The organism is Pinibacter aurantiacus (genome assembly GCF_019130065.1).
GTDB lineage: Bacteria > Bacteroidota > Bacteroidia > Chitinophagales > Chitinophagaceae > Pinibacter > Pinibacter aurantiacus.
The window spans coordinates 173015-403700 of record NZ_JAHSPG010000013.1 but is presented as its reverse complement, the minus strand read 5'-3'; the positions used below and the strand labels follow the sequence as shown (position 1 = coordinate 403700).

The 230686-nt window shown below is 41.5% G+C and carries 155 protein-coding genes (2 of these 155 cut by a window edge); 98 read left to right on the top strand and 57 right to left on the bottom strand.

The window, feature by feature from the left end; genetic code table 11:
- Positions 1–761, top strand: the 3' end of a protein-coding gene (locus tag KTO63_RS17390; protein ID WP_217792711.1) for a hypothetical protein. Its footprint begins 2311 nt before the window's first position; the window shows 761 of its 3072 coding nt (coding positions 2312–3072); the start codon falls outside the window, past its left edge; the stop codon is at positions 759–761.
- Positions 762–858: 97 nt separating this feature from the next.
- On the opposite strand, the gene KTO63_RS17385 is transcribed toward KTO63_RS17390, so the two are convergent.
- Positions 859–1527, bottom strand: coding sequence for a Rossmann-fold NAD(P)-binding domain-containing protein (locus KTO63_RS17385; protein ID WP_217792710.1), 669 nt, complete (start codon positions 1525–1527; stop codon positions 859–861).
- A 100-nt stretch (positions 1528–1627) separates the two neighbouring features.
- Between KTO63_RS17385 and KTO63_RS17380 the strand changes: the two genes are divergently transcribed.
- The 5 genes from KTO63_RS17380 (at position 1628) to KTO63_RS17360 (ending at position 6880) form a co-directional block, all read left to right on the top strand.
- Positions 1628–2023 carry a DUF1398 domain-containing protein gene (locus KTO63_RS17380; RefSeq protein WP_232373224.1) on the top strand — a complete coding sequence of 132 codons (396 nt, stop codon included), beginning with the start codon at positions 1628–1630 and terminating at the stop codon, positions 2021–2023.
- 73 nt (positions 2024–2096) lie between these two features.
- Entirely contained in the window at positions 2097–2666 is a 570-nt protein-coding gene (locus KTO63_RS17375) for a YeeE/YedE family protein (RefSeq protein ID WP_217792709.1), read from the top strand.
- A gap of 12 nt (positions 2667–2678) precedes the next feature.
- A complete protein-coding gene (locus KTO63_RS17370) occupies positions 2679–3191 on the top strand; it encodes a DUF6691 family protein (protein WP_217792708.1) in 513 nt (170 codons plus the stop codon).
- Between the two features lie 73 nt (positions 3192–3264).
- Positions 3265–5625, top strand: a complete 2361-nt coding sequence (locus KTO63_RS17365) for an alpha-L-rhamnosidase-related protein (RefSeq protein WP_217792707.1) — start codon at positions 3265–3267, stop codon at positions 5623–5625.
- A gap of 145 nt (positions 5626–5770) precedes the next feature.
- Positions 5771–6880: a pyridoxal phosphate-dependent aminotransferase gene (locus KTO63_RS17360; protein WP_217792705.1), complete on the top strand. Its 1110-nt coding sequence runs from the start codon at positions 5771–5773 to the stop codon at positions 6878–6880.
- A gap of 67 nt (positions 6881–6947) precedes the next feature.
- Here the strand turns inward: KTO63_RS17360 and KTO63_RS17355 are convergent, their stop codons facing one another.
- From KTO63_RS17355 to KTO63_RS17345, 3 genes are all read right to left on the bottom strand, one after another.
- Positions 6948–10175, bottom strand: a complete 3228-nt coding sequence (locus KTO63_RS17355) for an error-prone DNA polymerase (protein ID WP_217792704.1) — start codon at positions 10173–10175, stop codon at positions 6948–6950.
- 236 nt (positions 10176–10411) lie between these two features.
- On the bottom strand, positions 10412–11908 hold the full coding sequence (locus tag KTO63_RS17350; RefSeq protein ID WP_217792703.1) for a Y-family DNA polymerase: 1497 nt from the start codon (positions 11906–11908) through the stop codon (positions 10412–10414).
- A complete protein-coding gene (locus KTO63_RS17345) occupies positions 11901–12677 on the bottom strand; it encodes an ImuA family protein (protein ID WP_217792701.1) in 777 nt (258 codons plus the stop codon). The genes KTO63_RS17350 and KTO63_RS17345 overlap by 8 nt, the downstream gene beginning before the upstream one ends.
- Positions 12678–12913: 236 nt before the next feature.
- Between KTO63_RS17345 and KTO63_RS17340 the strand changes: the two genes are divergently transcribed.
- Together KTO63_RS17340 and KTO63_RS17335 are read left to right on the top strand one after the other, a co-directional pair.
- Positions 12914–13288 carry a hypothetical protein gene (locus tag KTO63_RS17340; RefSeq protein ID WP_217792699.1) on the top strand — a complete coding sequence of 125 codons (375 nt, stop codon included), beginning with the start codon at positions 12914–12916 and terminating at the stop codon, positions 13286–13288.
- Positions 13289–13474: 186 nt separating this feature from the next.
- Positions 13475–14656, top strand: a complete 1182-nt coding sequence (locus KTO63_RS17335; RefSeq protein WP_217792697.1) for a DUF3179 domain-containing (seleno)protein — start codon at positions 13475–13477, stop codon at positions 14654–14656.
- 16 nt (positions 14657–14672) lie between these two features.
- On the opposite strand, the gene KTO63_RS17330 is transcribed toward KTO63_RS17335, so the two are convergent.
- Positions 14673–15059, bottom strand: coding sequence for a VOC family protein (locus KTO63_RS17330; protein ID WP_217792695.1), 387 nt, complete (start codon positions 15057–15059; stop codon positions 14673–14675).
- Between the two features lie 146 nt (positions 15060–15205).
- Here KTO63_RS17330 and KTO63_RS17325 point away from each other — a divergent pair, with 146 nt between their 5' ends.
- Entirely contained in the window at positions 15206–16771 is a 1566-nt protein-coding gene (locus tag KTO63_RS17325; RefSeq protein WP_217792693.1) for a tetratricopeptide repeat protein, read from the top strand.
- A gap of 158 nt (positions 16772–16929) precedes the next feature.
- Here the strand turns inward: KTO63_RS17325 and KTO63_RS17320 are convergent, their stop codons facing one another.
- Entirely contained in the window at positions 16930–17796 is an 867-nt protein-coding gene (locus KTO63_RS17320) for an AraC family transcriptional regulator (RefSeq protein WP_217792691.1), read from the bottom strand.
- Positions 17797–17932: 136 nt separating this feature from the next.
- On the opposite strand from KTO63_RS17320, the gene KTO63_RS17315 reads away from it, so the two are divergent.
- From KTO63_RS17315 to KTO63_RS17275, 9 genes are all read left to right on the top strand, one after another.
- Positions 17933–18697 carry an SDR family NAD(P)-dependent oxidoreductase gene (locus KTO63_RS17315; protein WP_217792687.1) on the top strand — a complete coding sequence of 255 codons (765 nt, stop codon included), beginning with the start codon at positions 17933–17935 and terminating at the stop codon, positions 18695–18697.
- A 160-nt stretch (positions 18698–18857) separates the two neighbouring features.
- Positions 18858–20078 (top strand): enolase C-terminal domain-like protein, encoded by a 1221-nt coding sequence (locus KTO63_RS17310; RefSeq protein ID WP_217792685.1) that lies wholly within the window; start codon positions 18858–18860, stop codon positions 20076–20078.
- Between the two features lie 91 nt (positions 20079–20169).
- Positions 20170–20505, top strand: coding sequence for an L-rhamnose mutarotase (locus tag KTO63_RS17305; RefSeq protein ID WP_217792683.1), 336 nt, complete (start codon positions 20170–20172; stop codon positions 20503–20505).
- Between the two features lie 162 nt (positions 20506–20667).
- Positions 20668–21966 carry an L-fucose:H+ symporter permease gene (gene fucP / locus KTO63_RS17300; protein ID WP_232373223.1) on the top strand — a complete coding sequence of 433 codons (1299 nt, stop codon included), beginning with the start codon at positions 20668–20670 and terminating at the stop codon, positions 21964–21966.
- 128 nt (positions 21967–22094) lie between these two features.
- Positions 22095–23570: a sulfatase family protein gene (locus KTO63_RS17295; protein WP_217792681.1), complete on the top strand. Its 1476-nt coding sequence runs from the start codon at positions 22095–22097 to the stop codon at positions 23568–23570.
- 120 nt (positions 23571–23690) lie between these two features.
- Positions 23691–25019: an alpha-L-fucosidase gene (locus tag KTO63_RS17290; protein WP_217792679.1), complete on the top strand. Its 1329-nt coding sequence runs from the start codon at positions 23691–23693 to the stop codon at positions 25017–25019.
- Positions 25020–25164: 145 nt separating this feature from the next.
- A complete protein-coding gene (locus KTO63_RS17285) occupies positions 25165–26685 on the top strand; it encodes a sulfatase family protein (protein WP_217792677.1) in 1521 nt (506 codons plus the stop codon).
- Positions 26686–26903: 218 nt separating this feature from the next.
- Entirely contained in the window at positions 26904–28829 is a 1926-nt protein-coding gene (locus KTO63_RS17280; protein WP_217792675.1) for a peptide-N-glycosidase F-related protein, read from the top strand.
- Between the two features lie 319 nt (positions 28830–29148).
- Positions 29149–30354, top strand: coding sequence for a hypothetical protein (locus tag KTO63_RS17275; protein WP_217792672.1), 1206 nt, complete (start codon positions 29149–29151; stop codon positions 30352–30354).
- A gap of 131 nt (positions 30355–30485) precedes the next feature.
- On the opposite strand, the gene KTO63_RS17270 is transcribed toward KTO63_RS17275, so the two are convergent.
- Positions 30486–31094: a tetratricopeptide repeat protein gene (locus KTO63_RS17270; RefSeq protein ID WP_217792671.1), complete on the bottom strand. Its 609-nt coding sequence runs from the start codon at positions 31092–31094 to the stop codon at positions 30486–30488.
- A gap of 339 nt (positions 31095–31433) precedes the next feature.
- On the opposite strand from KTO63_RS17270, the gene KTO63_RS17265 reads away from it, so the two are divergent.
- From KTO63_RS17265 to KTO63_RS17220, 10 genes are all read left to right on the top strand, one after another.
- The gene (locus tag KTO63_RS17265) at positions 31434–32027 is read left to right on the top strand and encodes an OmpH family outer membrane protein (protein ID WP_217792670.1); all 594 of its coding nucleotides are present in this window, start codon (positions 31434–31436) and stop codon (positions 32025–32027) included.
- Positions 32027–32539: a hypothetical protein gene (locus KTO63_RS17260; RefSeq protein ID WP_217792668.1), complete on the top strand. Its 513-nt coding sequence runs from the start codon at positions 32027–32029 to the stop codon at positions 32537–32539. Before KTO63_RS17265 ends, KTO63_RS17260 begins: the two co-directional genes overlap by 1 nt.
- A gap of 117 nt (positions 32540–32656) precedes the next feature.
- Positions 32657–33217, top strand: coding sequence for an RNA polymerase sigma factor (locus tag KTO63_RS17255; RefSeq protein ID WP_217792666.1), 561 nt, complete (start codon positions 32657–32659; stop codon positions 33215–33217).
- 64 nt (positions 33218–33281) lie between these two features.
- Positions 33282–34433: a FecR family protein gene (locus KTO63_RS17250; RefSeq protein WP_217792664.1), complete on the top strand. Its 1152-nt coding sequence runs from the start codon at positions 33282–33284 to the stop codon at positions 34431–34433.
- 235 nt (positions 34434–34668) lie between these two features.
- A complete protein-coding gene (locus KTO63_RS17245) occupies positions 34669–38058 on the top strand; it encodes a SusC/RagA family TonB-linked outer membrane protein (RefSeq protein WP_217792662.1) in 3390 nt (1129 codons plus the stop codon).
- Positions 38059–38105: 47 nt separating this feature from the next.
- A complete protein-coding gene (locus KTO63_RS17240) occupies positions 38106–39584 on the top strand; it encodes a RagB/SusD family nutrient uptake outer membrane protein (protein ID WP_217792660.1) in 1479 nt (492 codons plus the stop codon).
- Between the two features lie 45 nt (positions 39585–39629).
- Positions 39630–40355: a DUF4843 domain-containing protein gene (locus KTO63_RS17235; RefSeq protein WP_217792657.1), complete on the top strand. Its 726-nt coding sequence runs from the start codon at positions 39630–39632 to the stop codon at positions 40353–40355.
- 35 nt (positions 40356–40390) lie between these two features.
- Positions 40391–41971 (top strand): PKD-like family lipoprotein, encoded by a 1581-nt coding sequence (locus KTO63_RS17230; protein WP_217792655.1) that lies wholly within the window; start codon positions 40391–40393, stop codon positions 41969–41971.
- A gap of 19 nt (positions 41972–41990) precedes the next feature.
- The gene (locus KTO63_RS17225; protein ID WP_217792653.1) at positions 41991–43118 is read left to right on the top strand and encodes a TlpA disulfide reductase family protein; all 1128 of its coding nucleotides are present in this window, start codon (positions 41991–41993) and stop codon (positions 43116–43118) included.
- Between the two features lie 331 nt (positions 43119–43449).
- Positions 43450–44712, top strand: a complete 1263-nt coding sequence (locus KTO63_RS17220; RefSeq protein ID WP_217792651.1) for a thioredoxin family protein — start codon at positions 43450–43452, stop codon at positions 44710–44712.
- Between the two features lie 411 nt (positions 44713–45123).
- Here the strand turns inward: KTO63_RS17220 and KTO63_RS17215 are convergent, their stop codons facing one another.
- The 4 genes from KTO63_RS17215 to KTO63_RS17200 all read right to left on the bottom strand — a co-directional run bounded on the left by KTO63_RS17215 (position 45124) and on the right by KTO63_RS17200 (position 48326).
- Positions 45124–45654 (bottom strand): DinB family protein, encoded by a 531-nt coding sequence (locus KTO63_RS17215; RefSeq protein WP_217792645.1) that lies wholly within the window; start codon positions 45652–45654, stop codon positions 45124–45126.
- Positions 45655–45829: 175 nt separating this feature from the next.
- Positions 45830–46528, bottom strand: a complete 699-nt coding sequence (locus KTO63_RS17210; RefSeq protein WP_217792643.1) for a DUF1826 domain-containing protein — start codon at positions 46526–46528, stop codon at positions 45830–45832.
- Positions 46529–46820: 292 nt separating this feature from the next.
- Positions 46821–47333, bottom strand: a complete 513-nt coding sequence (locus KTO63_RS17205) for a hypothetical protein (protein WP_217792640.1) — start codon at positions 47331–47333, stop codon at positions 46821–46823.
- A 48-nt stretch (positions 47334–47381) separates the two neighbouring features.
- Positions 47382–48326 carry a T9SS type A sorting domain-containing protein gene (locus KTO63_RS17200; protein WP_217792638.1) on the bottom strand — a complete coding sequence of 315 codons (945 nt, stop codon included), beginning with the start codon at positions 48324–48326 and terminating at the stop codon, positions 47382–47384.
- Positions 48327–49218: 892 nt separating this feature from the next.
- Between KTO63_RS17200 and KTO63_RS17195 the strand changes: the two genes are divergently transcribed.
- The 10 genes from KTO63_RS17195 (at position 49219) to KTO63_RS17150 (ending at position 75914) form a co-directional block, all read left to right on the top strand.
- Positions 49219–51588 (top strand): hypothetical protein, encoded by a 2370-nt coding sequence (locus tag KTO63_RS17195; protein WP_217792635.1) that lies wholly within the window; start codon positions 49219–49221, stop codon positions 51586–51588.
- Positions 51589–51602: 14 nt separating this feature from the next.
- On the top strand, positions 51603–52697 hold the full coding sequence (locus KTO63_RS17190) for a DUF928 domain-containing protein (RefSeq protein ID WP_217792633.1): 1095 nt from the start codon (positions 51603–51605) through the stop codon (positions 52695–52697).
- 3 nt (positions 52698–52700) lie between these two features.
- Entirely contained in the window at positions 52701–53198 is a 498-nt protein-coding gene (locus KTO63_RS17185) for a hypothetical protein (RefSeq protein ID WP_217792631.1), read from the top strand.
- Positions 53199–53208: 10 nt separating this feature from the next.
- Positions 53209–59664, top strand: coding sequence for a hypothetical protein (locus KTO63_RS17180; RefSeq protein WP_217792629.1), 6456 nt, complete (start codon positions 53209–53211; stop codon positions 59662–59664).
- 12 nt (positions 59665–59676) lie between these two features.
- The gene (locus tag KTO63_RS17175) at positions 59677–60435 is read left to right on the top strand and encodes a hypothetical protein (RefSeq protein WP_217792624.1); all 759 of its coding nucleotides are present in this window, start codon (positions 59677–59679) and stop codon (positions 60433–60435) included.
- Positions 60436–60496: 61 nt separating this feature from the next.
- A complete protein-coding gene (locus tag KTO63_RS17170) occupies positions 60497–71458 on the top strand; it encodes a LamG-like jellyroll fold domain-containing protein (protein WP_217792622.1) in 10962 nt (3653 codons plus the stop codon).
- Entirely contained in the window at positions 71451–71813 is a 363-nt protein-coding gene (locus KTO63_RS17165; protein ID WP_217792620.1) for an immunity protein Imm33 domain-containing protein, read from the top strand. The genes KTO63_RS17170 and KTO63_RS17165 overlap by 8 nt, the downstream gene beginning before the upstream one ends.
- Before the next feature lie 307 nt (positions 71814–72120).
- A complete protein-coding gene (locus KTO63_RS17160) occupies positions 72121–73401 on the top strand; it encodes an autotransporter outer membrane beta-barrel domain-containing protein (RefSeq protein WP_217792618.1) in 1281 nt (426 codons plus the stop codon).
- 135 nt (positions 73402–73536) lie between these two features.
- Positions 73537–74868 (top strand): hypothetical protein, encoded by a 1332-nt coding sequence (locus tag KTO63_RS17155; RefSeq protein ID WP_217792617.1) that lies wholly within the window; start codon positions 73537–73539, stop codon positions 74866–74868.
- An 89-nt stretch (positions 74869–74957) separates the two neighbouring features.
- Positions 74958–75914: a hypothetical protein gene (locus tag KTO63_RS17150; RefSeq protein WP_217792615.1), complete on the top strand. Its 957-nt coding sequence runs from the start codon at positions 74958–74960 to the stop codon at positions 75912–75914.
- A gap of 303 nt (positions 75915–76217) precedes the next feature.
- On the opposite strand, the gene amaB is transcribed toward KTO63_RS17150, so the two are convergent.
- Genes amaB through KTO63_RS17135 form a run of 3 tightly spaced genes read right to left on the bottom strand, consistent with a single transcriptional unit; the run spans position 76218 to position 79697 of the window.
- On the bottom strand, positions 76218–77729 hold the full coding sequence (gene amaB, locus KTO63_RS17145; RefSeq protein ID WP_217792613.1) for an L-piperidine-6-carboxylate dehydrogenase: 1512 nt from the start codon (positions 77727–77729) through the stop codon (positions 76218–76220).
- Complete coding sequence (locus KTO63_RS17140; RefSeq protein ID WP_217792612.1) at positions 77726–78628, bottom strand: DUF1338 domain-containing protein; 903 nt, start codon at positions 78626–78628, stop codon at positions 77726–77728. Before KTO63_RS17140 ends, amaB begins: the two co-directional genes overlap by 4 nt.
- On the bottom strand, positions 78618–79697 hold the full coding sequence (locus tag KTO63_RS17135) for a saccharopine dehydrogenase family protein (protein ID WP_217792611.1): 1080 nt from the start codon (positions 79695–79697) through the stop codon (positions 78618–78620). The genes KTO63_RS17140 and KTO63_RS17135 overlap by 11 nt, the downstream gene beginning before the upstream one ends.
- Before the next feature lie 69 nt (positions 79698–79766).
- Between KTO63_RS17135 and KTO63_RS17130 the strand changes: the two genes are divergently transcribed.
- From KTO63_RS17130 to KTO63_RS17090, 9 genes are all read left to right on the top strand, one after another.
- On the top strand, positions 79767–80663 hold the full coding sequence (locus KTO63_RS17130; protein ID WP_217792610.1) for a LysR substrate-binding domain-containing protein: 897 nt from the start codon (positions 79767–79769) through the stop codon (positions 80661–80663).
- A 134-nt stretch (positions 80664–80797) separates the two neighbouring features.
- A complete protein-coding gene (locus tag KTO63_RS17125) occupies positions 80798–81391 on the top strand; it encodes an RNA polymerase sigma-70 factor (protein WP_217792609.1) in 594 nt (197 codons plus the stop codon).
- A 127-nt stretch (positions 81392–81518) separates the two neighbouring features.
- Positions 81519–82763, top strand: coding sequence for a FecR family protein (locus KTO63_RS17120; protein WP_217792608.1), 1245 nt, complete (start codon positions 81519–81521; stop codon positions 82761–82763).
- A 119-nt stretch (positions 82764–82882) separates the two neighbouring features.
- Positions 82883–86413 carry a SusC/RagA family TonB-linked outer membrane protein gene (locus KTO63_RS17115; RefSeq protein ID WP_217792607.1) on the top strand — a complete coding sequence of 1177 codons (3531 nt, stop codon included), beginning with the start codon at positions 82883–82885 and terminating at the stop codon, positions 86411–86413.
- A 3-nt stretch (positions 86414–86416) separates the two neighbouring features.
- A complete protein-coding gene (locus KTO63_RS17110) occupies positions 86417–87811 on the top strand; it encodes a RagB/SusD family nutrient uptake outer membrane protein (RefSeq protein WP_217792606.1) in 1395 nt (464 codons plus the stop codon).
- A 67-nt stretch (positions 87812–87878) separates the two neighbouring features.
- Positions 87879–89000 (top strand): TlpA disulfide reductase family protein, encoded by a 1122-nt coding sequence (locus tag KTO63_RS17105; RefSeq protein ID WP_217792605.1) that lies wholly within the window; start codon positions 87879–87881, stop codon positions 88998–89000.
- A 29-nt stretch (positions 89001–89029) separates the two neighbouring features.
- Positions 89030–90295: a TlpA family protein disulfide reductase gene (locus tag KTO63_RS17100; RefSeq protein ID WP_217792604.1), complete on the top strand. Its 1266-nt coding sequence runs from the start codon at positions 89030–89032 to the stop codon at positions 90293–90295.
- 994 nt (positions 90296–91289) lie between these two features.
- Positions 91290–93740, top strand: a complete 2451-nt coding sequence (locus KTO63_RS17095; protein WP_217792603.1) for an alkaline phosphatase family protein — start codon at positions 91290–91292, stop codon at positions 93738–93740.
- Positions 93713–93889 carry a hypothetical protein gene (locus KTO63_RS17090; RefSeq protein ID WP_217792602.1) on the top strand — a complete coding sequence of 59 codons (177 nt, stop codon included), beginning with the start codon at positions 93713–93715 and terminating at the stop codon, positions 93887–93889. Before KTO63_RS17095 ends, KTO63_RS17090 begins: the two co-directional genes overlap by 28 nt.
- Before the next feature lie 137 nt (positions 93890–94026).
- On the opposite strand, the gene KTO63_RS17085 is transcribed toward KTO63_RS17090, so the two are convergent.
- Positions 94027–94917 carry a winged helix-turn-helix domain-containing protein gene (locus tag KTO63_RS17085; RefSeq protein ID WP_217792601.1) on the bottom strand — a complete coding sequence of 297 codons (891 nt, stop codon included), beginning with the start codon at positions 94915–94917 and terminating at the stop codon, positions 94027–94029.
- Positions 94918–95067: 150 nt separating this feature from the next.
- Between KTO63_RS17085 and KTO63_RS17080 the strand changes: the two genes are divergently transcribed.
- Positions 95068–95610, top strand: a complete 543-nt coding sequence (locus KTO63_RS17080) for a hypothetical protein (protein ID WP_217792600.1) — start codon at positions 95068–95070, stop codon at positions 95608–95610.
- Positions 95611–95770: 160 nt separating this feature from the next.
- Here the strand turns inward: KTO63_RS17080 and KTO63_RS17075 are convergent, their stop codons facing one another.
- Positions 95771–96736 carry a DKNYY domain-containing protein gene (locus KTO63_RS17075; protein ID WP_217792599.1) on the bottom strand — a complete coding sequence of 322 codons (966 nt, stop codon included), beginning with the start codon at positions 96734–96736 and terminating at the stop codon, positions 95771–95773.
- 197 nt (positions 96737–96933) lie between these two features.
- On the opposite strand from KTO63_RS17075, the gene KTO63_RS26470 reads away from it, so the two are divergent.
- The 3 genes from KTO63_RS26470 to KTO63_RS17060 all read left to right on the top strand — a co-directional run bounded on the left by KTO63_RS26470 (position 96934) and on the right by KTO63_RS17060 (position 99500).
- A complete protein-coding gene (locus KTO63_RS26470; protein ID WP_217792598.1) occupies positions 96934–97959 on the top strand; it encodes a helix-turn-helix domain-containing protein in 1026 nt (341 codons plus the stop codon).
- Positions 97960–98107: 148 nt separating this feature from the next.
- The gene (locus KTO63_RS17065) at positions 98108–98518 is read left to right on the top strand and encodes a VOC family protein (RefSeq protein ID WP_232373222.1); all 411 of its coding nucleotides are present in this window, start codon (positions 98108–98110) and stop codon (positions 98516–98518) included.
- 427 nt (positions 98519–98945) lie between these two features.
- Complete coding sequence (locus KTO63_RS17060) at positions 98946–99500, top strand: dihydrofolate reductase family protein (protein WP_217792597.1); 555 nt, start codon at positions 98946–98948, stop codon at positions 99498–99500.
- A gap of 57 nt (positions 99501–99557) precedes the next feature.
- Here the strand turns inward: KTO63_RS17060 and KTO63_RS17055 are convergent, their stop codons facing one another.
- Positions 99558–100391 (bottom strand): DUF6268 family outer membrane beta-barrel protein, encoded by an 834-nt coding sequence (locus KTO63_RS17055; RefSeq protein ID WP_217792596.1) that lies wholly within the window; start codon positions 100389–100391, stop codon positions 99558–99560.
- Between the two features lie 37 nt (positions 100392–100428).
- Entirely contained in the window at positions 100429–100935 is a 507-nt protein-coding gene (locus KTO63_RS17050; protein ID WP_217792595.1) for an OsmC family protein, read from the bottom strand.
- 148 nt (positions 100936–101083) lie between these two features.
- Here KTO63_RS17050 and KTO63_RS17045 point away from each other — a divergent pair, with 148 nt between their 5' ends.
- The 12 genes from KTO63_RS17045 to KTO63_RS16990 all read left to right on the top strand — a co-directional run bounded on the left by KTO63_RS17045 (position 101084) and on the right by KTO63_RS16990 (position 121022).
- On the top strand, positions 101084–101338 hold the full coding sequence (locus KTO63_RS17045; protein WP_217792594.1) for a hypothetical protein: 255 nt from the start codon (positions 101084–101086) through the stop codon (positions 101336–101338).
- A gap of 258 nt (positions 101339–101596) precedes the next feature.
- Entirely contained in the window at positions 101597–102622 is a 1026-nt protein-coding gene (locus KTO63_RS17040; RefSeq protein ID WP_217792593.1) for a LacI family DNA-binding transcriptional regulator, read from the top strand.
- Between the two features lie 467 nt (positions 102623–103089).
- On the top strand, positions 103090–103719 hold the full coding sequence (locus KTO63_RS17035; RefSeq protein WP_217792592.1) for an RNA polymerase sigma factor: 630 nt from the start codon (positions 103090–103092) through the stop codon (positions 103717–103719).
- Positions 103720–103815: 96 nt separating this feature from the next.
- Complete coding sequence (locus tag KTO63_RS17030) at positions 103816–105009, top strand: FecR family protein (protein ID WP_217792591.1); 1194 nt, start codon at positions 103816–103818, stop codon at positions 105007–105009.
- A 113-nt stretch (positions 105010–105122) separates the two neighbouring features.
- The gene (locus tag KTO63_RS17025) at positions 105123–108545 is read left to right on the top strand and encodes a SusC/RagA family TonB-linked outer membrane protein (RefSeq protein WP_232373221.1); all 3423 of its coding nucleotides are present in this window, start codon (positions 105123–105125) and stop codon (positions 108543–108545) included.
- Positions 108546–108556: 11 nt separating this feature from the next.
- Positions 108557–110374: a RagB/SusD family nutrient uptake outer membrane protein gene (locus KTO63_RS17020; protein WP_217792590.1), complete on the top strand. Its 1818-nt coding sequence runs from the start codon at positions 108557–108559 to the stop codon at positions 110372–110374.
- A gap of 34 nt (positions 110375–110408) precedes the next feature.
- Positions 110409–113213 (top strand): SusC/RagA family TonB-linked outer membrane protein, encoded by a 2805-nt coding sequence (locus KTO63_RS17015; RefSeq protein WP_217792589.1) that lies wholly within the window; start codon positions 110409–110411, stop codon positions 113211–113213.
- A gap of 25 nt (positions 113214–113238) precedes the next feature.
- On the top strand, positions 113239–114984 hold the full coding sequence (locus KTO63_RS17010; RefSeq protein WP_217792588.1) for a RagB/SusD family nutrient uptake outer membrane protein: 1746 nt from the start codon (positions 113239–113241) through the stop codon (positions 114982–114984).
- Between the two features lie 30 nt (positions 114985–115014).
- Entirely contained in the window at positions 115015–116034 is a 1020-nt protein-coding gene (locus tag KTO63_RS17005) for a DUF5627 domain-containing protein (RefSeq protein ID WP_217792587.1), read from the top strand.
- Positions 116035–116256: 222 nt separating this feature from the next.
- Entirely contained in the window at positions 116257–118653 is a 2397-nt protein-coding gene (locus KTO63_RS17000; protein ID WP_217792586.1) for a glycoside hydrolase family 31 protein, read from the top strand.
- Between the two features lie 41 nt (positions 118654–118694).
- Complete coding sequence (locus KTO63_RS16995) at positions 118695–120092, top strand: glycoside hydrolase family 43 protein (protein ID WP_217792585.1); 1398 nt, start codon at positions 118695–118697, stop codon at positions 120090–120092.
- A gap of 39 nt (positions 120093–120131) precedes the next feature.
- Positions 120132–121022: a sialate O-acetylesterase gene (locus KTO63_RS16990; RefSeq protein ID WP_232373220.1), complete on the top strand. Its 891-nt coding sequence runs from the start codon at positions 120132–120134 to the stop codon at positions 121020–121022.
- A gap of 81 nt (positions 121023–121103) precedes the next feature.
- Here KTO63_RS16990 and KTO63_RS16985 read toward each other — a convergent pair whose 3' ends face one another.
- Complete coding sequence (locus KTO63_RS16985; protein ID WP_217792584.1) at positions 121104–125222, bottom strand: hybrid sensor histidine kinase/response regulator transcription factor; 4119 nt, start codon at positions 125220–125222, stop codon at positions 121104–121106.
- Positions 125223–125743: 521 nt separating this feature from the next.
- Here KTO63_RS16985 and KTO63_RS16980 point away from each other — a divergent pair.
- The 9 genes from KTO63_RS16980 (at position 125744) to KTO63_RS16940 (ending at position 142373) form a co-directional block, all read left to right on the top strand.
- Complete coding sequence (locus KTO63_RS16980) at positions 125744–127741, top strand: family 43 glycosylhydrolase (protein ID WP_217792582.1); 1998 nt, start codon at positions 125744–125746, stop codon at positions 127739–127741.
- Between the two features lie 146 nt (positions 127742–127887).
- Complete coding sequence (locus KTO63_RS16975) at positions 127888–129816, top strand: alpha/beta hydrolase-fold protein (protein ID WP_217792581.1); 1929 nt, start codon at positions 127888–127890, stop codon at positions 129814–129816.
- Positions 129817–130096: 280 nt separating this feature from the next.
- Entirely contained in the window at positions 130097–131659 is a 1563-nt protein-coding gene (locus KTO63_RS16970) for a glycoside hydrolase family 43 protein (RefSeq protein ID WP_217792580.1), read from the top strand.
- Between the two features lie 376 nt (positions 131660–132035).
- The gene (locus tag KTO63_RS16965; protein ID WP_217792579.1) at positions 132036–133166 is read left to right on the top strand and encodes an endo-1,4-beta-xylanase; all 1131 of its coding nucleotides are present in this window, start codon (positions 132036–132038) and stop codon (positions 133164–133166) included.
- Between the two features lie 25 nt (positions 133167–133191).
- Positions 133192–134679, top strand: a complete 1488-nt coding sequence (locus KTO63_RS16960; protein WP_217792578.1) for an MFS transporter — start codon at positions 133192–133194, stop codon at positions 134677–134679.
- Between the two features lie 2 nt (positions 134680–134681).
- Entirely contained in the window at positions 134682–135719 is a 1038-nt protein-coding gene (locus KTO63_RS16955) for a glycoside hydrolase family 43 protein (RefSeq protein ID WP_217792576.1), read from the top strand.
- 67 nt (positions 135720–135786) lie between these two features.
- Positions 135787–138264 carry a glycoside hydrolase family 95 protein gene (locus KTO63_RS16950; protein WP_217792575.1) on the top strand — a complete coding sequence of 826 codons (2478 nt, stop codon included), beginning with the start codon at positions 135787–135789 and terminating at the stop codon, positions 138262–138264.
- A 188-nt stretch (positions 138265–138452) separates the two neighbouring features.
- Positions 138453–140438, top strand: a complete 1986-nt coding sequence (locus KTO63_RS16945; RefSeq protein WP_217792574.1) for an alpha-L-arabinofuranosidase C-terminal domain-containing protein — start codon at positions 138453–138455, stop codon at positions 140436–140438.
- A gap of 96 nt (positions 140439–140534) precedes the next feature.
- Positions 140535–142373: a glycoside hydrolase family 97 protein gene (locus KTO63_RS16940; RefSeq protein ID WP_217792573.1), complete on the top strand. Its 1839-nt coding sequence runs from the start codon at positions 140535–140537 to the stop codon at positions 142371–142373.
- Positions 142374–142573: 200 nt separating this feature from the next.
- Here the strand turns inward: KTO63_RS16940 and KTO63_RS16935 are convergent, their stop codons facing one another.
- Positions 142574–145111 carry a T9SS type A sorting domain-containing protein gene (locus KTO63_RS16935; RefSeq protein ID WP_217792572.1) on the bottom strand — a complete coding sequence of 846 codons (2538 nt, stop codon included), beginning with the start codon at positions 145109–145111 and terminating at the stop codon, positions 142574–142576.
- Between the two features lie 587 nt (positions 145112–145698).
- Positions 145699–146685, bottom strand: coding sequence for a hypothetical protein (locus KTO63_RS16930; protein WP_217792571.1), 987 nt, complete (start codon positions 146683–146685; stop codon positions 145699–145701).
- A gap of 487 nt (positions 146686–147172) precedes the next feature.
- On the opposite strand from KTO63_RS16930, the gene KTO63_RS16925 reads away from it, so the two are divergent.
- The 8 genes from KTO63_RS16925 (at position 147173) to KTO63_RS16890 (ending at position 161421) form a co-directional block, all read left to right on the top strand.
- Positions 147173–147742, top strand: coding sequence for an RNA polymerase sigma-70 factor (locus tag KTO63_RS16925; protein WP_217792570.1), 570 nt, complete (start codon positions 147173–147175; stop codon positions 147740–147742).
- A gap of 143 nt (positions 147743–147885) precedes the next feature.
- Entirely contained in the window at positions 147886–148995 is a 1110-nt protein-coding gene (locus KTO63_RS16920; RefSeq protein ID WP_217792569.1) for a glycoside hydrolase family 88/105 protein, read from the top strand.
- 307 nt (positions 148996–149302) lie between these two features.
- On the top strand, positions 149303–150577 hold the full coding sequence (locus KTO63_RS16915) for a DUF2264 domain-containing protein (RefSeq protein ID WP_217792568.1): 1275 nt from the start codon (positions 149303–149305) through the stop codon (positions 150575–150577).
- A gap of 121 nt (positions 150578–150698) precedes the next feature.
- Positions 150699–151817, top strand: coding sequence for a FecR family protein (locus KTO63_RS16910; RefSeq protein WP_217792567.1), 1119 nt, complete (start codon positions 150699–150701; stop codon positions 151815–151817).
- A gap of 122 nt (positions 151818–151939) precedes the next feature.
- Positions 151940–155572 carry a SusC/RagA family TonB-linked outer membrane protein gene (locus KTO63_RS16905; RefSeq protein ID WP_217792566.1) on the top strand — a complete coding sequence of 1211 codons (3633 nt, stop codon included), beginning with the start codon at positions 151940–151942 and terminating at the stop codon, positions 155570–155572.
- Between the two features lie 78 nt (positions 155573–155650).
- Entirely contained in the window at positions 155651–157303 is a 1653-nt protein-coding gene (locus tag KTO63_RS16900; protein ID WP_217792565.1) for a SusD/RagB family nutrient-binding outer membrane lipoprotein, read from the top strand.
- Positions 157304–157436: 133 nt separating this feature from the next.
- A complete protein-coding gene (locus KTO63_RS16895; RefSeq protein WP_217792564.1) occupies positions 157437–158978 on the top strand; it encodes a sulfatase family protein in 1542 nt (513 codons plus the stop codon).
- Positions 158979–159177: 199 nt separating this feature from the next.
- Positions 159178–161421 (top strand): glycosyl hydrolase family 95 catalytic domain-containing protein, encoded by a 2244-nt coding sequence (locus KTO63_RS16890; protein ID WP_217792563.1) that lies wholly within the window; start codon positions 159178–159180, stop codon positions 161419–161421.
- A 555-nt stretch (positions 161422–161976) separates the two neighbouring features.
- Here the strand turns inward: KTO63_RS16890 and KTO63_RS16885 are convergent.
- The gene (locus tag KTO63_RS16885) at positions 161977–162684 is read right to left on the bottom strand and encodes a DUF1028 domain-containing protein (RefSeq protein WP_217792562.1); all 708 of its coding nucleotides are present in this window, start codon (positions 162682–162684) and stop codon (positions 161977–161979) included.
- A 1047-nt stretch (positions 162685–163731) separates the two neighbouring features.
- Here KTO63_RS16885 and KTO63_RS16880 point away from each other — a divergent pair.
- Entirely contained in the window at positions 163732–164847 is a 1116-nt protein-coding gene (locus KTO63_RS16880) for a hypothetical protein (RefSeq protein ID WP_217792561.1), read from the top strand.
- A gap of 188 nt (positions 164848–165035) precedes the next feature.
- Here the strand turns inward: KTO63_RS16880 and KTO63_RS16875 are convergent, their stop codons facing one another.
- Complete coding sequence (locus KTO63_RS16875) at positions 165036–165521, bottom strand: YybH family protein (RefSeq protein ID WP_217792560.1); 486 nt, start codon at positions 165519–165521, stop codon at positions 165036–165038.
- A 406-nt stretch (positions 165522–165927) separates the two neighbouring features.
- Between KTO63_RS16875 and KTO63_RS16870 the strand changes: the two genes are divergently transcribed.
- The 5 genes from KTO63_RS16870 to KTO63_RS16850 all read left to right on the top strand — a co-directional run bounded on the left by KTO63_RS16870 (position 165928) and on the right by KTO63_RS16850 (position 174160).
- Positions 165928–166530, top strand: coding sequence for an RNA polymerase sigma-70 factor (locus KTO63_RS16870; protein WP_217792559.1), 603 nt, complete (start codon positions 165928–165930; stop codon positions 166528–166530).
- Positions 166531–166614: 84 nt separating this feature from the next.
- Complete coding sequence (locus KTO63_RS16865; RefSeq protein ID WP_217792558.1) at positions 166615–167826, top strand: FecR family protein; 1212 nt, start codon at positions 166615–166617, stop codon at positions 167824–167826.
- 150 nt (positions 167827–167976) lie between these two features.
- Positions 167977–171549, top strand: a complete 3573-nt coding sequence (locus KTO63_RS16860) for a SusC/RagA family TonB-linked outer membrane protein (protein ID WP_217792557.1) — start codon at positions 167977–167979, stop codon at positions 171547–171549.
- 10 nt (positions 171550–171559) lie between these two features.
- The gene (locus KTO63_RS16855; protein ID WP_217792556.1) at positions 171560–173038 is read left to right on the top strand and encodes a RagB/SusD family nutrient uptake outer membrane protein; all 1479 of its coding nucleotides are present in this window, start codon (positions 171560–171562) and stop codon (positions 173036–173038) included.
- Between the two features lie 15 nt (positions 173039–173053).
- Positions 173054–174160, top strand: a complete 1107-nt coding sequence (locus KTO63_RS16850) for a TlpA disulfide reductase family protein (RefSeq protein ID WP_217792555.1) — start codon at positions 173054–173056, stop codon at positions 174158–174160.
- A gap of 166 nt (positions 174161–174326) precedes the next feature.
- Here the strand turns inward: KTO63_RS16850 and KTO63_RS26555 are convergent, their stop codons facing one another.
- From KTO63_RS26555 to KTO63_RS16835, 3 genes are all read right to left on the bottom strand, one after another.
- Entirely contained in the window at positions 174327–174830 is a 504-nt protein-coding gene (locus tag KTO63_RS26555; RefSeq protein ID WP_217792554.1) for a DinB family protein, read from the bottom strand.
- A gap of 1078 nt (positions 174831–175908) precedes the next feature.
- Entirely contained in the window at positions 175909–176793 is an 885-nt protein-coding gene (locus KTO63_RS16840; protein ID WP_217792553.1) for an SDR family NAD(P)-dependent oxidoreductase, read from the bottom strand.
- Positions 176794–176801: 8 nt separating this feature from the next.
- A complete protein-coding gene (locus KTO63_RS16835) occupies positions 176802–177461 on the bottom strand; it encodes a Rossmann-fold NAD(P)-binding domain-containing protein (RefSeq protein WP_317195780.1) in 660 nt (219 codons plus the stop codon).
- Between the two features lie 99 nt (positions 177462–177560).
- Between KTO63_RS16835 and KTO63_RS16830 the strand changes: the two genes are divergently transcribed.
- On the top strand, positions 177561–177926 hold the full coding sequence (locus KTO63_RS16830) for a MerR family transcriptional regulator (RefSeq protein ID WP_217792552.1): 366 nt from the start codon (positions 177561–177563) through the stop codon (positions 177924–177926).
- Between the two features lie 1118 nt (positions 177927–179044).
- Here KTO63_RS16830 and KTO63_RS16825 read toward each other — a convergent pair.
- From KTO63_RS16825 to KTO63_RS16815, 3 genes are all read right to left on the bottom strand, one after another.
- The gene (locus KTO63_RS16825; RefSeq protein WP_217792551.1) at positions 179045–181639 is read right to left on the bottom strand and encodes an Ig-like domain-containing protein; all 2595 of its coding nucleotides are present in this window, start codon (positions 181637–181639) and stop codon (positions 179045–179047) included.
- A 437-nt stretch (positions 181640–182076) separates the two neighbouring features.
- Complete coding sequence (locus tag KTO63_RS16820) at positions 182077–183270, bottom strand: T9SS type A sorting domain-containing protein (protein WP_217792550.1); 1194 nt, start codon at positions 183268–183270, stop codon at positions 182077–182079.
- Positions 183271–183920: 650 nt separating this feature from the next.
- Positions 183921–184370 carry a hypothetical protein gene (locus tag KTO63_RS16815; protein ID WP_217792549.1) on the bottom strand — a complete coding sequence of 150 codons (450 nt, stop codon included), beginning with the start codon at positions 184368–184370 and terminating at the stop codon, positions 183921–183923.
- Between the two features lie 272 nt (positions 184371–184642).
- Here KTO63_RS16815 and KTO63_RS16810 point away from each other — a divergent pair, with 272 nt between their 5' ends.
- Both KTO63_RS16810 and KTO63_RS16805 read left to right on the top strand, forming a co-directional pair.
- A complete protein-coding gene (locus KTO63_RS16810; RefSeq protein ID WP_217792548.1) occupies positions 184643–186103 on the top strand; it encodes a DUF1254 domain-containing protein in 1461 nt (486 codons plus the stop codon).
- Between the two features lie 100 nt (positions 186104–186203).
- Positions 186204–187694 carry a DUF1254 domain-containing protein gene (locus KTO63_RS16805; protein ID WP_217792547.1) on the top strand — a complete coding sequence of 497 codons (1491 nt, stop codon included), beginning with the start codon at positions 186204–186206 and terminating at the stop codon, positions 187692–187694.
- A gap of 1193 nt (positions 187695–188887) precedes the next feature.
- On the opposite strand, the gene KTO63_RS16800 is transcribed toward KTO63_RS16805, so the two are convergent.
- Entirely contained in the window at positions 188888–190186 is a 1299-nt protein-coding gene (locus KTO63_RS16800; protein WP_217792546.1) for a spondin domain-containing protein, read from the bottom strand.
- A 119-nt stretch (positions 190187–190305) separates the two neighbouring features.
- On the opposite strand from KTO63_RS16800, the gene KTO63_RS16795 reads away from it, so the two are divergent.
- The 5 genes from KTO63_RS16795 (at position 190306) to KTO63_RS16775 (ending at position 197414) form a co-directional block, all read left to right on the top strand.
- Positions 190306–191016: a response regulator transcription factor gene (locus tag KTO63_RS16795; RefSeq protein ID WP_217792545.1), complete on the top strand. Its 711-nt coding sequence runs from the start codon at positions 190306–190308 to the stop codon at positions 191014–191016.
- A 4-nt stretch (positions 191017–191020) separates the two neighbouring features.
- Entirely contained in the window at positions 191021–192505 is a 1485-nt protein-coding gene (locus tag KTO63_RS16790) for a sensor histidine kinase (protein ID WP_217792544.1), read from the top strand.
- A 1089-nt stretch (positions 192506–193594) separates the two neighbouring features.
- Positions 193595–195217, top strand: coding sequence for an arylsulfatase (locus tag KTO63_RS16785; RefSeq protein WP_217792543.1), 1623 nt, complete (start codon positions 193595–193597; stop codon positions 195215–195217).
- A gap of 71 nt (positions 195218–195288) precedes the next feature.
- Positions 195289–196323: an HAD family hydrolase gene (locus KTO63_RS16780; RefSeq protein WP_217792542.1), complete on the top strand. Its 1035-nt coding sequence runs from the start codon at positions 195289–195291 to the stop codon at positions 196321–196323.
- A gap of 230 nt (positions 196324–196553) precedes the next feature.
- Entirely contained in the window at positions 196554–197414 is an 861-nt protein-coding gene (locus KTO63_RS16775; RefSeq protein ID WP_217792541.1) for a hypothetical protein, read from the top strand.
- Between the two features lie 388 nt (positions 197415–197802).
- Here KTO63_RS16775 and KTO63_RS16770 read toward each other — a convergent pair whose 3' ends face one another.
- Positions 197803–197976, bottom strand: coding sequence for a hypothetical protein (locus KTO63_RS16770; protein ID WP_217792540.1), 174 nt, complete (start codon positions 197974–197976; stop codon positions 197803–197805).
- Positions 197977–198469: 493 nt separating this feature from the next.
- Positions 198470–198640, bottom strand: coding sequence for a four-helix bundle copper-binding protein (locus KTO63_RS26300; protein ID WP_232373227.1), 171 nt, complete (start codon positions 198638–198640; stop codon positions 198470–198472).
- Positions 198641–199356: 716 nt separating this feature from the next.
- Between KTO63_RS26300 and KTO63_RS16765 the strand changes: the two genes are divergently transcribed.
- On the top strand, positions 199357–199653 hold the full coding sequence (locus KTO63_RS16765) for a hypothetical protein (protein ID WP_217792539.1): 297 nt from the start codon (positions 199357–199359) through the stop codon (positions 199651–199653).
- A gap of 30 nt (positions 199654–199683) precedes the next feature.
- Positions 199684–200967: a sodium:proton antiporter NhaD gene (nhaD, locus tag KTO63_RS16760; RefSeq protein ID WP_232373219.1), complete on the top strand. Its 1284-nt coding sequence runs from the start codon at positions 199684–199686 to the stop codon at positions 200965–200967.
- Positions 200968–201140: 173 nt separating this feature from the next.
- On the opposite strand, the gene KTO63_RS16755 is transcribed toward nhaD, so the two are convergent.
- From KTO63_RS16755 to KTO63_RS16730, 6 genes are all read right to left on the bottom strand, one after another.
- Positions 201141–202772, bottom strand: coding sequence for a tetratricopeptide repeat protein (locus KTO63_RS16755; protein WP_217792538.1), 1632 nt, complete (start codon positions 202770–202772; stop codon positions 201141–201143).
- Positions 202773–202912: 140 nt separating this feature from the next.
- A complete protein-coding gene (locus KTO63_RS16750; protein WP_217792537.1) occupies positions 202913–205102 on the bottom strand; it encodes an alpha-N-acetylglucosaminidase in 2190 nt (729 codons plus the stop codon).
- A gap of 103 nt (positions 205103–205205) precedes the next feature.
- Positions 205206–207470 (bottom strand): glucosylglycerol-phosphate synthase, encoded by a 2265-nt coding sequence (gene ggpS, locus KTO63_RS16745; RefSeq protein WP_217792536.1) that lies wholly within the window; start codon positions 207468–207470, stop codon positions 205206–205208.
- A gap of 14 nt (positions 207471–207484) precedes the next feature.
- Positions 207485–208474: an NAD(P)H-dependent glycerol-3-phosphate dehydrogenase gene (locus tag KTO63_RS16740; protein WP_217792535.1), complete on the bottom strand. Its 990-nt coding sequence runs from the start codon at positions 208472–208474 to the stop codon at positions 207485–207487.
- 90 nt (positions 208475–208564) lie between these two features.
- Entirely contained in the window at positions 208565–209947 is a 1383-nt protein-coding gene (locus tag KTO63_RS16735; RefSeq protein ID WP_217792534.1) for a HAMP domain-containing sensor histidine kinase, read from the bottom strand.
- The gene (locus tag KTO63_RS16730; RefSeq protein ID WP_217792533.1) at positions 209947–210642 is read right to left on the bottom strand and encodes a response regulator transcription factor; all 696 of its coding nucleotides are present in this window, start codon (positions 210640–210642) and stop codon (positions 209947–209949) included. Before KTO63_RS16730 ends, KTO63_RS16735 begins: the two co-directional genes overlap by 1 nt.
- Before the next feature lie 129 nt (positions 210643–210771).
- Here KTO63_RS16730 and KTO63_RS16725 point away from each other — a divergent pair, with 129 nt between their 5' ends.
- Positions 210772–211596: a universal stress protein gene (locus tag KTO63_RS16725; RefSeq protein ID WP_217792532.1), complete on the top strand. Its 825-nt coding sequence runs from the start codon at positions 210772–210774 to the stop codon at positions 211594–211596.
- Positions 211597–211750: 154 nt separating this feature from the next.
- Here the strand turns inward: KTO63_RS16725 and KTO63_RS16720 are convergent, their stop codons facing one another.
- A complete protein-coding gene (locus KTO63_RS16720) occupies positions 211751–212629 on the bottom strand; it encodes a chitinase (protein ID WP_217792531.1) in 879 nt (292 codons plus the stop codon).
- A gap of 66 nt (positions 212630–212695) precedes the next feature.
- Positions 212696–213421 carry a LytR/AlgR family response regulator transcription factor gene (locus KTO63_RS16715; protein ID WP_217792530.1) on the bottom strand — a complete coding sequence of 242 codons (726 nt, stop codon included), beginning with the start codon at positions 213419–213421 and terminating at the stop codon, positions 212696–212698.
- Positions 213422–213683: 262 nt separating this feature from the next.
- Between KTO63_RS16715 and KTO63_RS16710 the strand changes: the two genes are divergently transcribed.
- Entirely contained in the window at positions 213684–215471 is a 1788-nt protein-coding gene (locus KTO63_RS16710) for a chloride channel protein (protein WP_217792529.1), read from the top strand.
- Positions 215472–216294: 823 nt separating this feature from the next.
- Here the strand turns inward: KTO63_RS16710 and KTO63_RS16705 are convergent.
- The 17 genes from KTO63_RS16705 to KTO63_RS16625 form a co-directional block, all read right to left on the bottom strand.
- On the bottom strand, positions 216295–217548 hold the full coding sequence (locus KTO63_RS16705) for a type II toxin-antitoxin system HipA family toxin (RefSeq protein ID WP_317195779.1): 1254 nt from the start codon (positions 217546–217548) through the stop codon (positions 216295–216297).
- A complete protein-coding gene (locus KTO63_RS16700) occupies positions 217545–217850 on the bottom strand; it encodes a helix-turn-helix domain-containing protein (protein ID WP_217792528.1) in 306 nt (101 codons plus the stop codon). The genes KTO63_RS16705 and KTO63_RS16700 overlap by 4 nt, the downstream gene beginning before the upstream one ends.
- Positions 217851–218644: 794 nt before the next feature.
- Positions 218645–218884: a hypothetical protein gene (locus KTO63_RS16695; protein WP_217792527.1), complete on the bottom strand. Its 240-nt coding sequence runs from the start codon at positions 218882–218884 to the stop codon at positions 218645–218647.
- Positions 218877–219653, bottom strand: a complete 777-nt coding sequence (locus KTO63_RS16690; RefSeq protein WP_217792526.1) for a hypothetical protein — start codon at positions 219651–219653, stop codon at positions 218877–218879. Before KTO63_RS16690 ends, KTO63_RS16695 begins: the two co-directional genes overlap by 8 nt.
- A gap of 13 nt (positions 219654–219666) precedes the next feature.
- Positions 219667–219954 (bottom strand): hypothetical protein, encoded by a 288-nt coding sequence (locus KTO63_RS16685; RefSeq protein ID WP_217792525.1) that lies wholly within the window; start codon positions 219952–219954, stop codon positions 219667–219669.
- A gap of 3 nt (positions 219955–219957) precedes the next feature.
- Positions 219958–221091: a hypothetical protein gene (locus KTO63_RS16680; protein ID WP_217792524.1), complete on the bottom strand. Its 1134-nt coding sequence runs from the start codon at positions 221089–221091 to the stop codon at positions 219958–219960.
- A gap of 21 nt (positions 221092–221112) precedes the next feature.
- Positions 221113–221955: a conjugative transposon protein TraN gene (gene traN / locus KTO63_RS16675; protein ID WP_217792523.1), complete on the bottom strand. Its 843-nt coding sequence runs from the start codon at positions 221953–221955 to the stop codon at positions 221113–221115.
- 33 nt (positions 221956–221988) lie between these two features.
- Positions 221989–223311, bottom strand: coding sequence for a conjugative transposon protein TraM (traM, locus tag KTO63_RS16670; RefSeq protein ID WP_217792522.1), 1323 nt, complete (start codon positions 223309–223311; stop codon positions 221989–221991).
- A 40-nt stretch (positions 223312–223351) separates the two neighbouring features.
- Positions 223352–223741, bottom strand: a complete 390-nt coding sequence (locus KTO63_RS16665; protein ID WP_217792521.1) for a hypothetical protein — start codon at positions 223739–223741, stop codon at positions 223352–223354.
- Positions 223742–223743: 2 nt separating this feature from the next.
- Complete coding sequence (traK, locus tag KTO63_RS16660) at positions 223744–224361, bottom strand: conjugative transposon protein TraK (RefSeq protein WP_217792520.1); 618 nt, start codon at positions 224359–224361, stop codon at positions 223744–223746.
- Positions 224362–224372: 11 nt separating this feature from the next.
- Positions 224373–225482, bottom strand: coding sequence for a conjugative transposon protein TraJ (gene traJ / locus KTO63_RS16655; protein WP_217792519.1), 1110 nt, complete (start codon positions 225480–225482; stop codon positions 224373–224375).
- 11 nt (positions 225483–225493) lie between these two features.
- Positions 225494–226132: a TerB family tellurite resistance protein gene (locus tag KTO63_RS16650; protein ID WP_217792518.1), complete on the bottom strand. Its 639-nt coding sequence runs from the start codon at positions 226130–226132 to the stop codon at positions 225494–225496.
- Positions 226133–226152: 20 nt separating this feature from the next.
- Positions 226153–226794 carry a hypothetical protein gene (locus KTO63_RS16645; RefSeq protein WP_217792517.1) on the bottom strand — a complete coding sequence of 214 codons (642 nt, stop codon included), beginning with the start codon at positions 226792–226794 and terminating at the stop codon, positions 226153–226155.
- 22 nt (positions 226795–226816) lie between these two features.
- Entirely contained in the window at positions 226817–227488 is a 672-nt protein-coding gene (locus KTO63_RS16640; RefSeq protein WP_217792516.1) for a conjugal transfer protein TraI, read from the bottom strand.
- Between the two features lie 15 nt (positions 227489–227503).
- The gene (locus KTO63_RS16635; RefSeq protein ID WP_217792515.1) at positions 227504–227884 is read right to left on the bottom strand and encodes a hypothetical protein; all 381 of its coding nucleotides are present in this window, start codon (positions 227882–227884) and stop codon (positions 227504–227506) included.
- Positions 227885–227903: 19 nt separating this feature from the next.
- The gene (locus KTO63_RS16630; protein ID WP_217792514.1) at positions 227904–230369 is read right to left on the bottom strand and encodes a TraG family conjugative transposon ATPase; all 2466 of its coding nucleotides are present in this window, start codon (positions 230367–230369) and stop codon (positions 227904–227906) included.
- A 4-nt stretch (positions 230370–230373) separates the two neighbouring features.
- A protein-coding gene (locus KTO63_RS16625) for a DUF4133 domain-containing protein (protein ID WP_217792513.1) crosses the window boundary here: on the bottom strand, positions 230374–230686 show its 3' portion. The gene runs 5 nt beyond the window's last position; only the last 313 of its 318 coding nucleotides appear in the window; its start codon lies beyond the right edge, outside the window; its stop codon occupies positions 230374–230376.

Genomic DNA, 230686 nt, shown 5'->3' with positions numbered 1-230686 from the left:
AGATTGGAAATAGCGGAATGGTTCCTGAGAAGAATAACTGGTACGAGAAATGCAGTGCCATTGCCAAATACATCTGGAAAATTACCGGCGACACAAGTATCAAAACATGGAACACAGAGTATGGGTATGATAACTTTTCTGTGCGTTCAAAATCTACCAAACAATTGGCCGGTATTTGGACGACAACCGCTGTGCCCATCATCAAAGGTTATGATTCTGTTCAATCAAAAAGTATTGCAATTATGCGAATGGATTTGATCATGGGTGCAAGCGAATTGGATGGCTTTACGGAATACAATGCGCACAATGCCAATCTTGATCAGACAAATAATGTAAGCATTAATTTTTACACCGCAGGTTGGGGCGGAGGTAATTATGGTCTGTCAACAAAATTTCCCAACTACTATGCAAAGAAATGGATGTATGGGAGAATGGGTGGCTACGCCGTTGACAGCGTTATAAGTAGCGGCGGCACTGGGCTGTGGCTCATCAAGTGGCGAAAACAAAACGACAGGGATTCCGTTATGTACTCCGTTTGGAAAGGAAGTGAAGACGGCAGCACCTTGCATAAAAATCTGAAAATTGAAATCTCACAGAGCGCAACAAAAGAAGTGTATAATTTCTCGAAACAAACAGCTGATGTAACGCCGTTAACAGAAAGAGAAATGAAAAATTTTATAGTGACTGAAATGCCAGTTTTTATTTTTACAAAGGAAAGTCGGCGAGGAGATCCCACGATTAGTTATCAAAGAAATAATTAAGAATTAAGAATTAGGAATTAAGAATTCCTTCTGTGCTGCAAGGAGATCGATAACAAACGGAATGATAGTGCAGTCAACAATTCTTAATTCCTAATTCCTAATTGAAGCTCGCTGCTTTCTTAATATCACTCACTTCCAGCACATTCTTCTCGTAACCTTTCGTTGCGCTATTGATCATTGCCAATGCAAGTTCATGGATCGTGTTGCTGTTGTTGGGAAACAACGCTTTAAATACAGGGAATAACGCGGCAATGATTTTATAATAGCCTTTGACGTTTTGCTGGCCTTCTGTTGGCTTCATCGCACCCGGGCGGAAATTGTAGACTTTTCTAAAAGGCAATTTCATTAAAGCATTTTCCGCTTTACCTTTTACACGTGCCCACATGATCTTTCCTTTTTCTGAGCTATCGGTATGGCTGCCGGAAATGTGGCAAAAAACCAATGATGGATTTACGCGGACCAACTCATTGGCGAATACCATTACTGTGTCGTATGTAATTCGTGAATATTGTTGTTCATTCATTCCACGTGAACTAATGCCCGCGCAATAAAAGCAAGCATTGTATCCGGCGAGTTGTTCGCGCACATTATGAACGTCAAAAAAATCGTGAAGGATCAGCTCTTTCACTTTGCCGTTACGCACGCCTGTGTAGGGTTTTCTTGTGATAACCAAAATTTCGGAAACATTTGGGTGCGCAAGGCATTCAAGCAGTACGCCTTCACCAACAAGGCCCGTAGCGCCGGTTAAAATTACTTTTAGTGACATGCAGTTTCAGTATGAGTCGTGAAAATAATATTCAATGTAACTAATATTTTCAACAAAAAGAATTGCCGTATCTTTTACAAATAATCATTTAAACGACATTATGATGTTTACAATTGACCAGATAAAACAGGCCCATTCAAAAGTAAAAAGCGGCGCCGATTTCCCTGCATATGTGCAAGACATAAAATCGCTGGGCGTTCGATCTTATGAACATTATGTAAGTGACGGACATATAGAATACAAAGGTGAAAACAATTTTTCGGTTTCTGCAGATGCTAAGTGGCAGCCAATGCCAATAGCTGACGAAGGGAGCGCTGATGCCCTAAAACATGCATTGAAAATTCATCAGCAGGGGCAAACTGATTACATGACTTTTTGCAAGCAATCAGCGGAGGCAGGAGTAAATGTTTGGATAGTAGATGTCGTAAAAATGACCTGCATCTACTACGACAAGGCTGGCAATGAAATGGTTGTAGAAGCCATTCCTGTGCCCTGATCGGCGCTTCAAAACAAAGTTTGCAGAATAACCTTCAGATAGTTTTACATTCGCATTAGTAAAAGTAATTCGAATGACCATTACCGAACTATTACGTAACCCTTGGCCATGGTATGTTGCCGGGCCATTAATCGGATTAACTGTGCCCATTTTGCTTATTCTTGGCAACAAATCTTTTGGCATCAGTTCTTCTTTGCGGCATATTTGCGCCGCATGTTTTCCCGCTAAAATTCCTTTCTTTCATTATGACTGGAAAAAAGAAAGATGGAACCTTTTCTTTGTCAGCGGCATTTTTGTTGGAGGCGTCATCGCTGCATCGCTGTTGTCTAATCCTTCACCGGTGGTGGTGAATCCTGCTCTTGCAGCTGACTTGTCGCACTATGGCATCACAGATTATCATTCGCTGGTACCCGTGCAAATTTTCAACTGGCAATCATTGTTAACCATAAGAGGCCTGATCCTTATGGTAGGAGGCGGCTTTCTTGTGGGCTTTGGCACGCGTTATGCCGGAGGTTGTACAAGTGGTCATGCCATCATGGGCATTTCCACATTGCAATGGCCGTCTGTATTAGCAACGGTTTGCTTTATGGCTGGCGGTTTTATCATGGCCAATCTTATTCTTCCTTTCATTCTTGCATTGTAAAAAGAAAATTTAATGGAAACAGAAACTATTATAGAAACCGAGTTTAATACAGATTTTGAGGTTCGCTCTTTAGATACGATTTGCATCAACGAAAGTCAATTGCAACACAAATGGTATCACAATATCAAATACCTCATAGTAGGCGTTTTCTTCGGTATCGTATTCGTAAAAGCAGAAATCATCAGTTGGTTTCGCATACAGGAAATGTTTCGTTTGCAATCATTTCATATGTACGGCGTAATCGGCAGTGCCGTGGCTGTTGCCATGTTGTCGGTTTGGTTGATCAAGAAATTCAATATCAAAACCATTTACGGTGAAAAGATAGAATTTCATAAGAAGCCGTTCAGCAAAGGGCAGATCTATGGTGGCCTCTTATTTGGCTTTGGCTGGGCACTTACGGGCGCGTGTCCGGGTCCTTTGTTTGCACAAATAGGAACAGGCGCAACCGTTATCATTGTAACGTTGCTGAGTGCCATTGCGGGAACATGGGTGTATGGAAAGTTCAGGGACAGACTGCCGCATTAGCATTCAGAAGAAGTAGTAAATAAATTGTCGATTATTTGTATTTTAAACATCTAATCAACAATGATTGCTGCGCATGAAAAAAAACATCACCTCATTTATTCTATCTTTTTCTTTATTACTTGCACAAGCACAGGATGTCGATTTGATGCACCTTCCCGGCAATTGGAAGGCTTTGTGGATTAGTTGCCCAAACATCGATCAGCGTGGATATGGCGTGTATCATTTCCGGAAAATATTAAAACTTGCAAGCAAACCTCCACACTACATTGTGCATGTAAGTGCAGACAATCGCTACCGTTTATTTGTAAATGGAAAACAAGTTTGCGCAGGCCCTGCCCGCGGTGATTTGTACAACTGGAATTTTGAAACAATTGATCTGGCTTCTTATCTGCAAGCGGGTGAAAACGTTATTGCTGCATTGGTCTGGAATATGGGCGAACATGCCGCTGTGGCACAGGTTTCCAATCAAACAGGCTTCCTTTTGCAAAGCTATAATGACAAAGACGACGATATCAATACCAACAAGTCGTGGAAGGTTTATGAAGACTCAGCTTATCATCCATGCTCTACAGATAATGGTGAAAGACTCAGAACATACATGGTTATTGGGCCCGGAGATAGCGTAAAGGCTGCTGCATATCCTTGGCAATGGGAAACATTGGACTACAATGACAACCATTGGTCAAATGCCCGTGAACTAACGAATGCGGTGATGGTTGGTTATGGATCAGACAACTTATGGTCGTTGTCTCCGCGCACCATTCCGCTGATGGAAGAAACTCCGCAACGAATGCAAGTAATAAGAAGATCAAAAGGGATACAGCCTGACCCTGCATTTTTAAAAGGAGAATCTCCGCTTGAAATTCCTGCACGCAGCAAGGTTAGCATTTTGCTCGATCAGCAATACAACACCGTATGTTTTCCGGAGTTGCTTGTGAACAATGGCAAGGATGCACAGATAAAACTAACCTATGCAGAAGCCTTGTTTGACAAAAACTTGAGCAAGGGCAACCGAAATGAAATAGATGGAAAAGAAATACACGGCAACTACGATGTGTTTATTGCAGACGGAGGCAAACGCTTGTTCCGCCCGTTGTGGCAGCGTACCTACCGGTATTTGCAATTGGATATAGAAACAAAAGAGGAGCCTCTGACAATTGTTGATTTGCATGGCATGGCCAACGGATATCCATTCAAAGAAAACGCGTCATTTGAATGCAGTGATCCTTCCCTCAAGGAGATTTGGAACGTTGGTTGGCGAACGGCGAGATTGTGTGCCGGTGAAACTTATTTTGATTGCCCCTACTATGAGCAACTGCAATACGAAGCGGACACACGCATTCAGGCTTTGATTTCGTTGTATGTTTCAGGAGATGATCGTTTGATGCGTAAAGCCATTCATGACTTTTACATTTCCCGTGTGCCGGAAGGCCTAACGCAGGGCCGCTATCCAAGCAGTCGTATACAAGTGATCCCAACATTTTCATTGTACTGGATATCCATGTTGTACGATTACTGGATGTACAGAAATGACACAGCTTTTGTAAAACAATATTTGTCTGCAGTGAGAGGTGTGCTCGATTGGTACGAAGATAAAATTGATCAAAAGAAAAACATGCTTGGGCCAATGAAGTGGTGGAACTTTGAAGACTGGAACAATTCGTTTCCCGGTGGCGTTCCTGACGGTGCAAATGACGGCAGCTCATCATTGGTGACATTGCACTACGTCTACACTTTGCAACAGGCTGCTGCGCTGTTTGCATTTTTTGGCAAAGCAAATGAAGCAGCACAATACAGTTCGTTGGCAACGCGTCTTTCAAACGCCACTTACAAGTTATGTTTTGATAGTAAAAGAAATGTCATGGCCAATACTCCCGAGATGAAAACATACAGCCAGCATGCAAGCATCATGGGTGTGTTATCCGGTGCAATACCCCCGACGCAACGAAAAGCGGTAATGCAAAAAGTACTGATTGATGCGAGTTTGAGCCAGGCAACTTTCTTTTACAGATTTTATTTGAACCAGGCATTGAAGAAAGCCGGCATGGGTGAAGCTTACTATTCTCAACTCACGCCGTGGCGAAATATGCTGTCGATGGGATTAACAACGTTCGCAGAAAATCCCGATCCCACAAGATCAGACTGTCATGCCTGGAGTGCAAGTCCCAACTATGATTTTCTCGCAACCATCTGTGGTATTGAACCTGCGGCGTATGGTTTTACGAAGGTTAAAATAGAACCGCATCTTGGTGAACTTCAATGGGCGAACGGCGTGTTGCCACATCCAAAAGGTAATCTATCTGTTTCATTAAAAAGAAAAGGAGCGAATGGTATCGATGCCGCTATCGAATTGCCAAAAGGTGTAACTGGTGATTTTATCTGGAACGGGAAAACTGTAAAACTTAGGCAAGGCAGTAATACTGTCGCATTCTAAGTAGGAACACAGATTTTCATGATTGTCATGATTTTTCATGATCTGTGTTAGAAAATCATAACAATCATGAAAATCATGAAGATCAGCGTTCCCTTTTTTGACTTTGATTTTTACTTAAATAAACGTCTCTCAAACAAATTCTGTTATGTTATACAAACGCATGCCAATCGAAATAGAAGCGCCTGAAGGATTTGGATATGAAAACATCGATTGCAATCTTTCCGAGAGCTCCTTTACTGATCAGCGTTTGGGCGATCTCGGTATCAATATCAACGATCTTGTTTTGTTGTACGGCGATCACAAGGGGAAGCCCGAGTTGCGTGAACTGCTTACAAGCGAAATTGGGTTGTCTGTTGAAGATGTATTGATCACATCAGGTGCGGCGATGGCGTTGTTTATCGTAGCCACGTCATTATTAAACAAAGGCGATCATTTGGTGGTTGCAAAATCTAACTACGCAACCAATCTTGAAACACCCAGAGCAATTGGTGCCGATATCTCTTTTCTTGAATTGAAGTTTGAAAATAATTTTGATTTAGATGTAGAAGAGTTGAAACAAAAAATTACGCCACAAATAAAACTGGTTAGTCTTACATATCCGCATAATCCAACTGGCGTTATGATCGATGAAGACAAACTTCGTACGATCATCGGTATTATTGAAGATAAAAACACTTATCTACTGCTCGATGAAACATACAGGGACATGTGCTTTGTAAAGAAGTTGCCTGTCGCTGCGACTTTGTCGGATAGAGTGATCAGTATTTCATCAATGTCAAAATCTTACGGCTTGCCGGGTATTCGCATTGGCTGGATGTTTTCAAAGAACAAGCAGTTGATGGAAACCTTTCTTGCGGCCAAAGAACAAATTTGCATCACCAATTCTGTTATCGATCAAGAAATTGCTTTTCACTATTTAAAGAGAAAAGAAGAATTGTTTGCACCAAACATGCAGACGATTAAAAACAACTTTGCTATTCTGAAGCAATTTATGGAGCAGCAAAATGTTTTAGAATGGGTGGAACCAAAAGGTGGCTGTGTTTGCTTCCCACGGATAAAGAAGGAGATAAATGTAGATGCTGATAAATTCCATGATATACTGCTTAATAAATACAAAACCTACATTGGCCGTGGGCACTGGTTTGAGGAAGATGCAAGGTATATGCGCATTGGATATAGTTGGGATAAAACGGAAAAATTGGAAAAGGGACTGCAGAATATTTTGCGGGCAATCGATGAAGCAAGAATCCCGTAGAGACAAGGCATTGCCTTGTCTCAAGTGTACCCGGATGGTGTGAGAAAGACAAGGCATTGCCTTGTCTCTACTTAAAATTCCTCGCCTCCGGAAAATTAATCTCCATATTCTTTTCTCTCGTTTGAGCACGTTTATTATGGTCAGTATATGGAGCAGATCTTTCATCAGCGCGGGATAAGGTGAGTAGTGCACTATCCTGCACTTTGACTGCTGTTAAATCCCTCAGCATTTTTGAAAGATCATAACAGCGTTGTACGATCACATGGACGACTTCGCCTTCACGCTGTAATTTGCCTTCTACCATCAGCAATTTGGCACCAAGAATTTGCTTGCGAAATACATCAAAGAGATTTTGAAAAACAACAAGATTACTGTACCCCGTTTCATCTTCAATGGTAATGAAACACACACCACCGGCGGTTCCTGGTCGTTGGCGGACAAGCACCAACCCCGCCACTTTTACAAACGCACCGTTGGGAATGTCGGATAGTTCCTGCGTGGTCCTAACATTCAGGCGTTGCAATTTTTCCCTCACAAAACTTACGGGGTGTGCTTTTAGTGAAAGAGATACAGCGCTGTAATCCTGCACCACATGTTCTGCCATTGTCATTTCAGGTAAGGCTATTTGGGTTTCATTTTTGCTTTCAATAGTAGTGTTAATGAAAAGCCCCGCAGGTTGATCATGAACGGCGGAAGCCTGCCACAATGCTTGTCTTCTGTCAATGCCCATCGAGCGAAAAGCATCGGCTTCGGCCAATTTTTCCAAAGCAGATTGTGGAACGCCTGCCACACGCAATGCATGTATGTTTTGGTAGTTTTCTTTCCTGTTGTTCACGAGCAATTGCATGTCATCTTCCCGTAAACCTTTGATCTGGCGGAAACCAAGCCGCATTGCTTTGAATTTTCCGTCCTGTTCTTCCAGCGTATTGTTCCAATAAGAATGATTGACGTCGACAGGTTTTACGACAACACCATGTTTGCGTGCATCGATCACAATTTGTGCGGGTTGGTAAAATCCCATCGGCATACTGTTGAGCAAAGCGCAGGCAAATACATCGGGGTAATACCATTTGAGCCATGAAGAAATATATACGAGCAAAGCAAAACTAGCGGCATGACTTTCAGGAAAGCCATAACTGCCAAAACCTTCCAGTTGTCTGAAAACCCGTCGTGCATACTCTTCGGTGTAGCCATTGCGCATCATGCCGTCGATGAGTTTTCTTTCGAACTTTGTAACCAATCCCTGCACTTTAAAAGTGGCCATGCTGCGTCTTAATTCATCGGCTTCAGCAGGAGTAAAGCCAGCTGCCACAATGGCGATTTTCATTGCTTGCTCCTGGAACAAAGGCACGCCTAAAGTTTTGCCTAAAATTTCTTTCAGTTCGTCAGATGGATATTCCACAGGTTCTTCACCATTGCGCCTGCGCAAATAAGGATGCACCATGTCGCCTTGTATAGGGCCGGGGCGAACAATAGCGACTTCAATTACCAGATCATAAAATGTTTTAGGCTTAAGTCTCGGAAGCATGGATTGTTGTGCACGGCTCTCAATCTGGAACACCCCAATCGTATCCGCATGTCCGATCATTTCATATACAGCCGGATCATCCTGGGGAACATTTGCCAATGTAAGTTCAAGATCATAATGTTGTTTCGCCAAATCAAATGCTTTGCGAATGCAGGTAAGCATACCTAATGCCAACACATCTATTTTCAAAAAGCCAAGTGCATCAATATCATCTTTATTCCATTCAATATTGGTACGGTCGGCCATGCGGGCATTGAGAATAGGACAGAGGTCTGTCAGTTTTCCCTGTGTAATGACGAAGCCTCCGGTATGCTGCCCGAGCTGACGCGGAAATCCCATGAATTGTTGCGTAAGTTCCAAAACCTTTAGCAGATGTGGGTCTCGGGGATCGAAACCTTGTTCTGCTACCCGATGACCTTCGAACCATTCTGTTGTAAATTCCCAAACAGAACTTGACAACCTGCTGATTGCATCGACCGATAATCCCATTGCTTTACCCACATCACGAATAGCACCACGTTGATGTTGTTGTGTAACGGTTGCAACGATGGCAGCTCTGTCACGCCCATACTTTTTGTACACATATTGAATCACTTCTTCGCGTCGTTCATGTTCAAAGTCTACATCAATATCCGGTGGTTCATTGCGTGCAGAAGAAATAAATCGCTCAAACAAAAGGTCGAATTTTGTAGGGTCAACTGCTGTTATGCCAAGGCAATAACAGATTGTTGAATTGGCCGCGGAACCTCGTCCCTGGCAAAGTATTTTTTGCGATCTGGCGAAACGGACGACATCATACACGGTAAGAAAATAAGAGGCATAATTCATCTCTTTGATGAATTTAATTTCATGCAAAATGTTAGCTCTTATCTTATCTGGAATAATGCCATCATATCTTTCCTTTGCGCCCTCCCATGCAAGATGTTCCAGTTCCTGTTGCGGTGTGCGACCTTCTGAAGTGATCTCCTCAGGATAAACATATTTCAATGTGTCAAGAGAAAAATTACAAGCTTCGGCAATTTCCTGTGTGCGGTTAATTGCTTCAGGATAATGACGGAAAAGCCGGAACATTTCTTCTTTATGTTTCAAATAACGTTCTGCATTTTGATGCAATTTGAATCCCGCATTGTAGATTGTGCATTTCTCTTTTATGCAAACAAGAATATCCTGTAACTCACGACGTGCATGGTTATGATAGAAGACATCATTCGTTGCGATCATGGGAACATCAATGCGGTCTGACAATTCTTTAATGCGGAACAATTTCTTTGCGTCATCTCCCAAATAAGATTTTGTGGCAGCGAGATATAATTCTTTGCCCAACGCTTGTTTATACTCTTTCAATGATTTAATGAAATCTGCATCAATATCAAATGAAGGTGTTAATGAAGCGGGTGGAATGGCAATAAACTTAATGCCTTTTGCATAAGCAAATACATCTTCTTTGTTTAAATGACAACTGCCTTTTTCTGCACGCAAATTACCCTTGGTTAACAAAGCAGAAAGATTGCCGTATGCATCCTGGTTGGTAGGATAGGCGAGCAGGCTTGGCCCGTTCAACAGGTCAAGCCGGCAACCTGTGATCATGCGGATGTTACGGTTCTTCGCGGCAACATGTGCACGCACAATGCCTGCAAGCGTGTTGCGATCTGTTACTGCAATATTTGTATAACCAAGCTCTGCAGCCTGCTGCATCATTTCTTCAGGATGCGAAGCGCCCTGCAAAAAACTAAAGTTGGTCGTTACCTGTAATTCTGTATAATCCATAACTCACACTTTTTTAGCACACGGATGACACGGATTAGACGGATTTACGCGGATTTTTATTGGTACTCAGATGACGCTGATTTAGCAGATTGACACTGATTTTTCAAACATCAGAACCTACTTAATTCATTCGATTACTCATTAAAGAGGTCCGTGTAAATCCGTCTAATCCGTGTCATCTGTGTGCTAAATAAAAATCAGTGTCAATCTGCTAAATCAGCGTAATCTGCTGCTCTCTACGCAAAAAAACCATGCACATACCATTCCGGTTTATCCTCTTCATCATAGTGTCCCAAACGAAACAGCCAATAACGCTGCCCTTGTTCGTTTTCCACTACATAGTAATCCCTGTGCAATCCTTTATCGATCCACCATTCACGCTCTATGCGTTCGGGGCCATCTGCTTTTGCCACTTTATGCAATTTGCCTTTGTAGTTAAACTGCATGGGCGGATAATCGGGAATCGGCGCCGTTACTGCAATCTTTTCCGGAACGGATAACAACTGTATCGGCCTTGGCTTATCTGTTCGCCATGGAATTAAAGGTGTGTCATCAAGCGATGTTGCAGGCTGAATGGAACGTTCCGGCCAATGATGTTCAGCAGGCAAATAGCGATGAATATGCCCCGGCCCGATTTTTCCTTCAATGCGATCGATCAACTCTGCAATGCCGGGATCCAGCAAGCCACTGGTGCCGTTCCATAATTTTTCCTGTGGTATTATTATGTCATCTACTTTAGGGGCCTGCAAAATGAACAACTCAATGCCAAGCGCAGGTTCAATGGTGTCGATCTTTAATTCAAATAGTTTGAAAAGATGTGGTGCATTATGTGAAGCGCGACTGGTGCCGATTTCAATTTGCTCCACTTTGCCATCAATGCGATAACATTTGAAAATGGCTGTACGCACACCTTTTTGTTGTTTGTAAAGTCTTTCACATAAAGTATCAAGCAACCGCGTTAACGCAATCTCAATGCCCCTTGCAGTGGAAATGGGTTCGAGGCATGGCAGGCGTTCTTCAAAAACTTCCACCGGTTGAACCGGTTGAATAAATTCCTGTTCCTGTCCCAGTGCCTGGTCAAGTCGTTGCAATAATAAATGACCAAATCTTCGCCGCAAGGCAGGACGTGGAATGTTTACCAATTCCCTGATCTGCCGGATGCCCAATTTCTGTAAACGTTCAATAGTGCTGTTTTCTATGCGAAGCGAAGCTGGTGGCAAAGAAAGCAACATGGTTGTTTCATCATCAATCACATTTCCTGAAGAAACAAATCGTGCAAAGGCCCAGGCCTTACCAATCGTATCTGCAATGGCAACATGCACATAATAACCTAATCGTCGAAAGCGGTTGGTAATGTCTTGCAGGTATGCATTTTCTCCGCCCCATAAATGAGCGCAACCTGTTGCGTCAAGTATCAAGCCATCAGGCAGATCTATTGCCACGACAGGGCCATAGCGAATGCACAATTCAGCCAGGTTGTGCAGCAGTACCATTTCCAATCCCGGTTTGGCATCTTTGTATTGTAAAGTTGGGAAAACTGCTTTAGCATCTGCCAGTACCATGCCTGCATCAATGTTTTCCTTTTGTGCCAGTGCGTTTGCGGCAACGATCATCATGCGGCCGCGTTCAGGTGCTACCAAAACAAACGGTGTTTTGTTGAGTTGCGGAGCATGCCGTGCCGAACGATCGGTAAGCAAATAGCGGAACCATATGGAAACATAACGCTTAGGCATATCGTTCCTTTGCTTGAGTGGATGAAAGGGAAACTGTCTTTAATTCTCTATCTATCAACCTGAATTGTCCTGTGCTCCATTCAATGATCCATGCACCTGGCTTGCCATTGCGCACTTTCAACAATTCCACCTGCCATCTTGGGAAACCCACGCCCGGCATATCATTGGGCAATTCACTCGGTAATGATTGGATCTGCCATCTTGTAACGCACGCAGAAGGCGTAATTTTTTTTGCGTCTTTGCGAATAATAAATCCAGTCACCCTGCTTTTCTCTACTGCCAGTTGTAATCTGCGCGATTGATTAAAATCCATTTGCTGTATTTCTCCCACCACAGCAGCAACATGCTCGCATTTCAGTGTTTCTTCCACCACCCACAAAGCATCTTTTTCTTTTTTAAGATCGATGAAAATGATCCTGTCAGGTTCAATGTCAAAATGTTGAAAGGCTAAAGGAAAAGCGGTTCGTGCAGTGCTTACCCAAACCACAATGCCATTGTTATTTATAATGCAGGATGTAAGTCCCGCAATGAAACCGCTGGTGGCAGCAAAACTTTCTGCTCCAGTTGAAACAAATTCATGCACAGCTCCTAAAGGAAATGTGCCGTTTGGGAAAGCGTCATTAATGGTTCCCAATCCATTCTCTACAGTATGTGTTTGTAAAGGGCTCCTGATTCCCTGCAAAGGAAGAATGGCTCTTTGCAATTGTGCAAGCAGCGCTTTTTTATCGCTGTCAATGGACTGGTCAATATGGGGAGTATTGGCTTGCATGCAAGAGGTATTCTACTGCAAGATTACGAAAGTTAGAGGTGAAATGCTAATAAATTTAGTAATAAAATGCTAAATGAGTTAGTTGGTTGTGTAGGTTGTTTTTAGTCAATTAATTGTGAGATTTTTGTCAGACGAGTAATGACAAACGCTTTTATTGTTTATTTTGGAAAAGACATATTGGATGGAGAAAAATAGTTTCAATAAATTATAACCAGTGAATAAAATATAAGTTAGGAATGAATATGGGTAAAGAAAAAAGGAAGGGATTTAGTAATAACTCCAATCTTCTTGGTATTGTTATTTTGATTGTTTTTGGAGTTTTTATTTTTTTTGATCAGAAACGCAGACATGAAAAATTTTCTTCGTTGGAGGCCCATAAAGGCATTACAGAAGCAGTAACCTACGATTGTTTTAAAAATGTAAAAAGCTCTTTGCCCACTGTAAAGTATCGATTCAATTATAAAGGAACTGTATATGCTGGAACTAAAGATTTTGATAAAAGTAGGAGAGGCAATATATGCGATGGTTTTAAGTTCTTGGTAGAGTTTGATACTACTGACCCAACAATAAGTTTAATTAATTTGGATTCACTTAAGTATTCACCGCACTAAGGACACTAAGCATCACTAAGGGTTGTCCAAAGTTGAGCTTCTCTTAGTAAACTTAGTGCCCTTAGTGTCTTAGTGGTAAAAAAACTCCCGCACAGCAACAAGCCGATAATTGCATTACCCGTTTTGTTTTGTATCTTATGAAGTCTGTATTGTCAACAGACCCATTTTACCCCAAACAATTGCTATATGAAAAGATTCCTTCTTCTCTTTGGTCTTTTACTTCTTTTTGCGGTTGAAATATTGCGAGTGTATTTCATCATGCCATTTCCCGGCAGTCAAAAAAGTGATACAATAGATATTGCATACTGGCTGCACAACAATATCAAGTGGTTGCGCATAGTAGGCTTGCTGTTGATCGCATACCCTGTATGGCAGGTGTTTAAGTATTCTAAAATTTGGAAGAAGGTTGTCGTAACTATTCCATTGTTGTTGTACGCTTTTATTTTTTTCATGTTTAACTACAGGTTCCAGGCAGATAAGATGTTTTACCAACCTGTTACCACTACGTTTGCCCAGGCAGCTGCCAATCATGTAAGCAACGATAAACTTGTAATTGGTGTAGAAATAAATGGGGAAGCCAAAGCCTATCCTGTTCAGATCATTGGTTACCATCACCAGGTTAGAGATACAGTAGGCAATGTTCCAGTAATGATTACCTATTGCACCGTTTGCAGAACAGGCAGGGTATTCAGTCCTATGGTTGATGGCAAGCCCGAAAACTTCCGCCTCGTTGGTATGGATCATTTCAATGCTATGTTTGAAGATGCTACTACGAAAAGCTGGTGGCGACAAGTAACCGGTGAAGCCATTGCAGGAAAATTGAAAGGAAAACGGTTAACGGAAATTCCTTCACAGCAATCTACATTATCTACCTGGTTAATATCACATCCAAACTCTGCGGTCCTGCAGCCCGATACTATTTTCAATAAACAATACGCAGATCTTGCAGCCTACGATAAAGGCATCATTGCAAGTGGTCTTGAAAAAAGAGATTCCGGTTCATGGAAATTCAAATCGTGGGTAGTGGGCGTGGTGCATAATGATGAGGCGAAAGCTTATGACTGGAATGTGCTCGTGCAGCAGAAAATGATCCAGGATTCAATACCCGGGTTGCCTTTGCTTATTACACTCGATGCAGATACGGCATCCTTTCATGTTTTAAACAGAACCATTAACGGCAATGCATTGAACTTTCAAAAGGGTGGAAGTAATGGTGAAATAACAGACATTGATACGCATTCACTGTGGAACAGTTCAGGTGTATGTATAAGCGGCCCTTTGCAGGGAAAGCAATTGAGCGCAGTACAGGCATACCAGGAGTTTTGGCACTCGTGGCACACGTTTCATCCATATACGATGAGGGATTAGAGTTGTGGTTAACCGGTTACATATAGAACACATTGAACTTATGGCCATCGGGATCTGCAAATACGAAACCGTAATAATTTTTTCCAAATTCTTCGGGTCTGGAAACTATTATTCCGCCGGCTTGCTGTATTTCTTTTTCCCAGTTGTCGACTTCTTCTTTGCTATCTGCTGAAATGGTGAAAATAATTTCATTTGCGGCTTTTGCATCAGCTATTGGCCCTTTCATAGCGAGTTCAAGTATGTCCTTTAAAAAGAAGTGGATGATGAAGTTTTCGTCGCCAAAGAAAAAGCTGGTCAATTGCTCCGACGCTCCATTGTGTTTAAATCCAAGTTGTTTATAAAATGTGGTGGTGCGTTCCAGGTTTTGAACGCTGAAATTGGCCCATATTTTTTTTGGTTTCATAAACGAATTTTTTGCTGATTAGCTTTTGGATAAAAATGTTTGGTTGTAATGAATTGCAATAGTTCACAATTTTTGCTATGTTGGAATGAAAATATGTTATTTGTAGGTAAACCATGCAAATTTTGGACCTCTTACAACTTTAACCTATGAAAAATCTATTACTATTCTTTTTCATTTTTACGAATACTTATTTCTCTTACTGTCAAACCGTTGAGATGTATTATAATCAGGCCGTGAAAAAATACCAGGCGAAGGATTATGATGCTGCGCTCGGTTTTTTACGTCAAGCCATTGTGCTCGACAGCAACGAATCCCAGTGCTATAGTCTCAGAGGTCTTGTGTTTTTTCGCATGGGCAGGTATTATGAGGCAATTGTGGATTTTGATAAAACGCAGGAGCTTGATCCTACCAATACCAATGATTTTTATTACAGCGCCACCGCAAAATTCAATGTGATGGATTATAAAGGTGCGTTGGAGGATTATGATAAACAAGTGCTTCATTCTCCCTACGATCCCAAAAATTATAACAATCGGGGTTTGACAAAAACAATGCTTGAAGATTATGTTGGAGGAGTGAAAGATTTCAACAGGGCGATCGATCTTAGTTCTAATTATGCAAGCCCTTATTTGAACCGTGGTATAGCCAATTTTCATTTGCATAATTATACGGCTTCATTAAACGATTACAACAAGGCATTGGAAATAGAACATGATATGGAAGAGGTGTTTTTAAACCGGGCGAGCACAAAATTTAGATTGAAAGATACTGTTGGTGCATGTGCAGACCTGGAAAAAGCAATGTTATTTCAAGAGTCTCTGCGAGTTAAGATTGCTAAAATGGGGTGCCGCAAATATTTGATCCTCGACGATTATGTTGCTTTATCAAAAGAAGCGGAAAGCGCTCAGAAATATGATCTGCAACTTAATTATCTCAACAAGGCTATTCGTATGCAATCCGATCAGGCTGACTTGTATGCGCGGCGCGGCAATGCTTATGGACAATTGGAAAATTATGCAAAAGCAATTGCTAATTATGACACGGCAATCAATCTGCAACCATCTGACTATTATTATTCGCACAGAGGAGTGTCAAAAGCAAGAATGAACGACACAAAAGGTGCAATAAAAGATTTTGATAAGGCAATTGCCATGAACCCTTATATCGGTGAGTATTTCTCATACAGAGGCATCGCCAATTATCATTTACAAAATTATGCAGCCGCTATTGCAGACTTTGAACAGGCGCGACATTTTCGTTGGGCGGACGTCGAGAATTTTTTACATGGCGGTTATAGTAAACTTGAACTAAAAGATTATCTGGGCGCGATCAAAGATTTCGATGTGGCCCTTCAAATGGATATTGCGAATTTGGATGGTTATTATAATCGTGGCCTTTGCAGATTAATGCTTAGTGATTTTGAGGAGGCATTAGCAGATTTCAATGCTGCCATTAAATTGGATTCTTCAGTTAACAATGTAAGAAGTTACAACGGCCGCGGCCAGGTCAGAGCAAATCTTAATGACTTCAAGGGTGCCATTGAAGATTTTAACATGGTCCTTAAAAGCGAACCTAAAAATCTGCAGGCGTTGCGGTTCAGGGCTATGTCAAAAATAAATAGTGGAGACAAAAAAGGAGGTTGTGAGGATTATGCAAAAGGTATAGCTCTCGGCGATTCCAGAGATGCTGAAATTGATAGAGAATGCAGGTGAGTTTAATTTGAAAATTTGAAGATTTGAAAATTTGAAAATGCATTCTGTTCGGCATGCTTATCAATTCTCATTCATTCATGCGGAACAACCTGTGTCGAATTTATAATGAAAGTCGCACATAAAGAATTTTCAAATTAGCACATTTTCAAATTTTCAAATTATTCGAGTTGCATGCTCTTCTTGTACTCATTAGGCGGCAGTCCTTTTGATTTTTTGAACTGGCGGTTGAATAATGTGAAGCTGTTGAATCCGCTTTCGTAGCAAACCTCTTTAATGCTTTTTCTTCCTTCGGATAATAACTTGCAGGCATGACCAATACGGAGTTCCATTACGAACTGCGAGTAGCTTTTACGTGTGCAGGATTTGAAATAACGACAAAATGAATTGGGCGTCATGTTGGTTATGTCAGCCAGTGTTTTGATATTGATCTTTTCTTTGAAATTGCGAAGTGTGTAATTGTAAACAGCATTGATGCGGTCGGATTGTACTTCAGAAGTAACACTGCTGTAATCAGATGCTATGTATTGCCACTTCCTGAATTCAGCAAGAGTGTATAATATTTCCAGCAACAAAATGATACGCCTCGTTTCAGTCGCGGTGGTCAGGTCTTTCAAAAGGTTTTTGACAGCTAATGTTTTGGGACCTTTCAGCACCATTCCTTTTTGAGCCCGTTCCAAAAGAGAAGCTATTTTTTGATTTTCCGGTAGCTCTAAGAAATTTTTCCCCCAAAAATCATCCCTGAATTGTGTCAGTTCGATGTAAGATTTTAAAGGCTTTTCGGTAAGGGTGTAGGGATCATCGAATTTCCAGTAATGCGGCAACATGCTGCCAATCAATACCAAATCGCCATTTTTGAAATAATGCATGCCATCTCCTGCAAACAAAGTACCCTCGCCTTTTACCACATGGATCAATTCAATCTCCGGGTGGTAATGCCAGTTATTGTTCTTGTAAGATTTAGCATCGGTCCGGGCACTGAATGATACCGAAGGACCCGACGTTATTTTAAGAAGAATTGGTTTCATATGCCAGCTGTAAATATTCTTTATGAACAATAAAAGTAGATTATTAATGGTAAAATAGTGCAGGTTTTGGAAACGAAACGAAATCTTTGCTTGATAATTATCTCTTTTTTTGTTACTGAAAATTGATTGTTGCTATATGTTATTGGAAAAAAGAGTTATCCTGGTTACGGGCGGTGCCAGCGGAATTGGATATGCATGCGTAAAAGCATACGTGAAAGAAGGTGCTTTGGTTGCGGTGTTGGATGTTGACGCCACTGCATTAAATAGTCTGATGCTGGAAATAGGCAACGATCATATGGGTGTTGTTTGCGACGTGTCGGACGCTGTACAAATAGAAGATGCCATAGAAAAAGTTATTTCCCGTTACGGTGTACTTAACTGCATTCATAACAATGCAGGTATCGCAAATCCGGCGAAGGCCCTGCACGAAACGTCCATGATGGAATGGCGAAGATTAATGGACGTAAATCTTTTCAGTATTTATCTCACTACAAAATACGGACTTGAATATTTAAAGGACAGCGGTGGCTGCATACTCAATACAGGCAGTATGGTTGGCAGCATGGGCCAGGCAGATCATGCGGTATATGCTGCTACTAAAGGCGCAGTAAATGCACTGACAAAATCCATGGCAATAGACTATGCGCCGTTTGGTATAAGAGTGAATACAGTGGCACCGGCGGGTGTGTGGACACCTATGTTGCGCAAGTGGGCAGACGAACAAAGGAATACCGAAGAGATTGAAAATTATTTAAACGATATTCATTTGCTTGGGTTTTGCCCGCAGGGCGATGTAATTGCAGACGCATGTGTGTTTTTATGTTCCGATAAAGCCTCGTTCGTAACAGGTTGTATTATGCCTGTGAGTGGTGGTGCGGAATTGGGTTATAGGAGGAGTTGAAAATTGAAAATTGAAAGTTGAAAATGGGGTGCAGTAGGGGCGAATTGCATTCGCCCTCAAATTTGCGAATTGCATTCGCCCTCAAATTTGTGAATTGCATTCGCTCTCAAATTTGCGAATCAGTCAAAACTTCTTAAGAATTAAGCTAAAAAAAGGAACAATGATCAAACATATACGAATTGATGACAGGAGATTTCCATTGGCAGCGGGTGCGGGTAGTGATGCTATTCATAAAGATCCCGTGTATTCATATGCCGTAACAAACCTGGTAGATGATAGCGGACTGGTAGGTGTGGGATTGGCATTTACTTTAGGAGAAGGAAACGATCTGGTATGCAAAGCGGCATCATTTTATGCACAACAATTAGAGGGAAAGGATATAGAAGAAATAATGTCTGACTTTGGAAGACTCTCGAGAGCATTATCCAATGAGCAACAGTTCCGTTGGCTAGGTCCACATAAAGGAGTGGTGCAACTTGCGCTGGCATCGGTTACCAACGCATGCTTTGACTTGTGGGCAAAAAAAAGAGGAGTGCCATTATGGAAATTGCTGACAACGTTAACACCGGAAGAAGTTGTTGCCACACTTGATTTAAGTTACCTGGATGAAGAGCTTACCGAAGAGCAGGCGAAAACAATGTTGCGTGCGCAACAGGAACATGCCAATGGAAGGATGTCGATCATCGAAAAAGGATATCCAGGATATGATACCTCTATTGGTTGGTTCAACTATAGCGACGATAAAGTAAAAGAAAATTGTAAAAAAGCAATCGATGCAGGCTTTAATGCGGTGAAGTTGAAAGTGGGTAGTGAAGATTCTCAGCGAGATGTAAGAAGAGCGCATATTGTAAGAGAAGCGATGGGCCATGATGCAAAGATTATGCTGGATGCCAATCAGCAATGGACATTGAACCAGGCATTGCGCATATGCGAAATGTTGAGGCCGATGAATCCTTATTGGATAGAAGAACCAACTCACCCCGATGACGTGTTTGCGCATAAAGTGTTGGCGGATGCCATTGCTCCTATGAAGTTGGCTTTGGGTGAGCACGTGCCAAACAGGCTGATATTTAAAAATTATTTGCAGGCTAAGTGTGCCGGGTTTATACAAGTAGATGCCGTGAGGGTTGGTGGTGTAAGTGAGTTTATTACCGTGAGCTTGTTGGCAAAAAAATATGGCGTGCCTGTAGTGCCGCATGTGGGAGATATGGGACAATTGCATCAGCACCTTGTGTTGTTCAATCATATTAGCATGGGACACGAAGCCTTGTTCCTGGAACATATTCCGCATTTGCAAAAACATTTTGTACATCCGGTAATTGTGAAGAACGGCGTGTATGAAACACCCCAGGAGCCGGGGAGTTCTTGTGATTTGAAGTAATTGAAAATTGAAAGTTGAAAATGGGGCGCCCGTAGGGGCGAATTGAATTCGCCCTGAATAGGATGTAATTCAAAACTTAAAAATTCAATCCATGAAAAAATTCTGCTTAACGCTTGACTTAAAGAACGATGATGAGTTGATAGAAGCCTATGAACATTATCATCGACAAGATATAATATGGCCGGAGATTCCGGAAGGTATTAAAGCGTGTGGCATATTAACGATGGATATTTACCGTGTGTCGACAAGACTGGTGATGTTGATGGAAACGGTTGATGAATTTGAGTTGAAAAGTGGCTTTGAAAAAATGGCGAGCTTGCCGCGTCAGAAAGAATGGGCAGCACTAATGAATACGCTGCAGCAGAGGCCGGCATTTGCTGCACCTGATGAGCATTGGGTGGAGATGAAACGAATTTTCAGACTGTAAGGTCAACTAAAAATTAATAATTAATAATTAAGAATTAATAGGGTGACATGCAGATAGAAACGGTGTTGCAAAACTGTTTAAAAAATTAGAGCTGTTAGATTCAATAGGGGATGCAGCTCTATTGATTATTAATTGAATTAAAAACGTATTGCTTGCATAACAATGGAAAATCAATTACCTCGAAACAAAAACGAGAAGTACATAGTGCCCTTTATCATCGTAATGACGTTGATGTTTTTATGGAACATGTGCAGAAACATCAATGATGTTTTAATACCGCATTTGAAAAGAGCCTGCAGACTTACTGATGTACAATCAACTTTTATTCAATCCGCTTTTTTTGGTGCCTATTTTTTATTGGCGCTGCCGGCGGGAATGTATATCCGTCGCAAAGGATATAAAGCCGGCATGGTAGCTGGTTTGGTGATTGCATGTGTAGGAGCCTGCCTGTTTTATCCAGCCGCGCAAACACGATACTATCCGTTGTTTTTGGGTGCGTTGTTTATTATGGCAGCAGGTTTTACATTTTTGGAAACGGCTGCCACTCCTTACGTCGCAAAGTTAGGCGCGCCTGAAGGCGCATCAAGCAGGTTGAGCTTGTCGGCAGCGATAGGTTCATGTGGTGCCATAGGAGCCCCATATGTTGCCTCATTATTATTGCTACATGAAAAAGATGTTTCCACTGCAGAGATCAACGCATACCCACCGGAGCAATTGAATCAGTTCCTCACAAACGAAGCCTCGCTTGTAAAGCTGCCTTACATTGCTTTGGCCGTGTTTTTTTTATTGGTGTCAATCTGTATTCTGTTTATAAAACTGCCCTCCATTCAGGAGAATACTGATGAGCAATATAAATTCAAAAATGTTTTTCGTTACAGGCATGCGTACCTCGGCGCATTGGCGGTCTTCGCTTATGTAGGAGCAGAAGTAGGCATTGTTAGTTTCTTTATCCGTTATGCAAAATCAATGAACCTGGAAGGGTTGGGAGAAAGGAAAGCGGCCTTGTTTATTTCGTTGTTCATGTTACTCGTTTTAGCGGGCAGGTTGAGCGGTTCGTGGCTGCTCAAAAAGGCTCCGGCTCCGCGCATGTTGGTGATATCCGCGGGAGGAGCCTGTGCATGTGTAGGACTGGCAATATTGGCGCCGGGTTATTGGTCGTTGTACTTGCTCGTATTGGTAGGTTTGTTTACCTCCGTTATGTATCCGCTGATATTCACATTGAGCATTAAGGATCTTGGCGCTTATACAAAAGCAGCTTCTTCATTGTTGATCATGGGAATTGTAGGTGGTGCAATAGTGCCGCCGTTGATGGGCATATTGTCGGATAGGGGAGATATTCGTTTGTCGTACCTGTTTCCGGTAGCTTGTTATGTGTATGTAATATACTATGCAAAAAAAGGATCGCGAATAGCGTATAAGAAACCGCAAACAGTAAATGTTAAAGACTTAGAGACTGCCTAGCGTTATTTGAACATCGGCTGGTAATAAAAAACATCGAATCATCAATATTGTTATCAAACTTGGATTAAAATATCAGTTATTTGTCACCGGCGAACAATAGTGTTCGTCGGCGATATTAAAACCGAAAGATGAAAAGTACATTTTTGAAATCACTCCTGGCAATGATGTTGTTGATTAGTAGTATAAGCTACGGACAACGTGCCAAAAGTGAAGCTGTTGGTAAGCGCCCCAACTTCATCGTCATTCTCATGGACGACATGGGATATGGCGATCCTGAATGTTACAACGGCGGTCCGTATCACACGCCACAAATCAACAAGCTGGCAGCGGAAGGCATGCGCTTTACAAACTTTTATGCAGCTCAGGCTACATGTACAGCTTCAAGGTGCGGTTTGCTTACAGGTTGCTATCCCAACAGGCTCGGCATTTCCGGCGCATTCATGCCGTGGGAAAACAGGGCACTGAATCCCAATGAAGAGACCATCGCTTCTATGTTGAAAAAAGTGGGTTATCGCACCGGCATGGTGGGTAAATGGCATTTGGGAGGCAAAGCACCTTACTGGCCCATTCACTATGGCTTTGATGAATATTTGGGTTTGCCTTATTCAAATGACATGTGGCCCGTTGGGTATGATGGCAAGCCAATGAAAGATTCCACAAAACCTCAGTTTAAATATCCTCCTTTGCCTTTGCTTGACGGAGATACTCCAATAAAATATATTCAAACATTAGAAGACCAGGGAGAGCTGACAGGCATTTACACAAAGCGTGCCTGCCAGTTTATTAAAGAAAATAAAAACAAGCCATTCTTCTTATACCTTGCTCCTTCGATGGTGCACGTGCCTATTTATGCATCACCGGCCTTCCTTGGCAAAAGCGGCAAAGGACTTTTTGCTGATGTGATGATGGAAGTGGACTGGGCCATCGGCGAAATTATGCGCACGCTAAAAGAGCAGGGCTTAGATCAAAATACTTTGGTGGTGTTTACCAGCGACAATGGCCCATGGTTAACATTCGGTGATCATGCAGGTAATACCGCTGGCCTTAGAGAAGGCAAAGGAACCAGCTGGGACGGTGGACAAAAAGAACCTTGCATTATGCATTGGACAGGCAAGATCCCTTCCGGCTCTGTGTGCAACAATCTTTCATCTACAATCGACCTGCTGCCAACTATTGCAAAACTTGCAGGAGCACCATTGCCACAAAATAAAATTGACGGTGTAGATATTCAGTCGCTATTGTTCCAGCAGCCTGATGCAAATCCAAGAGAGGAATTTGTGTACTACTACGGACGTAACAGTTTAGAGGGTGTGCGTAAAGGATATTGGAAACTTGTTTTTCCGCACAAAGGACAAACATACAAAACCTATATGCCCGGCAAAGATGGATATCCGGGCGGCTATGCAGACATGAATGTGCCAAAAGCATTGTATGATCTGGCTCACGATCCGGGCGAGACACATGATGTGCAAAATGCTCATCCTGAAATAGTGAAAGAGCTGGAAGCGATAGCCGATAAGTATCGCCAATCGTTAGGAGATGACCTTACCAAAACTACCGGCGCGGAAGTTCGCGAGCCGGCATACATTAATAAAACGAAGTAAAAGTTGTAAGTTATGAGTTATGAGTTTTGAGTAGGAAGAATGGAGCCACTCACTCAGAACTCAGAACTCAAAGCTCAAAACTCAAAAGCAAAACTCAAAAGCAAAACCACCTTAATTAATATGCGAAACAACACAAAAAGGATAAGCCTTCTTTGCGGCTTGTTATTATGCCTGATCGGTTTGTCTCATGCACAAGGCCCGAATGTGCCAGCATTGCCAGCGGTGAATAAACAGTCAATGAAAGACTTTATGGATCTTCGTTTTGGCATGTTCATACATTGGGGGCCTGTAACATTACGGGGAACAGAAATAGGATGGTCGAGAAATCGCCAGGTGGCGCAAAACGACTACGATAGCTTGTACAAAGAATTTGATCCCGTTTTATTTGATGCCGATGCATGGGTTAAAACAGCTAAAGATGCGGGCATGAAATACATTGTGATAACCGCCAAACATCACGACGGCTTTTGCTTATGGCCCACAGCATATACAAAGTACAACATCATGCAAACGCCGTTTAAAAAAGATGTAGTGGGAGCATTGGCAAAAGCGTGTAAGAAGTACAACATTAAGTTTGGTATTTATTATACGGTGTTGGACTGGTACGAACGTTCATATCCCGTACACAACGACGGCAAAGGCATGGCGCCTGACGGGGACATGAACAAGTTTGTTCAATACATGAAATCGCAGTTGAAAGAACTGATCGATAATTATCATCCGTTCTTGCTTTGGTTCGACGGGAATTGGGAACAGCCATGGACGAATGAGTATGGGAAAGATATATATGCATACCTGAAGAAACTGGATCCAACGTTGGTGGTAAACAACAGGTTGGGAAAGGGCGATCATGTAACGCTTAGTGATCAATCTGTTGGCGACTACGCAACACCCGAGCAAAAGATCGGCAAGTTAAACATGTCGTTTCCATGGGAATCGTGTATTACCATTTGCAATCAATGGGCGTGGAAACCAAACGATGCTATGAAACCTTTGAAACAATGCATTAGTACGCTTGCGCTCACTGCCGGAGGCAATGGCAATTTGTTATTTAATGTAGGGCCAATGCCTGACGGACGCATGGAAGCGAGACAAGTAAAGCAACTGAAAGCAATGGGAGATTGGTTAAAACAAAATGGCGCCTCCATTTACGGAACTCTCGGCGGACCATTTACTCCTGATAGCAGTTTTGCCTCTACAAGAAAAGGCAATAAGATCTACATACATCTATTGAATGCTTCTAATAAACATTTGACGCTGGCTGCTATTCCAGGCGTTCACATACAAAAAGCATATTCAATTACAGGCACTCCAATAAGTGTTACGGAAAACGCAACGAGCATTGAATTGCAAATTCCCGATACATTGGTTGCTGATGCTAATGATACAGTGATTGTGTTAGAAGCAGATAAGAGTGTGGAAGATATTCCGGTGATGGCGAGAAATTAAGAAGTCAAAATTAAAAAGTCAAAAGTCAAAAAGCGTTAATGCGGTCATACCGCTACTTGTTTTGACTTTTGACTTTTTAATTTTTCTTTTTGATTTACAAAACGATACAGACTTTTTACTTTTGACTTTTGAATTTTTACTTAGTATGAAACAACTGGCAGGAAAATTTTTGTTGATCTTTCTTTTTCTCTCATGTTTGTTTGCTAAAGCGCAAAACAAACAACCTAATATTTTAATCATCATTTCAGATGATCATGCTTACCAGGCCATTGGTGCATATGGCAGTAAGATGATGCCTACACCGGGCATTGACAGGCTTGCAAAGGAAGGAGCCATTTTTAAAAATGCATTTGTAACCAACTCGATTTGCGGTCCCAGCAGGGCTTGTCTGCTTACCGGAAAATACAGCCATATAAACGGATTCAAAGACAACCAAAGTAAGTTTGATGCGAGCCAGGATGTGTTTGTAAAAAGATTAAAAGCTGCAGGGTATCAAACTGCATGGTTGGGTAAATGGCATCTCGAAACAAAACCGCAGGGATTTGACTATTGGGAAATAGTGCCGGGTCAGGGGCATTACTACAATCCGGATTTTATTCAAATGAATGGAACCACAGTGAGGAAAGAAGGATATGTAACCAACATCATCACTGACATGGCGGAGAAGTGGTTAACGGACAGAGATACTTCTAAACCGTTCTGTATAGTAGTGGGGCATAAAGCCACGCACAGAGTGTGGATTCCTGACATGCAGGACCTTGGTCGTTTTGACAATATCAAATATCCATTGCCGCCCAATTTTTACGATAATTATGACGGTCGCTATGCAGCCGCGCATCAAGACATGAACATTGCCCACACCATGCGATTGGGTTATGACTTAAAAGTATTGCCCGATACCGGATTTGGCAAAGAGAACTATACACGTATGAATGCTGAGCAACGCAAAGCATTTGATGCTTACTATAAGCCGATTGAAAAAGATTTCTTATCAAAAAACTTAACAGGCAATGCGCTCACAGAATGGAAGTACCAAAGGTATATCCATGATTATTTAAGCACGGCTGCTTCACTTGATAGAAATATTGGTGGGTTATTGGATTACCTCGATAAAAATAATCTTGCACAAAACACACTTGTTATCTACTTATCCGACCAGGGATTTTATTTGGGAGAGCATGGATGGTTCGACAAAAGATTTATGTACGAGGAGTCCATGAAAACACCAATGCTGGCAAGGTTTCCAAAAGTGATTAAACCAGGAACGGTATACAAGGACCTGGTGATGAATATAGACATTGCACCAACCGCGCTTGATTTGGCAGGGCTTTCCGTACCAAAGGAAATACAAGGCAAGTCAATGCTGCCATTGTTTAAGAATAAAGAATACAAGACAAGGGATGCGGTGTATTATCATTACTACGAATGGGGTGAGCATTCAGTAGTGCCTCATTTCGGTGTAAGGACCTCAAGGTATAAATTGATCCGTTTTTACCAGGTAGCTGATAAATGGGAACTGTATGATCTTTCTAAAGATCCGCATGAAATGCATAATGTTTTCGGTGACAAGAAATATGAAAAAGAACAGGCAAAGCTGATGACACGGTTGAATGAATTGGTGAAGCTGTATGCTGATGTAGAAGCAGAGAAAGTTTTAAGCCCGTAGGGGCGAATCGCATTCGCCCTGGCCGCCAATCAGGAATCAGGAATTAGGAATTAAGAATTCTTTCTGTGTTGCAGGAGAAATAAAAGTAAGCGGCTTCTGGGTATAAGAAATTTGAATCTGTGAAACTTCCGAGTTAATTCTGCTGTTGGATGTTTTTATGTCTTGATTGAACAGGCTTCTTTAATACAAATAATATTCTAAGTTTATAAATTTACAAAATGGATCTGCGGAAAACAAAACCTGTATTATTCCTGCTGCTTGCTTTTTTCTCTATGGGTGCTTTGGCCCAAAAGCCTGTGGTAACCCATGTTATTACACATAATCGCGCGACCGTTATCTGTGCACCGAAAGGGGAAAATCCTTATCCGGCATGGGGTGTGTTTCCTTCGGCGAGCTATCCTGTGCGTAAGATCACGATGAACCTTACTTTGGGAAGTCCCGATAGCTTGCGTACTGCCCATTGGGATTACCTTGATCATATTGTCTTGCGCCGGAAGGGGGGCGTATCCGGAACGGTGCTGGATTATGAGCTAGGCAGGATGCTGACTCCTTACGGAAGCATTTACAATAAAGGTTGGAGTTGGAAATGGCAGGTCGATGTTACTGATTTTGCTCCTTACCTACGCGACAGTGCAGAAATAGTTTATACGCATTCCGGATACGAAGACAATACAGTGGGATGGGCGCTGACGATTGATTTCGAAATTTTATCCGGACCACCGGTTGTTACACCGCTCGGCATAGTGCCTCTTTGGAATAAAGGATACAAATATGGCGATCCCAAAGAAAAGATAGAAGACAGCCTGCTGCCGGTTCATTATGAGTCTGTACGCGACGCCGGTATCAATCGTGTACGCATTCAACATACGGGACACGGGATGGATAAGCCGCGTGGCTGCAGCGAATTTTGCACCCGCTGGCGAACCATTAAGTTTGATGGAAGCACCGTTGATTTTCGCAACATGTGGAAAGATTGCGGTGGCAACCCGTTGTATCCGCAAGGGGGCACATGGATATATGATCGTGCATACTGGTGTCCCGGTGATCTGCAAAACCCCGATGTAATTGATGTATTTACAAAACCCGGCAAACATGAATTGTCATTGCAAATGGAACCTTACACTGCAACAGACAATATACAGGCCGTTGAAAATATTTCCGCTTATTTGTTCCAGTATTCCGCACCGCGGCAAAAGACAGATGTGGCTGTTGAGGCCATTATGGTACCTACTGATGAACAACGCTTTTTCCGTTTGAACCCTGCAAGCTTTTCGCCCCGCATTTCTATACGAAATCTTGGTGCCGATAATCTCCGTTCAGTCCGTATTGTGTACGGAACGGAAGGTTTTGAGAAGAAAACGTTTCAATGGAAAGGCGATCTTGCTTTTAACAAAGTGGCAGAAATAATACTGCCGGGTGAAATTCAGGAGAAAGACGGGCAAAATACTTTCAGCGTGTTGCTTGACAAACCCAATGGAAAAAAAGATGCCTGGACGGGAGATAATACAATGCAAGCGTCATTTACGGCTCCGGAAAAGCTGCCGTCTGAATTTGTATTGAAGCTGCTTACGAATAACAAGCCGAAAGACAACAGCCTGTTCTTACTTAATAATAAGCTGGATACGATCTTTCAGAAAAAGTCTTCACAACTCGAAGCCAAAACGCTTTATACAGATACGCTTCGCCTTACGGAAGGAAAATATACTTTGAGCCTAACTGACAGTGCAGGAGATGGGCTGGAATTTTGGGCAGAACCTCAAAACGGAGATGGATATCTGCGCCTGTTCGACATGAAAGGAAACCTCATCCATGCTTTTGAGAGCGACTGCGGCAATGGTGAAATGCTGAGTTTTAAAGCAGTTCCGGGTTTTGCTCCCGACACTGTACTGGGAAAACATGCATTCTCACTTTATCCAAGATTGGTTAGCGATCAAACGCAATTGAGTGTTGTATCAAACAAACTAAGCAACATGACTGTACAGATCACTGTAGATGGTACTGTATGGCAAAAACATGAATACAAGGCGATCAAAAATGCTGTGTTCAATTATGATCTTACCCACCTTCCGGCAGGAAGAATTGTTGTAGAAGTATTCATGGATGGCGTAAGCAAGTTTAAGGGCAGAATAAACAAGAAAAAGTAGAATGCAATAGCTATGCTGACAATTGAGAAAATAGAAATTTTCAAAAGGTTCAACGGAGATGTTGATGCCTTTGGCAGGTTAGGAAACGAGCGAATGAAACAAACGATAGGTGACAGTGATTTCTATTTGATTGAGGGTTTTGTTCAAGACTATTATCTCATAAGAAGTAACCTTGCTTCGCAAGAATATAGTGATATGTTTTTTGCAAAAATTAAAAGCTCATTCGTTTCCGACGAAATACCGCAAGTATTAGCTGAACTAGCGAAGATTAAAGAAGCAAAATTGTAAATAGACTCACTTAAAATGGAGGCAGGCAAATATGAAAAATGGATTTTTGTCAGCATTTGTTTTTGCAACTTTTATTGTTGTTGGCTGTGGCAATAATAATTCGAAAAGCAATAAGAAATATATCGCCAATGTTTCTCAAACAAGTACAAATGTTTCAAAAAATTTCATAGCCTTATTGAACGGCAGTAGTTCAACTGTAGATAGCAGCAATCCACTGGAGTTGTCAATATTTTATTTAAATCGATCAATGTATGACAGTTCCTGCGAAGTGCTCAAAAGAAACTTTAGTCTGGATACATTAATTGAGAATGACTTTTATGGATTTGAGCTGAAAGACAAAAACGCCAGCAACTATGTTAAGTATGCAGTTTTTCGGCTAAATGAATATCCACACAACCTGGATAACGAATTGCATTTACAACTGCTCAGGTCAATTACGGACGAGAGGGATGAACTTTATCAGATTCAATCAAGCGAAGTCTATTATTTGGGAAGTTTAAGCGGTGTAAGTCCTGAATCGACAAAAAAGAATATCAATAGTCTAATCGAAAGGCTTAGTAAATCTCCACACAACCAAAGGTTGAAGTTTTTATTGGCAAATGAATATTTAATAGCCAATGAAACGGACAAGTCACTAAAAATCTTTGACGAACTAATTAGTGCGAATTACTATGCCCAGGTTTCGTTGCGAACAATTATAAAGAGACTTACAATTGAAAAAAGCCCTCTGTTATCAAAATACATTTCTTTGTACACAAACAAGTTTCCGGGAGAATGTTTATTTGGCTTGGCCCCACATTTATATAAAGAAGTTGGGGAGGGTGATTTACAGGAATTGAATAGGAACAGTTGTCGTTCGCCTTTTCAAAAGGATTCAATACTTGCGAAAATATTTTTGGCAAGCTTCTATTTAAACAAAAGGGATTATAAAAACGCAGATTCACTGGTTCAGATTTACTTAAGGCTTAAAAAATCACTGCTGTTAGATAGTACGATGATGTTTGAAAGGGGGCAATATTATGACATTCAGATGAGGAGTTTGTTCTTACAAAAACAATACAAGAAACTGACTGAGTTTGTGAAGAATGGCTTAACGACTAATTCTGTGATCAATATTGATAACGAAGAGCAGTATAAACAATATCTGCAAAAATTATACATGGAATATATTTCCCCGTCGCTGGACGGATTTGAGCCTTTTTATAGCGACAATTTTAGAAATGCAAGAATTATTTGATGAAAAGACTGGCATTTAGGAAATGTTGTCAACGAGTTGCTATGATGGCTTACATGCTGTTCGGTATGCCCCGCGGAACATGTCGAATTGCGTGTAAGTCGGTTAGCCTGTTTCCGGTTTAACACGCCGTTCTAATTGCAATTTTTTTGTATCAATTCATCCACCTTTGTTGAGTTTAGGCTCTTGGCTTTATTGAAGTCCAGGCATGCTTTGTCTTTTTCATTTAGCTTAAGATATGCCAATCCTTGCAAAACATATGCGTTGGCGAAATCCTGTTTTAATTCAATAGCTTTATCAAAATCACTAATTGCTCCCTTGTAGTCGTTCGTTGAATATTTACAGTCCCCTCGCAAACAATAGAAAATCGGGCTATCTTTTTTTGCTTCATAAGCATTGTTCAAATCTTCAAGCGCACCTTTGTAGTCTTTTAACTCGACCTTCACTAAAGCTCTAAGATAGTAAGTAGCCGGGTCGTTTTTTAATTGAATCGACTTTGTATAATCTGAAATCGCGCTTTGGAAATTATTAAGTTTTGAATACGCTAATCCGCGGCTATAGAACACAGTTGAGTTTGTTGAATCCAGCTCTATAGATTTATTATAATCTAAAATGGCACCCTCGTAATCTTTGTTTTTAAATTTTGCAATTCCATTCACTGCAAATTCTTTGGCTGTCTGACAGAAGCCAAAAGCCGGTATCAAAATTGAAATTAAAATTGCCTTAAAATCCATTTGTTTCATGGTTATATTTTGTAAAGGTATACTCTTGCTGACTTGTTTTAATATGAAACTATCACCATCGCAAGAGAGGTAAAAAGGTGATAGCGAACATAGGGAATTATTTTTAATCCAAGGAAGTATCATTTCCGTATTTGCAATAAAAGAAGAACTGGCAGAAATAGGGCCTTTTATTCAGAAAAAGTAGAAGTTATTTGGGGCACTTTTTTGAATTTCGGTCTAAGTAAATATGTTGGCAAGTTGGTTGTAAGAAATTGAGAACCCGGCTGCCGCCTCAATTGATCCGTTTTAGTAACCCTAAAAAATAGGTTGCGTTATCTGCAATCAAAGAAGGTTTTTTGTATGAATCTCTCTATTACTGCTTACGAGCGTTTATCACAATTGCTGTTTGCAATAATCGCATTGCTGCTGTTTGGAACAACTGGTGTTTTTGCGCAGGAAAAATACCCGGAAAGGATGATCAAGCAGGAGGGTATTGGTTTGCAATCTCCTGAAATGCTGACCCATACAATGACTGATGCTTTTATGAACTATGAGGAAGCGCGGCAAAAGTTTGCAGGGTATAGCCGTTACATAAAAAGTATGGCAGACAGCTTAAAACAGGTAGATTCCGTTTATAAAAAAGATATAGAGGAGCTGGATAAACAAGTTGCAGAACTTAAGTCTGTAGGCAATAACAGTAAAGAAAATCTGTCTGAAATTAATCGAAAGGCGAAAGAGAAAAAGAAAGAGATTCAAAGGGCGCAGCGTCAGAACAAGCATTTTCTTCAGGAAGAAATGAAAGCAAGCGTGAAGGAATTTGAAAAAGAGATAAACAAGGCGGTTCAGCAGGTCATGGTTGAAATGGGCTATACACGAGTGTTTGCTGTTAGTGCTCCTGCCAGAATGAATGATATTACATTATATGTTATCCAAAAACTAAATAGAAAGGACTAGTGGAGAAGATTTTCATAATTGTGATTGGTGTAATTCTGGCGTCTTGTAAAAACATTTCCGGGAATAGAAATCCCAAAGACGAATGTAAAAGCATCGAATGTCTTGATATTAGGTATAATCTTGATTCTTTCCAGATCAATCAGCTAATTGCAAAGAAAAAAACGCTGCTTTTATTCACAGCCTGGAATATGAAAAGCACAACAATTTTGGATAGCCCGCTAATTAATAATTCAGAAATTTTCGAAGCGCTTAGTGAGTACACCATAGTTGTGCAATATGTAGACGATAAATCCAGGGTTCACGGCGATAGTTTTCATACGATGGGGGATATTAACTTGCAATACGAGATAGCCAGTTTTAATAGTGCTACCCAGCCATTGTACATAATATACATAAATGGATTGCCAAGGTGCGAGTCGGGGTACCTGGGTAAGAAAAAAGAAGACGTTTTACGTTTTTTTAATGGCTGTAGCTCAGCTTCACCAATTGTTGATTTTGGGAATAGGCACTAGAAACGATTACGAAGTCTTGTTTTCGTCTCCATTTTTTATTCCACAATTTATTTTTTGTCAGTGATTGCCATTTCCAATAATTCAATAAGTTTGATCATCTATTACTAATACCAAAACTTGGCCGCCATTCAATCATACGACGAACAAGAACTGCTTTTGCGCATGCGGCAAGGAGATGAGTCGGCTTTTACGCACATATACAGCCAACACTGGGAGCTGCTGTATGCCATAGCTTACAACCGCACAAAAGATATTCACCTTTCACAGGATATTGTCCAGGATGCTTTTACCAGTTTGTGGAGCAACCGGAACAGGGCGGAGGTTCATTCTTTAAAAAGCTACCTCGCTTCCGCTGTTAAATACATGACCCTTGCACATTTGCGTAAATCTGGCCGAACCGTTTTGAGTGATGGGCTTGTCGGATCGGAAGAGGCCGGGCACAAAACGGTAGAGGAGCAAATAGACTACAAAAACCTGCTCTCTTTTTTAAATGACGAAACGGACAAGCTGCCGGAAAAATGCAGATTGATCTTTAAATACAGCCGCGGAGAGGGCCTTTCCGTGAAGGAGATTGCCAACGAACTGAATATTTCTCCCCGCACTGTTGAAACACAACTATCAAAAGCGCTTCGTGTTCTCCGAAATTCACTCAAAGTGATGTTCTCCTGGGGTTTTTAAAAAATTTTTGTTTCACGTACGTGTTCCACCTCTCTTTTTACACTTTACTATAAGAAGCGATACAATGGAGATTTCTGAACAACTTAAAATTGCCATCAATAGCTATTTGAATGGCACTGCTACAGATGCGGAAAAGCAACTGGTAAACGAATGGTATTATGCATTCCATGACGAAGTGGTGGAGGTGCCTGCACCTGTAGAAAATATGCGGGAGCTGCTGGAGAGCCAAATGAAAGAAAGAATCCTTCAGCAGATTCATCATGAAGATGTTATGCCTGACGTACATCCCGTGCGCACGCTGCGCCGATGGAGTTGGGTGGCTGCTGCGTCTGTTATACTGGCGCTGGGCATTGGAGCATTCATCTGGACAAATAACAGAAAGGACACTGGCACAACCAGCATAGCGCAGGCAAAAGCAGAGATCGTTCCCGGTAATAATGGTGCGATACTTACCCTTGCAAACGGTTCGCAAGTATTATTGGATTCAATAAAAAGTGGTGTGGTGGCTTTGCAAGGCGGCATTACAGCCAAAGTACATAATGGCGCATTGGTGTATGAAGGTAATGGCAATGAAGTGGTTTATAACGTAGTGAGAACGCCAAAAGGCAGAGAGTACCAGATCACACTGCCTGATGGCACACAGGTATGGTTAAACGCAGGCAGTTCTATTCGTTATCCAACCAGTTTCACCGGAGACGTGCGACGCGTGGAAATTACCGGAGAGGCTTATTTTGAAGTGGCTAGAAATAAAGACATGCCATTTAAGATAAACATTGAAGGCAAAGGAGAAGTGGAAGTGCTCGGAACCCATTTTAATATCAATGCTTATGCTGACGAACCGCAGATGAATACAACACTGTTGGAAGGAAGCATTCGGTTTACAGATTTACAGCACAACAAATCTGCTGTTATTGTGCCGGGCGAACAGGTTCAGCTGAATGACGGAAAGCTAAACGTTAAAAAGAATGTTGACCTTGAATCGGTGATGGGTTGGAAAAACGGCACCTTCAATTTCAGCAGCCAGGATATCATAACCATTATGCGCCAGATCAGCAGGTGGTACGACGTGGAGGTTGAATACAAAGGAGCGATCAGCCATGAAACATTTACAGGGATAGTGAGTCGCTACAGCGATGTGTCAGAAGTGCTGAGTTTGATGGAAACAGAAGACATTAAGTTTAAAATTGAAAATAAAAAGATCGTTGTTCAATTCTAGAATCGACGCATTTTAAATTATTTTTTTATCACTAAAAAAGGAGGTGCCCAACTACAGATTCAACATGCGCGAAATGTCTATGCTTAACAACTGCCACAGCTAATACCCTGCCAAAAAGAAATTGGCGGTTTATTATATCAAAACTAACTATTACGAACATTTGATCACGTTCACGCTGCATCTGCAAGCAGTGTAACGGGAATCAAGCAAAGTATGTATGCTTATGAAATTAAAAATGACTTTGGTTCTTCTGAGTACCTTATTCACATTGGCGTCCATCAAAGCCCAAAACATCAGTCTCTCATTAAGGGATGCTTCATTACAAACCGTTTTTAAAGAAATTAACAGGCAAACGAATTTCAGTTTTTTCTGCAAGGATGAAACATTGAACCGCGCAGGAAAAGTTACCATCGAAGTATCAAATGCTTCACTGGATGATGTGATGAAACGTTGCCTGAATGGTAAAAACCTCAACTATTCTATTGAGGGAAAAAAAATAGTCATTAAACAAAAGGACAATCCTCCTAAATCGAATGCAAATGAATATGAGTCAGCACAGGACCGCATTATAAAAGGGCGCGTTACCAATGAAACCGGTGAGGCTGTGCCCGGTGTATCGGTAACTGTAAAAGGAACTATCAGGGGAACCGCCACCAATGCGGATGGGTTTTATCAACTGTCTGTAACCAGTACAGATAAGGTACTTGTATTTAGCGGAGCAAGTATGAAAACAAAAGAAGTGGTGATTTCGGGAGAACCTGTTATGAATGTGACTTTAACCCCTAAGGTTACCGGAATGGGCGATGTGGTGGTGACCGGTATCGTTAACAGGAATAAAAATAGTTTTACAGGTGCTGTAACTGTTTTGTCCAAAGAAGATCTGTTCAAAGTGAACAATAAGAACCTTATGCAAAGCCTTAAGGTTCTGGAACCCTCCCTGATGATATTCGATAATCTCACAATGGGCTCTGATCCCAATCAAATGCCCGATATGAATTTAAGAGGAACTTCTTCTTTTCCGCAACAACAGGATGTGGACTTGAAAGGAGGATACGTTAACAACCCCAATCAGCCGCTTTTCATTCTCGACGGTTTTGAAGCCAGTCTTACAAAAGTGGTTGACCTCGACATGAACCGCATTGAGAGTGTTACTATTTTAAAAGATGCTTCTGCAAAAGCCTTGTACGGATCGAAAGCTGCCAACGGGGTAGTGGTTATTGAAACAAAAAAACTCACCGGCGGCCAGGCGAAAATATCTTACAGTGGAAGCCTCGATTGGGAAATGCCCGATCTTTCGAGCTATAATCTTATGAACTCTGCTGAAAAGTTGCAGGCCGAAAAGATCTACGGTATGTATTCTCAAAACCCCACGGTGGTTCCTAACTTTCAAACGCAGCTAACGCTGGATCAGCAATATAACAGCCATCTTTCTGCAGTGCTGGCGGGTGTAAACACCGACTGGTCTTCTTTGCCACTGCGCAATGGCCTGGGACAAAAACATGCACTGTCAGTCGAACTCGGTGAAAAAAATCTGAACGTGATCGCCGATTTTTCCTACAACAATATTCAGGGCGTAATGAAAGGGTCATCGAGAAACACTTTCGCAACGTCAATTGCATTATCCTACCGATACAAGAAATTGCTATTCCGCGATATCCTTAGTGTTACAAGCAACAAAGGCACAAACTCGCCATATGGAAGCTTTGGTGACTATTCGAAAATGAATCCTTACTGGACACCGTATGACCAGTTTGGCATCATAAAGAAAAATGCTGAAACCGGAATCATTCCCTACACAGGATACATTGGCATTGGTAATTTATATGCACCCAATCCATTGTATAATTCAACGCTCAATATTAAACTGACAAATGACTACATAGACGTTACGGATAATTTCTATACTGAAATGACAATCCTGCCAGGATTGAAAACTACTTTAAGAGCCGGCGTAACGGCTACAAAAAATCAGGCTGATGAGTTTTATCCGGCCAACTATTCAAAGTTTGATAATTACACCGGAGCAGACTTCTTCAGAAAGGGTTCTTATAAACGCAATGAAGGCGACCAGGTTAGATTCAGTGGCGACCTTAATATCAATTACTCAAAGGTGTTCCGCGACAAACATTTCTTCTTTGCCAATTTAGGTGGCAACATGAGTCAAAATAGTTTTGAAGAAGTGGTGTACCAGGCTGAGGGATTTCCCAATGATAGAATGACCGATATTTTATTTGCCAATCAATACGCGAAATATAATAGTCGCCCAACAGGTACAGAAGGAACCTCCCGCGATGTTGGTGTGCTGTCTGTAGTCAACTATTCGTACGACAATCGTTTTTTTGCAGATGCAACATACAGGGCGAGTGCGTCTTCGCAATTTGGTGCCAACAACAGATGGGGGAATTTTTGGAGCGCAGGTGTTGGCTGGAACATTCAAAATGAAACATGGGTACAAAATCTGAACTTGTTTGATCGGTTGAAACTGCGTGGATCAGTTGGCTCAACCGGTTCACAGAACTTTAGTTCTTATCAATCCATTGCCACTTACAAATATGTGCTCGATAAAGTGTATCAGAATTATCTCGGTGCTTACCTGATGGGTCTTGCCAATCCGGACCTGAAATGGCAGCAGAAAATGGATTACAACGTAGGACTTGATTTTACGATAAAGAAAAAATTGGTGGGCCGTATTGATGTGTATCAGAGCAATACCGAGAACACCCTGATTGATTACTCCGTTGCTCCTTCTACGGGCTTTGCTTCAGTGAAAGAAAACCTCGGCAAAATAAGGAACGTGGGTATTGAAGGAATGCTTACATATACCGTTTACGCCAACCCGAAAACCAGGTCATTCTTTTCAGTTACTGCATCGGCCATTCATAACGAGAATAAGATCGTTTCCATTTCAGATGCGTTAAGGGCTTACAATGAAGCCCAGGATAAGATTGCAGACGACAAGTTTAATAATAAGGCGGTTGTTAAATATTACGAAGGCATGTCGATGAATTCGATCTGGGCAGTTCGGTCAATGGGAATAGATCCCGCAAATGGCCAGGAGATTTACCTGGATAAAAGCGGAAACAAAACCTACACTTATTCTGCGGCTAACCAGGTGGTGGTGGGCGACAACATGCCAAAATTAACCGGAACACTTGGTTTCAATGGCGAATACAAAGGCCTGGGATTAAACGTGTTTTTCAGGTATCTCTATGGTGCTCAATTATACAACCAAACACTGGTAGACAGGGTTGAAAATGTGGACATGAGTTTTAACGTGGATAAGAGGGTTTTAAACAGCACATGGCAAAAGCCGGGTGATGTAAAACCTTACAAGTCCCTTGCGGCCGTGAGTGTTCAAAACCCTGATGGCACTTACACTGTAAAATACACGAGAACCCAGCCCAGCGACCGGTTTGTGCAGAACAGGAACGAATTCAGCCTCGCTTCGGTAAATCTCTCGTACGATTTCTACAGATGGAAATTTGTAAAAAGCATTGGTATGGAGCGTTTGCGTTGTGGCTTTTATATGAATGATGTCTTTATGCTATCATCTATAAGAGTTGAACGTGGATTGAATTATCCGTTTTCAAGAAAGTTTTCTTTTTCGCTCCAAACAACATTTTAACATCCTGGGTTTCCATGAATTGAATAACCAATTACTAAACTAACAGTATGAAAAAATTAATTGTAATAGCAGTGCTTTTCGCGGGATTAACATCTTGTAAAAAGTGGCTGGAGATTTCTCCCAAGTCGCAAATTGCAGCGAATAAATTATTCGAATCGGAGCAGGGGTTTAAAGATGCATTAATCGGGAACTACCTGTTGATGACAAATACCAGCACCTACGGATTTGAAAATAATATTGGATTTGTTGATGCCCTGGGCCAACAATACTACATAGCCACATCAAGCAATCCTTATTATTATGCGTCGCTGTATCAATATGATCATATAAGCGTTGTTCCAAAAATTGAAAACATCTGGGCGGGCAATTACAACGTAATCGCCAACCTGAACAACCTCATTGAAAATATAGACCAGAAGAAAAGCATGTTGCATCCTGCAAACTATGCTTTCATAAAAGGGGAAAGTGTAGGATTAAGAGCATTCCTACATTTTGACCTTCTGCGTTTATTTGGCTACGGAAACCTTGCAAATAATCCTGCCAAGCTAACAGACAAAGTTCTTCCTTATGTTACAAAATATTCAAAGGCCAAAACAATTCCGTGTACCATTGCTGAATACATTGATTCACTGAAAAAAGATCTTAGTACAGCAGAGGCATTACTCGCGCCTTATGATTCGATTGTACTCACAAAAAATACATTGGAAATACCTAATACCGATTTGTTTTATAACGACAGAAGAATGCGGTTCAATTATTTCGCCGTGAAAGCTACGCAGGCCCGCTTGTATCTGTGGACCGGTGAGTATGATAAAGCCATAGCTGCCGCCAATAAAGTGGTAACAGGCGGCATGCAGAACCTTGTTAGCTTTAACGCAGGAAATATCAACGATCCTAATCCGGTAAACAAAGACTACACCTTTAGCACAGAGCATGTTTTCTCATTGAATGTTCAGAACCTGTACGACATCGTGCGTCCCTTCATTCAGCAGTATGCTTTAGATGGAATCAATATCAATTATTCGAGGCTCAATCATAATGGTACGGTTGCAAATAACCTGTATGAAACAGCAACGAAGCCCAACATGTCATTGTCCGATTACCGTTACAAGGAGTTGTACAATAAAGTTTCCACCTCAGATTTCCTGTTGCTGAAATTTACCTACGTTACAAATTCCACTTTCAAAGACAGGCTGCCTATTATTAAACTCCCTGAAATGTTCTATATACTGGCAGAGGCCAACAACGAAACCGGCAACCAGGCAAATGCGGTAAGTTATCTGAACACAGTAAGAATAAACCGCGGGATTTCAAGTCAGTATAATTTGACAACGAACATTTCAAAAGACAGCGTTACCAACGAAATTGAAAAGGAATACAGAAAGGAATTTGTGAGCGAGGGACAGTTGTTTTATTACTACAAAAGACGCGGAAAAGCAAACGTTCCGGGCACCTCAAAATTCATGGATAACAGTGTATACGTTTTGCCATTACCGCAAAAAGAACTTGAAATGGGAGGACAATAATCCTTCACAAAAAAACAAAAGCCAAAACTTTAAAATAGAACAATCATGAAACAATTATTAAAATATTCCAGTCTCATAGTTGTCCTTTTCGCATCCTGTAAAAAGGAAGAAATTAAAATGTATCAGGATGCACCTGCAGTGTATTTCACTACACCTACATATTCTTATTCATTTACGCAAGACATCGACTCGTCAGCCAAAACCATTTATTTGCCGGTAAAACTATCGGGAAATAAAAGTGATCACGACAGGTCGTTCAATATTCAAATCGTTAACGACAGCAATACCAATGTGCCATCCGAACTCTATGAAATCAAGCAAGGACAAGTGCCTGGAAATAGCTTTGACGGTAAAGTGGCCATTGTTCTAAAAAGAAATGCTAAGGTAGATTCATCTATCGTAAAGCTGAGGGTTCAACTGGTGGGTTCTAATGAATTGGACCCGATGCTAAGTCCTATTGTAGATATAACATGGACTGGAAAAATAATCCAGCCATCCAACTGGAAATGGTTGAAGTATTATTTCGGAACACCTTTTTCAACAGGCTGGTACAAATTCATGATACAGGCGGCGGGAGTATCGTCTTTCCCTTACGATCCTACACAGGCGGCAGCAGACCCAGTAACCTGGTGGTGGAACGCAAACCAGGTGCAGGCGTATGGTTTAAAAGTAAAAGAAGCGCTGATAAAATACAATGCAGAACACCCGGGCAATGAAATGAAACACGATGATGGCACTTATGCCGGGCAGTTGGTTACCATGCCAATTTAGGATGAAAATGAATTCATAAAATCAAATTTACCTTTGTGAAAAAAATATCCCTATACATACTGCTGTTCATTTCTGTATTGGCCGTGTCGTGCTTAAAGGATCGCAGCAATTATAACATACATACACCCAACCCCATTGTTATTGACACAACAGGTGTTCCCGGTTCATATGTTGTCTTTCAAATGGATACTTTAAGGATTAGTCCGGCTATTTCCAAAGAAGGATTGAACCCGGACAATCTCACCTACAGCTGGACCATGAATTATTTTCAGGGTTACAAACGTGTCATAGGCACACAGAAGAAACTGGAAGGAGTGGTTACAGAAGCGCCGAATTCAAGCGCTTATTCACTTATATTGACAGTAACAGATACCACCACCAATCTCAAGGCATTCTTTTCGTGGATAGTTACCGTAAATCCACGCTTTGGTGAAGGGTTGGTTGTAGCAGATACAAAAGATGGAGTCAATACCGATCTGAACCTCATCATGGCTTATAATTTTACTTCAAACATTTTATACGATAGTATTAGCCGCGTTTACAAAAATCTGTACAGCGCCGCAAACGGAGCGCCGCTTCCCGGCATTGTTAAGGGGGTGGCTTACATGAATTATCAAAACAACCGGGTGCTCACCTGCATTACAGACAATACCATAACCCGTATAAACCCCATCAGCTATATATACACTAAAATGGGGAATGATAATTTTATTCTTCCTCCCGCCGCAATAAGTCCGAACATGGTTCAGAGTGTGGCCGTAAATAATGCGCACGAGTATCTTGTTAACAACGGGAAAGTGCATAGCCGTTATGGAACTAATTTTCAATACGGGTATGCCTTTCTGTTTGACAAGACAGACTATGTATGCCAAAAAATGTGTGGCCTGCAAACGGCCAGCACTAATGGCGGAGCGGTGTATGACGAAAAAAACAACAGGTTTCTTTTGTTGCCTACCATCACTTCTAACTCTGCACCATTGGCAGCCTATCCTGTATTTGATAACTCTAATCCGGCACCGGCATTTGATCCTAGTAACATGGGCAATAAAACCTGCCTGAACATGGAGGAAGGATATAATCAAAAAGTGTTTGCAGTAATGAAAACGAGGGACCTGGATCAATATGCTGTTTACCAGCTGTCGGTATTATCGCCCGTAAATGGCAAAATGGGTTATGCTGTTAATGATATCAGCAGCAATCCTGAAATTGGCCAATCGAAATTTTATACAGAGTCTACACAGGAAAATGTCCTGTTTTATGCAACCGATACTAAAGTGTATTCTACAACGCTTTTAACAGGAGGTGGCACCAGCCCGCTTTTGCGATACACTGTTGCGAACGGAGAAAAGATCACCGGAATGAAAATGCATATTAAAGGCGGTAGGATGTCGTTACCCAGTTTAACTGCTCCCGACGATTATACGCAAAGGATAACCGCAACTTCAGCCAACAGATTACTGCTGTTAAGTACATACAATGAAAGTACCAAAGAAGGAAAAATCATCGCTATCCCACTGCAAACACTGGGAGTGGGCGGACTTGTGACAGATCCGGCATACATAAAAACATACGGCGGCTTTGGAAAAATAACTGCATTTAATTTCCAGGCACCATAACCTTGTAAAACAACAATTAATGAAACTAAGCGTAATCGGTCTTGCAGTTTTATTGCCTTGCACATTGCTGGCACAAAAAGCAGAATTTACTGTCAGCGGAAGAGTAGGTGAAATTAATGCGCCTGCAAAGGCTTATCTGGCCTATCGCCAGGGTAGCCAGGCTATCTTCGATTCCTCTGCAATTGTAAAAGGGAAATTTGCATTCAAAGGAAATATTGATGATCCCATACAGGCAACAATATATTTCAGTTACCTCGGTGATGGAACGAAGGGGAAAAACGTACATAAAAAAACCATTTACCTGGAACCAGGCAACATAAAAGTAAATGGAAAAGATTCTCTTACAACAGCAAGGATATCCGGAAGTATCAATGATGATTATGAAAATCTCACACAGGCGTTAAAACCTTCGACAGATAAGATGGACGCCTTCATGGCTGAGTATCGTGCATTGCCACAAGAGAAACAAAAAGACAAGACTGTTCGTGCCGAACTCGACAAAAAATACAATGCGATCGACGAAGAGCAAAAGAACGCTTACACAACTTTCATTAAAGCTCATCCCGGCAGTGTAGTAAGCCTCGATGCCCTGAAGAAATTCGGCGGCTCTATCCCTGACTATGCTGTAGTGGCTCCATTGTTTAAATCATTTTCAGAAAAAGTAAAAAACAGCAAAGCCGGTAAAGAGTATGCTGCAACGCTTGACAAGATGGAAAAAACAGCTGTAGGAGCGGTGGCACCTGAGTTCACATTGAATGATACCTTGGGTAATCCTGTAACCCTTGCCAGCTACCGCGGAAAGTATGTGCTGGTTGATTTTTGGGCATCATGGTGCGGACCGTGTCGCGCAGAAAATCCGAATGTGGTGAAGTCGTACGCAAAATTTCATAGCAAAGGATTTGATATTCTGGGCGTCTCTCTTGATACGGAAAAAGAAAAGCAAAATTGGTTGAATGCAATCAGGAAAGATGGCTTAACATGGCAGCAGGTATCAGATCTCAAAGGATGGAACAATGAAGTTGCCCAACTCTATTCTATCAGAGCCATTCCGCAAAATGTGCTGCTGGACCCGAATGGAAAAATCATTGCAAAGAACCTGAGAGCCGAGGCTTTGGAAGAGAAGCTTGCCGAACTATTTCCACTTTAAAAACAAAAAAAGTTAGCATAAAAACAATCTGAGATTTAAGAAAGTGTTTTTCGAATAACACTTTCTTAAGTCATCAGGTAGCTGTTGCTGGTAAGTTGGATACACAATAATCGATGTCGTTTCCTTAAGATGTTTTATGAATCAAAAGAATATTGCTTGTCATCCGAGGCACGAGGGATCTGGGTTTGACACTAACATGCCGTCTGCGTAAATACTCAGATCCCTCCTTCGTCGGGACGACAAGCAGTCTTTGTTTCCTGCTATGGAGCACCATGCAAATGAAAAATATCTTTAACTAAACGACATTGAATCATAAATAAATTGCATTAAAATGAACATAAAAAAAATCAGGAACACTATTGGCGTCATCCTTGTAGCGATGGGTTCTTCTTTCGCTACGAATGCGCAGGGTATTGAATTTGAGCACGACCTCGATTCTGCTCTTGCAAAAGCCAAAGCGGAAAACAAAATTGTATTTGTGGACTTCTATACATCCTGGTGCGCTCCCTGCAAAACACTCGCGCAGGAAGTGTTTCCTGTTGAAAAGGTTGGTACTTTTTTCAACAAGCAATTTATTAACTGCAAAGTGCAATGTGATGATAAAGGAAAAGGAGTGAAGCTGGGAGAGAAATACCAGATCAATGCATATCCTACACTTATGTTCATGGACAAGAATGGTGAACTGATCCATTCAGCAGCTGGAGGCACTTCACCGGATGGCTTGATAGAACTGGCAAAAATTGCACTGAGCCCCGACAAAAATTTATTGTCGTTGATAAAGGAATGGAATGGCGGTAACAGGGAAGATGAATTTGTTCGCAAGTATTTCAGATCACTTAAATCTGCGTATCGCAATGAAAAAGCCAATGCAGACTTCGAAACTTATTTTAATAATTTAAAGAAAGAGGAGAAGGCAAGAAAGAATACATTCGAATTGGCAAACTATATTAAAGTAACACCTTTCACTCCTGTATTTAACTATATTGAAGACAACAAAAAAGACTACTACAAAACTGTTGGTCGCACTGAAACAGACAAATACATTGCTGATTCTTATCTCTGGTATTTAAAAGGTATGATCAGGAAGGAGACGAGAAAAGAGTATGAAGTTGCGAAGGCAAAATTTAAAGCAAAAAAATATCCCTACTATGAAGAGTATGCCATGTTTTACAGCGCCTTTGAAGTGCAGGATAGTACCGGCGATTATAATGTTAAGGAGTACATGAAGCGAGGCACAGCGTTCCTCGATAAATATGGAAAAAACAATGACAGCTATACGCTTGCGTTGACAGCCTTACTGGGTAATTGTACAGGAAGACGCGATGCCGGTATTGATGGCATAAAATGGATGGAAGATCTTTTGGCAAGAAACCGCAACCCAGAGTACCTCGATACCTATTTCTATATTCTTTGGAGAAATTTCCATTTTGAAAAAGCTCTGGCCGTTGGAGATGAAATCCGCAACAATCTTACTCGCGAGAATAAGTCAACAAAGAGAATCGACTCGCAGATTACCATGATAACTGATTACAGAGATAAGCTGGCTAAAAAAGAAACCGATAATAAAGTAAAAGAAGCAGGCACTTCCAATTAAGGAATTGTTTATCCTGGATGAAAAAACAGAAGTTCGCATTTTTTTTCTCATGTGTGATATAAGAAGGAGGCCATAACGGCCTCCTCTTTTTTTCCAAAATTATTTCGAAATATAAGCTGTTTCTCCAGCAAGTTTTCTTGCGATTGCAAATTAATCACAGTAGGAAATGCCTTCTTTGATATTAGTTTAAAACGATTGACTTTTCTTCCACAACTTCTTCTGCGAGTCCGAATGAAAGTGTACCGGGGCTCATACTTACGATCAATTGCTTACGGCCAATCCTGATTATATTATCGGGGACTTAATGGACTTGTTGCCACTTATTGAAACAAAAAAGTAGGCTGCGTTTTTCTCGGATGATTATTGTGAAATTTTTGATGGCAAAGCTTGTTTTAAACGGGCATAAAAAAATCACTTGACACCTTTATCTGCATTCCACCAACCCTTCATTTTACGTATATAGATAATCTGGCCGGTATGGTAAGCGTTGTGGGCTCCAATATGGGCAATGGTAGAATACCATTGTTTTAATTTGGCATCATCTGCCGAGTTAATCAGGGTTTCCCATTCAGTCATAATATCATCGAACTCTTTTATTGCAGCTGTCCAGGTTACGTTGGTGACTTTAGTAAAGGTTTCTTTGTTGTTGCCGCTAAATGCGCCTGGTTTTAATCCTTTAAATTTATCCAGCGATTGTTTGTTCCAAAAATTAAGATGGGTAAGAAGTTGGGCGATGGAATGATTTTCGCTTTTATCACTCCAATTGGCTTGTTCTGCGGTTAAGCCTTCAACTGCTACATTTACCGGTACAAACCACTCTTCTGTACCGTGCGTACTTTTTAACTGTTCAATAAGTATCGATTTTAGTGTTGGTGTAGAGTCTGCCTGGCCCTTTGAAGCAAAAAACAGGAGCAGGCAGAATGCTGTTGTAAGTATTTTCATACCTGTATATTTTAAAGATGGATGTGTACTTAATGTAGAAAGATTCTGCTATAGTTGCAATAGCTTTTTTATAAATGGCGATAAAAGAAGTTGTGGTGGGCTCTTTCTAAGTCAAAGAGTGTCAGTCAATAATTTTTGTATTAAGAATTAGCGTCTGGCCATTCAATAGTTGTGTTCAGCAGATCAGCAACAGTCTTGGTTGTCCGGATTTTTCCCTTGGTGCGCGGTGAAGACAGGGCGGGACCTGACTTCCAGGATGATCAACTGCCAACCTCCATAAGTGACCAATGCCTAAACTAATAGGACGTGCATCGGGTTTGGCTTGATAGTGTAAATCAAAGAAGTGCTCGCTTAAGAATGATTCAAAATCTTCCGCTGCGCCATGGTATATTTTTTTGAGTTCATCCCTTATTTCTGGAATAAGTACCTTCTGTATACCTTGTGAATTTGGCAATATTTCACTCGAATCGCCGTGATAAGTGCATAAAAAAGTATCAGTTGGTATAGGAGAGCGGTCAACATGAAAAGAGTAAACGTCGGTTGGAAAAAACGGATAAGTATCATCGCTGTCATAGTGGTTGATGACATTAAGGATTGGAGATGCCCCATGAGCTTCCAACATCTTCAAATCATTTATGAGAATTTCGCGTGCGAGTTGCCCTTGTTCACTCAATTCAAGTTCGCGCAGTTCGTCTTCTTCAATTGCAGTTATATTTCCGCTTAGCTTTATCTTTTTTACAATTTCAGAAAAATCGCCAAGTAGGTTACGCGTCCAGCAAAACGCATTGATCTTTCCATGAAATGGAGTAGCTACAAGGTCTTCAAAATTAGAGACACAATGAATTTGATTGTCAGCGTGCGATAAGTCTATCATAATGGTTCCGTAAATATAAAACCATTTAATAACGAAGTAAGGGATTAGTTGACAGTCAAATCACGACAAGTACGGATTGAAAGCATTTAACAGGGGTGGATACAAAGCTAACAGAAAATGTTCGGTCAAAATCCGGTACATCACGAATTGTATAAGCCCTCAATAAGATGGTCTAAATTTGGATCGGCATTTTTTCAGCTTACTTAAATAGCAAGATTCAGTCTGGATAGGCTAGATAGTTCCTCAATTAACTTTATCTCAATAGTTTGGAATTGGACTTAATAATTTCTGTCTAATGTTGACTACTTTGCTTTAGATCGTTTGCTAACCTTAGAAGTTCTTCGCATTTCGAACGCAAAAATGAAACAGGAGGTAAACTAACATCTCCTGTTTTGCTACTTGCAATTATTTCATCTCTATTGGTGATATAAACTATAACTACGCCATTTTTGTGATTGATCGAACTGGTGTACCAGGCTCGCAGAAGAGTGTCATTAATAAATGTGAATTGATAACCGTTTATGTAATTCCGATCTTCCTTGTTTACTGGTTCAATTTTCATTATAGAATAGATCTGTCTATTCTCTTTATAAACAAATACTTCAAACAAGTCATCTTTGCCACCTTGTTTGAAGTGAATTAATTTTCCCTTAATTTTTGATCTTTCGATATTATCGAGACGCTTTACGGTCTGCTGAGCACTGGTTGCGAAGTGGAAAAAAAATGACAGGAAAACAAAATACACAACAAATTTATTTAGGACTTGTACATCCTGCCCCTTATGATCATTGTTGGTGTGTATCATTTAGACCGATTTTAAAATTTAACCATAACCAGTTGTTTTTTGTAAATTCTATTGCTTAAAAAACCGCGTGGTATACGAATTCTTTCCTTGAACAAGTTTTAAGAAGTACAGACCACGGCTAAGCATGGAAACATCAATACTAAGGCTTTGATTGTCGGAGGTCAGTGTTTTAACCAACTGGCCAAAAGTATTAAAAATCGACACTTCTGCCGGGCCAGACGAGGGTAAATCGACTGTCATAGAATTATTGACCAGCGTAGGTTTTACAGAAAACGTTGCTGTTTGATGGGAAGTAACAACAATGATTTTACTGAAAACATATTTACCATCACGATCAACGATCTTCAGACGATAATACCTGTCTCCGTTCAATTTATTGCGATCGTTAAATGCATATGAATAGCTGCCTCCCGCTGGTGCCATCGGGGAAATTGTGTCTACAGGCAGCCAGCCAGAAGTTTCGTAATCGGTCGATTCGATCTGAAAGAAATGTATGTTCTCTTCATTTGCAGTTCTCCAATAAAGTATTACTTGCTGATTTTGTTGTAAGCTGGCGGTAAAAGAAACCAGCGTCAATGGCAAAGGGGCAGCACCAACTCCTTGTCCGTTATTATTAAAATAATAGGGGCCCGTTACTGCAAATGACCCTTTTATCGTGTAGGAAGGAAACACAAGCTTGGCGCCGGGATTTCCGCCGGTAATGTCCCCGCCGGAGTGGATAACCACCACAGAAGCCGACCCTAAACTGATTTTTGAACCATTTGTGAAATCCAGGGTTCCGGAAATATCGAGATTGCCAATAGCAACTGTGTTGTTGCCAGTTACTGTAACTGTAAATCCGGCATCAATGGTTACATTATCTCCTGCGGCCGGAACATGTCCACAACTCCACGTGGCCGCCGTTTCCCAATTTCCGTTTTTGGTGGCTTTGCAAGAACTTGCTTTTGCATAAATGCTTATCAGCATTAGAAGGATACCAATGGTCTGTTTCATGGGTCATATGTTGTTTAGGTAAGGGTCCGTATTTTCCGAATACAAAATAGTAAATATTTTGTTGTTTTGCGGTTTTGCGTAAGTGTTAGGTTCGTAAATATACGATATGCGCAAATTAAGGAATAATTTTACGGTGACCATTAGGCGACGAATTATTTTATTTGAATTATTCCAGAACCAGGAATGTACCCTTATACGCAGTTTGTAAGACCTTGTGCATCAATGTGGATTTGATCTCTCCTTAAAAAAATAATAATGGAAGAAAGTTATGCGTTCGGTTCAACTCCAAAATATTATAAGCTCAAGGCAATCATTGTAAAGAAAAAATGAATTATGGTGTTTTTGGTTTGCTTGTCAGTGCTTCTGTATTTACAGAAACTGCATCAAAATGGAGGCGCAGTTATCATTTTTTAAATGAACCAGAGAACAGTCAAAAAGAGAATGTGATTTTATACAAACAGAAAATAAAGCTCGCAGGCGGTGATAAAAAAAATAGTCAAAGTTCAATTCCTGCTTCCAGCCAGTTGATGGATTGGGTGTTTGCAATAAATAGGTTTTGTTTGGAATATATAAAACAGTCGACTTGATTCAGTTTTCAACCAAGGCCTTAAAAACTACAGTCTCGATAAAGAAAAACAGCTTCCAGCGCTATCAGTAAATGTTTCTTTCGAATGTAAGTGGTTACTCTTATAGGCATTACACAATACCCGGTTAGTGGTATTTGTTGAAAAAAAAATATACATATTTTTGCCCGTCCCTAACCAAAAAACCTTTGACATGAAAAAAAATTACACTCCCCATCTCGCCACACAATATCGATTTACTTCAATTTATTTTTCATAGAAGAATAGATCCCCAGAGTATTAGTCTTTTCAATTTTATACAATAACCAATGAGATTATTGATATTAGTCGTGTGCTCATTTGCAACATTGTTTGCAGCGTCTGCATTTGGACAAGATTCGTCGTTAAAGGCCCGGCTTCCTAAGATTGATTCCATTCTTCCTGGCAATGGATTGAATAATATTGGTAATCAGGTTTCCTCAGACGCTATTAAGAAAAAAGTGTTGGCCTCGGGCAAGGTAGTGATGGAGCCCGTATCAGAACTCGAATCAAAGATTAAGTTGTTCGACAAGAATACGATTGTAAAACCCGGAGAGATTGGATTGACTGCTTCTTACAATTATTTATATGATACATCTGCGGCCTTTAATGGCATCCGTGGGGTAGCTGCATATGATGTTTCTTTGGGTGCATCCATTGTAAACATGCCTTTTAATCTGCATCTAAAGGGTAATGACGGGTTATACACTTACGATCAAACTCCGTTGAACGATTTTTATAAGTTCAACTTTGATCACACAAAATACATGGATATTCTCAGGGCAAAGGTTCTTGAAAAAATATCGGCCGAAAAAATAATGGCGGCAGGGATGAATAGAATCAATGCCATTAGAGCAGAATATGAACAGTCTCTGAATAAAGAGATCGCAGCGATTAAAGGGGAATATGAAAAAAAATATAACCGGGTTTTACAACTGCCATCACAATCAAATAGTTTATCAGGAAATGATCTTTCCAGTTTGCGTAGTAAAATAATTCCGGACAGTGTTTACAACAAGTATTCACAAAGCGCAATGCAGTACCAGGAGCTATTGAAAAGCGGCACCGGAAATGGAAAGGATTCTCTCAAAGCGATAGCATTTCAAAAAGCAAAAGGAGATGTGGAACAATATGAGGCGTTGCAAAAGATCTATGGAAAGATAACAGCATACAAGGACAAATTTGAAAACAACAAACTTGTTAAAGAGTTGCGTTCAAATTTGCCTTTAAACTCTTCCAATATTAAATCCTATTTGTCAGATCCGTCAAATCTGAAAAGTGCGATAGAAAACAATGCTGAAATCAGCGGGTTGCAAAAATTGTTCATGAGTGTGTCTCGTCTGGATGTTGGGCAAAATCCAGTTCAATCGGGAGACTTTGGTTTCAAGAATGTTGTGAACAATGGTATCAACACAGAATTTCAAACCAAGTCAAAGACATTTGGTTTTATATATGGCCGCAACAATACTTCCTCTCAATGGCTGCAGCAAGGATTAACCAGTGCTGTTTCGGATTATTCCAGTATGACTGGACTCAAATTTGGTTCTGCACCAGGAAGCGCAGTTCAACAAAATATATCCCTGAACTTTTTTGATTTTAATAATAACGTAACCGATAGAAATAAAATTCTCGGGATTAGATCAACAGACCTTTTACCAACTGCGCGCCACAAGGACGCAGTTATTTCCTATCATACATCTTTTGGTTGGGGCCTGAAAAATAAAGTTGATTTTGATCTGTCAAAATCATTCGGGTCATACCAAAATAACTTCTCATCAGATACTATTGTCTCAAACAAAACGGCTTTGTCAAACAAGGGCATGTCTGATATTGGAGGAAAGGTTAATTATGAAGGTGAAGTTTTTAAAACAGACGTGAATGTGTTTGTAAAGAAGGTGGGGCTTGGTTATAATAATCCGGGCAACGTGAACTTGCGCAGAGGAGAATCCCAGGTGGGATTGTCTCTTGGCAGAAAATTCTACAAACAAAAAATAAACGTCCGTTTTGCCACAGACTTCCGCAAACAAAAATTTGACCCGAATAATAACTATTTCTACACATCGTTCAACACGAAGTTTCAACTGGGTTATAAGTTCAATCGCAACAGCCGCGTAAATCTTACTTATCAACGAACAGGATATAATACCCAAATGATTGATGAGAAAAGTAATAAAGGCTTTACATCCAGATTGCAGGCTGACGGGTCTTATGGCTATAAGCTGTTTAATAAAAGAATACTTAACAATGTGGTCGTAAGTAATCAAAAGCAAAATATACCAACCGTTGACACTGCAAATTACAGGAACTCATCTCTTATGATAATGCATACTTCCTCTGTGGTGCTGGGAAAAAATATACTTTCTCTGTCATTGCTGATGAACAAAGCAAAAAGTCAAGACTACTTGTTTAGTACATCAATGTTTAATGCTGAAACGAACTATAGCTATAGTATTCAAAAACTAAGGATGGCAAGTGGTATTGGATATTATTCAAATGCAGGTTGGAACCAACAACTTGGACTTAAACAGCAATTAAGCACGCAGTTGCTCGAGAAATTAAATATTGATTTTGAAATAGGATACAAGAAGGCTGTCAAGGTAATCAGAACGGAGTTTGCGAATCAATTATTCGGCAGCGCCATTATTCATTATACTTTATAAAGTGATTTAGATATATGAAAAGCAGATGGATTATATTGTTAGTACTGTGTTTTACCTGGAGTCAGCGTACGCATAGCCAGGTCATATTCAATTTTCTTCCGGAAGTATATGGAAGAAATGTAGATGGACTGAGCATGGTACAAATACAAAACCTTTCGGGGGGAAAGATCGATGGAAAGGTGTTTATTTCCGTAAAAGAAAATAAGTCGAAGTCAGATGTTATGACTTTAATGACGCCGGTATTTACGCTTAATGCAGGAAATAGCAATTTACCAAGAAACGTATTCGCGAACAGTTCGTTCAATTTCGCTTCAAATGCCTTGGCATCGATAGTAAATCAAACCAGAAGTTTTCCGGCAGGAGAGTATACATTCTGTTTCAAATTTGTATCTGTCGATAAGGACAGCGATGATGAAAGTTGTTTTGATGGCAACGTGCAGCCGCTTGTACCGCTGACTTTGTTAAGTCCGGATGATAAAGACAAAATATGTCAAAAACGACCGCCGCTGAGCTGGCAACCGCCAATTCCTTATAGCCCTTCGATGAAGTTCAGGCTGTTGTTAACAGAAAAAAAACAAGGAGATGCGGTAGAAAATCTGCTGACGAATTCGCCTTTGATTCTGCTTGACAATATCTCGTCAACAATGATCAATTACCCAACAAGCGCACCAGATTTGCAGGAAGGAAAAACTTACTGCTGGCAGGTAATAGCATACCAAAACGGAGTGACGATATCTCAATCTGAAATTTGGGAATTTACTGTTCAGTGTACAGAGCCGGCGCCGGCCATGCCAAAAGACAGTTACCGGGAACTGCAGTCACTCGTGAATGGCAACTACTACATAGCAAACAGATATCTGAAGTTTTCATTTACGAATAACTACAACGTTAAAAAACTTAACTACGCGATTTACAGTACTGAAAACTTGAAAGAGAAAATTAAAAATACACCGGAGGTCGCTATACAAACGGGACTGAATAAGATCGACATCAATCTTACAGAACTGGATTTAGAAGTTGGCAAACACTATCTGTTAAAAGTGATGCCATTTAATGAACCTGCGATGGAAGTAAGATTTATTTATCAGGATAAAGATTCAAACGAGTAGGAGATGAAGAGACAAATTTTTTTAATCATGATGATGGCTGTGATTTATGCCTGGGGGTGTAAAAATAGCAACACGAAGCAGGAGGTAGTAGTGCCGCAAAAAAAACACTGGGTGGAAATTACCGGCAAAAACAAAATGATTTACGTAGATAGTTTTCCAACCAATCAGTTGTTGCAAAACGACTCCAGTAATGTGAATGCGGTGACGAAATTTTGTTGTTATAAAGTGGAATTTATCGACAACAATGCGCAAGCCGTTAGCAATGGAAAGAAAGAAGAGGATTCCAAATATTTTTTGTATGACATGTACAAAGATTGGAAGATTGTCAACAATGGAGATTCAATTGCACCGATACACTTTCAGCCTTTGACAAAAATGTCGACTGAAAAGAATGAGGGCATTCTTGTTTTTGAAGTTAATAAAGATCTAAATCCCGACACGTTGTTCTTTAACGATAAAAATGGCGTTTGGGGTTCACACATAATTGCTTTGGGCAGATAAACTTTTTCAGATGTACAACCGTATCCGTAGACAAAAACTGATAGCAGCATTTTTCCTGGCTGTATTTACCGTTCAATTTATGACGCCGCTTTCTGCGTATGCATTAACCTCCGGACCTACACAACCGGAAATGCAAAAGTTTGAACCGGCCGGGACCAACGACCTTGTGGACCTGTTCACAGGCGATTTTAAATACAACATACCGTTGATGGATGTGGGTGGCTATCCTATCAACATGAGTTATCAGTCTGGAACGGGCCCGGAAGATGAAGCGAGTTGGGTTGGTGCGGGATGGTCATTAAATCCAGGTTCAATGAACAGAACGATGAGAGGACTGCCAGATGATTTTAGCGGAGAAAAAGATCACATTGATAAGGTGTACAAGAAGAAGGATTTTAAAAAGATAGGCGGGCAGTTGGTTATTAAACCTTCCTTTTTTTCATGGGAGTATGGAAACGCGAGTCTTAAAGTTGGCGTTTACAAAGACAACTATTACGGCATCGGGGCAGAAGTTGGCGCGAGCTTGGGATTTGAGCTGGCTAAGAACAAAAAATCTTCACTTACTGCAGGTCTGGGTATTACTTCAGACAATCGCCAGGGTGTTTCACTGTCGCCATCTCTCTCCTTAAGTGCTATGCATGATGACCTTACCGATCAAAACCATGCAAGTCTTTCGGGAAGTTTGCACTATAATACAAGATCGGGTTTAAAACAATTGTCGCTTTCTGCGTCATATTCAACAAACGATCTTAACAGTACCACTTTTGAAACCAGCGCCGTTCATTATTTTGGCCAGACCTATACGCCTACTTTCAGTAACAATTCACGGAGCGAAAGCTACACTGCAGGTTTGGATTTTGGCCTGTCGCTATTTGGACAATACGTTGGCTTTGGGTTAACAGGCTATTACTACAAGGAAACAAATACGAGCCCGTTTTCAAAAGTGCCGGCTTATGGCTACTTGAATTATTTGAAAGGGAGACAAAATACTAACGCCTTACTCGATTTCAACAGGGAGAAAGACGGTGTGTTTATACCAAGTGCGCCAAGCATTGCAATTCCAGTTTCTACGCAGGATTATTTTACGGCAACCGGACAAACGGGATCGGGTCAGTACAGGGCTTACTATGGCGGCAGCTACACCATATTTGACAGAGCATATAGAAACCAGTCCATCAATGCCGGTATCGGAGTAACACTAGGGGGTGGAGAAATTTATAAAGGTGGTGCGAGGATTGATGCCGTTTCCGGAGACGCAGTAACGGGAAAATGGGTTAACAACAATCAATTTCTAACCGCTGCTGAAAGACCGAGTACCACAGATGATGAACCTATTTATTTCAAGCGCGAAGGTGAAGCTTCGAGAAACGATGTCAACTACATTAATAATATCGGAGGTGAAAATACAGAAAGCGTTGCCATCAACGATCTTGGATATGTTTCAAATGCCACTGCCTATGCTGCATTGAAATCGAAAGAAAACGGGCGTCAGAATATTATCAACGGAAGTCTGGCAAAGGCAGGAAGGGTGCCAAGAAGTTATACGCTTAGTTATCTGACGGCTGGAGAAGCTGATTTCGCGCTTGACAAAATGATAAAATCAGTTGGAGATGACGATATTCCGCGTGCGGATGGAATCCGTCAGCCAAATCATATCACTGAAATGACTGTGACCGACGACCAGGGAAAGCGAATGGTGTATGGCATTCCTGTGTATAACACAACGCAAACCGAAGTGACTTTTTCTATAGATCAAAAATCGATACCAGATATTGCAAAGGCAAGAAGAACAGGATTGGTTGGTTATACCGACAAGGATGTTTCAACGAATTCACTGACGGGTAATAATAACGGCAGGGACAATCTGGTAAGCAAGGAAACCACTCCGGGATATGCAACATCATTTTTGTTGACCGGTATTCTGTCTCCTGATTATGTTGACGTTACCGATGATGGTATAACAGACGATGACTTAGGAACTGCTATCAAGTTCAATTATAAAAAGCTAAACGATTTATATAATTGGAGAGCTCCGTTTGCACAAAATAAAGCTAATTACAATGAAGGCTTTTTAAGTGATCCAAAGGATGACAAAGCCAGTTACAGCTACGGTAAAAAAGAGCTTTGGTACTTAAAGTCTGTTGAGAGTAAAACAATGATCGCCATTTTTGAAACGAGCGCCAGAAATGATGGTTACGGTGTGGCAGATGAGAAGGGCGGTATAGGAACCATGTGTGCACCTCAAAAATTAGATCGTATCGTTTTATATTCCAAATCAGACTATTTAAAGAATGGGGCGAATGCTACACCAATTAAAATAGTGCATTTCGAATATGACTACTCAATGTGGCCGGGAATTCCCAACAATAAAACCAATGTTGGCGACGTAACTTCAGGTGGGAAACTGACTTTGAAAAAAGTCTATTTCACCTTTGGAAAAAATAACAGAGGGAGTCTTAACCCATACCTGTTTGAGTATGATAACACGTTGATAAAAACTGGCGATTTTCCTACACCCTCGGATCCTACAGACCCGGAATTCAACGATCTTTATTTGGAACGTCAGCAAGACCGATGGGGAAATTTTAAACAAAGCTGGTACAATCATCAGACTGATAATGCTTCTTCTCCAAGACTATACAACTCCGAGTTCCCGTATACTTTGCAGGATAATGATAACACCAATTATGACGAAAGGGAACTGGAAAACAAATTTGTTTCAAAGTGGCAGCTAAATAAAATTACTACGCCTACAGGGGGGGTGATTAATGTAACATACGAAGCGGATGACTATGCATTTGTACAAAATAGAAAAGCTATGCAAATGTGCTTCGTAAAAGGAATTGGTACAAATACTGCAGCGATCAATAAATCAACAGGACTTAATGGTGCAGATGGTTTGCTGGTAGAACTTCCTAAGGCTATTACGAATGATGATGATTTCAAAAAACTGTATTTGAAGAATGCAGATGGCTCGTTCCAGGACAAGATATTCTTTAAAATGTCTGTTGACCTCAACAAAACAGGCAAGTATGAGTACGTGTACGGATATGCAGAGATCGACATCAATAATTGCAAAAGGATCGATGATCACACCGGTATGGTTACTTTAAAAAAACTTGATGGTTACAACCCGGTTTGTAAAGCCGCATGGCAGATGCTTAAATCAGACTTGCCACAATTTGCGTATAACAACTACGACAATGCAGATGTGGGCTCAGACTGGCAAGCGGCGTTGAAATCACTTCTTCAATCAATTACCAACCTGGATGAACTGGTACAGCCATTTGAAAAATCTGCATCCAGGAAACATTTTGCGGACAATGTTGATCTTTCGAGAAGCATGGTGCGTCTTAATACTCCGGCTGGCAAAAAAATAGGCGGCGGCAGCAGGGTGAAGAAGGTCACGCTTTCCGACGAATGGCATGGCATGACACATGGTAATACGGCCCGTTTGGGACAGGTTTATGATTATACGATACTTGATGAAAACAATAACAAAATATCTTCAGGTGTAGCATCCTATGAACCGCAAATCGGCAACGAAGAAAATCCGTTTCATGAACCTTTAAACTATACCGAGAAAGTACACTGGAGCGCCGACAAATATCATTTCATCGAAAAACCCTTCTGTGAATCTTATTTCCCGGCAGCAGCAGTTGGATACAGCAAGGTAACCGTTAGAAGCACCGGAGCTGACTATGAAACGAATCCCACTGATGTGTCCGAAACCGGTTACATAGAGAACGAATTTTACACAGCAAAAGATTTTCCTACGCTGGTGGACTACCTGCCGCTTGAACAGAAAAACTATACAAACAGCCTGATATTGCAGCTGTTCAGTGCCACGTACATCAACAAAGTTTCCACCTCGCAGGGATTTAAAGTGGAGCTGAATGACATGCATGGCAAACCAAAATCTGTAAAGGTGTATGACAAGGGTGGCAGCAATATTTCTTCTACAGAATATTACTACAATGTAAAAGACGAAAACGCACCGGAAAAACAATTGAACAACAATGTGGATGTGATGGAAAAAGACGGAACGGTTACAAGCAATGTCCCTCTGGGTACAGACATCGATTTCATTACAGATGTGCGGGAAAGTGTGAATGAAAGCATTGGTGGTAGTGTGGGAATTTATACTGGAGGAATGGCAATCTTGTGGTTCTATGTACCATATTTTTCTGTAAGTATTAATGCCAATATTAACAGGGACGCTTACAATTCTGTGTCAGCCGTAAAAGTAATTCATAAGTCGGGCCTGTTAAAAAAAGTAAGGACCGTTAAGAATGGTTCTTCCATTACTGCAGAAAATATGTTGTGGGACGGAACCACCGGAGAGGTGCTGTGCACCAAAAACCAGAACGAATATGATGATTATACGTATTCATTTAATTACCCGGCTTACATGGCTTATGAAGGCATGGGTGAGGCTTATAAAAACATTGGGGCCAGGGGCATGTTATGGGAAATGGGATCTGGCGTTTTCGCTTTTCCGTATGCATCGCTGTCTCTGTTTCCGGGAGACATGGTTAGTTATAAGGTCACGGGAGAAAAAGCATGGGTTATTAAGTCAGGCGACGGTAGACTGAGAATTGTAACAAAGGATGGGACGTATCATAATCCATATCTCCAGCAAGTGATTGTACTACGCTCCGGTCGCAGAAATATGTTGACTGCATCGGCCGGTTCTGTTGTGTGTACAAACAATCCGATAGTGAACGTAGGAGGTGTAAACAGGGTGCAGATAGACGCAGGCAAAAATATACTGGACGCCAAAGCCGTTACTTACAAAGACGAATGGGCCATAGCTGTAAATAAATTCTATGGAAGTTACGAAGCTCCGGATGTGACACAATGTGCGATTGACAAAGACTGTTGGAGGAACTACCTTTTCACCCTGATGGCCCTTCCGGCGGATTTTGATGCAAGTCGAAGAAAGATTTTCAGTAGCGATGATCAGAACCTGGTAAATGAAACTGTTGCCCACGGTTTATGTAAAATTGACGGAGTGGACCCACTTTACTTGCATTACAAGAACCTTAACGATGACCATCACGAGGTACCAGGTAACATTTCAACGCCACTTAAAATGATTTCCGGTGACCGAGCTTCATTGGCTTCATTTAATATAGTATTCGACGTAGTAGATGATCAGTTCAACAACTTTTTACAAGATAATACCAAGAACCAGCAAGAAAGACTTGAGGAACTCTACATGTGGTATACAGAAAACAATAGAGATAAATATATTTTGGACAATGATGGAGATTGTGCTTTTGTACTTAAAAAAGCGCCTTGCGCCACATGTGACTATCAGCCCATATTACGATTCCATATCGTAGCTCCAACAACTACAAAGTATGGCTGTTTGGACCCGCTTAATAATGTTATTAACCCCTACTACAAAGGTGTGTTGGGTAACTGGCGACCTGAACAAAACTTTGCGTACGTAGTCAATCGCGATCAAACGACTGGAAACAATTCAATCAACAGCGGAACAAATATTCGCAAGAACGGATTCTATACAACGTTCAATCCTTTCTGGCAATTCCAAACAACAGGACTGCAGGATGCTCACAGCATCGACAACAGATGGGTAATGAGCAACGAGTCGATCTACTTCGATGAAAAAGGAAACGAAGTTGAAAACATGGATGCGCTTAAGCGATATGGAGCTGCATTGTTTGGCTATAGAGGCTCTGTAGCAACAGCCGTTGGCGTTAATGCAAGAAGAAATGAAATTGCTTTTGACGGATTTGAAGACTACAATTTTGTTTTGTCTTCTACAGCCACTGAACAATGTCCATTAAACAGGCATTTGGATTGGGGAGACCTGGCTTCATCCGGCTCAACTGTCAGTGGAACGATGGCGCACACAGGAAAGTCGAGCCTTAACCTGAATGGTTCTGTGGTCGTTAAAAGCATTGCAGGAAATGCAGAGGCACCTACCACATCTGCACTTGCATACAACAGCCAGTTCCAATACATACTAACCGCAAACGAGCAGGCCCTTGGGTTTGCTCCTGTAAATGGAAGAAAATACATTTTAAACTTTTGGGTGTACGACAACAATCCCAACTCAAATAAAGTAACCGGGCTTACACTGAAACTCAATGGTAATACAATTGATTTCGCCCAGAAAGAGGTGCCCGTTGTAGAAGGATGGAAACAAGTAGAAGTGAAGTTTATGGCACAGCCAACTTTCTCTATGGAGATCGGCGGCAGCAATCTTTACATTGACGATGTTAGGCTATTGCCAAACGACGGCCAGCTCACATCCTTCGTTTACGATCCGATCAGTATGCGACTGATGGCACAACTTGACGAAAACAACTTTGCAACACTGTATGAATACGACGATGAAGGAACACCTATAAGAGTGAAGAAAGAAACCGAAAGAGGCATCATGACAATAAAAGAGAGCAGACAGGCATACAAAAGCAAAACGTTACAACCCTAAACTATCGAAACTATGAAACGAAAAGGCTTCAAAATATTATTGATCGCAGTGTTATCAACAGCAGGCGTTATCGCTTTGGCAAGAACGGTGTACGTGAAAAACGATGGGCGGAAAAAATTGCCATCTGCTGATCTTAAAGAAGAGTTGAGAAAAATGTACAGCAACACACTAACTGACTCGACAATAGGTGTGGCGGCAACTATCCGTTTGTTTGATGGCGAAAATCCAACTATCAAAAAGGAAGAAAAAACTTTTAGTTTTTATAAGAGCGGAGAAAAGCTTTATTCAAGGCTTGACAACATGCAAACCTTGTCCGATGGTAAAATAGTTGTTCAGCTGGATACTGTAAACAAGTTTGTCGTGGTGGCCGCTGCATCTGCAGGTGAAAATATGCAAATGGCCTCTCCTTTAATGCTGCAGCAATTAGTGAGCGATAGCGCACTGAGCAGCATCACGGGATTCGTGGAGGAGGAGAATGGCAATCACATTGCAACCTTCAGCAATCCGAATACGCCGCAAATAAAATCCTGCTCATTTACCTATGATACGCTTCGTTATGCCATTTCCAAAGCGTCAATGGCATGGTGGAAAGATGGCGTTGCTACAGATACCACCAATGCTAAAAGAGTGTGGTTAACAAATATCGACTATAAAAAAGTAATGGATGTGAAATACGATGTCGATGCCATGATCAATGAAATTGTGATTGTAAAAGACAACAATGTGACGTTAACGGAAAAGTACAAAGATTTCCAGTTGAGAGTTTTATAACTCAATAAGATCAAACCTTAACCAATAGAAAAAGATTTTAACACCTAACCGTGTCCAAAATATGTTAACACAATACTTCCCTAAGAAACTCGCTACTACTTTAGTATTGTTATTTGCGTTCGCAGCAGGGTCATTTGCTGCCACCGAATCGTATATACAAACGCTAACTGGAAACATCAAGAAAGGTGATTCCTGTATAGTGATTGACGATAAATTCATTAATCTTCCGTTGGAGCAATGGAACCAGGTGAAACACCTTTCGGTGAATAATCTTGTTTCTTTTGAGTTAAGAAGTGATACTTCCATTTACTACTACAACAAACCGTTTACCTGTACTTTAAATGTCACGATAAAATATTTCACCAGTCGTGATCAGCAATCACCAACAGAAATTGACAACGTTAACCTGGCCGTAAGATATGATACCATTGCCGGCAAAACTTATCCAAGCATAGCCCAGTACAAATTTAAAAATGCATTCAAGGTAATTGTTGTTGTCAATTCAATTACTTCAAAAGAATGGGGAAAGGATATTCCTGCGATCTTCCGTTTGAAGAACCAAATATTAGTGGAAAGAAAGTATCCGTTCACCCAGCAAGTGAATGTACCGCTTTCATTTAAGCCGACGCAAACCTTGCCAGCGCTTGGTTTTGGTATGCAAACCATGACAACGTTAGCTCCGCCATTGCCCATTGAAAACTCACCAATTGAAATAAGCTGGATCCCTTCACACTTTGCTGAGGCAGGTTCTAACCCAGAAGAATATGACCTTGAATGGACATACATAGATGACCAAATCCTTGAGCAATCCGGGTCACGTGGTGATCTGTTGAAAAGACAGTATAAAGATGTTAACACCGGCTTCTACAATGTACCTGAAAATGTGTTGAATGACTGGATGAAGAATGATAACTCCAGGATCACCACTCCCAAATGCCATTATTCAATAAACCTTCCATACACTTCGGGATTTATCATTGCACGGATGAGAGGTGTCTCCTATGAACTGCAGGGAAGCTCAACCGTTAGAAAAACAACCAACTGGCAAAGTAAAAACAATGATGGGTATACTTATGTAATAGAAATTGGTGAGAATGATGCGCATGAATCAACTTTGAACTGGCAGTTTACCGCTGCATTTGCGGAAGAGGGAAAACGAAAAGATGTCATTTCTTATTTCGATGGCTCCATGCGCAACAGGCAGTCGGTGACCATAAACACCAGTGACGATAAAGCGGTTGTCCAGGAAAGCGTTTATGATAACATGGGACGCCCATCTGTCAGCATATTGCCGGCTCCGACAACAGACAACAGACTTCAATACTATAATGGGTTTAATAAAAACAACAGTGGACAATCTTATGATTATACCAACATTGGAAAAGATTGCCAAATTTCTGCGGATCCACTGAGCACATCAAGTGGAACATCCCGATATTATTCTCCTTCAAACGATTTCATAAGCGCCGCAAATCAAACTACCTACCAGGACTATTACTTTACAAAGTATGTTCCCGATGCCGGCGGCTATCCATTTTCCACCACACAATATACGCCTGACAATACCGGACGAATAAAAAAACAAGGTGGAGTGGGGCAGTCATTCCAGATCAACAGTGGGCACGAAACCCAATATTTTTACGGCAAACCTTCCAGTCAGCGAGAGCTCGACAGATTGTTTGGGATGGAAGCGGGAAACTTCTCGCATTATCTCAAAAACATGGTTATTGATCCGAATGGCCAAACAAGCATTAGCTATATTGACGCAAATGGAAAGACCGTTGCTACTGCGCTGGCAGGAGATAAAGCGCCGGGAAACCTTGATGCACTTTCTTCTATACCCAGTGGAGCTATCACTCAATTAAATGATGAAATTATTCAATCATCAGATTTTAAAGTGGATGCAGGAAATTTGTTTAAGCAGGCAACGGCCACATTTCTTGCCGAAACAAAAGGAGCATTCAAATTATTCTATACAATAAATCCCGCTGCGTTAACCACTGTGCACAGTGGAGGAAAATTCTGTAGCAGTTGCTCGTACAATGTAGTTATCGAAATTAAAGATGATTGTGGAACAGCTGTTGCCCCAAAAGTTACAACCACAGCCTTTCAGGGCAACGATGTTAATTGTAATAGCAACCCAACGGTGCTGACGGGGCAGATAACAACTGATGAACTCACACCCGGCTCCTACAACATCACCTACACGCTTCAACTAAGCGAAGACAACATCAAGTATCAAACAGATTATTACATTGCCAATAATGCGGACCTTAAGAAGTTGCAAAACTTTTTTGAGACGGAACTATCCAATCTTGACCTTACAGGATGTTACAATGATTGTGCAACCTGCAAACTATTGGGCACTGCCGTAGATGATCCGAAAAGTAATTTCAGGCAAAAAGTGATGGACGTTTTGAGCGGTAGCAAATTCAAAAATCTCGATCCATCTTCTGCGTTTGTACAAAACTGGATAACAACTACATGGAACACGTTGCACACGCGATGCCAGTCATTAAGCTGTGCGCCCGCTTCGCCTTGTGAGGAATACCTTACGAGAATGAAAATGGATGTTATGCCGGGCGGCCAGTATGCCCGATACTCCGTAGATGAAGTGACGGACGCATATACAATGCAGGAACCCACAATCAACGTGATGAGGTTTTATAAAGATGCTACCAAAACAGACATCTACAACCTCACATACACAGACGACGATGGAATTACTGTTAAAAACGCCCGTGATCTACCCGAGTCAGAGTTTATAAAAAAATACATCGAACACCCAGAATGGGCAGACAAGTTTGTAATACAACATATTGAATATTGCGGCTACCAGTGGTGCAAGGATCAAAACAATCCAACTCCTGCATACAACAATGAAGTTAGCTACGGCTTTGACAGGTCATTGCGCGAAACTTATACCGTTGGTCAAGATGCCGTAGATAAAGGGTTTTACAACCGCAACAATATATATGCCCTGTTAAACAACGACCCATTTTTTTGGGGCAGCGGGAGAGGGTACGCATATAGGCAAAGAATGCAATTTGACCTTGACAATTTTTCAAATGCCATAGGTATGGTAATGAAGAACTCATCCCATCAAGCGCAATCTTCCAAAAATATTTTGCAGTTAATTGATTGGATGCTGTATTGTAAACCTGCAACAGTAGAAAAGTCAGATGCAGGTATTGACGCCATGGCTTATAGCTGGAACAATTGCAGTCCCGATGCGTCATGCCGTTCACTAACACGTGAGTGGGAGTTGTATAGGAACTACTATTTACAATTGAAGTCAAAATATGTGGAAATTGCAAAACAGGCTGCCTATCCAAATTGCAAGAACTGCTTTATTGGCACGCAAACTGCCCTTGGTTGCCAGGGTTCCTCTACGTTTGTAGATTGCCCAACCGCAGACGATTTTGAATTTTCTTTCGTTTTGGATGCTATGTGGGAGGGTGAGGGTCCTTACGACTATACTGGGCATTACTACGTAACGTTGACGCACCCTGTAAATAGACAGGTTACCGTAAATCTTGGTGCGGTGGTTTCAGATTGCCCCGGCTGTGAAGTGGGTGATGGCACGAGTCGCACCGTAACGCTGGAAGCTGGGCAAACGAGCTTCAACATTGAGGGCGTTCATGTCGTATTTATCCAGATGGGTCAAAATTATCAACAGTACGTTACCACTCAATATTATGTTCAGAGTATTTCCTGTGATAACTCAGCTCCACAGCCGGTTTCATCATGTCCCACAGATGCTAACTATGCCAACTATAAAAACAAAACTCGTATTTGGAATGACTATGTTTATTATGAAGGTTCGGTGGAGTGCTCCGCAGCAAACGGTTCTCCATACCCAACTTCTGAAGCATCCCTGCAGCCATTACGCGACTCCGCGATTTTGAGCCTTAATCAGCTGAAAACAGGTTGGCTTGAGCAATTGCAAACAGTGCGTGATGAAGAATTTCTGAGCTATAAAACAACCACACTTTCTGATGATGTTCTTACTACTCTCGTAAACAATCTTTATCAGTTAGCAAAAAACAATATACAAAACGCTACAAGCGCAGAAAGCATCCGTGCAGCGAGCACATTATCAGATGGCAGTTCGTTTAATGCCATTTTTGAATCAACGCTTGGCCTTCCTATAGTAAAGAAAGGATTCAGTGCAGAGCTGCTCGCATTCCCATACCCATACGACAGAACGCCGATCAGTGTAAATGAAAATATTTCTGAGATCAAAGAGGATGTTAGAGATAGAGTTTTAGCAATGTATGGAAATGCAAGCCAAGGCAACAGCTCAATAAGCACCTTCCACACATATCTTAAAACAACTCTGGGCGAGGATTACAATTTAACGCAAGACCAGTTGAATGATCTTGTAACACGTTGTAATCAGAATTGTCGGTACCTAAGCGAATCCCTGATTATTCCGGTGGCATTTTCAACGCCACCTCCTCCTTCTACAGGATACTCACAATCAGTAGCATGGACCGATCTGAATAATTTAATAAACAGCTTTAAACTCTATTACTCAGCAGTTGCGGTAGATAGCAAACTTTATAACGTATTACTTCAAAACTATCTGAACCACAAATTAGGCTACACACTTTCGCTTGGTGATTACCTTGACTTCCTGAATGCTGGCAATAGCAGTGCAGTACTGTTTAACAAAGCTGCCTATAAAGCTGTGCCATCAAATGATTTTGGATGCGTTGCAGACAACCTTGCTGCTGCTTATGAAAGAGGTGCTGCGGCCTATGAACTATACATAGAAGTTGAAAGGAAGAAATTTAGAAATGCCTATGTGGCAAAATGTTTAAGCAACACTGCAACCGGTTTGTTGCAGGGAAAACAATACGAATACCATTTCACGCTGTATTATTATGACCAGGCAGGCAATTTGGTGAAAACAATTCCTCCGGCAGGCGTTGAGTTATTGACAGACGAACAAATCAATACTGTACAGACTTACAGAAAAATGTTCCCGGCAGGCAATGGAGCAATCACTCCTTGTTCAGCTTATCCGGCAGGCGGCTACACTACGGTTGAAAGTGCAATTTCATCCGAAGCATATACGGTCTTTCAAAATAATACATCCAGGAATATTGAGTTCTGGTTATACAATAGTGATCCAACCGCTCCATTACAGGGTCGTGTCTATTTTACAGGAGCCGATCCAAATAGCAAATACATGTGCCAGGTGGCCATCGCCAACAAAAAACTTTGGGTTGAATTGTATGAACTATTGTACGAACCTTCCACACAAAGCATTTCAATATTGCGATCGAGCCATGGCGTTGCTGACATAAGCGGCGTTCCGTTGCAAAACCAGGTCCTGGTATCGGCACAGTCTGCAGCAGGATTGATGAGCGGAGACCTGAACCTTTTTGTAAATGGCGTCGCGTTAAGCGTACTGCCCGTATCTGCGGGAAATGGATTTCCTTTTGATTGGTCAATACAAGACTATACGGCACCCGAGGAACAGCTAAGTGCCTTTAAGCACCTGCGTTTGTATGACAGGGAACTGACATCAGACGAAATGGCCGCCAACTATACCAATGGTTGCATGGCTCCCAACGGAGCATTGGCCTCAAAGCCATTTCCACTGCAGGTTTGGGGAATGTACAACCAGCCATCAGCTTGTAACCCGACTTCAACCGCAACGGTTATAAACAAAACCAGGACGACTTCGTTACTTGTGTTGAGCGATACAAAAAGCTCATGGGCGGAGAATGTTATTTTTACAGCAGCTAACAACTTTACGGTTGAATTATGGGCAAAGCCAATTCAAACACACGAAATAGATCCAGAATCCTACACTTCAAACACCGGAACCAGTGGCCAGAAGTATGCGATTTACCCCGTTAGTCTTGGCAGCACCACCGCCGCGAGCGTAGGAGTGTCAGTGGGAACAAATGGTGTCAGCGTGTATGAACGTTCGTCTGATTATTTTTCACCGGTAATAGTATGGGAAGGTCCGGTTACAACCTGGACGCACATCGCCATTGTGTACACTAACAGAACGCCAACGCTGTACATCAATGGAGTTTACAAAAAAACCGGAACTGTTTCTACAAGAAGTTTAGTCCTTCCAAGTTACAATATCGGCGGTGGAGAATATGGAACCATGAGCTATGGCACCATAGATGAAGTAAGGATTTGGGACAGGGCGCGTACATCCACGGAAATTTCATCGAACTATAACAACTCCGTATTGCCCAATACACCTAACCTGGTAGGGCTATGGATCATGTCTTCCACAAATGGGCAGCAAATAAAGAATTCAACTTGTAATTCTTTGAATTCAATATCCATGGGTGCATGGGGGGGATATACCACAGCAGATTTCATTGGGCTTAAGACATTGGATTATGCAGAAATATCAACTGTAACAATTCCATTTGTTGTGCCAAACCATCGTTTGCCAACAAACTATGTGTACAATAGTTTAAACCAGGTAGTAAGTCAAACAACACCAGATGCAGGCACTTCCCAGTTCTGGTACGATAGATTGGGGCGTTTAAGTGCTTCGCAAAATGCAGAACAACTGGCACCGTCCGTTACCGGGGAATTTGCTAACAGGTATAGCTATACGAAATACGATAAACTTGGCCGCATAGTAGAGGTGGGAGAAAAAACCGGGGTGCAGGAAACAAACTATCTTACCGAAGAAAAATCGAGAGATGAAGGTTTATTGCAGGTCTTCTATAATGGCGGCAATAACAGGAAGGTAACTGTTACAGCATATGATGAAGCGCCAACTTGGGCACCGGCCGGTATCTTACAACGCAATCTGCGCAAGCGCGTTGCCGCCACAGCATTACTTTCATTCGGAAGCGATGCAAATACAAACAGGGACGCAGCAAGCTATTATAGTTACGACCAGATAGGCAATGTTGATTTGCTTACCCAGGAAAATACGGCAATGGCCAACCAGGAAAAACAAATTATAACAGGTGCCTGGGGACTTAAACAAATAAAATATGACTACGATCTTATAAGCGGTAAAGTCAACAAAGTGTCTTACCAACCCGGCAAGTGGGATCAGTTCTTTTACAAGTACACCTATGATGCCGAAAACAGGCTCATTGGTGCGCAAACAAGCAGCGACGAAATCAACTGGATCACAGAAGCTGCTTACCGTTATTACCTGCATGGACCTTTGGCGCGTATGCAACTGGGGCAAAACAATGTGCAGGGACTTGATTATGCCTACACACTTCAGGGCTGGATAAAAGGTATAAATGGAAGCCGCATTTACACCTCGGCACTCCCACAGGCAAAAGATATGAATGACGATGGTTTTGCAACATCTTCATTTGGGCCATCGGCTCGCGATGTGTTTGGCTATACGCTTGGTTATTACAGTAATGACTATACGCCTATATCATCATCTGCCACTGCATTTAACCTTAAGTATAATTCACCTGCGCTGGATCAACCCGTACCGGGCAGCCAGTTGTTTAATGGAAACATCAGTAACGCCACCTACGCCATTGGAAAAATTGACAATGGAACGACCATTGGTTACAGTTATCGCTACGACCAGTTGAACAGGCTCACGAAAATGCGCCAGAACGCAACAGGAACAGGCACTACATGGAACTATCAATCTCCGGAACAAGGCAATGACCCATACATGGAAGACGTGGGCTATGATGCCAACGGCAACATTGCAACTTACACAAGGAATGGTGCGGCAGACAAACCTGCAATGGATAAGCTTACCTATAGTTACAATGTAGATGCGAATGGTAAACTTGTAAACAATAAACTGCGTCATGTGCATGATGAAGTTAATGAAGACAATTACTCAACAGATATTGACAGCCAGACAGAAGATGATGCTTACAATTACGACAAGATAGGCAACCTTGTTAAAGACATTAGCGCCGAAAATGGTCTGGATAAAATCAAGTGGACAGTGTATGGTAAAATAGAATCCGTTAGTAAAGCAAATGGAAACATAATTACCTATACCTACGATGCAGGCGGTAACAGGATCAGTAAATCTGTTGCTACCGTCGATGGAACAACCATTACCCACTATGTAAGAGATGCACAAGGTAATACGCTGGGAGTGTACGAGTACAAAGCCAATAACAATGTCGTTATCCAGGGCAAATGGCTCGAACAGCAATTATACGGCAGTAGCAGGTTGGGTATGGTTACACCTAATGTTAAGATACTGGCAAGTAATAAACGAGCCAACGATTCTTACGACCCCAACAATGATCATACAATGTATGCCGGCAAAAGGCAGTATGAACTGACCAATCACCTTGGCAACGTAATGGCAACCATTAATGATGTAAGAACGGGAATTGCAGTTCAAGGATCGCCATTGACGCTGGACCACTTTGAAGCCAATATAATGACCGCACAGGATTACTATCCTTTTGGGATGATCATGCCTGGCAGAAACTTTGCAGTGCCTGCCGTAAACGATGAAACCGATGGTTCCGGCAGTGGAACAGGAGGCACAGGAACAGAGGAGGGGCATGCACCTGATCCAAAAGAAGATTGGGTGAGCCTGAAACTGAGTGGAAGTAAAAATCCATCTCCCTATCCGTTATCCACGCTTATCAGCGATGTGCAAAACACCTTTACTGTTGAGTTTTGGGTGAAACCGACCACTGCAAGAGCTGGTTTTGGAGAACGCGTTAACACCACAAATGGGTGGGGTATGCCAAGTCCCGCTGTTGGAGGCTCTTCCGGCACATTGATAGACGCCACTAATAATACAGCAGCGACTTCCATAGCTGTGGGAACAAACGGTGTAACTGTAGGTGAATTCAACAACGCTTATTACTCGATGAATCTGGTATGGGACGCTCAAATAAGAGATTGGACTCATATTGCTGTTGTGTATAACAATAAGGTTCCGAGCCTTTATATAAACGGGCAACTGGTGCACACGGGATTAGCCTCTTCAAAAGCTACAGTGATACCGAGCAGTGAATTGTTTGGGAACAGTAATGGTTCGATGGGAGGTAACATTGCGGATGTGCGCATTTGGAACTTTGCAAAAACCGCAGCACAGATTCAGGCAAACATAGAACGCGGTAAGCCAAAAGATGTAACCGGTCTTGTTTGTTACTATCCATTAAACGAAGGTTCGGGAACGGTGGCAAACGACGCAAGCGGTCACAATCGAAGCCAAACTCTTGTGAATAGTGCAACATGGTCCAATGGAACGCCTGAGCTTACCAATGTGGTAAAAAGCGGTGTCGACAACACAGTGACCCGTTCGAGCCTGCAACTTAGCGGGCAAGCATACACAGACGGCAATTATATTGCTAGTGTCGGTGATAACTTTACGATGGAGTTTTGGGCAAAACCCACCAGCACGCATGAAATTGATGTGGAGAGAAACTATGGCGGGCTCGGAACTTCCGGCCAAAAATATGCAATCGGACCAGCGACACTACCTCCTACGGGGCTACTTACTGCAGGTGCTGCTGGAGTATCGGTAGGTACAAATGGCGTGAGCGTATATGAATCTGGTGGTACCAGCTCCTGGTCGTCTGTACTCGTATGGCCGGGCAGTGTAACAGGTTGGACGCATATTGCCGTTGTATACAAAAACAGGCAACCGCGCTTGTACATTAATGGAGTACTGGTAAAAACCGGGCAGGTTTCCTCAGCTACCTATGTGATGCCTAGCTATTCGTTATTTGGCTGCCAATACGGAACGATGGACGGGCAAATGGCTGAAGTGCGCATCTGGAGTGAATCACGCACGCAGGAAGAGATAGTAGCCAACATGAACAAAACGATGCCAAAGAACTCCGAATGGCTCGTTGGTTATTGGCCAATGAATGAAGCAAGCGGCACAACAATTGCGGACCAAAGTGGCTATAACCGCAATCTTACCATAGCCAATAGCGCACAGTGGGTAAGCGGTACTTCTGATAAATTACCGGTACTTAATCCTACCAATGGCAGCGGCGATGATAACAATGGTAGCGGTGGTAGCGGAAGTGGCAGTATATTTGGAACGGCTTATAGATATGGGTTCAATGGGAAGGAAAAAGATAATGAAGTTTCTGGTGATGGAAATCAATATGACTACGGGTTTAGGATTTACAATCCACGAGTGGGAAGATTTTTGAGTGTTGATCCATTACAAGAGAAATATCCAGAGTTAACACCATATCAATTTGCAAGTAATAGTCCGATACAAGGTGTTGATTTGGATGGTAGAGAAATCTATCATTATACAATGATCGCGGATAAGCAGGGTAATGCTGTCTTAAAAAATACCCTAACCGAATATAAACACGGGCATTCATTTTTTGGACTTTTTTATTGGGAGACTACAATTGATGTTAAGCGGTATGTAGTAGATTACGAAGGGAAAACTTATCACATCGGATTTCCGCTCACAGGGTCAGGTTTGGCAAATGGGTGGAAAACTGAAGATTTTGAGAATGACTATATTAAAAAGCCAGGCAGGTATTTTGCTTTTGGATTTGAATATGTTGACGATGCACATTCTGAAGCGCAATCATATGCTTCAAGAATATTGAATGCACAAAATTATTCAGCAGAGACTGCGATTCCTATGGAAACAGGAGATGATGTGCCAATACCTTCTAAAGCGACAAATAAGGTTGCGGCATCAGTTCATGGGGGGAACACAGAGGCAGCAACGGCCAATAATAGTGCACAACCTACTGTTACATATGAGGGGCAGACTTACGAGATTAAAGCAAAGACGCCATATAAACGGCCCAATAACGCAACAACACCTGCACAAAGAAAAGCGGTTAATCAACCAAATTCGAAGTGTGCAACATGTGGAACAACACAAGGCCCGTTTGTTGCAGATCACATAGAGCCATTAGCGATAGAGCATATATCAACAGGAACAATTGACAAAAAGAAAATGCGGAGTTTAGGTGCTGTACAATCTCAATGTGAAAATTGTTCAAGCGATCAATCGGCCGCTGTCCGTAAAGCGAGCCAACAAGCAAATAAAGTAATTAAAAATAAAGGGAAAACAGGTGGATAATATTGAAAAAGAATTTTTAGAAAGCCAAAAGGCTATTTGTAAGAAATATAATGCTGAATTTTTGGCCGCTCCATTTGATAACTTGATTGGTGTTGCGTTAAAAAGTTTTGAGGCTTTTAATATGCCTATAAATGGTCTACGGCATCCTACTGAAAGAGCTCTGTCAGCAAACTGGTTCATATGGGCGGGAGAATATTCAGATTCGGACGACTTCTTTCAGCCAGTGCATATCAAGCACCTTCTCGACTTATGTCCTAAAGCAATTAATTATTTGGGGCTTGCTCCTGGCTGGAGATTTTTATTTGATAGTCAGTATGAGGATGTTTGGTATGATGAGCAGCTTTTGAATATTTAGCAATCGTTGGCATGTCTTGAAGGGTTGGTAGAAGTGTTACACAGAATTAAAAATAGTCCGGGCAACCGGAGTGTTTGGAGCATGTTATAGACGAGCACCAAAATAAAAGGAAAAAGCAAGGCAGCTTGAAAGAACGGCTTTATTCAGCGTTGTTCGAGATGCTCCGCAGGACATCTCGAACTTTTGATAAGAAAGGATATATATCCGCCCAATTGTCATTTCTAAACTTATGTGCGCTTGTTTAAAAAATATTGACAAAACCCTTATTCTTAAATAAAATAATCAACTCCTTAACCTAAACATAGTCATGAAAAAAACACTTTTATTCCTTACCCTATGCATACTTGCGAAACAACAATATGCGCAAAGCCCATTTGCTACAGATATTATCGTTAACGGTTTAATTTTCGGTAGGGGAAACGGCGGGATCATTTACAACACTGCGTCTGGCTATAACGCATTAGGGACTGTCAATACAGGTACTCATAATACAGCAACGGGCTATAATGCATTGGGAAATAACACCACGGGTACGCATAATGCCGCAGTTGGAAAGGACGCGCTCGCTCAAAACACGACAGGCGTTCGCAATACGTCAGTGGGTACATATGCGCTTGAACTAAATACCTCCGGCAATTATAATACCGCCGTAGGTTATGATGCACTTGGGCAAAATACCACTGGTATTTTTAATAACGCTATTGGGCATTTTGCACTTTATGCCAACAAAATAGGAAATGGCAATTTTGCATCTGGTCAGGGAGCTCTTTATTATTCCACCGGAAGCTATAATATTGGATTAGGCTATCTGGCCGCTTTTAATCAAACCAGTGGTGATAACAATATTATTATTGCCAACAACGCGGACCTGCCTAATCGTACTGGTTCCAACCAAATGAATATTGGTAACACTATTTACGGAACGGGCATTAATTCTTCAACACCCGGTGCAGGCAGTATAGGCATTGGAACTACTAGTCCAAGAAGCAAATTAGAAACTGTTGGATCAGGAATGTTTTCATCTGCAGCGAATGGTTCTTCTCTTATCATCGACGCAACGAATTTGCAAACCGATGTTAACTATTCTAACGTAAGACTGGTGGCTGGCAGTGCGCTCGGTGCAGCATACTTAAAAACAAGCCTGGATAATTACGGAGGATATTTTAGCTGGACCCGCGGTTCATCGTCGGGCCCGGTTGAAGTGATGAGAATTGACGCAACCTCCGGTAATGTTGGTATTGGCACCGCTTCTCCGTCCGAGATGCTTTCTGTAAATGGCAACATCAGGGGTAAAAAAGTTATTGTAACAACCAACGGTTGGGCAGATTATGTTTTCGAGTCATCCTACAAATTGCCTTCCTTAGATTCCATCGCTGCCTTTATTAAAGAAAATAAACATCTCCCTGAAATTCCTTCTGCATCAACAATTGAGAAAGACGGTCAGGACGTTGGAGAAGTACAAAAATTGTTGCTAAAAAAAGTAGAAGAGTTAACCCTTTACATCATCGATCAAAATAAAAAGATTGAAACCTTGCAAGCGCAAATTGATCAGATGAAAGGCAGTAGTGATAATAGTGGGAGACACTAGCTATAATCAAAACAGGCATTGATATTCAGCTAAAGTGTGTTGCGCATCTGTGTTGTGATAGCCGATATAAGCTGGTAACCTACAGTATAAAAAAAATCTTAACAAAAGAACGGACTTCTAACCCTAAATGTAGTCATGAAAAAAACATTCCTATTCCTTGCCTTATGCATGGTTACCAAACAACAATATGCGCAAAGCCCATTTACTACAGATATCATCGTCAACGGTGTTACAATTGGTAAGGGGTCAGGCACCCCTACATACAATACAGCCACTGGTTATAATGCATTAAAGCTTAATACTACAGGTGATCAAAATTCTGCATTTGGTTATAAGGCACTGATAAATAATACTACCGGAAGTTATAATACAGCATTTGGTATGTTTACACTTTTGGTTAATACAACAGGAGTTCGCAATACTGCAGTGGGAGACTTCTCGCTCGAGAGTAATACAATTGGTTATAGTAATACAGCACTCGGTTATCAGGCACTTGATCATAATGTTTCCGGAGCTTATAACAATGCAATTGGACATTATGCACTTTTGTCTAACGCAGTCGGAAACGGCAATTTTGCGTCTGGTCATGGAGCTCTTTACTCTTCTACCGGAAGTTACAATATTGGATTGGGCTATCTGGCCGCATACCATCAAACAAGCGGTGACAATAATATTATAATCGGTTCAAATATCGAATTGCCCAATCTCACTGGTTCCAATCAACTGAACATTGGCAATATTGTGTACGGAACTGGTATTAATTCTTCAACACCGGGAGCGGGCAAAATAGGCATTGGAACTATGACCCCTACAGAAAAATTCCAGATTGGAGACAGGTTTACGTTTAGTGATGGCGGTTGGAAGGGCATCTGCTCCAATATTAAATGGGATGCGAATCTTGAGACAAACGTAAGAATTGTTGAAGGTCCGGCATCTGGAATGTTCTATACAAACAAAGGCAATACCGCATTTCTTAATGGAAGCACTAAGGTTGCAGGTTCCACACTTAACGACGCTTTTTATACAATGGTTTTGTATAATTCAGGGCAGGTAGGAGTGGGTACCAGTTATGATTTAAATGGGTTTACCGACCAGACAATAAAGTTTTATGTAGAAGGCGGCGTTCGGGCAAGAAAAGTTAGAGTCGATCAAAATTCTTTTGCGGATTTTGTTTTTCATAAAGACTATCATTTACCCACTATCGATTCTGTCGACAGATATATTCAGCAATATCAACATTTGCCATCAGTGCCATCTGAAAAAGAAGTAAAAGAGAATGGAGTTGATGTTAGCGAAATGAACAAATTACTACTGCAGAAAATTGAGGAGCTTACCCTATACACAATTGATCAACAAAAACAACTTGATCAGAAAAACAAAGAAATTGAAAAAATAAATGACCGGATGGATAAGCTTGAGGAGTTAATGAAGAAAATGGAACAGCAAGTGCTGAATGAAAAGAAGTAATGGTGCGATTGGCTATTGAAATCAAAATGAGACAAAATTAAAAACAGAAAATAGAATCCCTTTAAAACGAATAAATCCCTGTGCTCACAATGAAAAAGATTGCCCTTATCCTCCTTGCCTGCTGTTTAACATCAGTAGGCTCCTTTGCACAAAATAAATTTCCTGGCAGTGGATATGCCGGAATAGGTACAGAGACTCCTGAACAATTACTCCACATTAAAAGTACTTCAACGGAGAGTAATTACGGTCTTAAGATTGAAGGTTTCCAGGGCTTCAGTGCAGGCATGAGACTGCAAAACAACACAGCAGTAACCGGCAAGACGTATTCAATTTATAGTTCCAGCGATGGTGACTTTATTTTAGGTGATGAGAATTTACAAAAGGCAAAAATGGCCATTTGGAACACAGGAGAATTTCATTTTGATGGGGACGTAGCGATTGGCAGCCTTAGCGAAAATGAGGGTGCAAGGCAGTTATCCGTTAATGGAGTTACTCGCGCTGGCGGTTATGAGTGTTTTAATGGAAGTTTGGATTGGGGGCAAAGGCACTTTACACTTCAAAGTTTTTCTGGTAAAGCAAGATTCTCAATCGGCTTGCTGGGGGATGAGAGTTCTAATAGCGCCGGCGCCAATTTTTCGATTTGGCGCTACGACGATGATGGAGGATTTTTAGCTCAGGCGTTTTGCATAAACAGAAAATCAGGTAATGTTGGTATTGGCACGGCGGCTCCATCCGAGATGCTTGCTGTTAACGGCAATATAAGAGCCCAAAAAGTTATTGTAACAACCAACGGATGGGCAGATTATGTTTTCGAATCGTCTTACAAACTTCCTGCACTGGATTCTATTGCAGCGTTCATTAAAACGAATAAACATTTGCCTGAAATGCCGGCTGCTGCTGCGGTAGAGAAAGACGGACAAGACCTTGGAGAAATACAAAAGCTGTTACTGAAGAAGATTGAAGAGTTAACATTATACACAATACAACTCCAACAAGAAAACAAGGACCTAAAAAGCAGAGTAGAAAAATTAGAAACCAGCCGTTAAGTCATGAAAGAATATTTTTTCATTATTCTCATCCTGCATTTTTAAAGTGAATGTTGTTCTAAAAAAATCAAGAGCACAGTATATTTTTTACATTACAAATGTATCACCGGATACATTTTTGTTTATGGGGCGTGACAAGTGTACAGTTCGGATATTTTAATTTATTGCCCGGCGAGAGCAAAAGGATAACCATGGATATTGCACCTCAAATGATTAAAAGTGCATCAGTGAATGTTGTAGGATTAAATGTTGACGGTTGTTCTCTTTACATTTTTTGAAGCATAATTAATTTCTACAGCTCAACTAGAAATCAAATCTGATTCCTTGCGCCAATGGTAATGTACTTCCAAAATTAATCGTGCATGTCTGTCTCCTCATGTAGTTTTTCCATGCATCAGATCCGCTTTCTCTTCCGCCGCCGGTTTCCTTTTCACCGCCAAAAGCGCCGCCAATTTCAGCTCCTGAGGTTCCAATGTTAACGTTGGCAATGCCACAATCAGATCCTTTGGCTGACAGAAATTGTTCTGCCTCGCGGATGTTGAGCGTCATGATAGAAGATGATAAACCCTGTGGTACTTCATTTTGCAATCGAATGGCTTCGTCCAGAGAACTATACTTCATTATGTACAAAATAGGCGCGAAGGTTTCATGCCGCACAATGTCCGACTGCTGCTGTACTTCGATAATTGTAGGGCGTACAAAACATCCGGAAACAACACCAGCAGGAGTGAGCAACTGTCCTCCTTCTTTTTGCGCTTGCCCAATCGTTTTTACATAATTGTTCACAGCATCCTGATCAATGACTGGGCCGAGATGATTTGCAGGATCTAGCGGGTCACCAATCTTTAATCGTTGATAAGCGGCAATAAGTTTTTCCTTAACGCTGTCGTATATTTTTTCGTGAACGATCAGGCGGCGTGTGGTAGTACAACGTTGGCCCGCAGTGCCAACTGCACCAAATACTACACTTGGTAATGCGATTTTCAAATCTGCATCTGGTGTAATGATAATGGCATTGTTGCCGCCAAGTTCAAGCAGGCTTTTGCCTAGTCTTGCTGCAACGGCTACAGCAACGGATTTGCCCATCGCGGTTGAACCGGTTGCGGAAACAAGTGGAATGTCGGGGCTTTGCGCAATCCATTCGCCCACTTCCCGGTTGCCCGTAATTAAGCAGCTTACTCCTTCCGGTACGCCGTTTTTAATGAATACTTCAGCAACAATTTGCTGGCAGGCAATGGCACATAATGGCGTTTTTTCAGAAGGCTTCCAAATGCAGGTATTTCCGCAAACCCAGGCGAGAAAAGCATTCCAGCTCCAGACGGCAACGGGGAAATTAAATGCGCTGATGATGCCCACAATTCCCAAAGGGTGGTATTGTTCCATCATCCGATGCTCCGGCCGCTCGGAATGCATTGATAGACCGTATAGCTGGCGACTAAGACCTACGGCAAAATCGGCAATGTCTATCATCTCCTGTACTTCTCCTAAGCCTTCCTGCAAACTTTTGCCCATTTCGAGTGAAACCAGCCGCCCCAAAGATTCCTTTCGTTCTCTCAATAGTTCACCTATCTGTCGAACGATCTCGCCTCTTTTCGGGGCAGGCCAGTTGTGCCACTCTTCGAATGCAGCGCTTGCTGTATTTTTGATTTGTTCAAAATCTTGGCTGTTACCAACGGAAACACTTGCCAGGGCTTCGCCGGTAATTGGGCTGGAAGAAGTTAAATGGAAACTATTTTCGGCAAACCATTTAGACCCGGTTGATACGCCGTAATTATATTCTTTTAAACCGTTACTGTTAAGGATATCCGTTTTCATTTGGTTTGTGTTGTGTAAGTGCTTTCGAAAATTTTGTCCGCATTGGAAGTTTCAAATCCTTCCCGGCGATGTTCTCTTTTTATTTGTTCGGGAGGTAGCGAATTGAACTGAGGCAGAATATTGCGTTCGGCAAATTCCACATAGCTTCCTGCAATCAGCATGCTTTCTCCATCCGCAAATTGTGAATGAATTTTTTGTGCAACAGTAGCGCTTTGGCGCAGCAGCTTGTCTTTACTTACTTTGATCTTTCCACCTGAATCATTGAGACGAATACCCAGGCTTTCAACAAATGCGTTAAACGTTTCCAACGTGTTATAACCTTCCTTAAGGTCATGCACGCTGATTGTATAATGATTCAGATAGTAGCGGTTATAAATTACCCATGCAGCATACTCACTTTCGTTTAGCAGCATCGCATAGTCTTTTAATGTCGGAAGCTCCCATAGCGACTGGTAAAGAAATGCAGCGATTTGTTTGCCATCGTTGAGGTCAAGCGAATCTACCGGATCGGCTTTGATTGAGTCTATATAAGAGTGAATAATTTTCTGTGCACTCGTAGACAATTGTTCAACTATCAGTTCGCTGAGAAAGACACGTGGATATTCAGGAGATGGAGGCGCGTACCACCAGGCGTTCAATTTTTTTTCGGCAAAAAAATAATTTTCCATTCTTGTGTAGCCATGATGAAGGAATATTTTTTCGAATGATTTGATTCCAAGATGAGGCACACCAAGTGTTCTGAATGCAATATGGTCATTTACAATTTCCGATTGGGATGAAATGACACCTTTATCTTCTAACGCTTGAGTGATTGCATTTACATCTGGAACGGAACGTCTGTATTGTTCAAACAGATCGGTCAAAAAATATGCTAAAGGGTTCTGATTGTTAAATTGCATGGACTTGAGGTTTGAAGTATGATCCGCATTTTGTTTCCAAAAATTTGTTGAAGGAAATGTCTTCCTGTTTAATGAAGCCTTTTGCTGGCAACTCTCCATTTGATACCATTTCAATAACCGCTACGAGGCTTGCAGCAGTGGTCCATGAAATAGCGCGCCAAACAATGCCGTCAATTTCAATCGGAGAATATACCTTCGAAAATTCCTGCCTGCCGAGTTTGCCATTTTTCCATCCTTCTGCATTTGCATAAACAATCACCACATCTTCATCCACGGGAGGTTTTGCATTGCCCAGGATATTTTCCAGTTGTTTTTTATCTTCTTTCATATGCAATTCATGAATCAGGAAATTCATCAGGTCACAGTGACCGGGATATCGAATCGTCTTATAGTCCAGCCTGTCAACCCTGCCGCCATATGTTTCGCACATGGTGCCTAATCCGCCGGAAGTATAGAAGGCTTCGTAGCCAACGCCATCAATGGTAATGGTTTCACAACCCTGCAAAGAGGTGACCGTTTTTCTTTTACCATTGTGAATGATTTCAGCGTCGTTAATGTATTCGTTGATTACGCCCTCTGTTGACCAGTTAAAGGAATATCCGAGGTCTCCGTTTGGGTGGCGGGGAAGTGCGCCCACACGCATATCGATAGAGCGCAAGTCGTCAAATTGAGAAGCGAGATGTGCGCCAATGATACCGATGAGGCCCGGGGCAAGCCCACATTGTGGGGCCATTACAGCTTTGGCGGTTTTGCTCAGTTGGCGGATTTCTTCAGTCGTAGGCACATCTTCCGTCAGGTCAAAGTAATGCTTGCCCAAACGGTGGGCCAGTCGTGCAATATCGATATTAAGAAAATAGGGAAGGGCAGAAACAACGGCATCTGTTTCTGCAATCAGCTTCTCCATCAAAGCAAGATCAGTTACGTCACCTGTCAATACCTTAAACGGCAAATCATGGTCATAATGAGGCGCTTGTTTATCAACAGCGATCACTTCAAACTCGCGGCTAAGTAGTACTCCGACAAGGGTTCCGACTTTGCCGAGGCCAACAGTTAGTATCTTTTTAAGCATGTTTAATGGAGGTTTGTTGGCAAATATCTTTAGATTTGATAATAAGTATTGAAACTGATTACTTCACGTATGATAAGTATCACTAATCAAATTGAACTTCGTCACCTATTATATTTTAAAGTCTTGTCTGAAGAGCTGCACTATGGCAAGGCGGCGGAGAAGCTTTTTATTTCGCAGTCTGCGTTGAGCCAACAGATGAAGCAGTTGGAAGGAATTTTGGGTCATACAGTATTTGAACGCACCAATAAAAAGGTGCTTTTAAACGAAGCCGGGCTTCGCTTCCAGGCAGATATACAGCAGGTATTACTAAAACTGGAAATGGCGCTTGATAACCAAAGCAAGCTGCAGATTGGAAACACCGGCCAACTTACTATTGGGTTCGTTGCTTCCGCCATGCAATCTATATTGCCGCATCTGTTAAAAAGGTTTAATCATGATTGCCCAAACATTCAATTCAACCTGGAGGAATTAACCAATAAAGAGCAGCTCGTTGCTTTGCAAAATGGCAACCTCGATTTAGGCTTTATGCGTACCAACCAGGTGAGCCGGGACTTCAAGATCAAAAAAGTGTACACGGAACCTTTTTCTCTGATCTTGCCGGAAGATCATTGGCTCAACGACACAAACTTTAAAAACGTTGGGCAATTGAGTGAAGAATCGTTTATCCTGTTTCCTAATGACCAGAGTACATTGTATTACCAACAGATAATTAATATCTGCGCAGAGCAACGATTTTTTCCGCGTATTGTTCACAGAAGTATTCACGCACCCACCATCTTTAAACTGGTAGAAAATAAAATGGGTATTTCCATTCTTCCAATGTCTCTTTGTACGCCTCATCCCGGAGTCCGGTTTATCAAGTTAGAAGGTGTGCTGCAAAAGACAGAGCTGTTTGCTGTGTGGCCAAAACAAAACAACAATCCTGCATTACCATTTTTGATAGAAATGCTTGATTCAATCGCTTAATCATGAATACATCTTGGGCGTTCTCATTTGGCAATGATTTGAAGGGATTTAAATCGATAGTTAATGGATTTACAAGCTTTATTTACAATAGTTGTTTGCATTTTTTTTAAGTTTACACAAAATCGAAAGGCTTTTTGAGTAGCACACAACCAAATACTAACGAAACCATTGTTGCTGCATTTCAACATGGTGATGAAAGGGCGTTCACCCAATTATACGACCAGTTTTATGAGCGACTCTACTTCTTTGCCTGTCGCTTTGTAAATGAAGCAGAGGCGAAGGATGTAACATCTGAGGCATTTATTCAACTCTGGAACAAACGCGCAAATTTTGACTCTCTCGCTTCTGTGAGGCATTTCCTTTTTGTGGTGGTTCGTAATAAGTGTTTTGATATTTTAAAGCATGAAATAGTCAAAACAAAAAAGCACGATGAGCTTGTTTATCTTCTTGATAAAAGCGATGAAGATGCACTTTTTCTCGAACAGGTAAGATCGGAGTTGATCAGGATGATATATAATGAAGTAGATAAACTTCCCCCGAAAATGAAAGAAATTTTCCTGTTGTCGTTTGCCGAAGGTTTAAAACCCGGGGCCATCGCTCAGCGCCTCCAGATAAGCGTTCAAACCGTGAGCAACCAAAAATTGAGTGCCATAAAAATTTTACAGGCTGCACTTGGCAATCAATCACTTTTGTTGTCGCTGCTTATATTGTTATATGCTGACCTCTAAGAAATATTTTGTGAAAACGAATGCATTTCGACCTTCCTCATGCACCTGATTTGGCCTCATTGAATATTTTTATTTTTTCTGGTAGTAGATTTTTTAACTCGCTCGTTCTTTTTATATAACGGCTTATATGAACCACGACGACGCATCATACATTGCCTCTTTATTATACAAACGCCTTTCAGGTACAATTACATCTGATGAAGAAGTGGTGTTGCAAAAATGGTTAAAAGAAAACAGTGCCAATGAAGCTTTTGCACAGCAAATCGAAGAAGATGATTTTACGAAAGAGATAGCCCGGCGCTCTCCGCGTTATTTGAGCGGATTAAGAGAAGAATTATATGCGAAGATTCAACAGGCAACAGGTATAGAAAGAGCACTGTCGACAGGCGAAGCGAAAGTTGTACCGATGCAGGCAAAATCTCGCAATCGAAGGCCTGTACTGGCTTACATGCGCTCAAATGTTGTAAGGGTTGCCGTGATGCTCTTGATTATTGCAGGTGTCGGTGCGTTGTGGATTTTCCTTCAGCGGGACCATGCTTCTACCAAAACGGTTAAAACCATAGCTGTCAACAATGAGATACCACCGGGTGGTAATCGTGCTACGTTAACGCTTTCAGATGGAAGCACCATCGTATTGGATAGCGCAAACATTGGCACCATTGCGCAACAACAAAATGTGGCCATTTCAAAGTCGGCGGCAGGAACTGTACAATATCATGTAAAGGGCTCTGGCGCTACATCAGCAATGAACACTTTAAGCACTCCCAAAGGCGGCCAGTACAAACTGGTGTTACCTGATGGCAGTAAAGTTTGGTTGAATGCGGCCAGCTCTATTACGTTCCCCACACAATTTGCAACGCAGGAAAGAAGGGTGTCCATAACGGGAGAAGCCTATTTTGAAATAGCAGCCGATGCGGCTCGCCCTTTCTACGTAAAGGCAAAAGAAACAGACGTGAAAGTTTTGGGCACCAGTTTCAACATCAATGCTTATGATGATGAATCTGAAATTGCCACTACCTTGTTAATCGGTGCTGTAATGGTGAGTGTTGGAAGCCGTTCACAAAGATTACAGCCGGGACAACAGGCCCAGTCAAAAGGAGAAGAATTACTGCTGCAGAAAAATATAGATACAGAAGCAGTAGTAGCATGGAAAGAGGGGTATTTCAATTTCCAGGACATGCGTTTGCAGGCGGTGATGAGGCAGCTGGAAAGATGGTACGGTATTGAAGTGGCATATGAGGGAGCGGTTCACAACATCGCTTTCTATGGCAAGCTGAGCAAGGATCTTACACTACAGGAAACATTGGAAGGGATGGCAAAAACGGGTCTTCATTTCAGGCTTGAAGGACACAGGCTAATTGTTACACCATAATAATAGCACGGGTTTTTAACCAAAAGAAACCGGAAGAGAGTCGAGGCTCTTCCGGCGAAAAGTTGGTCAAGAAAAAACGCTTTGTATTCAATTCTTAATTAACCAAACTAATGCAATTTATGCAAAAAACTGCTTATGCACGGGTTTGCCCTGCCGTGAAGGATTTTCGAAAGATTGTTTCTTCAGGGTTTGGTTCGCCTGGTGTTTTGTTCAATCAACCAATGGCTCGAATCATGAGGATCACTGCAATTTTAATGCTCATTACCTGTTTGCACGTCTCGGCAAAATCGCTGTCGCAGTCCATCTCGCTATCTGCCAGCAACATGCCTGTAAAAGAAGTGTTCAAAGCCATTGAAAAGCAAACAGGATATGTAGTGTTCATTAATGCTGAAGATCTCGAGAGCACAAAGCCGGTTACCATCAATGCGGTAAACATGCCACTATCACAGTTTTTACCGGCGATACTAAAAGGTCAGTCATTTGATTTTTCGATTACGAAGAAAACAATTTTCATTTTCAGAAAAACCACACCTGCTGCCGTTACTGCTCACGTGGCGAGAGACACTACCATTGGCGGGCGTGTTACAGATGATAAAGGGTTGCCTTTAGCGGGAGCAAATATTATTGTTAATGGTGACAAAAGAGCGAATTATTCAACTGATCAGGATGGCCTTTTTACCTTGCGGGCAGCACCGGGGGACTTATTGGTGATCTCTTATGTAGGGTTTGCCACAACCACCGCACAGATCCCATTGGATTCGCGTTACATTGCCGTTAAGCTCGTTCCGAAATCAACAAAGCTCCAGGAAACAGTTATTGTTTCAACCGGTTATCAACGCCTCCCCAAAGAAAGAGCAGCAGGTTCTTTTGGCATCATTAATCAGTCTACGCTTGAAAAGCGCAGCAACTATGATATCTCCACTTATATGGAAGGGCAGGTGCCGGGACTTCTGATTGCACCAAACGGCGATATTACCATCCGTGGAGAAAGTACCATTTCTTCTACAGCAGATAAAAATCCATTGATTGTGGTAGATGGCTTTCCAATTGAAAGACCCATTGAATCTATTAACCCCAATGACATAGAATCCATCACCGTACTTAAAGATGCTTCTGCTGCTTCCATCTGGGGCGTGCGCGCATCCAATGGTGTAATTGTTATTCAAACAAAAAGAGGCGCCTCCAGCGTAAAATCTCTGGATGTTAGTTTCACCAGCACATTGTCCATAACACAGAAACCAAGCCTTTCTGTGCTGCCATTTGCTTCTACAAAATCTTTTATTGACTTCGAGAAATACAGGGTAGATAATCATCTCGTAAATTTTGTTGGTAAACCGCGTCCTGCTATTTCTCCGGTTATCGATGCATATATGAATCATCCTGCAACAGCCGATGCATTGGTGGATTCGTTGCAGAACATTCATTCGTTTGATGAATTCAGTTCGCTGTTCATGCGCCCTGCAACAAGACAACAGTATGCGATCAATATTGCCGGTAAAGGTGCGCAAACCTCACAGCGCGTGTCTTTCAGTTATGATAAAGTGAACGAATCGTTTAATCAAAATTCATCTGAACGTTACGTTGCTGATCTGTTTGAAACAATGCGCATCGTTCCAAAATTGAACCTTGAAATGGGTTTGAACTATGTGGTAAACAATGTGAAGAACAACGGCATGTTGCTGAGTGATATTAAAAAGCTGTTGCCTTATCAAACGATTGAAGATGCGAATGGCAACTATGTTCCGCAACCGCAAACATTTTACCAGGCTGATAAAGATTCTTTGGTAAAAGCCGGTCTTCCGTACAACTGGGATTACAATATGCTGCGGGAGTACAGGAACAATAACTATGTAACAAAGAATTCGTACGTGGTTGCAAACACAAGGCTCAATTATAATATTTTCAAGGGCCTCGACGCCAATGTAAGTTATCAATATGAATCGGGAACCACGGGCGTTAATAACCTGTTCAACCAGGAAACGTATTACACAAGGAACGCGGTAAATTTTTCCAGTTCCATTAAAAACAACGTAGTTACTTCAGGTATACCAAAAGGAAGCATTTATAAAGAAAGTGCCAATCGTTTTTACTCGCATACTTTGAGAGGACAGCTTCGTTATGATGGTGCGCTTAGCAAAAACGGAGAACACTATCTGTCAGGTATTGCCGGGTTGGAAATAAGAGAGGTGGGCAATAAATTTTCAAGCCAGACAAAGTACGGTTATAATGAACAAAGTCTGCAGTATACACCGGTAGATTACACGCACTATTACACGAACATCATTGGCAGTCAACAACTCATTCCAGATGAAACTGTTTTCCAGGACATCTTAAATCGCTTTGTTTCTTACTACGGTAATGTTGGCTATACGTTTAAGGACAGATATACACTTAATGGAAGTGGCAGATTGGATAAGACAAATCTCTTTGGCTCAAGTGATCGCTATCGCAATGTTTGGTTGTGGTCATCGGGCATTAGTTGGCAAATTCACAAAGAGCCTTTCTTTAAAAGTGATTTCTTCAGAAGCCTTATTCTTCGTGCTACTTACGGCATCAATGGAAACGTGGATCGTTCCACTAGCCCTTATTTGATTGCCAATGTAGCAACAGACAGGCAAACCAATCTGCCGTACGCTTATGTATCTAATCCGAGCAACCCTTTACTGCGTTGGGAAAAAACAGCGGTTACCAATATCGGTATCGACTTCTCTATTCTGAACGACAGGTTGAGAGGTTCGCTTGAATATTACAATCGCTATAGTACAGATCTGTTGGGCAATAGCACCGTTAATGGTACATACGGTTTCAACAGCGCTTATATCAACTACGCATCGCTTCGCAATTCAGGAACAGATATACGACTTACCGGTGCCATCATCAAAGGTGCATTCAATTGGAACGCCACATTGAATTACAGTTACAATAAAAATAAAGTAACGAAAGTTGATCTGCCTCAGAAGTCAGTGGGTGCTTATCTCGCAAGTGTTGCGCAGGAGGGATTGCCACTGCATTATTTGTATAGCTACAAATGGGCAGGGCTGTCTTCAACAGGAGCGCCGCAGGTGTATAATGAAAAAGGAAATGTGGTTGATTACAAAACAGATGTAAATGATCCGGCAGCCTTGTTGTATCAAGGTTCTATGGTGCCAACGCACTACGGCGCTTTTATCAACGAATTCTCTTACAAAGGGTTTTCACTGGTGACCAATTTTACTTTCAAATTCGGTTACAAATTTTTGGTGCCGGTAATCAAATATCAAACGGTATCCGACAATGCTTTCCAGGTAATGAACGATTGGGACAAACGCTGGAAAAAACCGGGTGATGAGAAGCTGACCAATACACCCGCAGCACCAACCAGCATATCAGGATTAAACATCTACGACAAGTACGCCCAGTATGCAGATGTGAATGTAGAATCTGCTTCTATCATTCGTTTCAGAGAATTGTTGCTGAACTATACGTTCCCTTCTGCATGGATGAAAAAATACCCTTCGTCTAAACTTACGTTGGGTGTTCAAATACGCAATCTTGCCAGTTATAAGTTTAACAAGGCAGGGCTCGATCCCGAGTATCTCACACTGGATCTGAACAATATTGCGTTGCCTCCGCGTCCGGAATATTCATTCATCATCAGAGCAAACTTTTAATTTATGAATCGCATTCTCACCATATTATTTTTAACAGTCACCACTACTTTCTTAGGTAGCTGCCACAAGTACCTTGATATTGTTCCCAAAGGAAAGATCATTCCTGAGAAGACAAATGACTATCGTCTCTTGCTGGATCAAACCAGTGCGAATGGTAAATCCAACGGCTTTGTGAATAGCTTTGGCAATGATGTGCTCATGAGTGATGACATCATGGTTACACCTTTCTCCGTAAATTTCTATGACGCAGCCAGTCAAAATGTGTTGTCGTTTGCCGAACATATTTACCAGGATTTTGAATCGGATCCCGACTGGGATGCCCTTTACAACCAGATTTATGTTTCCAACCTGGTGATTAATCAGGTAATGGATTCTAAAGAAGGTACCGAGACAGAAAAGAAACAATTGCTCTCCGAAGCCAAAGTGCACAGGGCTTTCGCGTTTTTGGCACTTGTAAACCTTTATGCTAAACCGTACAACGCTACTACTGCTTCAAGTGATCCGGGTGTGCCATTGCGACTTGGAATTGATTTTGAAGAATCGTTGCAAAGAGCCAGTGTGCAGGATGTGTACGATCTTATTATTAAGGATATCAATGATGCCATAACAGGATTGCCTGACACCGCGCCACAGACGAATCTAAATTTTCGCCCGGTAAAATCTGCAGCGTATGTTTTGCTGGCAAGAACGTATTTGTTCATGAACAAAATAAATGAAGCGTTCCAAAATGCTGATGCGTCTTTGCAGTTGTATAAAAAACTGATTGACTACAATACTTTACCGGCCAGCACGCTCATTCCCGGCATGTTGCAGTTTCCGATGGGTTTGCAGAACAGCGAAGAGTCTTTGTACAAAACCACCAATTCAAGTGCTTCATTGTTTTATGCTGATTCCACTTTGATACATTTGTACGATATACAACATGATCTTCGCGTACCTACTCTGTATTTCAATGATGCGTTATTTGGATTGGGTTTCGGTTACATTAGCAGCGAATGGTCGGGCAGAACACCGGTGAAGGGAATGTCGGTTCCTGAAGCATTGCTTATACGGGCAGAGTGCTATGCAAGAAACGGCAAAACCACAGAAGCAATGGCAGATGTAAATGCTATTCGTCAAAAGCGATTCAAAACAGGTTTTGATTATGTGCTGTCAGCAACGGACCCCGGTGACGCGCTGAAAAAAGTAAAAGAAGAAAGGAGACGCGAGCTGGCTTTCCGTGGTGCCAGATGGTTCGATATTCGTCGCTACAATGCATTTGATAATGATAACATAACAGTGACGCATATACTGAATGGCCAAACATATTCACTTGCTCCTAATAGTGCCAGAACGGTATTGCCTATTGCCAGAAAATACATCACTCTAAATCCTGAGATAACGCAGAATCCACGCTGACAATTTTCTTAACACACATTTTATTCATTAACGGCAGTCCCGTACTGCCGTTCCAATTTTTTATTGTATGAAATTTATTTCTTTATGCTGTTGTTTATTATTTGCACTTGTTGCTTCATCGCAAAAGTCATTTGACCTTACGGGAAGTTTGCCCGGAAAAAATAATATCAAAGTTGAATTGCTACGCGACCCTTACGGAGCCACTTTTGTGCTTGGTAGCGATACGGTGAGAAACGGCAGTTTTCATATTGTTTGTCCGGTAGATGAAATAAGCCTGGTAAGCATTGCCATTCATGAAGGCAAAATGAGATCGACCTACAATGTTGTCCTTGAACCTGCAAAGGTTACTTTCAAAATGATGGAAGATAAGCATACCGAAATTGACGGTGGAAAATACAACCAGGAAATTTTGGGTTATCAGAAATTGCCGGCCTTCAAAAAAGCAGACGCCACTTTTCGCTCATTGACCAGTGGCGGCAACATTGGTTCGCTGAAAGGAACAGACAAAGAGTGGGATGCCATTCAATTGTTTGTAGAAAAAGATGCTGTTATGTCCGGTTATCTTTTGGGTAAGATGAACAACAGCAAGGATCCGCGTACGCAGGTGATGGCGGCCATCATGCTTTCTCTTCAGCCCGATGCAGAAAAGGCAATACAGGTAGTTGACAAAGCGGCTGTGCAATTAGGAGAAAAGAGTCATTTGATTACTGCAGCAAGAGAACTGAAGCGGCAGCAGGATGAAATGGTAAAGCACAGAAAAGATTACATGACGGGTCAGCAATACATCAACTTCAAAGCGGCTACCATTGCCGGTGATAGCATTGCATTGCGTAATGTGGTTGAAACCAACAAGTATACGCTTGTACAGTTTTGGGCGTCGTGGTGCATACCATGCAGAAAGGAGATTCCGTTGCTCAAAAAACTTTACACAAATTATCATGGCAATGGTCTTGCGATCATGTCCTTTTCGCTTGATGATAATAAGAACAACTGGTCGAAGGCTTCGCAAATAGAAAACATGAATTGGACAAATGTTTCAGACCTGAAAGCACTGGGTGGTGCGGTAGCGAGGGCGTACAACATCAGCAGCATTCCCGCCAATGTGATCATTGATCAGCATGGAAATATAGTGGCATCGAACCTTACAGGCGATGATATTGAAAATAAAGTGAAACAATTAATGCAGTAGACATGAGAAATGTGATTCTATTTTTGACAATGATTTTGATTTCGAATGTACTGCGTGCACAACATTATCACGCAGTGGGTCAAAACCTGCAGTACAGTAACAGGAGAAACCTTGAGCTAAAGTATGATCCCACAGGTACAACATTGGAAAGACAGGATAGCATCAAAGCCATTATTTATTCTATCGGCAAATCAAAAGTGCTGCAAAGAGTGGAACTGTCACTAAATAGCAACGCGGCAGGCTGGGAGCTGTCGTGCAAGGTGCCGGATAGTACTGTGGTAGTGAGTGTTTCCTTCGAATCACCGGATGGTCAAAAAGACAATAACAAAGGCAAAGGATATTTGCTGCCATTGTATAGAAAAAGCAAACCGTTGCCTTTTGCTTATGCGCAAATGTCAAACATGGTTTCAGGAATTCCTTATGGTGATGAACGGATAAAGAAGGACCAGGCGTTGGCATTGACTTATATGAAGCAAGAGTTGCAGTATTACCCGGACCATGAATCGCAACTCAGGAACAACTATTTCAATATGCTGGCAAATTCACCTTCGAAAGAAGATAAAGTGTTGCTCGTGCAAAAGCTTTCGCAAATGCGTTCAGATAAAGAAGAAGATCTGATGATGGCGCAATTGTACCTGTCTTACTTTGGTAGCAAGCAACAAGCAGATTCCCTGGATCAATTGCTGAAAGCGAGGTTTCCTAATGGTCAATATGTTCAATATTTAAAACAGAAAGAGTCGCCCGCTCCACATGATCCAAAGCCGCTTACAGCAGGGAACAACGCTCCGGTTCGTGTATTGACTGCATCGGAGGTCAATGACATGTTGATCGACGAAACCGTATCGGCACTAACGCTTAAAGATATTAATGGAAATTCTGTTGAAATAGGAGCGGGAGATTTGAAAGGAAAGATCATTGTTCTTGATTTCTGGGCAACGTGGTGCGGCCCTTGCGTAGCTTCTTTTCCAGGTATGCAGACAGTGATGAAAAAATACGAGGGCCGCAACGATATTGTGTTTCTATACATAGCAACAATGGAAAAAGGCGACGCTTATCAGAACGTACGCAACTTCTTGTCAAAACATAAGTATCCATTTATAATGCTTATGGATGAGCCCACAGGAGAAATGAATATGTACAAAGCATACAGCCATTATAAGCTGGAAGGGGGCATTCCTTATAAAATAATAATTGATAAGAAGGGGCATATCCGTTTCAGGAAAAATGGTTTTGATGGAAACAGCGCCGAGATGGTGAGTGAATTGTCTGCAATAATAGACAGTATTGACAAATAGGGATAGGGTTACGGAGTAAGATGTACCAAGTGCGTTCGGATGGAACGATGTCAGTATTTTTCACAATGATTTGAAAGGGATTTAGATCAATAGTCAATGGATTTGCAAGCTTTATTTAGCGGTTTGTACAGTAAATAAAAAAGAGTTGCTTTAATATATCATCTTTGATATTAGAAGATTGCTTTTTAGTTAAACATGAGTTTTTATTAACTTTTTTAATGGGTTTTCGAAGTAGCATCGGCCTCCGGTTTTCCGGAATGCTACTTCGACCATTAGAATGTAAGGATTCAATTTTAGTCTCCCTCTATCGAAAATTAAGCAAGAGCCCGATCACTTCTTCTAAAGTCATTTTAATTCCATCGAAGATTAATAATATTTCACAATGCAGGTAAACTGTCACCAAATTGTATGGTTGTTATTGTTGGCGTTGGTGCTGGCATACATCGACAAGATTATTATTAAGATACTGGGAGGTCAAACAAATTTTTTTTCGGGGATTAGAAATTTAATCAAAATAAAAAAGCGAAAGGAGAATGAATTTGATTTAAAAGAATAGAATGAAGAGAACGTAATTTTTTTAGAAACACACAGTTGTACTATTAGGCAATTGAAAAACCATCGAGATAGAATGTAAATCAATTGTACAATTTGAAAACTTTAAAAGAGGCAAAAGATTTTTTAAGGCTACCCCTCAAGCTCTTCTCATGCGGTGTTTTTTTAGCCAGGTTTTTTAGCCTGGCTTTTTGATGTAAATAACCCAATGGTGATTTGTTAATCGACCCAAGCGCCTGAAAACAGGCATTGAAAATGAAGAGGGCAGATAACAAAAAGTTATTATCGATAAGAAAATTTACCTGCTAGCTTCGCACAAAATTTAAGTTTTGGAATGTGGAATAAACTAAAGCAAACGATTGCTTAAATGAATGATGAAAATAAATATTAGGTTTGATTATATATAGCAACCCAAACGAATCAACATTTCAATCTATAAACAATGAAAAAAGGCCTGCATCTCCTTTTGACAAGTTTAATACTTAGTGTCTTCTTTGCAGTTCAGGGACTGAATGCACAAATTACCAATACAAACATTCCCGAACCAAGAAAAGATATTAAGAAACCGGCAGATTCTTCCTGGGTGCACGCTTTACAAAGTGCAGTTACTTTACCCAACGGGCAAACATTAAACCCCGCCGGAGAAAGCCTAACCTTAATAGAAAATTCAAGAGTATTAAACTTATCATTGGCCTTGAATAAAACTTTGCTTATAGCAAAAACCAACAGAAACATTTCTGTTATTGATGCCAAAAATTTCAAGCTACTTCAGTCTTTTAACTACCTTGATAAAGAAGCTGGTTCAATGAACGGCCTTGTTGTTGATGCAAATGATTCTACTATTTATTTTACCGGACTGAATAGGAATTTATATGTTGGCAATGTTAGCAGTTCGGGAACCTTTACACTTGTCAAAAAAATAGACCTTTCCATTAATAACAAAAACACAAATCCGCTTGGCATTGGGTTATGCAGTAACAACATCGCGCTGGTGGCCTGTGCAGTTGCTAACCAGGTTGCGGTAGTAGACATCGTAAAAGGAAAAGTAGTAACCAATATTCCGGTAGGAGTTTGCCCTTATGCGATTGTTATTAGTAAAAATAAAGAAACTGCCTTTGTTAGTAATTTTGGAGGCCCTCATCCGCGAAAGGGAGATAGAACAGAGAAGTCCGCGGGAACAGATGTTGCAGTGGACGAAAGATCGGTAGCAATGCGTGGTTCAGTAACCGTAATTGATATAAAGTCAAGAAAAAAGATTGCTGAAATTGGTACCAATATTCATCCGGAATCAATGATTTTATCTCCGGATGGTAAATTGCTTTATGTTACTGACGATAGTGGAGACGGTATTAGCGTGATAGATGCAACAACTTTCAAGATAATTCGCACAATTAATACCAAACCCGATCGGTCGCTTCCCTATGGCAGCCTTACGACGGCCCTGGCATTGAGTGGCGACGGAAAGACATTAATGACAGCCAACGCGGGCAATAATTCCATTGCTCTCATTGATGCCCAGCGCCCCGGCAAAGGTCCTTATGGTTTTATTGCCGCAGCTGGTTTCCCCGGCGCAATATGCATCGCTGATAATAACTTGTTTATAGGTAATGTAACAGCCATTAAAGGACAAATTCAAAAAGTAAAACTTCCTGGCAATGCATCCGAATTAGCAAACTATTCCTCTGAAGCAAAAAAAGGTTTTCATTTTATAGACATGCTGCGAGCACAAGCTTCAGCCAATTCTAATGTTGCTCCTATACCTGTTCCCAAAAATCCCGGAGAACTTTCTTCTATAAAACATGTGGTGTATGTTATTAAAGAGAATAAAAAATTCGACCAGGTTTTTGGCGACATTGGCAGGGGCAATTGTGATTCCACATTGGTAGAGTTTGGAAAAAAATATACACCGAATGCACACCAGCTTGCCAACCAATTTGTACTGCTTGATAACTACTATTGCAATGGCGTAAACTCCAGCGATGGCCACCAGTGGGCCATACAAGGTATTACTACACCTTATCATGAAAAGGATTTTTCCAATGGGCATTGTTCTTATGATTTTGGTTCGGACCCTTTGTGTTATGCCGGTTGTGGCTTTATTTGGGATCACCTTGTGCGCAAGGGCATTTCATTCAGGAATTTTGGAGAAACAGATCTGGCTGAAATTCCCAAGGGCGTTACATGGACAGATATTTATAATTCATGGAAAAACAAAACCGATTCTTCTCCCGTTTACAAATGTTCGTATTCGATGAAGGGATTGGAAAAATATAGCGACTTGCGTTATCCGGGCTGGAACATGGACATTACCGATCAGGTAAGAGCTGATGTATTTATTAAAGCATTAAAGGAATATGAAACTGCAGGCAGCCTTCCTGAATTTATTGTGATTTACCTGCCAAACGACCACACCAGTGGGTACGACCCAATGAACCCAACACCCCGCGCTTATGTTGCCGATAACGATTTGGCAACGGGCAAAGTAGTAGATGCACTTTCTAAAAGCCCCTTTTGGAAAGACATGGCGATTTTTATCAATGAAGATGATCCTCAAACTGGTGTCGATCATGTGGATGGGCATCGTTCCATTTGTATGATTGCAGGGCCTTATGTTAAGCGCAATGCCATTGTCAGTAAGTTTTATAATCAATCATCTGTACTGCATACAATTTGCCAGATATTCGGTGTACAACCCATGAACCAGTTGGTTGCTACTGCTCCGTTGATGACTGAATGTTTTCAGCAAACGCCTGATTTCACAGGCTACAACTCGATCGCATCATCCATTCCCATTAACGAAATGAATCCTGCAAAAACAGCGTTCCAAAGCAAACCACCGCAAGGCTTGCTCATATTACGCAAAGGATGGACTTTTCAAAACCCGATCTCATAGATAAGGATGCCCTTGTTTTTAGTGAATATGTATGGTCCACAATATATGGCGATAAACCTTTTCCAAAAGAATACTTCGGCAATCATCAAAAAGGATTGAAAGCGCTCGGTTTAAAAATAGATTCAAATTATAAAGACGATGACGATTAGGGGCATGCGAACTTCAAGATTAGTTTAAAGTATGCCGACAATGCTGGTGCAGGGAAATTGAATCATCGTAGAGGTGATTAGGGTAGACTTACTCCTGGCGACTTGTAATAGCATCTGTTCGAAGCGGGAAGATTTTCTTAAGAGTTAATTTCAAGCTTATACCCTTTGCCGCGTATAACAACAAGCTTGACGTTCGGATCAAGTTCCAGTTTTTTTCTAAGCTTTGAAATGAACATATCCAGACTGCGGCCTACTATAACACCTTCATCTTCCCATATCTCTTTTTGTAGCCGGCTTCGCTCTATGGCTTCGTTAGGAGACAACGCGAAAATGCTGAGCACACGGGTTTCAGTTTTCGTCAGGTCTATCATCTGTCCATTTCTCATGAGTTTACGAGTATCCGCATCGAACGACATTGACCCTAAAGTGAATATACCAGTATCCTCACTTTCAGGTAAGGCCTTCTGCGACTTAGCCGGTCTTAAAAAAATAAATCCAACAAATGCCAAAACTATCAGGCTGCCTAAAAGATATAGATTCCTTGCTGTAATTATTCCCGCCGGTTTGAATTTAATATCAATTATGTAACACGCTATGGGTTGCCTTCTTCCTATGCAGGCTACAATTTCATCTTTCTTATTTTTTGATATAGCATATCCATAGGTTACAGTGGAATTGGCACAGTTCAGTACATTAACAACGTAATCACTTGCGAGCGGGTCTTGGGCCAACAAACGCTGAGTAGTTTTCACCAGGGATTCGGGTTGAAAAGTAAACGCATTCTCAAAACTGATCTGGTATTCATTTCCGGCGATTTTTTTTACCGGAAGTACTCGTGATGTACTGTCGCCCGACTGAAGGAGTATTTCATGTCCTATTCGGCGAAGCAAAATTTCCCTTCTGGCAAAGTCAAAGTTATCACTGCCCGTCATGCTGAAAGCCACACAGATTATCGAGATAAACAATAGTATTAATAATCCGCCAACGTACTTATGCTTTATGGGCGGGAAATTTCTTCTAACAAGCATAATGTAAAGATATTATTTACAAAGTTTAAACCATTATTTACAATCCAGGTTCTTCTGTCTGAATACCATCAACGTATTTTTGTTGCAGCAAGTTTAAACGGATCTGATTTAACAAAAGACACATCTATGTTAATTAAAACTACAAAAAATATGAAAAAAGTTATTTATGCGCTGATCTTATTGCTGGTTGTGGTAAGCGGACTTGTATTTGCCAATCACGAAATCAAAAATCAAACTTCTGCAAAATTAACCCCAAAGCCACTCACGGCTGCTGAAAAGGAAGCCGCAGTGAAACAATGGGAGGCTAGCCCCGGCGGTATAGCATACACAAAATGGAAAGTGTCTCCCGAAGGTGAAAAAGTACTTGCCAGTGCTGCTAAAATAGGGAAGTATATTACCGACTCTAGCAACATGGAGGCTGTTGTAACCTCTCTTTCTCTTCCGCCAGGCTCACGATTAGGTTTCGGAATGATGGTCAGGATTAATGGAGACGATTATATTCTTAGTTTTGGATTGGAAACGTCTAAGGAATTTCAGCAATTGCAAAGCCTGAAAGTTGACGACAAGATAATTATAAGAAGCCGCAATGTATCGCACGCTCCCAAGTATTCATATCCAATAGTATCGGGCGACTATGTAGAACGAGATGGTAAGATGATTTATAAACGTGCCCCTCAAAAAGGTGGCTGCTGAGTGTAGGATAGTGATTAACGTGGCATGCAACTACTCAACTGTAAAATGTTGATGACTAATTTGATGGTTATCGATGATTAAGAAGTGCAGGGAAATTAAATTAAAAACAGCGCTGACAATTTATTGATTATCAGCGCTGTTGATTCCAGTTGTTATTATTCTATTTTTCTTTTGGTTCAAAGCGTATTCTTTCAGTTACTTTAAATATGTTTTTTGTTTCAGAAGGCTTTGAATAATCGTAACGGTAAAGTTTTTCTACAATACAATTACATTCATTATTTGCCAGCGAAACGCTGATAATTTTGGATTCTCCTGCCCAATCTGAATATCTGATATTATTTATCGTGAAGCCTCTTTGTTCCAGCTTTTCTACAGTCTTAATTGTTTTGTGTTTATCTTCTATATACGAAACTAAACTGTCGTAAATATCGACAAACACGATAGGTTCGGTTTTGCAGATATCTTTGTTGTCAAAATCAAAAGTGTTAAGAGCTGTTTTTTTAAAATCATTTTCATTAATTGCCCCAAATTCGTAACTGAAATTTTTATCTTTCCCTTGAAAAGAACTTGTGACTTTAAAAGTTGCTACATCGGCTCCGTATAAAATCTCGTTGTTATTTATTATGTGTTTTTCTGTCTTACCCCAATTATCGTCAAGAGAGACAAAATCATTGATGTCATCAAGATAGACTGTGTCTTTTCCATTAATTAGTAAATTTCCTGCTTTTGCCCAGGGATATTTAATCAATTCTATTTTGTCTGGATTAACTCCTTTAATTACACAATCGTTCAGGTTATTGTAAAACCCAAAAAAATAAGCTGAGTCTTTGTCACGGAAAATATAGTTTCCAATAAACTTAAAAGTATTTGGGTCAATGCTTTCAATAAGCTCTCCATTCATAAACAAATGGTCTTTGTCTTTTCCGAATTCAAAGTTGCAATTGCAATCAAAAGTTAACTTTTGAAAAGTCTTTGCGTCTGCCTGTTCAATTAATCGCTTGTTTTGTCCACTTCCCTCATTCCAATATTCATAATAAACGCTGTCACCCTCAACTTTGTAACCACGCCTGCAACTTGTTAAAATTGAAATTGTCAAAACGATAATTATTATTTGTCTTAATGTCATTGTCGGATATCTGTTATAATTGTGGCGTACGAACTGGTATTTGCGATGGCAGGGCATTCTGTGTTCCGTAACGTCGATGCCGATGCCGATTTTTATTCGTTGTTGAAGATAAATACAAATGCTCAAAATTGCTGCAAGTTGAAAAGCCTCTCTTCCAATCCTGAGAGATGATCTGTTTATAGCTCACAAATGGTCTTGTGCCATTAGACCATCAGATATGTATTTGGCTGGTGGTTGTTATCGAAAATCAACCTATTGCCGGTATCGAAATAAAAGGAGTTTATCGGTATCTTGCATGTAGGATCAGAGAAGGGAATATAATGGACCAATTAAAGACACCACTACCGTATTATACTGATATCAATGATTTCCTGGCGTCAATACCGTGGCCGGGTAGAACCATTAATCCGGATTTTTTTTGTTTGCGATTAATAAAATTGGATCGTGAACAATTACAGGTATATAGGCCTCCCTTTAAGCGATCGTTTTACTTTTTTGCGCTGCTTCGTAATTCCGGCAGTATTGAAGTCAATTATGATAATCAAACTGTGAACAATCCAGATTCTTACCTGGTCTTCCACTCGCCCAATTTGCTATACAGCTTTGCACACAACAATTCTCTTGAGGGTTATGTCATTTATTTTAAGGCAGCTTCATATTCGTTCTTCAAACCTGACTTTCACCAAACGTTTTCGCTTTTTGATGTGCTGCACACAAATCTTTTTAACTTCGATCATGCGACTTTTGACCGGCTCGCACCTCACTTTGAGGAAGTGTTTCAGGCATATGAACGTTCACCCCGGGAAAATCATGTCGAAGCTCGTATAAAGCTATTGGGTCTGTTGTACTATTTAGAAGACTTCGCAATTGAAAAGAAAAAAGAGACCAGGCTGGTGACTACGCAACAGATACTGTTCAGAAAATTTCTCCAGCTGGTTAACCACCATTACATTGATAAACGAACTGTTCAGGAGTACGCCGATATGCTGTCCGTCACTCCAAACCATCTGTCCCAAACCGTTAAGCGTTTATCCGGTAAAAACGCGTTGACCTATATTACTGATCGATTAGCAAGCGAGGCCCGTTCGCTTGTCCAATACACAGATGTTGAGATATCGAGTATAGCCTATCAACTTAATTTTTCCGATCCTGCAAACTTTGGCAAGTTCTTTAAAAGACAAGTAGGTTTTTCTCCTTCTGAATACCGAAAGCTACCCAAGTGATTGAATGGACCTGTATATCCAAGTAATTGACCAAACGGTCTGATGGTATGTCTATTTCTTTGTGCCATCAAATAATGGCGTGGTTAAACAAAGCCGTTAACCATCAGCTGTAATTTTCCTATCAAACTATTATATTTCAAATTCTAACATGATGTCAAAACAAGTTTTTATTAATCTTCCTGTAACTGATCTGAAAAAATCAATGAGCTTTTATGAAACCATTGGATTTAAAAATAATCCGCAGTTTTCAGATGACACCAGCGCATGTATGGTAGTGAACGATACCATTTTTGTGATGCTGCTCACACATGAAAAATTCCAGCAGTTTACTTCGAAGCCCATCATCGACGCAAAAAGCACTGTCGGCGTGCTTAATTCTCTTTCAATGAGTAGTAATGATGAGCTGAATAATTTTGTGGCCAGTGCACTGAAAGCAGGAGGCCGTGAATACCGCGAACCGCAAGACTTTGGTTTCATGCAGCTTCGTTGCTTTGAAGATCTTGATGGCCATAATTGGGAAGCTACTTATGTGGACATGAGTAAAATGCCAGCACAGTAAATCAACATTTAGCACTGCAGCAGGGAATAATGGTAAAGGCCGTTACATTTAGTTGTAACGGCTTCTGCTTTTTACTGCTTCTTGTCGTCTTGCGACAGGGTCTCCCCGCATTTATATCGGCGTTCCTTGCAGGCCTATTGCAAAGAACTACCTGGCATTTGGAATAATTGATGCACAAAAATTCTTCTCAAAAAAATTGCTGATTAAATGTTTACAAATGAAAGCTTTAGCCAAATCAGCCCTTGCAACAATCAAACGACGAGTTAATTTTGCTTGCTGACTAAGAATACTTAGTAGCAGTCTATACCCTCATTTTTGTTTGTGCGTAGTCTTTTATTTTCACGCATGGTGATGGATTTGATATTTGTAAAGTAACTTGTTAAATGATCGTGTATCTGCATTCCTAAACAGATTGACAAAAGAAAATATGAAAAAAATAATTGCAGCCATCAATATGACGGTTGACGGATTCTGTGACCACACTTCAGGTGTGCCTGACGAAGAAGTACATCAACATTACGCTGACCTGTTGCGAACTGCTGATTCTATTTTATATGGCAGGATCACCTACCAGCTGATGGAATATTGGCGAACGGTACTGGAAAATCCTACCGGCGATAAAGCAATGGATGACTTTGCCGTCGCAATCGACAGCACTCCAAAAATTGTTTTTTCCCACACTCTGCAAAATGTAGATTGGAAAACCGCGACATTAGCGAGTCAAGACCTTGAGCAAGTTGTTTTGGAACTCAGGCAACAACCCGGTAAAGACGTTTTCGTGGGCAGTCCGAGTTTGATTGTAGCATTAACGAAACTTAATTTGATAGACGAATATCAACTCTGTGTTCACCCGGTTATCGCCGGAAGTGGTTTGCCATTATTTAAAAACATCAGCGAAAAAATTAGCCTTACACTGATAAAAACCAAAACTTTTGGCGGTGGCGCAGTTCTTCTTTATTATGAACGACAAACGAAAAAGTAATTAACCCGAGCTTGCGGGCCATACTTAATGTTTTTTACAGCGTAAGGGGAGAGGCTTTCAAAGCCTTATTCGATAGCTGGCATCTAGTTTAATAAAAAAACCATCGCCCCAATTGTAGTCTGTCAGATATTGTTTGTTAGGGCTATTGCCTGTTCTTAATTTTCGAAAAATGCCGTAGCCGGCTTCGGCCGTAAATACAATATGCTTTGTTGCGTAACAATCAATAAAACCGCCAAGCTGGTTATCATCAATGCGTAGGTAGTTGCCATTGTTTAATTTATACGAGTTGGTAATAAATCGAAAAGTGGAGCCGGTATAAAAATGATTATTGAGTTTGTGTTCAAAAGTTAATCTTCCGGGCAATACACCAAACAAATTATTGCGGCTATTTATGTGCCAATCAATGCCTGCAAGTGGTATGATAAATGGTCCGAAAAATTCGCTGTTGGCATAAACGCCAAACTTATATTTCAGGTTGTTATTTTTTTTGTAAACAGCCAACAAGATGCCTCCCATTTGAAAACCATTATCCGGGTTTAAATTTTCGCTGTTGATACGGGGTATGGCAGCAATTGTAAGCGACCAGCGCGTTGTATCAAGAGGGATAACTGCGCTAAGTGCCAGGGCAACACTACTTACCGTAGGAAGGAATGATTTGTTTGAAGAAGAATCAATATTCCAATTTTCATAAATCGGGCTAATAACAAAAATGATATTCTTCTTTAGTTGTATGGGAAGATCAGGGCCTATGTAAAGATGACTGAACGGTGTGCCTGCTTTTGACTGAGATTTGAATCCATACGTGTATCTTATATGAATTGGATCAACATAAGGCTGAGTGAAACCTTTCAATGAAATAACGATTAGAATCGCGAGTAGGAACTGTTTCATTATTTATTACGGTTGGGTAGAAAGTTCAAGAACAGCACTAAGATGTCTTGAAATCAGTATTTACTTTAACTCCTTTGATTAAAGTTTGATAAACTACGCAATATCTTTCTGTAAGTTTAGATAAACTTGCCAACTGTTCGCTATCAATTTTATCATCCAGAATAAAAAATAATCGTATCTCTTGAAATCCGACAGGAACTTCTTTAGAAACACCCAGGGTTCCTCTAAAATCTAAATCTCCCTCTGCTTTGATTGTTCCATTTATTGAATCTATTCCGATAGCTGTTGCAACAGCTTTAAGTGTTACACCTGCACAAGCAACCAGAGCCTCAAGAAGCATATCACCGGAACAAGCTAACAGACCGTTTCCTCCAGTAGCAGGGTGAAGACCTGCCTGGACTAAAGCATGCCCAGTTTCGACTTTGCATGATATTCCTTCACCAATGGTTCCATTTGCTTTTAGTGTGATAATAGCAGACTCGGGATGTTCTTTGTATTTTTCCTTAAGAGGCGCTTGTAAATTTTTAAGTTCGGAAGAGTTCATACCATTTCATTTTAGAATTGTAAAGATCATTTGGCATTGCGGCTAACGACCGGCGTATTGCTTGCAGGCGAGGTAATAGGGCTATGCCAGCTGGTGGCCGAAGCTAAATTAACGATTAATTGCCGACGTTCTCCTTACAAACGATGAAGTGATTGCCTTGAACCAGGATGCGCCAGGCAAACAGGCGACCTGCCAGTTTAAAAAACAAGAGCTGCGGGTATATGTGAAGGAACTTGAAGACGGCGCGCACGCGGTAGGGTTTTGCAATTTTGGTTTAGAGCCTATTGATATGCCATTTTCAGATTTTCAACAATTGGGTTTGAAAGGCAAATTAAAAGTACGCGATTTGTGGAGGCAGAAAGACATTACAAAACTGGACCCCGGAAGGATAAACTTTCCGTAAAAGTACCGTCGCACGGCGTACTGCTTTTGAAGTTTCAATCCATAAAATAAAATCAGAAAAAGCATTGGAAGTAAATTAAACTTGCCAATTAGATTTGTAACTCTATTGAATATCATTTATTTATGAAGTTGGTGGAACAAATGTTTTGTGAACCAAAACATTTGTATCCTTCTTTTCAACAAATAAGCTATCCGGTCTTTTACTGTCTTTTTACATTTGGCTTGGTTGGGATTTCGCAAACGAATACCCACTTGCCGTATGAAAGAAGACAAAGAGATAACCATATATGATATAGCAAGGCGTCTTAATATTTCCGCGGCAACAGTCAGCAGGAGTTTAAAGGAGCATCAATCCATCAGTACTGCCACCAGGAAAAAGGTGCATGCCATGGCGAAAGAAATGGGATATCGTACCAACAGTTTTGCCAGGAACCTGCGCACCCAACAAACAAATACACTCGGCCTCGTTGTTCCCCGGCTTAATAGTTATGTCGTTTCTTCCATTATTGCAGGTATTGAAAATATTGCCAGTGAGTATGGGTATAATATTATTATCAGCCAGTCGTTGGGATCAGCTAAAAAAGAAACGTCCAATATTAACATGATGTTTGACAGCCGTGTAGATGGCTTGCTTGTTTCCCTCGCTTATAATGCGAAAAACATGGACAAATTCAAGATGTTTTTTGATAAAAACATTCCAGTTGTCTTCTTCGATCGCGGTTGTGAAGATCCTCGCAGCCTTAACGTTGTAATTGATAATTACCAAAATGCCTACGATATCACGCGGCATTTGGCAGAACAAGGATGCAGGCGCATCATGCATATAACGGGCGACCTTTCAACGAACATATATGAAGACAGATGCCGTGGGTATAAAGCAGCTCTACAGGATTCGGGCCTTTCTTTTAATGATGATCTGCTGCTGGTAAACGACTTGACGGAAAAAGCAGGAGTTGAAGCGGGTAATCATATTTTACAAATGACAAATAAGCCAGACGGCGTTTTTGCAGCAAATGATAATTGCGCTGCTTATTGTTTACAAACACTGAAAGAGGCGGGCGTAAAAATTCCAAAGGAGATTGCTTTTGCAGGTTTTAACAATGACCCGGTTAGCAGAATAATAGAACCCAATCTTACCACGGTAAACTATCCTTGTCATGAAATGGGTGAGGTTGCGGCAAAATGTCTGATAGACCATCTCTCAGGAACACGAACAGTCCATAATGCCAATACCATTATCCTTCGGTCAGAAATTATTGCGAGGGCATCGTCGTTGAGGAATTAGGAATTAGGAGTTAGGAATTAGAATGTCGGTTCGCTAAGAGAATTCAATAACATTGTTTCTGTTTAACGAGGCTTCGACAAGCTCAGTGCCGATACCAGTATCGGCACTGAGCTTGTCGAAGCCTTCTTGTTATTTAAGACAACCCGATATATGTAATGAAACAATGACCTTTCTAATTCCTAACTCCTGATTTCTAATTCCTAACTTCTAACTCCTAATTCCTAACTCCTAACTCCTAATTTCTAATTTCCCACCTCTTTCAACATTTGTCCCCCTTCTTAAGCTCCATTTTAAACATTTGTGCAATGATTTTGACGATATGTAAAGCAGAAAAAAACAGATCGCTGATACTTTTGGAATGTTTGGTAGATACAATTTTATAAATACGAATAGGTGTCAAAATTACACTAATTGTTTTTTTAGACCCATTTCGTGCATTCACCAAAACTGCTTGACAAGATTGCTATATGAAACTAACTTATTTTACACGTAACGCTGCCTTGCATGCCGATCTCCCCGAACAAGATGTGTTGCTTCTTTTAAAGGAAGGAAATAAAGAAGCATTTATACAAATTTATAATACCTATCATCATCTGCTATATGGGTATGCCATCAAGTTTCTCAAGAACCCTCAGTTTGCCGAAGACATCATACAGGAAGTATTTATTAAAGTTTGGGAACTTCGCTCAAATATCAATCCTTCACTTTCTTTTAAGTCATATTTATTTACCATCACACGCAACAGCATTTTTAAACTAATCAAAAAAATTGCGACAGATGAAAAGATGCGAACCGAAATGGCTTGGCATCTTGGAAATAAGATCGTAGATCCTGATTTGCAATTGCAGTGGCAGCAATACAGCCTCATTTTAAATGCGGCAATCGACCGTTTACCGCCGCAACGTAAAAAGGTTTTCAAACTTTGCAGGCTCGAAGGAAAAAAATATGAAGAAGTGGCAACAGAATTAAATCTTACCCGCAACACAGTTAAGGAGCATATGGTGCTGGCCGTAAGGTCCATCAGGGAGTATGTTGGCCGCCATGCGGATATGGAATTGATGGTCGCTTTATCCATAGCCGTTATGGTCAAATCTTAGTTTGAAAAATAATTTAAAAAAATACTTAGGGACATCCACCCTTAATTCCGGTTCAGGGATATTACAATAGATCGCGATGCTTGCGAATTACTTATCATGACACAAAACGACCAATATTATCAGGCACTACTTGCAAAATTTCTCGACAATCAATGTAGCAGGGAGGAATTTGAAGTACTGATGGACTTCCTGGCCACAGATGAGTCCAACGCTCTTTTGTCGTCAGCTCTACGCGAAGAATCCAATATAAGCGATGCACAGGAAAATATTTCTCCTGAGACATCAAATAGAATGCTTACAGCTTTGACTAAGCAGATCAATATTCCGGCGCCTATCACCATCCACCTGAAAAAGAAATTTTTTATGGCCGCGGCTGTTGTTGCTGCTCTCACTATCGGATTGTTTTTGTTTGCCCCACGGTTCAAATCAAAACCTGCACCCGCAAATACGGTTGCTTCCGCACAAAGGTTCAAAAACGATGTGCAACCAGGAACCAATAAGGCGACATTAACACTTGGAGATGGTTCCACAGTAAATCTTGACGACTCACAAAACGGCACACTCGCCCAACAGGGAGGTTCAGATGTAATCAAGGAAGACAACAAGCTATCTTATAGTTCCACAAATACTGCAAGCCAACAAGTTGTTTTTAATACGGTTGCCACACCGCGTGGCGGGCAGTACCAATTGCAGCTACCAGATGGAACACTTGTGTGGCTCAATGCAGCAACAACACTTAAGTTCCCAACTGCTTTTTACGGAAAAGAACGCCGGGTTGAAATAAATGGCGAGGCTTATTTTGAAGTTGCACAAAACAGGAACGCACCTTTTATTGTGTCTGTCGGCAATGCAGAAGTTCAGGTGTTGGGAACGCGTTTCAATGTGATGGCGTATAGTGATGAAGGATCGATCAAAACTACGTTGCTTGATGGAGGTGTAAGGTTTAAGAGTCGCGATGATAGCAGTGTTTTAAAACCGGGAGAACAATCAATGTTACTCCGCAACGGAAAAATAAAAATTAACACCAGTATAGATATTGACGCTGTAATGGCATGGAAAAATGGAATGATGAATTTTAACGAGGCGGACCTCACAACCGTTATGCGGCAATTATCCCGCTGGTACGATGTAGACATCGAATACCAGAACGCAACATCCAACCAGACCTTTGTAGGAGAACTTCCAAAAGATTTAACCCTGATGGATGTGTTAAAGGCCCTGGAACGCACCGGCAATCTTCGTTTTGGCATTGAAGGTAAAAAGATCATTGTGTTGCCGGAACCTAAGTAATCATCGGAAATAGTTTAACTCTCTGCCTTTGCGTATCATGAGCGAAATGGCAATGGGAGGGCTATAGATATACATGAACTTCTAAATTTTTTAACCAAAAGTAAACCAAGACTATGCATTTGATTGTTTGCCAGAAGTCCTCTACAAAGGATTCGATTAAGATGCGCCTGCTGGTGAAATGCATGGCAGTGCTTCTTTTTGCCATGTGTCTTTCGGCTAAAGCGTTTACGCAAAATGTAACGTTGCATGAAACGAACGCGAGCCTTGAGAAAATTTTTAAAGAAATAAGGCGACAAACTGACTATACGTTTATTGCCACCAAAGAACATTTTCAAAGAGCAAAACCCGTAACCATTTCCGTTACGAATGCACCTTTGGAAAGCGTTCTGAAACTTGCGTTCCAGGACCAGCCGCTGGAATTTTCCATCATTAAGAAAACCATTGTTGTAGAAAATAAAAAGACGACGGCGGCACATGCAACTTCCGCTGCTGCCGCTTCTGTTGGCGCCGCACCTATTGTGATTATGGGAACAGTGAAATCTGAAAAAGGAGAACCATTAGCAGGTGCAACCGTTGCAGAAAAAGGAAATAGTGAAAATGCTACGCAAACAAAAGAAGACGGCGGCTTTATTTTAAAAGTAAAAAGCGCAAACGCAACGCTCGTTATCGGCTACATTGGCTATGCATCAAAAGAGATCAAACTTAATAATTCGCAAAGCTCCATAGCCGTTAGCCTGGCTGTTGAAAATAAGCTTGCAACAGATACTGTAATTATCGTAGGGTATGGCAGACAGCGCAAACAAAGTGTTGTCGGTGCCATATCACAGGTAAAGGGAGAAGTGCTTGAAAGAACGGGAGGCGTGTCAAGCCTTGGCGCCACTTTAACAGGAAACCTGCCGGGTGTGATCACTGTAGCAACCCAGGGTACACCGGGAGCCGAAGATCCAAAAATATACATCAGGGGACAAAGCACATGGAACAACAGTGATCCACTTATACTCGTTGATGGAATTGAACGTCCCATGAACAGTGTTGACGTTGGTTCGGTAGAAAGTGTTTCTGTGTTGAAAGATGCTTCAGCTACTGCAGTTTTTGGTGTGAAGGGAGCAAACGGTGTAATCCTTATCACCACTAAAAGAGGTAAGGATGGCAAAGCTGATATTCGCCTAACTGCAAACTCCACGGTGAAAGTTCCATCCAAACTGGCCAGTAAGTTTGATTCATACGATGCCCTCAGAATAAGAGATATAGCTATCGAGAATGAACTCGGTACTTCTCCTGCATCATGGAACAACTATGTGCCTTATGCCGAACTTGATAAATACAGAAACCCAGCGAACCAGGCAGAAGCAGAGCGCTATCCAAATATAGATTGGCAGGACCAGGTGGTGAAAAAATACGCCATGTCTTACAATGCCAATTTAAATATTTCCGGCGGCTCTCCGTTTGTAAAGTATTTTTCTTCCATTGATGTTCTGCACGAAGGAGATATCATTAAAAAAATAGCCAACGACAAAACGTATAGTCCTGGATATGGTTTCGACCGCATCAATGCACGCACCAATCTTGATTTTAACTTATCAAAATCTACAGTGCTTACAACCAACCTTGCAGGTTCTTATGGTGTAAGACAAGATGCATATGGACAGGATAGCTGGGAGTACCGCATCTGGCAAAGTATTTACAACAACGCACCTAATATTTATTATCCGCGTTATTCAGATGGTGGTTGGGGATATTATCCTGCAGAACAAGTTTCAACCATCAACTCACTTGCAACCATGGGAAACAATGGTGTGCGCAAAACAACTACAACGCGCATCACTACAGACTTTACGCTTAAGCAAGACCTGGGCATGCTCTTGAAAGGATTGTCAGCAAAAGGATTGATCTCTTTTGATAATTCTTTTGTATCGCAAGGCGGTGTATATGATAATGGTACCATCCAGCAGGAATATATCAATCCTGTAAGGGGAGATACCACCTATAGCCAATACCTCGGCACTAACCAGTTCAACTGGGTTCCATACCATTGGACCACAAACGTTGATGCAGTGCAAAATGCATCCACCTATCGCAAATTGTTTTACCAGGTGCAAGTCGATTATGCCAGAAAATTTGGTTTCCATGATATAACGGCAATGGGATTGTTTAGCCGCGATAAATATGCCACAGGAAGTGAGTTCAATCATTTTCGTGAAGACTGGGTAGGACGTGTAACTTACAACTACGGCCTCAAATATTTTGCCGAGTTCAACGGCGCCTATAATGGATCTGAAAAGTTTGGACCTGATTATCGTTTTGCTTTCTTCCCTTCTGCAGCAGCAGGCTGGATGATCAGCAACGAAGCCTTCATGAGCAACGTTCGCTTTATCAATACTTTGAAACTTCGCGGTTCTTATGGCAAAGTAGGTAATGATAACATTGCCAATCGCTGGCTGTATATGACGACATGGACATATGGTGGTAACGCACCATTGGGTGCTTCTGCGGGTCAAAACAGTCCTTACACCTGGTGGTCAGAAGCCCACTCAAGTGTAGGCAATCCGGACATTCACTGGGAAACTGTAACCAAGGCTGATATCGGTATTGATTACTCACTTTGGAACGGTTTGGTATCCGGTAGTTTTGATGTGTTTAACGATTATCGCACAGACATTCTTTTGGATGGTCCGAGCCGTGCAGTGCCATCTTATTTTGGTGTGCAACCGGCTACTGCCAATCTTGGAAAGGTTCGCAACAAAGGCTATGAAGTGGATTTGAGATTGAGCAAGAATGTTTCAAAAAATGTAAGAGTGTGGGCAAATCTTAGCATGACACATGCAAAGGACAAGATCATTGAAGCAGATGATCCGCAACTGCTGGACGACTACCAGAAAAAAGCAGGCAAACAAATTGGCCAGGCATATTCATACGTGAGCAGCGGTTATTACAACAACTGGGATGAAGTGTACGGTAGCACCCGTTTGAATACTTACGACAACCAGAAATTACCGGGCAATCTCAACATGATCGACTATAACGGAGATGGTGTTGTGGATAACAAAGACGTTGTTCCTGCCGGTTATCCTGAGCGCCCCATGAATACTTATAATGCTACAGTGGGCGTAGAATGGAAAGGGTTCAGTGCCTTCGTTCAATTCTATGGTGTAAGTAACGCCAATCGTTACCTGCAGTTGTTAAGTTTTGGTGGACAGTATCATTATGACAACGTGTACAAGCAAGGATCCTACTGGTCACCCACCAATACAAACGCAGATATGCCTGTTCCGCGCTACGCCAGCGTGATGCCCTATTACGGAACCAATTATTTATACGATGGCTCTTTTCTCCGGTTGAAGAATGCAGAGCTGGCCTACACATTTAAACTAACACAATTGAAAAGAGTTGGCATTAACGCGCTGAGAGTTTACCTCAACGGTGACAACCTGTTGCTGTGGACAAAGATGCCGGATGATCGTGAAGTAAGCATGGGCGCTGCAACCGCATACCCAACCATCAGACGCTTTAACCTGGGTCTTAATCTAACTTTTTAAAACAAAGCCGTATGAGAAGATATTCGCATTTACTGATCAGGTGTTTTATATTCATGGCTATTGTAAGCCTAACCGCCTGTACAAAATATTTGGACAAAGCTCCCGGTGCTGACGTATCGCCAACGGATGCTTTCATCAACTTTACAAACTTCCAGGGATTTACCGAAGAGTTGTATGCCTGCGTGCCGGAATTTACCAGCAAAACATGGGCTTGTGATTGGTTACTGGGAGATGAAATTATTCACAAAACCGGAGTAACATGGTTGAACGAACAATTCGATAATGGCGACTCCTGGTCTTGGACAACAGGAGAGTGGATATCCTGGCTGGATGCACCTACTTATAATACAGATCCTACAACCGGCTTTGGTAAAGGATTGTGGCCCAACTCATGGTATGCTATACACAAAGCAAACCTGGGCCTTGCAAACCTCGACAAGCTGAACGGCACACAAGAAGAGAAAGATTTGATCAAAGGACAATTACTTTTCTTCAGAGGTTGGTTCCATTTTGAATTAATGAGTTATTGGGGAGGACTTCCTTACATCGACACTGTTTTGGCATCTGGCGCAAAGCTGACATTACCACGCCTGGATTACCAGACAATGGCAGAAAGTGTTGCTAAAGATTTAAGAGAAGCGGCGGATCTTTTACCAACAGACTGGGACAAGACAACAGCCGGTACCGCAACGCTGGGCAAGAATCAACTGCGCATTACAAAGATCGCTGCATTGGGATATCTCGGAAAAAATTACCTGTATGCCGGTAGCCCGTTGATGAATCGCTCATCTAAAGGCAGTGCAACATTTAATTCAGACTATTGTAAGAAAGCAGCCGATGCATTTGCTGAATTATTGAAATTGGTCGACAATCAATCCACCTGGATCAAGCTCATAGATTTTCCGCACTACAACAACCTGTTTTATACAAACGGAGGCAGCTTTATTCCAGGCTATCCGGAAGCGATTTTTCAAAATCCTGTTTACAGTTCATGGTTTGCCGGTTGCCCATGGGGGCCAAGCTCCATCTTTGCCGAAGGAAACATTGGCGGCGGATATACATCTCCTAATGCGCGTTTCGTAGAGAACTATGGCATGGCAAACGGCTTGCCTATTACTGACCCTGCTTCTGGTTATGACCCTGCCAATCCATGGGTTAACAGAGACCCTCGTTTTTATCATGACATTGTAATTGACGGAGACCAGATCATTAAAGGTTCTGCACCTGCAGACAAAGAAAAATATCGTTATGCCAATCTATCAAACGGTGGCTACAGCCGCGATAATTCTTCCATCGGACGTACCGGCTATTTGCTGAGAAAGCTAACGCCAATGACTTGCAATAACATTGACAATTTTCCTAACAACTATTTGCATGTCTCTTACATGCGCCTGGCTGATGTTTATCTTATGTATGCCGAAGCGGTATTGCAAGGCTATGGATCTGCAACCAGTGTTGGACCAAACTACATAACGCCGGAAGATGCTGTCAACAAGATCCGCACAAGATGTGGCACAGGAAAAGTAGGAGCACAGTACGTCGCGGACAAAGATAAATTCATGGGTGAGATTATAAGAGAAAGGGCAATGGAACTGGGCTTTGAAGAAGAAATACGCTACAATGATTTGCGTCGCTGGTTGCTTGCAGGAGATGTTAAATACAGGGAAAAAACCTCGATTGATTTTGACCGCGATGCAAATGGCAAGCCGATCAACATAAAAGAAAGAGTGTTGATCACACGTAAGTTCGAGGATAAGAACTACTGGTTACCGCTTAAAGTAAGCGATGTAAACCTTTATCCAACTTTTAACCAGAACCCGGGATACTAAAGGGTTAGAGTCTTTAAAGCCAAAACGAGAATAAATGAAAAATTTAATTATAAAGATATTTCTGGGTGGCTTGTGTGGTAGTGCGGTGTCTGTTGCAACGGCACAAACCACACAAACAGCCAAACACGCTACCAATCTCGCAACCGATTCGATCGTGAATGTTGCATACCGCACCGTTCAAACGAGAGATGTGGCCGGTGCCATATCAGTATTGAACACGCCACACTACTTAGATAAGAACTATGGCACTTATCCTTTAGAAGGTGCAGACGCAATGGTAGGCGGGAGCAACCTTTGGGGCCTTGGTAATGCACTCGTATTGATTGACGGTGAACCGCGTTCGCTGAGTGACATCACCACAAATGAAATTGCACAAATAACATTTTTAAAAGGCGCGAATGCTGTTGTGCTATACGGAACGCGAGCAGCCAATGGTGTTATTCAAATTACAACAAAGCGCGGCAAGGCGGGTGTGCATGGAAGTTCCGTGCGTGTGCATACAGGCATCAGTGAACCTAAATCTTTGCCGCACTACCTGAATTCGGCAAACTATATGTCTTACTACAACCAGGCATCAATCAATGACGGTTTGCCTGCTATGTATGCTGACTCAACGATCCGGAAATATGCAAGTCATTCCAATCCATACCGCTATCCGGATGTAGACTATTTTTCTTCGGACTACCTGCGTAAATTTTACAGCACTTATTCGGCAAATGCAGAATTTACCAGTGGTACAGAGCGTGCACGTTTTTATGCACTCGCAGGATTTCAAAGCCAGAATTCATTGTTGAATTTTGGAGAAGGAAAAAACGAACGCAATACGCGTTTGAATTTGCGCGGCAATATTGACCTGAAGCTTAATTCTTTCATCAGTACTTATGTGAACGTTTCGACAGTTTTTTCTACCAACAAACGTGCACTGGGTAATTACTGGCAACAGGCCGGAGTATTGCAACCACAACAGTTTGCGCCATTGCTGCCTATAAGCATGGTATCTCAAACGTCGAAAGACGCGCAGGCTGCAGTAAATGGTAGCAGGAATATTATCGACGGAAAATATTTACTGGGCGGTAACCAACAATACCTTACCAATCCTATTGCTGATGTGTATGCTGCAGGCTATGATAATTTTACGAGCCGCCAGTTTCAATACACAAATGGGATAGATGTAGATCTTAAGAATCTGCTGAAAGGCTTGTCACTGCACGGCCAGATGACCGTAGATTATTCAAACACTTACGACGAAACGCTCAACAACACATATGCAGTATATGCACCTACATGGAACAGTTTCGCCACAGGTGATTCCATTACCGCGCTTACGAAATACAATAAGGACAGTAAACCGGGCATACAAAATCTTGGCAATACATGGAGCGATCAACTCATAGATTTTGACATCCATCTTGATTACATAAATACATTCAAAGACAGGCACAATGTATCTGCAATGTTAGTGGCCGATGGTTTGAGACGCCGTCAAACAGGTGATTTCCAGTACAGAACAAATGCCAATATCGGATTGCAATTGAGTTATAACTACAACCATAAGTATTATGCAGATTTCAGTGGTGCTGTTGTGAACTCAACCAAGCTTCCTGCTGGCAAACGAGTTGCATTCTCGCCTACAGCTAACCTTGGTTGGCTGATAAGCGAAGAAGGATTTTTGAAAAACAGTTCGTGGATAGATCGTTTGAAAATAGGGGCTTCTGCCGGAGTAGTGAATACAGATCTTGACTTCAACAGTTACTATATGTATGATGCGGTGTATTCACCGACCGCGTTTTATTCATGGTCAGACGGCACTTACGTAAGCCAGGCAACTACTATATCACGCGGCGAAAATTTAAACCTGTCTTATGCAAAACGCAAAGAAGTAAACTTCACTGTCGAAGGTTCTTTTTTCAAAAAGAAATTGAACCTGATGGCAAACTTATTTGCCATTAGAAAAGACGGAGTACCTGTACAGAGTTATTCACAGTATCCAAGTTATTTCGTGACGTCATTTCCTGTTACCTCTTTTGTGCCTTATACTAATTTCCAGGCGGACAATTATCATGGCGCAGACTTTCAGTTGGACTATCATGAAAAAGTGGGCAATGTAAACATCACAGTTGGTGGCGCTTTGACCATTGTTAAAACCAAAGCACTTAAACGTGATGAACTGTACACAGATGCTTACAGGAACAGAGCAGGTAAACCTGTTGACGCGATTTTTGGTTTACAAAACGAAGGCTTCTTTGCAGATCAGAATGACATCGACACACATGCTGCGCAAAAATTTGCAGTCGTGAAACCTGGTGATATTAAATATAGAGATCAAAATGGCGACGGCATTATAGACGAGCGTGATGAAGTTTATATTGGTCGCTGGAACGGCACGGTAACAGGTGGTTTGAATATTACCGTTCAATACAAGGCGTTCTCATTGTTCGTGTTAGGAACAGGAAATTTTGGCGGCACGGGTGTTAAGAGCGGAAGCTATTACTGGGTGTCTGGCGCTGCAAAATATTCTGATGTGGTGCGCAACAGCTGGACAGAAGCCAATAAAAATTCGGCAGACTATCCACGTCTTACAACAACGAGTGGTAGCAATAACTTCAGGACTTCTGATTTTTGGACGTACAGCACCAATCGTTTCAACCTAACAAAAGTGCAGCTGACTTACACACTGCCACAAAGCATCTTAAAGAATTCATTTGTCAAAGGATTTAAGGCATATATAAGTGCGAATGATCTGCTTATGATTGCCAAAAACAAAGCCATTATGGAATTGAACGTGGGTTCTGTACCGCAAACGAGGTTCTATAATTTCGGTATCAAAGGTGAGTTTTAGTCTAACATTTCTACAACAAGTCAATATGAAAAGAACAATAATAAATATACTGATCATATCGCTGGCGTTTTCCGGTTGTAAAAAAATATTATCTCCGGCAGACGAGAACAACAGGGAGCTAAGCGATATTTACGATAATGCAGCATTTGCTGAAGGGCTTTTGCTCAACGGTTATGTGCGGTTACCAATTTCGAATTATTCATTTACCGACGTTGCAACTGATGATGCGGTATCAAATGATCCCAATAACAATTACAGATTGATGGCTACAGGAAAATGGTCGTCCATCAGCAATCCCATGGAGCAATGGACAGGTGCATTTGCTGCCATCCAATACCTGAACCAGATATTGGAACAAACTGATAAAGTAACCTGGGCAACAACCGGGCAATATACCGATGCAATGTTCAATGATCGTAGCAAAGGCGAGGCTTATGGTTTGCGTGGGTTGTTTATGTTCTATTTGTTACAGGCACATGGCGGATGGTCTCCCGATGGTAAATTGTTAGGCGTGCCCATCCTTACCTCTTCACAAAATGCACAGTCAAATTTCAAGTTGCCTCGCAACACCTTTGAAGAATGTGTGCAGCAGATCTACAAAGACCTGGATTCTGCAGCGAGTTATCTTCCACTTGACTTTGAGAATGTGAGTGCAGTGCCCTCTAAATACGCAGGCAAGACAACCGTAGCTGATTACAACCGCGTGTTTGGTGCATATAACCGTCAACGAATGACTGCCCGTATTGTAAATGCCATTCGCGCAAAAGTTTCTTTGTTGGCGGCAAGCCCTGCTTATAACCAGGGAACAACCGTTGTGTGGAGCAAAGCGGCAGATGATGCAGCGAAAGTGCTTGACCTCAACGGTGGATTAGCAGGAATAGCGGCCAATGGCAATTACTGGTACTCAAGTCAGAATGCCGGAGAGATCAATGGCGTGGCATCAGGTGTCAATCCTGCCGAAATCTTGTGGAGAGGCAACGTGGGAGATGGCAATAATTTGGAGAAAGACAATTATCCGCCGAGCTTATACGGCAGCGGCCGTGTTAACCCAACACAAAATCTCGTAGATGCATTTCCAATGGCGAATGGCTATCCTATTACAAACGCCAGTAGCGGTTATGATGCAAACAATCCGTACGCTGGAAGAGACCCGCGACTGGCGAGATATATTGTTGTGAACGGAAGTAAAATGGGGCCATCAGGTTCCACAATCTCTACAAAAGTGGGAGGCACCAATGATGGATTGAATGCCATTCCTACATCTACCCGTACAGGATATTACATGAGAAAACTGTTGCGTGAAGATGTGAACCTAAATCCTGCAAATACAAATACACAACGTCATTACGTCCCTTATATACGTTACACGGAAATATATCTTCTATATGCAGAAGCTGCCAATGAAGCATGGGGCCCGGACGCAAAAGGCACACACGCTTATTCTGCAAGAGAGATTATCGCGGCCATTCGTAAAAGAGCAGGTATTGCACAGCCTGATAATTATCTCGCGTCAATAAGCTCCAAAGAAGATATGCGAGCGTTGATCCAAAACGAAAGACGCCTGGAACTGAGCTTCGAAGGTTTCCGTTTCTGGGACATCAGAAGATGGCAGCAAAATATTGCCGAACCTGCAAAAGGCGTAACCATTACCAGTACTAGTTTTTCAGTAGGTCCTGTAGAAGACAGGTTGTACCAGGATTTCATGCATTACGGTCCGTTACCTTACAATGAAGTGCTGAAAGAAAACTTAATTCAAAATAAAGGATGGTAACATTTTGGTTGACAACTTAAACATAATGAAATGAAAAGAATACTGTTTATATCATGTTTTATTTTGGCAATATTTTCTTCTTGCTCCAATAAAACTTTAAGCTTCCCGGATTATAAATACACCACTGTATATTTTGCTTACCAATCACCAGTGAAAACGTTGGTGCTGGGCAATGATATCTTTGATAATACATTGGATAATGCGCATAAGACTACTATCATGGCAACGCTCGGTGGCGTGTACCAAAACAATAAAAACGTTTCAATCAGCGTGTCTGTTGACCCAACGCTTTGCAACAACCTTCAGTTCGACGGAACTACAAACAAAGTGATTCCAATGCCATCAAACTACTACACACTTCCTAAGGATATGAACATTACTATACCTTCCGGTAATGTAATGGGTGGAATGGAAATACAATTGACAGATGCATTCTTTGCAGATCCGCGATCCATCACCAACACGTTTGTCATTCCGCTGCGAATGAATACTGTAACCAATGCAGATTCTATTTTGAGTGGAAAAAGTGATCTCAGCAAACCTGATCCACGCATAACCGGCAATTGGATCACCGTGCCTAAGAACTATATTTTGTATGGCGTAAAATATATCAATCCATTTCATGGAAATTATTTGCGCAGGGGAACGGAAGTTTTAAAAGACAATGCAGGCGACACAACTTTTGTGTATCACAGCCAGTATGTGGAAACAGATCAGCTATGCAGCATGGGCACTTTGTCAATGACCAAAGATTCGGTATTGCTTAATGCTAAGAACAGGGGCAATGTCAATCAGCCTTTTCAACTTGTTCTTTCATTTGATAACAAGAATGCCTGCACCATTTCTAACCCCTCCGCGGCAGTCTATACAATTTCTGGTAGTGGAGAATTTGTGAAAGAGGGAGACTCATGGGGTGACCAAAAACGTGATGTATTGCATTTGAAGTACACCGTTGATTTTGGAACGTCAACGCACACATTCACCGATACTTTAGTAATACGTGATCGTGGCGTTAAGTTTGAAACGTTCAATCCTGTAGTAACAAATTAAACCTGCACCTATACCATAACAACTACCTGGCTCTGTTATACCATGAGCCGGGTAGTTTATTGTTAGCAGCAACATCGTCGGTGGCGCTTAAAAACGAATTGATTGTTCTATGTCAGCTTGTTACTTTCTATCAATAAATTTTTATTACCGCTTACAGTTCTACATTAAGAACATGCCCGGTATTTTTTGCGAATCAGTTATCGAAAAGTAATCTGAACCAACATGAAGTATATTTCTTTCTTACTGCTCATTGTGGTGGGCTCCGGCTGTTTTGCGCAGTCATACCAGAAGACAGCAAACGGCGTTTCTGCTGTCATTGGAACCAATAAAGTGGACATTCAATTTTATACCCCCTCAATCATCAGGGTTATTAAGTTGCCAAAAGAGAAACAAATCTCTAAAGAAAGTCTTTCAGTGATTGAAAAGCCAGGAAAGTGTGAGTTTTCTGTCATTGAAAAAGACAATTACCTGACACTGAAAAGCAGTAAATTGTTTGTATATCTGGATTTGATATCCGGTGACATATCATACAAAAACATTTCCGGCGAAATGCTCTTGCAGGAAAAACCGAGTAGTGTCTCCTTTACACCATTTAATGACGCCGGAAGAAATACGTTTTCCGTTTCACAATCCTTTCAACTAGATAAAGAGGAGGCCATTTACGGACTTGGGCAACATCAGCGCGGCAGGCTGAACCAGCGTGGACAGCGATTCCACATGATGATGCAGGGAAACACAGAGGACCCGATCACTTTTTTTCAATCGGTAAAAGGCTACGGTATTTTTTGGGACAATTATTCACCCACCACTTTTGAAGACAAGAGCGACGAAACAGTTTTCAAATCTGAGGTGGGAGATTGTGTAGATTACTATTTTATGTATGGTGGCAACGCCGATGGTGTGATTGCACGTATGAGGGAGTTAACCGGCCAGGTGCCAATGTTTCCATTGTGGACCTACGGTTTTTGGCAGAGCAAAGAACGTTATAAATCACAAGAGGAAATTGTGGGGGTTGTAAAAAAATACAGAGAACTAAAAGTTCCTTTGGATGGCATCATCCAGGACTGGCAATATTGGGGCGACAACTATCATTGGAACGGGATGGAATTTCTCAACAAGGAATTTCCGCAACCCGCGCAAATGATCAATGATATTCACGCGATGAATGCTCATGCTATCATTTCGATATGGGCCTCATTTGGACCGCAAACAAAACCTTACGAAGAGTTGAATGCAAAAGGCATGTTGTTTAATTTTCGCACATGGCCGGAAAGTGGTAAGGATAGCTGGCCGCCTGATATGAACTACCCTTCGGGGGTGCGTGTGTACGACGCCTACGATCCGGTTGCGAGAGATATATACTGGCACTATGTAAACAAAGGTTTGTTTTCAATTGGACTGGATGGCTGGTGGATGGATTCCTCTGAACCCGATCATCTTGCTTTTAAAGATTCTGATCTTGACCAGTCATCGCATCTCGGTTCTTTCAGAAGTGTGCGCAATGCATTTCCTTTGATGACAGTAGGCGGTGTGTATGATCACCAGCGCAAACAAACTTCATCCAAAAGAGTATTTATTCTAACCCGTTCTGCATTTGCCGGCCAGCAGCGATATGGCGCCAATACATGGTCTGGAGATATTCAGTCGTCATGGTCAACTCTGAGAACACAAATACCAACGGGACTTAATTTTTCGCTGAGTGCAATCCCTTACTGGAACAGCGATATAGGTGGATTTTTTCTCAACGAATTCAAACGAAAACTGGAAGATCCCGAATACAGGGAGCTTTACACAAGATGGCTGCAGTTCGGTACATTTTGTCCAATGATGCGTTCGCATGGAGCAGACGCGCCAAGGGAAATCTATCAGTTTGGAAGCAAAGGCACGAAAGTGTATGATGCCATTGAGAAGTTTATCAATTTACGCTACAGTTTATTGCCCTACATCTACTCAACTTCATGGGATGTTACGTCCAATCAATCTTCTATGATGAGAGCCGTAGTGATGGATTTTCCGAAAGATAAAATGACGTGGGATCTGAACAATGAATTTTTGTTTGGAAAGTCAATATTGGTGGTGCCGGTTACAAGCCCTCAATATATAAAGCGAGTGGCAAGTGAAAAGGATTCGTTGTGGGCAGAAGATTTCACACGCACTCAAACTACAAAGGTTTATTTACCGGATGGCACAAATTGGATTGACTTTTGGACAGGCAGGTCCGTTGCCGGTGGACAAACAATACAAAGAGAAACACCGCTCGATATTATTCCGTTGTACGTGAAAGCAGGCTCCATTGTTCCCTTTGGACCAAATGTGCAGTATGCAGAAGAAAAACGATGGGATAGTTTGGATATTCGCGTTTACCCCGGCGCTAATGGTGAGTTCGTTCTTTATGAAGATGAGAATGACAACTATAATTATGAAAAAGGCCTTTACTCCACCATCTCGTTTAAGTGGAACAACGCCACAGGAACATTAAGTATTGGCGACAGGAAAGGCAGTTTTGCGGGTATGCTGAAAACGAGACAATTTAAGCTCTCGGTGGTTGATGAAAATGCTACAATGAGAAGAAGTAAAATCATTAGTTATAGTGGCAGATCTGTGTCTGTGAAATTATAAAAGGACTGCTGAAAACTTAATCAAAAAAAATAATCACATTTATGAAATATGCTGTTTTTTGCTTGCTGATAACAGGTTGTTTATTGGGTGGTGCAAAAGCGCAAAATCCCATCATTCAAACACACTTCTCTCCGGACCCTGCTCCAATGGTTTATAACGGCAGGGTGTATGTTTACACTGGAGATGATATTCCCGGTTATGATTTTTATTACATGATCAAATGGAGAGTGGCATCGTCGGAGGATATGGTGAACTGGACCGATCACGGCTCGCCCATTTCACTCGAATCATTTTCATGGGCAAGAGATCGTGCATGGGCCTCGCAGTGCATAGAGCGCAACGGAAAATTCTACTGGTACATTTGTGCGCAAACAGTAGACAATAATGTGGCCATTGGAGTGGCTGTTGCTGATCATCCCACAGGACCTTTCAAAGATGCGCTGGGCAAGCCGCTGATATCAACCGGCAGTTGGGCAAATATCGATCCCACTGTTTTTATCGATGATGACGGACAGGCTTACTTATATTGGGGCAATCCCAACCTTTACTATGTGAAATTGAATAAGGACATGTTGTCTTACACAGGTGATATTGTGCAAATTCCCCAAACGGCTGAATCATTCGGAGGAGTGCGCAAACAGCGAAGCACCGGCGATGCAGAAGCTGGAGTGGAACCAGTCAAAGATCTGTACGTTGAGGGACCTTGGTTCTATAAACGTTCCGGTAAGTATTACCAGATGTACGCAGGGATAACAAACCGCACAGAATGTTTGTCCTACGCTATGAGGGATGCGCCAACCGGACCATGGAAATACCAGGGCAAGATCATGACTGACCAACCTACCAACAGTTTTACCAATCACGGCGGCATTATAGATTTTAAAGGCAATTCTTATTTGTTCTATCACACAGGATTATTGCCTAACGGTGGCAGTTATGGACGCGCAACGGCCATTGAAACATTTAAATATAATGCGGACGGAACCATACCGTCGATTAAGATGACAAAGGAGGGCGTGCAGCCCGTGGGCAAGCTTGATCCTTACAAGCGTGTGGAAGCAGAGACCATTGCATGGGCAGAAAAATGTAAAACGAGCCAAAATGAAAACGGTGTTTTTGTCACCGGCATTCGCACTGGCAGTTATATCAAAGTACGTTCAGTAGATTTTGGAACGTCGTCTCCTAAAGAGTTTTCTGCAACCATTGCAGCAGGTCTTGACGGAGGAATTCTGGAAGTGCATGTTGACAGCCTCGCAGGCACAAAGCTGGCAGAGATAAAGGTTCCCAGAACAGGTGGCTGGCAATCGTGGAAAACATTCACCGAAACATTGGCGATACCTGTTACCGGAATGCATGATCTGTATTTTGTGTTTAAAGGACAAAACATTACTGCTGGCCGCGAACTATTCAATTTTGATTATTGGATGTTTAAAAAATAATCAATAATTCTTTTTACTAAAAACAAATGAAACATCAACATGAAATTAAACATAGATATGGTTAATACCAGGCGTTTGCTGGTGGTTGCCGTGATTAGCATGTTAAACGTTGTTGCACGTTCCCAGGACAAAAACTTTTACATATTTCTTTGCTTCGGACAATCCAATATGGAAGGCAATGCAAAGTTTGAACCTCAGGATACAATTGGAGATAATCGCTTCCAGGTAATGGAAGCAGTTGACTGCGCAGGACTTGGAAGAACCAAGGGACAATGGTACACTGCGGTTCCGCCACTTTGCAGATGTTCAACAGGTTTAACTCCATCGGATTACTTTGGAAAAACAATGGTGAAAAATCTTCCTGCGAATATCAGGGTAGGAGTGATCAATGTTGCTGTTGGCGGCTGCAAAATAGAATTGTTTGACAAAGATCTCTGCAGGGATTATGTTACAACAGCCCCTTCGTGGATGCTCGGCATGATCAAAGAATACGATGGAAGTCCTTATGAACGAATGGTGGAAATAGCAAGACAGGCGCAAAAAGATGGCGTGATAAAAGGAATACTGCTGCACCAGGGCGAATCGAATACAGGAGATACAACATGGACCAACAAAGTAAAGCATGTGTACGATAACCTCATTGCTGACTTACATCTCAACAAAGATTCAGTGCCCCTTTTGGCAGGAGAACTGGTAAGCGCGGCACAGGGTGGTAAATGCGCGAGCATGAATACAATCATCAACAAGCTCCCGCAAACTATTTCCAACGCTCATATTATTTCATCTGAAGGTTGCACCGCCATCAAAGATGGATTGCATTTTGATGCGGCCGGCTACAGGGAGTTGGGTGCAAGATATGCGGCGCAAATGTTAGCGTTGCTAGGTTATAAAGCCGGGTTAGCAATTGCCACTAACCACCACAGTAATTAGTTGTTGGTTGTTAGTTGTTAGGCAAAGTGTTCGATCATTCAGCCTAACAACTAACAACTAAAAACCAACAACTTTCTTCCGCTAAACCGATACCTTGTTTTTACTACCATTCCTTTTAATATTGATATACTCGGATGGCAGCATGTTAAACTTTGCCTTGAACGATTTGGCGAAATAATTAGGCGTAGCAAAACCAACAGTGTACGCGATCTGGGCAATGTTCATATCACTTTTTTCCAGCAGCACTGCGGCTCTGTCGAGTTTCACCGAACGAATGTATTCAACGGGGCTCTGGCCCGTCAGTTCGAGCAGTTTGCTGTACAAGGAACTTCTTGACATACCCACGTGTTTGCTAAGCGCCTCCACAGATAACTGAGTGTCCGTTAAATTTTCGTCTAAATATTTCATCACCTCATTCATCAGGCGTTCGTCTTCCGACTCAATTTGCAGTTCGGGCGTGAGTACTTTTATTTGTTTAGAGTAGGTGTTTTTTACCGTGTTGTTTAAGGTAAGCAGGTTCCTGATCTTGGCACTAAGCATTTCAACATTGAAAGGCTTTAGTATGTAATCATTGGCGCCGGTTTCAAGTCCCTTTAATTGCTCTTCTTCACCCGTGAGTGCAGTAAGCAGAATAACCGGGATGTGGTTCGTGCGCTTGTCAGCCTTTATTTTTTTACACATGTCAATGCCATCCATGTAAGGCATGCTTATGTCACTTACGATCAGCTGGGGATGTTGCGCCAGTGCTTTCTGCCAGCCTTCTTTTCCATTGCATGCTTCCAGTATTTTGTAATGAAGCCTGAGGTTGTCCTTCAAATAGAATCGCAGATCATCATTGTCTTCTACAATAAGCACGGTAGGCAGATCTGAATGCTGTTCTGCAACACTGTTATTTGTATCAACGGTCTCTGTTTGAATATCGTCTTCAATCTCTGTATCGCCGAACTCTTTTGATTGCAACAGTTTACCCTCAATGGCATCATCGGATATAACAGTCAAAGGAATGGTAACAGTAAATGTGCTTCCCTTACCCATTTCGCTTTCTACTGCTATTTCGCCACCAAGCATTTTAACAAACTCCCTGGTAATAGATAGCCCTATTCCCGTACCCTTGTTGAGAATAGCCGCAGATGTCGTATTCTGGAAAAAGCGTTCAAAGATTTTCTCCTGTTTGTCTGCCGGAATACCAATGCCCGAATCTTTCACTTTTATACTGAACCAGGTTTTTTCACCAGCTTCTTGTCGTTGCATTTTTTCAATAGCAACAACAATTTTGCCGCCCTCCAACGTAAACTTAAATGCATTGGAAAGAAGGTTGAAAAGTATGCGTTCTATTTTATCGTAATCAAAACGCGTAAATACTTTGTGGACATTGCTTTCAAAACTTAGGCTGATTTTTTTTCTTTCAGACATGTCACGGAAAGAGTCCGTCACTTCATGCACAAATGAAATGAACTCACCGTCAGAAGCCTGCAGTTTCAATTCTTGCTCTTCCATTTTACGGAAGTCGAGCAACTGGTTCACAAGGTTCAGCAACCGGCGGCCATTCTGCTTAATCATTTTAAGCTGGGCAAATGAATGTTCATTTTTTTCTTTGCGCAGCAGTGCGTCAATGGGGCCGAGTATCAGCGAAATAGGCGTTCTGAATTCATGGCTCAGGTTGGTAATGAACTTAATCTTTAGCCTGTCCAGCTCGCGAATTCTTTCCGCTTCCCTGTGTTCCTGTTCACGCTCCATCTGTTGCTGCTGCTCAAGAAATTTTCGTTTTACTTTTTGTATGCCCTTATAACGGATGAACATCAGGATGCCAAATGCACACAGGGTGTAAAAAACATAAGCATAAGCTGTCCGCCAAAAAGGAGGATGCACAATTATTCTGATCGTCTTTCCTTTGTTGTTCCATATCCCATCATTGTTACTCGCTTTTACATGCAGTGTATATTCACCAGGATCGAGGTTGGTGTAAGATGCAGTGCTAACGTTGCCTGTGTAGTTCCATTCTTTGTCAAACCCCTCAAGCCTGTAAGCGTATTGATTTTGCTCCGGCGCCGTATAATTGAGGCCAACAAAACTGATCGCAAAGTTTTGTTTAAAATCAAGATCTATTCTGTCGGTAATGGAAATGTTTTCTCTGATCGGGCCTTTCGATGAAGGTGTTACAGATCTGTTCGAAATTCTTAAATCTGTAAACAAAACATCCGGTGCGTTAATATTCTTTTTAAGACTCGTGGGGTCAAAATAATTGAAACCCTCAAGACCGCCCATGTAAATCGTGCCGTTAGAAGCGAGTATGCCGGAACCGCGCACAAAATTATTATGCTGCACACTATTGTGAAAAGTATATTGATTGAACTTCCTGGTTGCAGGATCAAAGCTGCAAATACCTTCGTTCGTGGACAGCCATAAAAGACCCTGCTTATCCTGTATGATTTTGTAGATGTTATTATTAAGAAGTCCGCTTTGTTCCGAGAATGTAATAAACTGATTTGTTTTTTTATCCAGTAGCCCAAGCCCTCCACCGTAACTGCCCGTCCAGATATTGCCCTGCCTGTCCTCAAGCACAGAAAATATTTTGTCACCCGGTAAATGGCTATTGTAAGTATTGTACACGGTAAATTGTTGTGTAGCCGGATCAAGTTTTGCCATGCCGCCGCCATGCGTGGCGATCCAAAAATTGCCTAAATGATCCTCTTGTACGTCGCGGATATAAGGATTGAACGGTAACTGTATATCCTTTGCGCCATTGGGTTCCCGACTGTACCTGGTAAGAAGTTCAAACTGTTCGTTCAACACGATGACGCCTTCTCCATTAGTGCCGATCCATATCCTTCCTTTGCTGTCTTGCATCAGGGAAAAAATATCGTTGGAGTTAAGTACGCTGTTATTACCCTTGATGAGCTGCTTGTACTTACCCGATGATGCATTGTAAACAAATAGGCCGTCGAGATAAGTGCCCACCAGTAATTCATTTCTTCTCGTGAGTAGTAAAGACACGATACGCAACCCCTTGTCAAAGCCTTTTATTGATGACCGTAGATCAATATGTTGAAACGTATTATTGCCAGGATCAAAAAGTGAAACACCTCCAATATCAGTGCCTACATACACTTTACCATTTGCACCTTCAGCAAAGGCGGTTACAATAGGAGCAGGCAACCCGTTTTTATTGAATGGATCATTTTGTACAAGGTTGAAAAGGTTGAGATTGTTATCGTATTTTAAAATACCATTGCGATAGGTCCCTACCCAGTAAAGACCATCCTTTTCAATGTGTATAGAGTTCACATCCTTGAGCCGCAGGATTTGTCCGTTGCCTTTGTCGTATGAAATACATTCCACTTTTCCTGTTGCGGGATTCAGAATATCGAGACCTGCGGAAGAACCAACCCAGATCCTATTCCTGTCATCCACTGCAAGAGCACTTACTTCATTGCCACTGATCGTGTTAGGGTTTGATGGGTTATGTTTGTAGGTCGTAAATCCGTTCATATTTGCATCTGTCATACTCAAGCCGTTAGTAGTCGCAATCCACATGTTGCCGTTTTTATCCTCAATTATATAGCGCATGTTATTGCCGCAAATACTACGCGGGTTTGAAGGCTCATTGACAAATTTTGCCAATTGTTTATTTTGTTTGTCGTAAACAAATAAGCCTTCGCTTGTTCCCACCCACATCCTGGACCTGCTGTCTTCGAGCAGGCATATGGTAGAGATGTTGAAAGGCTTATTATTACCGCCATAGAAAGGAGTGATCTGTTTGGTTTTCGGATCTATAATATCCAGTCCCATATAATGGCCCACCCAAATCTTTCCGTTTGCATCGCTCGTAATTGTCTTAATAACATTATTACGCAAACTATTCGGCCCTGTACTCGTAGGAAAGTATAAAAAGTTGTCGTTCTTCCTGTCATACATACTCAGTGAGCCGCCGCTCGTTCCCACCCAGATGGTCCCGCTTTTGTCTTCATAAATGGAAGGTATCTCATTGGCTTGCAAACTTTTCGGATCATTGTCTTTGTTTCTGTATACGGTAAAATTGGTTCCGTCAAATTTGGCAAGCCCGTCATCTGTGGCAAACCACATAAGGCCGTACTGATCCTTAATAATTGCATTTATAGTACTGGAATGCAAACCGCCACTCGTGCTGAGGGCTGTAAAATTGTAACGTTCCTGTGCGTTTGAAAAACTAAATAGTGTCAAAAAGACAATTAAAATAAGGGGTGTCCTTTTGAGAAACGGCAGTTTGTGGCAGTTAGTTCTGAGCGTCATAATAACATTAGCAAGCGTTAAACATTATTGATCCGGCATGCCCGCGAAAATCGGTATTGTAGTGATCACTAAAATGTAAGCATTCGGTCAACTTATTTACACCTACAAGGTACGAATTAAAAGGAAAAAATAGCATGGTCATCGATCACCTGGCAACCAGACGATCTTGTTTTACAGGCAATTATCGCGAACTCACATTCAAATAATCGTTTTGAATTGTCAAACAGACACTTATATTTTACTGTAAATCCTTTTGTTAGCAAGTGAGCTTCCCCGGTGCATCAGTTCCGCGTCTTCTCCATGCTCTTTTAGCAGTCTGGACATTTGTTTCATAAACGGCAACAAATGTTCCATCTGCTGAACATTTCTATCCTTGTTTTCAGCAATTGAGCGACCTGCAGGAAAGCGGCATTTCTATCTTTGGACCGTCACAAAAAAACACTTGCCATATCATGTTGAAACGACGTCTTGTCTCTGTTGCAATTGGTTGCCTGTCATTGTTTTTAGTAAAAGCTCAAACAAGTTCCCCGGTAAAAACAGTTAGTTCTGTCGACCCGGTTTCCAAAGTAGCCCCTTTAGCTTTCTATACACAGGAAATGACCTACGTAAACCCTGTTCTTCCCGGCGATCATCCCGACCCTACACTTTTAAAAGTGGGTGATGATTTTTACCATTGTGGTTCATCCTTTCATTTTAACCCTTATTTGCCCATATATCATTCCAAGGACCTGGTTCACTGGAAAATCATTGGACGCGTTTTGCCCCCGTCGCATTCCGCTATAGTAAACGACAAACCATCCGCTGGTGTGTGGCAGGGCGCCATTACCTATTTCTATGGTTCGTACTGGATCTATTTTTCCTCAGGAGGACAATGGTTTTCAAAGGCCTCTTCGCCTTATGGCCCGTGGTCCGCACCGCAAGAAGTGAAAACCAATCCTGTTACCGGCCCGCTAGGGTATGACAATTCCATTTTTGTGGATGACGATGGCAAGCCTTACATGGTCATTAAAAACATGCAAAAAGTGAATCGCATCCAGGCGCTGGGTCGAGATGGACAACTAACTGACTCGGTGATCAACCTTGACTGGATCAACGCCAATCTCCAATACAGTTGGGCAGAAGGTCCGGTTATGTGTAAGCGGAACGGCTATTATTACTATTTCCCCGCTGGAGATGTATCAGGCGGACAATATGTTTTGCGTGCCTCTGCATTAACCGCTGATTCTACAAAATGGGAGAGGCTAGGCAATTTTTTCAAACCAAGCCCTGATCCTAAGAATGCTTTCAGAAGTCCCAATCATATTGCCGCTCCCGTTCAACTGTCTGATGGCACATGGTGGACCATTGGCCAGAGTTATCAAAAAACCGACCATGACGACTGGTCGGGAATGGGAAGGCAGACATCACTTTACCAGGTGATCTGGGAAGGCGATCGCCCATGGGGGCTCCCTCCTGTGAGTACACCTGTTACAAAACCTGATTTGCCGCAAGCCGGCATTGCATGGAGGAGTATGTACAGTGACCAGTTTGACGGGGAAATGGCGCTCGACCCAAGCTGGCATTTCCTTGACAGGTCATCCGCCGTTAGTTATTCATTAGCTGCCCGCAAGGGATGGATACGCCTTACCCCGGGAAATGAAAAAACGCATCTCGTACAGAAAGAAACCGATCATTACTACACCGTGGTTACAAAAGTTGATTTTGATGCCGCTGACACCAGCAACAAAGCCGGCATTTACCTGACCAACGGCAATCAAAAAGTATTTGTTGAATTCTATACCGGTTACAAGGACGGAAAGAAAATAATCTTCCATCACGACAGCGCCACGTATGCAATCGCAAACAAAGCAGGTAAAGAGGTTTGGCTCAGGCTGGAAAGAAATGAGCATGAACTAACGGCATCGTATAGCCGTAATGGAAAAGACTGGGCTACAGTTGGAACCATTAACAGCCGCAAACTGGATCGTGCGCAGCCAAATTTTAACTCATGGGTGGGCACAAGCGTAGGGATGTTTGTGCAGGGCAAGCCTGCCGACTTCGATTTTTTCATTTGTAAAGACGGGCGCTCTGCAATACCCGCTATCGGTTATAACAATTTTTACGGAGTAGAAACGGTAGAAACGGCCAACGGCAAAATGGTTACCAATAACAGCGAAAACGGCGGCTGGATGATGTTCTCAGGTATTGACCTGGGAACGGAAACGATGCCTTCGCGCAAAATGGAAATAGAACTTTCTGCCAACGCAAACGCTGTTCTTGAAGTGTTCCTTGACAGTTTAAGCAGCAGCAGACCTCTTGCCACTTTTGCTGTTCCAGCTACTCAGGGCAGGCTCAAAAAGTTAGGCATTGATATAACTAAGTCATTCGGTCAGCACGATGTGTTCATTCGCTTTTCACGCGGAAGCAGCGAGAATGTGTTTGTACGTTCGATCAGTTTCCCGTCAAAGTGACACCAATAAATTTTTTCGTCGGATTACTAAGCAAGCAGAAGGGGTGTTTCTACACCCTTTTCAACTATGCTAACAAAGAGGCTTCGCTTAAATATTTATAGAAACAGCGTTATTATTTGTAAATTTTACAACCGAAAATCAAGCATATGAAAAAGGTTTTTTTTCTAACGTTTGCTCTCTTCATTATCGTCACCCAGCTAAAAGCCCAGGGTTTTGAAAAACATGCTCCACAGGGTTTTGATTCACTTCTAGCAAACATACCTCACGGTAAAATAGATACGATTGTTTACGATTCTAAAACCGTTAGTAACAGTCGCAGAGCCCTGGTTTACACTCCTCCCGGTTACAACCGCAAAAGCAAGTACCCCGTGTTGTATCTCCTGCATGGCATCGGCGGCGATGAAAAGGAATGGTATACGAACGGCAAACCACAAGTTATTTTTGATAACTTATATAGCCAGGGTAAATTACAACCAATGATCGTTGTGCTTCCCAACGGGCGTGCCATGAAAGACGATCGCGCCACGGGCAATATCATGGCCGCAGATAAAGTACAGGCGTTTGCCAATTTTGAAAAAGACCTGCTCAATGATCTTATTCCTTTTGTAGAAAAGAAATTTCCTGTTTATACCGACAGAGAGCATCGCGCCATAGCGGGCCTGTCAATGGGCGGCGGTCAATCGCTTAATTTTGGACTTGGCAACCTTGACAAATTCGCATGGGTAGGAGGATTCTCATCCGCACCCAATACAAAGCGTCCTGAAGAATTGCTGCCCAATCCAACAGATGCCATCAATAAATTGAAACTCCTATGGATATCCTGTGGCGACAACGATGGCCTGATAGGTTTTAGCGAACGCACTCATCAATACCTTGTACAACACAATGTTCCTCATATCTTTTACATTGAACCCGGCGTACATGATTTTAAGGTTTGGAAAAATGATCTCTACATGTTTTCACAGTTGTTGTTTAAGCCGGTAGATGTGTCAAAGTTTTCTCAATACAGCATCGTTGGAATGCCTGCATCAACGAATGTACGTTCTGCAAAATATCCGCAGATATTACCCGATAATAGAGTTGTCTTTCGCATAAAAGCACCGGAGGCACAAAAAGTACAAGTGGATCTTGTTAAAAAATATGATTTGGCAAAAGATACCGGCGGCTACTGGATAGCAACCACCGATTCTGTAAGTGAAGGCTTTCACTATTACTCTTTGTTGATCGACGGCGTTGCCATTGCTGATCCGGCGAGTGAAACTTTTTATGGCATGGGTCGCATGGCCAGCGGCATAGAAATTCCTTTTAGCGGAAGCGGCTATTACACGTTAAAAGACGTGCCGCATGGCGACATAAGAATTAAAAATTATTACTCCGGCGTTACCAACTCGTGGCGACAACTATACATCTACACACCACCGGGATATGACGCCAATACAAATCAAAAATATCCTGTGCTTTACATATTGCACGGCGGTGGAGAAGATGAAAGAGGATGGGCCACACAGGGCAGGACCGATATTATTTTGGATAACCTTATCGCTGATGGAAAAGCAAAGCCCATGCTGGTAGTAATGCCCGACGCAAACATTGGCGCCGCTGGACTTTCAAGTTTTGGCGAGAACAATTTGAAAATGTTTGAAAGAGAGATGAAGCAGGTTGTTGTTCCCTTCGTTGAAAAAAATTATCACACCGAAACAAACGCTGCAGGCAGAGCACTCGCCGGCCTTTCCATGGGAGGCATTCATACCTTGTACACAGGTGTTAATAATACTGATATGTTTTCTTACCTCGGCGTATTTAGCTCCGGGTGGTTTCGCCCGCTTCTTAGCACCATAGCAGATTCACAATATGTCTTTATGAAAAATAACGCGGCACAAATCAACGGCAACTTAAAAGCTTTCTGGATAGCCATGGGTGGACAGGAAGATATCGCCTATAAAAATTGCCAGGTGATGTTGCAGAAGTTTGACGAACTCGGTATAAAACATACGTACGCTGAATACCCCGGCGGTCACACATGGCCGGTATGGCGAAACAACCTGTACAATTTTGCGCCTTTGTTATTCAGATAAAACTTAAATGCATTTATTAATATTAACCATGATGTCGTTTAGTTAGGAATACCTCGCCACTGTTAATGCCCTACGGGCAATAATGTTTAGGTTTCGGCGATTTCTATTGATATTTTTTCCCTACGGGAAAAGTTCTATTGCCCGTAGGGCATTAATGTCAGTAGAAAAATATTGCAGAGAGTATCTTTTTGTCCCCGTCCGATCCGGCACGGGCGGGCGTAGGACATTAACATGGCAAATAGTGACATCGCCTAAGTGAACGACATATAATATCAACCAGATGATGAAATTGTTTTTAATAGTTGGCGCAATGCTTGCTCTCTTTGATCTAAATGCCCAGGAAAACAAAGCACACAACCCCGTGATTTTTGCAGACGTGCCCGACATGTCAATGATGCGTGTAGGTGATACTTATTACATGAGCAGCACAACCATGCACATGAGCCCCGGCGTACCCATCATGCGTAGCAAGGATCTTGTGAACTGGGAGATTGTAAGTTATGCCTACGACACTTTAGCCAACGTTGATGCAATGAATCTCGACCACGGCAAAAGCAACTATGGCAAAGGTTCGTGGGCAAGCAGCATTCGTTTTCACAATGGTACATACTACGTTAGCACGTTTGCCCAAACAACCGGCAAGACTTATATCTACTCAACAAAAAATATAGAAAAAGGACCCTGGACGCGAGTTACATTTCAGCCGGCATTTCATGATCATTCACTTTTCTTTGATGATGATGGCAAAGTGTACATGGTTTGGGGAAATGGCAAACTCAGAATTACCGAATTGAAAGAAGATGTAAGCGGCGTAAAACCCGGAGGCAGCGATCAGGTGCTGATTGAAAATGCAAGCGCTCCAGCAGGAAATAATATTGGTCTTGGCGCAGAAGGCTCGCAGTTGCTAAAGGTGAAAGGCAAATATTATCTCTTCAACATTACCTGGCCAAGAGGTGGTATGCGTACAGTTGTAGTGCACCGTGCAGATAAGATCACAGGGCCTTATGAAGGCAAGATAGCATTGCAGGATTTAGGTGTGGCACAGGGCGGATTGATAGACATGCCAAATGGTGATTGGTATTCCTATTTGTTCCGCGATTATGGCGCGGTGGGTCGCATTCCATATCTCGTGCCCGTTAAATGGGAAGATGGCTGGCCGGTTTTGGGAACGAATGGTAAAGTGCCGGAAACGCTTGACTTACCGGCAAGCAAAGGATTGATACCCGGCATTGTTGCATCAGATGAATTTACACGAAAGAAAGGAGCGCCTTTATTGCCTTTGGTATGGCAATGGAACCACAATCCTGATAGTGGTCATTGGTCATTAACACAACGAAAAGGATTTTTGCGAATTACAACAAGCAGAGTAGATACCTCTTTTTACCTCGTTAAGAATATGCTTACACAACGCACCATTGGGCCTGTTTGTAGTGGTGCTGTTGCACTGGATGTTGCAGGCATGAAGGATGGTGATGTTGCAGGTCTTTGTTTATTGCAACACAAATTTGGATTGGTTGGCGTAAAAGCATCTGCTAATGGTAAAGCAATCGTGATGATCGATTCCCAAAGCGGCAAGACTGAAGAAATCCAGTCATTTCCATTAACGCAAAGACTATTGTATCTAAAAGCTGAATGCGACTTTAGAAACAAAGTGGACACAGCACGTTTTTATTATAGTCTTGATGGTAAAATGTGGCTACCGATTGGCACCACGCTAAAAATGGAGTATTCGCTTGCGCACTTTATGGGCTACCGTTTTGGATTGTTCAACTATTCAACAAAGGATGCAGGCGGTTACGCTGACTTTGACTATTTCCATATCAGCGATAAAATTTCGAACTAACAGAACACAGATTGTCAAGATCGTCAAGATTGTCATGATTAAAAATGATTTGAGGTTTGATTCAATGTCTTTTAGCTACGCAACTTTTAATTTTATTGATGCTCAAGACCAGTAGCGAAAACTGTTTGTCATCCCGACGAAGGAGGGATCTGGGTGATTGCTTAAATGGCACACTGGTGTAAAACCCGGATCCTTCCTTCGTCGGGATGACAAGCAACATTCTTTTAGTTTTTCAAACAAATTAACTAGCGACATTGAATCTTAAATCTCAAATAGAAAATCATCACAAATCATGACTATCATGAAAATCAGCCTGCCCGACTAAAGTCATTCAGGCGGGCGTTCCTTCTTTCAATATTTAACCAACATTTTCTATATGATCAATCAATCAATACGTATAAGCTTACTGTTTGTTAGTGCAACAATTTTATGCAACTGCTCCGGTAGCAAACAAGTGAACAAAGCTGCGGAAAAAATGACGCTGCGAGGCACCTTTAAAGATGATTTTCTTATCGGCACTGCGTTGAATACCCGGCAGATCGAACAGAAAGATCCCAAAGCTGCCGCGTTGATTCCGCAACAGTTTGATGCAGCAACGCCGGAAAATATTATGAAGGCAGAGGAAATACATCCGCAGTGGGGAACGTATAATTTCGATCTTGCAGATAAGCTGGTTGCTTATGCCGCAGCTAACAACATTCGTGTGAATGCCCACACACTTATCTGGCACAGCCAGTTGCCTGCTTATGTGCGCAGATTGCAAAGCGCCGATTCTGTGCGCCAGTTTTTTACGGAGCACATTAATACATTGGCTTCACACTATGATGGCAAAGTGTATTCATGGGATGTTGTTAATGAAGCGTTGAATGAAGATGGTACACTTCGCAAATCTATCTTTTTGCAAAAGCTCGGAGATAACTACATCGTCGAAGCGTTTCGTCTCGCACAACAAGCAGCGCCCAATACGCAACTCTATTATAACGACTACAACATTGAGCAACCAAGGAAAAGGGCAGGAGCCGTTGCTGTGGTGCAAAAAATACAGGAAGCTGGCGTGCGGATCGATGGCATTGGTATCCAGGGACATTGGCGAGCCGGACACGTGCCTTTTGATGAGATCGAAAAAAGTATTGAAGCATTTGGTGCGCTTGGTATCAAAGTAATGTTTACAGAACTTGACCTGAGTGTATTACCTAACCCATTAAACGGCAATACCGCAGACGTCAGCCAGACTGCTGCATATAACGCGCAGTATAACCCTTTTGTGGCTGGGCTTCCCGACTCGATTCAACAACAATTGGCCAGCGACTATGAGCAATTGTTCAAACTGTTTTTAAAACACAAAGACAAAATTGGTCGCGTAACTTTTTGGGGGGTTAATGATGGTCAGTCCTGGCTGAATGATTGGCCCGTTCGCGGACGTACGAACTATCCATTATTGTTTGACAGACAATTTGCACCAAAACTTGCCTATTACAAAGTGATAGAATCCAAAACAAAAAGCTGATATTTAGTACTCAATTTAACCCCAAATGAAAAATTCATCCCAACGATTGTCTGTCCTTGAGAAAATAGGATACAGCTTAGGAGACCTAGCGGCCAACCTGATCTTTCAAACACTGATGGCTTTCCTTGCTTTCTTTTACACAGATATCTATAAAATTCCACCTGCCAAAGCAAGCCTGGTCATGCTTATTGGTGGCATCATTGGTGCCTGCTTTAATTTAGTAATGGGTGCCATTGCTGACCGTACACAAACAAAGTGGGGAAAATTTCGTCCATGGGTGCTATGGACGGCAATCCCGTTTGGTATGATATCGCTCGCTGCATTTTCAACTCCTGATTTTTCGGAAGGTGGAAAAGTGGCGTACGCTTTCATTACTTACCTCTTACTGGTTGTTGTATATTCTGCGAACAACCTGCCATACTCTGCACTCAGCGGAGTACTAACGGGCGATATGAAAGAGCGTAATTCATTGTCATCGTATCGCTTTGTTGCGGTGATGGTGGCGCAATTCATTATACAGGTTTTATTGTTGCCATTGGCTCTATCATTTGGACATGGAGATAAGGCAAAAGGATTTGAAAAAGTAATGCTGGTTTTTGCCATCACCGGAGTTATATGCTTTATCATCACATTCTTTACCACCAAAGAAAGAATACATCCACCGCAGGAAGAGAAAACACCGGTTAAGCAAGACTTGCAGGACCTTGTTAAAAACAAGCCTTGGTTGATTATGCTTGCGGTAACTATTTTAGTGTTTATTACACTGGCGATTAAAGGCGGCATGAACATATTTTACTTCAAATACTACCTGGCAGAGCAGAGCCAGCTAGATTTCTTAAACAAGGTTGGCTTTAATAAAATCATTAGCGGCCTTAGTAAGATTTTTAACCCTGCTGCATTTGAGGAATTCCAAAAGCCGGGAAGCGCACCATACGCTGCGTCCAGCTTTACCAGTGCCTTCAGCACGATTGCCATGATAGTAGGTATTTCGTTTTCAAAGCCACTAGCGGACAGGTTTGGTAAACGAAATGTCTTCGCCATTTTTCTTGCTTTGTCTGCACTTTGCCTCATTGCCATTTACTTTTACAATGAAACAGCCGTAATGGCTGTTTTTGTGACACAAATATTACATGGTTTTATTTATGGAATAACGATACCGTTGCTATGGGCAATGATTGCCGACGTAGCAGACTACAGCGAATGGAAAAACAATCGCAGGGCCACAGCCATTATCTTTTCTGCAATGATCTTCGGATTAAAAGTAGGGCTCAGCGTAGGTGGGGCTTTGTCTGCATGGCTGTTAAGTGTTTTTGGATACAATGCAGATGCTGCCGTACAAACCACAGCTGCTACAAGCGGTATCAAATTGCTGGTAAGCGTTATTCCGGGTTTGATCTTTATTGCAGCCGCCTTATTGCTTTCCGGTTACCGGTTGAATAAAAAAATGGAACTGGAAATTGAAACTGCGCTCAAACAAAGAAGAAGCAACATTCCACAAACTCAAAACGCATAATTATGCCAGAAGATAGTATAGCACACATCGATTTTGAAGCATTGAAACAGAAAGCGATTTCAGCACCGGTTGTAGAACACATTTATACGGCTGATCCTTCTGCACATGTGTTCAATGGAAAAATATACATCTATCCGTCGCATGACATTGACGCCGGTGATGCGTTTGATGATTTGGGCAGCCACTTTGCCATGGAAGATTACCATGTGCTATCAATGGAAACGCCTGATGGAAAAGCAACGGATCATGGTGTGGCTCTGCATGTAACAGATGTGCCATGGGCGAGCAAACAAATGTGGGCTCCGGATGCCAACGAAAAGAATGGAAAGTATTATCTCTTTTTTCCTGCAAAAGATAAACAGGAAGTGTTTAGGATAGGCGTTGCCGTTAGTGAGTCTCCTGCGGGACCATTCGTGCCGCAAGTAAATCCTATTGCCGACAGTTTTTCCATTGATCCTGCTGTTTTTAAAGATGGAGATGGTAGCTATTACATGTATTTCGGAGGTATTTGGGGCGGGCAATTACAGCGCTGGAGAAAGGGAACATTCGAAGCATCGCAGCCGGAAAGCCCGTTTGCACATCTGCCTTTAGATAACGAGCCTGCTCTTTGCGCTAAAGTTGCAAAGCTTACAGATGATCTTCTTGAATTTGCAGAAACACCAAAAGATGTAATGATCGTTGATGAAAACGGCAAAGCGCTGTTGCAGGGCGATAACAACAGAAGATTTTTTGAAGCATCATGGATGCACAAATACAATGGCAGATACTATTTTTCTTATTCAACTGGCGATACGCATTTTATATGTTATGCGATAGGGGATAATCCTTATGGTCCATTCACTTATAAAGGCGTTGTATTGAACCCGGTAGTAGGATGGACCACGCACCATTCGATCACTGAATATAACGGGGAATGGTATTTATTCTACCATGACTCTTCTCTTTCAAAAGGTGTTACTCATCTTAGAAGTGTAAAAGTGGCAAAGCTGCAACACAACACAGACGGAACGATCCAAACATTGGATCCTTATGTACAGTAGATAGTACTAGTTTGAATTGGTAGTGTTTTTTATCAGGCAATAAACGATAGTAAACCTAAAACTAACGATGAAGTTTGCAACTGTTTTCAAAGTTATTCTAATTGGTATTTTGACGGTTCAGCTTGGCAATGCCAGTGCCCAAAATAGTGACAGGCTAAGACTTTGGTACGATCATCCATCCGGTGAGATATGGGAGAATGCTTTGCCCATAGGGAACGGCAGGCTGGGAGCAATGGTATACGGAAATGTTACTACCGACATTATCCAACTCAATGAACATACTGTTTGGAGCGGTGGCCCAAATCGCAATGACAACCCTCTGTGTCTTGATTCATTAGAGGAAATGCGACGCTTAATATTTGAAGGCAAACAGAAACAAGCAGAGCAACTCGCGAACAAGGTGATTGTGAGCAAAAAATCGCAAGGGCAGATGTTTGAGCCCGTTGCAAATTTGCAATTACATTTTGACGGCCATGATCATTATTCAGACTACAGCCGCGAGCTTGATATCGAAAAGGCAATTGCAACCACTACTTATAAAGTTGGCGATGTTGTGTACACAAGACAAGCAATTGCATCATTGCCGGATAGGGTAATTGTAATTCATCTTACAGCGAGTAAGGCGGGTAGTCTTTCTTTTACGGCAAACTATGTGGCAGCAATGTCAGGCGCTGTAGTGAAAGCCACGAATCCTACGCAGCTAAGTATTTCGGGAACAACCATCGACCATGAAGGGATAAAGGGAATGGTGAAATACAGAGGACTTGGACAGATAAAAACAAATGGTGGCACCATTGCACTCACGGATACTTCAATCACTGTAAAAAATGCTAGTGAAGCAACGATCTATATTTCCATTGCTACCAATTTTAATAGCTATAACGATTTGAGTGGAAACGAAATTGAAAGAGCAGCAGGTTTTCTTAATAAAGCAAAAAACAAAACATTTGCACAAATTTATAAGGAGCACGTTGCAGCTTACCAGCGATATTTTAACAGGGTTAAACTTGACCTTGGCAATACAGCTGCAGCAAAGCTTCCGACAGACCAACGTTTGAAATCATTTGCCAACAACGATGATCCGGCACTTGTTACGCTGTACTATCAATATGGTCGTTACCTATTGATCTCTTCTTCGCAACCTGGAGGGCAGCCGGCCAACTTGCAGGGGATATGGAACAATAAATTATTTCCTCCCTGGGATAGCAAGTACACGATCAACATAAACGCAGAAATGAACTATTGGCCAGCCGAAAAAACAAACCTTGCCGAACTGCATGAACCGTTCCTGAAAATGGTGAAAGAGATGTCAGCAACAGGAAAACAAACCGCTCACGACATGTATGGTGCAAGGGGATGGATGGCTCATCATAACACAGATATATGGCGTGCTACAGGTGCGGTAGATGGTGCTTTCTGGGGCATATGGAACAACGGTGGTGGCTGGACAAGTCAGCACTTGTGGGAGCACTATGAGTACAGTGGCGATAAAAAATTCTTGTCAGATGTTTATGATGTACTAAAAGGAGCCGCTATGTTTTACGCAGACTTTTTAGTGGAACATCCAAAATATCATTGGCTGGTTGTTTGTCCCGACATGTCGCCCGAAAATGCGCCGGCTGCACATGAAGGTTCTTCGCTGGACGCAGGTGTAACCATGACGAACCAAATTGTTTTTGATGTGTTTTCAAACGCAATCAATGCAGCTGAAATTTTAGGCAAGGATGTTGCCTTTGCCGACACGCTTCGTGCGTTGCGAAAGCGATTGCCGCCTATGCACATAGGCAGGCATGGCCAGTTGCAGGAATGGCTGGATGACATTGATGATCCGAAAGACAATCATCGTCATATTTCACATTTGTATGGATTATTTCCTTCCAATCAAATATCTGCGTTTCGAACGCCTGAATTATATAGCGCAGCAAAGAATACACTCATTCAACGCGGCGATATTTCTACCGGCTGGAGCATGGGCTGGAAGGTTAATTGGTGGGCTCGCATGCTCGATGGCAACCATGCGTACCAGCTCATAAAAAATCAATTGACGCCTGTTGGTACCAATGAAGGTGGTGGTGGCACGTACAACAATCTATTCGATGCACATCCTCCTTTTCAAATTGATGGCAACTTTGGTTGTACATCCGGCATTACGGAAATGCTGATGCAAAGCGCAGATGGAGCGATTCATTTATTGCCTGCATTACCAGACGCATGGCCAAACGGAAGTATTACCGGACTTCGTGCGAGAGGTGGTTTCGAAATTGTGCGCATGGAATGGAAAGAAGGCAAGCTAATAAAAGTCACGATCAAATCAACAATAGGAGGTAACCTTCGTGTAAGAGTTCCGGTGACAATGCAGCTAAACAATGGACAAGCGTTAAAGACAGCGGTTGGAGACAACGCTAATGTTTTTTATCAAACACAAAAAATTATGTCACCTGTTATTTCATCGGAAGCAACTGTTAAACTTCCTGCATTGAAGGAAACCTTTCTTTATGACATTTCCACACAGCCCGGAAGAACATACGAGTTTGTTGCAAACTAAATATCAGAGGCGATTTAGTATTTAGTTTTTTTCATACTAACAAAGAAGCACATAAAAACGAGCAGTTCGACTGGACGGTATATGTTGGTGCGTTACGGAGTTTCTTTATCATTTGACTTCTTAAAATTATAGGTGTCAATTTGACAATAAATAATTACTTTGCCACGAAATAAATCAAGCATTGCCAAATGATTATTAATGTCATTTCACGTAAGTTGTTTTTAAGCACAGCCATCATTTGCTGTTTCGTTTCTAATAATATAAAAGCACAGACTGCAAAGAATAGCAAGAAAATTAGTCCGGATCTTTTCGGATTATTTTTCGAGGATATTAATTATGCTGCTGACGGCGGTTTGTATGCAGAGCTTGTTCAAAACCGTTCGTTTGAATATGGCCCTACTGAACGATCAGGCTGGAACCCGCTTTCATACTGGGAGTATGCATGTCTAGGATTTTCTTATGGACAACTAAGTGTTGAAACGAATGAACCGGTGCATCGCAACAATCCTCACTATGTTGTTTTGAATGTTGAGCATGTGGGACACGAAGCAAAATACGCTGGCCTTTCAGGTGTCGGAATGAAAAATTCGGGATATGACGGCATGGTAATAAAAGCAGGAGAAAAGTATTCATTTTCCATGTTTGCAAAATTGCTTTCCGGCAAGTCGATAAAGATGAAGGTTATTCTTGAAAGTAAAAGCGGTGCACTGCTTGCGTCGGACAGTTTTACTGTTGATTCAAAAGAATGGCAAAAGCAAACTGCCTCCTTGCAACCTTCAGCAAGTTATGACACTGCCAACCTGATAGTATTAGCTACTACAGAAGGAAAATTAGCGGTTGATGAAGTTTCTCTTTTTCCTGAACACACGTTTAAAAACAGGCCCAACGGACTCAGGGCAGATTTGGCACAAGTGCTTGCAGATATGAAGCCAAAGTTTATTCGCTTTCCGGGAGGTTGTCTTGCACATGGCGATGGCCTTAACAACATGTATCGTTGGGAGAATACGATAGGTCCTGTTGAGCAAAGAGTGCAACAAAGAAATATATGGGGCTATCATCAAACAGCCGGCCTCGGATATTTTGAATACTTTCAGTTCTGTGAAGACATTGGTGCAAAGCCTTTGCCGGTGTTGCCTGCGGGTGTTAGTTGCCAGAATACAGGTGGTACATGGCGCATAGGCGGCACGGGACAAAAAGCAATTCCTATGGAAGAAATGCAGGCTTATGTGCAGGAAGTATTGAACCTGGTGGAATGGGCAAACGGGCCAGCAACGTCTGTGTGGGGAGCGAAACGAGCTGCAGCCGGCCATCCTGAACCATTTCATTTAGAGTACATTGGTATTGGAAATGAAGACAAAATAACACCGGAGTTTGCGGAGCGTTTTAAAATGATCTTTGACGCACTGAAATCCAAACATCCCGAGATTATCATTGTTGGAACCGTGGGGCCATCTCCTGATGGTGAAGATTTTGATAAAGGCTGGGCAATAGCCAATGAAATTAAAATACCTGTAGTTGACGAGCATTATTACACTGATCCGAAATGGTTCATTACACATCAACACCGTTACGACAGTTATAAACGAAATGCAACACAGGTTTATCTCGGGGAATATGCGTCATGGGGAAATAAGTTGCGGAATGCCATTGCAGAAGCCGCATACATGACAGCACTTGAAAGAAATGGGGATGTGGTAAGAATGGCGTCATATGCGCCTATGCTTGCAAAGAAAGGATTTACCCAATGGGGCACTGATATGATTTTTTTCGACAACGCTTCGATATGCTTAACGCCAAATTACTATGTTCAAAAATTGTTCTCAGCTAATGCTGGCGACACTTATGTGGGCAATGTTGTTGTAAAGGATGATCGCGATTCTGCACTTGCTGCATCCTGTGTGCAGGATAGTAAAACAGGTGATGTGATTGTGAAGGTGGTAAATTACGATTCATCCAAAACAAAAAAGATCGTCGTAGATTTATCTGCATTTAAAAATATACAATCAAATGCTCAGCAGATTGTGCTTGTGGGAAATGCAAATGCAGAAAATTCATTGGAAAAGCAAGAGGCAATATCGCCGGTTGAATCTACAGTTACAGTCGGTAAGAAATTCAACTACGATGCACCTCCAATGTCGCTGACTGTGGTAAGAATTAAGACAAGAAAATTATAGTAGAAGGGGCAGCCAACCAGCCGGGTTCGGATACGGCATGGCATTTAGCCACTATCAGAAGTAAATAGATCTCTTTATAGCAAAATGAAAAATTTTTTGAAAAAGATTTTACTCATATGTTTTTTGTGCACGGTAAAATGCTTTGCAGTACTATATGGTCAACCGGTTCAACATAGGGTTACCATAACCTCTCCCGACAAAAAATTGAAAGTAGCCGTTAATGAAACAAATGGCAATGTACGGTATAGGTTTACTGCAAATGGGCAGCAATTGATCAAGCAGTCTGTTATCGGTTTAGAAAGTGTTGGAAAATTCCACTGGCTGCAATCTTCATTAAAACACGTTAAGCAAACGTGGAAGCCTGTGTGGGGAAAGAGAGCCGTTGTACCCGACGAATACAATGAAGCGCTTATTGATGGGGCAGTATATAAAATAAGAATAAGGGTTTATAATGATGGATTTGCTTTCAGGTATGAAGGAGCCAACGCAGAGAAAGAATTGAGCCAGTTTAATTTTGCAGATAACTACACCGCCTGGTATTACAACGGAGAAAATAAGAACATAGGTCCCGAGAAATTGAAGGATGCAAATGGAATTCGCATGCCTGTAATGACCATTAGAGCAGATTCCAATCATTACATGGCAATACATGAAGCAAAACTTGAATCGGGCGAACCTTTGCTATTGAAAGCAAATCAGGGAACAACAAATTTTACGGTCTCTTCCAAACGGGCAAAAGCATGGCGCGTGGTATTGTTTGGCAGTACGCCGGGTAAAATGGTAGACTCTCACCTAATAGAATTGCTGAACCCAGAGCCTGCAAAGAGCCTGGATTTTTCGTGGGTTAAACCTGGAGTAGCTGTTTGGGATTGGCGCATTAACGGTGCGGAAGTAAATGGATTTAAATATGAAATGTCTTTGCCATCGTGGAAAAGAATGGTTGATTTTGCTGCGGGTAATAACATCAAAAGCCTCGTGCTGGATGCTGACTGGTATGGCCCGGAGTTTAACAAAGATTCTGATCCGCTAAAGGGCGGCAAAATAGAACAAGTGCACCAGTTGCTTAATTATGCGCAGGCCAAGGGCATAGGCATTTGGTTGTATCTGAACGATGTTGGTGGTAAAGCCTATCCGTTGGATCAAACCATTAAGCAGTATGGTCAATGGGGGGCAGTGGGCGTAAAATATGGATTTATGAATGGTAATCCCGAAGAGAAAAACAAGCACACACAGCTCATCACAAAACTTTGTGCTGAGAATAAATTACTGGTGGATTTCCACGACGGTCCCGTTCATCCTTACGGACAAATGCGAACGTGGCCAAACGCTGTCACCAGAGAATACTGCCACTCACAGCTCGATGCTCATCGCGTGTTTCAGCCATCTACATTTGTGACTGCTGTTTATGTAAACATGCTGGCCGGTCCCTTGGATATGGACAATGGAGTAGTAGATATGATGCAAAAAGGCCGGGTAGATAATCCCACACCTGTTCCTTCAACCATTACGGCAGAAGCAGCCAGAACACTGATTGTATTTTCAGGAACAACCATCATTCCGGATATTCCTGAAAACTATTTGAAACATCCGCAAATCTTAAAGTTCATTAGTGCAGAACAAATGCCATGGAAAGAAAGTAAAACCGTGAGCGGAGAAATTGGGAAGTATATCGTAATGGCGAGAAAGTCCGCAGATAACAAATGGTTAATTGCGGCAGCGACAAACGAAGATGCAAGAACACTTTCAATTCCCTTATCAATGCTTGATAAAGGAGAATACAAAGCAACGATTATAGAAGATGGAAAGGATGCGGACTTTAGAACCAATAAGGAAAGTTACATTGTAACGAATGAAACTGTTTCATATGGTCAGGAAATAAAGGTTCATTTGGCTCCCGGAGGCGGGGCTTGTGTTCTGTTAGAAAAGATTAAATAGAACGTGGTATTCTCATTGTTTAGTGGCAAAGTCTGTTAACAGGCTTTGCGAGACGAACTCATGCTCTAAACTAAATTTAATAATGGGATGTTCTGACGGTATTCCGTTAATGAGGTTTATTTGGCAACCTCATTAACGGAATATTTATTTTAACCTTCATTCAAAGGCAATGTCTAGATTTAATAGAATAACCGTCAGTATTATTTTATGATTAATGCCCCTTTGCAAAGAGTATTATCAAAGCTTAAGTTTATAAAGTAGCAACCAGCTGCAGACAAATGAATGGAGCTCCACTTTCCTGACGCATCCAATTGTATCCATTGACTTTGAAGCTTCTGTCCTGCGGCATTGAATATTTCAAGCAATACTTTTTTTCCCGCAAACATTACGCATTGCAGGGATGCATAACCGCTGGATGGATTAGGAAAAACGACGATAGGGCTTTTCACGGCATTTTCATTATTGAAAATACATACGACATCTGAATATTTTCTTGTGCTATCAATGTCAATTTGTTCAAGGCGGTAGTAATTAATTCCCTTAAGCACTTTGCTGTCCGTGTATGCATATCGATACGAATTAAGGCCAGAATGTTGCGCGGTGACCTGACCTATTTTATCATACATGAGACCATTTGATGAACGCTGTATATTGAAGTGACTGTTGTTTATTTCATTGGCTGTTTGCCATGCTAAGCGAGTGCCATCCTGCGTAAGTGTGGCTTTGAAACTAACAAAGTGTAACGGAAGTGGATTCGGATTTTTATCTACCGAGGCCAGTGTAAACGGGCTGAAAGATGAAATTATATTTCCGGCACTAATAAACGGTAAGCTACTGCCGCCATTGCCTTCATCTGTCCACAAAGATCCGTTCCAATGAGAAACCCTTAATTTAGAAACGTCGGTCACTCCGCCGCTTCGAATGTTGTCATATGAAAGCCAGATCAAAGGAGAAATGGATGTTCCGCTTTTGCTAATCATCCAATATTCCCGTGTGCTTACATTTTGCAACGTAGCCGCAAGCAAGGCCGTATTATAAAGTGGTGTGGGATTTTCGTGAAAGTATTGTGCAGTAATGATATTATCAGCAGTGGAATTGGTAATCTTTGCCGGGCCGTAATATCCATCATTACCTATCGGGAAAGTAAAATCACCATACCATTTAAATTGAACGGGGCCATCTACATAGCTGGCATTGCTGGCGCCAACAGCATTGTTTGTATTGGTAAATAAAAGGTAATTGGCCGCAGAGCTCTTTACGATACCCTTGGTGAAAGTAAAAGTATTATTGCTGCCCGATCCATAATCATCCATAAGGAATGGTGATTGCAGTAACAATTTCCCAGATGGTTTATTCACCGTTACAGACGCGTTCCAGTTTCCTTCGGCGCCGTTGTCAAATTTTAGTTGCTGGTCTGTGATGCCAGAGAATACAAGATTTGTATGTGCCTGCGTGGGCTGCATGTTCATTTCAAATGAAACATCACCCTTTACATCAAAGGCGCTTTGAGTTTGTCCGGTTATTAAACCAGTTCTTAAAATAAGGTTGCCGTTTATTGTCAACGTATCATTTGGCGAAGGATTGAATTGTCCGCCAGCAATATCCACAATGAGGTTGTAAAAATTCTCCCGATGTTTAGTGAACTGCGTGAACGCGGGGATCGGTGAATAATTGAAAATATACGTGCCGTTGTTAGGATCAAATGTGCCGCCGAGGTTGATATGTTGTCCTGCATTGTAAAAGAAATTACTGGTGCATTTAAAGGTGCCACCCGGCTCAATTTGTATTTTCTGGAAATGACTAACTATAGGCTGATTTCCTGGAAATTGAATGATGCCTGTTCTTACAATAAAATTCGCATCAAAATTGCCAATTCTTATGGTATCATCCGCGCCTGCTGTCCGGTACACAGACACAGTAACATCAGGGGTACTTTTAGCAATGCCAACAAAATTTGAAACTCCGGTAACGGCTAGTGGTGCATCAAGTCGTATCTCGCTTGGGTTAGGCCCGGTACATGCAATGGAAATGCCAAAGCCACCAAAGGTTGATGCAGCTGATACATCTTTTTCTATTTTTATAAAACCTGAACCGGAAACGGTGCCAGCTGTGAGGGCCAGACTATTATTTACCTGGAAAGTGTCTACAGCACCGGAAGTAAAATTGACAAGGCTGTTAGCGGGTTTGTTGATGGTTAGATTGTAAAAGTTCATAAGGCCCGACTGCGACGTTGAAACGATAAATACATCTTGTTGTGTATTACCATTTAATACAAAATTGCTAGTGCCTGGCACAAATGATGAAGGCGAAGGTATGGCCATGTTTTTGCCCAGTGAGATGGTGGAGCTGCCGGCGTTAAACGTACCTCCGCTAAGGGTAAAAGTATTGCCTGGTACGTTAAGTGATCCTGCGCCTGCGTTGAAATTTCCGCCGAACATATCGAAGGTGCTGTTAACTGTCAATGATCCGGATGCGCCAAACGAGAATGTACCTCCTGTTATTTTAAACTGACTTACTGAAGCCATAGTACCAAGTATGCAGGTGTTCAGCGCATTTGCATCAATAAAAACAAGGTCGCCAGATCCTGGTACGGAGGCACCCCCGGCACCTCCGGAAACCGTTGACCAGTTGCTACTATTTGACCAGTCAGTGGACACGGCACCGACCCAATAACGCTGTCCCAAACCCGTAGATGTGATAATAAGCATGACAGTTGATAGGAGTAATAATTTATTCATAATAATATATTTAAATACGAACTAATACGCGTAGATGCGGAGGCTATAGGTCGACAAGACATTTTATTGCCGGGCACATTGTAAGGTCGAGGTGACTTGAAAATGGAGGGTAAGCAGTTGTGCCTAATAACAGGATAATATATTGTGTATTAATAGTTAAGACGCATATTGATACACACGGGTTGCCTGTTATGCAATAACAATTGATAAAGTCGATGAAATGTATATTTCTTAAGGATCAGTCCGGTAGTAAAGCACTCTGTAGATATGCAACTATACCTTCGTTAATTCATTTAATCTTATAACAAAATTGAGAAACTCAATCGGGCACATGACCATGGAAAGAGTTTATTGATACCCTCTGGTTAGCCTCGTTTCGTAAAGTTTTATTGGAAGCGCGTTGTGAGGTTAATTGAATTGTCTCCTGCGCTAGGGTACACGAAACTAATCGACTATATATTATTCGTTCAATGAATTAACGTCGTGTTTCGTCAAATGATACGACTTTGCCGATAGTTTTAAGACGGGGAGGCAAAATTGTTTTCATCATCTTATGTTGGTTGAATATGTTTTTAATTCAGGGTCATTCATTTCCCCAGCATGTTTTTAAGTTTTGTAAAATCGACGGCTTTTTTTATCGCTTCGTAGTTGTCTGCAAATACCGCATCGCCTTTTGCTATTTTATACACCACGGTAAAAAATTGCGGGGAAGATTTTGGTAATTTCTTATGATAGTAATCAAGATTGGGCTTTACGGCGAAGAAAGAACCACGGGTTCCCTCGTCTACAAATTTTTCAAATCTTTCCTCTTCATTCCACATACAAATAGCAGGGAGGGATAATTCGGTTTCCGGCCTCTTTAAATATTCGTTCACATTATTGAGGTACTTGTTGGTGTATTCTTTTTCGCTGGGAACTTCCTGTATCGACTTCTCCAATCTCTTCTTTTGTATCAGTAAATATTCTTTACGGCTTACATAATAAAAGGGAAGTGTGTCATTGTAGGTAATAAGCCAGCGATATTCTTTTATCTCACCAGGTGTGCCATAATCACCAACCACCTCTTCTCCCATATACCAGACGCCTTCTTTTTTCTCTGGCTTTTGTTTCAATTTCAAATAGCTTCTTACTTCGTCCGGAGCAATAGTTGCGGCATAGAGATTATTCAATGAGAACACCACATTAGCAGTAATGCTTACATTAGTAGAAGTAGAGTGATCAACATAGTATTTTGATTTATCAGTGCTACTTCCGTCACACAAATACCTGAGAATATACATTGTATAATTATAGGGATCAGCCACCCAGTTTTGACCGGCAACTGAATATTTGCCATACCCACTGCTGTACCCCACCTGGCATCCGGTTGGGGTATAGTTAGTAGTGATCATTTTATGAATAGTTGCCATTACTGCTTTCTCTTTTATTAGGTCAGCCGCAGTGACATCGTGAATAGAACCCTGTGGCCCTTCTTTCCAGGTACCAGGTTTTTTGCGGAGAGATTCTTTGGTACAATCTTGCGCAAAGGCAGTTATTATCATAAGGGTGAGAAAAGTTGAAAGGATGTATTTCATATTGATTGTTTGAATGTTTACCATTGTGAAAGCGTGATGCCTTTCAATATGTGTCGGAAAGCCCGTCGGGGTAGGCAATAGCGAACAGGTTAGATTTACTTAGGACTGTTTGTTGGTTGTCATCTGCATGAGTGGCTACGCGTTACGAATAACAACTGCTGAAACAACAACAACAAACCAACGAAGTTGTTGCGATCATACTTTGTAAACGCATGACGTTATGTTTCCTAAATATAGTCAGCGAGGGGGACAAAAGCAACAACGATGCCTGGTAAACAAACGATAAATACCAGAAGAAAGAATTTTGAAGTTTCTGGCCATCCAAAGGGCTAAGTGTGGCCCCGGTTTCCGAAATCTCCCACTCAAAATAATTTTATGCCGGAAATGGTATCTCCCTTATATTTACACGAACCGAATAGGCGGCGACTGTTTAAAGTCGTAAAATATACCTAACGATTTACTATTTTTTGTATTTTCTATCTGCTTTATGCCACTGCTTGAAACACACACGGATGAGCTATTGTACCAACTTTCCAAAGAAGGAGATTTTGCCGCATTTAATGAATTGTACAAACGCTATTGGAAAGTGTTGTTTGCGCTGGCGAATAAAAAACTGAATAATCTCTACGATGCCGAAGAAATAGTACAAGACGTGTTTGTTGATTTGTGGAACCAAAGAGAGAAAACGGTGCTCACTCATTCTCTCAAATCTTATTTGGCGGGCATGGTTAAGTTTAAAGTGTATTCCAAGCTGGCACTTTATTCCAAACGTCAACAAAATGCTGCTACATTGTTAACTGCCGAAGCATATCAGGGTGCGGAATTGTCTGCAGATGAACTATTCCGGTTAAAAGAACTGAAAGAAGAAATAGCCCTTACTGTTAATTCATTGCCGGAGCGATGCCGCCTGATTTATACTTTGAGCAGGGAAGAAGGGCTTACCCATAAACAGATCGCATCCGACTTGAATATCTCCGAAAAAACAATCGAAACACAAATTACCAGGGCCTTACGCCGCATTCGCGTGGCACTCCAAAGCTTTATTTCCTTTTTGTAAAAACATACATTCCTGCGGTTTCCTTTCTTAAAAAAATATTGCCCGCTTGTAGGGGATAGTATGCCGTTTTCTTTACTCTGTATAAAAGATTTTTTACCGGGCAAGTAAATATTATCCATCATCAAAAATTATGAACACGAGCAATGAATAGGAAAAAAAAGATAGGCTTAACCGTTTTGAGTTGTTTATTTATAAGCAGTGCATTAAAAGCACAGGCGCCGGATTTGTTTCAAAAGGCATTTATAAAAAAGGAAATGGTAAAGGCCGCCGATTGGCAACTGAGCCATTCCAACGGCGCCGCGGAGAACTCATGGACGAATGGTGTTTTCTATGTTGGCGTAGATGCTGCTTATCAAACAACCGGTGAAAAACGCTTGTTTGATTCTTTAATGGCAATAGGAGAAAGGAAACAGTGGATGCCGGGCAGGCAATTTGATAATGCTGATGATATTGTTATTTGTCAAACCTACATTGACCTTTATCGTATCGTCAAAGACAAAAAAATGATTCAGCCAACCATCGATACGGTGCATAAAATGGAGACGGCTCCGAACAATGCGCTTGTTAGAAATCGCGGTTTATTGTGGTGGTGGTGCGATGCCTTGTTTATGGCACCTCCTACACTTGCCAAGCTTTCCAAAACGTTCAATGATCCCCATTATCTGGTACTGGCAGATACACTTTACCGACAAACCTATCGCCTTTTATATGATCACGAAGAAAAATTGTTTGCACGCGATGCCGCGTATTTAGCAAATGCACGCGGCGGGGGTAAGAAAGAAGCCAACGGAAAGAAAGTATTTTGGGGCAGGGGCAATGGATGGGTCATGGCCGGTTTGGTTAATCTTTTAAAGGAGATGCCACAGGATTATGCGGGGCGTAGTTTTTACGTAGGCCTGTTTAAAGAAATGGCAGGCCGTGTATTGGAACTGCAACAATCAGACGGTCTCTGGAGGTCTAGCTTGCTCGATCCCGAATCATTTCCCGGAGGAGAGGGCAGCGGGTCCGGGTTGTATTGCTATGCATTGGCCTGGGGGATCAATCAACATATCCTGGATAAAAAAAGCTATTTACAACCAGTAAAAAAAGCATGGACAGGATTGACTTCATTGGTAAATGAAGCCGGACGAGTAGGTTGGGTGCAACCGATAGGAGAAGATCCCAAAAAGAATTTTAACGCAGACAGTTGGCAATCTTATGGCACGGGCGCTTTTTTGCTTGCCGGGTCAGAAATTGTCAAGCTGAAAAAATAGATACAATGCCAAAGCGGCCTCTTTTCAAATCATTGTTTAATGCAGCTTCCTTAAGCTGTTCGGCTTTATCATATTAATGTCCTACGCCCGCCCGTGCCGGATCGGACGGGGACAATGTCTTAACTGGTGTTACATTTTCTATTGATATTTATGCCCTACGGGCAAGGCTTCCCCGTAGGGGAATAATATCAATAGAAATCAATCAATGAGTGGCCATATTGCCCGTAGGGCATCAACTTGTATGCTATTACCCTTAAGGAAACGACATCAAATTATTGTTTAACAAACCCATTTAGATTATTTAAACGTGAACTTTAAATTGTTATTGGTAGCCATTTTGCTGCTGCCGCAAATCATATTCGCTCAAAAAAAGGAAGTAAACAACGGTGCCGCACAACGGGCTTATCTTATCCGGATGATGACAAAAATTGCCGATCCCGTTTTAACGGCGCTGAGTAAAAACGAACTCAAAAAAACAATGCCGATCGAGTCTTTCAAAAAGGCGGACCGCAGCGGTTCGGCTTACCTCGAAGCATTTGGTCGGTTATTGGCCGGAATGGCGCCCTGGTTGGAATTGGGCCCCGATCAAACACCGGAGGGTAAGCTAAGAAAAAAGTATATCGATCTTTCTGTTGCGTGCATCAAAAATGCCACCGATTCTACGGCGGCCGATTACATGAATTTCAAAAAGCATCCCGTAACAGGCAGCCAGGCACTTGTGGATGCTGCTTTTTTGGCGCAGGCATTTTTGCGCGCCCCAACACAACTTTGGGGAAACCTGGACGAGCAAACGAAAAGAAATGTGCTGGCTGCTTTTAATCAGACAAGAGAAATAATGCCGGGCAATAACAATTGGGTGCTGTTTGCTGCAGAAATTGAAGCTTTCTTTTTGAAGTACGGCCAGGAGATTGAAAAAGGCAGGGTAGACAGGGCTGTGAATAGTATGGTGCTGTGGTATAAAGGCGACGGTGTTTACGGTGACGGTGTAAATTTTCATTGGGATTACTACAACAGTTTTGTAATGCATCCCATGTTGTTGGAAGTGAGCGAAGCACTGAAAAATGCCAATCGTGATACGGCCAATTTATACAGCGTTTTCTTGTCGAGAGCAAAAAGATATGCCGCCATCCAGGAACGTTTGATTTCACCAGAAGGCACTTATCCGCCTATCGGCCGTTCTATTTCTTACCGTTTCGGTGCATTCCAATTGCTCAGCAAAATTGCACAAATGCATGCATTGCCTGAAGGTATAAAGCCTTCGCAAGTGCGCTGCGCATTGCACGCAGTGATCAAAAGACAAATTGAAATGCCGGGTACTTTTAATAACAAAGGATGGTTGAATATCGGCTTTGCCGGGCATCAACCCGAAGCGGGCGAAACCTACATTTGCACGGGTAGCGAATATCTTTGTTCAGAAGGATTTATCATGCTGGGATTAGCAGCGCAAGACCCTTTTTGGGCGGCACCTGATGCCGATTGGACCGCAAAAAGAGCCTGGAACGGAGAGCTTATGACGATTGATCATGCCATGGAGCCCGATCCTACGGGCAATGATGTTTATAAACAAACTCCAAAGAAATAAACGGTTTATTTATCTGTTTAACGAAAATCGTTATCGCTGCCAGGCGGGTTAAAAAAAATATTTACCGCTTGTAGGGGATAGACTGCTTTTTTCTTCACATATATCAAAGAACGTATCAACAATGTCAGCAAACACAGATCTGCAATACTATAAAGAACTGGCCCGGAAGTGGCTTGACGGCTCTATTTCTCCGCAGGAAAAAGAAATATTGGAAAAATGGTATGAAGACAATGAGCCACTTACCGTTGACATTCCGGAGGCCTTTGCTGCGGATGAGCTTTCGCATTCGCAAAGAATATTTGCGGAAGTCGCAAGACAAATTTCCACCCATGCAGAACATCCGGTCAAGGTAATATCCATCAAAAGAAGTTTCCTGCAGAAAGCGGCTGTGGCTGCGGTTTTTGCAGGAGTGATTGTCGGGGGCTTTTTCTTTTTCAGAAACAGTAAGCCAATGCAACAAAGTATTGCTAAGGAAATTATGCCCGGCACCAACGGTGCTGTTTTACGCCTTTGGAACGGAGAAGATATTGACTTAAAGGACACGAGTTTTGGTTATGAAATAGCCCGGTTGTATGGTTCACAAACATCTTCCAACTCGGCGGCTTCCCGGACAGGAGATTATGTTGAGCTGTCAACACCCAACGGAAAACAATGGAAAATGGTATTGCCCGACGGAACAAAAGTGTTCTTAAATGCAGGCAGTTCTTTGCGCTTCCCTGTTTCTTTTGCAGGGAAAAATGAGCGAATGGTAGAGCTTACTGGCGAAGCTTGTTTTGATGTAGTACACGATGTAAAGAAACCTTTTAAAGTGAAGGCCGGCAATGAAATAATAGAAGACCTGGGCACAGTATTCAATATCAGTAGTTATTCGGGAGAGAAAGTAAAAGCCACGTTAATAAAAGGTGCCATCAAAATAGGAAGTCATATACTGAAACCCGGACAGCAGGCTGTTGTTGACAGCATAGATATAAAGATCAAAGGGGTGGACACATTAAGTGCAGTTGCCTGGACCGACGGTCAATTTTCAATGGAAAATATTACTGTGCAGGAATTGATGAACCAGGTAAGCAGATGGTACAATATACCGGTAGAATACATAGGCACGCCACCTTCAGAAAGCTTTGGCGGGTTATTGGACAGGAATGTGCCGTTGTCAAATATTTTAAAGGTGTTGAATACGAACGGCATCAATGCAAAAGTTGAAAACGATAAAATTATTGTTTCATCCAATAAAAAGTAAGTGTATGTAGAATAACCATTAACCATAAAAAAAACCGGGTTCAGGCTCCACCCTTTACCCGGTATTGTTCGAACAGAAAACAGCATTTCATTCACAGTTTTAAATCCAAACGTTACAAAGGTATGAGAAAAAAAATATCTCGTGCCGGGTGTTCCCGCGTGGTTATACCCGACCAAAACTTAAAGATTGTACTCAAGCTTATGCGAATTGCGACCATTGTTTGTTATTTTATTGCGGCCATTGCATTACAGGCAAATGCAAAAGGATATGCGCAAAATGTAACCTTGCAGGTAAAAAATACATCGCTCAAGAATGTATTTATGCTTATCAAAAAGCAGACAGGCTATTCTTTTCTATGGAAAGAAGAGGTATTGGATAACGCACCGAAAGTAAGCGCGGACCTTCATTCCGTGAGTGTATCGGAAGCCTTGAACGCCTGCCTGGCCGGGACGGCTCTCTCTTACAATATCGAAGACAAAATCATTTATATTTCAGGAAACGCTGCGTCTGTTGCCATAGTTAAAGAAATTACCGGTGTAGTGCAGTCTGCTAAAGACGGCAAGCCGGTTGTTGCAGCGAATGTTGTAATTAAAGGGAATGGAAAAGGCGCTACTGCCGATAGCGAAGGAAAGTTCAGTTTGAAAGCTAGCGAAGGAGATGTATTGGAAATAAGTTCCGTAGGATATGTCACCGCAAGTATTACTGTGCGCTCCGAAAATTTTTACCGGATAAAACTGGAAGAAAATTCCAAAAGCATAGACTCTGTTGTGGTTACCGCTTTCGGTATCAAAACACGTCAGCGTGCTGTTGCTTTTTCAGTAGCAACCATTAACAACGCTCAATTAACCAACGCCGGAACTGATAACGTATCTACTGCGCTGGCCGGCAAATTGCCCGGTGTAGACATTGTTGCAATGGGCGCCGGTCCAATGGGAGGAACGCGTATCAATTTGAGAGGCTTGAATTCATTAAACGGCAACTCTCGTCCGTTGATCATCTTGAACGGTATTCCTATTTTGGATAACGATGTTGCTTTTAGCGGCAGAGGTTTCGGCAATAATTTAAGAAGCACAACCGGCCCGCAAGCGGGTTCTACGCTGGATGATATTAACCCGAACGATATAGAAAGCATTACTACATTAAATGGCGCGAATGCTGCTGCACTGTATGGTTCTATGGGAATCAACGGAGCCGTTGTTATAGAAACCAAATCCGGAAAAGAGCAAAAAGGTTTAGGCGTTGATTACAGCATGAACTTTACAAAAAACAAAATTTATGGGTTACCTGATTTTCAAAACGAATATGGTGCCGGTGCAAGTGCAGACCGTTTTGATAGCTACGTAAAATATGTGCCGGGTTATGACAGCATTCCGTTTTATGCTCCTTCCGGAACGGGCGTAAGTACATCAGGCATGGCGTTTGGTCCAAAGTTAAACGGACAGGATGTGCTTTGGTGGGATGGCAAAGTAAGGCCATGGGTAGCACAACCGAATAACTACAAGGACTTTTTTAATGATGGTTATTCAATGAACCATACGATCGGCGTTTCCGGCTCAGATGATAAATCATCATTCAGGTTATCCGGTTCTTTTTATGATTACAAGGGATATTTGCCAAACATGAAGGAGAGCAGGTACTCCGTGTTTTTCTCCGGCAGCAGAAAGATCTCCAAAATTGTAACTGCTGAAGTGTTTGTCAATTACATTTATAATTACAGGCAAAATCCTCCGGAGCGTATAGACAGAGCGTCTTACTCCATTTATCCCAACAACATCACTTCTTTGCTTAAGGATAATACCATTAACGCAAAAGGGTATCAGTGGTCAGATTCTGCTTATAAATATGTTGGTAGTTCTGCACTGGCCGCCAACATTGTTACTCCTTTGTATTGGGATCCTGTCATGAACAGAAACCAGGACAGCCGCAATACGCTTGTAAGTACCGCAACCATTACCGTACACCCGATTGCTCCGCTTTCCATAAGGATGAGAATCGGAACAAACCGTTTATACGAAATGAACGAATTGAAGCAAGCTTTCACAGCTTATGCGGCGCCCACGGCTTATACTACAGCACAGGGCGGTTATACAAAATCGTTAGAGAATGACTATGCCAATCATGCGGACGTCATCGTTACTTACAACAATAATTTCAATCATCATATTTCACTGAATGCATTTGTAGGAGCAACGGTAGATGATTTTTATAATGAGAATAATACAGTAGCCAGTGCAAACGGATTGCTCTACAACGGCATGTACAGTGTTGCCAATTTTAAACCGAGAATCACCGGCACCACCACTTATACGGGTTCCAATGGAACAGGTACACAATCCGGTTATCGCTTTCAAGGTATTTTCGGAAGTGCTACTGTAGGCTATAAGAATTTATTGTTTTTGACCGCTACTGACAGACAAGACTGGTCTTCTTTTTTACCGGCACCTAACAATACAGTAAACTATCCTTCAATAGGCGGTAGCTTCATATTTTCCGATGCAGTAAAAATGCCAGCATTTATCAACTTCGGTAAATTGAAAGCATCTTATGGCGAGACAGGTGTATTCGGGACCAACTACAGTGCCAATACCAATTATACATTCAGTTCGTTCAACGGTGCAGTAACCAGTAATTATTCGAATCCAACGACATCGTATGCCACCAACCTTCAACCTCAAATTAATAAGTCTTATGAGTTTGGTATAGAAACAGGCATGTGGCACGACAGGTTCCGTGCGAACATCACGTACTATATCAATAAGACAACGAATACCATAATGGCTGTTCCGGTTGCTTACTCTACCGGTGCCGCTCAAACGATGATGAATGCAGGTTCTCTTGGAAACAAAGGATTGGAAGTACAATTGATAGGAGCCGTTGTCAGGAATAAGAATTTCCAATGGAACATGACGCTAAACGGTACTACCGTTAAAAGAAAAGTATTGTCGCTGGCACCTGGCTTAACAAGCCTTCAACTGGCCAATCCATTCAGCGCTACTATTAAAGCAGCACCGGGTCAATCGCCAATGGATATTTATATGTACACATTGGTAAAGGATGAAAAAACCGGTAAGGATGTAGTGGACGCCAACGGGATGCCTCAATTCAGTCAAACACAAAACCGCGTGGGTAATTTGTTGCCTAAACTGTATGGCGGTTATATCAACAGCTTTACGTTTAAAAGGCTAACGTTAACAGCGCTTTTGGAATACAAGTTTGGCGGACAGGTTGTTTCATACAACAATGTTTTCTGGGAAGCAACGGGGTTAACGAAGAATACATTGAATGGAAGGGATACAGATCACGGTGGCGTTTCTTATTATGTGCAGAACGGAAAAAATGTATTGTTACCAGCGGGACAACAAGCTCCGGCCGGCGCCTATGTTTGGCATGATGGTATTATTTACGACGGCGTAACTTCCAGCGGCACACCTAATACAACAATTGTAAAAGCATCTACCTATTATCAAAACCGTTACTACAATTTCGGTACACAGGATGCAGTATTTGACAATAACTATATCCGTTTAAGGGAAGCGTCTATCAGCTATAGCTTGCCGGTAAGCATTGTGAGTAAACTTCACATGAGAAGCTTATCTGCTTCTTTAATCGCAAGAAATCTATGGTTCCTGTACAAGTCATTACCGTATGATAACCCGGATAACAGCCTTGGTACAAATGATTTCAGCACAGGCATATTATATACCGGATATCCGTTGATGCGTAATTTCGGAGTATCGGTAAATGTCGGTTTTTAAATGAAGCCGTTGAGGCGTGTACCAAGACAATGCCATGAACAAAATGGCCCATCATTAATGGTTATTAAAAAAACGATCATGAAAAGAATCTATCTATATTTCTCCGCATTCTTTTTAATGGCAGGAAGCATTTCCTGTAAAAAAAGCTTAAACGATTTATATCAAAACCCCGATGCATTTACTTCTACTTCGATAGAATATTTGTTTCCGCAGGGCATACAAAGTTCTGCACCTGTGGCTTATGGAGATGGCGTAAACAGGATATTGGGCCAAATGGCTCCCATGATGCAATTGCTGGGAAATACTAACGCCAATCCAACATCGTTGTATAAATTTATACAGGCCAGCAGTGCAAGTTCAGCCGGTGCTATCGATTTTGGGAGATGGCAAAACTATTACAACACCTCCATGATCCAGTTTAAGTTAATTGATGCAATGTATTATTGGCAATTAACACCGGCCGAACAGGCAGGTTATAAAGTGTATTATGAAATGACCAGGGTAATGGAAGCATACAATACCGCACAAACAACCGATTTGTTTGGAGATATACCTTACTCACAGGCCTTTACGAGGTCAAACAGCAAGTTTAATCAACAGACTTTTTTGCAGCCTAAATTTGATGCACAGCAAAGTATCTATGATTCGGTGCTGAACAGTTTAAAAGAGGCAGGTGCTTTTTTTGATACTGCTCAACTGCAAACGAGTGTTTACAATGCACAGGCATTGCTTCCTACACAGGACATTTTATATAAGGGTGTATTGTCGAGCTGGAGTGCATTTGCCAATTCACTTCGATTGCGTTATGCTATGCGCTTATCTGCAGCCGACCCGGCCCGCGCACAAACGGAAATAACGGATATCGTTAACAACAAGAGACCGCTGATACTTACCAATGCTACCAATGCCTTGCTTTATAACACAGCACAAAGTGGTGGTTATTTTGCACAGGCAGCGGCGGAAAACAACGCAACGGCAACATATCTCAGCCAGTACACGGATAGCGTAATGTCAGCTTCAGCTGATCCGCGCCTTCAAATATCATACTATACGGATGCTTCCAACGCCGGCGTATATCATGGATTGCCCGTTTCGCAACAAGACAGGACAACGAATACCGGTGTAAAAGGAATGTATGCTTATTTGAATCCGTTGGTTTGGGGATATAACTATGCTGCGCCAATCGGTATTATGATTGATGCCTCAGAAGTAAATTTCTATCTTGCAGAAGCTGCCAAAAAAGGCATTATTCCAGGAGGCGATGCAGTAGCTCAAACGTATTATAACAACGGCGTCATTCAATCTGTGTTGATGTATTACAGCATTTATCAAACAGCGCCGGCAAGTAAAACGATAGGAACAGGTGCCAGTCAATATACTTATCAAAAAGCAACTATTGCACAACCAACTATACCGGGGCTTACAGCATGGTTAAACAGTTCAACTTATGCGTATAATTCAGGACAGGCCATGCAGCAAATTGCACTTCAAAAGTGGTTGCACTCCGGCTTTTTCCAAATAGATGAAACCTATGCAGAGTTCAGAAGGTTGAAATTGCCCGTGTTAATGCCCGACATGCTGAATGGTGCACAAATGAATACCACATACCCTGTAAGAGTGCCTTATCCTACAGGTACTTCGGAAGCTAATAATAATGCAGAAAACTATGCTGCAGCGGTTGCGGCAACAAATGACAATAGTTATGCATTTCCTGTTTGGTGGAATAAGTAAGCATTATCTGAGCAACGAAAAATACACGCAATAGAATTCTTTTGCGCTATTTGATAACAGCCGCCTCGCGAAGCCGGCTGTTATCTCTTGGATCATGCGAAACAACATCTAAGAAACGATCATAAAAAGAAATATGCGGATTACCAGCATTGCTTTTATTTTACTTTGTTTGCTTGTGCAGAAGATCCATGCACAGGAACCTAAAACGAAAAGGCCCAATATTCTTTATATCATGGCCGATGACCATACAGCACAATCATGGGGTATTTATGGCGGCATTCTCGCGCCCTACGCTAAAAACAATAACATAAAGCGCCTCGCCACGGAAGGAGCTGTTTTAAATCATGTGTTTTGCACCAATTCAATTTGTACACCAAGCAGGGCCACTATTCTTACCGGGCAATACAGTAACAAGAATGGTGTTTATACCTTAGAGGATGCTTTGTCTCCCGATAAAAATAACATTGCAAAGGACCTGCACGCTGCAGGATATCAAACCGCGATGTTTGGCAAATGGCACTTGAAAAAACAACCCGCAGGGTTTGACACATTTGCCGTGTTGCCTGGTCAGGGCATCTATCACGATCCAAGCTATTTAACGAAAGACAACTGGAATGATGAGGAGAAAGAAGGCGAAAAGAAAAAGGGATTTGTTGATGATATCTCTACCGATATGACCATTGACTGGTTGAAAGCAAGAGACACATCAAAACCATTTTTTGTGATGTGCCATTTCAAAGCCACACATGAACCATTTGATTTCGCCGACAGGAATAAAGATCTTTTTGATGGAGTTGAATTTCCTTATCCCGAAAATTTCTGGGATTCGGGTACTGCCACTACTGGCCGCAGTTTTATTGGCCAGCCATTGGAAGAAATGGGAAAGCGCTGGGAGAGAGCCTCTACAGGCCCGTGGTGGACAAATTATCCCGGCCTGCCGTTCTCTACCGAAGGGCTAAGCAGGGAAGAGGCAAGGAAGAAAATTTATCAGAAACTTATAAAAGATTATCTGCGCTGCGCCGCCGGCAATGATGATAATATCGGCAGACTACTGGACTATTTAAAGCAAGCGGGACTTGATGAGAACACCGTGGTGATCTATACCGCGGACCAGGGTTATTTTCTTGGCGAGCATGATTTTATGGACAAGCGGCTGATGTACGAAGAGTCGTTGCAAATGCCTTTTGTTATTCGATATCCGCAAGAGATAAAGCCGGGCACAAAGGTAAACGACATGGTATTGAATATTGATTTTGCAGCTTTGTTTGCAGACTATGCCGGCATTAAAAAACCAGCGTATATACAAGGCGAGAGTTTTAGAAAGATACTCGAAGGTGGTCACGAGAAAAAGTGGCGCCACGAAATGTATTACCGATACTGGCAGCATGATGCCATCAGGCCGGCGCATTTCGGCATCAGGAATGAACGATATAAACTCATCTTCTTTTATGGACTTCCTTTGAATATGACTGGCACTGAAAAGAAAACCACGCCGCCAGCCTGGGAATTTTATGATCTTCAAAAAGATCCAAATGAAGATCACAATGCCATCAACGATCCGCAGTATGCATCCATTATTAAAAAAATGAAAAAAGAATTGGAGAAGGTGAAAAAAGAGGCTGGTGATACAGATGATGCTTATCCTGAACTGAGAAAAATATACACTGGTAATTAAGTACGATTAAATTTTTGGTTTTAGTTCATTTACGGTTGATGAATGCTGATCAGAAACAAAATGATCAGTTTTCTAGTTTTTTTATTGAAAGCAGAAAACCACCATGTTTCTACATGGTGGTTTAATAAAATTGGTAGAGATTATTTTTTGAATTTTTGATTGTTCTAAACTCAATTGTAAGGTTTAATTTTTTATAAAGATGAAAATACGCACAGGTATTATTTTGCTGTTTTGTATTGTAGCATACAACGTAAAAGCACAACATGTTGATTGGGAGAAATTTCTTTCACGAAACGATTTGGTGTTTGATACACTTACCACAAAATGGGCCGATGGCATTTTTACAGGCAACGGTTTGTTAGGTAATATGGTGTATATGTATGATTCAAATACGGTGCGTATGGAGATAGGAAGGACAGATGTGGTGGACCACCGCAACGAAGGAAATTTTGGACATCTGTATAACAAGGCACGATTACCTATCGGTTATTTTACATTGACACCCGTAGGGAAAATTTTAAAGAACACCGCTCGATTGAATTTGTGGAATGCAGAAGTTACAGGTGTTATAACCACTGACAAGGGAAAAATATGGTGGACCAGTTTTTCGCTTACAAAAGAAAATGTGATCGTCTTTCAAACCAAAACGGAAGGAGAGGAAAGTAATTTTTCATGGGAATGGAATCCTGAAAAATCAATCAGCCCACGTATGTCTTTCAGTCCCGTGAAAGACTTCCCTGCAAATCCTCCGGCACAAGCAGGTAAACAATCCGGTATTGAGTATTCGTCGCAACCAATGTTGGCGGGTGGCGATTATGTAACGGCGTGGAAAACTATCGCGGACGCAAACACTAAAACGGCCTACATAACCGTAGCGTACAATACCACGCAATCCTCACTGTCTAAAGCCGTTACATGTATTGACGGAGCAACACAAAAAAAATTACAAAGTATAATAGCTGTACACAGGCAGTGGTGGCACCAATATTATCAAAAAAGCTTTCTATCATTACCCAACAACGAAGCCGAAAGTTTTTATTGGATCCAATTATATAAAGTTGCTTCTGCAACAAGAGAAAATACGCGACCAATAGATTTAATGGGACCGTGGCCCGCACCAACAGGATGGCCTGCATACTGGAATAATTTGAACATTCAACTAACCTACTCTCCGCTATATAAAGCCAATCATTTGGAAATGGTTGAGCCATTCGTAAAAAATATTGATGCTAATTATCAAAACCTTATCAATAACGCTCCTGCGGAGTATCGTCATAATGCAGCAGCTGTTGCACGCTCTTCCGCGTTAGATATGATGGCGGCCGTTAAAGTATATCCACAATTAGATACCACGGCATCGCCAAGTCAGCTTGAACTCGGTAATCTTACATGGATGCTTTACAATTATTGGCAATACTATGCATACTCAAAAAATGAAATTGCACTGCAACATCTTATCCCTATCCTAAAACGAAGCGTCAATTATTACATAGATGTTATGCATAAGGAGCAAGACGGTAAATGGCATTTGCCGCCTACGTATTCGCCGGAATATCCGCGAGGTACTACGAGCGATTGCAATTACGATTTATCTTTATTCCGTTGGGGATGCGAGACATTATTGAACCTGGTACCGAATGATAGTTTGGCAAATACCTGGAAGGATGTATTACAAAACCTTACGCCTTATCCTGCTGACAACACAGGCTTACGCATTGGGAGAGACGTTGGTTTTACTCAATCGCACAGACATTATTCACACTTATTGATGATCTATCCATTGCATTTGGAAGGTTGGGAAACCGCCGGATCCCACGAATTAATTGAACGCTCATTCTATCATTGGCGAAGTTTAAAAAGTGCATTTGCCGGATTTTCTTTTACAGGCAGTGCCTCTATTTTTGCATTGATGGGTAAGGGTGACAGCGCATGGCACGCACTTGATCAATTGCTTACCGGTTTTGCCAAACCCAATACATTTTATATGGAAGGAGCACCGGTAATTGAAACGCCATTGGCAGCAGCAGCATCGTTGCAGGAAATGTTGTTGCAAGATCACAACGGCAAGCTTCGTGTATTCCCTGCAGTACCCGATGCTTGGAAAGATATATCATTTGCCAATATGCGCTCGGAAGGAGCATTCCTGCTTTCTGCTGTTCGAAAAAACGGTGCGACAAAATGGATAAAAATAGAAAGCCTTACAGGTGGAAAGTGTACCATTGTTGCAGACTTGCAGGGCCATGTTCTAACAAAGAGTAGCAAACCTGTAACCCTTATTAATAAGGGACCACAGACATATGAATTGAATTTACAAAAAGGACAATCCGTAACACTTTATTCAAACAACGATGATTTGTTAATTCCGGTAGCACCGGTTGCCGCAAACGATCAACAACAAAATTGGTGGGGAACAAAAGCGGTATCAACTAAAAGGGTAAAATAGAAATATGTGATATATTATAAGATATTCCGGCAGTAAAAATAATTAAGGCAAAGAAAATGGGTACAGGTATTTTTCTGTACCCGTTTTTTATTAAGTAACCTCATTATGTTCGGTTCTCTGTTGAGGTAGCTGCTAATGGGTTGGGTATTGCTGTAGTGGGAAGAATTTGAAAACCGTCAACGAAGGCAAATTGGAAAGTGTTTCCCGTTCAATGTGTTTAAAAATGCCTAAAGATGGGTTATAAAGGGTCCATCACAACCTCTATTACATTTCCCTGGTCAAATATTTTTTTTGCAAAGTCACTGACTGTAGAAGGTGTTACAGATAATACTTCCGATTCATAGTTTATGCGTCCGTCAATTGAGTGTGCCGGCATATCTCTTGCTTCATTGCAAAAGGTGCCGGCTGCTCTTTCTGAAAATGATCGGACGGTATAGAATGGTCGCCCATACTTTCAATCTAACACTTTGCCGGACAATGTACGACAGGTTCGGTTGTAATCTGCTCGGGTAGAGTTTCGTTCACAAAAAACATTCTGAAAATGGGTTAATAAAGCTACTTGTAATGTTTTCTCTTCCATTTTTCATACTTTTTGCGAAGCATTTCTACAGCGTTTTGACCTCCCTTACCTTGTCCAAAAATATTTAGATCTAAGTATGGCGTCTTGTCGCCAGGTCTTGCAGCAATAAGAAATGCACTGGATGCTTTCTGTTCACCACATCTTTTATCACCACCAGATGCCGAGCCTGCTTCCAACGCATTCAATAAGATTTCAGCAATATTCAATGATGCGGTTTGCCCCTTCGCTACGGCCTTCATAATTTCAGTTAATTCGTTCGCTGAAGCGAGCGTATTTCCTTGCACGGAAACTCCGCTTTTAGTCAAGGCTCCGTTGAATTGGTTTGTGGAGTCGCCTGTGTAGACACCCGGGTGGTCGAGATATTTGATAGTTACCACTGCATATTGCTGTTTTTCTGGATCGAAAGCCGGGTCTTTTAATGCTTCAATAATTTCTTCAGGCGTTGATTCGGCAACAATCATTTCAATTCCTTTATTCCTTGCCTCATTATTGCTCATAGCCTGCACAATAATTGCCCCCATATTGGGAACGATCTTTCCGATCCCATAACAATTGTAAGTACATGAAGCACCTGCAATGCCTATTTCTTTAGTGTTAGCATCAATCATAATAATTGACCAGGTTGCAAAAGTTTTAACCGAAGAAATAACACAAATGAATAAGCCAATAAGTATCTTTTTCATATTAGTTTTAAGGACTTTTTTAATAGCAAAAAGTAATAAGTCTTAATGAATTAAGCAACCGATGCCATGAAATTCGAATTGCGTCTACACCATGGACGCAATTCGAATTTCATGATAGAAGCAGTTTCAGCTAAAAATAGACGAGGTGTTCACTCTTCTTTCCTTCTTAGGTGTTCAGAATCCTAAATGAGCAAAACTAGTATGGGTTTTAGTTGAGAAAGCAGGTAAGTCCTACCATTTCAACTGAAATAGAAATTCAATTTCGGTGAAATAAAATAGCATATTTCGTACATAAAAAATGTGTCACCTGACATATTTTTAATAACAGCGAATTTTTAATTTGGGGCTCGATGGTTTTGGAATTTGGCGCTACTACAAGAGGATAAAAGGAACGTGAAATAACGCTAATCCAGCAAATTATTAACCTGGTGAAAAAAACGTTGTTTCTGAATTAAAAGAGTCGAATGTTGAGGTGCGCCTACTAATATAAAAGAAGAATCTAAATTTCGGGTAGTGATTAACGTGAAATAAGGTGTGCTTGTTCAAACCTAGAAACTGATTGATAGGTGAATAATCGTTAAGTAAAAAAACGCTGACAATCTATTGATTATCAGCACTTTTTATAAAGTGCCCAGAACTAGATTCGAACCCGGCGTGAATATCATTAAATTATGAAGATCGTGTGTCGTACTCCAATTCATTTTACAACGACTTTCTTAAATGACTCCAGCGTTTGACCATTAACGCTGCATCTGCGCAAGGAACCATCTCTAAACCGTGGAATTGAGAGTAGGCACATTTCACATTTTCTCCCGTTGAGCTGCTCCATCAAAATGGTTGTCGGCTAGCATTTTACCCTGGCAACCCACTGCGACGCAGCTGAATTATTGCGCAGCGCAGAAAATGGGAGTATAAAAAATCATTTTCTATGCAACATATTTGACCGAATACATGTTAATATCCACCGTTACTACTAAAAAAAGTAATAGAATATTCGTTTGTACTATTTATTAACGAATAGGTTATTTATATTTTCAACTGTTTTTTATGAATCGACTTATTTTACTTTACCTGGCAGTAGCACTAAACTTTTTAAGTTTGCGGGCTTTTTCTCAGGATAAAAATGCTCAGGGTAAAGATACTGCCGCATTGGGCCTTGCAGGTGACAACCTGGATCTTTATGCCGTATTAGATCTCTTTCAAAAGTCAAAAACAATTGAAGCGTTCGAAAAATCGTTAAATGATGAAAAATTAAAGATCAATAACCTGGATCTAAACCTGGATAAGAAGGTTGATTTTATTAAAGTGGTCACTACCCAAAAAGACAGTTCGTACACCTTCATACTCCGTGATGATATCAGTAAAACTGAATCGCAGGATGTTGCCGTTATTCTGCTGGATAAAGGCAAAGACGGAAAGGTTAGTCTGCAAATTGTTGGTGACGAGGAACTGTATGGCAAGGATTATGTTATTGAGCCCAAAGGAAATTCATCAATTACCGCAAACCCCGGATATAAGGGCGAAAATCCGGTTACGGTTAACGTTCCTGCAAGTACCGTTGTCGTAGTGCAATCTGCCCCAGTCGTACAGTATGTTTATTCACCAGCCTATGTACCTTATTATCCGCCTTATTATTACGGCTTTTACCCACCTTGGTTTGGATTTGCAACCGTAATGGCAGTGGGTATTTATCGCCACAATCATTATCATTATCATGGTGGCTACTATGGCGGTCACTATCATGGTGGAAATACCGTGGTTATTAATAACAGAAACAGTATTAATCATTACAATAGCACCAGGAACACATCGAACACCGTGCGCAACAACCAGGATAGAGGTAATTATGGTAATGGCACTGTAGATCGCTCGGGAAACAGAAATTCAGCATCCACCCGTCCATCTAATTCACCCTCCAACAGACCAGCAACTTCCAACAGGCCTACAACCTCCGACAGGCAATCACCATCAGCATCCAACAGACCTACAACGTCAAACAGGCAATCTCCCTCTGCATCCAACAGGCCCACCACCTCAAACAGGCAATCATCCTCTCCTTCAATGTCAAACAGACAGTCATCAGGCGGGTATAGCGGCGGCGGGCGTTCCATGGGTGGTGGCCGTACTTCCATGGGCGGTGGCGGTGGCGGCAGAAGACGCTAGCATTACTTTAATATAGTAACCAGTATTTAAGCATTCAAGTTAATGGAAGGCTTGAGAACTGAAGAAAACCTGCTACCGGGCTGCGTATACCGGGATTTGTTTTTAAATCCCACCCGGAGCTTTCTTACAGAAAACACCCCTGGGAAATATTTTTGAAGCGTGCTTAGTAAGTTTGTGCTCCATCATTTTTATTTAGTGAGCCCATCGGAGGCGCTCATATCTCTTACAACAACATATTGACCATTTCTTTTTTCAAATAGGCTCATATAATTTCCTGTATTAAGTGTCGTATTGAGAGAATCAACCACCGAAAAAGCACCGAGTTCTACAACAAGTTTTCCATCATTTGATACAAAAACTTCGTTAGTAGTAAATTTGATCTTGTCAATAGGGGAGGTCAGATCAGACGTCAAAAATGCGATGATTGATTCCTTGCCCACTAAAGGTGGCCTGTTCGGATAAAAACTTTTCGCATCCTCTGCATAATAACCAATGCTTCTCATATCTCCGCTATTGTATACGTCAGCAAACGCATCTTCTTTTGCCTGAATTTCTTTCTTTATTTGTTCTTTGTCTATTTCTCCCGCGGTGGAGTTTTCTTTTTTCCCGTTACAGGAAAGTATTAATCCCATTATACAACTTAATGTACATCCTTTTAGAATTAGGTTTCGCATACATTGATCATTTTTTATTTTACTGATATAACTATAAACACTTTTATTTTGAAAAGGGTTCACTCCTGGAGTTATTAACATGTACATGTTCCCTCCAATATAGAAGTTTGGTCTTAAATTGTCATCCAACTAAGAGTAGATTCCTATCGGTCATAATTCCGGTTTTTTTCGGGAACCAATTGGCTGCATGCATGACCAGGGAATTCAATGAGTTTGGGATAGAGGTGACTGTTACGGAGAAAAATAAGACAAAGAACACGGCCATTGAGGCTGCTTTTTTAAAACCTGGCACACAATGGAAAAGTCGATCTTTGTTGGCTAATTCCGTTTTCATTATCTTCGTTTCTTCCTGATCAAACCTCATCCTGCTGAATATAAATGTGGCTTCCATAACAAACTGCCCGTTATGAATGAATATGTGCATTATACAGATGAGGAGCTATTGTTGCTACTTGGCAACGATGATGAAGGGGCTTACACTACATTGTACTTCCGCCACGCAGGCAATATTTACAGGGCTGCAATGACCTTTCTGCAAGACGAATTTATTGCAGAAGAAACGGTTCAAACAGTGTTCCTTGGCATATGGGAGCGCCGGTCGAAAATGAAAGAGGTCGGCCAGTTGAAGGACTATCTTTTTATTGTTGCCCGCAATTCTATTTATGCTTATCTGAAGAAGCTCGCCAGAGAGAGGGCTGGCTTAAAAGATTTTGGAGAAACACTCGAACAGTCTATTCAAAATACAGAATTCAACCTTGAAGAAAAAGATTACAACCGCCTAGTACAAGAAGCCGTTGACAAGCTCCCGGAGCAGCGTAAAAAAATATATAGCCTGTCCCGGGAACATCATCTATCCCACAAAGAGATTTCTGAACAATTGGGTATTTCTCCCCTGACCGTAAAAAAACAAATATCTCTGGCGCAACAATCAATCCGCGAGCATCTCAATCAAAATCATTCGTTTACGCTGGCAATTTCCCTGCTGATAGCCGCAGCCGTGCAGGCATAAAATATTTTTTCATTCCGCTTACTACCTCCGCCTTTTTCTGCACTCTTTATAATAACCGGCTATTTCACAACTAACAAGATCCTCATGTCAGAAAAGCAATTTCAGGAATTACTGGAGCGATATAAACAACAGAATGTTTCGATTGAAGAAAAAGAAATCTTATTTCAAGCCATTGCCAGAGGCGAGTACGAGCCTGCAACTGAAAGCGCAATTTGGAATGAGTTGCTTGTAAACACAAACACAGAAAGCTGGACGACTGAAAGAGAGGAAAGAATATTAAGCAAGCTATTGAATGAAACGAAGGCGCAGGCGCCTGCCAAGCTAGTTCCTTTTTATCGTCGCAAATTCTTTAGAATTGCTGCGGCAGCTTGCATTTTGCTATTTGCAGGGGGCATAGCCCTGCATTATTATTCCGGCATTGACAAGAGGGTAACTATTGCACAAACCCCGGTTTCAATTTCTGCTGATGTCGCAGCGCCACAATCATACAATGCACGTCTTACGCTTGCTGATGGCTCCGTGGTAATGCTTGATAGCGCAGGCGCAGGCACTGTAGCAGTGCAAGGCAAAACCAATGTGATTAAAAAAGAAGATGGGAGCATCCTCTACAACGAAACTTCATTTTCTCCTGATATAGCTTATAACACGCTAGCAGCGCCGCGAGGCGGCAAAGTTGTTACGATTACTTTATCGGACGGCACAAAAGTCTGGCTTAACAGTGAAAGTACGCTGCGTTATCCAATCAACTTTTCATCAAACGTGCGCAAGGTTGAATTAACAGGTGAGGGCTATTTCGAAGTAGCAAAAAATCCTTCAAAACAATTTATTGTAAAGACAGGAGATGTAGAAACGGCGGTTCTTGGCACACGCTTTAACGTCAACTCATACGCAGATGAAGCGGGCATTCGCGTAAGTCTACTGGAAGGTAGTGTGAAGGTAACCAACGGTTCTTCAACTGCGGATTCTAAAATACTAAAACCTGGTCAACAGGTTAAAGTCGATCAAACCACAGAAATGATTGCAAATGCAGATATGGAGCAGGTGCTGGCATGGAAGAACGGTTATTTCCAGTTTAACAGTGCAGCTATTACAACGGTTATGCGCGAAGCGGCACGTTGGTATGATATTGATGTCGAATATTCATCAAAAGCTTCTAACGATACTTTTTCCGGAAAAATTCCACGGTCAGTCAATCTATCGCGGTTGCTGAAATGGCTGGAATGGAGCGATGTTCATTTCAGGCTTGAAAAAGGAACAGGAAAAAATGGCACCAACAAGCTTGTGATCTTGCCATAAAACAGCTACACAGATAAACAACAAAAAGCCAGCAGTGGTTACGACACTACTGGCGGGTTCAGGTTACTATACCCGAACAGTTGAGTTATCTTCTAGTATACAGTATGGGAATACTATTTTCTAACAAAAAACTCAAACCAAAACGAAGTTATGGAATTAACTAAAACGGCGTGGTTCGTAAGAACCCGTGACGTGCAAAAACTGCTCAAAGTAATGAGATTAACCAGCTTCCTTTTATTGTTCTCGCTTATGCAGGTTTCAGCTAAAAGTTATAGCCAGAAATTCAACCTGTCATTAAAAGACGCAGCGCTGCAAGACGTTTTCAAAACTGTGCAGCAGCAAAGTGACTACCAGTTTTTTTACAATGAGCGTCTTTTAAAAAACACGAAAAAAGTAACGATTAATGTAAGAAACGCTTCTATTCAAATGGTGCTGGAAGCCTGTTTTAAAGATCAACCCATTGTTTATGAAATAGATGATAAGCAGATCATCATTAAACAAAAGAGCGTTGTGCAACCTGAACTGGAAGCCTCCGCAGTTTCCCCGCCGATAGATGTACAAGGCAAGGTAGTGAATGAAAAAGGTGAGCCTGTGCTGGCAACCGTACATTTAAAAGGCACAGATAAGAGAGTAACGACAAACGAAAACGGAGATTTCAAAATAACAGGTGTAGATGAAACCGGAGTACTTGTGATAAGTGGTGTAAATATTGAAACAAGAGAAATAAAAATAAACGGTCAAACAAATCTCGCGACAATATTGGTTAAACTGAAACAAACCGATATGCAGGAAGTGACAGTGGAGTTGAATACCGGTTATCAAAAAATATCCAGCGAACGTGCCACCGGTTCTTACAGTAGTGTTGGAAAAAATTTATTGGAAAAACGTCCGGTATCAAATATCTCTACGGCCATCAATGGTCTGGCAGCGGGTGTGCAGGGACAGGAAAATACAGATGGCAGCTATCGTTTTTTAATACGGGGAACAAGCTCGTTGTACGCGCAAACAGATCCCCTGATCGTAGTCGACGGATTTCCTGTGATAGGCACTAACTTCTCGAACATAAACCCGAACGATGTCGAATCCATTACTGTGTTAAAAGATGCGGCAGCCGCTTCTATTTGGGGCGCCCGTGCCGCCAACGGCGTGATCGTTATCACTACAAAGCAGGGTAAATCGGCAAAGAACAAAGTAACACTTGAAGCAAATGTATTTACACGCATTTCAAAGATGATCGATCTCGACCAGGTGATGAGCCAGGCAAATTCCGCAGATCAGATCAGGTACGAAAAAATGGCTATGGACATGAAATGGATATTTCCTCCAACTCCATATACCGGAGCTTTTGCCGATCTGAACAAACCGCTGAGTCTTGCAGGTGAATTGTATTACGCACAGCAGTTCGGCAAAATCTCCAAAGATCAATACAACGCAAGTCTTGATAGCCTTAGTAAAATCAATAATCGCGGACAAATCGAAGATCTGCTTATGCAAAAAGCTGTACTGGATCAATACAATGTCAATCTTTCCAGCACAAGCGAGAAATCACGCACTTATGCTTCCTTGCTTTATGAGAAAAGAAAAGAAGGGTTTATTAATCGTGGTTATAATCGTTATGCCGTAAACCTGAACAACCAGTTTGAAGTGACGCGTTTTCTTAGTTTGCGACTGGGAGCCAATCTTCAGTATAAAGACATTGATATGTCTGGTGCCGATATTGGAGAGATACAGGGACTCTCTCCTTATGAAACGTTATTAAATCCGAATGGCAGCTATTCGGTAAACATCGGTTCTGTAAATCGCGAGCAGGTAAGTTTTTTGCCATTAAGCAAACTTCCTTACCCAGACTGGAACTACAATCTTTTGCGAGATGTAAGGGGCAGAAAAGTCAAAACCAAAGAGCTGAACGCCCGTCTTCAGGCAAGCATCAACATACGCTTCAGCAAAAGCCTCAACTTCGAGTCAAAGTTTCAATACGAAAAAAACAGATCCGACGGAGACAATTACCAAAGCGATCAAACATACTATGTAAGAAACCTGGCAAACACCATGATAGACTACAACAGCGGAACCAAAGTAGTGGGCAACAAATACGTCCCTATTGGTGGCATTCTAATATCTACTCATGGTGATATGGAAAGCTATGTTTTTCGTAACCAGTTAAACTACTCACAAACGTTTCATTCCGATCATTCCGTATCTGCGATCATTGGTTCTGAGATTTCACGGTTTCAGGTATCATCACGCACTGATCCATGGTTATATGGATACTATGGCGACAAGAACCAAAGCACGGTTCCGCTATACGGCTATGGCAGTGCTGTAGCGCCGTTGAAGAACATCTTTGGCTTAACCGCTACGCTGCCAGGAAGCTCTACTGCATTGGATTGGCAACTGGACAAATATGTATCATTCTATGGCAACGCATCCTACGCTTATAAAAGAAAATATGTGCTTACCGGTAGCGTAAGAAGCGATGCTTCCAACTACATTACCGACAATGCGAAGTTGCGTTGGTCGCCACTGTGGTCAATAGGCGGAATGTGGCATTTAGCGCAGGAATCTTTTATGAAAAATGCTAATGCTATTGATCGCCTGAGCCTGCGTTTAACATACGGACAAAATGGGAACACCGAAAAATCTACTTCTACCCAAACCTTGCTGAGTGTAAGCACGTCTCCTAATACCAACACGGGAACCATCACTGCCACGATTGCAGACAATGGTAATCCAATGCTCAGATGGGAGAGAACTTATACAACCAATACAGGAATAGACTTCAGTTTTTTCAAAAATAAACTGACAGGTAAAGTGGATGTATACAACAAAATTGGAAAAGACATAACCGGGCTTGTGCAACTTCCTGCAGCTACGGGCACCACTTCACAAAAATTCAACAACGCACAAATTAGCAACCGAGGTATTGAGATAGAATTGGGTGGTAATTTCAAATTTGGAAAACACTTTGTTTATAGCCCTTTGGTAACATATGCATACAACAAAAACAAAATTCAAAATCTCTATTATCCCAATCTAACAGCATCTTATTTGATTAACAGCGGATCGCAGAATTTTGTACAGGGCAAACCAGTCGGTAACATTTATTCGTTCTCTTACCTGGGCATGAAAGACAGCGTACCTTACGTGTTAGGATCAAAAGGACAGGAAGTTCCTTTTTCGTCCACGGCACCTTTTTCACAACAAGGCATGGAATTCCTGAATTATGAAGGCACCACCATACCACCACACACACTTGGTTTTGCGAACAGTTTTTCCTTTTACAACTTTAATCTATTTGTACTATTCACTGGCAAATTCGGTGGCGTCTTCCGCAGACCTGCTTTTGATTACCCAACAGGTATTGCTACAGCAAAACCATTTGTAAACAGAAATGTAGCAGATGTATTTGCAGGCGATCCTAATCAACCTTCTTTCCCAAAATACCAGGACATTAATTTCTACAACTGGTCGCGTTACACTCCGTATCTCCACGGGCTCGTGGAAAGCGCTTCCTATATTGAGTGCAAGGAAATACTGCTGCAATATAGTTTGCCGGCAAAATGGCTTGCCCCTGTTTCCATCAATAACCTGAAAATATACGCGCAGATTCGTGACATCGGATTGATCTGGCAGAACAACAGTAAAGGCTATCATCCTGAATGGCTGCCAGGTACCAGCCGGCCAATGACATCTTACACTTTCGGCGCTAATATTCAACTTTAAAAAAACAGACATGAAATTTACTCACTATATACTTTTCACGCTAATGGCAGCCGGATCGTTTGGTTGCAAAAAATATCTTTCTGAAGAACCTAGAAAACAAGCATCCATTCAAACAACGGACCAACTGGATGCACTTATAGACAACTATTCCATTTTCGCCGTGAACGGATCAAGCAGTGCGATGTTTTTTTCTACGGATGACATGGATTTAAAGACAGACGCGTATAAAGCCAGTCCCACATTATGGTCGCTGGAAGTACTTTGTCAGTATACTTTTGATGCAACGCAGCTGCCCACCATCACTAGCGATGCATTCTGGACGTCCGAATACAAAAAGATATTTACCGCAAATGTGGTGCTATTTAATGTAGACGATGTAACCGGATCTGAAGAAGCTAAAAATCAGCTGAAAGCAGATGCCCATTTCATCAGGGCCTTGTCTTATTGGCAACTGGCAAATCACTATTGCCTGCCATACAGCGAAGCAAATGCCGCTGCTCCTGGTCTGCCTCTAAAGCAAAGTGTCAGTTATGCTGAATCGCTTGTCCGTGCCACTTTAAAGGAAACCTACGATTTTATTGAGAAAGAATTGGAAGCAGCAAAACTTACCACACAAACCGATGTAAACAATATAAAGCCCTGGAGAGTATCGCAAACTGCTGTGGCCGGTATGCAGAGTCGTTTTTATTTGTTTAAAGGTGACTATGCAAAAGCACTGCAATATGCAAACGATGCACTCCAAACAAAAAACGCAAACCTTGTAGATTTTAGAACAATTGTTGCGGGAAACGCCGTTACATACCCTTCTCCCGCTCCGGCCGTTACTTTGAAATACAGTGAAATAAATTACTGGACAGCAATCAAATGGTTGTACTGGAAAGAGTTCCTGTACGCGAGAGTCGCGTACAATGCCAATCAAAGCGCGTTTCCAAGTGACAATCTTTTAAGTCTTTATGACACAACAAACGATCTGCGCTTCAAATGGTTCATGATCCCCAATAGCAACCGGAGATTTGCCATAACAGCGCCTGCATTTTATCGCTATTGTTTTTTTGAAGATGGCAGGTATTTTCCGATTGGTCCAACGGTTAGCGAAATGCTTTTAAACAAAGCAGAAGTATTGGCCCGTACGGGAAATGTGCAAGAAGCTATGAATGCGGTGAACGCACTCAGGTCAAAACGTTTTGCTGTTGACTCTTTGCTTTCGGCAAACGATAAAAGCGATGCGTTAAAGAAAGTGCTTCAAGAGCGTCGTCGTGAAATGCCTTTTGCCATGCGTTGGTACGACATCAGAAGATTCAGCGTGAACGAAGATCCTTCTGATGACGTTACCGTACAACACTCTTTCTTTAAAATGAATAACGGGCTCGTCGATCAAACTGCAACACAATCTTACCAGCTTACTCCGGGAAGCAAAAGATATGCGGTACCTATCAATCAGCTGGAGATCACGAATAGCCAGAACCAGATCATTCAAAATCAATATTAAATTCTAACAGTTTTTATGAAATACTTTTTTATAGCAATTTGCGCATTGGCATATACTATCTGCAATGCACAAACGAAATATACTTACGAAATCAAGGGCACAATTAAAGGGTTGGGATCAGACACTTTAATTCTCAATCCTATGACAGGTGAACGGCCTCAAAATGCGACCCTTATCCGTATTCCGGGCAACAACGACAATATTTACTACAAAGGAGAAACGGATTATGCTTATTTAGTTTGGGCACAGGTAAATTCGAAATTTGTTGATGGGAGAAACTTTACCTTTTTTCTGGAAAAAGGAACAATTACGATCAATGGCAAGCTGGATTCACTTACAAGAACAGATATACAAGGAACACCGGGCAATGATGATTTTATGCGTGCGCAAAGAAGGGTAACATCGTATTACGACTGGGCAGCGGTATTGCGCAAACAATTGAAAAATGACCACATGGATACATCAAGCCTGGTATACAAGCAAACCACCGCTACCATTGCTTCTATGTATGATTCAGTATATAATTTCGAGCATCAGTTCATAAAAAACAATCCTTCATCTCCCGTTGCCGCTTTGTATTTGTACCTGCTACAAAGCTCTCTTCCAGGGACAGAACTGGAATCCCTTTACCTGGCGCTTGATGAACAGGTAAAAAAATCACCTTTGCTAAACACCACACCCCAAAAAATAGCTGCCAAGAAAAAAACAGTCATTGGCAACCCGGCTCCTGATTTCACAATGGCAGATGTAAATGGCAAAGCAGTGGGCCTGAAAGATTTTAGGGGTAAATATGTATTGCTGGATTTTTGGGCGAGCTGGTGCGGACCTTGCCGAGCCGAAAATCCCAACCTGATAGCGGCATATGCAAAATTCAAAAGTAAGGGTTTGGAAATAGTAAGTATTTCTGTTGACGAAAACGGGACATCATGGAAGAAAGCAATTGAAAAAGACGGCCTCAACTGGATTCATTTATCCAATCTTGCAAAACCTAATCCCGTAGCCATTTTGTACGGTGTACAACCGATCCCGGATAATTTTTTGATCAGTCCTGATGGGGTTATTATTGCCCGTGGGCTAAGTGGTGCGGAAGTGGACGAAACACTGTCGAAGTATATACACTAGGGAAGTTTGATAAACTACAACATGATAGATCTTCAAAAAGTCCATAACCCTCTGTAGAAGTCTCTTCAAAAAAGGAGGCCGAACTATTTGCAAGCTATTTGCCAAGAAAGAAAAAAGGCTTTCAGAATCGTTTGATTTTGAAAGCCTTTTAAGTGCAGGACTGTTCTCAAATTTTATTTAGCTTATTAGTTTGACTTACCCAAGTCGGCGCATTATTAATTGCCTGTCTTAATAATAAGTTTAACTGGGCTGAATGATGTTGAATGTGTCTTATGTTATAGATCAAAATCTCAAGTAGCGAATAGTTTTTGTATTCGTTTATCCATCTTTCGTTTAATTTGTCCATTGTCAGCTCTGATATCAATAGAGTTGCCTTTTGTCGGCAATGTTCTAAGTATGTAAGCACTTCCATTTTTGTATAAGTCCTGTCCGGCATTTTACCATTCGGGTCAAACTCCGAAAAAGTAAACGGTGTTGGTGGGTGAAATTTGCTCGGTTCCATTGTCAAGTAGTAGTCTGTCCAAAAAATGCAATGGTAAGATGGATACCAAAAATTCAATTCGGTATCCCAATGCTCGTCGGGGCACATATTAATTGCATTTTCAAGCATATCAAGGCTTGCACCGAACTGATTCCAAATTGATTCTCTTGTCGATATAGAATTGTCCATCTTTTTATGTCTAAATTGTTATTCGTGATGCCCACTAGCGGTCGCAGGTAATTCATAAATATACACATATCAATTTCCTTGTTCATATAGCGGCGCATAAAATTTATTTGCAAAAAAAAAATAAGTAGTGTAAATGGGTGCTCTGAAGAATTGTTTTATGAAGTACGAAAGAATATTATAGCTAAGAGGAAATTTTTAAATTCCTATAAGTAACTAAAGTGTGAGACTATACAATGTCGATTTCGAAACATGGGATCATGTAATTTAAGCCCTTCCAATTGCGTCCACAGTGTGGGCACTATTGAGAATGCAAATAAGTCATAACATTTCACTGAAATAGAAATTCATTTTCGACGAAATTGTGTAGCATATTTTTGCATCTAAAAAGTGTCACCTGACACATTTTTAGTGGTAATGAATTTTTAATTTGGTGGTTCAACAGTTTGGAATTTGCTAGTAAGCTTTGAAAAGTTTTAGCTGATGTGTTTCGCGTTCGATGTGTTTAAAAATGTCTAAAGATGGGTTATAACGATGAGGTGTGCCTAAGGTGTGCTTACTGATATTAAAAAACGTCTAAATTTCGGTTAGTGATTGACGTGAAATAAGGTGTGCTTGCTAGACCCCTTGTAACTGATCGATAAGTGAACAGTTGTTAAATGAAAAGCGCTGATAATCTATTTATTATCAGCGCTTTATAAAGTGCCCAGGACTGGATTCTGACAGGGCATGAGTATCATTAGGTTGCAAAGATCGTGCGTCAAAGATGTGTCGTCCTCTGATCCATTTTCAATACAAATATAAAAAGTGTTATCAAAAATTGACTGTACATGTGTCATAAATTTGGCTCGCGTGTGTCATTTAGAATAATTGTGTTGCAATTCGGAAGCAAGCGAAACTATTCGACAAAACAATGTTATTGTCTTCGTGTGTCATTCTGTTTACAGAAGATGTTTTTTTTCACTTAGAGGTTTTTGAGTTCTTTATCTAATGGTTCTCTAAAGCGCCGATAATTAAAAACAATAACTGTTTTTAATTATCTAGCACTTGTGGTTAGCTGAAATATCTACTTGATATTGGTTCATAAAAACGAATTTTGGGATAAATACGGTTGGAGAATACTCATGCAATAGTCCCACACAATTTGTTCATTTGCTGTCGAATAATATTTGTCATCTGGTTTTTCTATTTTGTTCTTCGGATCAAAGAATTCGCCGGTTATTTTTTCTACTTCAGGTGAGGTTGCCAAATAGATACTTGATACTGCACCCACTTCTGGCTTCGGCATAAATCGCAATGCAACTTTGAAAATCGTGTTGATCAAAAAACCTTTGTCGGGTTCCTGGCCAAAATTGGTAGCAACTGCGCCCGGATGTGTACCGTTGACTGTAATGTTTTTTATTCCTTTTTCTTTGAGCAGCTTCGCAAAATGTCTCGTCGCCCAAACTAGATACAGTTTGGAAAGTCCATATGCTCGATCTGGTTTATAGCTTTTCTCTAGTTGAAAATCACTAAAGTCAGGTTTGCCTCCACGTTTGTGCATGGCAGAATACATATTTATAATTCGTGCTGAGGAACTTTTCTCCAATGCTTTTTCAAGGGAAAGCATAAGCAGTGTCGGGGCCATTAAATTCAGTGTTATGGTCTTTTCAAAGCCCTCTGTTGTAGTTTCCCTGTTCTTGCTGAATATAGCTCCAGCGTTATTAACGAGAACGTCCAGCTTTGGGTATTTCTGCTCAAATTCTTCGGCCGCTCGCTTTACGTCCGCTAATGACAACATATCAGCAATTAGGATATCAATTTTCTTATTGCCGGTTTTTGATATTATCTCGTTAAGGACAGTTTCTGCTTTTTGTTTGTTTCTGCCGTGTACTATAACAGTGTGACCTTGCTCAGCAAGTGATGTTGCTGTTATTTTACCAATTCCGTCCGTTGCCCCTGTTACAAGTATTATTTTGTTTTCCATTGTGTTTTTTATGTTTTTTTCTTTGCCAATAAATGAATGTCTTTTACGTATATCACATTGCTTTTATATCCATATCGAGTTACACTAATCATAGCTTCTGCAACCTCAGTCATTGTGCTGTACATATTGGGAAGGATGACCTTTATGATAGGAAACAACCAGGAGATGTAATGATAATACTTCAATATTCTTTTTTGCCCTTTTGCCGGTTTGACAAATCCAATACGGAAACCAAAAGCTTGTTTGAATGGAAGTTTCATTAAGTCATTTTCGGTTTTACCTTTCACACGAGTCCACATCATTCTTCCCTTCTCAGAACTATCTGTGCCACCACCACTCACATAAACAAATGACATCCGGCTGTTGGGGTTGAGTTTTTTTGCGAAATTCAGGGTTGTGTCATAAGTGATTTTTGTATACTCTTCTTCAGTCATTCCGACAGCACTAACCCCCGCGCAGAAGAAACAGGCATCATATCCTTTTAATCGGGCATCACCTACGCTAATGGAATTGAAATCTGGAACAATATACTCCGTTAACTTATGGTGGATGATTCCAGTTGGCTTCCTGCTTACGCTCAACACTTCAGATATTTTGGGATTGGATAGACATTCAAGTAGAATTCCTTCTCCAATCATTCCTGTGGTTCCGGTGACAATAACTTTCACAAGTGATTAATTTGTTTTTGCAAAAGTAAGCGGTACTTTTACAAGTACAAAGTGTGTAGTATACTTCATACTTTATGTTTTTTAAAAATTTTAACTATTATGCTGATAAACGAGATCGCAAAAAGAACCGGCGTTTCAATTGCAACGTTGCGTTATTACGAAAATTTAGGGCTTATCAGGGGAGTGGCAGATGAGAATGTAAAAACCAATAACTATAAGAATTATGATGAGGAAGTTATTGTTAAGGTTGAAATAATAAAGGAAGCGAAAGAGGTTGACTTCACATTAGCTGAAATCAGAAAAATGCTTGAGATATGGTACGGAAGTGCTTCGCGTCATAAAGGACAAATAGAATTATTCACGACAAAAATTTCAGAAATTGACACTAAGATCAAAAGATTGAAGCAAATCAAGAAGCGCCTGGAGAATGTCAAAATTGAATTGGAGAAAGGAAGCTGTACATAATTGAATCTAGATCAAAATAAAATAAGAAGCAATGAGTCATACAGGTTGGAATTTGCTATTAAGTTCTTAAAAGTTTTAGCAGAAGTGTTTCTTATTCGATGTTTAGAAATGTCTAAAGATGGGTTATAATGTTGAGGTGTGTTTACTGATTTTAAAAAACATCTAAATTTCGGCTAGTGATTGGCGTGAAATAAGGTGTGCTTGCTGAACCCGTCATAACAAATTGATAATCGAAAATATGTTAAACAAAAAACGCCGACAATCTATTGATTATCAGCGTTTTATAAAGTGCCCAGGACTGGATTCAGAATGGGCGTATATATCATTACGTTATGAAGATCGTGTGTCAAAAATGCGTCGACCTCTTATCCTTTATCAATACAAATATACAAATGGTTGTCAAAAAATGCAAGTGCGTGTGTCGTAAATTTGACGCCCGTGTGTCATTGATGAAAAAATAGTTTGTAATCGAAAGAATGTGGAACTAATCGGCACTTCAACGTTTGGGTTCTCGTGCGTCACACTACGTGTCAAATAAGATGTTTTTATTTCTTTTCTTAGCGAAAGTTTACGTTGACTTAGGCTTCAATTACGAATACAGTTTATTCGCAATTGGAAGAATACAAATTTTGTCTATCCTACTATTATTCCAAATTACTGTATTAATAGGACGTGTGTAAATCATAGACTATAGACGCAAAGAGTCGCTGTAACTTAAAGTGAGTCTGTGGTTTGAAAATAAGGTTCTAGTGGGGTTCTCACCGAAAGGTAGATATACATATCATTTCAAAAGCCCACAAATACAGGTTTGGCGGCCTTTTTGTTTTTACGACCTATCAAAAAAGCCCAACACATCTCATAATAAAAGTGGGTAAATCGTTGAGTATTTAAAAAGTCAAAAAATGACTTAAGAGATTCTCACCAAACTCACAGCTAAACTAAACAAATAAATTTTTTCTCCATCGCCTACACTTGATTTTGGCGCAGCGAATAGATTAAAATCTCGACCTTGTTTAATAAACTTAAAACCTATAAATAAGTTTCATATTTCACCGCCATCTCAAGCGAGCTAATGCTGTGAAATTCCAGAGGTAGTGCTGAGGTAGGTAGTACCATTTTTATTTAATAAAGAATAATTTATCCGTTTGCAAAGTGCCTTTTACAGTAAAAGTGATCGTATAGAGGCCGTTAGTCAATGATTGCGGTAAAAAGACAGAAACTTTTTGGTTCGGAATATTTGCTATACTATAAACTACCTTTCCTGACATGTCGGTTACGGTCAATTTATCTATCGGTTTACTACAGCTTACGTATATCTTCCCCGTTGTTCCATTGGGATACCATACAACCATCTTATTTATAGTTAAGCCGCTCTGAAGATCTACTGATTTTATAGGACTGAAATCAAACTTGCCATCCAAATCAATAGTCTTAAAACGGTAATAATTTTTACCTAAGTGTGGTATGCTATCTGTATAGGTGTATTGTGCTCCTGTGGGGATTCCTTTTACTATAATTGTGTCTATAATTGCCCACTGTTGCCCGTCATTGCTTCTTTGTATTTCAAAATATTTGCTGTTTGATTCAAAAGTAGTGGCCCATTGCAGCAATACGCAAGGGCAGGATGTTTGAACGGTTGCTGTGAAATAACTAATGGTCACCGGTAAGGCGCAGTCTTTGACTGTAACAGGAGTGCTTGCAATGGTGGTGCATCCTGAGGCGTTGGTTACAGCATAATCAATAGAAGTTGTGCCAACACCGGTGGCAAAGACTGTTCCGGCAGGATTGACAGTAGTAACTGTTGAGTTTTGTGTGTTCCAAAAACCACCCACTGTTGTAGTGGTCAATACGGTAGATTTTCCTAAACATATTACTGATTCTCCTTTTGGAGCATCTATAATTGGTGATGGATTTACAATCACCTGCACTTCTTTAGACACTGCGGAACAATAAAATCTGCCTGCGTTGATGTTATCGGGATTGGCGACGACGGCCCTGTAATAGCCAGTCACGGGCGGTGTTTTAACAAGATTCATGACATTGCCACCACTTATTGCTGTCCAGGAGTCCCAGGAGGTAGTATCGCCGGTGGAGCTATAATACCATTGATAAACCAGTCCAGTACCCAAAGTTCCATCATCCGTATAAGAAGCGGTAAGATTCAAATTTTCATTGTCACAATAATTGCCACCGGTTTTTAAACCTGTAATGGTGACAGGAGGCGCACAGCTATGTATGGCAATGTCATCCAACGCCAGATCATTACCAGTGCCGCCCGCTGCAATATTTTTAATGCTTAGATTAACGGAAGACACGCCGGCGGGCACAGTAAAGCTCAATCCGTACTGTCGCCAGTTTTTATCTCCGTTGGGAATGTTACCGGTGTAAAGAGTAGAAAGCACGTCCCCTGTAAGTGGATTTGTTAATATAAAGGTAAGGCTGGGGTTGATGTCAGCCTTTACACTGTCAACGCTCACTACCCATGCCGAAAAAAATAGCGTGGTCCCCGAACATAGATTGTTTAATGTTTGAGTATAGAAAGTTCCTGTAGCAACATCCGCATTAAAGACAGCCATGTAGCCACTACCGGTATGATCAGTGATCGTTTTATACCAATGGGCGAATGTGTTTGCCGGAGGCTTGGCGACTGATGTTTTAGAAAGCGCGTATTGATCCGTTTGTGGCGGATAATTAGCCTGGCCATTTGCAAAGCTATATGTCGTCGTTCCAGTTGGCAAACCGGTTGTACTGTATACAGGATCAGACGCATTATTTCCGCCAAAATCAGTCAGGGTAACTAATGTACCCGTGGCTGAACAACCCGTGGCACTTATCGTTCCACAAGCGCTGCCCAATGTCACATCAACTCTTAATGCTGTGCCTGGCAGATTCTCACACGTCGTAGCGTTTTGTACGGTGACATAGTAAGTGGTATTCGTAGTGATCGCCGGTGTTTTAAAACTGGCGCCGGTATTTACAAGACCTGTAAGATTATTACTGGTATACCATTTATAAGTAGGTGAGGTTAAATTGCTGGTCGCAGTCAGTGTTACTGATGAATTATTACATACGACGGCTCCGGGAGCCGTAATCATCTGGGGTGATGCTACTGGCTTGACTGTTACTGTCACCGGGCTTGTATTAATCAAGCAACCGTCACTAGCCGTTGCGCTTATGTAATAGGTAGTTGTTGTAAGCGGCACTACCGAAGCAGGATTATTCAACGGAATAGTTGCGGCAGCATCTGAATAATAACTTAACGATGCTACACCTTTACTGCCAGCGGTGATGGCTGCAGCCGTGAGATCCACACTGCTTCCTGCGCAAATTGTTGCTGGAGAAGTAACTACCAACACATCAGTGACGCCAACAGTAAAAACTTTTGTAACGGGTGTTGTTGGATTATTGTTATCATACACCGCCACTGTATATGTCCCCGGAGGTAACAATGTGAAAGTATTAGAAGTTTGTTTTGCCCTTATTACTGGAGATGGAGCTACCAATGCATAGTTAACGGTTCCGGCAGTCCCAGTCGCTGATATAACTAATTTGCCATCAGCACTACAATTGGTAACGCTTGCGGTAACTGTCGCAGTAATAACGATTGCGGCAAAGCTTTGTATCACAAAGCAGCAGCACGTTATCATTACCAAGAAAAACTTAAAAGAGATTTTTACTGAAAAATCATCTTTCCAAATGCGCTTGTCTTTCACAGTAGTCCTTTTTAAGATACTTCTGATCGAACTTTAACCAATAACTGCTAGTTGACATGTGCACGATTGGAAAAACAAAATACAAAATATTTATGACTGTAAACCCTATAATGACGGAATTGTGGAAAGCTTTCGATGTAAAGTAAGTCTACACATTTTTTAACCTTTAGAACAATAGATACAATGTCATTCGAAAATCAATTCCTTCAAAATGCATATTCCGTGAACAGGATCAAACCGGTGATTTTGCATAGCTTCGGCTGTGATCTTTTGCACTCAAAATATCACTACCGCTAAAGCTGAGCTGAATTCGACATAGGCCATTTTAACCAACGCTTTTAGAAAAATGGCATTTTATATTCTATTCAAAAAATTGCTTCATATTTTAACGACCTGACCCAAATATATGCTTAATCAAACCGAGTACCTGATAACCTTCAATTGGCATCGTTTACATAAATTTTTCTATAGCTAACCATCTTCGTTTCATTGTTAATAATAGCAAGTAAATAGATGCCTGTCGCCACGTTGCTTAATGACACAAAGTTCTGCTTTTCATTCAAAGGGAATCGCTTGACTGCCCGGCCAGCGTTGTCGTACAAAACACCGCTAACATTGCGGTAAGTATCATCAAGCATAATGTTTAGGGTGCCATTGGTCCCAACCGGATTAGGCGTCACAACAATTGTTTTGTCTCCACAAATTGACAATATTGATATTGTTTTACTGTACGTGGTGGTTCCATCGTTGTCTACCATCTGTAATTTATAATAACCCCTTGTATCTCGCTGCGAGTTGTCATAACTGTAGTCCTTCACATCGCTGCCTCCGCTGGCAGGAACTGTACCAATGGGTTTGAACGTGCTGCCATCTTTGCTGTAAAGGATAGAGAAATGATTAACATTTATTTCTGCGGTTGTTTGCCAGTTAAGAATGGTCGAGCAATTTCTATTTGCCGATCCGGAGAAGCTCATTAGCGTTAACGGCAAAGGCGTTATTGATAAACTCATTTTGTCAATAAACAAGATGGATGTATCGTTTGCCTGATTGCTAAGGCGCAGTGTGATGTATGAATTGTCCCCCGAGGGCGCTACAAATGGAAAATTCAAAGTGCTGTAGGCATAAGTATTACTGGGAGCAAGTAATGAAGAAGTGCCAACTGATGAGCCAAACGATGTGGCAGAAGAGGATACGCCAATTTCAAGACCTGCCATTGATATATTATCGGGACATTTTCCCGTACCATCGTCTCCGGGTGTATTCAATAAATCAAATGTCAAAGTGTAACTTGCGCCTGGCGTTAGCGATGATGTGAGTGGAACAGTAAGCAATACATCGTTTCCCATTCCTACATTTCTCACGCCGTCAGTCGGCGCAGGTGAATAGTAAAAACAAGGAACTTGAGCGTTGTAAGAAGTGCCTTGGTTACCATTTGAAAAGAACACAAGACCACCTCCTTGTAAAGTCGCCGGAGATCCACAAGGTGTAAAACGTAGCGTTTGCACTTGATCCGCGCTTGCAACAACCGGTCCACTGGAGGCGCAATGTTCAAAACTACCGTCTACAATGGTTTGCGCTTCCAGCAGTTGGGAAGTAAAGTACAAAACCAAAAGAGTTAAACTCAATCGCATAACTAACATTTTGACAATTAACACTAAAAGGAATTGGCAAACGACATAGACAGGCGCTTACTTTTTCCAAAGTTTGTGCTACTAGCTTTGTTCACGATGCGAACCTTAAACGTTTTTGGTAAGGATTATTGTTTAGTTGTTAGGATGTGAATAAACAATCTATTAAGTCTGCTCCTAATTGACAATTCATTTCTTTTTTGCATTTATCCGGCAAAATCACATCGTTACAGATACATTTGCGAGGGGGCTAAAAAGTTGCTCAATCTGTAATAAAAAATGGGAGTCCTTTAATTCCTAAAACTAAAATTACAAATATTTAAACAAGAAATTATTTTTTTATCAATAAACCAGCACAATGACTTTGGCTGTACGTTAATTATTGGTGATCAATCACTAGCTAACGTGATGGGTTAAACCTCTGCACAGACCTATAAAACAGAGTTCTGTAGGATTACACTATAAGAACCCTATGCATCTTGTAATTGCTTAGTAGCACTTTACCTTCCTGAAGCAATTTGTTGTGATCGAGGAATTTGCGTGCTATTTGCATGGAGTCCAGGCGGCTATTGTATCCATTTTGCTGAGCTGTCGCTTTACTCGCGGGCTCCTTTATGCGTTTTTCGAGTGCTTCATAGCCGCATTGCTACGCTTCAATATTGTACAATTGCTGATTTTGTAATATCCTTGTCATAATTATTTAACCTCACCGGAGTTCCTAGCCATAAATCTGTGTACTTGTACATACCTTTTTCTACTTGCCTTTCTTTTTCAACGGTCCTTGTACATGTCCTTCCCTTGCTATCCTTGAAGATTTCTTTCTCTTTATTCTTCTCAGTTTTATGTTTTGACATAGCTATTGCGGCGTTTCCGATCTTGCCATCTGCAGTTGCCCAAATCATTAATATTATGTCTTTGCCATTTGGATCAATAGCGTTAAGTGGATTATTGGCGACACAGTTGGTATTGGCAGTGGTCAGATAAAGATTTTTACTTCCATTTGTTTGAGCCTGTGTGCAGCTTTCCAGATAACTTATATTGGCGGGCGGGTTGCTGTTATCATTGTAATACAATTTTGTATTGGCAACCGTTTCTTTACCCACGAAGAAATAGATGATTCCAACTTTATCTTTGTATTGTCTATTCGTGCATACTTTTGTTCTTCATTCACCATGCTGCTCAGCAGGTCCAACGATTGCAGATACCGCGTAGTCGTGATACTACTTACTTTTCCTGAACTTTTTACGGGTCAAATTGTAATAGGCCTACAGCATCATTGCATAGAAAGGATATAAGTCCATCGGGCATTTTGGTAATTACCGCGGTCCTAGATTATCAGAAGTCCGAGAAAAGATCAAATATCAAATTTTAGATAATGTATAGAAAAATATTTTTCGCAGTATTGGGCATAACTATGATTGCCTGCAATCAATCTCCAACCCAGCAAAAAAAAGAAGCAAAGGAAAACGCAGATACGTTAACTACAACGTCTTTTATACCTGCAAATATCAAGGAGCAAATGATTTATCAGCGTGCACTGCAAGCCGTTATTTGGGGCATGCCGGCGGTAAACTATGACCTGATGCTCCAGGAAATGTTAGCAAAGACAGCTGGCAAACAAAACGAGATTGTTTATTGGTCCAGGCCAGTTGATTGGCACAATCAAACGCTCACGCCTAATCCTGATGCGATCTATTTCATGGTATTCTTCAATACAAAGGATGCTGGTCCGGTGGTGATCAGTGTTCCGCCTGCAGACGGCGTTTCGTCATTTGCTGGTAATATAGACAATGTGTTTCAAATGCCGCTGGAAGACGCGGGACCTTATGGCGCAGATAAAGGGGCTGGTGGAAAATACCTTATCCTACCTCCGGGATACCAGCAGAAGCCTCCTTCCGGGTATATTGTACTAGCAGCGGATACCTATGAAGGATATGCGCTGCTTCGTTCCAATCTGCCCAGCCATAGTGATGCAGATGTGGCCAAAGCTGTCAACTATGGAAAGCGACTTAAAGTTTATCCCTTGTCAAAGGCAGGAAACCCGGGAGAAACAAAGTTTACCGATGCAAGCGATGTATTGTATGATGCCACTATCCAATATGATGTGAAGTTTTTTCGTTCGCTTGATCGTATTGTGCAAAGCCAGCCCTGGCTTACCCGCGATAAGGGAATGATTGATTTATTAAAAACCATCGGCATAGAAAAAGGTAAACAATTTAATCCGGATACTAAAACCACCGATATCCTAAACGCTGCTGCAAAAGCAGCCCGTGATTATATCGAAGTAATGTATGATGCAGGTTTTCCACCGCTTAATAGCGATGCGCATTGGGCAGTGCCGGCAATGCCGGAGCTCGTGAAAGCGGGGTCATCGGGGTATACTGAAACTAACATTTATCCAGTAGATGCGCGCAGTTTGACTTATGCAATTGGTTATGTCGGAATAAAGCGTTTGGGTACTGCACAGATTTATCTTATAGCTGGCAAGGACAAAGACGGGAATGCACTCAGCGGTGCCGAGATCTATCGTCTTCATGTGCCTGCAAATGTGCCTACGAAGCAGTATTGGTCAGCTACTGTATATGACCGCCAAACACACGCGTTAATTAGGAATCTTTCGCGTGCCAGTTGTGCATCTAATGATAAAACGGTTCAGAAAAATTCAGATGGTTCCGTGGATGTTTATTTTGCTCCGCAATCGCCAGCTGGCAAACAGTCTAATTGGGTGCCAACAGATTCAAAAGGGCAATTTGAAGTGTTATTTAGACTATACGGACCGGAAAAAGCATTGTTTGAAAAAAACTGGAAACTTGGAGATATTGAAAAAGTGAAATAGATCATTGACAAAGTACGTCATCGCAAACAATCATTGACGTGTACAATATCATAAAAAAAATGAGGTAATAGGCAACGCTTCACTAACTAAAATCTTTTAGATGTATAAAAAAGTCCTTCTGATTGCATTGCCGGTAATCATGTGTTCCTGCAATCAAAACTCAAATAAACAAACTACGACAACCGCGCCAACTATAGCTGATAGCTCAGCTGCAAATCAAACCTCACGGGTACTGCCACCCGGCCCGGATTCCACTACTAAAATTACCGTAGAATATGCCAGGTTGGTTGCGAAGGATGCCTATTTCTGGGCCTGGCCGATGGTAAATATTTACAACCGGCGCCTCGCATTTTCGCAAGTGAAAGAAATTGTAATGTCTGGCCCTTTGATACAAGCGCCACTCAATCAATTTGGCTTACTTACAGATTATGTGATACCCACCGAAAGAGCCATCGCATGTCCGAACCAGGACGTCGTGTATGGCATCGGTGCTTTGGCATTGGACCTGTCACCTGTGGTAATACAGGTTCCTAATTTCGGCAAGCGTTTCTGGGTGTACCAGATCGTTGATCTTCGTACCGATGGATTTGTACAGCTTGGCCAGATGTATGATACAAAGCCCGGGTTTTATTTGCTTGTCGGCCCAAATTGGGATGGAAAAGTTCCCAGCGGCATTACAAAAGTTTTTCGGTCCAGCAGCAATACTGGCATTGTTGGTCCACGGATTTTTATGGATGACACGCCGGAAGATCGCGCGGCCATACAGCCAGTTTTGCAATCCGTATTAATGTACCCATTGTCAGATTTTGATGGGAAAATGAAGACAAAAGATTGGAAAAATGTGAAAACACTTCCAGCAGCGTCGATGGGTAATCAGGAAATGTCCTGGGTGTTTCCTGATAAATTCTTTGATGAATTGCCCATCGTTCTTGCCGATGCTCCTCCCATGCCTGGCGAAGAGGCCCGCTATGCCCAGGTCCTGGCTGTGATTGCTGCCGCGAAAAAAGATCCGGCTATAAAAAAGGCCATGATAGAAGCCGCAGCAGAGGTTGAAGCGCAGGTAATTAAACCACTGTTTGAGTTCCGGAATTTTGGACGACAATTGCCTTTTTATTGGAGTACCATTAACAATGGCGCTGCATTCGGCACCGATTACTTTACACGCACTGCGACCGCTAAATCGAATATCCTGGTGAATAAGGAAAAAGAGGCGAAATATTTTTACCAGGATCGTGATTCAGCGGGTATAAGGTTAAACAGTGCCAACAAATACGAAATAACATTTACAAAAGAAAGTATGCCTCCGGTTAATGGATTTTGGTCACTCACATTGTATAATCAACATCATTTTTTTGAACTCAATAATTTAAACCGATATTCATTGGGAACCAAGAATAAATCAATGAAGACCAATAGTGATGGATCCTTAACGATTTATGTCCAGTCTGCGCCACCAGCAAAAGAGAACGAATCGAACTGGTTGCCTGCAGTGGAAAAAGGTGATTTTTCTCTTTACTTACGTACTTACTGGCCAAAAGACGAAGTATTAAATGGTAGTTGGACGCCACCCGCCGTTTCGAAAAGGAAATAAATAGTAAGGCACAATCAATAGGATGGAATTATTGTAACTTCTAAAGTTTTATTTGCATGAAATCCTTCCATTATATTGTTAGAATGTTCTCACAAATGTAAATGTCTTGACAATATTTATAACAGGAATGAATAGATGATTTTTCGATTTACACGGTTTTCAAAAGGCTGTATGTTTACAAGTTGTTGAATATCTCGATCCTCATTTTCAACAACGATTTTGAAAATGGCTCAATTGAATTTTTTTAAATCACAAGATATCTTTGATTAGATTAAACATCTGTTTTCCCAGTAGACAAGGCTCTTTACAATAGTGAGTCAATCGTAGAGTATTTTCCGAATGCGTACTGAAGTATAGATTTACAGTAGCAATGGCGAAATGGGTTTGGGTGTGTCACACACTGAAGAACATAGCTTCATAGAAATGGCTAAGATTATTAAATTTGCATTTCGAATTAGCGTTTTTCTTTCTCAAAGAAAACTGCATCTGGGTTTATAATTTTTGGAGAAATGTTTAAATCAAAGTCGGTTTAAATTTTTCTAAAGTAGTCAGCAACAGGGCAAATTGAACGCTTTAGAAATTCAAGAAATAAAGCCTAAGTAAATCCTCATAGAATAGTTCGAATCTAATGTTGCCGACAAGAATTTTAAAAGTCCTTCTATTTCATTGAAATGGAACATTATTTTGAAATGCCGGTTAGTTATGAAGAAGAGGATCAATTCTTGAAAGGACGGCTGCTAGCTTTTGAATACGAGTACAAATTCTATTTTGCTGTTAGAGCGAGGAAATTGTTTTTGAGAAGAATAAATAACGGAAGCTTAGAATGTTAGGTAATTCGAAAAAGATGAGTGATAAAGTGAGGGCTCCATTGCTGGAGGCGATTGTGGCATCTTTGCATTAGTTGGTGGTTCAGTACGAATAAATTTAGAGCTGTTATTGACTTTTCCGAAGTCAAAGTGGGGGCGATTCGATTACCCTTTTCATACCTGGGTCTTTTCCTGTAAATCCGAATCTGCAAGTGAAATTATCGGCGTCTGGAAAAGAAGTGAATTTAAAAACAATCTAACGATATGATGTAAAAACTAGTTGTGGCGAATATTTTTCAGCAGTAAACAAGAGCCGTGATTTTTTCTAGGCTCTTGTTTATTGTGCAACAACTCATGTATACTACGATGAAAATATTCAGAGCTCGATCATTGCAATGTTATTTTTATAATATTTGAGATAGGTGGGAGCGTAGTGAAATCATTTGGATTGGGAACTGCCTGGATGGGTTTACTCTCGTTTAGTGGAGTGCCTGCGAGATTGAACTGCGTAATACCTGCTCCGGGGAATTGATTAATGGCTGTGCCATCATCAAACAAACCGATCATCGAAGAAACATCTCCTTTTGCTGTGGCGTCGATATCCTTGCCGGTAGTAGCAAAGAACCAATCATTTGAAAAACCATACATGGTAGCGATGGCTATTTTATCTCCTTTTTTTACGGACAATTGTTGTGATACTTTGCTGCCCATGTTGCCATTGATCTTAGGCAGAAGCACTGTTGTGGCCGGATCTTTCAGTACATACACAGCCTTCACGCCGGGTTTTGTTTTCAGGGCCGCAGCAAGAATAGCTGCATTGCCTTTTTGTGCAAGGTCCTTCAATCCTTCATTCCTGTCAAGCTCTCCTGTTTTGTAAAAAGGATTGGCGCCGCCATCATAGACCACGACAAGAACGGGCGACAACGGTGTAAAGATGCCCGTCTGCTGTGAAACATAAGCGCTTAACATCGCATTGTTTCCCATTTCTGCAATATTGGTCAGCCCATTGGCTGAAAGTTTGCCAGCACTAAAAAGAGGTTCCGGTAATAACAAATTGCCGCCAACAACATAAGAGATGGCCCAAACACCCGGACTGAAAGGTGTTTCGTTTGCTGTACCTCCCGAATTATTCATGATGGTAAGCGTGAAGGTAGAATTGCCATTATAGGCAAGCGATAATTTCATCAACTGGGAGGCTGGCAGATAAGTGTGTCCATAGTCATCCATCGATGTTACTTCCTTGATGTTCTTCGCTGTAGCTTCGGCTGTTCCCGGATGCATTACACTGGCGCCGGGAGTTTGATTCACGCGGGTGCCGTTATCCCAAAGCTTTACCTGTGAAGATACGTCACCCGTAATAGGCGTTCCATCATCATTGTATAGTTTTATGCCGGGATTTTCCGGCGCAAAGAACAAGTCATTGCTCCATCCGTACATGGTGGCGAAAGTCAGTCGCTGATTTTTTGCTGCGGAAAAGGTGATAGAAGTGGATTCGCCCGGAGGAATTACCGGAGGCTTTCCACTTCCCTGGAAGGTTCCTGATTCCACCAATGGTCTACTATCCAGCACGTTTTCAATGCTTATCGTGCTGGGCTCCGGTGAAGGTGAATTGTCTTTTTTGCAGGCAGAAAAAAGTAGGGCTGGCAGTGCCAGTAATGATAGTTTTTTTGCAAGACCTGGTTTCATTGTGTTATCTTTTTATACTCACAAAACAACTATAACAGTATCTCAAACCTGTTTCATAATTATAACAAAAGTATCACAGCCATTTTTGTAGAAGAATTTTGTTCAATTTTGTTTTGTCTATGGATAACAAAAAAGTATTGATAATAGAAGACGATAACAATATCGTAGAGTTACTCACGATACACCTTGTTGATCTTGGCTGTAAAGTAATGTCTGCAGACAATGGTGAACTTGGATGCAAAATGGCGAAGGAGGAAGCGTTTGATCTGATCATTCTTGATATCATGCTGCCACTGCTCAACGGAATGGAGGTGTGCAGAAAAATAAGGCAAACGGACCGGCGTACACCGATCATCATGTTAACTGCCAAGTCAGAAGAACTTGATAAAGTATTGGGACTTGAAACCGGGGCAGATGATTATCTGACAAAACCTTTTAGCATACGCGAATTCATCGCAAGGGTAAATGTGATCTTCCGCCGAAGCGAGGAGCATGCAGCCTCCACGAATGAAGCGCCGCCACAGTCTGTGTTAAGTTACGGTGGACTCGTTATTGATATTGATAAAAGAAAAGTTACGCTGAATAGTTTGAGGATCGATCTTTCGCCAAAAGAGTTTGATCTGATCACACTGCTGGCAACGCATCCCGGCAAAAGCTATAACCGCAAAAGGTTGTTGAACCTGGTGTGGGGATATGATTTTGAAGGCTATGAGCACACGGTAAACAGTCATATAAACCGGCTGCGTGCGAAGATTGAAGAAGATGTTTCAAATCCGAAATTTATTCTAACTACCTGGGGTGTTGGGTACAGGTTTAACGAAGAACTATAAACTTATGTCAATCCGAACAATAAAAGGCAACCTGCTATTCTGGAAAATTGCCGTTGTTTTTACTACGCTGCTTGTCCTGCTGGGGCTGGCGTTTGTAGTGATCGCCTCGAAATATTCTTCCTCATACTACACCTCTGCACACCAGGAATTATATGGCGACCTTGCCCGGCACCTTGCCACATTTACCAAGCCGTTCAAAGATGGAAAACCCGACACCACCGTAACGCACGATATCATTCACTCTACCATGGTGGCCAATCCGAGTGTGGAAGTGTATTTGCTGGATACGGCAGGTAACATAACAGACTATGTTGTTCCAGACACTACAGTGCAAATACGCAAGGTAGACATTGCAAAAGTGAAACAGTGGCTGACTGCCCGCGAAGGGGATAAGCCGATGGGTGACAATCCGAAGCAGCCAAATGAGCCGAGTATATTTTCAGCAGCTTCCGTATATGACAAAGGCAAACTTTCCGGTTATGTATATGCAGTGTTGTCCAGTGAAAAACAACGAAACATTTTGAATGCCGTCAATGGTCATTTGTATTATCGTCTTGGTATGTATATCTTTTTCACGGTTCTCCTTGTGACATTTATCGTAGGACTTGTTACGTTTTTTTTAATAACACGCAGTATTGACGGTATCGTTAACGTGGTGAAGAGATTTAAAGAAGGGGATTACACTGCCCGCATCGAAGGGCATGATAAAGGCAATCTTGGCATGCTTACTTCCACGTTTAACGAGATGGCAGACGTTATTGTTGATAATATAGAAAAGATCACGGCTACTGACAAATTTCGCCAGGAACTTATCGCCAATGTTTCCCATGATCTTCGGACACCACTGGCGATCACACGTGGTTATGTAGAAACACTCATGATTAAGGAAGCAGATTTAACGGAGCTGGATAAACGCAAATACCTGAACATTATTTACGACAGTGCGAAAAAATTGTCTGTGTTGGTGGAACAGTTGTTTCAGTTTGCAAAACTCGAAGCCAATCTTATCACTCCACAGAAAGAACCATTTCTTATTAATGAATTGGTTTCCGATATACTTGTTGCAAATGAACTGAAAGCAAAAGAAAGAAAGGTGATACTGCACATCGACGCTGCCGGTGCGCTTCCTGCGGTGATGGCCGATATTGCACTGACCGAAAGGGTATTTCAAAATCTGCTGGACAATGCATTCAGTCACACACCTGAAGGGGGCAGCATCATTGTCAGTTTGATAAATGAAGACGAGGGCATAAAAGTGCAGGTGAGCGATACCGGCGTTGGCATTGCGAAAGAGCAACAACCATTTATATTTGAACGCTATAGGCAACCGGGAAGTGCGCAAGGAGAGAAAAAGGGAATGGGAATAGGGCTTGCCATTGTAAAAAAAATTCTCGAACTGCACCAGGCCACCATCGAAGTCATCAGTGAGCCGGGAAGGGGGACTACATTTCTTTTTGTCTTGCCGGTAATTGCAAGGCCCCAGGTATAAACCACTCATTGTTCATCGAGATTTGCTTGCTTTCTATTCCCCTGTTTTTTAACTGAGATTTAGGGGGTGTTTAAACTTTTTTTGAGCTTTAATGTTAGATCAGTAGTAAGACTTTCATTTCTTTTAAGAGGACAAACCACGCCGTAACAGGCGTGGTTATTTAAACATCTTATTTCTCTGTGGATGATGATTGTTGTTCAACTCCTTCTAAGCCAGGTAAATACAAGGATTGTTGAATATTTTTTAATCATTTAATATACTGGTTTTTATTAATGATGCTTTCTTAAGCCAATAAGCATTCTGCGCCTTTGGCTCTTAGCTGACACATTCACAATGCAGCTTGTCCTTGTGAGATGCTCAATTTTACTTGCAGCTTTATTTAAACATTTCAGTTTCAGGGTAACATGACACTTTTCCGGTGTCAAATAAGTAAATGTCTTTGCCGTCTTAATTTGATGTGTCGCAAATTGCAAATAAGAGATTAAGGTCGCCGACTAACACAACGAAAATTCCGGTAATTGGTTCAGCTGCAAAAATATTTACCAGAAAATTGAACAATGAGCCAACTTTTACTATTTCTATGTGTGGGAACAGTGCTATTGACAACAAAAAAAGAGAAGGGCCACGTAAGGGTTGGACTTTCTCTTTACAGAGTGACGTCCTCTATTTTCTTCTATAACAGGAGTCAACATGATCATCGAAGACATAGAGCTTGATAAGTTTTATTCCCGTTCATGAACTGCGCGTTTGTCAAGCCATTAGCATGACGAAAGCAAAAATGTTTTTCATTTTTTACTATTCCCTGGTGGCAACCTGATTTTACGTCAATGTTCCGGCAACAATGGGTTCGATGTATTGCACATTTACCGCAGTATGATCAATTCGTTATGCTGCCTTGTAAATATTCTTATACAAAATAAATGGCTGTAGGCTGTCAGTTGAACAGTTTTCCGGCTTCAAGTGCTCTTCTACGTTATATACATATGCAGGTGTTCTAAACAGATCGGAATGCTGAACAATGTTTCTAAAAGATTGTAATGCAAACAGGGATTGTTTAACACCACCTTTCAATTTTTAAAAAGATAAATCATGAAAAGATTTCTGACCTTGTCAATGATGCCTGTCATCATTTGCCTTTGTTGTATTAGCCTTTACGGTCAACAGAAAAAGCAGCATCCTAAAAAACCAAATATCATCATGTTGATTTCTGACGATACCGGCTGGGGCGACCTTGGTGTCTACGGCGGCGGCGTGGGTAGGGGAATGCCGACGCCCAATCTTGACCGTATGGCCAAAGAAGGGATGCAGTTTTGGAGTTTTTATGGACAAGCCAGCTGTACCCCGGGACGTGCTGCAATGATAACGGGCAGAATACCCAACAGGAGCGGTATGACAACAGTTGCTTTCCAGGGCCAGGGTGGTGGACTGCCGGCGCCCGAATGGACATTGGCTTCTGTACTAAAACAGGCCAACTATAAAACCTACTTCTGCGGCAAATGGCACCTGGGTGAAGCTGACTACGCGATGCCGATTGCTCACGGGTTCGACAAAATGCAAAATGTGGTACTTTATCATTTAAACGCATATACCTATGCCTTTCCGTCCTGGAATCCAGATATGACTCCTGATATGCTTGCATTCTTTAAAAAAGTGACGACCGGAATATTGGAAGGTGAGGCTGGCGGAAAAGTGCGGGAAATATCCAAAGTAACCGAAGATAACATCGCGGAACTGGACATGAACATGACCAATAACGTACTTAAACAACTGGATGATTATGCCAAGGGTGGTTCACCGTTCTTCATGTGTGTGAATTTTGCCAAAAACCACCAGCCCAATTTACCTTCCAAACAGTTTGCAGGGAAGTCGCCAGGTAAAAGCAAATACGCCGATTGTGTGGTGGAAATGGATTACAATGTGGGGCGTGTGATGGATGAGATTAGGAAACTCGGCATCGATAAAAATACAATTGTCATTTATACGGTGGATAATGGCGCATGGCAGGATGTACATCCCGATGCCGGCTATACACCCTTCAGGGGATCCAAGGGTACAGACCGGGAAGGAGGCAACAGGGTACCGGCGATTGCCTGGTGGCCAGGGCAAATCGAGGCAGGAAGTGATAGCCACGATATTGTGGGAGGATTGGATTTGATGGCGACATTTGCCAGTCTTGCAGGAATTACATTACCAACGAAGGACCGGGATGGCAAGCCGATGGTATTTGATAGCTATGACATGTCAAACATACTCTTTAAAGAGGGACCGGCCTTACGGGACAGATGGTATTATTTCACAGAAACGGAGCTGTCCCCTGGCGCCGTTAGAGTGGGTAAATTCAAAGCGGTATTTAATACCCGTGGTGATAATGGAGCACAGGCGGGAAGTGATGCACCGGGTCAACAGCTCGGATGGCGAGGTGATGAAAGCTATGTTGCCACCGTTCCGGCGGTATACGACTTGTGGCAGGATCCGCAGGAAAGATATGACCTGTTCATGAACAGCTTTACAGAAAAGACCTGGACGCTTCCAATTTTTAATAAAGCGGTACAGGACCTGATGAAAACGTATATACAATATCCACCACGACCTTTGCAGAGTGAGGTCTACACTGGTGAAATGGAAATCAATAAGTTCAGAACAATACAGGAAGCGAAAAAACTAATGGAGCAAAAGGGTATTACCCTTCCTAAATTAGAAGGTGAAAAGTAGGATCTGTATGAGCACATAAAGAGCGCACTATGGCGCTCTTTATTCTTTGTATAACGCGAAAATTAATCGTCATGAAAAGGCATGGTCAGTACACCTTTGCAACATTGCTTGTGTTTATTTCAATTCATTTTGCATGCAATTCACCATCTCAAAAAGAGGTGCAGAAGAAAAATGGCATTGCAAGTATTGACCCGTTGCCATCGTGGAGTGACGGTGCGGCAAAGAAAGCCATTATAAACTATGTGAAGATGGTGACAGATACTGCGGGAGGGAATTTTATCCCGGTACCTGACCGCATTGCTACATTTGATAATGATGGTACATTGTGGTCAGAGAAGCCGATATATTTTCAATTCTTTTTTGCCTTGGATCGTCTTAAAGTAATCGCTGCTGATCACCCGGAATGGAAGAACAAGCAACCCTACAAAGCAGTGTTGGATAATGACATGTCAACACTCATGAAGCAAGGTGAGAAAGGATTATTGCAAATCGTAATGGCCACCCATGCGGGTATCTCCACAGATGAATTTGAATCCATCGTAAAGCAATGGCTATCGACAGCCAAACATCCCACGAAAGGTAGGCGATATACGGAACTTGTTTATCAGCCAATGATTGAGTTGATCAGGTATTTGCAGGCCAATCAGTTTAAAACCTTTATTGTCTCGGGTGGCGGTATTGAATTCATGCGGCCATGGGTGGAGCAGGTCTACGGTATCCCCAAGGACCAAGTGGTTGGCAGCAGTGTAAAAACTGTATTTGATTATAACAATGGGCACCCGGTGTTGAAACGTTTGGCTGCGGTTGACTTCATTGACGATAAAGAAGGCAAGCCTGTGGGAATCAATAAATTTATCGGAAGAAAGCCTGTATTTGCCTGCGGCAATTCCGATGGGGATCTACAAATGTTGCAGTGGACTGCGTCAAATTCACTGAAAAATTTAGAACTATATATCCATCATACCGATTCCACGAGAGAATGGTCTTATGACAGGCAATCAGCAATAGGCACCCTGGATAAGGGCCTGGATGAAGCCCAGGCTAAAAACTGGTTGCTAGTGGATATGAAAAATGACTGGAAAATCATTTATCCGTATGAGAAATGAATAGTCTTACCTATGAGCGTTTTATCGCTATAAATGATTACCTTGATAAGACAAAACCCCTTCGGCCACATTCATCGTTCCCCCCTATGTCAATGAGCACGCAGAAAAATGAGGAGATAATACATTGAGTTGATTTACGGTTTGTGTTTTCTGCAAAATAATATTTCTGCACCCTCCATTAGCAAGATGTTCTTTCGATTTTTGTTAACCTCTCATATAAACCTTCTATTATGAAAAATAATAAATTGAAGCATGGAACATTTGCGCTCCTAACCATCGTTTTTTTTTCAACTGGTTGCCAGAAATTGATTGACTATGTGAAAAAGCCAGGAAATGGCAAAGACTACTCAGATATCTGCCAGGTTAAAACGGTTAACTCAGATGGCGGTGATTGGGGTGCCGACTATGTTTTTAATTATAACAAACGCGGTAACCTCGAAAGTATCATCACGAGTTTTCCTACCGATGGCAATCCCAATGTTTTTATTTTTTATGACAAGAAACAGCGTCCTACTCAGATTATATATCCATATCGGTCCAACCCGACTGAACCCGGGCCCGTGGATGGTTGGGAAACATTTGGTTACAACAGCGCCGGCCAGATTGTAAGAGACACCAGTTACACATTCGGCGCGATTGGCGCTGGTGGTGCACCAGATCCGTCATCAGCGCTCATCAAGAAGATTTCTACTATACAATACGATGGCTATGACAGGGTGGTTGGCCAAAAGGACAGTGTTTTTTATTACGGGATATTCAATAATACCAATTTGTGGGCTTACAAGTACGACGCCAATGGCAATTTGGCTTACTCTGCTCGTCAATATCATAGCAACGAGCTTGGGGGAACAACATACAACGATACAATCAGGGTAATGTTCCCTTATGATAATAAGATAAACATCAGGCAAACCAACAGATTGTGGATGTTTCTCGATAAAAATTACAGTGTAAATAATTCGCTTAGTGGTGCCAGTTATAATTTGTATGGACTACCCCTGGTTTTCGACGCCCAGCAATATACCTTAGGATTCAATACGCTACTACCTTTTGTAACAGGCAAGGTGACCGTGCAATACGATTGTAAATGAAACAGGAAATGGCGAGTTCAAACTGGAAGCTTTTAAAGAGATGTTTGCTGTTGTAGAGAGGCATCGAAGGTATGATTACGACTAACGTCAATTGCGGCCGCGATTCAATATAAGAAGGTGGTAAAAGCAAGACCCACAAGCCACTGATAATATCAACCACTTTTGTGTCAATTTGCTCAGGAAACCGATCGTAGTTTTTTTGAATTTCTTCCTTGGATGGCCAACCATCATTATACAATTGTTGTGCAGTGGAGAATTTGCTTGTGCAATAATCATCAATGGAAAATGAGGAAAAGCAAAATAATTATAATTTGAAAATTGACTTTTCCATTGGTCCTTGATTTTTGGATCATTAAAAAGTGTTTTCGAAAAAGTGGCTTGTTTGTTCCTATTCGTCAAATTTGTACGAATCTAGTATTGTTACCAATGAAATATACAAACTTACATTGAGAGTCTTGTCAGCAATCCATAAGCCATTTTCATTTGTGAAGGAATATTCAATTGCGTTGTGATCATTTGATTTTGTAATTACCACAAGGAAATGATTCTTGATTCCGTTCATTTGGCGGAGAATTTTACAGTTCATAGTAGAACCGAATGCTTCTATAGGCCCATTAAAAACCGTCATTCCTTTATAAACTTCCAAAGAGATTGTTTTAATCGAATGTACGAATTTATAATTTTGCCAAAATGCCCTTTACTAGATTTAAATTTTTAATCCATGAATAGGTGATTCATACTTCTATGCCAGATAATATTATTTTAAGGGGAGAAGATTTTCGCTACTAACAGGTAAAGGAGTATTGGAATAAGGTGCAAGCCCATTAACCAATGTAAATCAGTGGCTATCTGGCCTATAGCGCAACAGATAATTTGTCTGTATATATTTTTCATCATTGGTTTTGGTTGTGTAACTGTACAAGCATTTTTGTCGATTGTTATTTTTGAAACGAGTAATCACAATCAGAATGCTACAAGTTATGGATGACAAAATTTGTTTGTCATTTTTTGATTTTAGATGTTGCTGGAGTGATCCAATTATTCTACAAGACGTCTCAAACAGTTGCAGTGACCATTTGTCTGCATTGTTTGGCGCATTCACGACAGGCTTCAGCGCATTTTTTGCAATGTTCTGATTGATGTTTGCTACATTCATTTGCGCACTTGTCACATATATCGGCGCATATTTTACACAACTGTTGAGCCTTGTCGCTTCCTAAACTCATTAATTGAGCCGCTGTGTAACAAATTGCGGAACACTCCATATCCAGTTGAATACAAAGGGCCATCATTTTTACATTCTCCTCTTGGGTGCAAGAGCTTGCACAAAAGTTACAAATTGACGCGCAATTCAGGCAGGCATCAATACAACTTTGGTAATGGTTATAATTTGTCATAATTAAATTTGGATTGATATTGGATTTAGTACAGAAAAAATTGTTCCTTCTTTAGAAAAACTTCTATTCAGCGAAATAATTGTTTGTGTACATTCTTTCAACGATGTGATAATCACGATTGTTTCGTCAGTGGTATTCGATCTATCTTGATTGATAATAAATCTCGTGTTTGAGGTGGTCGACAAGAAAAATTGCTTTCGACCCGCTCTTTTATCAAATGGCAAGTCGGAATTCACTATAGACAGATTATCCAAACTGTTGAATGAACGCCATTCTTGAGCTTTTTGAAAAGCGGAAATGGCGAAGGGCCATTTTTATTGGAGTTATGCTGTCTGACAATAGATTACATTTTAATTGCAAAGCGTATTTTAGAGGCACGATGTCGTCCATGATTAATAATATACTTAAAAAATTCAAACTGCTGCTTGAGAAAGAGGATGCGGAGTCATTATCGAAAGTATAGACCGGGGCGTTTTTTTCAGGGTACTAATTTATGGGTATTGATATTTGTTATACTGGCTGCCTAAGTCACCCAACTTAGTCAATTGCTTAAAGCCAAAGATGAAGAACTGCATACACTTCATTTAAAGATCGACAGCATTAACCACATGGGAGATGCATCGATGCAACTATATAATGAATTAAAGATTCAATATCCGGATCTGCTGGGGATAACAATGAGTTCCGCTAACATTGTTTCCTCTTTGAAAAAAAATGAACCGGCTGTGCTGATTGTGCTTGATTTTGCAAGAGCCAAACCCATCAGCGAAAAGAAAAAGATAGAAGGCTGGCTGAAAGTGCGTCTTAGCCAGTCAAATATAGACGTAGTATTCAGGAAATAGCATCAACCTATTTTATAAAGCAAAAATAAAATGATGACGATACTTTTGATAGGCATCTTTATAGTCGGATATATATGTATTGCTTTGGAGCATACTATAAATATCAACAAGGCAGCAACTGCACTGGTAACCGGTGTGCTTTGCTGGGTTGTTTATATATTGGGAACAGAAGATAAGGAAATGGTTTCGGAACAGTTAACTGATCATCTTGGCGAATTGTCCGGTATACTGTTCTTTTTAATGGGTGCAATGACGATTGTCGAATTAATTGACGTACACAATGGATTTGAGATCATTACCAGGCGAATTACACAGAAAAATAAAGTAAACCTGTTATGGATCATCTCCTTTATAGCCTTCCTGCTTTCGCCGGCTTTGGACAATCTTACTACAACCATTGTGATGATATCACTGGTTAGAAAATTAATAGGGGAGCCACGGGAAAGATTGCTGTTTGCCGGTATGATCGTTATTGCCTCCAATGCCGGTGGCGCATGGTCTCCAATCGGCGATGTCACTACGACAATGCTATGGATCGGCAAGCAAATAACAGCTGGCAATATTATCAAGCAACTTTTTTTACCAAGCCTGGTTTCAATGCTGGTGCCGTTGATTATTTTATCGTTCCAGATCAAAGGTGTTGTCAAGCGCTCCGAAGAAGACAAAACCGAGCAGGCAATGATGGTGTCAAGAAGAACTCAATACATTGTCTTCTTTTCCGGCATTTTCATTTTGCTATTGGTGCCGGTTTTCAAAACGCTTACTCATTTGCCGCCTTACATGGGGATCTTGATAGGGCTCGGTATACTTTGGATAATCACAGAGATATTGCATGGCGATAAGGATGAGGAGGATAAACATTTTTTATCCGTGACCTATGCTTTGCGGAAAATTGATACGCCAAGCATTCTTTTTTTTCTGGGAATATTGATCAGTATAGCGGCTTTGCAATCAACCGGCCTATTAGCCGAATTGGCAGCATGGATGACTGAACATGTTAAGAATCCTCACACCGTTGTTATTGCCTTTGGTCTGCTCTCTTCGATAATTGATAACGTGCCACTGGTAGCAGCCTCGCAGGGAATGTATAGCCTTGCGCAATTTCCGACCGATCATCAATTCTGGGAGTTCCTTGCATACTGTACCGGTACTGGCGGAAGCATTCTCATCATTGGTTCGGCGGCTGGTGTTGCTGCCATGGGCATGGAAAAGATAAGTTTTGTCTGGTACCTTAAAAGATTCAGCTTGCTGGCATTGCTTGGTTATTTTGCCGGTGCCGGGATCATTATGTTGCTGTATTATTTGTCAAACTAGTGCTTGATAAAGTTATGTGGCACCTGATGTTTCTTGTTTATGCCGCGTTGATAAATGAACATCCCGGATCTGACTGATCAGTATCCGGGATGCCGCATGTTTGTTTTGGTAGGGTATTGCTGAGCGTCCGGTTGGCTGATAATAAAGCCATTTTATCAACTCAGCCACATACATTAATTTTTGGAGGATTCGCCGTTGACCATATGTTTTTGCAATACTTCCACATATTTTCTGGCATCTTCATTGGATGGATCAAGCGCCAGTAATTTTTCGAAATATTCGATTGACTCCCTGTAATCTTTTTTGACGTTCGCCTCATATGCCGCGATATAGCCATAAGCTTCTATCAGGTATTTTCTATTGGTTTTATCTGTCGAGTCATTTTTAATGAGTTCGATCAGCTTTTCGTAATGAGGAATAGCGAGTCCATTTTCCATGGAAGTGTCGATGGCTGCTGTTACTCTTGCCGCCCAGTAATAGCCAAAGCTCTGCTCGGGATACTTTGTTTCATATTTGGTAAACACGCTGTCAGCAGTGGGATAATCTCCGGCTTTATAACTGGCAATGCCCCAATTAAATAAGTCAACATTGGTGGCTGCTGTGTTGGTTTCATAATATTTGCCCAGCCATTTTGCTTCCTGTGTATAATCCTTTTGTTCTTTATAAATATTGGCAAATTTTTTATAGTATTTCAGCGTTTGCACGGTATCCTTTTCCATCACTAATGCTTTTTCATAATAGATCATAGCCGAATCCTGTTTGCCGCCAATGGAATCATAAATGGCTCCCATCGCTTCAAAATCCTTTGCAACATAATTGGTGTCATTCTGAAGTTTGAAGTACTGTTTCATATAAGCAAGTGCACTGTCATTTTTATGGAGTGCTGAGTAGCTGTAAGCCATCAGTTTGTATAGTCTTGGTTCGGCTACTGCACCCTGTAGTGCAAGCAGTTTTCCTGCATGATCAATGGCGTCGCCATATTTTTGAGAAGAGAACAGCAGGTCGGTAACGAGGTAATCAGTCTTTACACTCTTACCTGAAGCAGCAATGTATTTATCAAGATATTCCCTGGCCTTGTTTACATCTTTGAAGTAGTAATGGTAATACATTTCGTACAACGCCGGCGCATACATAGAATCATTGCTTACCGCTTTGTCGAAATAATTTACATACACATCTTTGTTACCTTGTGTCGCGAATATTTTACCAATTTTATAAATGGCTGCCGCATAGGTTTCATTTTTTGCCAGTGCTTCCTGGTATGCTTTATAGGATTCTGAACCATTGCCCAGCTTGCGGTACAGATCTCCCTTGGTTACATATAACTCAGGATTGTTCTTGTCCCTTTTAAATGCTTTTTCCAATAAGGAAAGACCGTAATTGGCATCACCACTTTTTGCGTCCAGCTCTGCTTTTGCAATGGCATTGAGTACATGCGGGTTCTTTGACTTTGTTCTATCCAATGCTTTATCAAAATATATTTTGGCAGCGTCTGCACTATCCTGACGCAGCAGCAAATGGCCCATTGCACACATCACAATAGGTTGATCAAGTGCTGCCGGCGGTGCAGATAATAATTTTGCTTTTGCGGTTTGCACGCTGTCGTTTTGCAAATACACTTGCGTGAGTAAATACAATGCTTCTTCGTTGGAAGGAGATTGTGAAAGGATGTTTAATAGTTTTTGTTTTGCAGGTGCATAACGTTCATGATAGATGTCCTTTGATACATCGTTCACGTCCTGGCTCCAAAGCCCCGTGGATACAAGCAGAGCTGCTGCTACTATCAGAAATTGCCTGGTCATCATAATATTTTTTTAGTTGGTTACTACCTGGTCACACGACCAGGATGAATAAGCAAGCTAAATAGGAATCCTTAGGCAGTGATTAAAATAATATTAGAATATGATTAGAGTCAACATTTTTTTAACCTGGGTTTCTAAAACAATTAATGGATAATACGTTTTAAAAAGGCATCTCTGTCCGCCACTAATGATTGCGTGGAATAAGGGATATCCATTTCCGTCCATTTTTTTTCCATTATAAAATAATCGATGGCCGGCTCTTGCAAAGGGAACCTATTTTTATCCACCCGTTTATCCAGCGAATCAAGAAACAATTTCCACCTGTCATAATAATAGGTTCTCAGCATACCGCTCCACTGTTTGCTGGCATAGTCTATGAGGCTGCTTTTGGGGTTGATAGGCCCCCAGTAGCTGATCTGTACTTTCGCATTTTTCTCAAACATCTTTTTCTCGTTTGCATCGCTTCCCAGCGTCCTGGCCTGGTCCAGCCAACGGGCAAGCGTGAAGTCTTTGTTCATCGAACAAAGGCTGTCCTGCTGAAGTATCAGTTGAAGAAATGCATTTCTATATTTTTTAAAATCAGTCTTTCTTTTTTTGTGATAGCTGTCCATAAGCGCATTGTAGATAGTAGTGCTTCGGTCGCTTAACACCTGCCTGCACAGGTCCACACAGTCATGCGAAAATGTTTCAACGTGCCACATTTGCGGGGCGACAGCTATCATGTGAAGTGCTGCCTGCTTTACAAGGGTGGTATCATAAAATAATTTTGTTGTGCCCCATGTAGAAACGCTTTTCACATCGAGTGATGGTTTGGCCAACATGACGGATTCCGTAGGCCCCAGGATGTTGTAATCAGGAGGGGAGGAGTATACGGAACGCAACAATAAAATCCATGCTTTCTCAAGATCATCATTTGCCTCTCCGTATCGATAGGCACTGTATTGCTTTATCCATTTTGTAAGTACAACAGGTTGCTGGTGCCAGGCCATTTCCAGGAGCAGGTCATACAGTACATTGTTGTTCTCAATACCTTCAGGTATAATACCGATACCCTTCATGCTTTTGCCGGCCTCACTCTCCGCGGCTCTTAGTGGTTCCACTACCGCTTTGTGCAGCTTGCCGGTCATGCCTGTTTTTTCACCAAAATTATTGATCATGCACCACAGCCAGGGATGGCCGCTATATCCGTTGCGCTTTTCCCAGTTATTATCAGATTCTCCAAACAGATCCAATACCAGCGTATGTCCTTTTCCAAATCCATCCAGTAAATTTTCATGGGGGTTTCCCTGCCAGGCCTGCAACACCCAGATGGACCCGGGATAATGACTTGCCACCGCATCATATATTGCCTTGCCGGAACGGCCAAGATCCAGGCCGCCGGTTTTACCTCCTTCATGAAAAGGATCGCCACCAAAAAATTTTAGATCGCTGCCATACAGCGACAACATTTCATTGTAGTAGATACCGGCCATTCTTTTAAATAAAGTATCTGACGGATCAAGGAACGCACTGCGGCTAAAACCACCTTCCCAGTTTCCCTGGTCAATAATATGGGCAGCGGGGAAACGGCTTTTTAGAAACGTTGGTACCATGCCGTAAAAGCCCTGCACCACCGGTGTTATGCCAAGCTCTTTGCAACGTGATAAAATTTTTTGCTGTAATTTGGATTGCTTCTCCACAAAGCTTTTTGATAAGGGGCCCTGCCAGCCTTCCAGGTTGCCCATCAGCCACCACGCCGTGAAAGCCGGGCCGGGCGCATAGGACAAAGCCAGCGAATCACTGAATCCCATTTTTTGTAAAGTGTTGTACCAAACCAGCTCATTGCCAAGTGGTGCCAGGATGACGTTCACGCCATTCATGGCCATCCAGTCAAGTTCTTTTTCCCAACGTGGCCAATCCCAGAAACTCATGGTGTAATTGATGGTGCAATAGTTCAGCGCATACCTGAACAGATAGTTTGATTTTATGGAAAAGCTATCTTCAATAGCCGGTAATTTTTCCGGAACCTGCAGATTGTTGCCGGTGTGGGAAATAGAATTGTGGCAGTAATATTTCAAATACAAATTGAAACCGCTTGCCGCTGCGATGGTAGAATTGGCGGTGATAAATAGTTCACCATTTTCGGTACGCAAATTACAGGCTTCATTTGCATTGAAAACGCTTGCCGTGTCAACAATAAAGTGCACTTTTTTTTCTAAGGAAGGAACTGTACGGCGCACTAGCTGCGTAAGCGGCTCCGTGTTTTCATCACGTGCGTTTGCAGGGGTGCATCTGTAAAAAATGGAAAGTATCGCACCAAGGGTCAACAGTATAATAAGTGTTTTGTAATGCATAAATATTCAAGGCATTTAATCAGCCTGTTTTTTAGTAAATGAATACATACGGCATTGACACTTGGGCAAATCAGTTGAATGCACGCATCTTCCTGTTTGATAGTTACACTTCTGCGGCCAGTTCTGCAGCGGAAAAATCAGGAAGCAGGTTTTGTAAAAAATCATTTGCCCAAAAATCAATATCGTAATGTTCCACCTGCTCGTACAGCCGCTGCATTCTTAATTGTTTATCATTGTCGCTTAATAACAATGCCTGCAGCAATCCTTCCTTCAGTGATTGAAGGTCATAAGGATTGGTAAGAATGGCGTAGGTCAGCTCCACTGCAGAGCCGGCAAATTCAGAGAGTACCAATGTACCGCTGGATTGTTCAAGCTGACCTTGTACGGCAATATATTCTTTGGCAACCAGGTTGAGGCCGTCACGCAACGGGGTTATCCATGCGATGTCTGCGACAGCATAGTAGGGGATAATTTCATCAAATGGAAATGAACGCATGATGAACCGTACAGGTATCCAGTCAATACTGGAGTATTTGCCATTAATACGGCCGATAGCATGTTCGAGATCGTGCTGTATCTTATCATATATTTTCATGCCCTGCGCAGGTGGTGTACAAATTAATATCAGTTCCACCTTACCATGGAATTCAGGATAGCTGTTCAGGAATTCTTCATATGCAGCCACCTTCTCCAATGGGCCCTTTACATAATCGAGGCGCTCTACACTTATGATCAGTTTCTTATCCTGTAATTGCTTTTTTATAGCGGCAATATTTTCCTGGATCGTTTTATCCTGCATCATTTGTTTGATGTATTCTACATTGATGCCTACAGGATTCGCCCCCAGGCAAACTTTCCGGTGGTCGGTTGCTATAGCAGTTGTCATTTTGGGCACACCAAGTGCTGTGCTGTAAGTAAGAAATCGTGGCGCACAATTGATGGATTTTAATACCTCAACAGGGTACAGGCTTTTGGCGACATCCACAAAATTTTCAACGTAACGTGGTATATGAAAACCGATATAGTCGCATTGCAGAAGGCTGCCAATGATCTCTCTTCTCCAGGGCAGAATATTGAAGGTGTTGGCAGCAGGGAACGCTGTGTGATGAAAGAAACCGATCTGCACATCCGGACGCAGCTCCCGCAATAAGCCAGGTACCAGCCACAGGTTGTAATCGTGTATCCAAACCATAGCGCCATTGTCTGCCTGCTCCGCCGCTTTTTGCGCAAACAGTCTATTGATCTCCACATAGTGATCCCAGTGGTGATGATTGAATTTTACTTTATCTATAAAAGCAAATATGGTCGGCCAGAATGCTTCCTTGGCAAATGATTTATAAAAGATATCAATTTCTTTTTTTGTAAGCCCGATCCTGGAGGCCATCAGGTTTGGATAATTTTCCTTGTCTATATAAATGTTTCGCAAAAGTTCTCCTCTTTTTTCGACCTCTTCCCATGCAATCCATACGCCGCTTCTGCCGGTATTGAAAAAATTTTGCAAGGTGGGCAAAATGCCATTGGGGCTTTTAGGCGCTGCCCGTTCAATATTGCCATTTACCAATTTCATTTCATAAGGAAACCGGTGGTACATCATTACCAGTTGGGGTGTTTCGCTATTTTCAATCAGTATATTTTCTTTGTTGGTACTTGGCAGAAATGGACGCATGTTTTCGAAGTGTTGCATGCCTTCCAAAATACCGCCTGCTCCTTCCTCGTCGGCGACGTAGACCTCTGCTATATCTTTGGCCGATTGAATGAGTTTTTGTTCGGCATTGCCCACTATAACGCCTTTGTAGCCGCATTCGTACATGGCGAGATCGTTTAAGGTATCGCCGGCTACCAACACATTTTCTCCATCAGCCTTTATATAATCGAGAAGGTTGACAAGTGTCCTTCCTTTGTTTACATCTTTAGGTAAAATATCCAGGTATTTACCAGCGGAAAACAGCAAACTACAATTGATCGCTTCGACCTTTTTTTGAATCTCTTCTATTGCGATGCTCTCGTCATGAAGATAAAAAGAGCAACGCCGTTGCTGGGGAACTTCCTGGTATTGCAGTCCGGGTATGTCTTTCAGGCATTCACGAATCTTGTGCACGCCGGGCCAGTTTTGTTCAATGTCATTTTGCAATGGCTCAATAGCCTCCAGTGTACGACCATTTACAATGGTAGCACCTACGTCACAGATAATAAAATCGGGATTGGGAATAATAGGGTCATTCAGTAATGGAATGACGGATTCCAGTCCCCTGCCGGTTACAAAAATTAACCGGATGGAGGTGTTTTTTCTGATGGTTCGGTAAAGCTGTTGTTTATGCAGGCTTTTGCCACCCAAAAATGTTCCGTCCAGGTCTGTAGCTAATATCATGCGCTATGATTAGGTTATCGTAATTGTTTTTCGATCAGTTTAAATTCATGGAACGCACTTGCATGCTGATGCAGGATACGATACACACTGGTAATGATGGGAAGGTGAAGCTCGCTGTTTTTTGTAAGCACATATAATTCCTCCGATGCGCGGTATCCCTCTGCGACCATTTCCATTGCCTGTAAGGCCTGGGACACTTTGATGCCGCGGCCAATCAGTTTTCCCAATGTACGGTTACGGCTTAGATCAGAATAAGCGGTTACCAGCATGTCACCGAAATAGGCTGAATCAAACACGTCCCTGTATAACAGGTTAACAGAACGTAGAAACCTGTTGACTTCTCTCATGGCATTTGAAACCAGTACGGCAATAAAATTTTCGCCATAGTTTAATCCCGCTGCGATGCCCGTGGCAATGCCAATAATATTTTTTAGTATCGCAACATACTCCACACCTGATGGGTCGTTGTTGACAATACCGTTGATATATTTAACCTGTATACTGTTCTTTAATCTATCCGCGTTGGTCGTATCGGTTCCGGCAATTGTAACATAGGTATTTCGTTTGATGGCAATTTCTTCGGCATGACAAGGGCCGCCTATCACCATTACCGGTTTTACCAGGCCGAATTTTTTTTGAATAAATATGCTGGGAACCATCGCCGTTCCGGGGACAAAGCCTTTAATGGAAACCACTACCTGTTTTTTAACAATCCACGCGGGATCTATGGCTTCTGCGGCCTGGCTTAAATAAGCAGAAGGCAACGCAAAAATGACCATTTCCGATGAATGAATGGCCCTTTCCAGATCAACGGTAGGATTGACAAAATCCAGGTTCAGGTCCACATAAGAAAGATATCGCGTGTTCCTTGCACACTCCTGTATCTGTTCGGCCAACGCCGCATCTCTGACTACCCAGGATATATGGATGCCGCTTTCCGAAAATATTTTTACAAGCGCGGTGGCCCAGCTGCCGCTTCCTATTATCGTAATGTTTCTAAACATAAACTGCAAAGTAGGGCAGCCGCATTAACGGGTTATTAACGTAGCATTAGAATTCAATTAGAAAGAAATAAAATGTGAAAGGGCCGTTCTTCAGGAGTTAAACATGGCAATGGGTAATATAATGGTAAACGTCGTTCCCTGCGTCGAGGTGGTTACTTTAATTTCTCCTTTGTGTAACTTGATAATTTTTGAAGCGAGTGGCAGGCCTAACCCAAAACCTGGTTCTCTGTGATGCTGATCTGCTCTGTAAAACGGTTCAAAAATCAGTTGCAGTTTTTCATGAGGAATACCCGGACCCTTATCGGTGACAGCAATACAAACGGCATTTTGGATAGCGGACAGTTCAAGGAGGACCGCATGATCCGCAGAGTACTTGCAGGCATTGTGAACAATATTTTTAATGGCGCTTGATAACAGATCTTCATTGCCCAAAACCAGTAATTTATCTTCTTCAACAGGCAGGTTATTGAAATTTATCCTGGCCTGATAGCGCTTATCAAGTTTTGTCATTTCATGCGGCATGCGCATCACTATTTCATCTATTCTTATCAACTGCAGCTCTACGCCTCCCGGTCTCCCGGATGCCTGGGCAAATTGCAATAATGTTTGGGTAAGTCTTATTAGTTGATGTACATCTTCAAGAACGGATTGCATCACAGCTCTGTAAGCCGCTGCATCACGGTCTTTTTGCAGTGAGACCTCCAGCTGGCTGAATATGGACGTCAACGGTGTCGATAATTCGTGTGAAGCATTGGCAATAAACCGGCCCTGGGTGTCAAAACTTTCTTCCAACCGGTTTAGCAGTATATTAAGGGTTTGGGCAAGGTAAGTCCATTCGTCTTTACGCTTTTCATATTTAATGCGTTTGGCAAGGCTTTGGGCCGTAATCGCATTAACATCGTCCGCTATTTTGCGAACAGGCGCCAGTAACCTTTGTGAAAAAAAATAACCGACACCCACCGTAATGATGATGCCCGTTAAAAAGCACAACCACAAAACGAAACTAAGTTGCTGGAGGTTTTTTCGCCCTTCAGGGTCGTATGCCGCTGTTATGATGGTAACGGGATTGCCATTGTCTGAAAAATAATAACCTATGCCATCTTTTTTATTAATGGTAAAAAAGTAATTGTTCTTCTTTCTTGTCTCGTCTAATATTTTTTGACTTACAGAAATCGTATCATTTGTTTTATCGGAATAGGAGTAAATCAGCACACCATTGCTGTCATAGGCCTGCATGGTTTTATCGAGCATAGCCACCGTGGTGGAAGCATCGATTTTTTGCAGGAGAGCCTGGTTAAAAATATCTGTTTGACTCAGCAGTCTTGCAGTCGTTACCGCACGATTGGTAAGACGTGTTCTGAAATTCCTTTCCCTGTTTTCGTAAGAAATGTAATAGATTGAAATGCATACAATGCTTAATATCAGGAAAACGATCAACGTAAAGAAAAGGGTAATGCGTAGTTTAACAGGCATCAGTTGTTATTTTCTTTAATAATGTAACCAATTCCTACTTGGGTTTGGATAAGCTTTTCGTCAAATGACTTGTCAATTTTATTGCGTAAGTAACTAATGTAAACATCAATGACGTTGGTATTGCTGTCAAAGTCGGTATCCCATACATTGATAGCAATATCCGCACGGGATACGACCCTGTTTTTATTGCGCAGCATATATTCAAGCAACTGAAATTCTTTCGCAGTCAGGTTGATTTTTATGCCTTCCCGTGTAACCTGCATGGTATCCAGGTTCATGATCAGGTCACGTGCTTTCAATATATTACCTACCGGCAAGTGCTGGTTCAGCACATGTTTTAATAAGGCTCTTATTTTTAAAAGCAGTTCCTTAAATTCAAATGGCTTGATCATGTAGTCATCGGCCCCGGATTCATATCCTTCCACCTTGTCATCCAGCGAACTCATAGATGTCAGCATAATAATCGGGATCTTAAAATTTTCCTGGCGGATAAATTTACAGAGGTCATAACCATTAATGCCGGGCAAATTGATATCGAGAATAATCAGGTCAAATTCATGCGCAGAGAAAATCCTTTTGCCAATATTTCCATCATAGGCCACTTCAACATGGTATCCATGTTCGGTCAATCCGAATTTTAAAGTATCTGCGATTTTTCTTTCATCTTCTATAATCAGAATTCTCCTTTCCTCCATGGGCATTCTTTTGACTTCAAATGTACTTATTGCATTTTAATTGGCTAATGCTCTAATAATATTCTAATCTGAGTCTAACTTTGTTTTAATATCAGCATATTACTTTGCTTAAAAACCGGTTACATGGTAATGGCGTTTAATAAAATATTAGTTCCAGTTGATTTTACTTCGAATACAGACGCCGCTGTAAGCCATGCACTGGCTCTCTCTGACAACTCCCATACAGAAATTCATTTATTACACGTTTTGACTAAAGAAACTAAAAAAGTTTCCTATCCCATCAGTCGGTTTTATACCATGACAGCAGTCACTTTTGGATCACTGGAAAAACTGACCATCAAAAACCTTGAAGACCTGAAGGGGAAAATACAAAACGCTTTGCCAACTATAAAAATAATTGTTCACCTGGTTTTGGAAGGCAACGTGCAGGGTAATATTATACAAAAAGCGCAGGAACTGCAAACCGACCTGATCATCATCGGTAAAAAGCGGGATCATTCATGGTTATCATTTCTCAATACGACCAGCAGTAGTTTTATTGCAGCCGTAACCAACTGCGCGGTTTTGCAGGTGTCCGGCGAAGTTGAGGCCAGGAAAATAGGAGCAGTGGTATTGCCGGTAAGAAGAAAAATGTGTGAGCGGAAAATTAATTTATTACAGACCCTGACGTACAGGCAAAGGCCCACGATACATCTTATTACTGTTGTTAATGATGAGGATAATGGACCTTGCTCCGATGATTTCATAAACACTTTCCGAACATTGTCAGAATGTTTGCATTATCCGATGAACGTTAAGGTAATTCAGCGTAACAATAGTTCAAAAGATATTTTTAAGTATGCCGTCGATATCAATGCGGGTCTTATAATGATTGATCCTTTTGACCAGGTCACAGGTAAATACAATTTTATAAAGTCTGCATGCAATATGCTGTTTGTGGCATCCACTAAATGAAGTTGTAATGACAAGATATTGGTTGATGATATTGTTGAATCGCTGTTCGTTTTTATTTTTAAGTAGTAAGGTTTTTTTATTTTTTGTTTTCCGTAGCAGCCTTGTTTGTATATACAAACAGGGCTTGCTACTTTCTTTTAGCGTATGATAAAAGCTAGGAGCCAAATGGTTGAGCGTCCTTGCAACTGATATCCCCGCCAGTATCTACATGCAGGTAGTCACAGAACTTCTTATAAAATTTGAACCTCCGTACATTGGTTTCATCATCATATCCCATACCACATTTGATGCCACCTGATATGATATTAACAACGGAACCAAAACCGGCAAATCTTCCTTTGGTGATATCTGCCATGGTTGGTTCCCAATTGCCTGTAATCACATCATGGCAGGAAGGCGCCGACCCATGTGGTGTTGTCCACCACCAGATAGCGGATGCAAAAGCTGTCTCCGGATCGGCTATCAATTGATCAGGATCTTGCAGCAGGATGCTGTCCTTGTCAAACCAAATCTCACCAAACTTTTGATAGTCGCTATATCCTCTTAATTGCATCGGGCCTCTACCGTAATAATTAGCGTTCTTTGGTGACGGCAGACCCTTGTTCGTTGTGTCGTATCTGTTTTCGTTGTTGCTCGTATAAGGGCTTGCCAATACGGCCAGTCCCCAGTCCAGGTAATCGGTTTTTTGAGTGATACTGTCATCCTGGCTGCTTTCATAAGCGATGGCAGCAAGAAATGCAGCCAGTTCTTTTTTTTCCGAAATTTCATCGCCTTCTGCCAGGAATTGAGGAAAATGTGTTGCCGCATTCGCAAACGACTCAAAAGAATAAAAGTCGGTTTTTGCAGTATTATTTTTGTTATAGCCATATCGGTGTGGAAACAGTGTATCCCATGCATTCTTACTGATGAACTTGCGAATGTCGATATTACTTTTTGTGTCATTTTTTATATGACTGCCATGTGCATGATGATGGCAACTACAAAAGAACACGTTTAAACCAGCCAACATCCAAAGTAAATAAGTGCTTTTCATTAATATAAGTCTTTATTTGATGGATAAGTGAGCAGCAGGTATAAATATGGCCAGCAACAGGTATCACTAATCTATTTGAAGAAATGAAAATAATGCTGATTCAAATTCTTGTTCAATTGGGATGGTATGCGTTTGAATTTTCGCCACCTTCCCGTCGATTTCTTCAAGAAATTTTACGGAAATGATCACAGTCGGGCTGATGGCCGTAAACTTGTATGGCTTTAACAACGATCTAACCCGGCTTAGTTTTTCAGGAACAATGATCTTGCCCACCATTGAATGGATCGTTATGTATTCATCATTGCCTTCAATGAAGCAAATATCATCAAGGCAGATGGTAAGAATATAGTTTTCGCGTTGCAGAAAAATAAAGTCTTCTTTCCCCGGCGTCAATAATTGCGTAAAATGAGGCTGCTCATAACTCAATTCCTGATCCAATATGAGCATCGTTTTTCTTATTGCTCTTTTCGTTCTTTTTAAAGTGAAGGGTTTGGTGATCTGGTCCACAATATCACTATCAAAACGAGTTAAGGAGGTTGCGGATAAATTACCTGTAAGAATAATCCTGGTTTGTGATGGGAACGCCGGCATGGGAGCGTGCTCCATAAATGAAACAGTTTCCATGTCAACGAAGACCAGGTCCGGTACGAGTTTTTCATCCTTGATTTTAGTGGAAGCGGTCTGCAGATCACGAAATACGCTGATTAATTTTAGCGCTGGAATATGGCTTATTAGTTCCTGGATGGCGTGCAGGAAATAATCATCTTTGTCAATGGCAATACATTTAATCATGGTTACATTGCGACAACTGTCATTTTAATGGTAATACCCTTTTTCTAATTGTTTGAAAAAAGGCTGCAGAAAGCTTAGATGAAACAGCCGCGATAAAAAGTCTACCTTCCGTAGTTGAATTTTTATAAACAGTATCCTCCAAAATAAATTCAAGGGCAAGGTCAGGCCGGTAAATTAGAAACTGGTTAAAATGAGATTAGAATATGGTTAGAGGCGCGCATTGGTAGTACTCCTAATAGGCCTTCTTCCTACTTTTGCGCGCATGAAACAAAGAGTGAAGGCATTGTATGATTTGCCCTTTAATTATTTGCGCAACAAAGTTAACAGGATACAGTATATAATGATTGTCGCAAGTCTTGTTGGGCTTTTTTCCGGATTGGTTGCCGTACTGCTAAAAATATGCGTACATTTTATTGAAGAGAAGGTCAGCGAAATACCATTTTCGAAATTTTCTTACCTCGTTTTCCCCGGTGTTGGATTATTGATCACTGTAGTGATTGTACAAAAATTCTATGGCGGCCATGTTGAAAAGGGCATCGCCATGGTACTGCAAAATATAGCAAGGCGGTCATCCTTTATTCCTATCAAGCATACATACATTCATGTGATAACCAGCTCTGTCACGGTGGGACTGGGCGGTTCTGTTGGTCTGGAGGCACCTATTGTAGCCACGGGTTCTGCTGTAGGATCTAATATGGCACGCATACACGGGCTCAACTACCAGGAACGTACCCTGCTGCTTGCTTGCGGAGCAGCTGCCGGGATATCGGCTGTTTTCAATGCTCCTATTGCGGGCGTCATCTTTTCAATTGAAGTGCTGCTCAGTGAAACGTTGTTGAGTTATTTTATTCCGCTCATCATTTCAGCTGTAATAGGTGCCTTGTGTTCAAAGATTATTCTAAAAGAAGAGGTGCTCTTCAACTTTGTGCTGAAAGAGAATTTCAATTACAACAATATTGTTTTCTATATCCTGCTGGGTGTTTTGTGTGGATTCATTTCTTTATACTATGCGCATGTTTTTAAAAAAGTGGAACATCGCATTCATGATTGGAAACTGAATATCTATTTCAAAGCAATGATAGGTGGCCTGCTGTTACTGGTCATTTACATTTTGTTTCCTACTCTTTTTGGCGAGGGGTACGATAGCGTAAAACTGGTGGCAAACGGCAGTAACCGCATTCTTCGTGATAATACAGGTTTGTTTTCTCTGATCAGGAATGATTGGGCGATCATTATTTTTGTGGGTGCTGTCATGTTGCTTAAGCCCATTGCCGCCGGGGTAACCATTGGTAGCGGAGGCAATGGCGGTAATTTTGCACCTTCTCTTTTCGTAGGGGCCTACCTAGGTTATTTTTTTTCCAAATTACTGAACACAACAAAATGGTTTGACATACCAACAGGCAACTTTAGCCTGGTAGGGATGGCAGGTGTGTTAAGTGGCGTGATGTATTGCCCGTTAACGGCTATATTCCTGATTGCTGAAATAACAAATGGTTACGAACTGATCATTCCATTGATGCTGGTTTCCTCTATTTCTTTCTTTATTGTTAAGCACTTCCAGCCATACTCCATGGAAACAAAGAAACTGGCGATGGAAGGACAGATATTTACACATAAAAAGGAACAAAACATTTTGACTGCTATTCAGTTGGACAATATCGTAAAGAGCAATTATCAAACCATCAGCATAGACAGCTCATTGGGCGACGTCGTGGATTTGGTAAAGCGAAGTGAAAAAAACATTTTCGCAGTGATCGATCAAGAGGAAAAATTCATCGGTGTGCTTGAATTAAATGACGTAAAAAAAGAAATATTTAGTCCTGAATTATTTGACACGATGAGTGTACGGCAACTGGTAAAAAGGCCTGCTGATATTGTTTATTCAGATGAAACGATGTCAAAAGTGATGCAAAAGTTTGATGAAACGCACAGCTGGTATCTGCCCGTACTGAGCAAGGAAGGGACATTCAGAGGATTTATTTCCAAATCGAAAATTTTTGAAAAATACAGGCAAATTATTGCTGATCAGCATGACCTTTATGAGAATTGACAGGCTGTTTGAAAGTCAATAATAATTTTTTGAGGTTACATTATAAGTCAAGTAATTTTGGCCAGCTTTTTTGTTATTTTTTCGATTCTACAATCGAAGGGTTTAGGGGTTATAACGCTGTCTTTCCAGGCAGCGTTTTTTTTTGGGTCCTAAACGCACCTTAAAAACTGAAAAAACCTTGCGGTAAAAGATGTATTAATAAGTAATTGATTTCATGCTGCTCTTTTTGATATTAATATTTAAAGAATGCCCGCAGCTTTTGTAACTTAAGTCACATTGAAATAGGGAGAGAATAGTCGAAGAATTGAAAAACAGGTATAGAATTTCTACAAAAGAAGGCATGAAGCTAATGGGACATATCCGAATCAACGGGAAATCGCTCGAACAAATGGAACGAGAGTATATCATCAATACGCTCCAAAAAATGACATTTGTCTACGTGCAAAAAAGACGCTGGATAATTTTGCAGCTGACGAAGCTCTGCCTTTAAGTTCAATAAATGATAATGGTTTTATGGTACAGGTTGGAGCTTATCCTATAAAGGAGAAACTGGAACCCTGCGCCGCAATGTCACAAATATTTGCTCCATTCAACAAGTTGGTGTTGGTCATCAAACTCCTGCCTCGTCCATGGGATATATCGCTCATCATTTTTACAAGTTGTCAGCTTAAAGTGTTTTCTTGTCAAGTTCTTTTTTTTGTGTTTACCAGGACATTGCCAAGATAAATATTTAGGAATGGAATTGTGGGATAGATCTTAATACCCCAGGCTGTCAGTACGATGCAATACTACAAATTCACGTAATAGTTGCTCTTTGATTTTATCAATGTTTAAATGCGGCACCCATCAGCAATTGTTCCTGTCTTGGAATACCAATCTCAGCGGCAATGATTTGCCATTTAGATACACTTGCAGTTACCTCGGCAATTATCTGGTTCATTTCATTGTCATCAAGATTAAAGTATTCACCCACGCTGCGGGCAAGTGATAGATCGAGGGCATTGCTGTCCATGTCAATATTGAGTGCGAGCCCAGCCTTGTCAATGGAAGGGTTGATATCAAAAGCGGGTGAGAGGCGCCATCCTTGGTCTGTAAATAGGAACCCATGATTGCGCAAATGATCATCGGTATTGGAAATAAGGATATTAAAAACAAGTCGTCTCCATAGTTGATGCAGGTCTTCCTTTATATGATTGGGGGCTCCGTTGTATTGGATGACTTCTGCCATATCAAGGTAAGATGCCGGATTATCTTTTAATTTTTCTTCATTATTGCCGGTCATCGTCATTGCGGAAGCGAAGTGAATGCGGTCAGTCTTTTCGCGGTCAAAACGTTGCGTAAAAAAAGTATGGTATTTGCCGGCAATCTTTTGCAGTTTACAAGGCGCCATTTGGATTCCTGCGTTTACCGCGTGGCGATAAGCCAGGTATTCCCAGGCGGCTTTGTCTGTTTCGTCGTTCTTTGAAGGGAATTTGGCGATCCATGGCTGTCCATGCTCGTCAAGTACATTTGCTTTTGGGCGTGCTCCTCCGAGCGAGGAGCCGGGCGCCATTAGCATGGTCAGCCATTTTTTAACCTTTTCAATGTCGTCGGCCGATTCGACAACAGCCGCTCCGTGCTGCAATTCGCAGATACTTGTCCAGGGAGGGGTAGGATGAGTTAGGTTATTGTCCAGGAAATCACCGTGCGGATCAGTCTTAAAGCGAAGTGCACCCATGCGGCTTTGATCGTGGACGCCGAGCAAAAAGTCGAGTTCATGTAAAGCAGGGGCAGTTTTACCCTGCTCACTTGCCTCCAAGGCAGCTCTGCGCTTCATAAGGGTTCTACCCCAGGTATCAGGCATGGAGTCAAGGAACACACCAAAATTCTGTTTAGTGCCGGGAAACTGTGGTCCACTACCCCATGATAGATCCGGGTCAAGCAGGTGTTGCGCTTTAGAGTCCAACCATTGCTTTTCATAAGTAAAGCTGAAGGATCTTTTTGTTTTAATTTGCTCCAATGTCAATATGCCAACCAATTCCGGCGCCAGCATTCCCTTCCAATGTGCATACACCCATATATCCTTCTTAATACTCACTCTTTGTTTTTATTTATCAGTTTAAGGTCCTGCAATTTCCTGCCAAGCTCGTCATCCGCAGCAAGCTTCAGGAAGTCATCCTGTAACCCAAGAACTCTCATTACATTGAAATAAGCTCCGATAGACACACTGGAACTGCCTTTTTCAATTTGATAAAGTGTACTTCTATCAATACCCGCTCTTTCTGCTACCAGAATAGTAGTAAACCTGCGACGTAATCGGGCTAACCTGATGTTTTCGCCCATTTGTTCAAGCGTTTTCTGAAAGCGCGGGAACAACGTTTGTTTTCTTTTCGCTCTCATATTGTTGTTTATTATCCACAAATTTAGGTATAATGTTGTAAATTAACAACACTTGTTATTCTGGTAAACATTCAGAAGACACTTGGTAATTTGAAAGTGTTGGTTATTAACAACAAAAAGTAGAGTAATGTGGGAAATAAACAACGCCATGCCAAGGCGAACAGGATACGGACCTAATTGTGGCCAAAAGAAATGTATCTCTAAAATTCAGTTTAATAAATAGCTTGTTTGAGGTGTTTGGTTTATCTGAATGATTGGGCCCAAGTGACGTAGATATACGTATTTCAATGTCCATCAACTGCAGTATTTTAAGTCAATGAAGTACGAATTTCCACAAACAGAGGAAAGATCACGACGAGTGGCTTATCTGATCATTGGTTTTATCAATAGGACCTTAACGACAAGAGAACACGATGAACTTGATGACTGGGTAGGCGAAAGTGACGACAACGTAGAGCTTTTTGCGCGACTTACTGACGAGAGAAACCGCGATGAAGCAATGACGTTCATGCGACAATTCCGTAACGATAAGATATATGAAAATAGACAGGGCCGTCAACAGTCGCTGATACGATTAATAAAAAAGGTGTTCGGTCAGCTTTGGCAACGACCATCATCTAGGACGTAAAATGCTAAGGGCACCGTGAAAAGACAAAAATGAACAGTGCGGAAGGTATGTGTTGTGGGATTTATACTACCCACCCATTATGTGTAATAGTTGCTTTTGATTTTACCAATATTGCCTTGAATGTATATCGCACTGTTTGCAAAGATGACTGCTTTTTTTCTTGGTGCTAGACTTTTAACTTACTTTTCAGTGGAGGCACTTTTACACTTTCTCCACTCATCATCAATTCCAAATCCTCTCTCTTATAATACCCCGAAGACGTTTTAAATATCCCAAATTCCTTCAGCTTTTTATTTAACTGTGTATACTCAAGATTGCAATACAATTTTGCTTCCTCCGGTTTTAGGTAAGGTTTGTAACAAATAGATATCCCTTTAATAATGGCTATTTCTTCATGCTTATTCATAAGAGCTGAATTTTGAAATGTTTTTTTTAAGAGCATAGAAATTTTCAAGATTGAAGTGCAATGGAAGCTTGTGCCAGGAACAACAGCTCGAAAATTCATCGTAGAATAGTAATTGGTTTTGTTCTTGTTTAAAACGTATGAATACGGCTGATTCTAAGAATGTCACCATAGTGGGATCACAAAAAGAATTAAATGCAGACGTGGTAGAGGCTGAGCTTTGGACGTTTGTAATTGAAAATAATAATTCCGTAAATTCCTTAGAGGCATTTTCTCTTATACCATAAAATTTGGCAACCCTACCAGCATTTACTTTTGAATGATTGTTTAAATGCCTCAATGCTTCCAAATAACCATCGTATATTTTTTCATGGGAATTACTGCCATGAATGGTTACGAGCTTGAATTTTTTGAAAGCTGACAAAGGCACATAAGGTTTGCGTACAGCCGCCGCGCAGTATAAACCACTCGCAAGTTGCGAAAGAAGTGGTTGCTCTTTTGTGATTGCTCTAATATTGAACTGACTTAATTTACTACAAAGGTTATTCCAATCAATCTGATTTTTATGGAAATCAGAAACGTAGGATTTTATATTGCCGAGGTGATCGAATTGCCAGTCAGTTGAATAGTGGTTTTTAGTCATGCAGTATTGGTCAGCATCAATAGCAGATTTGAAACATTTTGCTTCCCGGGTGCAGATATGATGCACATTAAAAGCAACCCATCTAAATCCTGCTCTCCAAGCCCGTATCGTAAAATCTTTCCAATTCATAAACGAATGCCTTTTACTTTATCAGGAAATAAACTAAACTCCCCAATAAAGGATTAAAAGAAGGGATGTATTGGATATATCCACACATCTTTAGATCGTTGAGACATTTGTAGTACGTATCCCTGCTGCCGATTTTGGATTGCTTCATTACATCCCTTCTAAAAACCGAAATAGGAGCTTTAACATTTTCCCTCTTGTAAAATGTGAGCAGGGAAACATATAAGCTAATATGGATCGGGCCAATGAACGGGTCGTCTTTGGCCTTTTCCATAAATGCATATAATATCTCATCTGCGTACATTGACTATTTGACTTTTGGTCTACTTGCTTTTACAGGTGTATTCTTTTTTACTTCTTTTTGAGATGTCGCCGGTGTATTGGCCTCCTTTGTTTTATTGATGAGCGCCGAAATTTTTTCACCCATTTCTTTTCCGATATAATTTTTCTCGACCAGATTTTCTGTGGGAATTCGTTGCTTTTCCAGGTCATAAACATTAAGTGCGTTCAACGTGATATTGGGCGAGATAAACAACTTTTCTTCTTTGCCGTCTTTGTCCACGAACGTCGCCTTCTGTAAATTCCCCCGCTGCAGAGAATCCATTAGCGAATTTTTATAGGTCTCGTTCGTCAGTTCTTTGATCGGGTATTTGGATAAAACATTTTCCAATTCGAAACCATAGTTTTTGGTGTATTGCTTCATCTCAAAATTGCCGTTCTCCAACTTGTTTTTTAAGTTGAGTTTCACCCATGCTTCGTAGCCCTGGCCTTCATTGTTGATGAGATTTTTGTGTACAGCTCGACCGGAAAGTAAATTGTACGCTTCTTTTAGCGTGTACTTGTTTTCCAGGATAGCCTGGTTGTTTTCTGCATCCGGTTTTCTATTAATGTAAAATGTTTGTTGGATTGAATCGGCTTGTCCTTGTTTTTGTAGCGAAACGTCGAACTTGTTTAAAAAATAATTGTCAGAGTTGGAAGACTTTTTTAAGTGCAATATCGCCGTTACTTTGTCCTCGTCGTAGCTCTTTTCAAATTTGTGTTGGATGAGCGCTTGACCCTGGTTCATCTTCGCAACGAGGTCTTGAGTAAACGCTTCCTGGAAACCGGCCTTATTAAGCTGGGCCTGGTTGAAGGTCATTGTTTTTTCGTCCATAACATGTTGTTTTATTGTTGAATGAAATGTGATGTCAATATTTTCATCGGCTTTTAACTGTTGAACAGCCTCTTTTAAAGTCAATGCATGAGTGATATTGTAACAGTCGAATTCGCTTACGTTATTGAGTGCAAATTCATCTGCTTCATCTTTTGTTTTAAAAGTGTAGACATCTTCTTTAGAAATGTAATAGTTTACGGAGTTATACGCCAACCAGTGTTCATGCTTCTTTAGACCAAGCTCAATTTGTTTTACCCCGTCATCTGTTATAATATGTTCTGGTTCCATAAATTCAGTATAATGTCTTGGTTAGTTAATCTTTAGTAAATGAGCGTTGAGTAGTATGTGCGGCTTAATAAATAAGGTCATATTCCTGCCTCCATTTTGTTCTGTTAGTTGAATGACCAATCGTTGTTTATTTGAAAGGGTAAATGGCTCGCAGGTAATAATTATTTTTTCTGAACCATAACCGGGAACGGTTGTGGGGATCAACTTAAAAATGGGAGTTATGTTCGTTTCCTGCGAAGCTGTTCGTTTGGCCTGGTGTTTATCTTTAACTAGTAAGCGAAGTGTTTTTGGCGTATAAGCAATTTGACTGTTGTTTGTAATGGAAAATGTAAACCACATCAGGCTATCCAATAGATAAATACTTCCTAGATTCAATCGTATTTTTTGATTTCTTGTATGAACACGTAGGAATCGTTTCTGATGAATGATTGTATTGGATGATGTTTGCAAATCATCTTCGTTATAAAGCGACGTTATGGCCGTTTTTTGTTCAATGGCACTGGTATCGTTACTGAATTTGATATTGATGGCTTCGGGTTCGTCTGCATAATCCACCATGAGTGAATACAATCTGCCATCACTAGTGATGACGGTTAAATTGGTTTGTTCAAAACCTGTTTGAGCAGCCTTTAACTGTAATATGTTGTCAACGCCTTTTGCTTTTTGAATAAGTAGGTCGTTATTGCCCCTGTCAACACTTATGATTTTGTAAGGGAAAATGAGATTCGTTGTTTTGTTGACACAAACCGAAATTCTCGCGGAAGGAATGGCAATTACTTTTTGCTGCGCATAGCAAAGGATGCCCACAATTAATAGTAATGTTGAAAGAAATCCCTTTGTAAATATTTGACGAATGGGCTTCATATGTCGATTATTTTTAGATGACTAGAGAGGTGTTCAATTATTTTTTTGGTTATTGTCTTTTAGCAATACGTGGTAACCGGACGTAAGAGTAACTTTTATAAGTTTTGTTTTTTTGCCGATCAGCGATTTAGCTGCCTGGATGCCGGCGCTGGCTGCCTGCGCTCCAATGGAAGGATCCATGGTTGCAAGGCTTAAGCTTTGAACGGCCTGGTCCGAGGATTGCTTTGCCACATCCCTGGTTAAAGCACCGGGCGTATAGATACCTTTGATCCCATCCAGGTCATACACGGTAAGCGACACCGGCAAAATGTTATTTTGATAATGAACACTCGTGATGGCTATTTGAAGTCGTTCGCCCTCCAATGAAGCAATGCCATAGATGAGTTGCCCCTTGGGAATAAGTATGCCCTTTATAAAAATATCATTGTCAATATGAAGCTTAATGGTGCTTCCGCTCATTACGGTCTGGGTTTCATCGACAGTTGCCTGGATAGCATTTTGTTCCGGTTCAGATGTGAGTTGTTCCTCTTCTAAGGAATAAAATCGGTTTCTTTTCGTGGTGATTTGTCTAAGTGGGATGGTATCACTCACCGGCAGATGCAATTTGTCGTGCGCTAAAGTTGTGATGGGCAATTCATTTGGTTGTAGGGTAACCGCAAATACTTCCTGTTGATGTTGCGCCGATTGTTGTTGCAGTTTCTCGTTGACTCTTTCAGGATGTTGGATATCGAGTATTTTTTCCAGCATGCCGTTGAGCTGGTGTAATTCAGGGTCGTCGGAATTGGCCGGCGAGCCTTGTAAACTCATCATTTCATTTTGTAGTTGCTCAATGGCTTCTTTTGGTGTGGCACTATGCAAGTCGTCGTTGTCTTGCAACTGATCCTCCTGCACTTTTGCCGATGTTTTCGATTGGTCCATTACCTTTTGCAGGGCTTGTAATTTTTCATACACCCTCGCTTCATTTGGATCCTGGTCATTATTTGGAATATTGGATGTTTTTTTTCCAAGATCACTCATCAAGAGGCTGGCATCATGATTGGATGTGTCATGCTCATTTTTCAGATGCGCAAGATTCAAATAGGGATCACTCTTCTGTTCAGAATAATAGGCCGCGGAATCTTTGTCCATTTTTTCATAGAACTGCAATTTGTTCCAGCTACTGTCTTTAAACTGAGTCGCGCCCGGCAGCGTGGTATTTAGTCCTTGCGTTTTGGTGGTTGAATCGGCCGAGCCGCCGCCAATGATTCCAAAGACACTGCCAATGATCGTAACAGTGATGCAGACAAGTATCGGCAGGACGGAAAAGAATAGCCGCTTGCGATTATATAATGAAAGGTGCTGTAGTTTATTGAGCATATAAGTTATTTATGTTATTGTATATTGGAAATCGTTTTTTTTATTGGGTTGTTCTTTGTAAGCTGTCGTATAGAAGGTTTAAACTGTCGATATAACGTTCAAGCTGTTCTTCGGTATTATTCAACTGGCCGTTCCTCAATAGCCGGTCAATAGAATCATATTTCGCAGGAGAATTAAAACGGATGCTGGTGTCTTGTAGTTCCTTGGTGGATGTTTTATCGTTACCGGTATAAATGATTAGGGCAATAATGGCCAACCATTGCACCACGAACAACACCAAGGCAGACCATTTCAAAAAATTGCTCCAGGTATTTACCTGGCTGTTTAAATATGCGGCTATCCGCTTTAGTAGGATGTCTAGCTTCCTTGCTGCATTTTCCCAAACAGATTCCATGGTAGCCTTTTCGTTTTTTTTCCTAAATAATTTCATAATCACCGTGGTTGGGTTTTAATGTCTTTGTTTTCAAGAGTTGTCCATCTTTCGATGAGGAAGCCATGTGAATTGTTTTCACTTCTGGAAACATTGCGTAAATACCCTGAAGTGATCAGGCTGCGGTATACAATACTGGTCGTTCGAATGATCTTTTGCTGTGCATAGCACTCGAAGAAATAAGGGTAGTCATTGGTATTGACGGTGACAGAATCTATTAAGAGTTGCTGGCTGATATTGCCTGCGATGATGTTCGAATAAAACCCATTTTCTTTCAGGTTGTCATATTGCCTTTTGGCTGATGCGTCGGCGAGGTATAAGGCTTTGGTGATATTAGAATGAATGACTTTGTCGTCGGGATCAAGCGTGAAAAAATACAGGTGGAACATTTTTACATGATCCTTGGCTTCTACACTGATATTCGTTTTGCGATCAGTAGAAATGGCTTCCAATGCTTTCTCATTGGCGAGTACATAAATCTTATTTTGCGTGGACGCGGCCAAGGCGTAACTCTTATAAAAAACAAACACGCAAAGACCCAAACAACCCAGGATGATAAGCAGTGTAAACAATCTGATATACTTGAACGCGGTGTCAATATTTTTCATTTTTGTAAACATGGTAGGAAGTTTTAAAGGCCCATCATTGCTGTGCCGGTGTTAGCAATATTGCTCGCTCCCTGGGAAACTGTAGAAATGGCCGCATTCGTTGTTGCCGCAGCAACGCCCGTTGTTTTCGCAGTCAATGCATCCCCACCGCTTACCCAGATAATGTGACCTGCAACATTAGGAACAGTGAAGTAGCCAATGATCCCTATCAATAGAAAAATCAAGTAACCCATATCCGTCTTGCTAAAAAAAGTGTCTCCGTTCACATGGATCTGTGCAATATCAAGAGCGATCATCTTCTCCTGGATCTTGCCAATCACCGCTCCGAAAATGTTAGCAACCGGCAGCCATAGGAATACATTAAGATATCTCGCCAGCCAATGTCGGATGGTATGATGGAAACCATCAAAGACGCCGATACCAAACGCTAATGGTCCAAGTATAGCGAGTATTAAAAGATTAAATGTCCTGATGGTATTGATGCACAACGCAGCGGCAGCAAACAACAATTGTAACACCTCGCTCATCCATTCTTTGATGGAGTTTCGAAAATTGTAAGAGGCTTTCGCCATCGCGAATTTCATATCGTTGCCGATGCTTTCAATGATATTTTCACTTGAGTTTTCTTTAGGATGCGTGTATTTGTACCATTTTTCGCGGTCTCCAAGACCGTTATCTCCCACATACATTTGCCAGGCATCACTTTCTTTTATGGCAGCTTCTTTTTGCCTGAGAAGAAGTGCGATAGCCGCATCTGAATGCTTAACCATGATCTTTGTTCCGGAAACAGTGGGTTGCATCACGCCATTGATCAGTGCGATTACTGAAGGAAAGATTAGGATAGCAAAGCCAATGACAAAGGGACGTAATAGTGGGTAAAAGTCGATAGGTTCCGCATGGGATAAGTGTCGCCATACCCTGGCAGCGATATACCACAAGGCTGCAAAACCCGCAATGCTTCTTCCTACGGTAATGAGCTGGCTACAGAGTGGTAGCAATTCCTGGTATAAATTATCCAAAACGCCCTGCATGCCGTTCAGGTCATCCGAAAAATTTCCGTTTTGTGCATGATCCAGCATGGGACATAACATGCCTGTTATTGCTGACACAGCAATTTTTAATAATCGGTTCATCGATATTTATTTTATGGATTCGTGATCAGGAGCTGCCTGGTGCTTTGCGTTTCTTTTTGTTCTTTGGCCCTATGTGTGGCCAGTAAACTAGTACTGTTATTAAAACTCCGAAGGAATGCCAGTTTGTCTTCCATGTCATCGTGAAGATGGTCAATAGCAATTATTCTTTCGGCATCGTTCATTCGTAGCTTGCTGGCGGTTAGGATAGTGGCGAGGTCATCTAAATTTTTAAGGGATTCAGTGAATAGCTGGTCGTACACACTCGAAATATAATTGAGTTCATCCGCGTTAAACCATCCTTCTTTTTTGAACTTGCTACTAGCTGTTTTGTATTCTTTGACCAGCGACACCTGGTAGTCGATAATATCTGTTACCCGTTTGTAATTTTTGATGGCGGGGTTAACCGCTAATAATCCATCGAGAAATAATTTGTGCAGTTCAAAATTGCCTTTTGAAATAGTACGGATGGCATTGTACCCGCCAAATAATATTTCGTAACCCTTTTTTAGGTCGGTTAGGATTTGCTTGAATTGTGCCAGCTTTTCAATGTCTAAAGCGAGTTGCGCCAGTTCATCGGCCTGGGCGTTCACTTTTCTGGTAGGCGCTAAGAATAGGGTAGTCAATAAAAGAATAATTACACACTTTTTCATACACTGAATAATTTAATGACTTATTGAAGTTCAAATAGGGTACGGATCTCCTGGGCATCTTGCGAGTCGCGTTGTTTTGCAAGCGCCAGGATTTTTGTATCGTTAGCGAAATGTTGGAGAAATGTAACACGCTCCGCCATTTCACGGTATAGTCGGTCAATACAATGTATGCGCTCATCGTCTGTCATGGTGAAAACATTGGCGGACAAGAATTGGATCAATTCTTCGGTGATGGCGCGACTTCCGTTTTCGAGTGCAGCACAAACAGCCTTGACGTAATTTTTTTCTTCGCTGGAAAAAAGGGGGCTTGCTTCAAGACCCTTAAACAAACGGGTACTATTATTGACGATAAGAATGTTCATCGAAATGATATCTGCTACCCGGGCATAGTTTTTAACTTTCGGGTTGATCGAAGCCAGGGAAGCAAAGAAATCCTTGTCCAGGGTGAAGTGCTTATTCTTTATATCTCCAATCGTTGTCAGGCCTTTTTTTGCGATGGCATATCCTTTTTCCAAATAGCCCATGTAAATGTTTAAAGCGGCAATTTGTTGGAGTTGGTTTTTCTTTTCCATTGCCTTTTGCGCAAACACGTTTTGTAAAAATTGCGCTTGAGTAGTGGTGGAAATTATTATTGCTAAAACAAAACAGAGGATGGTTTTCATGACCGGCAGTTTTATAAGGTGGTTATTGTAATCCGTACATAGCTCGCACTTGTTTTACCTCATCGGCATCTTTGGATCGCTGCAAGCTTAACCGAATGTTTTGTTGGTTGAATAATCTTAAGTCATTGAGGTTGTCATCAATTGAATGAGCAACATGTTGAATGATGGCGAGTCTTTTCCCGTCAGTCATTTCTGTAGTAAGCGAATTGATGACCAGGAACAGTTGGTCCATGTTTTTCAGGCTTTCATTGATGATACCTTCATACACCTGCAACATATATTCGACTTCGGAACTGGTAAAATGGGTATCCTGCTTGAATAAGTTTAGGGCATGCTTGTATTCATTGACAATTTGCAACTGCTTATCCATGATACTTCGTACTTGTTGATAAGCGCTTATTGCTTCCTTAACCTTATGCAGTTCATCAAAGTATTGTACATATTGCTCCTTGTGTTTACTCACCCAATCGCTAATTTCATCTAACTGTAATTTGCTCATGGTGTTCTCCAATGTTTTTTGCGCATTTTGTAACCAGATGGTTTTGTTTTGCAGTCGCTGCACCTGCAGGTCAATCGCCTTGATCACTTTTTTCAGCACAGCTTTTACGATGACCCAATAAAAAGCATGGGTTTTTTGTGTGGGCACAATGGTGAGTGCTGTGCATAGTATGCACAGGATCGCTATCTTTTTCATAATTATCTGCGTCTTTTATTTTTTTATGTAAGCAGCACTTCCCATTAGCAGTTTATTTTCTTTTGGAATAAAAGTGAAAACCCTTTCATGCATCGCATCCATCAATTGTTTGGTTGCTGGCTGATAGGTAACTACCCATTCGACTTTTTCGTAAACAGGACGTAATTTTTTCCCTTCAAACGTTTGCTGGTAAGATGTACGCCTGCTTATGGAGTAGGTTTCGGTTCCATTGTTAATAGGTTGAATGATCAGTGAGTCAACTCCTCCGGTGAACTCATCATGCAGGATGCGTACATAGGTGCCGGGAATAAAATCGTGGATCTCATCGTGGCCGGTGATCGATGCACAACCTGTCAGAAATAAAACGAGCATACAATTCAAAATGGATCTTTTCATAGTAAAGTATTTATAGTGATTAGAATGGTTTGCTTGATTCTGAGGCGAGGGCAGCAATGCCTTTTTCCAGGCTGCCGTATTGCTTTGCATATTGCTGCACTTTTACTTTCTCCGTTTCTTCTGTGGTATAAGCGAAATATTCTTCAGGTGATACTTCCGTTCGATAGACCTTTGACAAAACGCCTCCAAGCGATATGAATACTTCTTTGTATTTTTTATCCGGGTCGTTGGCCTTGTTCACTGAAAGTACCAGGGCTTTTTCTTTTTGCGTAAGTCCCAAAAGCTCCTGTATCTGGTCAAACTTGTTTTGGTACTTGGATTGATCCAGGAGTATTTTACAATCACTGTTGTTAATGATGGCTTGCTTAACGATAGGAGAAGAGATAATGTCCTCTACTTCCTGCGTAACAACAATGGCTTCCCCGAAAAACTTTCTAACGGTTTTAAAAAGATATTTGATGTACTCTGCCATGCCCTCTTTGGCAATGGCTTTCCATGCCTCTTCGATCAGGATGATTTTTCGAATGCCTTTCAGCTTGCGCATTTTACTGATAAACACTTCCATGATAATGATCGTGACGACCGGGAATAGGATAGGGTGATCTTTGATGTTGTCCAGCTCAAATACGATGAAGTGTTCTGTGAGTAGGTCCAGGTTTTCGGTAGCATTTAACAAATAATCGAATTCACCACCCGCGTAGTATGGCCGTAGGACATAGAGGAAATTGGTGACGTCGAAATCTTTTTCCTTTACCTTGTCATTGGTCAATACTTGAACAAACTCATTGCTGACATACTCGTAGAATGAATTGAAACAGGCGAAGATGCCAGGCTGTTTTTCCAGCTTGTCATAATAGCCTTGCAACGCATTGGATAAAGCGACATATTCCGAACGGTTAAAACTTTCATTGTCTTTTTTCCAGAGTGCCAGCAGTAATGTCTTAATGCTTTCTTTCTTTTCGGTATCGAGGGTATCTCCATCGGCAATGTAAAAAGGGTTAAAACAAATTGGCTTTTTTTCATCGTAAGTGAAATAATATCCACTGACCATATCGCAAAGGCCCTTGTAACTGTGGCCGACATCTACAATGACGATGTGCGAGCCCTGTTCATAGTACGTGCGCATCAAATGATTGGTCAAAAAGCTTTTGCCACTGCCACTGGGACCCAGAATGAATTTATTGCGATTGGTGCAAATACCTTTTCTAATGGGTTCATCCGAAATATCAACGTGTACCGGTTTGCCACTAAGCCTGTCCCCAAACCGGATGCCAACCGGGCTGATGGAGTTTTGATAATTTGTTTCCACGTTTAGAAAACAACAGGCTTGTTCAGCAAACGTGTCGAAGGTATCGTTCATAGGAAAATCACCGGCGTTTCCAGGGATGCCTGCCCAATAGATTTGCGGCATGCCCACCGTTTCTTCTTTTGCAATAGCGTCTAGTTGTGCGAACGCCGTGGTCGCCATATTGCGCATGTCCTTTAATCGCTCCTTGTCCTCCGCCCAAAGCATAACATTAAAATGGGCCTTTACTGGTGAACGTTGTTCCCTGATACATTCATTGAGGAATTCATTGACCGCTTCTTTGGAAATGGCATTTTCCCTGCTATAAGCAGAAAGCGATTGTAGCCTTAGTCGCTTGCTTTCCATTTTCTTTATCGTCGCTTGTGCATCTTCAATGAAAATATATTGATTGAAAACATGATTGCAAGGCAACAACAGTCCAAGAGGGGCAGCAAAGCCAATGGCAAATTTTGTTTTGTCGGAACTGTATTTGTCATATTTATTTTTTGAACTGCAATAGGTAGGCAAGTCCTGCTGGTCTGCCAGTGTGAACAATTGACAGGTATTGCTACCGATTGTAAATAAAGGTTTTAGCTGGATATCTTTTAATGCCGGATTCCCGGAAAATTCATGCAGGCTGCAATATTGTTCGATCAAACCGCAATGAGTGGATGAGCTTAACAGGTCGTTTTCGGTTAATCGCTGGCATTTGATACCTGCTTCTGAAAGTATGGACGCAAACTGGCTGGCAACGGCTTCAAAGGATTGCAGGGCTATTGGATGGATGGTTTGTTCAGGCACGAGTTTGGGTCTGGTGAGGGATGACAAAAGGGTGGTGGTCGATTTTGTGGAAGCTTTCTTGATCAGCATCGCATAACAATGGTGATCGAGATAAGGTCGTTCGGTGAAGAACCGATCGCTTGCTTTGTGTAAGAAACTTTCGTTTTCCTCAACATCATTGGCAGTTGGTTGGTAGTTGGCCTCTATGAACCAGTCTTGTTTGTGTAGGACAGATCCGGCAGGTAGCACTTTTATGGCTTTGATAAAAGCCTGGTGCAGGGCTTCATAATTTTCACCAGATAGGGTAAATATTTCAGGAAGCAGTAGTTTAAAGGTGATACATATGTCTCCTTGTTTTGAAAGGATACAATCGTTCTCCACGTCCATAATCGGTAATATGTCCTGCAATATTTTTTCCATACACTTATTTTTTTTGAAAGCATTTTCTGCTGTTACTTTTCAAAACGGTTGGCAACATTCTTTTCGCCGAATGTTTCATCATGCCATGTTCACCAAATTGGTTGTTCAGCTTATATACCTGCGAGAATAATATAACACCCATAACAGTTATGATTGCCAGGCTTAGGTAGGTGTTCACCTTCAGTACATACATGATGGCGAATCCAACCAGTAGGCAGAGCAGGCCCCCACCCAAATACCAGATATATTGTGCTTTCAATCCTTTGAACTCAATACTTTTGTTGATTCCCTTATTGATGGTGTAGACACTGTTGGTG

Bases quoted from the DNA above. Each gene is read 5' to 3' on its own strand.
- KTO63_RS17000 (WP_217792586.1), top strand. From the start codon at position 116,257: ATGAAGTATATTTCTTTCTTACTGCTCATTGTGGTGGGCTCCGGCTGT.
- amaB (WP_217792613.1), bottom strand. From the start codon at position 77,729: ATGAAAACGGATATCCTTAACAGTAACGGTTTAAAAGAATATAATTAC.
- KTO63_RS17280 (WP_217792675.1), top strand. From the start codon at position 26,904: ATGGATCTGCGGAAAACAAAACCTGTATTATTCCTGCTGCTTGCTTTT.
- KTO63_RS16905 (WP_217792566.1), top strand. From the start codon at position 151,940: ATGAGAAAAAAAATATCTCGTGCCGGGTGTTCCCGCGTGGTTATACCC.
- KTO63_RS16995 (WP_217792585.1), top strand. From the start codon at position 118,695: ATGAAATATGCTGTTTTTTGCTTGCTGATAACAGGTTGTTTATTGGGT.
- KTO63_RS17285 (WP_217792677.1), top strand. From the start codon at position 25,165: ATGAAACAACTGGCAGGAAAATTTTTGTTGATCTTTCTTTTTCTCTCA.
- KTO63_RS16865 (WP_217792558.1), top strand. From the start codon at position 166,615: ATGTCAGAAAAGCAATTTCAGGAATTACTGGAGCGATATAAACAACAG.
- KTO63_RS16955 (WP_217792576.1), top strand. From the start codon at position 134,682: ATGCCAGAAGATAGTATAGCACACATCGATTTTGAAGCATTGAAACAG.
- KTO63_RS17085 (WP_217792601.1), bottom strand. From the start codon at position 94,917: ATGCTTGTTAGAAGAAATTTCCCGCCCATAAAGCATAAGTACGTTGGC.
- KTO63_RS17225 (WP_217792653.1), top strand. From the start codon at position 41,991: ATGAAACTAAGCGTAATCGGTCTTGCAGTTTTATTGCCTTGCACATTG.
- KTO63_RS16875 (WP_217792560.1), bottom strand. From the start codon at position 165,521: ATGCGAAACCTAATTCTAAAAGGATGTACATTAAGTTGTATAATGGGA.
- KTO63_RS17355 (WP_217792704.1), bottom strand. From the start codon at position 10,175: ATGGATTATACAGAATTACAGGTAACGACCAACTTTAGTTTTTTGCAG.
- KTO63_RS16960 (WP_217792578.1), top strand. From the start codon at position 133,192: ATGAAAAATTCATCCCAACGATTGTCTGTCCTTGAGAAAATAGGATAC.
- KTO63_RS16980 (WP_217792582.1), top strand. From the start codon at position 125,744: ATGTTGAAACGACGTCTTGTCTCTGTTGCAATTGGTTGCCTGTCATTG.
- KTO63_RS16790 (WP_217792544.1), top strand. From the start codon at position 191,021: ATGTCAATCCGAACAATAAAAGGCAACCTGCTATTCTGGAAAATTGCC.
- KTO63_RS16720 (WP_217792531.1), bottom strand. From the start codon at position 212,629: ATGAAAAGCACTTATTTACTTTGGATGTTGGCTGGTTTAAACGTGTTC.
- KTO63_RS16805 (WP_217792547.1), top strand. From the start codon at position 186,204: ATGTATAAAAAAGTCCTTCTGATTGCATTGCCGGTAATCATGTGTTCC.
- KTO63_RS16885 (WP_217792562.1), bottom strand. From the start codon at position 162,684: ATGAAAAAGATACTTATTGGCTTATTCATTTGTGTTATTTCTTCGGTT.
- KTO63_RS16690 (WP_217792526.1), bottom strand. From the start codon at position 219,653: ATGAATTGGAAAGATTTTACGATACGGGCTTGGAGAGCAGGATTTAGA.
- KTO63_RS16700 (WP_217792528.1), bottom strand. From the start codon at position 217,850: ATGAGAGCGAAAAGAAAACAAACGTTGTTCCCGCGCTTTCAGAAAACG.
- traK (WP_217792520.1), bottom strand. From the start codon at position 224,361: ATGTTTACAAAAATGAAAAATATTGACACCGCGTTCAAGTATATCAGA.
- KTO63_RS16795 (WP_217792545.1), top strand. From the start codon at position 190,306: ATGGATAACAAAAAAGTATTGATAATAGAAGACGATAACAATATCGTA.
- KTO63_RS16785 (WP_217792543.1), top strand. From the start codon at position 193,595: ATGAAAAGATTTCTGACCTTGTCAATGATGCCTGTCATCATTTGCCTT.
- KTO63_RS16730 (WP_217792533.1), bottom strand. From the start codon at position 210,642: ATGGAGGAAAGGAGAATTCTGATTATAGAAGATGAAAGAAAAATCGCA.
- KTO63_RS26555 (WP_217792554.1), bottom strand. From the start codon at position 174,830: ATGGACAATTCTATATCGACAAGAGAATCAATTTGGAATCAGTTCGGT.
- KTO63_RS17235 (WP_217792657.1), top strand. From the start codon at position 39,630: ATGAAACAATTATTAAAATATTCCAGTCTCATAGTTGTCCTTTTCGCA.
- KTO63_RS16630 (WP_217792514.1), bottom strand. From the start codon at position 230,369: ATGGAAAAAATATTGCAGGACATATTACCGATTATGGACGTGGAGAAC.
- KTO63_RS16975 (WP_217792581.1), top strand. From the start codon at position 127,888: ATGAAAAAGGTTTTTTTTCTAACGTTTGCTCTCTTCATTATCGTCACC.
- KTO63_RS17375 (WP_217792709.1), top strand. From the start codon at position 2,097: ATGACCATTACCGAACTATTACGTAACCCTTGGCCATGGTATGTTGCC.
- KTO63_RS17220 (WP_217792651.1), top strand. From the start codon at position 43,450: ATGAACATAAAAAAAATCAGGAACACTATTGGCGTCATCCTTGTAGCG.
- KTO63_RS17240 (WP_217792660.1), top strand. From the start codon at position 38,106: ATGAAAAAATTAATTGTAATAGCAGTGCTTTTCGCGGGATTAACATCT.
- KTO63_RS16715 (WP_217792530.1), bottom strand. From the start codon at position 213,421: ATGATTAAATGTATTGCCATTGACAAAGATGATTATTTCCTGCACGCC.
- KTO63_RS16860 (WP_217792557.1), top strand. From the start codon at position 167,977: ATGGAATTAACTAAAACGGCGTGGTTCGTAAGAACCCGTGACGTGCAA.
- KTO63_RS17110 (WP_217792606.1), top strand. From the start codon at position 86,417: ATGAATCGCATTCTCACCATATTATTTTTAACAGTCACCACTACTTTC.
- KTO63_RS17100 (WP_217792604.1), top strand. From the start codon at position 89,030: ATGATTTTGATTTCGAATGTACTGCGTGCACAACATTATCACGCAGTG.
- KTO63_RS17150 (WP_217792615.1), top strand. From the start codon at position 74,958: ATGAAAAAGATTGCCCTTATCCTCCTTGCCTGCTGTTTAACATCAGTA.
- KTO63_RS16725 (WP_217792532.1), top strand. From the start codon at position 210,772: ATGGCGTTTAATAAAATATTAGTTCCAGTTGATTTTACTTCGAATACA.
- KTO63_RS17105 (WP_217792605.1), top strand. From the start codon at position 87,879: ATGAAATTTATTTCTTTATGCTGTTGTTTATTATTTGCACTTGTTGCT.
- KTO63_RS16920 (WP_217792569.1), top strand. From the start codon at position 147,886: ATGAATAGGAAAAAAAAGATAGGCTTAACCGTTTTGAGTTGTTTATTT.
- KTO63_RS16830 (WP_217792552.1), top strand. From the start codon at position 177,561: ATGCTGATAAACGAGATCGCAAAAAGAACCGGCGTTTCAATTGCAACG.
- KTO63_RS17200 (WP_217792638.1), bottom strand. From the start codon at position 48,326: ATGAAACAGACCATTGGTATCCTTCTAATGCTGATAAGCATTTATGCA.
- KTO63_RS17155 (WP_217792617.1), top strand. From the start codon at position 73,537: ATGAAAAAAACATTCCTATTCCTTGCCTTATGCATGGTTACCAAACAA.
- KTO63_RS16685 (WP_217792525.1), bottom strand. From the start codon at position 219,954: ATGTACGCAGATGAGATATTATATGCATTTATGGAAAAGGCCAAAGAC.
- KTO63_RS16750 (WP_217792537.1), bottom strand. From the start codon at position 205,102: ATGCATTACAAAACACTTATTATACTGTTGACCCTTGGTGCGATACTT.
- KTO63_RS16965 (WP_217792579.1), top strand. From the start codon at position 132,036: ATGATCAATCAATCAATACGTATAAGCTTACTGTTTGTTAGTGCAACA.
- KTO63_RS17315 (WP_217792687.1), top strand. From the start codon at position 17,933: ATGTTATTGGAAAAAAGAGTTATCCTGGTTACGGGCGGTGCCAGCGGA.
- KTO63_RS17215 (WP_217792645.1), bottom strand. From the start codon at position 45,654: ATGAAAATACTTACAACAGCATTCTGCCTGCTCCTGTTTTTTGCTTCA.
- KTO63_RS16945 (WP_217792574.1), top strand. From the start codon at position 138,453: ATGATTATTAATGTCATTTCACGTAAGTTGTTTTTAAGCACAGCCATC.
- KTO63_RS17190 (WP_217792633.1), top strand. From the start codon at position 51,603: ATGAAAAGCAGATGGATTATATTGTTAGTACTGTGTTTTACCTGGAGT.
- KTO63_RS17035 (WP_217792592.1), top strand. From the start codon at position 103,090: ATGAAACTAACTTATTTTACACGTAACGCTGCCTTGCATGCCGATCTC.
- KTO63_RS17340 (WP_217792699.1), top strand. From the start codon at position 12,914: ATGAATATGGGTAAAGAAAAAAGGAAGGGATTTAGTAATAACTCCAAT.
- KTO63_RS17365 (WP_217792707.1), top strand. From the start codon at position 3,265: ATGAAAAAAAACATCACCTCATTTATTCTATCTTTTTCTTTATTACTT.
- KTO63_RS17380 (WP_232373224.1), top strand. From the start codon at position 1,628: ATGATGTTTACAATTGACCAGATAAAACAGGCCCATTCAAAAGTAAAA.
- KTO63_RS17345 (WP_217792701.1), bottom strand. From the start codon at position 12,677: ATGCAAGCCAATACTCCCCATATTGACCAGTCCATTGACAGCGATAAA.
- KTO63_RS16800 (WP_217792546.1), bottom strand. From the start codon at position 190,186: ATGAAACCAGGTCTTGCAAAAAAACTATCATTACTGGCACTGCCAGCC.
- KTO63_RS17005 (WP_217792587.1), top strand. From the start codon at position 115,015: ATGAAAAGAATACTGTTTATATCATGTTTTATTTTGGCAATATTTTCT.
- KTO63_RS16900 (WP_217792565.1), top strand. From the start codon at position 155,651: ATGAAAAGAATCTATCTATATTTCTCCGCATTCTTTTTAATGGCAGGA.
- KTO63_RS16635 (WP_217792515.1), bottom strand. From the start codon at position 227,884: ATGAAAAGATCCATTTTGAATTGTATGCTCGTTTTATTTCTGACAGGT.
- KTO63_RS17265 (WP_217792670.1), top strand. From the start codon at position 31,434: ATGAATCTCTCTATTACTGCTTACGAGCGTTTATCACAATTGCTGTTT.
- KTO63_RS17270 (WP_217792671.1), bottom strand. From the start codon at position 31,094: ATGAAACAAATGGATTTTAAGGCAATTTTAATTTCAATTTTGATACCG.
- KTO63_RS17060 (WP_217792597.1), top strand. From the start codon at position 98,946: ATGAAAAAAATAATTGCAGCCATCAATATGACGGTTGACGGATTCTGT.
- KTO63_RS16735 (WP_217792534.1), bottom strand. From the start codon at position 209,947: ATGCCTGTTAAACTACGCATTACCCTTTTCTTTACGTTGATCGTTTTC.
- KTO63_RS17135 (WP_217792611.1), bottom strand. From the start codon at position 79,697: ATGCTTAAAAAGATACTAACTGTTGGCCTCGGCAAAGTCGGAACCCTT.
- KTO63_RS17115 (WP_217792607.1), top strand. From the start codon at position 82,883: ATGCAAAAAACTGCTTATGCACGGGTTTGCCCTGCCGTGAAGGATTTT.
- KTO63_RS16850 (WP_217792555.1), top strand. From the start codon at position 173,054: ATGAAATACTTTTTTATAGCAATTTGCGCATTGGCATATACTATCTGC.
- KTO63_RS17050 (WP_217792595.1), bottom strand. From the start codon at position 100,935: ATGAACTCTTCCGAACTTAAAAATTTACAAGCGCCTCTTAAGGAAAAA.
- KTO63_RS16895 (WP_217792564.1), top strand. From the start codon at position 157,437: ATGCGGATTACCAGCATTGCTTTTATTTTACTTTGTTTGCTTGTGCAG.
- KTO63_RS16990 (WP_232373220.1), top strand. From the start codon at position 120,132: ATGAAATTAAACATAGATATGGTTAATACCAGGCGTTTGCTGGTGGTT.
- KTO63_RS17120 (WP_217792608.1), top strand. From the start codon at position 81,519: ATGAACCACGACGACGCATCATACATTGCCTCTTTATTATACAAACGC.
- KTO63_RS26300 (WP_232373227.1), bottom strand. From the start codon at position 198,640: ATGAGTTTAGGAAGCGACAAGGCTCAACAGTTGTGTAAAATATGCGCC.
- KTO63_RS17020 (WP_217792590.1), top strand. From the start codon at position 108,557: ATGAGAAGATATTCGCATTTACTGATCAGGTGTTTTATATTCATGGCT.
- KTO63_RS16910 (WP_217792567.1), top strand. From the start codon at position 150,699: ATGTCAGCAAACACAGATCTGCAATACTATAAAGAACTGGCCCGGAAG.
- KTO63_RS16935 (WP_217792572.1), bottom strand. From the start codon at position 145,111: ATGAATAAATTATTACTCCTATCAACTGTCATGCTTATTATCACATCT.
- KTO63_RS16695 (WP_217792527.1), bottom strand. From the start codon at position 218,884: ATGAATAAGCATGAAGAAATAGCCATTATTAAAGGGATATCTATTTGT.
- KTO63_RS16970 (WP_217792580.1), top strand. From the start codon at position 130,097: ATGATGAAATTGTTTTTAATAGTTGGCGCAATGCTTGCTCTCTTTGAT.
- KTO63_RS17320 (WP_217792691.1), bottom strand. From the start codon at position 17,796: ATGAAACCAATTCTTCTTAAAATAACGTCGGGTCCTTCGGTATCATTC.
- KTO63_RS16930 (WP_217792571.1), bottom strand. From the start codon at position 146,685: ATGAAATACATCCTTTCAACTTTTCTCACCCTTATGATAATAACTGCC.
- KTO63_RS17330 (WP_217792695.1), bottom strand. From the start codon at position 15,059: ATGAAACCAAAAAAAATATGGGCCAATTTCAGCGTTCAAAACCTGGAA.
- KTO63_RS16680 (WP_217792524.1), bottom strand. From the start codon at position 221,091: ATGGAACCAGAACATATTATAACAGATGACGGGGTAAAACAAATTGAG.
- KTO63_RS16645 (WP_217792517.1), bottom strand. From the start codon at position 226,794: ATGAAAACCATCCTCTGTTTTGTTTTAGCAATAATAATTTCCACCACT.
- fucP (WP_232373223.1), top strand. From the start codon at position 20,668: ATGGAAAATCAATTACCTCGAAACAAAAACGAGAAGTACATAGTGCCC.
- KTO63_RS17065 (WP_232373222.1), top strand. From the start codon at position 98,108: ATGATGTCAAAACAAGTTTTTATTAATCTTCCTGTAACTGATCTGAAA.
- KTO63_RS17160 (WP_217792618.1), top strand. From the start codon at position 72,121: ATGAAAAAAACACTTTTATTCCTTACCCTATGCATACTTGCGAAACAA.
- KTO63_RS17140 (WP_217792612.1), bottom strand. From the start codon at position 78,628: ATGCAATTTAACAATCAGAACCCTTTAGCATATTTTTTGACCGATCTG.
- KTO63_RS16880 (WP_217792561.1), top strand. From the start codon at position 163,732: ATGAATCGACTTATTTTACTTTACCTGGCAGTAGCACTAAACTTTTTA.
- KTO63_RS17010 (WP_217792588.1), top strand. From the start codon at position 113,239: ATGAAAAGAACAATAATAAATATACTGATCATATCGCTGGCGTTTTCC.
- KTO63_RS17250 (WP_217792664.1), top strand. From the start codon at position 33,282: ATGGAGATTTCTGAACAACTTAAAATTGCCATCAATAGCTATTTGAAT.
- KTO63_RS17090 (WP_217792602.1), top strand. From the start codon at position 93,713: ATGGACTTTTCAAAACCCGATCTCATAGATAAGGATGCCCTTGTTTTT.
- KTO63_RS17025 (WP_232373221.1), top strand. From the start codon at position 105,123: ATGCATTTGATTGTTTGCCAGAAGTCCTCTACAAAGGATTCGATTAAG.
- KTO63_RS17095 (WP_217792603.1), top strand. From the start codon at position 91,290: ATGAAAAAAGGCCTGCATCTCCTTTTGACAAGTTTAATACTTAGTGTC.
- KTO63_RS17040 (WP_217792593.1), top strand. From the start codon at position 101,597: ATGAAAGAAGACAAAGAGATAACCATATATGATATAGCAAGGCGTCTT.
- KTO63_RS16770 (WP_217792540.1), bottom strand. From the start codon at position 197,976: ATGAACGGAATCAAGAATCATTTCCTTGTGGTAATTACAAAATCAAAT.
- KTO63_RS17385 (WP_217792710.1), bottom strand. From the start codon at position 1,527: ATGTCACTAAAAGTAATTTTAACCGGCGCTACGGGCCTTGTTGGTGAA.
- KTO63_RS17350 (WP_217792703.1), bottom strand. From the start codon at position 11,908: ATGCCTAAGCGTTATGTTTCCATATGGTTCCGCTATTTGCTTACCGAT.
- KTO63_RS16890 (WP_217792563.1), top strand. From the start codon at position 159,178: ATGAAAATACGCACAGGTATTATTTTGCTGTTTTGTATTGTAGCATAC.
- KTO63_RS17295 (WP_217792681.1), top strand. From the start codon at position 22,095: ATGAAAAGTACATTTTTGAAATCACTCCTGGCAATGATGTTGTTGATT.
- KTO63_RS16740 (WP_217792535.1), bottom strand. From the start codon at position 208,474: ATGTTTAGAAACATTACGATAATAGGAAGCGGCAGCTGGGCCACCGCG.
- KTO63_RS17030 (WP_217792591.1), top strand. From the start codon at position 103,816: ATGACACAAAACGACCAATATTATCAGGCACTACTTGCAAAATTTCTC.
- KTO63_RS17210 (WP_217792643.1), bottom strand. From the start codon at position 46,528: ATGATAGACTTATCGCACGCTGACAATCAAATTCATTGTGTCTCTAAT.
- KTO63_RS17325 (WP_217792693.1), top strand. From the start codon at position 15,206: ATGAAAAATCTATTACTATTCTTTTTCATTTTTACGAATACTTATTTC.
- KTO63_RS17080 (WP_217792600.1), top strand. From the start codon at position 95,068: ATGAAAAAAGTTATTTATGCGCTGATCTTATTGCTGGTTGTGGTAAGC.
- KTO63_RS17130 (WP_217792610.1), top strand. From the start codon at position 79,767: ATGATAAGTATCACTAATCAAATTGAACTTCGTCACCTATTATATTTT.
- KTO63_RS17335 (WP_217792697.1), top strand. From the start codon at position 13,475: ATGAAAAGATTCCTTCTTCTCTTTGGTCTTTTACTTCTTTTTGCGGTT.
- traN (WP_217792523.1), bottom strand. From the start codon at position 221,955: ATGAAGCCCATTCGTCAAATATTTACAAAGGGATTTCTTTCAACATTA.
- ggpS (WP_217792536.1), bottom strand. From the start codon at position 207,470: ATGATATTAGCTACAGACCTGGACGGAACATTTTTGGGTGGCAAAAGC.
- KTO63_RS16780 (WP_217792542.1), top strand. From the start codon at position 195,289: ATGAAAAGGCATGGTCAGTACACCTTTGCAACATTGCTTGTGTTTATT.
- nhaD (WP_232373219.1), top strand. From the start codon at position 199,684: ATGATGACGATACTTTTGATAGGCATCTTTATAGTCGGATATATATGT.
- KTO63_RS16950 (WP_217792575.1), top strand. From the start codon at position 135,787: ATGAAGTTTGCAACTGTTTTCAAAGTTATTCTAATTGGTATTTTGACG.
- KTO63_RS17245 (WP_217792662.1), top strand. From the start codon at position 34,669: ATGACTTTGGTTCTTCTGAGTACCTTATTCACATTGGCGTCCATCAAA.
- KTO63_RS16855 (WP_217792556.1), top strand. From the start codon at position 171,560: ATGAAATTTACTCACTATATACTTTTCACGCTAATGGCAGCCGGATCG.
- KTO63_RS17175 (WP_217792624.1), top strand. From the start codon at position 59,677: ATGAAACGAAAAGGCTTCAAAATATTATTGATCGCAGTGTTATCAACA.
- KTO63_RS17360 (WP_217792705.1), top strand. From the start codon at position 5,771: ATGTTATACAAACGCATGCCAATCGAAATAGAAGCGCCTGAAGGATTT.
- KTO63_RS17055 (WP_217792596.1), bottom strand. From the start codon at position 100,391: ATGAAACAGTTCCTACTCGCGATTCTAATCGTTATTTCATTGAAAGGT.
- KTO63_RS17195 (WP_217792635.1), top strand. From the start codon at position 49,219: ATGAGATTATTGATATTAGTCGTGTGCTCATTTGCAACATTGTTTGCA.
- traM (WP_217792522.1), bottom strand. From the start codon at position 223,311: ATGCTCAATAAACTACAGCACCTTTCATTATATAATCGCAAGCGGCTA.
- KTO63_RS17185 (WP_217792631.1), top strand. From the start codon at position 52,701: ATGAAGAGACAAATTTTTTTAATCATGATGATGGCTGTGATTTATGCC.
- KTO63_RS17180 (WP_217792629.1), top strand. From the start codon at position 53,209: ATGTACAACCGTATCCGTAGACAAAAACTGATAGCAGCATTTTTCCTG.
- KTO63_RS17170 (WP_217792622.1), top strand. From the start codon at position 60,497: ATGTTAACACAATACTTCCCTAAGAAACTCGCTACTACTTTAGTATTG.
- KTO63_RS16640 (WP_217792516.1), bottom strand. From the start codon at position 227,488: ATGAAAAAGATAGCGATCCTGTGCATACTATGCACAGCACTCACCATT.
- traJ (WP_217792519.1), bottom strand. From the start codon at position 225,482: ATGAACCGATTATTAAAAATTGCTGTGTCAGCAATAACAGGCATGTTA.
- KTO63_RS17290 (WP_217792679.1), top strand. From the start codon at position 23,691: ATGCGAAACAACACAAAAAGGATAAGCCTTCTTTGCGGCTTGTTATTA.
- KTO63_RS16870 (WP_217792559.1), top strand. From the start codon at position 165,928: ATGAATGAATATGTGCATTATACAGATGAGGAGCTATTGTTGCTACTT.
- KTO63_RS16925 (WP_217792570.1), top strand. From the start codon at position 147,173: ATGCCACTGCTTGAAACACACACGGATGAGCTATTGTACCAACTTTCC.
- KTO63_RS17015 (WP_217792589.1), top strand. From the start codon at position 110,409: ATGAAAAATTTAATTATAAAGATATTTCTGGGTGGCTTGTGTGGTAGT.
- KTO63_RS16650 (WP_217792518.1), bottom strand. From the start codon at position 226,132: ATGAAAAAGTGTGTAATTATTCTTTTATTGACTACCCTATTCTTAGCG.
- KTO63_RS16820 (WP_217792550.1), bottom strand. From the start codon at position 183,270: ATGCGATTGAGTTTAACTCTTTTGGTTTTGTACTTTACTTCCCAACTG.
- KTO63_RS17305 (WP_217792683.1), top strand. From the start codon at position 20,170: ATGAAAAAATTCTGCTTAACGCTTGACTTAAAGAACGATGATGAGTTG.
- KTO63_RS17205 (WP_217792640.1), bottom strand. From the start codon at position 47,333: ATGATACACACCAACAATGATCATAAGGGGCAGGATGTACAAGTCCTA.
- KTO63_RS16755 (WP_217792538.1), bottom strand. From the start codon at position 202,772: ATGATGACCAGGCAATTTCTGATAGTAGCAGCAGCTCTGCTTGTATCC.
- KTO63_RS17275 (WP_217792672.1), top strand. From the start codon at position 29,149: ATGAAAAATGGATTTTTGTCAGCATTTGTTTTTGCAACTTTTATTGTT.
- KTO63_RS16710 (WP_217792529.1), top strand. From the start codon at position 213,684: ATGAAACAAAGAGTGAAGGCATTGTATGATTTGCCCTTTAATTATTTG.
- KTO63_RS16775 (WP_217792541.1), top strand. From the start codon at position 196,554: ATGAAAAATAATAAATTGAAGCATGGAACATTTGCGCTCCTAACCATC.
- KTO63_RS16810 (WP_217792548.1), top strand. From the start codon at position 184,643: ATGTATAGAAAAATATTTTTCGCAGTATTGGGCATAACTATGATTGCC.
- KTO63_RS17370 (WP_217792708.1), top strand. From the start codon at position 2,679: ATGGAAACAGAAACTATTATAGAAACCGAGTTTAATACAGATTTTGAG.
- KTO63_RS17075 (WP_217792599.1), bottom strand. From the start codon at position 96,736: ATGACATTAAGACAAATAATAATTATCGTTTTGACAATTTCAATTTTA.
- KTO63_RS16840 (WP_217792553.1), bottom strand. From the start codon at position 176,793: ATGGAAAACAAAATAATACTTGTAACAGGGGCAACGGACGGAATTGGT.
- KTO63_RS16665 (WP_217792521.1), bottom strand. From the start codon at position 223,741: ATGAAATTATTTAGGAAAAAAAACGAAAAGGCTACCATGGAATCTGTT.
- KTO63_RS17310 (WP_217792685.1), top strand. From the start codon at position 18,858: ATGATCAAACATATACGAATTGATGACAGGAGATTTCCATTGGCAGCG.